The sequence below is a fragment of the Mycobacterium ahvazicum genome, from assembly GCF_900176255.2.
GTDB classification, from domain to species: Bacteria; Actinomycetota; Actinomycetes; order Mycobacteriales; family Mycobacteriaceae; genus Mycobacterium; species Mycobacterium ahvazicum.
Genome location: NZ_FXEG02000002.1, coordinates 1,746,056 through 1,976,741 on the forward strand (window position 1 = coordinate 1,746,056; position 230,686 = coordinate 1,976,741).

Here is a 230,686-nt window from a genome sequence, read left to right on the forward strand (position 1 = left end):
TTCCGACCACCGGGTGCGGATCGAGGCGGTGCGGGCGCTGGTTTCGGTCGACGACGTCGACGGGGTCCAGGCGGCCACCCGCGACGAGAGCCGCGAGGTCCGCATCGCCGCGGCCGCCGGCTTGGCCACGTTGCGCGCCGGCGGCGCGGCGGTCAGCGCATTGATCGCCGATGCCGACCCGTTGGTGCGCGCGGCCGCACTCGCGGCCCTCGGTGAATTAGGTTGCAGCGAAGATGATTTCGAGGCTGTCCAGCGCGCATTGCAGGCGCCGGCGTGGCAGATCCGCGAGGGTGCGGCGCGTGCGCTCAAGGGTGCCGCGACCGAACTCGCAGTTCCCAGACTGGCCGATGCGCTCGCCGATGCGCACCTCGACGTGCGCAAAGCGGCCGTTCTCAGCCTGACCCGCTGGGCCGATCAGGCCGCGGCCCGTGACGCGCTCGGCATCGCCCTCAAAGACAGCGACGCCGACGTGCGGGCCTATGCACGCCGGGCGTTGGAGAACACGTAGTCGGGCACGTCGCACGCTCAGCGCAAGGCCATGCCGTAGAGCAGGGCGTCCCGCGGCTCGGGTCCGATCGTGGGGTAGACGGCGTGGCGTTCCAGCCGGGCCTCGAGCGCGAACCCGGCTCGCTCCAGCAATTGCGCCGACCGCAGATTGTCGACGGCGCAGGTCGCCCAGACGCGCAGCAGCTCGGGGTCGGCGCGCAGCGCGGTCAGCACCATGTCCAGCACCTCGGACATCAGACCCTTGCCCCACCATTTCCGGCCGAGGCAGTAGCCGATCTCGACCGCGTCGGGCGCCGAGCGCCGGCAGCTGGTCAGCCCGATGACCTCACCGCTGTGCCGCAGCTCGACGGCCCAGGTTCGCTCTTCGTCAGTGGCGTTGAGCTTCTCGGCGATCACTCGCCGCGTGGTCGCCACGTCGGGATGTGGGGACCACAGCAGATATTTCGTGACCGCGCGATCGCGGGCGACCCGTTGGTACAGCGCACCGGCGTCCGCGAGCGTGGGCAACCGCAGGACCAGGCGCGGGCCGACGATGCGATCGGGCGGGTGGTCGGCCACGGTGCTAAAGGTCGAGCGCTTGATAGGTGCGGCGGACGAATTTGGGTTGTACGGCTTGCAGTTTCGCAAGCGTGGTGTTGCCGGCCACGGCCGCCGCGACGTCCGCGGACATGTCCGGCATGTTCTGCACCAGGTACAGCAGAACCAGATCCGCGGCCGGGTCGGCCTGCCACCACGTCCCGTACGCGCCGGGCCAGCTGAACGTCCCGAGCCCGCCCGGCCCGAACAGCGCGGCGCTCTTGGCCGGATCGGTCACGACCGACAGGTTGAGCCCGAACCCGCGGCCCACCCAGTACGGCGCGCCCAGGAAGTTGTGCCGCTTGTGCTCGTCGGTGAGCCGGTCGGTCCGCATCAGGCGCACCGATTCTCCGGACAGGACCCGCTCGCCGTCGACCGTCCCGTCGCCCAGCAGCATCCGCACGAATCGGAGGTAGTCGTCGGCCGTCGACAACAATCCGCCGCCGGCGTTGGGGAAGCTGGGCGGCGTGATGTGCGGCGGCCCCATCACGTCATGGTGCAGCCGGCTCTGTCCGTCGAGCCGGTACATCGTCGCCGCCCGGCGGCGGCCTTCCGGGGACACCGAGAACCCGGTGTCGGGCATGCCGACCGGGCCCAGCACCCGTTCGTCGAGGACCTGGTCGAACGGTTTGCCCTCGATGCGCGCCGCGATGACGCCGAGCAGGTCGATGGAGTGGCTGTAGGTCATCCGTTCGCCGGGCTGATGCACCAGCGGGAGCTTGGCCAGCTCGCTGACCCACACGTCCGGACCCTGATTGAACGGCAGCCGCTGGTAGGCCCGCGAGATGGGCCCGGATACCGAGAAACCGTAGGCCAGTCCGCTGGTATGGGTCAGCAGGTCCTCGATCAGGATCGCCCGGTTGACGGGGTGCGTGCGGTCCAGCGGACCGCGCGGGTCGTCGAGCACCCGCAGGTCGGCCAACTCGGGTACCCAGTGCGTGATCGGGTCTTTGAGCGTCAGCTTGCCCTCGTCGACCATGCTCATGATCGCGGCGACCGTGACCGGTTTGGTCATCGACGCGATGCGAAACAGTGTGTCTCGCTGCATCGGCAAGCCGGCGTCGACATCCCGGTAGCCGATCTCGTTGACCTGCAGGACTTCTCCGTGCTGCCATACCACCGTCACCGCACCGGCGAGCAGGCCGGCATCGCACGCCTCGCGGATGGAGGTCTGATTGCCGTCGAGATTCACCCGGTCAGGGTAGCCCGCGCCCGGTTAGCCGTTCTGCGCGCGTAGGTCGCAGGACCCCTGTCGGTGCTCCGGACGTCGGGGCTGAACAAAGGAACGAAGGTGACGGCGCGTCTGGTGATCCGGTGGCCCGGCGTCACCGTCGGTATGTCTGCCCCGGGTGTAGTCGCCCTGCCACTGGACTTGTTCGCCCGCGTTGAGCCGCGTCAGTTGCTCCATTTGCTTTGCCTTGCTGCGGGAACCGAGAAACACCTGATACTTGCGGTGTAATTCGGCATCGGACTCGATGCTCCTGAGTTCGGGGGCGAATTCTTCGAGCTCGCCGCGCCGTTGCGGGACGATCATGCAGATCGGCTCGTCGACCTCGAATCGCACCGGCATCAGTTTGCGGGTGAATTTCCAGCTCATGCTGAAACTCGCGCTTGTCCAGTCGGTTTCGACGATGCCCTCCAGCGCGCAGACGGCGTCCTTCGGATAGTTCGCCGGTCCGCGGACCAGCAGGTTGTAGCCGGGGGGAGTGCGAAACAGCATGGGCAGATGCCAGGTTAGGATCCCGTTGCCGAAGTGGCTGGTGGGCAGCAGCTGACCGGTGTTGCGCTGATGGGGTGCGATGATCACGTCCACACCGTCGTCCTGACCCATCCAGGTGGCGGTGAACGCGCACGGATTGCGCAGCTCCCAACCACTTTGGTTCGCGATCAGCATCGGCAGACACCGATTCGGCCAACCGGTCCGGGTCTTGGACATCTCGGGCATCCACGCCCGGCTGATCGGTGCCGGACCAATCGGGGGTGCGTTGTCACGGGTGATGAACCCGATCAACGGACGAGGCGTTCCGCCGTTGGGTGTGTCACTCACGTGCGCCAGACTAAACGGGGAACCTGGGAGTTCCCCAAAACCGGCGTCACGCCTGGTCATCGCCGGATGACACCGGCTGTCGGCGGTCTACTGCTGCTTCTCGCCGGGTGGGAGCGCAAAGGGACGAAGGCGGCGACGGGTCTGGTGATCCGGCGCCCCGGGCTCTCCGTCTCGGTGTGTGCCCCGGGTGTAGTCACCCTGCCAGTCCACCCGTTCACCGGCGGCGACGCGCGCCAATTGCTCGGCGTGCTTTGCCGCATCACGTTCGCGAAGGAACAACTCGTGTTTGCGCTGTAGCTCCGGATCGGCTGTGATGGGCCTGATTTCGGGCGCGAACTCTTCAAGCTCGCCGCGGCGCTGCGGGACGATCATGCAGATCGGTTCGTCGACTTCGAATCGCACCGGCATGGATTTGCGGGTGATTTTCCAGTTGATACTGAAACTAGCGCTGGCCCAGTCGGTTTCGACGATGCCCTCCAGCGCGCACACGCCGTCTTTGGGATAGTTCGCCGGTCCGCGGACCAACAGGTTGTAGCCCGGGGGAGTGCGAAACAGCATCGGTAGACGCCAGGTGAAGATGCCGTTGCCGAAATGGCCGGCGGGCAGGAACTGGTCGGCGACGTAACGATCGGGTTCGATCATGACGTCCATACCCTCTTGGGCTATCCAGGTGGCGGTGAAGGCGCACGGATTGCGCAGTTCCCAGCCGCTCTGGTTGGCGATCAGCATCGGCAAACACCGGCTGGGCCAACCCTTGTCCGCCTCCGACTGCGCCGTCATCCACGCCCGGCTCGCCGGTGCCGGGGTGATCGGCGGCGCATTGTCGCCGGTGATGAACCCGATCAGCGGGCGGACGGGCCCGTCGGCGTTGTCACTCACGCGAGTCAGATTAGCTGCGAACCGATCGCCGTGCCCATGGCGAGTCGGCGGCGTCGGGCGCTGCGTCCCGGCTCGCTATTTCGGGGCCGAGGTTTCATAACGGTTTCGGTCGGGCAAAGTTGCTGCAGCTACCCCGCGATGCGCGGGCCGATATCGCCGGTTTGCGCTTTAGTGTGGCTGCTATGGCGGGACTGAACAATCACGTGAAGCGCTGTCGCACAGCACTTCACGTAGCCGTGTCGGCGGTGCTGGCGGTCGGCTTCGCCCTCGCCGCCGCCCCCGCGGCTGATGCGGCCGCGGCCATGGCCACGTTGCAGGTGGAACATACCTGGCAGACCGGTTTTATCGCCCACTTCACCGTCACCAACCCGAACATGTCGCCGATGGCCGACTGGCGGATTGACTTCGACATGCCCGCGGGACAATCCGTCTTGCACGCGTGGAACAGCACCGTCACCCAATCCGGCACGCACTATGTGGTCACCCCGGCGAATTGGGATCGCGAGATTGCACCCGGCGGTACCGCCACGGGTGGTTTCCGCGGCGTGCTGAGCGGTACCTACACCCCGCCGTCGAATTGTGTGGTCAACGCGCAATACCCCTGCACCGTCGGGTAGTCGCCGAACGTCATCCGGCGGTGTGTGCATTCGCGGCGTACTCGGCGGCGCGGCGCTGATCGACCGCGAAGGGGCGAGCGGGAGGCGGCGCGGCGTGGGTGCGGACCTGGCGGGGCCACCAGAACCAGCGTCCCAGCAGTGTGGCCGCGGCCGGCATCATGAATGAGCGCACGATCAGGGTGTCGAACAACAACCCGATCATGATCGTGGTGCCGATTTGGCCGACGACGCGCAGATCGCTGGTCCCCATCGCGCCCATCGTGAAGGCGAACACCAGGCCGGCGGTGGTGACGACGCCCCCGGTGCTGCCCATCGAGCGGATCATTCCCGTCTTGAGCCCGGCGCCGATTTCTTCCCGGAACCGCGCGGCCAGCAGCAGGTTGTAGTCCGATCCGACGGCCAGCATCACGATGATGGCCATCGCGAGCACCAGCCAGTGCAGCGGCATGTGCAGCATGTGCTGCCAGATCAGCACCGACAGGCCGAACGATGAGCCCAATGAGATCGTGACCGTGCCCACGATCACGGCGGAGGCGACCACGCTTCCGGTGATCGCCAGCATGATCATGAAGATCAGGCACAGTGACGCGATGGCCGCGATCATGAGGTCGTACATGGACCCGTCGCGCTCGTCTTTGTCGGTGGACGCCGTGCCGGTCAGATAGATGTTGGCGGCCGCCAGGGGAGTGCCCTTCACGGCCTCGTCCGCGGCCTGACGGATGCCGTCGATATGTGAAATGCCCTCGGCCGCTGCGGGGTCACCCTTGTGGGTGATGAAGAACCGCGCCGAGCTGCCATCGGGGGACAGGAACATGCTCAGTCCCCGCTTGAAGTCCGGATTTTCGAACGCTTCGGGTGGAAGGTAGAAGAAGTCGTCGTTCTTGGCGCCGTCGAAGGCCTGTCCCATCACGGTCGTGTTGCGTGTCAGCGCGTCCATTTGGGTGATCAACCCGGAGAAGGTGCTGGTCGCTGTCTGAGCGAGATCCTTGACGGTCTGCATCGCCGCGATCAGCGGGGGCATCTGCGCCAGCATCTGCGGCATGATCTTGTCGAGTTGATCGGTGTTGTGTGCCAGGTTGCCGACGTCTTCGCTGAGCCGGTCGATGCCGTCGACCCCGTCGAACAGCGACCGCAGCGACCAGCACAGCGGGATGTCGAAACAGTGTCGCTCCCAATAGAAATAGCTTCGGACCGGCCGCCACAGGTCCTCGAAATCGGAGAGGTGATCCCGCAATTCACCGGTGGTGTCCCGCATCTGTGTGGTGTCGCCCGCCATGCCGTGCGTGACGTTCGCCAGCTGCCGTGTCAGGTCCTGGATGTGCAACGAGACATCGATCATGTGCTGCAGCTCGTTGGTCATGCGGGACATGTCGGCCACCCGATTCCGCAGATTCTTGAGGTTCTCGATCGTGACGGCACTTTGCGCGCTGATCTGGAACGGGATCGAGGCGTGGTCGATCGGCGAGCCCAGCGGCCGGGTAATGCCTTGCACCCGCGCGACACCGGGCGTGTGGAAGATGCTGCGGGCGATCCGGTCCAGGACGAGCATGTCCGTCGGGTTGCGCAGGTCGTGATCGGCCTCGATCATCAGCAGCTCGGGCTCCATGCGGGCCGCCGGGAAGTGCCGGTCCGACGCCTGGAAGCCGATATTCGACGGGGTATCGGCCGGCAGGTAATAGCGCCCGTTGTAGCCCGTCTGATAGCTCGGCAGGGCGATCAGACCGATCAGCGATACCAGGATCGACGCGACGAGCACCGGCCCGGGCCATCGGACGACGATGGTGCCGATCCGGCGCCAACGCCGGGTGCTCACATTACGTTTGGGATCGAACGTTCCGAATCGGCTGGCGACGACGACGACGGCGGGCGCCAGGGTGAGCGAGGCGACGATCACCACCAGGACCGAGATCGAACACGGCCACCCGAGAGTGTTGAAGACCGGAAGCCGAGTGAAACTCAGGCAATACATCGCCCCCGCGACGGTCAGCCCGGACCCCAGGATCACATGCGCGGTTCCGTGGAACATGGCGTAGTACGCGGCTTCTCGGTCCATGCCGGCCGCTCGAGCCTCCTGGTAGCGTCCGATCAGGAAGATGACGTAGTCCGTTGACGCCGCTATCGCAAGTGCTACAAGCACATTCACGGCGAACGTGGATAGGGCGATGACGTCGTTGTCGGCCAGGGTGGCGATGACGCCCTCGGCAGTGAGCAACTCAACGCCCACCGTCAGCAGCACGAACAGCACGGTGGTCACCGAGCGATACGCGATGAACAGCATCAAAGCGATCACGACCACGGTGATCAGGGTGATCTTTTCCAGGCTGCGGTCGCCATAAGTGTGGGTATCACCATTGAGCGGACCCGGGCCGGTCACGTAGGCCTTGATCCCGGGCGGTGGCGGCACGCTGTCCACGATGCGTTCGACGGCGACGACGGATTCGTTGGCCGCCGAGCTGCTTTGATCGCCGGTCAGGTACAGCTGGACATAGGCGGCTTTACCGTCGGCGCTCTGCGATCCCGCCGCGGTCAGGCTGTCGCCCCAGAAGTTCTCCACATGCTCGACGTGCGCCCGGTCTTCGGAGAGTTTGGCGATCAGCGTGTCGTAGAAGCGATGCGCGCTGTCGCCCAACTTGTCTCGGCCCTCCAGCAGCACCATTGCCGTGGTGTCCGAATTGAACTGCTGAAAGTTCTTGCCGATGCGCTTCATCGCGATCAGCGACGGCGCGTCGTGGGCGCTGTAGGAGACCGCATGTGTTCCGGCGACTTCCGACAGCAGGGGTGTGGCCGTGTTGAGCACGGCGCACAACGCCACCCAGAACAGGATGATCGGCAGCGCAAGCCACCGGATTGTCCGGCCGGCCGCAACCACCCGCCCGCCTTCGCTCACGCGGACTTCACCAGGCAGCTGGTCGCAGCGTTGTGCGATCTCACCGTAAGCTCGTCGCGCACAACGCCATTGACGGTGATGCGGCATCCGAGGCTGGCGCTGTCGCCCTGCGCCACAACGTTGGCCACCACGGCACTGAGCGTGGTATCGATGCGCAGCGTCCATGGCACCGCGGCGTTTTCGACCTCCTGCGGCTGCGCGTCGGCATCCAGATAATGGATGCTTGCCGTCGCGCCGGGCGGGCCGAAAATCTCGTAGACAACGTGCTTGGGATTGAACGCGACGATTGCGTCGGCATTGCTCTTGTCTGATTCGTGTTGATGTGAGCCGAAAACCCCGTGCAGCCGGGAAACGATGATGGTGCCGACCGCCATTACGACCACCATGACGATCGGTACCCAGATGCGTCCAAGAATGCCGGTCATGTGACCTTCACGGGGGTCACCGCACGCAGGGCCCGGGCGAATCCGCTGTCGAGATCCGCCATGTCGGCCCGCACCCAAACCAGCAGCGATTCACCTTGGGCGAAGCGGGGATTGAGGTCGAGATAAAAGCGGACATCGGGGTCGTGTTCGAGTCGCTGCAATCGCGACGGGTCATGGGGCGCGGCCGACCGCACCACCCACGGGTTCTCGCTGACCTGCACGTAGTGCCGGCGCGGACTCAGTGCTCGCACCAGCGTCTCGACGTTGACCGGTGTCTGTCGCCTGCGACTCGGGTAAATCGTCGGCATCGTCACGGCGAGCCGGCGGTAGGCCGCCGGGGTGCTGGCCCGGGTCAGGTAGGCCAGCGGTACGTGCGGTTCGCGCAGCCGGGCGCGGATGCCCTGGCCGAGGAAGAACAGCGAGGCCGACGGCCCGCCGCGATAGTGCGATCGGAAGAATCCGCCGCCTCCCAGCACGGCGTGGGTGCGGCCGGCGTGCTCGATGCGGTCGATCGCGGCAAATGCACAACCCGCGAGTTCGCCGCGCGCCCCGTAGAACAGCGCAAGGCGAACCCGGGCGGCGCCGAAGATCAAATCGTCGATCTCTTCGGGTGTGTGGCCGTGCAGGGTCTCGCTGTAGATGTTGTAGAGCTCGTCGGCCAGTGCACGCCGGCGCGCGCCCTGCAGGCATTCCGATCGCAGGTATTCGCGCCGTGCGATGCGCTCGGCCGCGGGGCGCCGGCCGGAAACGGCCGACGAGACGTCGCCGCCCCCCAGCACCGCGTCAGGAGTAATGATCTGCGCACAATCGATCGGACCGAGCGATGCCGCGGGACACGGCTCATTAGCACGCGAACTCGCGCTGCGCATGGAAACTCCTATTCGGATGTAAGAAATAGCAGGCAAGGGTGGGGGTTTGCCCGCCTGCGCTAGGAATCTTTGCATTAGGGCGGAAGGTTTGCAACTGATAATTCTTGGTGAATTCACGTCGTCGCGTCAATGAAATCGACCCCGGAATCCGGTCGTATCGGCCCTTGTCATGGCCGTGTCGCACATGCTTCAAAACCCGGTAATCCCAGCTAAACCCGGCGAATGACGGCGTGGCAGCCGGCCGCACGACAATCCCTGGGCCGAATGATTAGCCCGCTTAAACTACTTGTCGATTATTGGTAACCGGGTATTCCGCTGGTATTGCCCTGAGTGGCTGCGAATTGTCGCTGTTGTACGTAGATTTAACAGGTTCGCTATTGATGTGCATTGCGCGATATTTCGATTATTCCGTGCGGCGCGGATAGCCATTTTTGTTTCGGCGAGGTAGCGCGGTCATCACAGGCCGCCGCGGAGCACCGGGCGCGTCCCCTGTCGTCGGCCCAGTCGCGAAATGCTACGCTGCCCGACAGTCGACATCCTTTAACGATCCGTCCGGAGAGGCGGAGAAGGAGGTCAGGGTTTCGCATGAGTGCCGCGGGTGAGTCCGCATCCGGCCGCGAATTGATGTCGGCGGCCGACGTCGGTCGAACGATTTCCCGTATCGCCCATCAGATCATCGAAAAGACCGCACTGGATGGTCCCGACGCCCCCCGCGTGGTGCTGCTGGGAATCCCGACCCGCGGGGTCAGTCTGGCCGCGCGGCTGGCCGCCAACATCGGCGAATTCTGCGGCGTCGAAGTCGGGCATGGCGCCCTCGACATCACTTTGTACCGTGACGATTTGATGACCAAGCCGCCCCGGCCGCTGGAGGTCACCTCGATCCCGGCCGGTGGCATCGACGACGCCCTGGTGATTCTCGTCGACGACGTGTTGTATTCCGGTCGCTCGGTGCGCTCCGCGCTGGACGCGCTGCGCGACGTCGGCAGACCACGAGCCGTGCAGCTGGCGGTACTGGTCGATCGCGGCCATCGCGAGCTGCCGGTGCGCGCCGACTACGTGGGTAAGAACGTGCCGACCTCGCGCAACGAGAGCGTGCACGTCCAGCTGCGTGAGCACGACGGTCGCGACGGCGTCGTCATCGGGAGGGACTCCGAATGAAGCGAGAGTCATGACCAGACATCTGCTGGCCGCCGGCGACCTCAGCCGCGACGACGCCACCGCGATCCTGGACGACGCCGACCGGTTCGCACAGGCGCTGGTCGGGCGCGAGGTCAAGAAACTCCCCACCCTGCGCGGGCGCACCGTGGTCACGATGTTCTACGAGAACTCCACCCGCACCCGGGTGTCGTTCGAGGTGGCGGGCAAGTGGATGAGCGCCGACGTGATCAACGTCAGCTCGTCGGGATCCTCGGTGAGCAAAGGGGAGTCGTTGCGCGACACCGCATTGACGCTGCACGCGGCCGGTGCCGACGCGCTGATCATCCGGCACCCGGCCTCCGGTGCCGCGCACCTGCTGGCCGACTGGACCGCGCACTCCAACAGCGAACACGGTGGCCCGTCGGTGATCAACGCCGGCGACGGCACCCATGAACATCCGACCCAGGCGCTGCTGGACGCGCTGACCATCCGCCAGCGGCTCGGCCAGATCGAGGGCCGGCGGGTGGTGATCGTCGGTGACATCCTGCACAGTCGGGTCGCGCGCTCCAACGTGATGCTGCTGGCCACGCTGGGCGCCGAGGTGGTGCTGGTGGCGCCGCCGACCCTGTTGCCGGTCGGTGTCGACGGCTGGCCGGCCACCGTCTCCTACGACCTCGACGCCGAGCTGCCCGCGGCCGACGCCGTGCTGATGCTGCGGGTGCAGGCCGAGCGGATGAACGGCGGGTTCTTCCCGTCGGTGCGCGAATACTCGGTGCGCTATGGCCTTTCGGACCGGCGCCAAACCATGCTGGGAAGCCACGCGGTGGTGCTGCACCCCGGCCCGATGGTGCGCGGCATGGAGATCGCGTCCTCCGTCGCGGACTCGTCGCAATCCGCGGTGCTGCAACAGGTTTCCAACGGCGTGCACGTGCGGATGGCCGTGCTGTTCCATGTGCTGGTGGGTGCGGAGGACATCGCGGCATGAGTGTGCTGATCCGTGGGGTTCGGTTGTACGGGGAAGGTGACCGTGTCGACGTGCTGGTCGATGACGGTCAGATCGCCGACATCGGACCGAAACTCGAGATCCCCGACACGGCCGACGTCATCGACGCGACGGATCATGTGTTGCTGCCGGGATTCGTCGACCTGCACACCCACCTGCGCGAGCCCGGTCGCGAATACGCGGAGGATATCGAAACAGGTTCAGCGGCAGCAGCTTTAGGCGGATACACGGCGGTGTTCGCGATGGCGAACACGACGCCGGTGGCCGACAGCCCGGTGGTCACCGACCACGTCTGGCATCGCGGCCAGCAGGTCGGCCTGGTGGACGTGCACCCCGTCGGCGCGGTCACCGTCGGGCTGGCCGGAACCGAGCTCACCGAGATGGGCATGATGGCCGCCGGTGTCGCACAGGTGCGGATGTTCTCCGACGACGGCAACTGCGTGCACGATCCGCTGATCATGCGCCGCGCGCTGGAATACGCCACCGGCTTGGGCGTGCTGATCGCCCAGCATGCCGAGGAGCCGCGGCTGACCATCGGGGCGGTGGCGCACGAAGGGCCCGCGGCGGCCCGGCTCGGACTCGCGGGATGGCCCAGGGCCGCCGAGGAATCGATCGTCGCGCGTGACGCACTGCTGGCCCGCGACGCCGGGGCTCGGGTGCACGTCTGCCACGCCTCTACCGCCGGCACCGTCGAGCTTCTGAAATGGGCTAAAGGCCAAGGTATTTCGATCACCGCCGAGGTGACACCGCATCACCTGCTGCTCGACGACACCCGGCTGGCCGGCTACGACGGGGTGAACCGGGTGAATCCGCCGCTGCGTGAGGCGTCCGACACGATCGCGTTGCGTCAAGCGCTGGCCGACGGGGTAATCGACTGTGTGGCCACCGATCATGCCCCGCACGCCGAACATGAGAAGTGTTGTGAGTTCTCCGCGGCCCGCCCCGGCATGCTCGGGCTGCAGACGGCGCTGTCGGTGGTGGTGCAGACGATGGTGGCGCCCGGGTTGCTCAGCTGGCGCGAGGTCGCCCGGGTGATGAGTGAAAACCCGGCGCGCATAGTCGGATTGCCCGATCACGGCCGGCCGCTGGAGGTGGGGGAGCCGGCCAACCTGACCGTGGTGGACCCGGATGCGACCTGGACGGTCACCGGCAGTGATCTGGCCAGTCGCTCCGCCAACACTCCTTACGAGTCGATGACCTTGCCCGCGACCGTGACGGCCACGTTGTTGCGCGGAAAGATCACCGCTCGGGATGGGAAGAGCCCGGCATGAACTCTGCAACGCTGGTGGGGTCGCTGATCTTCGCGGCTGTGCTGGTGGTGGTCATCGCGGTGGTCATCCAGCTGATGATGGTGGGCTGGCGCCGGCGGGCGCAGCGCCAGCAGGATCTGATCGGGACCCTGCCCGATATGCCCGACGAGGTGGGCGCGGCGAGTACCACACTGCGTGGCGTCTATGTCGGGTCGACGCTGGCCCCGGAACCCAATGAGCGGGTCACCGCCGGCGATCTCGGATATCGCAGCAAGGCGGTGCTGAGCCGCTATCCCGAGGGGATCCTGCTGGAGCGCATCCGCGCCAATCCGATTTGGATTCCGCAGACCGCGATTTCGGAGGTGCGCACCGAACGCGTGCTGGCCGGCAAGCTTGGCTCCCGGAGCGGGATCTTGGCCATCCGCTGGCGGCTGCCGTCGGGCGTCGAAATCGACACCGGGTTCCGGGCGGGCAATCGCGACGAATACGACGGCTGGCTTGAGGAGGCTGCGTGAAAGCCCAACTGGTACTCGAGGACGGTCGCGTCTTCACGGGTTGGCCGTTCGGCGAGATCGGCCAGACCCTCGGGGAGGCCGTGTTTTCCACGGGCATGTCGGGCTATCAGGAGACGCTGACCGACCCCAGCTATCACCGGCAGATCGTGGTGGCCACCGCGCCGCAGATCGGCAACACCGGGTGGAACGGCGAGGATGCCGAAAGCCGGGGTGACAAGATCTGGGTTGCCGGCTACGCGGTCCGCGACCCGTCGCCGCGCGCTTCCAACTGGCGTGCCACTTCGACGCTCGAGGACGAGCTGATCCGCCAGCACATCGTCGGGATCGCCGGCATCGACACCCGGGCGGTGGTGCGCCACCTGCGCAGCCGCGGTTCGATGAAGGCCGGGGTGTTCTCCGGTGACGCGCTGGCCGAGCCGGACGAGTTGCTGGCGCGGGTGCGCAACCAGCAGTCGATGCTCGGTGCCGACCTCGCCGGCGAGGTCAGCACCCCGGGCGCCTACATCGTAGAACCCGAAGGGTCGCAGCGATTTACGGTTGCCGCCCTGGACCTGGGAATCAAGACCAACACGCCACGGAACTTCGCCCGGCGCGGAATCCGCAGCCACGTGTTGCCGGCGTCGGCCACCTTCGCCCAGATCGCCGAGATCAAGCCGGACGGGGTGTTCTTGTCCAACGGCCCCGGTGACCCGGCTACCGCCGACCACGTCGTCGCCCTCACCCGCGAGGTGCTGAACGCCGGAATCCCGTTGTTCGGCATCTGTTTCGGCAATCAGATCCTGGGCCGGGCACTCGGTCTGTCCACCTACAAAATGGTCTTCGGCCACCGGGGCATCAACATCCCGGTCATCGACCATGCCACCGGGCGGGTAGCGGTGACCGCCCAAAACCACGGCTTCGCACTCGAGGGTGAGGCCGGTCAGCGGTTCGACACGCCGTTCGGCCAGGCGATCGTCAGCCACACCTGCGCCAACGACGGAGTGGTGGAAGGTGTCAAACTGGTTGACGGACGGGCATTTTCGGTGCAATACCATCCGGAGGCCGCCGCCGGCCCGCACGATGCGGAGTATCTCTTCGACCAATTCGCCGATCTGATGGCTTCCCACGACAGCGGAAGGGGCCGCTAGTGCCACGTCGCACCGACCTCAACCACGTGCTGGTGATCGGCTCCGGGCCGATCGTCATCGGTCAAGCCTGCGAATTCGACTACTCGGGCACCCAGGCATGCCGGGTGCTGCGGGCCGAAGGCCTGCAAGTCAGCCTGGTGAACTCCAACCCGGCCACGATCATGACCGACCCGGAGTACGCCGACCACACCTACGTCGAACCCATCACCGCCGCCTTCGTGGAGAAGGTGATCGTCCAGCAGGCCGCGCGCGGCAACAAGATCGACGCCCTGCTGGCGACCCTGGGCGGGCAGACCGCGCTGAACACCGCGGTCGCGCTGTACGAGAACGGGGCGCTGGAGCGCCACGGCGTCGAACTGATCGGTGCCGACTTCGACGCCATCCAGCGTGGCGAGGACCGGCAGATGTTCAAAGACATCGTCGCCAAGGTCGGCGGTGAATCCGCGCGCAGCCGAGTGTGTTTCACGATGGACGAGGTCCGGGAGACGGTCGGGGAGCTCGGTCTGCCGGTCGTCGTGCGACCCAGCTTCACGATGGGCGGCCTGGGCTCGGGCATGGCGCGCTCGGTCGAGGAGGTCGACCGGATGGCCGGCGCCGGCCTGGCCGCCAGCCCCAGTGCCAACGTGTTGATCGAGGAATCGATCTACGGCTGGAAGGAATTCGAGCTCGAGCTGATGCGCGACGGCAACGACAACGTCGTGGTGGTGTGCTCGATCGAGAACGTCGACCCGATGGGTGTGCACACCGGGGATTCGGTGACCGTCGCGCCGGCCATGACGCTGACCGACCGGGAATACCAGCGGATGCGCGACCTGGGTATCGCGATCCTGCGTGAGGTCGGCGTCGACACCGGCGGCTGCAACATCCAGTTCGCGATCAACCCGACCGATGGCCGGCTGATCGTCATCGAGATGAACCCGCGGGTATCCCGTTCCAGCGCACTGGCTTCCAAGGCCACTGGCTTCCCGATTGCCAAGATCGCCGCCAAGCTGGCCATTGGCTACACCCTCGACGAGATCGTCAACGACATCACCAAGGAAACGCCCGCCTGCTTCGAGCCCACCCTGGACTATGTCGTGGTCAAGGCGCCGCGGTTCGCCTTCGAGAAGTTCCCGGGCGCCGACCCCACCTTGACCACCACGATGAAATCCGTCGGCGAGGCGATGTCGTTGGGCCGCAACTTCGTCGAGGCGCTCGGCAAGGTGATGCGCTCGCTGGAGACCGACCGGGCCGGCTTCTGGACCACCCCGGACCCCTCGGGCCCGGACGGCGAAGTCGAGGAGGTGCTGACCCGGCTGCAGACGCCGACCGAGGGCCGGCTGTATGACATCGAGCTGGCGTTGCGCCTGGGTGCTTCGGTGGAGCGGGTTGCCGGGGCCAGCGGCGTCGACCCGTGGTTCGTCGCGCAGATCGGCGAGCTGGTGGCGCTGCGCGCGGAGCTGGCCGCCGCCCCGGTGCTCGACTCCGATCTGCTACGCCGCGCCAAGCACAGCGGGTTGTCAGACCGCCAGATCGCGGCGCTGCGACCGGAATTGGCCGGGGAAGGCGGCGTGCGCTCGCTGCGTGGGCGCCTGGGCATCCACCCGGTGTACAAGACGGTCGACACCTGCGCCGCCGAGTTCGAGGCCAAGACTCCGTATCACTACAGCAGCTACGAACTCGACCCGGCCGCCGAGACCGAGGTCACCCCCCAGACCGAAAAGCCCAAGGTGCTGATCCTCGGCTCGGGGCCGAACCGGATCGGGCAGGGCATCGAGTTCGACTACAGCTGTGTGCACGCGGCAACCACGTTGAGCCAGGCCGGTTTTGAAACCGTGATGGTCAACTGCAACCCCGAGACGGTGTCCACCGACTACGACACCGCCGACCGGCTCTACTTCGAGCCGCTGACCTTCGAGGATGTCCTCGAGGTGTTCCGCGCCGAAGCGGAGTCGGCCAGCGGCGGCCCGGGCGTGGTGGGCGTCATCGTGCAACTCGGCGGTCAGACCCCGCTCGGGCTGGCTCAGCGGCTCGCCGATGCCGGTGTTCCGATCGTGGGCACCCCGCCGGAGGCCATCGACCTGGCCGAGGACCGCGGCGCCTTCGGCGACGTGCTGACCGCGGCCGGACTGCCGGCCCCGAAGTACGGCACCGCAACGACTTTCGCGCAGGCCCGCCGGATCGCCGACGAGATCGGCTACCCGGTGCTGGTGCGGCCGTCCTACGTGCTGGGTGGGCGTGGCATGGAAATCGTTTATGACGAGGAGACGCTGAAGAGTTACATCACCCGCGCCACCCAGTTGTCTCCCGAGCACCCGGTGCTCGTCGACCGCTTCCTCGAGGACGCGGTTGAAATCGACGTCGACGCGCTGTGTGACGGCTCCGAGGTGTACATCGGTGGCATCATGGAGCACATCGAGGAGGCCGGTATTCACTCCGGCGACTCGGCTTGCGCGCTGCCGCCGGTCACGCTGGGCCGCAGCGACATCGAGAAGGTCCGCCGGGCGACCGAGGCCATCGCGCACGGCATCGGCGTGGTCGGATTGCTCAACGTGCAGTACGCGCTCAAGGACGATGTGCTCTACGTCCTGGAGGCCAACCCGCGGGCCAGCCGTACCGTGCCGTTCGTGTCCAAGGCCACCGCGATCCCGCTGGCCAAAGCGTGTGCCCGGATCATGTTGGGCACCACCATCTCCCAGCTTCGGGAAGAGGGATTGTTGGCGCCGGCCGGGGACGGGGCCAACGCCGCCCAATATGCCCCGATCGCGGTCAAGGAGGCGGTGTTGCCCTTCCACCGGTTCCGCCGTGCCGACGGCTCGGCCATCGATTCGCTGCTGGGCCCGGAGATGAAATCCACCGGCGAGGTGATGGGCATCGACCGCGACTTCGGCAGCGCCTTCGCCAAGAGCCAGACCGCCGCCTACGGCTCGTTGCCGGCCCAGGGCACTATTTTCGTGTCGGTCGCGAACCGTGACAAGCGGTCGCTGGTGTTCCCCGTCAAGCGGCTGGCCGATCTGGGCTTCCGGGTGCTCGCCACCGAAGGGACCGCGGAGATGTTGCGCCGCAACGGGATTCCCTGCGACGAGGTGCGCAAGCACTTCGAACCACCGCAGCCGGGACGGCCCGAGATGTCGGCGGTCGACGCGATCAAGGCGGGTGAGGTCGACATGGTGATCAACACGCCGTACGGGAACTCCGGTCCACGCATCGACGGATACGAAATCCGTTCCGTCGCGGTGTCGGTCAACATTCCCTGCGTGACCACCGTGCAGGGTGCGTCGGCCGCCGTGCAGGGCATCGAGGCCGGCATCCGCGGTGACATCGGGGTCCGTTCGCTACAGGAGCTGCACAGCATGATCGGACCCGGCAGCCCGGCCGAAAAGGAGGCTGGATGACCGGGTTTGGCGTCCGGCTGGCCGAGGCCAAGGCGCGCCGCGGGCCGTTGTGTCTGGGCATCGACCCACACCCCGAGTTGCTTCGGGCCTGGGGGCTGCCCGCCACCGCCGACGGTGTGGCCAAGTTCTGCGACATTTGTGTGGAGGCCTTTTCCGGATTCGCCGTCGTCAAGCCCCAGGTGGCCTTCTTCGAGTCGTACGGCTCGGCCGGCTACGCGGTGCTGGAACGCACGATCGCCGCGCTGCGCTCGGTCGGGGTGCTGGTGCTGGCCGATGCCAAGCGCGGGGACATCGGCACCACGATGGCGGCCTACGCCGCGGCCTGGGCCGGCGATTCACCGCTGGCCGCCGACGCCGTGACCGCCTCGCCGTATCTGGGGTTCGGCTCGTTGCGCCCGTTGCTGGAAGCCGCGGCGGCCCACGACCGCGGGGTGTTCGTGGTGGCGGCGAGCTCCAATCCGGAGGGCGCGACCGTGCAGCGTGCCACCTTCGACGGCCGCACGGTGTCCCAACTGGTCATCGACCAGGCGGCGGTGGTCAACCGGTCGTCGAACCCGAACGAGCCCGGATACGTCGGCGTGGTTCTGGGCGCGACGGTTTTCGAGGCACCCGACGTCAGCGCGCTGGGCGGGCCGGTGCTGGTTCCGGGCGTCGGCGTGCAGGGAGGCCGTCCTGAGGCCCTGGCGGGCCTGGGTGGGGCCGTTGCGGGCCAATTGCTGCCCGCGGTGGCACGCGAGGTGCTGCGCGCCGGACCGAGCGTCTCGGACCTGCGCGCGGCGGGCCAACAAATGCTGGACTCCGTCGCTTATCTCGGTGTGCAATAGCGCGTCGCCCGGCGCCCCGGTTAACAACGTCGGAATCTTTCCCCCGCGACTTCCGCCCGACGACCAGGTGTTTGTCCGCGCCGCGACACGCGCGACACGCCATGGCAAATCGTGATGCCCGGCACGAGGCCCTGCGGCTATCCGTCGGCGCCGATCACCACCGTCGGTCACCAAACCGCCGACACCGCATCGCGCGGGCATAAAACCGCAGCTAGAGGCCATGATCCAGATTCTCGCCGCGGCGACCCGGCGGGGGTGCACGTGCCGAATCCGGGCGCTCCCAGCGATGCCGAACCATGCTGCCGAGAGCGTGTGTGGGCGCGGCACAAGCTGGGCATTTAACCTCTTAACCAGGGGGTCGGGTTAGATTTCGTCAGGAAGCGTGAGTACGGTCGTCTCCGCTGGGCCCAAGTACCCGGCAGAGACACGAGATTGATCTAGATACGGAGGAATCGTGGCCCTTCCCCAGTTGACCGACGAGCAGCGCGCGGCCGCGTTGGAGAAGGCGGCTGCCGCACGTCGAGCACGAGCTGAGCTGAAAGACCGTCTCAAGCGCGGTGGCACCAACCTGACCCAGGTGCTCAAGGACGCCGAGAGTGATGAAGTCCTGGGCAAGATGAAGGTGTCTGCGCTGCTTGAGGCATTGCCGAAGGTGGGCAAGGTCAAGGCGCAGGAAATCATGACCGAGCTGGAGATCGCTCCGACCCGCCGTCTGCGTGGTCTCGGCGACCGTCAGCGTAAGGCCCTGCTGGAAAAGTTCGGCTCCGCTTAGTTCGCCGACGATGCAGGCCGAGAGGCCTGAGGAGAAGGCGGACCAACAAGCACGGCCGACCTGCGGCGATGCAGGCCAGTTGGCCTATGGGCGCGCCGACTCAGGGGCGCCGGTGAACGTCGACGAGGGACCGGACGCCGAGCACCACGCACGTGCTGAGCCATCCGGCATGGGGCGTGTGGTGGTGCTGTCCGGTCCCTCAGCGGTCGGCAAGTCAACAGTGGTCCGGTGCCTGCGCGAGCGGGTACCGAACCTGCATTTCAGTGTCTCGGCCACGACACGGGCGCCGCGGCCGGGCGAAGTCGACGGCGTCGACTACCACTTCGTCAGTCCGGCCCGTTTCCAGCAACTCATCGATGAGGGCGCCCTGCTGGAGTGGGCCGAAATCCACGGTGGCCTGCAGCGATCGGGCACCCCGGCGGCACCGGTCCGGGCCGCGACCGGCTCGGGATTTCCGGTGCTCATCGAGGTGGACCTGGCCGGTGCCAGGGCGATCAAAAAGGCGATGCCGGAGGCAGTCACCGTGTTCCTGGCACCGCCCAGCTGGGCGGATCTGGAGGCCAGGCTGCGCGGGCGTGGCACCGAAACGCCGGAGGCCATGGCGCGCCGGCTGGAGACCGCACGCGAGGAACTGGCAGCTCAAGACGACTTCGACCAGGTCGTGGTCAACAGTCAATTGGAGTCTGCGTGCGCGGAATTGGTATCCTTGCTGGTGGGAAACGCGCCTGGGGCGGCGTGAGCCGCCTCGTCAGACGCGATCAAGAATCAAAGTTTCCAGCTGTGTCAACCGCTCTTCAACGTAACCGAGCGCCAGGAGAAAGTCTTACGTGAGTATTTCGCAGTCCGACGCGTCGCTGACCGCCGTGGATCAATTCGATCCTTCGTCGGGCGGCCAGCGCGCCTACGACACCCCGCTGGGCATCACCAACCCGCCCATCGACGAATTGCTCGACCGCGTGTCGAGCAAGTATGCGCTGGTCATCTACGCGGCCAAGCGCGCGCGGCAGATCAACGATTACTACAACCAGCTCGGCGAGGGCATCCTCGAGTACGTCGGCCCGCTGGTCGAGCCGGGGCTGCAGGAAAAGCCGCTCTCGATCGCGATGCGTGAGATCCACGCCGACCTGCTCGAGCACACCGAGGGCGAGTAACAGGACGGGCCGGGCGCTGTGGTCAGGTCTGAGAGCCGCTTCAACGAGGAAGGGCCGGCGTAGGTGGATCGCAAGCGGATCGTCGTCGGTGTCTCCGGTGGGATCGCCGCCTACAAGGCGTGCACCGTCGTCCGGCAGCTCGCCGAGGCGGGCCATGAGGTCCGCGTCATCCCGACCGAATCCGCGCTGCGTTTTGTCGGCGCCGCCACGTTCGAGGCCCTGTCCGGGCAGCCGGTGCATACCGGCGTCTTCACCGACGTCCCCGAGGTGCCGCACGTCCGGCTCGGTCAGCAGGCCGACCTGGTCGTGGTGGCACCGGCCACCGCGGACCTGTTGGCCCGGGCCGTCCACGGCCGCGCCGACGACCTGCTGACCGCGACGCTGCTCACGGCGCGATGTCCGGTGCTGTTCGCCCCGGCGATGCACACCGAGATGTGGTTACACCCGGCCACCGTCGACAATGTGGCGACATTGCGCCGTCGGGGCGCTGTGGTGCTGGAACCGGCGTTTGGTCGGCTCACCGGCGCGGACAGCGGCAAAGGACGGCTTCCCGAGGCCGAAGAGATCACCACGCTGGCCCAGCTGCTGCTCGAGCGCGGCGACGCGCTGCCCTACGACCTGGCCGGTCGCAAGCTCCTGGTGACCGCCGGCGGCACCCGCGAGCCGATCGATCCGGTTCGCTTCATCGGCAACCGCAGCTCCGGGAAGCAGGGCTACGCCGTCGCACGGGTCGCCGCCCAGCGCGGCGCCGAGGTCACGTTGATCGCCGGCCACACCGTCGGGCTCATCGACCCGGCCGGCGTCGAGGTGGTGCACATCAGCTCGGCGCAACAGCTCGCCGACGCGGTGTCCAAGCACGCGCCCGCCGCCGACGTGTTGGTGATGGCGGCCGCGGTCGCTGACTTCCGGCCCGCGCGTGTTGCCGCCGCGAAGATCAAAAAGGGTCCCAACGATGCCGACGACGCCCCGACCATCGACCTGGTGCGCAACGACGACGTACTGGCCGGCACGGTCCGCGCGCGAGCGCACGGGGAGCTGCCCAATATGCGGGCCATCGTCGGGTTCGCCGCCGAGACCGGCGACGCCAATGGCGACGTCCTGTTCCACGCGCGAGCGAAGTTGCGGCGCAAGGGATGTGACCTGTTGGTGGTCAACGCGGTCGGCGACGGCCGCGCATTCGAGGTGGACAGCAACGACGGCTGGCTGCTGGCCTCCGACGGAACCGAGGCCGCGCTGCAGCACGGATCCAAGACGCTGATGGCCAGTCGCATCGTTGACGCCATCGTCACTTTTCTGCAGGGCGAGAGCGGATAGCCCGCTCAATGCGCTCAGCGGATGGTTGCTAGAAAGGTTGCAATCACGACCGGCTTCGCCGGTGGGGCTGCAGACGCTTAAAATAATTTGTCTAACTAACATTTAGGCAGGACGGAAGGATGACAGGGTGAGCGAAAAGGGTCGGCTGTTTACCAGTGAGTCGGTGACCGAGGGGCATCCCGACAAGATCTGCGACGCGATCAGCGACTCGGTCCTCGACGCGCTTCTGGCGGAGGATCCCCGCTCACGTGTCGCGGTCGAGACGCTGGTGACCACCGGGCAGGTGCACGTGGTCGGCGAGGTCACGACGACCGCCAAGACGGCGTTCGCCGACATCACCAACACGGTGCGCGCGCGCATCCTCGAGATCGGCTACGACCACTCCGACAAGGGCTTCGACGGTCTGACCTGCGGTGTGAACATCGGCATCGGCGCGCAGTCGCCCGACATCGCCCAGGGCGTCGACACCGCCCACGAGGCCCGCGTCGAGGGCGCGGCGGACCCGCTGGACTCCCAGGGCGCCGGCGACCAGGGCCTGATGTTCGGGTACGCGATCAATGACACCCCGGAGCGGATGCCGCTGCCCATCGCGCTGGCCCACCGGCTGTCGCGCAGGCTCACCGAGGTCCGCAAGAACGGGACGCTGCCCTACCTGCGTCCGGACGGCAAGACGCAGGTCACCATCGAATACGAGGACAACGTCCCGGTCCGGCTGGACACCGTGGTCGTCTCCACCCAGCACGCCGACGGTATCGACCTGGAGAAGACGCTGGACCCCGACATCCGTCGGCACGTGCTGCAGACCGTGCTCGAGGAGCTGGGTCACGACACCCTGGACTCGTCGGGGACGCGGGTGCTGGTCAACCCGACCGGCAAGTTCGTGCTCGGCGGGCCGATGGGCGACGCGGGCCTGACCGGCCGCAAGATCATCGTCGACACCTACGGTGGCTGGGCGCGCCACGGCGGAGGTGCCTTCTCCGGCAAGGATCCGTCCAAGGTGGACCGGTCGGCGGCGTATGCGATGCGCTGGGTGGCCAAAAACATCGTCGCCGCCGGGCTGGCAGAACGCGTCGAGGTGCAGGTGGCCTACGCGATCGGCAAGGCCGCCCCGGTCGGGCTGTTCATCGAGACGTTCGGCACCGCGACCGTCGACCCGGTCAAGATCGAGAAGATCGTGCCCGAGGTGTTCGACCTGCGGCCCGGCGCGATCGTTCGCGACCTGGACCTGCTGCGCCCGATCTACGCGCAGACCGCCGCGTACGGCCACTTCGGCCGCACCGACGTCGAGCTGCCGTGGGAGCAGCTGAACAAGGTCGACGACCTCAAGCGCGCCATCTAGCCGGGCAGGGGATGATCGGCGTCCAGCGCGGGCAGCCCGTCGATGCTGTGCAGGTTGCGCTTGACGGCGCGCACGTAGGTGTCCTCGGTCGCCTTGGTGTGGTAGGTGTCGAGCACCGGCCGTTCGTCGACGAGCTCGTAGTAGGGCACCGCGTATCCGCAGGCGTCGGCGATTCGTTCGACGTCGATGACGATAGCGGCCCGCACGCCCGCATGCTGCCCGTCGAAATGGGTTAGCAGACTGGGGAATTCGGAGTCGTCGGGGCGCACCACGCGTCCGGTGCCGAACAGCCGCAGAATCCGCGAGTTTCGGGTGAACGAGCAGAACATCAGGGTGATCCGGCCGTTGTCGCGCAGGTGCGCGATCGTTTCCACGCCGCTGCCGAACAGATCGAGGTATGCCACTCGGTGATCGTCGAGCACCGCGAAGGTGTCGCGATATCCCTTGGGGGAGAGGTTGATTCGGCCATCTTCGGAGGGGGCGGTGGCGACGAAGAACATGGCCTGGCTGTCGATGAATTCGCGCAGCGACTCGTCCAGACGCGAAAACTCCTTGGCCACGCCGCAAGCTTAGCGTCGCCCGTTCAGCGGGCGCGGATCAACCGGCCGTGCGCGATCAGTGAACCGACTTGCTTGAGCCGCTTGCTGCGGACACTGACGTCGTAGGCCCGGATGTGGTCGACGGTGGCCAGACGCTGCGCGAGGTAGTCGTACAGATGGGCCGGCCCGCGGCAGATCACGACGACCATCAGGTTGGCGGGTCCGCTGACCGTGGCGACCGTGGCGACCTCGTCGTGCCGCACGATCTGCTCGGCCCCCACCGCCAGGTGGCACGGGGCAACCGATATCCAGACGATCGCGTTCAGCATGAATCCGAGCCGCTCCGGCAGTATGTCGAGATCGTAGGAGAGGGTGCCGCCGGCCTGCAGGGCGCGCAGCCGTCGCTTGACGCGGGCCGGTGACCACCCGGTGAGCGCGGCCAGTGTGCTGTCGGAAATGCGGCCGTCGTCGGCCAGCGCATCCAGCAGGGGCTGATCCTCGGCCGTTGGCCCGGTGGGCTGACCCGGCTGCGTTCGGTCCGCTGGCTGCAGCGCGTGGACCTGCTGGGTGTCCAACAGCTGCCCGTAGCCGGTCCAGTGCGCGTACATCGGTGAGCCGAATACGTTGAGTACCAGATCGACCCGCATATCCAGGACGGTCGAGGTGCGAGGCAGGCGGTGCAGCAGCCCCGCTTCGGAGTTGTCGAGGGGGGCGCGGACAACGCAGACGAGTTCGGTGCCCCCTGACAACGCGTTGACGTGTGTGACCTCGGGTCGGCGGACCAACGCGTCGGCAAGCCGGATCAGGTCGTCGGGTTTCGCGTGTACCCGGACCACCCATTGGCATTCGCCGTACACCCGAGGGTTGATAACGCCGATCACGCGAAGCACACCGTCGCGGCGCAGGGCGCGGTAGCGGCGGGCGACGGTCTGTTCACCGGTGCCCACGACCTCGGCGATGCGCCGGAACGACACCCGCGGTGACAGCTGCAGCGAGTGCAGAATTTGAGCGTCAAGAGCCTGCATTATGAGGAAAACACTACATATTTTCTGAACTATGCGCCTATTTCTGACGTAGAACGGGGCTTTTCTGGCTTAACTCGGCGTCGCCACCGACGATGAAGGGCACATCGTTCGAGAAAGGGGGCGCCCCAATGGAATTGACCGGTAACACGATCCTGGTGACCGGCGGCGGCACCGGAATCGGCCGGGCCATGGCCATCGCGTTGTCGGGGCGCGGCAACCGGGTGGTGATCGCGGGCCGGCGGACCGCCGCGTTACGTGCGGTCGCCGAGTCGTATCCGGGTATCGAGTGGCATCCGCTGGACGTCACCGACACCGAGTCCGTCCGCGAGCTCGTCGCGACGGTCGAGCGCCGGTGGCCCGATCTCAACGTGCTGGTCAACAATGCGGGGGTGATGGCGCTGGAAAGCCCCGACACCCTCGATCCGGCGGTGTCGACGGCGGTCGTCGCCACCAACCTGCTGGGCCCGATCATGTTGACCGCACGGCTGCTGCCGACTTTGCGGCGCCAGCCCGACGCCACGATCGTGAATATCACCTCGGCACTGGCCTTCGTCCCGCTGGCCATCGCGCCGACCTACAGCGCCACCAAGGCAGGCCTGCACTCGTATACCGAATCGTTGCGAATCCTGTTGCGCGAAAGCGGTATTCATGTCATCGAGATCGCTCCACCGCGAGTGCGCACGGAGATGGACAGTATTCGCAGCGACGATGCAATCGACGCCGACGAGTTCATCGCGGAAATCATGGCCGCGCTGTCCGAGCGGTCCCACACCCGTGAGGTCGTCGTCGAAGCCGCCCGTGCGGTGCGCTACGCCGAACGTGAGGGCCACTACTGCCGGATGCTGGCCGCCGTCAACGCCGATATCAACGCGGAGGATGTGCTGTGAAACTGGGAATCGGCCTGCCGAACCACGTCGCCGACGTATCCGGACCCGCCATCGTCCAATGGGCACGCCGCAGCGAAGAGGTTGGCTTCGAATCCGTCACGACGATCGACCGGTTGTTCTATCCGAGCGTCGACTCGCTGATCGCACTGGCCGCCGCGGCCGGAGCTACGAAGCAACTGACTCTGGTGACCAATGTGCTACTGGCCCCGATGTATCCGGTCGTCTTGCTGGCCAAGCAACTCGGCGGCCTGGCCCGGATATCCGGCGGTCGGCTCGTCGCCGGATTGGGTGTGGGCAACCGGGCGGACGAGTACGTCGGCACGGGTGCCGACTTCCACCGGCGTGGCCGAATCCTCGACTGGCAGGTCGAGCGGCTGCGCAGCCTGTGGGCCGGCGAACCGGTTGCCGACGACACCGCGTTATGCCCTGCGCCCGTGCGGATTCCGCTGCTGTTCGGCGGCCGGTCGGCGGCTACGGTGCGGCGGGTGATCGACACCGGTGACGGGTGGGCGGCGGGCGCTGTGCGCCACTACGACGTCCAGGCGCAGTTGGTGGAGCAAATCCGCGCCGGTTGGCAGGCCGCCGGCCGGCCGGCGCGACCCTACCTGCAGGCATCGGTGAACTTCGGACTCGGGCCGGCCGAGACCGTCGCAGCGGGCCGGGACCACTTGGCTCGCTACTACGGATTTGTCCCGGAATACGCACAAGTCAATGTCGCCGATATGGTCTGCTCCGCGGCCGACGCCCGCGAGACCGTCAGTCGATACCGGGACCTCGGCTTCGACCGGCTGCTGTTCCACCCGACGACCGAGGGGCTCGAGCAGGTCGATCTGCTCGCGGACGCGATTCTCTAGAGCCCGTGCGGCGCGGCAGCGCCGGTGAATCGATAGTCGTCCAGGTCGAAGCGACGGCTGCGCCAGTACGCCTCCACCGTGGTGGCCGGACGCAGCGGCACGTCACCGTTCTTGTCGAAGTAGTAGCTGTTGGCCAGTCGGCAGCTGTCCTGCCAGAAGATCTGGCGGTGCCGCTTGCGCATCATCTCGTCGAAGTAGCGGCTGTTGGCCGCTTCGGTCACCTCGACGCGTGTCGCGCCGGTGCGCCGGGCCCGACTGAGGCATCGCACGATGTGGTGGGTCTGCGTCTCGATCAGCGCGAAATACGAAGAGCCGACGTAACCGTAGGGGCCCATGACGCTGAACATATTCGGGAAGCCCGGCACGCTGACGCCCTCATACGCCTGCAGCCGGTGGGAGTCCCAGAACTCGGTCAGCGTGATGCCGCCGCTGCCAGTGATCGAGAAGGTCGGCATGTTGTCGGCGTCCATCACCTTGAAACCGGTCGCCAGCACCAGCACGTCGATCTCGTGATTCTCGCCGTCGGTGGTGGCGACCGCCCCCGGCGTGATCTTGTCGATCGGCTCGGTGACCAGCCGCACGTTGTCACGGTTGAACGTGGCCAGATATTCGTTGTGGAAGCCCGGTCGTTTGCATCCGACCGCGTATCGCGGGGTGAGCTGGTCGCGCACCCGGGGGTCGTCGACCTGTTGACGCAGATATCGGCGACCGGCGTCGCCCATCGGCTTGGCCAGCGGAACCAGCGTGAAGTACTGGGCGGCGATCGTGAAGGTCAGCTCGACGAACGCCTGACTGAGCAGCCGCTGGGCGACCTTACCGCCCGGAATCCGCATCGCGGCGCGCACCGGCGCGGGCAGCGGAACGTCGAACTTGGGGAAGCACCAGATTGGTGTGCGCTGAAATACGGTGAGCTGGTCGACAATTGGCGCGATCTCCGGGATGATCTGCACGGCCGAGGCGCCGGTCCCGATGACCGCGACGCGCTTGCCGGTCAGGTCCGTGCCGTGATCCCAGCGTGCGGTGTGCATGGTGATGCCGTCGAAGGAGTCCACGCCGTCGATGTCGGGCAGGTTCGGTACGGTCAGCACGCCGCTGGCGCTGATCAGGAACCTGGCGGTGACCACGCCGCCCGGATCGGTCTGCACGCGCCACAGCGCCCGCTCGTCGTCGAACTCCGCGGAAATCACCTTGGTGTTCAACCGGATCCGCGATCTGATGCCGTATTTGTCGACGCAGTGGTCGGCGTAGGCCTTCAGCTCCCGGCCCGGCGCATAGGTGCGCGACCAATGCCGGCTCTGTTCGAAGGAGTACTGGTAGGAGAACGACGGAATATCCACGCCGATACCGGGATAGGTGTTCCAGTGCCAGGTGCCGCCGACCCCGTCGCCTGCTTCGATCACGAGGTAATCAGAGAGTCCGGCCTTGTCGAGCTTGATCGCGGCGCCGATGCCGGAGAATCCGGCTCCGACGATCACGGTGTGGTAGTCGGGCTGCATCTGCTAGGGGTACAGCGCCTTCCGTAGCGCCGTCAACCCACGGTCGGTCGCCGCGGCGGCCGCGGGGATCACCGGGGCGAAGTTGACGAAGCCGTGCACCAGGGTCGGCTCGTTGCTCAACTCCGCCGCCACGCCCGCGGCATTGAGCATCTCGGCGTAGCGCGCACCGTCGTCGCGCAGCGGGTCGTGTTCGGCGGTGCCGATGAAGGCCGGCGGCAAACCCGACAGGTCGGCGTTGGCCGGCGCGAGGGTGGCCGGCAGCACCGTCGGGTCGGTGACGTCGATCTCCGGGGGCAGATACCAGGCCAGGAAGGCCTCGATCACCTCGCGGTCCAGGATGGGCGCGAAGGCGTTCTCGGTGTGCGACGGCAGCGAAAGATCGGCGGTTACCACCGGATACCACAGCAACTGGAACACCAGCTGCGGCCCGGCGTTGTCACGGGCCAGCACCGCCAGGACCGCCGCGAGGTTGCCGCCCGCCGAATCCCCGGCCACCGCGATACGACTCGGGTCGCCGCCCAGTTCGCCGGCGTGCGCGCCGACCCACTGGAGCGCGGCCCAGGCGTCGTTGACCCCGGCGGGATACGGATGCTCCGGGGCGAGCCGGTAGTCCACCGACACGACGATGGCCTCGGCGCCGACCGCGTGCGCGCGGGCGACGTGGTCGTGAGTGTCCAGGTCGCCCAGACAAAAGCCGCCGCCATGGAAGAAGACGACGACGGGGGATGTCTCGGCCGGGGTGGGCGGCCAATAGATCCGGACCGCGATGTCGCTGTGCTCGCCGTGGCCGATCGTTCGGTCTTCAATGCGCAGGTCGGGCAGCAATTCCGGCGGCACCTTGAGCATCTTGAGCCGCTCGCGCGCGAGCTCGACACCGTCGTCCGCGTTGAACGTCGTCGGGAACAGATCGAGCAGCGCTTTGAACGTCGGGTCGATCTCAGGCCGGGCGGCGGGCTCAGTCATTCGTCCACCGTACGCCTGTTGTTCACCTGTACAGCGCATTCCTTAATGCCGCGAGCCCCCGATCCGACCCGGCCGTGGCGGCGGGAACCACGCCCGCGTAGCCGAGGTAGCCGTGCACCATCGTCTCGGCGTTGTGCACCTCGGCGGGTACGCCCGCGGCGGCCAACGCCTTGCCGTAGGTGATGCCGTCGTCGCGTAGCGGGTCGTAGCCGGCGACGCCGATATAGGCCGGTGGCAGGCCGGCCAGATTCTTCGCCCGCCCCGGCGCCATGCCCACCGGCGGATTGGACAGGTCGAGATCGCCTGCGTACCAACGAGAGAACTGTGCGATGGCCCTGGTGTCGAGAATCGGAGCGGTCGCGTTTTCGGCAAACGACGGCAGCGACTGGTCCCACATCACCGACGGGTACCACAACAGCTGGAAGGCAATCGACGGTCCGCCTTCGTCGCGGGTCCGCTGGGCAACCGCCGCGGCGATGTTGCCGCCCGCCGAATCCCCGGCAACGGCCAGCCGGGCGGTGTCGGCACCCAGCTCGGCGCCGTGCTCGGCGACCCACCGCGTTGCGGCCCAAGCGTCTTGGACGGCAGCGGGATACGGGTGCTCGGGAGCCAGCCGGTAATCGACGGACACCACGATCGCGTCGGCGCCCACCGCATGCTCGCGGGCGGTGCCGTCGTGGGTGTCCAGGTCGCCGATCACGAACCCGCCGCCGTGGAAGTAGACGACGACCGGCAACAGGGCGTCACCCGAATCGGTTGGCGGCCAATAGATTCTGATGGCGATAGCGCCGGCCGAGCCGTCGATGGTGCGGTCCTCGACGCGCAATTCGGGGTGCACCGGCCGGCGCGGCAGATCGCGGAACCGCTGGCGCGCAGCCTCGATGCCGTCGTCGGTGGATAGCCGGAACGGAACCGCGTCGAGTACCTTCAGCAAGATGGGGTCGATAGGAGGTTTCTCGTCGGCTTTGTCAAAGCTGGGCATGGAGGTACCGTACGCACCCCGCGTGCTGGCCGGCTGCTGGGTGGCGGCCTGCTGGGCGGCCATCGGCTACGGCGTGTTCCTGACCGTGGTCGCGGTGCAGTCGCCGCCGGGAACCGTACTCACCGGGCATTGGGTGCTGCAGCCGCCGTTCAAGGCGTTGATGGCTGTGTTGCTGACCGGGGCCGCATTCGCGCATCCCATCGTCAGCGAGCGGCGCTGGCTGATGCCGGCGATGCTGCTCAGCGCTACCGGCGACTGGTTACTGGCGATCCCGTGGTGGACGATGTCATTTGTGCTGGGGCTGGCGGCATTTCTGTGCGCGCACCTGTGCATCATGGGTGCGCTGGCGCCGTTGGTGGTCAAAGAGTCGCTGACGCGAACTCGCATCGCGGTGATGGCGGTGCTGTGCGTGACGGCGATCGCCCTGCTGGTGTGGTTCTGGCCGCACCTGGGTGCGGAGAACTTGACGATCCCGGTGACGGTGTACGTGGTCGTGCTGACCGCGATGGCGTGCACCGCGATAGCGGCCCGGCTGCCGACGATCTGGGTGGCGGTGGGGGCGGCGTGCTTCATGGCATCGGACGCGATGATCGCGATCGGCCGGTTCATTCTGGGCAATGAGGCGCTGGCAGTGCCGATCTGGTGGCTGTACGCCGCGGCCCTGATCCTGATCACGGCGGGATTCTTCTTCGGTCGCGACGTTGCCGCCTCTGACAATGACCGCGAGCCTGTCGAGGGCTGACTGTCGGTGGTCGCCGCTACGGTGTGGCCACGGACGGTAAAAATGGTGGTTGACAACACTTTTGGTGACTCGAGCACGCGATGAACACCGCGCGCACACCCCTCCAAACCGAACCGATCGCCCGGGTCCTGCCGATGCTGTCGGTACCGCACCTGGATCGCGAGTTCGATTACCTGGTCTCGGCCGAGCAGTCCGACGATGCCCAGCCGGGGGTTCGAGTGCGGGTCCGGTTCCACGGCCGCCTGGTCGACGGGTTCGTGCTGGAGCGCCGCAACGACACCGACCACGTCGGCAAACTGGGCTGGCTCGATCGGGTCGTGTCCCCCGAACCCGTGCTCACCCCGGAGATCCGCCGCCTGGTCGACGCCGTCGCGGCGCGTTACGCCGGGACCCGCCCGGACGTGTTGCGGCTGGCCATCCCGGCCCGGCACGCCAGAGTGGAGCGGGAGCCCACGGCGATCGGGCCGCCGCCGGTCGTGGCCCCCGTCGACCCGTCCTGCTGGGCGGTGTACGGAAGCGGCGATCAGTTCCTGACCGCGCTGGCCGAGGTGCGAGCGGCGCGTGCCGTGTGGCAGGCGCTGCCGGGGGAGCAGTGGGCGGACCGGTTCGCCGAGGCGGCCGCGCAGACGGTCCGCAGCGGCCGCGCGGCGCTGGCGATCGTGCCCGATCAGCGGGATCTGGACGCGCTGTGGCTGGCCGCGACCACCCGGATCGACGAGGACAGGGTGGTCGCGCTGTCCGCGGGCCTGGGACCGGCGGCGCGCTACCGGCGCTGGCTGGCGGCTTTGCGGGGTAAGGCGCGGCTGGTGATCGGCACGCGCAGTGCGGTTTTCGCGCCGCTGAACGACCTGGGGCTGGTCATGGTCTGGTCCGACGCCGACGACAGCCTGGCCGAGCCGCGGGCGCCGTATCCCCATGCCCGCGAGGTCGCGATGCTGCGTGCGCATCAGGCGCGATGCGCCGCGCTGATCGGCGGCTACGCCCGCACCGCCGAGGCTCAGGCCCTGGTGCGCAGTGGCTGGGCCCACGACATCGTCGCGACGCGGGCGGTGGTGCGGGCCCGCACGCCGCGGGTGGTCGCTCTGGACGACACCGGGTACGCCGACGAACGCGACCCGGCGGCGCGCACCGCGCGGATTCCGTCCATCGCGCTGCGCGCCGCACAGTCGTCGCTTCAGGCGGGGGCGCCGGTGCTGATCCAGGTGCCGCGCCGGGGGTATGTGCCGTCGCTGGCCTGCGGAAGGTGCCGCACCATAGCCCGGTGCCGGCATTGCACCGGGCCTCTCTCACTAGCCGGGTCGGTGCAGGAGCGCGGACCCAGGGCGGTGTGCCGGTGGTGCGGACGCGCCGAGCCGGCACTGCGGTGTGCCCGGTGCGGGTCGGAGTCGGTCCGCGCCGTGGTGGTCGGGGCCCGGCGCACCGCCGAGGAGCTGGGCCGCGCCTTTGCCGGCACGCAGGTCATCACCTCGTCGGGCGACGCGATCGTGGCCGAGGTCGCCGCCCATCCGGCGCTGGTGGTCGCGACACCGGGCGCCGAACCCCGGGCGGACGGTGGGTACGGGGCGGCGCTGCTGCTGGACACCTGGGCGCTGCTGGGCCGGCAGGATCTGCGCGCCGCCGAGGATGCGCTGTGGCGCTGGATGAGTGCGGCGGCGCTGGTGCGGCCCCGCGGCGACGGCGGCGTGGTGACGGTGATCGCCGAATCCTCCATTCCCACAGTGCAATCGCTGATTCGCTGGGATCCGGTGGGCCACGCGGACGCCGAGCTGACGGCACGCAGTGAGGTCGGCCTGCCGCCCAGTGTGCATATGGCGGCCATCGACGGCAGCGCCGACGCCGTGGCCGCATTGCTTGATGAGGCCGAATTGCCTTATGGCGCAGAGCAACTCGGACCGGTCGACCTGCCGCCCGGGGTGCGCCGGCCACCGGGCACACCGCCCGGCGTCCCGGTGATCAGGATGCTGGTGCGCGTCCGCCGCGAGCAGGGTCTGGAGTTGGCTGCCAGCCTGCGGCGCGGTGTCGGCGTGCTCAGCGCCCGGCAATCACACGAACCGGCGCGGGTGCAGATCGACCCGCCGCAAATTGGTTAGCCCTACCTTGCCGCGTTGCCAGCAAACATGTCGTGTTCCTGGTTCACGGTCGAAGTTCTCCGGTCGGCTGGGCCAATCGCTTACCGTAGCGATAGTATTCATAAGCAATAGTTCCTTCCTACGGCATTCGTAGGCTGTCAACGGTCTTACCGAAGGCCTGCCAAACGGCCTGGAAAGGGCCCAGAAAAGGGGAGCCACGATGTCCACGGAACACACGATGGAAGCCGGCGAGTCGCTGGACGTGATCACCGACGCGTTGCTCACCGCGTCGCGGTTGCTGGTCAGCATGTCGGCCCGGTCAATCGCGCAGGTCGACGAGAACATCACCATCGCGCAGTTCCGCACCCTGGTGATCCTCTCCAACCGGGGTCCGGTCAACCTGGCCACGCTGGCCAACCTGCTGGGCGTGCAACCGTCGGCCACCGGACGCATGGTCGACCGGCTCGTCGCCGCCGGACTGATCGACCGTCTGCCGCACCCCACGTCTCGACGTGAGCTGATCGCCGCACTGACCAAGCGCGGTCGCGACGTGGTGCGTCAAGTCACCGCCTACCGGCGTGCCGAAATCGCCGCCATTGTCGAGAAGATGCCGGCGGCCGAGCGGCACGGGCTGGTGCGGGCCCTCACGGCCTTCACCGCGGCCGGCGGAGAGCCCGACGCCAACCTGGACATCGACCTATGAAGGGCCTCAAGCCTTTTCGGCGGTGAAGAGTAGGTATTCCCACCGCATCGTGCCGTCGGCCAGATGTTCCTCGGCCAGTTCGATCAGTTGTGCATCCAGCTCGGCGGACAGCACCCGATTGCCGCCGATGTTGGCGTAGGCCTCGATCGTCGGACCGTAGTGGTTCTTGAAGTACTCGTGAACGGCTGTGGCACAGTCGAATCGGTTGACCTCCAACATGCCCCGCACCGCTGCGACACGACGGATTTGTTCGCTGAGCAATCCGGTGACATAGCTTTCGCGTCCCCACAGGGCGGCCGGAGCGACGGCCGGCGAGAGACTCGGGCGGTAGGGCCGGATCGTCGCCAGCATCCGGCCGAAGAAACCTTGCGGGGTCCAGCTGATGACGCCGATCGTTCCGCCGGGGCGGCAGACTCGGGCCAATTCCCCGGCCGCCAGCCGGTGGTTGGGTGCGAATTGCACGCCGATCGCCGACATCACGACGTCGAATTCGCCGTCGCCGAACGGCAGCGCATGCGCGTTGGCCTCCCGGTAGTCCAGCGTCAGCCCTTGCGCCGCGGCCCGAGTTCGGGACCGCGCCAGCAGTTCCGGGGTGAGATCGGTGGACACGACGGTGGCACCGGTTTTGGCGGCGGGAAGCGAGATATTGCCCGAGCCCGCCGCGACGTCGAGCACCCGGGTACCGGGGCCAATACCGGTGGCAGCGACCAGAATCGGGCCCAGCGGAGCCATCACCTCCTCGGCCATCAAGGCATAGTCGCCCAGCGCCCAGATGGCGCGATGGGTGGCCGCAAGGTCTTCCGGGATGTTCACGTCGAGAGTCATCAGTCCTCCTGGGTGTTGGGAACAAAGCTGCGCACCCGACGTCGTTGTCGTCGGCGGCGTTTGCCGCCGTGATCATGTCCGCTAGAAACAGTATGCATACGCAATCATCTGTCCGCCAGTAACGGGGCGGACAGCGGTTCTTAGACTGTCCGGGTGCGTCTCGTCTTCGCCGGCACCCCCGAACCCGCGCTGCCCGCGCTGCGTCGCCTCATCGAGTCGCCCCGTCACGAGGTCGTTGCCGTGCTGACCCGGCCCGACGCCGCGGCTGGGCGGCGCGCCAAGCCGGAGGCGTCACCGGTGGCCCGCGAGGCGATCGACCACGGCATTCCCGTGCTGCGCCCGCAGCGCCCGAACTCGCCGGAGTTCGTCGCCGAACTGTCGGAGTTCGCCCCGGAGTGCTGCCCGGTGGTGGCCTACGGCGCGCTGCTGCGCGACGGCCTGCTCGCGGTGCCCGCGCACGGCTGGGTGAACCTGCACTTTTCGTTGCTGCCGGCCTGGCGCGGTGCGGCGCCCGTCCAGGCCGCGATCGCCGCGGGGGACGCGATCACCGGGGCGACGACGTTTCAAATCGAACCCAGCCTGGACTCCGGACCGGTGTACGGCGTCGTGACCGAGACGATTCGGCCGACGGATACCTCGGGCGATCTGCTTGCGCGACTTGCAATTTCGGGTGCGGCCCTGCTGTCGGCCACGCTGGACGGCATTGCCGACGGGACGCTCACCCCGCAACCGCAACCTTCCGACGGCGTCAGCATCGCGCCGAAGATCACTGTCGAGGAAGCCCGGGTGCGCTGGGATCTGCCGGCCGCGGTGGTCGAGCGCCGGATCCGCGCCGTCACACCCAACCCGGGGGCCTGGACGATGATCGGCGACCTGCGGATCAAACTGGGACCGGTGCAGATCGACACAGACGCTCCAGAGTCGTTGCCCCCCGGCGTCATTCACGTGGACCGCAAGAACGTGTGGGTCGGCACCGGCTCGGAACCGGTGCGGCTGGGCCAGCTTCAGCCGCCCGGCAAGAAACTCATGAACGCCGTCGACTGGGCGCGCGGTGCCCGCCTCGACGCCGCCGCGCGGGCCTCATGAGCCCAGCACCGAAACAGGGCCGGCCGCCCAACAGGCGCAAGCCCCTGGATCCGGCCCGGGCGGCCACCTTTCAGGTGTTGCGAGCCGTCAGCGAGCGTGACGCCTACGCGAACCTGGCCCTGCCCGCATTGCTGCGCGAGCGCGGCATCACCGGACGCGACGCGGCGTTCGCCACCGAGCTGACCTACGGCACCTGCCGCACCCGCGGCCTGCTCGACGCGGTCATCGGCGCCGCCGCCGGCCGTCCGTCGGAGGCGATCGACCCGGTGCTGCTCGACCTGCTGCGGATGGGTACTTACCAATTGTTGCGCACCCGGGTCGACGCGCACGCCGCGGTGTCGACCACCGTCGAACAGGCTGGGATCGAATTTGATTCGGCGCGAGCCGGTTTCGTTAATGGGGTGTTGCGGACAATCTCCCGGCGAGACGAGAAGTCCTGGGTGGACGAGCTGGCCCCCGACCCGGCACGTGATCCGGTCGGCCACGCCGCGTTCGTGCACGCACACCCGCGCTGGATCGCCCAGGCGTTCGCCGACGCACTGGGCGCCGACGCCGGTGAACTCGAGGCGGTTCTTGCCAGCGACGACGCACGGCCCCAGGTACACCTGGCCGCGCGCCCTGGCGTGCTCGGCGCGGCGGAACTGGCCGAATCGGTCGGCGGCACCGTCGGCCGCTACTCGCCGTACGCGGTGTACCTGCCGGGTGGCGACCCCGGGCAGCTGGCGCCGGTGCGCGACGCGCAAGCGCTGGTTCAGGACGAGGGCAGCCAATTGGTGGCCCGCGCGCTGACGCTGGCGCCGGTCGACGACGACGCCGGGCGCTGGCTCGATCTGTGCGCCGGCCCCGGCGGCAAGACCGCGCTGCTGGCCGCCCTGGCCGTCGAGCACGGCGCCCGGGTTACGGCGGTCGAGCCGTCGTCGGGTCGCGCGGACCTCGTCGTCGAGAACACCCGCGGGCTCGACGTCGACGTGCTGCGGGTCGACGGTCGCAACAGTGGCCTCGAGCCCGGCTTCGACCGGGTGCTCGTCGACGTGCCGTGCACCGGGCTGGGCGCGCTGCGCCGCCGGCCCGAGGCCCGTTGGCGCCGGCAGCCGGCCGATGTGCCGGCGCTGGCCAAGCTGCAGCGCGAACTGCTGGCCGCCGCGATCGCGCTGACCCGCCCCGGCGGCGTGGTGCTCTATTCGACCTGCTCGCCGCATCTGGCCGAAACCGTAGGGGTGGTGGCCGACGCACTGCGCCGTCATCCGGTGCAGGCCCTGGATACCCGGCCGTTGTTCGAGCCCGTCGAGGCGGGCCCCCCGTCTGCGCAAGGGCCGCACGTCCAGCTGTGGCCGCACCGGCACGGCACCGACGCGATGTTCGCCGCAGCGCTGCGTCGCGTAGCGGGGTAACGCCGCGCTGCGCCACCTTCGGCACCCTCAGTAGTCTGGCGCACATGGCTGGCAGCACCGCTGGACCCCTGATAGCTCCGTCGATCCTGGCCGCCGATTTCGCCCGGCTCGCCGACGAGGCGGCGGCCGTGGTCGGTGCCGACTGGCTGCACGTCGATGTGATGGACAACCATTTCGTGCCCAACCTGACGATCGGTCTGCCGGTGGTGGAGAGCCTGCTGGCCGCCACGCGCATTCCGATGGACTGCCACTTGATGATCGACGACCCGGACCGGTGGGCGCCGCCGTACGCCGAGGCCGGCGCCTACAACGTGACCTTCCATGCCGAGGCCACCGACAACCCGATCGGCGTGGCGCGCGATATCCGGGCCGCGGGCGCTAAGGCCGGAATCAGCGTCAAGCCGGGCACGCCGCTGGAGCCGTACCTGGAAATCCTGCCGCAGTTCGACACCTTGCTGATCATGTCGGTCGAGCCGGGCTTCGGCGGCCAGAGCTTCATCCCCGAGGTGCTGAGCAAGGTCCGCATCGTGCGCAAGATGGTGGACGCGGGGGAGTTGACGATCCTGGTCGAGATCGACGGCGGCATCAATGCCGACACGATCGAACAGGCCGCCGAGGCCGGGGTCGACTGCTTTGTCGCCGGTTCCGCGGTCTACGGCGCGCAGGATCCCGTGGGTGCGATCGAGGCGCTGCGACGCCAAGCCGGCGCCGCGTCGCCGCATCTACGGCTGTGAGTGGCCAGCCTGTCGAAAGCCTGGACGCCGCAATGCGTTTGGCGATCGAACAGTCGTATCTGGTCAAGGGTGGCAGCTATCCCAATCCTCCGGTCGGAGCGGTGATTCTGGATGCCGGCGGTCACATTGTCGGCGTCGGCGGCACCGAGCCGGCCGGTGGCGACCACGCCGAGGTGCTGGCGCTGCGCCGGGCCGGCGCCCTGGCGGCCGGTGGCACCGCGGTGGTCACGCTGGAGCCCTGCAATCACTACGGCAAGACGCCGCCCTGCGTGAACGCGCTGATCGACGCCGGCGTGCGCACCGTCGTGTACGCCGTCACCGATCCGAACGAGATCGCCGCGGGCGGCGCGGCGCGGCTGCGGGAAGCGGGCGTGCAGGTGACGTCCGGTGTGCTGGCCGACGAGGTCGCCGGCGGGCCGCTGCGCGAGTGGCTGCACAAGCAGCGGACCGGATTGCCGCATGTGACCTGGAAGTACGCCAGCAGCCTGGATGGCCGCAGTGCGGCCGCCGACGGGACCAGCCGGTGGATTTCCAGCGAGGCCGCCCGCTTGGACCTGCACCGCCGCCGCGCCGCCGCCGACGCGATCGTCGTCGGGACCGGCACCGTCCTGGCCGACGATCCAGCGTTGACCGCCCGGCTGCCGGACGGCTCGCTGGCAGCCAAGCAGCCGCTGCGCGTCGTGGTCGGTATGCGCGAAATACATTCCGAGGCAAAGGTTCTCAACGATGATTCGCGTACCATGGTGATTCGAACCCGTGATCCGCTGGAGGTGCTCAAGGCGCTCTCGGACCGCACCGACGTGCTGCTGGAGGGCGGTCCCACCCTGGCGAGCGCCTTCCTGCGGGTAGAGGCGATCGACCGGATCCTGACCTACGTCGCCCCGATGCTGCTGGGTGGACCCATTACCGCCGTCGGCGACGTCGGGGTGCCCACCATCGCGCGGGCGTTACGGTGGCGCTTCGACGGCGCCGACCGGATCGGCCCGGATCTGCTGCTCAGCCTGGTGCCGCAGCGCGGCGAGCCGCGCAGTTAGCGCTCGCCCAGCGCGACTGGCTCGGGCTCGGCGACTTCCGGCTCCTCGGCGTGCTCCTTGCGGCTGCCGAGTAGCAGGCCCAATAATGCGCCCACCACACAGATGACGACGGTGGCCGCGAAGATGTCGCCGTACATCAGCGCGAACGCCTTCAGATACAAGGTGGCTTGGGCCGCGATTCGCTGCAGCAGCGACGCGTCGGGCGGGATCTGCGCCGTCAGTCCGGCGATGATCTGGTTGAACCGGTACAGCCCCCAGGCGCTGAGCGCCGCGACGCCGATCAGCATGCCCGTCATCCGGGCCACCACCACCGCTGCCGACGCGATGCCGTGCTGGGCCGATGGCACCACCCGCAGCGCGGCCGAGGTCAGCGGCCCGATCACCAGGCCGAGTCCCAGACCGGCCACCAGCAGGTCGGTGTGAATCAGCGGCAGGCTGACCCCGAAGATGTCGTGATGCTGGGTCATCACGTCCATGCGCCAGTAGTGAATCAGCCAATAGCCGTAGGCCGCGATCAGGAGCCCGATGAAGGTCATCGCCCGGTCGCCGATCCGGGTTGCGATGAATCCGCCCAGCACCGCCCCGATCGGCAGCGCGATCAGGAACCACAGCAGCAGGCCGGCGGCCTGTGTCTGCGACATTTGCAGCACGCCCTGGCCGAACAGCTCGACGTTGACCAGGGTCACCATCAGCGCCGCACCGGCGGCCACCGACGCGCCCAGCGCGGCCAGGAACGGCCGGAAGTGCACCCCGGCGGGTTCGATCAGCCGGGTGCGGGAGAAGCGCTCCCACAGGATGAACACCACCCCGACCACCACCGCACCGATCACCAGCGGCAAGCCGTAGCTGGGCAGGATCGTCTTGCCGTCGGGCGCCGGGTTGTACAGCCCGATGACCGCCAGGCCCAGCGCGACGGCCAGCAGCATACCGCCGACGACGTCGACCTTTTCCGGCTCCTCGGCGCGCTGGTGTGAGGGCAGGCTGAATTGGATCGCGATCATGGCGAGCAGGGTCAGCGGCACGTTGATCCAGAAGACGTACTGCCACTGGTGAAACACCCAGACGATGAAGATTCCGTACAACGGACCCAGCACGCTGCCGAGCTCCTGGGCGGCACCGATACCGCCCAGCACGCTGGCGCGGTTGCGCTGCGCCCACAGATCGGCGCCCAGGGCCAGCGTGACCGGCAACAGGGCACCGCTGGCGATGCCCTGGACGGTGCGGCCGGCGATCAGCAGGTGAAAATCGCCCCAATGACCGGCCAGCGCGGTGATCACCGAGCCGACGATGAACAGCGCCAGGCTGATCTGCAGCACCAGCTTGCGGCCGAAGCGATCGGACGCGCGCCCCAGTAGCGGCATCGCGGCGATGTAGCCCAGCAGGTACATCGTGATGATCCAGGTGATGCGCTGCAGTTGATTGATCGGGATGTGAACGTCGCTCATGATGTCGCGCATGATCGTGACGACGACGTAGGCGTCCAGCGCGCCCAGCAGTACGGCGAGGCTGCCCGCGCTGATCGCGATTCCGCGTCCTGCTCGCATGCTCATCAGCTCACCGGAGGCTTGGTGACGGTGACCGGCTTGCCCCAGTCCGACAGCGTGATCTGGACCGAATTGCCCTGGCTCTTCTGCAGGTTGGCCTGGACCAGCTGATGGTCACCGCTTTCCTGAATCCAAACGGTGGCCGGTAGCGGCTGGCTCGCGCTCATGCTGGGGATGACTTTGTTCACCGCATCCGGGGCGACATTTCCGCTGATCTTGATCGTGGTCTGGCCGTTGATCGTCTCGCGGTCCTCGGCCTTGGCGTTGGTGAAGTTCGCCAGCACGTTGGCCAGACCGCTGTCGGGGCTCAGCAGCACCGAGACGTCGTAGACGTCGGAGGCCTTGCCGAAGTCGCTCCACTTGTTCGGGGTGAGCGTGGCGTACAGCACCGAGTCGTAGACGACGAAGTTGGCGTCGATGTCGGAGCCCGCCATCGACAGCTGCGCATTACCCGACGCGGCGGTGCTCGGGACGGTGGTCAGGTCGCCGGTGAGCTGCTTGATCGGCAAGCCGGGAATCTTGCCCTGCGTCGACAGCACCAGGTGCACGCTCTTGACGGTCTTGGTGACTTCGGCGGACTGCTTGACCAGAGTCGTGGCGTCGGGCAACGGGGCGCCGCTGGGCTTCGAACCCGACGAGCAGCCCGCGATTACGGCGGTGGCGAGGGTCAGGGAAGCGAGGACGGCCGTGAGACGGCGGCGTGTCTGCATACCGTGCATCGTAGAGGAGCGGGGTGAGCGGACTGCCGAACGCGGGGTGTCCCCGGGCCCGCGACGAGGGCGTTTCGCGTGTCGGTCGTGGGCGCTCACCAGGCAAAGCACCGGCGAATTAACCTGGTGGAATGTTCACCGGAATTGTCGAGGAACTCGGAGAGGTCACCGGCCGTGACGTGCTTGCCGACGCCGCCCGCCTGACCATCCGCGGGCCCGTGGTCACGGCCGACGCCGGCCACGGCGATTCGATCGCCGTCAACGGCGTGTGCCTGACGGTCGTCGAGTTGCTCGCCGACGGCCAATTCACCGCCGACGTGATGGCCGAGACGCTGGACCGGTCCAACCTGGGCGCTCTGCACGTCGGCAAGCGGGTCAACCTGGAGCGGGCCGCCGCGGTCAACAGCCGGCTCGGCGGGCACATCGTGCAGGGGCATGTCGACGGCACCGGCCAGGTGGTGGCCCGCACGCCGTCGGAACACTGGGAAGTGGTGCGGATCGAGATTCCCGCGGCGGTGGCCCGCTATGTCGTGGAGAAGGGGTCGATCACCGTCGACGGGATTTCGTTGACGGTTTCCGGGCTCGGCACGCAACCGCGCGACTGGTTCGAGGTCTCACTGATCCCGACCACCCGGGAACTGACCACCCTGGGCGCGGCCCCGGTCGGCACCGAGGTGAACCTGGAAGTCGACGTGATCGCCAAATATGTTGAGCGATTGATGACGGCGAGAAATCAATGAGGATCGTCGCCGCAATCGGCGCCGGCGTCGTGCTGTGCATGGCGTCGGTGTGGGGCAGTGCCACCGCTGACGCGAACGCGAATCAGGAACAACAGGCGTGTGCGCTGATGGACGATCCCGCCGGCCACGACTTGGGCTATCAGCCCGCCGAATATGCCTTCATGGTGTTGCGCGGTCAGATGACGGCCGGCGACGCGCGAAACGTGATCGCGCTGGCGACCCAGGACTTCTGCCCCAATCACGTCATCGATCTGCCGGCCAGCTGGCGTTAGCAGCCAAAACCGCTCTGCCGCAAGCGAATTAGTGGACTCGGGCGGCCGCTGCAAGGCCATCCAGAGCGGGGCGACTGGCTGGCCGGGTGCCGTTTACCAATGCTGCACCGAGCGGCGATCGCCGGCGCCCGAAGATTGCATTTTGGTAACAATAGTCACGATCCCACTACACCATGGCGACACGCCTGTTCTAAATCCCCACGCAGCCGTTTGCAGGTCCATACTCATCGCATAGGCCGGCCGCCTTTTCAACGCGAAGGAGCTGCAGAAATGTCCGTCGAAAGGTTGGCCGAGGCCGTCTACGAAGACCTCGCATTCGAAGCCGTAGCGACCCTTGCCGGCCGTAAGGCCGAAGCACAATCGCGAGCGGTGTGGAGCAAGGAAGTCAACGACACCACGCTGACGATCGTCGAGCACCGGGTGCGCGACTACACGAGTTACGAGTTGGTCGGTGACGACGGGCGCGATGTGTCGCTCGGACGGTTTTCCAGTTACCCCGCCGCCACCGCCGCGGTGAGCAAGTGGACGCACTTCATCGAGGCCGGCGGTTCGGTCGGTCGCTGGCTTGCCCACTACGCGGTCGATTGTGGTGGCGGCGTGGTGATCCAGATGCCGGTGAGGCGCACCGTTTAGCAGTTCCAACGGGTAAGAATCGTCACAATGCGTGTGGACCTCGAGGCGTGCCGGTACGCGGTCGTCGCAGGTCAGAGCGGGCGCTGACAAGGCGGAAGTCCGGTGCACGCAGGCACGACGGCACATGTTGGCCGCGCCCGCCCGCAACGTCACGCGAATTCGCGACGTGTCACCCACGTGGTGCCCGAAGAAGGGGCAATAACGCAGCGCCCCGCGTGGTTCATACTTGATGCAATGCGCGGACTTCGCGTGTTGCTCGGCACGACAGCAAGGCAGCACAGATGACGAGGTTGGACTCCGTCGAGAGGGCGGTTGCCGACATCGCGGCCGGTAAGGCCGTCGTCGTCATCGATGACGAGGAACGCGAGAACGAGGGCGACCTGATCTTCGCGGCCGAGAAGGCGACGCCGGAGATGGTGGCGTTCATGGTGCGCTACACCTCGGGCTACCTGTGCGTCCCGCTGGACGGCGCGATCTGCGACAAGCTGGGCCTGCTGCCGATGTATGCGCTCAACCAGGACAAGCACGGGACCGCTTACACAGTCACCGTCGATGCAAGAAACGGTGTGGGCACTGGGATTTCGGCGTCCGACCGCGCCACCACGATGCGGTTGCTGGCCGATCCCAACAGCGTCGCCGAAGACTTCACCCGCCCCGGCCATGTGGTTCCGTTGCGGGCCAAGGACGGCGGGGTGCTGCGCCGGCCCGGCCACACCGAGGCCGCCGTCGACCTGGCCCGGATGGCGGGCCTGCAACCCGCCGGTGCGATCTGCGAAATCGTCAGCCAGAAGGACGAGGGCTCGATGGCCCAGACCGACGAGTTGCGCGTGTTCGCCGACGAACACGATCTCGCGCTGATCACCATCGCCGACATCATCGAATGGCGGCGCAAGCACGAAAAGCACATCGAGCGGATCGCCGAGGCACGCATCCCGACCCGGCACGGCGAGTTCCGCGCCATCGGGTACGCCAGCATTTACGAGGAAGTCGAACACGTCGCTCTGGTCCGCGGTGACATCGCCGGGCCGAGCGGGGAGGGCGACGACGTCTTGGTGCGGGTGCACTCCGAGTGCCTGACCGGTGACGTGTTCGGCTCACGGCGATGCGATTGCGGGCCCCAGCTCGACGCGGCGATGGCGATGGTCGCGCGGGAGGGCCGCGGTGTGGTGCTCTACATGCGCGGACACGAGGGCCGCGGCATCGGCCTGATGCACAAACTGCAGGCCTACCAGCTGCAAGACGCCGGCGACGACACCGTGGACGCCAACCTCAAACTCGGATTACCGGCCGACGCAAGGGATTACGGAATCGGCGCGCAGATCCTGTGCGACCTCGGCGTGCGGTCGATGCGGCTGCTGACCAACAATCCGGCCAAGCGGGTCGGGCTGGACGGCTACGGGCTGCACATCATCGAGCGCGTCTCGCTGCCGGTGCGGGCCAACGCCGAGAACATCCGCTACCTGATGACCAAACGGGACAGGATGGGACACGATTTGGCCGGGCTGGACGACTTCCACGAATCCGTCCATCTGCCAGGCGAATTCGGCGGTGCTTTGTGAGTGGAGGCGGCGAGCCCGAAGTCAAAGCACTCGACGCCTCCGATCTTCGTCTCGGCATCGTGGCGAGTTCGTGGCACGGACCCATCTGCGATGCGCTGCTCGCCGGCGCCCGCAAGGTGGCTGCGGACTCGGGCGTCGTCAATCCGACGGTGGTCCGGGTGCACGGGGCGGTGGAACTTCCGGTGGTGGCCCAGGAGCTGGCGCGCAACCACGATGCCGTCATCGCTCTCGGTGTAGTGATCCGCGGCGCCACACCACATTTCGAGTATGTTTGCGATGCGGTAACCCAAGGCTTGACCCGAGTCTCGCTGGATGCCGCCACGCCGGTCGGCAACGGCGTGCTCACCACCAACACCGAGGCGCAGGCCCTGGACCGGGCCGGGCTGCCATCGTCGGCGGAGGACAAGGGCGCTCAGGCGGCCGGGGCCGCGCTGACCGCCGCGCTGACATTGCGTGACCTGCGCGCTCGACCGTGAGCCGGGTGTCGTCCCAGCAGGGATGGGATGTCGAACTACGTCCGCATTGGACGCCGCTATTTGCCTATGGCGCAGCGTTTCTGGTCGCGGCTGCGCACATTGCCGGCGGCCTGCTGCTCAAAATGGGCTCCAGCGGAGTGGTCTTCCAAACCGCCGACCAGGTCGCGATGGCGGTGCTGGGGCTGGTCATCGCCGCCCTCATACTCTTGTTCACCCGGCCCCGGTTACGCGTCGGGCCCGCCGGGCTCTCGGTGCGAAACCTGCTGGGAGACAGGCTAGTAGCTTGGTCAGAGCTGGTCGATGTGTCGTTTCCGGCCGGCAGCCGCTGGGCGCATATCGACCTGCCCGACGACGAGTACATCCCGGTGATGGCGATCCAGTCCGTCGACAAGGACCGGGCCGTGGCCGCGATGGATTCGGTGCGGTCGCTGCTGGCCCGCTATCGGCCTGACCTGCGCGCGCACTGAACAACACGAGCGGGGACATTGCCGTAGGATCGCCCGATGGCACGTCAACTGCGGGGGGCCGTCGCGTCGTCGCTGATCGCGATCACGATGTGCGCGTGCACCACCTCGGTCAGCGGCCGCGCTGTTCGGGCTCCCCAGCAATCCGCACCCGGTGGCCCGACGTCCGCCTCCCCGTCGCCGGCGGGGATTCCGGCACGCGATTTGCTGCTACAGGACGGCGAGACCACGCCGATGGGTGTGGCGAGCGCGGTACCGGTGGGCGACACCTACTTCACCAGCGTCCAGCCGCCCGAATGCGCCGCGGCGCTGCTGTTCAAGGGTTCGCCACTACGCCCGCCCCGCTCCACGGACCACGCCGAATCGGAATACAAGTTCAGCGGTCCGGCGCTCTACGCCGAATCCGCCGACGTCTACGACACGAAGTTGAACTCCCACGAGGTCGTGTGGAAGGGCTTCGGCGCGGTGTCGAAGTGCCACGGCGAGGCCATCGGCCATTCGTCGCTCGGCGACTTCCGTCCGATGCGGCTCGCTTCGTTCGGCACGCCGTCGAGCGGCATCCTGGCGTGGACCATGACCCGGCCGGACTGGACCTGCGATTACGGACTGGTCGTGGTGCCACGCATTGCGCTGCTGCTGTCGGCCTGCGACTCCAAACCCGGATTCCCGATGGCCGAGTGGGCGGCGAAACGACGAGCGCAGCTAGACAGCCGACCTGCCTGACAGGGCGGTCAGTAGTTCTTGCAGCTGATCATCATCTGCCGGAAGATCGGGAACGCCTGGTCGGCTCCCGGGTTGTTCTGGATCGCCTTCAGCAGATTCACCCGCTGGTCCGGCGTCGATGCCATGAACTGCTGCAGGAATTGCTGGTTCGGCGGCGACTGGTCCAGGTACTGAGCGGCCATCGGGTTCTCCGCGTGCACCGCCCGCATCGCCTGGTCATACGTGCAGGTCGTGTTCACCATCGGGCCGATGTCGGGGGTGGCCGATGCGATCCCCGCCCCGGCGCTCAACGACATTGCCAGGCACCCAACCCCTACGGCCAGCCCGGCCAACGGTCGTTTGCTCATTTGTAAGCTCCCTCCAGCTGTTGCCACCCACTGTAGCGTCACAAGCTAACCGGTTGCTTAGCCCGAACCGGTCGCTCCCAAACCGGCGGGCACGTTCGCGGCGGGCGAAAAGCGGTCGATTTCCGCCACGCGATCCCGATCCGCCGCGGCCCGTTTAGCGGCTACTAGCCTGGATACGTGCCAGATCCCGCCACTTATCGTCCCGCTCCCGGATCCATTCCGGTCGAGCCGGGCGTCTACCGATTCCGGGACACGCACGGGCGGGTGATCTACGTCGGCAAGGCCAAAAGCCTGCGCAGCCGGTTGACGTCATACTTCGCCGACATTGCCAACCTGCACCCGCGCACCCGGCAGATGGTGACCACCGCCGCCAAGGTCGAGTGGACGGTGGTCAACACCGAAGTCGAGGCGTTGCAGCTGGAATACAACTGGATCAAGGAATTTGATCCACGTTTCAACGTTCGTTACCGCGACGACAAGTCCTACCCCGTGCTGGCCGTGACCCTCAACGAGGAATTTCCCCGGCTGATGGTCTACCGCGGCCCGCGCCGCAAGGGGGTTCGGTATTTCGGCCCGTACTCGCACGCTTGGGCGATTCGGGAGACGCTGGATCTGCTGACCCGGGTGTTCCCGGCGCGAACCTGTTCCGGTGGAGTATTCAAGCGGCACAAGCAGATCGACCGTCCCTGCCTGCTCGGCTACATCGACAAATGCTCGGCTCCCTGTATCGGCAGGGTGAGCGAGGAGCAACACCGCCGGATCGTCACCGACTTCTGCGACTTCCTGTCCGGCAAGACCGACCGGTTTGCCCGTGAGCTGGAACAGCAAATGCACGCGGCATCCGAGCAACTCGACTTCGAACGCGCGGCACGGCTTCGCGACGACATCGGTGCACTGAAGCGGGCGATGGAGAAGCAGGCCGTGGTGCTTGGTGACGGCACCGACGCCGACGTGGTGGCGTTCGCCGACGACGAACTCGAGGCGGCGGTGCAGGTGTTTCACGTCCGCGGCGGCAGGGTCCGCGGTCAGCGTGGTTGGATTGTTGAAAAGGCCGCTGACCCAGGCGATTCCGGCGAAGAGCAGTTGGTCGAGCAGTTCCTGACGCAGTTCTACGGCGACCAGGCGGAGCTGGACGGTGCGGCCGACGAATCCGTCAATCCCGTTCCGCGTGAGGTGCTGGTGCCGTGCCTGCCGTCCAACGCGGGGGAGTTGGCCAGCTGGTTGTCCGGGCTGCGTGGCTCGCGGGTCGTGCTGCGGGTACCGCGTCGCGGCGACAAGCGGGCTCTGGCCGAGACCGTGCAACGCAACGCGAAAGAAGCGCTGCAGCAACACAAGCTGAAGCGAGCCGGTGACTTCAACGCCAGATCCGCGGCGCTGCAGAACATTCAGGACGCACTGGGGCTGGCCGACGCGCCGCTGCGCATCGAGTGTGTCGACATCAGCCACGTCCAGGGCACCGACGTGGTGGGTTCGCTGGTGGTTTTCGAGGACGGCCTGCCGCGCAAGTCGGACTACCGGCACTTCGGAATCCGGGAAGCCGCCGGGCAGGGGCGCTCCGACGACGTCGCGTCCATCGCCGAGGTGACCCGGCGCCGCTTCCTGCGCCACCTCAGTGACCAAAGCGACCCGAATATGCTTTCCCCGGAAGGCAAATCACGCCGGTTCGCCTATCCGCCCAACCTGTATGTCGTCGATGGCGGGGCGCCGCAAGTCAACGCGGCCAGCGCCGTGCTCGAAGAGCTCGGGATCACCGATGTCGCCGTGATCGGGTTGGCCAAACGGCTGGAAGAGGTATGGGTGCCCTCGGAGCCGGATCCGGTGATCATGCCGCGCAACAGCGAGGGACTTTATTTGCTGCAGCGGGTGCGTGACGAGGCGCACCGGTTCGCGATCACCTACCATCGCAGCAAGAGATCCAAGCGAATGACCGCCTCAGCGCTGGATTCGGTGCCAGGATTGGGAGAACATCGCCGCAAGGCGCTGGTCACTCACTTCGGATCGATAGCCCGCCTCAAGGAGGCCACCGTCGACCAGATCACCGCCGTGCCGGGTATCGGCGTGGCAACGGCCACCGCCGTCCTCGAGGCGCTACGACCGGCCGAGCAAGCCGAACCAGCCGAGCAACCCGGAGCCTCGGCATGACGAGTCACGACAGCGAGCGGCGATCGGTGCGCGCGGAGCGGGGCGACGGCCACTCGGGTGACACCGCAGGGATCGACGTCGTTCTGGTCACCGGGTTGTCGGGCGCCGGGCGGGGTACCGCGGCCAAGGTGCTCGAGGACCTCGGCTGGTATGTCGCCGACAACTTGCCGCCCCAGCTGATCACCCGGATGGTGGATTTCGGGCTGGCGGCCGGCTCGCGGATCACCCAGCTCGCCGTCGTGATGGACGTGCGGTCGCGCGGATTCACCGGCGACCTCGACGAGGTCCGCAACGAATTGGCCACCCGCAACATCAATCCGCGGGTGGTGTTCATGGAAGCCTCCGACGATATGTTGGTGCGCCGCTACGAACAGAACCGCCGCAGCCACCCGCTGCAGGGGCAGCAGACGCTGGCCGAGGGCATAGCGGCCGAGCGCCGGATGCTGGCACAGGTTCGCGCCACCGCGGATCTGATCATCGACACGTCCACCCTGTCGGTCAGGAGTCTGCGGGAAAGCATCGAGCGTGCCTTCGGCGGTGACGCGAGCACGTCGACGAGCGTCACCGTGGAGTCGTTCGGCTTCAAGTACGGCCTGCCGATGGACGCCGACATGGTGATGGATGTGCGGTTTCTGCCGAACCCGCACTGGGTCGACGAATTGCGGCCACACACCGGCCAGCACCCCGCCGTGCGCGACTATGTGTTGGGCCAACCGGGGGCGGCGGAGTTTCTCGACGCTTACCATCGACTGCTATCTCTGGTTGTCGACGGCTACCGCCGGGAGGGCAAGCGCTACATGACGGTCGCGATCGGCTGCACCGGCGGCAAACATCGCAGCGTTGCGATCGCGGAAGCATTGATGCAGTTGTTGAGGGCTGACGAGCAACTGTCGGTGCGGGTGCTGCACCGGGATCTGGGCCGCGAATGAGTCCACCACAGAGCGAGGGCATCGTCGCGCTGGGCGGTGGACACGGCTTGTATGCGACGTTGTCGGCGGCGCGCCGGCTGACGCCCTACGTCACCGCCGTGGTGACGGTCGCCGACGACGGCGGCTCGTCGGGCCGGCTGCGCAGCGAATTGGACGTGGTACCGCCGGGTGACCTGCGAATGGCGTTGGCGGCGTTGGCATCTGACAGTCCGTACGGGCGACTGTGGGCGACCATCCTGCAACACCGATTCGGTGGCAGTGGCGCCCTGGCCGGCCATCCGATCGGCAACCTGCTGCTGGCCGGCCTGACGGAGGTGCTGGCCGATCCGGTCGCGGCCCTCGACGAGCTGGGGCGCATCCTCGGCGTCAAGGGCCGCGTGCTGCCGATGTGCCCGATCGCGCTGCAGATCGAGGCGGACGTGTCCGGCCTGGAGGCCGACCCGCGGATGTTCCGGGTGATCCGCGGTCAGGTCGCGATCGCGACCACCCCGGGCAAGGTGCGCCGGGTGCGGCTGCTGCCGCCGGATCCCCCGGCGACCCGGCAGGCCGTGGACGCGATCATGGCCGCCGACTTGGTGGTGCTGGGACCCGGATCCTGGTTCACCAGCGTAATCCCGCACGTGCTGGTTCCCGGGCTGGTCGCGGCGCTGCGCGCCACCTCGGCCCGCCGCGCCCTGGTGCTGAACTTGGTGGCCGAACCGGGGGAGACGGCCGGCTTCTCAGTGGAGCGCCATCTGCACGTATTGGCCCAGCACGCCCCCGGGTTCACCGTCAACGACATCATCATCGACGCCGATCGGGTGCCCAGTGAGCGCGAACGCGAGCAACTGCGCCGTACCGCGACCCTGTTGAAGGCCGAGGTCCACTTCGCCGACGTGTCCCGACCTGGTACACCTTTACATGATCCGGGCAAGCTTGCGGCGGCCCTGGACGGGGTCCGAACGGGCCGCACGGGTCCGGCAGCGCCTTCGGCGAAGGCCACCGCGGAGATTCGGGTCGACGGTGAAAGTTCGGCGACGGGCGTGAACGGACCAGCTGGCAGCGGACCAAGGGGTGACGACGCGTGGCGATGACGACCGAAGTCAAGGACGAGTTGAGCCGCTTGGTAGTGAAGTCGGTCAGCGCGCGTCGAGCCGAGGTCACGTCCTTGCTGCGCTTTGCCGGTGGGTTGCACATCGTGGGTGGCCGGGTGGTCGTCGAGGCCGAGGTCGACCTGGGCAACATCGCCCGCCGGCTGCGCAAGGACATCTTCGACCTCTACGGCTACAACGCGGTCGTGCATGTGTTGTCGGCCAGCGGGATTCGCAAGAGCACCCGGTACGTCCTGCGGGTGGCCAACGACGGCGAGGCGCTGGCCCGCCAGACCGGGCTGCTCGACATGCGCGGACGTCCGGTGCGGGGACTGCCGGCCCAGGTGGTCGGCGGCAGCATCGGGGACGCCGAAGCCGCGTGGCGCGGCGCCTTTTTGGCGCACGGATCGCTGACCGAGCCCGGACGTTCGTCCGCGCTGGAGGTCAGCTGCCCGGGCCCGGAGGCGGCGCTGGCGTTGGTGGGCGCCGCGCGGCGGCTCGGCGTCAGCGCCAAGGCCCGCGAGGTGCGTGGCGCGGATCGGGTGGTGGTGCGTGACGGCGAAGCGATCGGCGCGCTGCTGACCCGGATGGGCGCCCAGGACACCCGGCTGGTGTGGGAGGAACGCCGGATGCGCCGCGAGGTCCGGGCGACCGCCAACCGGCTGGCCAACTTCGACGATGCCAACCTGCGCCGCTCGGCACGGGCCGCGGTCGCAGCGGCGGCCCGGGTGGAGCGGGCGCTGGAGATCCTCGGCGACACCGTTCCCGACCATCTCGCCTCGGCCGGCAAGCTGCGCGTGGAGCACCGGCAGGCCTCGCTGGAGGAGCTGGGCCGACTCGCCGACCCCCCGATGACCAAAGACGCTGTGGCGGGCCGCATTCGGCGATTGCTGTCAATGGCCGACCGCAAGGCGAAGGTCGAAGGCATCCCCGACACCGAGTCGGCCGTGACGCCTGACCTGTTGGAGGATGCTTAACTAGCCGCGACTGGGGCACCTCCCAGCCGCACAGCGGCGAGGGGGCTGCGGGGGAAACTGGGGGCACAGATGGGATTGTTGTCGATTGCTCGACTTGATTTGCCGGCGAGGACTACGGTCATCGCATGAAGCGGCTTTCGAGCGTTGATGCGGCATTTTGGTCTGCGGAAACTGCGGGCTGGCATATGCATGTCGGTGCCCTGGCGCTGTGCGATCCCAGCGGTGCACCGGAGTACAGCTTTCAGCGCCTCCGGGAATTGCTGATCGAGCGGCTGACCGAACTGCCGCAGTTGCGCTGGCGGGTCACCGGAGCGCCGCTCGGGCTGGACCGGCCGTGGTTCGTCGAAGACGAGGACCTCGACGTCGACTTCCATCTCCGCCGTATCGCGGTTCCGGCTCCCGGCGGTCGCCGCGAGCTGGAGGAACTGGTCGGCCGGCTGATGTCCTACAAGCTGGACCGGGCGCGGCCGCTGTGGGAGCTGTGGGTAATCGAGGGCGTCGAGGGCGGCCGGGTCGCGACGCTGACCAAGATGCACCACGCGATCGTCGACGGCGTCTCCGGCGCCGGGCTGGGTGAAATCCTGTTGGACGTCACGCCGGAACCCCGCCCGCCGCAACACGAGACGGTGGGGTCGCTGGTCGGCGCCAAGATTCCGGGAATCGAGCGGCGGGCGGTGGGCGCGCTGATCAACGTCGGCGTCAAAACGCCGTTCCGGATCGCGCGACTGGTGGAGCAGACGGTGCGCCAGCAGGTTGCCGCGCTGGGTCTGACCAGCAGGCCGCCGCGGTTCTTCGAGGCGCCCAAGACCCGGTTCAACGCACCCGTCTCGCCGCACCGGCGGGTCACCGGCGCCCGTGTCGAGCTGGCCCGTGCCAAGGCGGTCAAGGATGCCTACGGCGTCAAGCTCAACGACGTCGTGCTGGCGCTGGTGGCCGGCGCCGCCCGCGAATATCTACAGAAACGCGGTGAGCTGCCGGGCAAACCGCTGATCGCCCAGATCCCGGTCTCCACCCGCACCGACGCGGATAAGGACGACGTCGGCAACAAGATCAGCTCGATGACGGCATCGCTTGCCACCGACATCGATGATCCCGCCGAGCGGTTGCGGGCCATCCACGAAAGCACGCAGAGCGCCAAGGAAATGGCCGAGGCGCTGTCGGCGCATCAGATCATGGGGCTCACCGAGACGACCCCGCCCGGCCTGTTGCAGCTGGCCGCGCGCGCGTACACGGCCACCGGTCTGTCGCGAAACCTGGCTCCGCTCAACCTGGTCGTGTCGAATGTTCCCGGTCCACCGATGCCGCTGTACATGGCCGGTGCGAAGCTGCAATCGCTGGTGCCGCTCGGCCCGCCGGTGATGGACATCGCGCTCAACATCACCTGCTTCTCCTACACGGACTACCTGGACTTCGGTTTCGTGACGACGCCGGAGGTGGCCAACGACATCGACGACATGGCCGATGCGATCGAACCGGCGCTGACCGAACTCGAGAAAGCGATCGACCGGGGCTAGTCGCGGGGTAGGTAGGTGGTCGCGTACACCCAGGACAGGAACCGCGCCACGGCCTCGGCCGACTTGTGCGCTCGCGGGGAACCGAAGATGTCGAAAGCGTGCTGGGCGTTGGGTAATTCGGCGTAGGCGACGGGTGACTTCGACACCGCCCGTAGCTCCTCGACGAACTCGCGTGATTCGGCCACCGGGATGAGCGAGTCGTCGGTGCCGTGCAGCACGAAAAACGGTGGTGCGTCGGCCCGTACGTACCGGATCGGTGACGCATCGAAATAGATGTGCGAGTGGGTGCTGAGTTTGCGCTTGACCACCAATCTTTCCAGCACCTCGACGAACTCGGCGCGCCCGGGCTCCTCGGTGGAGTACCAGTCGTAACGTCCATAGAACGGCACCGCGGCTGCCACCGACGTGTCGGCATCCTCGAAGCCGGGCTGGAACTTGGGATCGTTCGGAGTCAGGGCCGCCAGCGCCGACAGGTGGCCGCCGGCCGAACCGCCGCTGATGGCAACGAAATTCGGGTCGCCACCATAGGCTGCGATGTTCTCCTTGACCCATGCCAATGCGCGCTTGACGTCGACGATATGGTCGGGCCACGTGTACCGGGGAGCGACGCGGTAGTTCATCGACACGCAGATCCAGCCGCGCGAAACCAGGTGACTCATCAAGGGATACGCCTGCGGGCGGCGCCACCCGATCATCCATGCGCCGCCGGGCACCTGCAGCAGCACCGGCGCCTTGCCGTCGCGCGGCAGGTCGCGGCGGCGCCAGACGTCGGCCAGGTTGGAGCGTCCGTGCGGGCCGTAGCGCACGATGTTCTCTTTCTCCACGAAGCGTCGTCGCGCCCCGGTGGTGCGCAGGGGCGGGTTGCGCCGCCCCCGGCGGGTGGGCTCGGCGGGCAATGCTTTGAGTTCTTCGGTGTAGTCGGGACCGAGCTGGTCGGTCAGGCTGGACTCCAGCACCGGGCCCGGCGTAGTGGCACCCCGGTAGCCGATCACTGCCAGGATCGCCCAGGACGCGGCCGTCAACGCCAGCGCCGCTTTGCCTTTCGGTCCGGCGAAGTCTCCCCGGCGGGCGCGCCGCGCGGCATCCAGCATGGAGGCGCCGGCGTACAGGCCGGGCACCTCCGAGGTCGGCCAGCCGAACCAGAACACCGCGATCGAGGCGTAGGGATTGCGGCTGACCGGATGGAACCCGTTGGCGGCGTTGAGCAGCTCGACGGCCGCGCGCAGCAGCGGCCTTTTCTTGAAGACGCGCATCAGCCCCCCGTCCGTGATTGCAGTTCGGTCCGCAGGATTTTGCCGGTGCTGCCGCGGGGCAGCTCGTCGAGAATCGAAATCTCACGTGGCACTTTGTAGTTGGCGAGGTTGTCGCGAACGTGTTGTTTGAGCGTCTCGGGCGTGGCGGCCGAGCCGGGGCTCAGCACAACGAACGCCGCCAGTCGCTGGCCGTACTGCTCATCGTCCACGCCGATCACCGCGGCCTCGGCCACTTCCGGGTGCGCGGCAAGGGTTTTCTCCACCTCGATCGGGTAAATGTTCTCGCCGCCGGACACGATCATCTCGTCGTCACGGCCGACAACGAACAGCCGCCCGGCCTCGTCGAGATAGCCGACGTCGCCCGACGACATGAAGCCGGCGTGGAAAGCTTTTCCTTTGCCGGTCGAGCCCTCCGTGTAGCCGTCGAACTGGGTGTCGTTGCGCACGTAGATGGTGCCGACCTCGCCGGTGGGCAGCTCATTGAATTCCGGGTCCAGGATCCGGATCTCGGTTCCGCCGGCCGGCTTGCCCGCGGTGTCGGGCGCGGCGCGCAGGTCCGCCGGTGTGGCCGTCGCGATCATGCCCGCCTCGGTCGCGTTGTAGTTGTTGTAGATCACGTCGCCGAACTGATCCATGAACGCGGTGACCACGTCGGGCCGCATGCGCGAACCCGATGCCGCTGCGAATCGTAAGGACTTGCCGCTGTAGCGGTTTCGGACCTCCTCGGGCAGTTCCATGATGCGGTCGAACATCACCGGGACAACGGCCAGGCCGGTCGCCTGATGGCGGTCGACAAGCTCCAGGGTGGCTTCCGGGTCGAACTTGCGCCGGGTGACGATCGTGCAGGCCATCGACGCGGCGAAGATCAGCTGCGAGAAACCCCACGCGTGGAACATCGGCGCCACGATCACGATCGTTTCCTCCGCACGCCACGGCGTGCGGTCCAGGATCGCCTTGAGTGTGCCGATGCCGGCCCCGCCGCCAGATTGCTTAGCGCCCTTAGGACTTCCGGTGGTACCGGAGGTCAGCAGGATCATCCTGCCCTTGCGGCCGGTGCGCTGCGGATGCTTGCCGAGATGTTCGGTGATCAGCTTTTCCACGGTCAGCTCGGGTTCGCCCTCGGTCCAGGCCACGATGCGGGTGGCGTCGGGCCGGTCGGCCAGCGCGCGGTCCACCGTCGCCGTGAACTCCTCGTCGTAGATGGCGGCGTCGACGCCCTCGCGGTTGACCACCTCGGCCATCGCCGGGCCGGCGAACGACGTGTTGAGCAGCACAACGTCGGAGCCGATCCGGTTGGCGGCCACCAACGCCTCGATGAAGCCGCGGTGATTGCGGCACATGATCCCGATCACCTGTGGCTGGCCCGACGGCAAGGCTTGCAGCGCGGCCGCCAGTGCGTTGATCCGCTCGTCGAGCTGCCGCCAGGTCAGCGTGCCGAGTTCGTCGATCACGGCGGGGCGGTCCGGGCAGCGCTGAGCGGCGCCGGCGAAACCGACCGTCATGCCCATGCCCTCGCGACGCATCGCCGCGGCCATCTTCAGGTAGCGGTCGGGCCGCATCGGCGCGATCATCCGGGCGCGTTGCAACGTCGCCAAGACGCCCAAGACGTCGCGAGCTTGGTTCAGGGGAGATGGCATGGCTCAGCCCAGAATCGGGAAACGGCGCTTGGCGGCGAGGTCGTTGAGGGCTTCCTGCATCACCGAGCGCACGTGCTCGTCGACCGCGTCGATGTCGGGGTCCTCGCCGAACTGCGCGGCGACGTCGATGGGTTCCAGCACCTGCGTGACGATCTTGGTGGGTAACGGCACGTTCGGCGGCACCACGGCGGAAAGGCCGAACGGGAAGCCGAACGAGACCGGCAGGATGGCGCTGCGCAGCAACCGCTTGATCCCCAGCCGCTCGGCCAGCCAGGTGCCGCGGGTCAGGTAGAGCTGGGTCTCCTGGCCCCCGATGGACACCGCGGGAACGATCGGCACGCCGGCTTCGATCGCGGTACGGACGTATCCCTTGCGGCCGTTGAAGTCGATGACGTTGTCCGACACGGTCGGCCGGTAGGCGTCGTAGTCACCGCCGGGAAAGACGACCACCACACCGCCGGACCGCAACGCCTGGGCGGCGTTCTCCCGATTGGCCCGGATGTAGCCGGTGCGCCGGAACAGCCCGCCCGTCACGCCCAGGAACAGGATGTCGTGACTCAGCGTGTAGACCGGCCGGTCGTACCCGAACTTCTCGTAGAAGTCGACGCTGAAGATCGGGACATCCATCGGGAACATGCCGCCGGAGTGGTTGCCGACCACCAGCGCCCCACCCGGCGGGAAAGACTCCAGGCCGTGCACCTCGGAGCGGAAATACCTCTTCAAGACCGGGCGCATCACGCTCATCAAGCGCTTGGTCAGGCCGGGGTCGAATTTTCCGATCTCGGGGTCGTCACTGTCGCTCGCGCCCACTTCGCTCACCGATGCCCCCTTTGGCGTCGCTCGAGAGTTCCCGCGTTGAGTCCCTAGATGGTAGCTAGGGCTTTGGATTGGATGGCCAACAGGCAAACACTCTTACCTTCGGACTCCCGGTCGCGCACAGTGGTGGGTGCGGCACAACGGGACGGAAGGTGGCCGGCATGGTCGATGTCATTGCGGACCCGATGTCGGTGATCGCCCGGGAGATGGACCGTATTCGCGAGGACTTCATCGCCGAGGTCTTCGAAGAGATCAAGGCCGAGAATCGGGACCTCGACTACGACGCCGCCATGCTGGATCTGTGGCGGGCCAGCCTCACCGACAGTGTGGTCGCCGGTATCGAGTTCTTGGCCAAGGGTGCGACGGCCGACTGGTTGGAGGCCCCCGCGGCGTCGGTCGCCTACGTGCGGGCCGCCGCACGCCGTGACGTTCCGTTGTCGGTGCTGGTGCGAGCCCACCGCATCGTGCACTCGCGTTTCCTGGAGGCGGCGACACGGTTCGTGGCACTGGTAGAGCCGGCACGGCAGGTGCCGACGATCGTCGACCTGGTGTCTCGCTCGGCGAGCTTCGTCGACGCCGTGGCCGATCAGTTGACGGTCTCCTATGAGCTGGAGCGCGACGAATGCGGCGGCGACGGGGGCGGCCGGCCGTCGGCCGATCAGGCGCGCGACAACATCCCGGTCGCCGCGCAGGTGGCCGACAGCGTGTTGACGTATCCGTTGGACGGTGTGCACATCGCCGCGGCGCTGTGGGTCGACGAGCTCATGCCGCCCGCGGAGGTGGTGGCGTCGTTCGATCGGGTGCGACGCGCTGTCGCCGCCGCGGTGGGCGCGGTGAACGGCACATTGCTGGTGCCGACGCATGACCGCGAGGCCCGGTTGTGGTTTGCGCTCGACGGTTCTGGCAAACCGGAGATCGACCAGTACCGGGTGCGCACGGCTTTCGAGTCCGCGGGAGTGCGGGCCGGTCTGGCATTTGGCCGGGTGGAAGACGGGCAAAGCGGATTCCGGGCATCGCTGAAACAGGCGGAGCGGGTGAAGGCGGTCGCCTTTGCCGGCCGGAGCCGATCGGATGCCGGGGTGGTTTTCTACCGGGAGGTTGCGCCAATTGCGTTGATGGCAGGCGACTTGGACGAGCTGCGCTCCTTTGTCACCGATGTGCTCGGCGAGCTGGGCCAGGACGACGAGCGCACCGGATGGTTGCGCGAAACGTTGCGCGAATTTCTATCCAGAAACCGAAGCCACGTCGCCACTGCTGAGGTAATGCAGTTGCCCCCCAACATTATTCGGGAAGCCGTGACGCGGGCCATGCACCTGTGCGGGCACAGTTTCGACGATCCCGACGCGGTGTTGCGAGTGCAGATCGCGCTGGAGGCCTGCCGGTGGATGGCGCCGGCGCTATTGCACATGGCTCACGAATGTCCTTAGGAGCCACCAGCTCTGAGCCGTCGAGGTAGTCACCGCCTCCCAGCGGCTGACCTGGCGTTTATGCCTTGCTAGCAAAAGCGACCTAGTGTTCGTCGCCGAAGGATATGGCGCTGGCCGGATTCGGGGGGTTATGGTTACCGCGCTAAACAGTGAACAGCCGGTTGAGAGAAGAAGAGATGGACTTCGCTGGTTTGTCTGACGAGCGTGATGCACGCTCGGTCGCAGCGCACAGCTTGAGTGGCGCCCGTGACCGTCGCGGGCACCACTCTCGCGGCGGCGCAGTCCGTCCCGGCCCGGGGCATGTCCGGCAATCGGGGCCGCCGGTGACCGCCGGCCGGACTGTCGGTGCTTTGGATCGCGCAACGGTTGTGGCCGACACCGCGGATCAGCGCCAGGCCGACTACTTTCTGCGTCTGCTGACCCAGAACCGCCGGCTGATCAACCAACGGATCGAGGGCTACCACAAGGCGATTGCCGTCGCCGAAGCCAGAGGCGACGCCGAAAGCGCATGTGCCTTTCGGCGCACCGCGCGCATCGAGGAGCAGGAGCGCCAGGCGCTCGACGGCCTGATCGAGAACCTGCAGCGCCGATTTGTGGTCCAGCCCACAGCCGACCTGCCGCGGGGACCGCGGCTCGTGGTCCGCTAGGCCGCAATCACCGGCCTGAGGCGGCGCGTTTCAACTCGGCTTTTGGTCGGCTTTTGGTCGGCTTTTGGTCGGCTTTTGGGCTTCGCGGGTTCGGGACTGTTACCAGTTCAGCAACCGTTGCCACTACTGATCTAGGCTGACGCCCAGGGGTTCAACACCAGACTTACCGAGGGAGACACCAGTGACGGTCCGAGTAGGTATCAACGGCTTCGGTCGAATCGGACGCAATTTCTACCGGGCGTTGCTTGCGCAGCAGGAGCAGGGCGGCGCCGATATCGAGGTGGTGGCGGTCAACGACCTCACCGATAACGCCACGCTCGCGCATCTGCTGAAATTCGACTCGATCCTGGGCCGGCTGCCCCACGATGTGACCCTGGAAGGCGAGGACACCATCGTGGTCGGCCCGGCCAAGATCAAGGCCCTCGAGGTACGCGAGGGTCCGGCCGCCCTGCCGTGGGGTGATTTGGGCGTCGATGTCGTCGTGGAGTCCACCGGCATTTTCACCAACGCGGCCAAGGCCAAGGGCCACCTGGACGCCGGCGCCAAGAAAGTGATCATCTCGGCCCCGGCGACCGATGAGGACATCACCATCGTGCTGGGCGTCAACGACGACAAGTACGACGGCAGCCAGAACATCATCTCCAACGCCTCGTGCACGACGAACTGCCTGGGTCCGGTCGCCAAGGTCCTGCACGACGAGTTCGGCATCGTCAAGGGCCTGATGACCACGATCCACGCCTACACCCAGGACCAGAACCTGCAGGACGGCCCGCACAAGGACCTGCGCCGCGCGCGTGCGGCTGCGCTGAACATCGTGCCGACCTCCACCGGGGCGGCCAAGGCCATCGGACTGGTCTTGCCTGAGCTCAAGGGCAAGCTCGACGGGTACGCACTGCGGGTGCCGATCCCCACCGGCTCGGTCACCGACCTGACCGCCGAGCTGGCCAAGGCGGCCAGTGCCGAGCAGATCAACGCCGCGATGAAGGCCGCCGCCGAGGGCCCGCTCAAGGGCATCCTGAAGTACTACGACGCGCCGATCGTGTCCAGCGACATCGTCACCGACCCGCACAGCTCGATCTTCGACTCGGGCTTGACCAAGGTGATCGACAATCAGGCCAAGATCGTGTCGTGGTACGACAACGAGTGGGGATACTCCAACCGACTCGTTGACCTGGTCGCACTGGTCGGCAAGTCGCTGTAAACCGTGAGCGTCCCAAACCTCGAAGACCTGCTGTCCGAGGGTGTTTCGGGTCGCGCCGTGCTGGTGCGCTCCGACCTCAATGTCCCGCTCAACGATGCCGGCGACATCACCGACCAGGGCCGGATCACCGCGTCGGTCCCGACGCTGAAGGCACTGCTGGATGGCGGTGCCAAGGTGGTGGTGACCGCGCATCTGGGACGCCCGAAGGACGGGCCCGATCCGAAGCTGTCGCTGGCGCCGGTCGCGGCGGCGCTCAGTGAGCAGCTGGGCCGGCACGTGCAGCTGGCGGGTGACGTCGTCGGAACCGATGCGCTGGCGCGTGCCGAGGGCCTGACCGACGGCGACATCCTGTTGCTGGAGAACATCCGCTTCGACCCGCGCGAGACCAGCAAGGATGACGGCGAGCGGCTGGCGTTGGCGAAGAAACTCGCCGAATTGGTCTGGCCGGGAGGGGCTTTCGTTTCGGACGGCTTCGGTGTGGTGCACCGCAAGCAGGCCTCGGTGTATGACATCGCCACCCTGCTGCCGCACTACGCCGGCAAGCTGGTGGCCGACGAGATCGCGGTGCTCGAACAGCTGACGAGCTCGACGCGGCGGCCCTACGCGGTGGTGCTCGGCGGGTCGAAGGTGTCGGACAAGCTCGGCGTCATCGAGTCGCTCGCGACCAAGGCCGACAGCATCGTGATCGGCGGCGGAATGTGCTTCACTTTCCTTGCCGCACAAGGCTATTCGGTAGGAAAGTCGCTACTCGAAGAGGACATGGTCGAGACCTGCCGCAACCTGCTGGACACCTACGTCGACGTGCTGCGACTGCCCGGCGACATCGTGGTGACCGAGAAGTTCAGTGCCGATTCGCCACCACAGTTCGTCGCCGCCAATGCGATTCCGGACGATCTGATCGGCCTGGACATCGGTCCGGGGTCGGTGAAACGCTTTGGGGCGCTGCTGTCCAACGCTGAGACCGTGTTCTGGAACGGCCCGATGGGCGTCTTCGAATTCCCGGCTTATGCTGCCGGCACCCGGGGGGTGGCCGAGGCGATCGTCGCGGCGACCGGCAAGGGCGCCTTCAGCGTGGTGGGCGGTGGAGATTCCGCCGCGGCCGTGCGTGCCCTCGGCATCCCCGAGGACGCCTTCTCGCACATCTCGACCGGTGGTGGCGCGTCGCTGGAATACCTGGAGGGCAAGGAGTTGCCCGGCATCGAGGTGTTGGGGCGTCCCCAGCCAAGCGGAGGAGACTCGTGAGCCGTAAGCCGCTGATCGCCGGCAACTGGAAGATGAACCTCAATCACTTCGAGGCCATCGCGCTGGTGCAGAAGATCGCATTTGCGTTGCCGGACAAGTACTTCGACAAGGTCGACGTCACGGTGCTGCCGCCGTTCACCAACCTGCGCAGCGTGCAGACCCTGGTCGACGGTGACAAGCTGCGGCTGACCTATGGCGCCCAGGACTTGTCGCAGCACGACTCCGGCGCCTACACCGGCGACATCAGCGGCACCTTCCTGGCCAAGCTGGGTTGCACCTTCGTGGTCGTCGGCCATTCGGAGCGGCGCACCTACCACAACGAGGACGACGCGCTGGTGGCCGCCAAAGCCGCCGCCGCGCTCAGGAACGGCCTGACCCCGATCGTGTGCGTCGGCGAGCATCTCGATATCCGGGAGGCCGGCGAGCACGTGAGCCACTGCGAGAAGCAGGTGCGTGAGTCGCTGGCCGGCCTGTCGGCCGAGCAGATCGGTCAGGTCGTGATCGCCTACGAGCCGGTCTGGGCGATCGGCACCGGCCGGGTGGCCAGCGCCGGAGACGCTCAGGAGGTCTGCGCGGCGATCCGCCGGCAGCTGGGCGAACTGGCGACACCCAAGATCGCCGACACCGTGCGGGTGCTCTACGGCGGCTCGGTCAACGCCAAGAACGTCGGCGAGATCGTCGCGCAGGACGACGTCGACGGCGGGCTGGTCGGGGGAGCGTCGCTGGAGGGCGAGCAATTCGCGACCTTGGCGGCCATCGCCGCCGGTGGCCCGCTGCCCTGACGTCGTTGTGGCCGAGCCGGTCCGGTAGCACTCAGCCGGCGTGGGCCAGCGCGCGATTGCGTGCGTCGATGGCTTCCTGAGTCGCGGGAACCAAGAGGTCCCCGCCCGCACCGACGGTGCCCTGGGCATGGGTGACGTGCGGGCGCTGATCACGCTCATATTGGGCCATCGCTGCATCCAGGTCGTCGGCGTTGTCGGACAATGCCTTTGCCAGTAGCCATGTTCCGGTGATGGCCAGGCTGGTTCCCCGCCCGGACATCGGGGATGCGCAGTGGGCCGCGTCGCCGACAAGCACGACCCGTCCCCGGTGCCACGATGGCATGTCGATCTGGCTCACCGAGTCGAAGTACAGTTCCGGGTCACGGCATGCCGCGTCGAGCAGTTCGGGCACCCGCCACCGGCCGTGTCCGCCGAATTCCTCGGTGAGGACGCGCTTCTGCGCATCTAGGTCGTGGTAGTCGTACTCGATCCAGGATGAGCGGAACTCCAGCACCGCCAACGCCACGTCGCGATAGGCGACAACGCCGGCCATGTGCCCCGGGAAGTTGTAGATCGGGTTGGGGGCGCCGGTCGGACGGTAATGCGGCAAATTCGCCAGCGCGACGTAGAAGCCGAGATGACGCAGATACCGGCGCTCAGGACCGAAAATGAGCCGGCGGGTCGCAGAGTGCAGACCATCGGCGCCCACTACGAGGTCGTAGCGGGCCTGCCCGCCAGAGACGAACAGTACGTCGACACCGCGACCGTCGTCGTGCAGTTCGGTGACGGACTCGCCGAACCTCAACGCGACGGAAGGCCCGAGACCATTGCGCAGGACGTGCGCCAAATCTTCTCGCGGGATTTCGGTGTCGTAAGCCGTGTCGTTGATCTCCGCGAGCGGTAGATCGGCCACCCGGTCGCCGTTGCCGTCGACGAAGCAACTGCGTGCCGTCATGTCGACCTGGCGGGCCCGGATCTCATCGAGGATGCCCATCTGTCGCGCGACCGTCAGTGACTCGCCGCGAATGTCGATCGGTGATCCGTTGACCCGAAGATGTTGTGCGCGTTCGACAATGGTGATGTCATGCCCGGCGTTGCCCAGATTGATGCCCGCGGACAGCCCGGCCATGCCCGCGCCGCAAACCAGAATGCGCATGAGTAAACCCCTCGGATATAGGAGACATAGTGTATCCAAAGAACGATAGCGATCGGAGTTAGGAAACGCAATGACTCTTACCGGCGCGGGCCTAGCCCCTCAATCCCCGGTTGCGCGCGTCGATCTCGGCCTGAGTGGCGGGGGCCAGCAGGGCGCCGCCCGGGGCGGCCGTCGCCCGGCAGCGGGTCACGTGCGGCCGCCGATCGCGGTCGTATCGGTCCCACGCCCGGGCGAGGTCGCCGGGGTGCTCGCGCAAGGCTCGCGCGAGGAACCAGGCGCCGGTCAGGGCCAGGCTGGTGCCGCGCCCAGAAAGGGTTGCGGCGCAGTGTGCGGCATCGCCCACGAGAACGACGCGACCGTTGTGCCAGCCCGGCATTTTGATCTGACTCTCGGAGTCGAAGTAGAGCTGCGGGTCTCTGACGGCGGCGTCGACCAACTCAGGAACTCGCCACTCGTCGTGACCGGCGAAGGCATCGCCCAGGATCCGCTTACCTGCCGCCAGGTCGTGGTAGTCGTAGTCGATCCACGGCGAGCGAAACATGAAGAATGCGAACGCTTTTGCGTTGTAGGACATGATCCCTACGAGGTGTCCCGGGAAGTTGTACATCGGGTTTACCCGATCGCTCGGATGATAACCGGGTAGCGCCGCCATCCCGGTATAGAAGCCGAGGTGGTGCAGGAACTGCCGCTGCGGCCCGAATGTGAGCTCCCGCACGGCCGAATGCATTCCGTCCGCCCCAACGACGAGGTCGTATCGGTCAGCCGCGCCCGAGGAGAACCGGACGTCGACACCGAATCGACCGCCGTCGAGTGCGGCGATGGATTCGCGCAGCCGCAATTCCGTTGACCCCAGCCGGTCGCGCAGGAGGTCGATGAGGTCGTCACGGGCGATCTCGACGTCATCGGGGCCGTCGTTGATCTCGTCCGCCGGCAGTTCCGCTACCACCGTGCCGTCGCGGTCGACGAATTGCACCCGCTCGGTCATGTCGATGCTGCGCTCGTGGATTTGCCCGAGCAGGCCCATCTTGTCGGCTACGTCGATCGAGTCCCCACGAATGTCGATCGGCGGCGCGCTGCCCCCCAAGTGGTCCGCGCGCTCGACGATGGTGACGTCATGGCCGTCGGAACCGAGGTTGATCGCGGTGCTCAGGCCCGCGACACCGGCACCGGAGATGAGAATGCGCATCGGTAGGCCTCGCCCGGCGATAGGATCCATTGCGTATCCAATGAACGGTAGCGATCAGCCTTAGGGAACGCAATGCCTCTTACCTCTAACGCCGCTCCGCAGCGTCGCCGCGGTGTCGCCCTCGAGAACGCGTTGCTGTCCGCGGCCTGGGAAGAACTGAATGAACGCGGCTACGACGACTTCACGATCGATGGCGTCGCCGCTCGGGCCCGCACCAGTCGCGCGGTGCTGTACCGACGCTGGCCGGGAAAGCCGGAACTGGTACACGCCGCGTTGATCGCTGCAGCCAAAAAGGATCCACTCACGGTGCCGGACACCGGCAGTCTGCGCGGCGACGTGATCAACCTGCTGCGGCAGGTCAATAGCCAGCGCGGCCATCTGGCCATCACCGTGATGACCCGGCTCGGCGGTTTCTACCGCGATACCGGCACCAACATCGCCGACCTGCGCAACGTGCTTGAGGGTGAGCGCGGCGCCACGATGAACAAGCTTGTCGCGCGCGCCATCACCCGTGGGGAGATTCGGCCTGGCCAGGTCAACGGCCGAGTGGCACAGCTGCCCACCGACCTGCTTCGCCACGATGTGTTGGTCACGCTGGCACCCCTGACCGACCAAGCCATTGAGGAGATTGTGGACGCGGTGTTCCTGCCCCTCGTCCGGCTCGGCGCCGACGTCTAGATGTTGGAAGACCTGCCCATCCGGTCATCGGGTCGGCCTCGAGTGACGGGTTCCTCGCGCCCGGTAAGCTATCCGTCATGGTTTTGGCCCTACAGATCACCCTGGTGGTCACCAGCATCCTGGTAGTGCTGCTGGTGCTGCTGCACCGTGCCAAGGGTGGTGGCCTGTCCACGCTGTTCGGCGGTGGTGTGCAGTCCAGCCTGTCCGGATCCACGGTGGTGGAGAAGAACCTGGACCGGCTGACGGTGTTCGTGGTCGGTATCTGGCTGGTGTGCATCATCGGCATGGCACTGCAGATCAAGTACCGCTGACCCGACTTCACTCGGCAAGCGGGTAACGCCGCGGGCACCGATACTGGATCGCATGGTTTCTGAGCCCGTCGCCGAGGTCGTTCCCGAGGCCGCGCTGGCGCCGATTGGTGCTGTGCAGCGGACCCGCGTCGGCCGCGAGGCAACCGAGCCGATGCGCGCTGACATCAGGATGCTCGGCACCATCCTCGGCGACACCGTGCGCGAGCAGAACGGCGACGAGGTTTTCGAGTTGGTCGAACGCGCCCGGGTGGAGTCTTTTCGGGTGCGCCGCTCCGAGATCGACCGGGCCGAGATCTCGCACATGTTCGACGGCATCGACATCCACTTGGCGATCCCGATCATCCGGGCGTTCAGCCACTTCGCGTTGCTGGCCAACGTCGCCGAAGACATCCACCGCGAGCGCCGGCGTCATATCCACGTCGACGCCGGCGAACCACCGCAAGACAGCAGCCTGGCCGCCACCTACGCGAAACTGGATTCCGCGGAATTGGATTCGGCCACGGTGGCCGAGGCGCTCAAGGGTGCGCTCGTTTCGCCCGTCATCACCGCCCACCCCACCGAGACTCGCCGGCGGACCGTCTTCGTTGCCCAGCACCGGATCACCGAGCTGATGCGACTGCACGCCGAGGGGCACCGGGAAACCAGCGATGGCCGCAGCATCGAGCGTGAGCTGCGCCGCCAGGTGCTCACGCTCTGGCAGACCGCGCTGATCCGGTTGTCCCGGCTGCAGATCACCGACGAGATCGACGTCGGCCTGCGGTATTACCAGGCCGCACTGTTCGAGGTGATCCCGCAGGTCAATTCCGGGGTTCGCGACGCGCTGCGCGCCCGCTGGCCCGGGGCCGATTTGCTATCGGCGCCCATTCTGCAGCCGGGCTCGTGGATCGGCGGTGACCGCGACGGGAACCCGAACGTCACTGCCGCCGTGGTGCGCCGGGCCACCGCCAGCGCCGCGTTCACAGCGCTGTCGCATTACCTGGCCGAGCTCACCCACCTCGAGCAGGAGCTCTCGATGTCGGCGCGATTGATCAGCGTCACAACGGAATTGACGGCTCTGGAGCAGAGCTGTCCGGAGCAGGCCAGGGCCGACGAGCCGTATCGGCGGGCGGTGCGGGTTATTCGCGGCCGGCTCAGTGCGACGGTCACCCAGATCCTGGATGACCAGCCGCAGCAACTGCTCGACCTGGGCATGCAACCGTACGCCACGCCGGACGAACTGAGGGCCGACCTCGACATCATCGATGATTCGCTGCGCACGCACGGCAGCGCCCTGCTGGCCGAGGATCGGCTGGGCCTATTGCGAGAAGGCGTGCACGTATTCGGGTTTCACCTGTGCGGGCTGGACATGCGGCAAAACTCGGACGTGCACGAGGAAGTGGTTGCCGAGCTGCTGGCCTGGGCCGGGGTACATCCGGACTACCGTTCGCTGCCCGAAGACGAGCGAGTCGAGTTGCTGGCGGATGAACTGACCACGAGGCGCCCCCTGCTGAGTGACCGCGCGGAGTTGTCTGAGCTTGCCCACCAGGAATTGAGCGTGGTCGAGGCCGCCGCGTTCGCCGTCAAGCGGTACGGGCCGGCGGCGGTGCCCAACTACGTCATCTCGATGTGTCAGTCCGTCTCGGACGTGCTGGAGGCCGCGCTGCTGCTGAAGGAAACGGGACTGCTCGATGTTTCCGGGCCCCAACCCTATTGCCCGGTGGGCATTTCGCCGCTGTTCGAGACGATCGACGATCTGCACAACGGTGCGGCGATACTGCACGCGATGCTGGAGCTGCCGATCTACCGGTCGTTGGTGGCCGCCCGCGGGGACAGCCAGGAAGTGATGCTCGGCTACTCCGACTCGAACAAGGACGGCGGCTATTTGACCGCGAACTGGGCGGTGTATCGGGCCGAGCTGGCGCTGGCCGAGGTGGCCCGCAAGACCGGAATTCGGTTGCGGCTCTTTCATGGCCGCGGCGGCACCGTCGGCCGCGGCGGTGGCCCCAGTTATCAGGCCATCCTGGCCCAGCCGCCCGGGGCGGTGAACGGTTCACTGCGGCTGACCGAGCAGGGCGAGGTGATCGCGGCCAAGTACGCCGAACCGCTGTTGGCGCAACGGAATCTGGAAAGCCTGGTGGCCGCCACGCTGGAGTCGACGCTGCTGGATGTGGAGGGTCTCGGCGACGAGGCAGAGCCGGCCTACGCGGTCCTCGAAGAGATCGCGACGCTGGCCCGCGAGGCGTACTCCGAATTAGTCCACGAGACACCGGGTTTCGTCGAGTACTTCAAGGCGTCCACGCCGGTCAGTGAGATCGGATCGTTGAACATCGGCAGCCGTCCGACGTCGCGCAAGCCCACCGAGTCGATCGCGGACCTTCGTGCCATTCCGTGGGTGCTGGCATGGAGCCAGTCGCGGGTGATGCTGCCCGGCTGGTACGGCACCGGATCGGCGTTCGCGCAGTGGATCGCCGCGGGCCCCGAAAGCGAGCGAGTCGAAGTTCTGCACGATCTGTATCAGCGGTGGCCGTTCTTCCGCAGCGTGTTGTCCAACATGGCGCAGGTGCTGGCCAAAAGCGACCTGGGACTGGCGGCGCGATACGCGGAATTGGTGGCCGATGAGTCGTTGCGGCGCAGGGTGTTCGGCAAGATCGCCGACGAGCATCAGCGGACGATCGCGATGCACAAGCTGATCACCGGTCAGGACGACCTGCTGGCCGACAACGCGGCGCTGGCTCGTTCGGTGTTCAACCGCTTCCCGTATCTGGAGCCGCTGAACCACCTGCAAGTCGAGTTGCTTCGGCGCTACCGGTCGGGTGACGACGACGAATTGGTGCAGCGCGGAATCCTGCTGACGATGAACGGGTTGGCCAGCGCGTTACGGAACAGCGGGTAACGGGCATAGGGCAGGGGAGGAGGTCCCATGTCCGCATCGATGCCATCCGATCACACGATGACCCCGGCCCGCTTCGCCCAGAACGAGCTCTTCGAGCGGCTGGCACGTGGCGGGTTCGTGGTGAGCGGACTGCTGCACCTGGTCGTCGGATACCTCGCCATCCGAATCGCGTTCGGCGAGGCCGGTACCGCCGATCAAACGGGTGCGCTGGCCACCCTGGCAAGCAAGCCGGGCGGGCCTGTCGCGCTGTGGTTCGCCGCCGGCGCTCTGCTGGTGCTGGGTCTGTGGCGCCTCGTCGAGACCGCACTCGGCCGATCCAGCGACCAGCAGGACGGCGCGTCGTCGAGCGCACTGGATCGGGCCAAAGCATTCTCGCTCGCGGTCGTCTATGTCGCGCTGGCGTATTCGGCTCTCGGTTTCGCGCGCGGCGCCGGCAAGTCTGCCGGTCAGCAGAATTCGACGATCAGCGCACGGCTGATGCAGAGCACGGCCGGCACGATCGCCCTGGTGGTCTGCGGCGTGATCGTCATCGCGGTGGGGGGTTACCACGTCTACAAGGGTGCCAGCCGCAACTTCGTCGACGATCTGAAAGGCAAGTCCGGCAACGTGGTCCGGCGTCTGGGCATCGTCGGCTACATCGCCAAGGGGGTGGTGATCGCCGGCGCGGGCGTACTGGTCATCGTCGCCGCATTCTTGTCGCAGCCGGAGAAGGCCACTGGCCTGGATGCGGCCCTCAAGACGCTGGGCGCTCAACCGTATGGACGGATTCTGCTGGTCGCCGCCGGTCTGGGCATCATCACCTACGGTTTCTACAGCTTCGCGATGGCCCGGCGGACCAAGATGTAGCGGTCGGCGAGCGCGCCGCGAAGTATCGGTTAACAGCAACTGAATCGCGTGCTCTGCCGCGCCGGGCGCGAATACGCTGACGCTGGGCCGAAGTGGGGCGGGACCACCTGCGGCCCATGCATATCAAGCGATACCTGGCGGGGAGATCTTGGGCGCATCCGGGCCACCACTGTGGCTACTCGTGATTGTTGTCTTCGCCGTCGCAATCGCCATCGCGGTGGGCTGCATATGGCTTGGAAGCCGCATGATGCCGACGCCGGTGCTCGGCCGAGATCACAACCCGGCGATGTCGCCGTTCATCGCGATTGTCAGCCTCGTTTACGGCGCGCTGCTCGGGTTCACCGTGGTGGCCACGTGGGAACAATTCTCCGCCACCCAGGTCATTGTCGCCAACGAGGCATCGGCGCTGACCACGATGTATCGCCAGACGGTCGCGATGCCACAGCCGGAGCAGGCCCAGCTTCAGCAGCTGCTGCGCCAGTACGCGAACGCCGTGGCGGGCACCGATCGCACCAAGCCCGGCGTGGACGGCGGCAGTGACAGCGCGCGGGCGGCAATCACCGACATGTATCGCATCGTCGGTAAACAGACGTCCGGTGCCGCGTCGAATCCGATCGACTTTCAGTTCCTGAGCCAACTGACCGCGCTGGCATCCGATCGCAACGAGCGCATCATCGGCACCAAGCCCCGAATCCCGGTGTTGCTATGGGCAGGGCTGATATTCGGTGCGGTGGTTCTCGTCTCGCTCACCGGGTTCCTGCGTCTCGGGCACACCGTTGGCCATGCAGTGGTTTCCAGCACGATCGCGGTTCTGCTCGGTCTGCTGCTGTGCATCGTCTTCGCCTTCGACCATTCCTTCGCCAGCGATCATCAGATCACCGCCGCGCCGTTTCACCATGCGCTGGACGTTTTCGACGCCGTCGACCGGGGGACCTGATTAGGTGTGCGAATAGTCGACCAGGCACGGCCCGGCCGCCCGCGCAACGCCGCTGATCTGGGCCGCGACCGGCTCCGGATGTGTCGTCCATCGCGGCGTCATCCGGTAGGCGCCCAGCAGGTGAGTCATGGCGGCCGTCATCGCCGACAGCGAGAACGGCTGGGCCGGGCAGGAGTGCTTGCCGTGCCCGAAGGCGGTGACCAGCATCGGCGAAGGGAGAGCGTCTTTTTCGGTCAGCTGATGGCGGGTCCACCGATCGGGATCCCATTGCCGTAGCCCCGGCGCCGCGAAGGTGTTGAGCAACGGGAGCAGGGTGGCGATGGTCCAGCCAGGCGGGACCCGGTAGGTGGTGGCTCCGGTGTTCAGCGAGACCGGCGACAGCACGCTGCGAGACATGATCGAGCGTTGCGCCATACGCGTCGACTCCAGCGCACAGCTCTGGGCAAAGGGATTGTCGCCCAACCGTACTCGCTGCAGCTGGGCCGGGTGTTCGAGCAGGTCGACCAAAGCCCAGCCCAGCGCGGCGGCCAGGTTGGACATGGACGCGATGTGGATCAGCGCGACGTCGAAGGCGATCCCGCGCAGCCGGGAAGGCTGCGGCGCCGTCGACCAGGCGTGCACGATCCGGCCGAAGAGGTCATGATCACTGATGTCCCCGTCGTCGAATCTGCGCACCGCGGCGGCGATGGCGTCGGCAATCTCATCGAGCGCGGCGCGCTCGGCGCATTTGCCGGTCGCCGCCACCGCCGCCATCCGATCGGGGTGGACGAACGCGTCGGAGCCGTCCAGGGTGTCGAAGGCGCGCACCAGACGCTCGAAGGTCTCCCCGTCGGCCGACCCCGGTCCGGCCCACGAGGCCAGCCCCATCCGGTGGCCGAGGCGACGCATCAGATCGAACACGTCGAACGAACCCGCCCATCCCAGCTCGAGTGTTGTCTGCTCGAGCGCGCGGTCCAGGTTGACCAGATAGTTGGCCACATCGCCGCGGCGAAACAGCATGTTCGGCAGGGTGCGTCGCCCGGCAAAGATGTCGTCGGGCAGCTTGCGCCGCAGCATCAGGTAGTCGGCGACCCCCTTGCTCGCGGTCTCCTCGCTCAGTGCGTAGAACGACTCGACGCCGGTGGGCGAGAAGGTGAACAGATAGCGGTCGGGACCGCTTTTCACGGCGAAGGTGTCTCCGTGCCGGGCGCGGGCGGCGGCGATCACCGCGACGGCGTCGGTTACCGGAACGTCCCACGGCAGACCGGTGCCGTCGGCGTAGGGCGGTGCGGGCACCGGCTCGGCGCCGGTCACGGCCTACCGCGCCGGCCGGTTGCGCAGCCGGTCCACCACACCGCGCACCGCGTGCTCGGTCACCGCGAGCGGCGACATCACCGTCTCGCCGATACTCACGATGTAGTCGATGCGTCTGACGATCGCCTCCACCGGCTCCACCAGCGAGATCAGGCGTTTGGCGAGCTCGTCCAGGCTTTCCATGGTTCCTTCGAGGTGGTCCAGGCCGCCGTCCAGGCGCTCGACCGTGCCGTTCAACCGGGTCAGGGAACTGCTCAGCTCATTCATGGTTCTGCCGAGGTTGTCGAGGACGTCCTCGACCTGCTCGACCGTCTTGTCGGCGTTCAGAGCAGCCTGAGTGAGCGTCTTGATCCGGTTTCGCTCAGGCCCGTTGCGCACCGATCTGTCTGCCATGTCGGTAATTATGACCGGGACGGAACCGGGGAAAACCTCTGAACATCGAATTGGTTGTGCGAAAACAACACTGTGACGGTGGCCGTTGGGCCGGCGTGGCCCAAGGCTGCGGGTGTGAGGTGACGCGGCGGCTGGGGGAGTACGCGACCGGCTACGCCGACGCCGAAGCCGGAGCGGGCGGGGTCCTAGGGCCGGGCGGGCAGCTTGGCGGCGGCGTCCTCGTCGAGCAGCCAGAGCGTCGTCTCGAGCCCGATGGCACCCGCGGCCGGGATATCCACCGGCTTGGCGCCGCCGATGGCGGCGGCGGCCGCATCGCCCTTGGCGGCTCCCGAGACCATCAGCCACACCTCGCGGGATCGCCGGATCGCCGGGATTGTTAACGTGATTCGCTGCGGCGGGGGTTTGGGGGAGTCGTCGACGGACACCACCATGCGGCTGGTCTCGCGCACCGCCGCGGTGTCGGGGAACAGCGAGTTGATGTGGCCCTCGGGCCCCATGCCGAGCAGATGGACGTCGAAATTCGGTACCTGCTCGCCTGGCTCGGCGTTGGCGGCCAGTAGTTGTTCATAGGCCAGCGCCGCGGCGGCGAGATCGCTGCCGAATTCCCCGTCGCTGGCGGCCATCGGATGCACGTTGCTCGCCGGGATGTCGATGTGATCGAGCAGGGCTTCTCGGGCCTGTTTCTCGTTGCGCTCGCTGTCATCCTCGGGGACATAGCGTTCGTCGCCCCAGAAGAGGTGCACCGTCGACCAGTCGATCTGGTCGGCCTGAGCGCGCAAGTATTTCAGCAGCCCGATGCCGTTACCGCCGCCGGTCAGCACGATCAGGGCGCGTCCGCGCGCCGCGGCGGCGGCGTGGATGGTCTCGACGAGCCGGCGGCCCGCTGCCTCGACCAGCTGGTCGCCGTCCGGGAAGACTTCAACGGTTGTGCTCACGCGTATTGCACCTTATCGATTCCTTCGAGCGCGCTGTAGTAGACCTCGTCGGGGTCCAAGCGACGCATATCTTCGGCCAGGCATTCACGGGTTTCCCTGCGCGCCAACGGAACTAGCGCATCCGGTCGCCCGGTCCGGCTCAGGGTGGCCGTCGTTCCCTCCTGCGGCCTGCTCAGGGTGATGGTTTCGCTCTTGCGCACCAGCTCGACTTTGAGCTCGCCGACCTCGCGACGTACCGGCCCGTCGATCCGGCTGGCCAGCCAGCCCGCCAGTACGTCGAGCGAGGGCTCAGTGCGCAGACCGGATACCAGCGCGGATTCGATCTTCTCGTGCGGTTTCTGGTCGACCGCGGAGGTGAGCAACGCCCGCCAGTACGTGATCCGCGCCCAGGCCAGATCGGTGTCCCCGGCGGTATATCCGGGAAGCCGGCTCTTGATCGCCGACAACGGGTCGTCGGTGTTGGTCGCATCGGTGATGCGCCGAATCGCCAACTTCCCCAACGGGTCTTGGGCGGGAACCGCGGGGGCGATATCGGGCCACCACACCACGACCGGGATATCGGGAAGCAGGAAGGGGATGACGACGCTGGCCGAGTGACCGGACAACGGGCCGGACAGCCTCAGCACCACGACCTCGCCGGCGCCGGCGTCGCCGCCGACTCGAACCTGAGCATCCAGGCGCGCATCGTGGCCGTCGGTGTCACCGGCCGCCACGACCAGGACCCGGCTGGGGTGTTCGTGGCTGGCGGCGTTGGCGGCCACGATGGCCTCTTCGAGCAGAGTGTCGTTGTCCGACTTGATGATCAGCGTCCCGACCCGGCCCATCATGACCACGCCGGCCTCTTCGCGCAGTGCATCGAGCTTCTTGTTGACCGCGGTGGTGGTGGTGTCCAGCAGATCGACGATCATTGGCGCCACTCCTCAGCATCGCTATGCTCTGCACCGTCGTCGGCGCGGATCACGGCCGCCGCCATTCGCGGCCAGTGCGGCGCAACATCTCATCTGCCGAGGCCGGCCCCCAGGTGCCCGACTCGTATGGGTCGGGTTTACCGTTCGACTCCCAATGGTCGAGGACGGGATCGAGTATCTGCCAGGCCAATTCGACCTCCTCGTTCACCGGGAACAGCGACGGCTCACCCAGCAGCACGTCCAGGATCAGCCGCTCGTAGGCCTCGGGGGAATCTTCGGCGAACGCCGAGCCGTAAGAGAAGTCCATGTTGACGTCGCGGACTTCCATCGCGCCCGGGACCTTGGAACCGAACCGCAGCGTGATGCCCTCGTCGGGCTGCACCCGGATGACCAGCGCGTTGGCGCCGAGCTCGTCGGTCATGGTGGCGTCGAACGGCAGATGCGGGGCGCGTTTGAAGACCAGGGCGATCTCGGTCACCCTGCGGCCCAATCTTTTTCCGGTGCGCAGGTAGAACGGCACCCCGGCCCAGCGGCGGGTGTCCACCTCGAGCGTGATGGCCGCGAAGGTCTCGGTGGTGGAGTCCTTCGAGAAGCCGTCCTCGTCGAGCAGTCCCACCACCTGCTGGCCGCCCTGCCAGCCGGCCGCATATTGGCCGCGGCTGGTGGTCTCGTCGATCGGCTGCGCGAGTTGGGTGGCGGAGAGGACCTTGATCTTCTCGGCCTGCAATGCCTGCGCATTGAAGCTGACCGGCTCTTCCATCGCGGTGAGCGCCAGCAACTGCATCAGGTGGTTCTGGATGACGTCGCGGGCCGCGCCGATACCGTCGTAGTAACCGGCGCGTCCGCCCAGGCCGATGTCCTCGGCCATCGTGATCTGCACGTGGTCGACGTAGTGCGCGTTCCAGATCGGGTCCCAGAGTTGGTTGGCGAAGCGCAGCGCCAGGATGTTCTGGACCGTCTCCTTGCCGAGATAGTGGTCGATGCGGAACACCGACTCCTCGGGAAACACCGAGTTCACCACGTGATTGAGATCGCAGGCGCTCTTCAGGTCGTGGCCGAACGGCTTCTCGATGACGACCCGGCTCCAGCGATCCTCTTGCGGGCGGGCCAGCCCGGAGGAGTGCAGCTGTTCGCACACCACCGGGAAGGACTTCGGCGGGATCGCCAGGTAGAACGCGTGATTGCCGCCGATACCGCGCTCGACGTCGAGCTTGTCGAGTGTCTCCGCGAGTCGCACGAACGCCTTATCGTCGTCGAAGGCGCCCGACACGAACCGCAGTCCCTCGGCCAACCGTTCCCAAATGGCCTGCCGAAAGGGGGTGCGGCAGTACTGCTTGACGTCGTCGTGAATGACCTGGGCGAAGGCGTCATGATCCCAGTCGCGGCGGCCGAAGCCGACCAGCGAGAAGGTCGGTGGCAGCAACCCGCGGTTGGCCAGGTCGTAGACCGCGGGCACCACCTTTTTGTGCGCCAGGTCGCCGGTGACGCCGAACAGCACCATGGCGCATGGCTCGGCGATCCTGGGTAGCCGCTTATCGTCTTTGTCCCGCAATGGGTTACGCCATTGCGCGTTGTCCGCGCTCGGCGTCATTTGGTAGTGGTGCTCAGCTGCTTCTGTGTCTCGTCGAGCAACTCGGACCAGGATTCGACGAACTTCTCCACGCCTTCGTTCTCCAAGACCACGAACACATCGGTCACGTCGATGCCGACCTCGGAGAGCTTGTCGAACACGCCCTGAGCCGCGTCGGCCGTGCCCGTGATGGTGTTGCCGCTGACCACGCCGTGGTCGGCGACGGCGTCAATCGTCTTCTCCGGCATGGTGTTCACCGTGAAGGGCGCGACCAGCTCGGTGACATACAGCGTGTCGGAGTAGTCGGGGTTCTTGACGCCGGTCGACGCCCACAGCGGCCGCTGCACGCGGGCGCCGTCGGCCTTCAACGCCGCGAAGCGCTCGCCGTCGTCGAACACCTCCTGGTAGGCCGCGTAGGCCAGCCGGGCGTTGGCGACACCGGCTTGGCCGCGCAAACCGAGTGCGTCCGGAGTGCCGATCGCTTCCAGCCGCTTGTCGATCTCGGTGTCCACCCGGGAGACGAAGAACGAAGCCACCGAATGGATCTTGGACAGGTCATGTCCGGCCTCGCGGGCCTTCTCCAGGCCGGCCAGGTAGGCGTCCATCACCTCGCGGTGCCGCTCTACGGAGAAGATCAGCGTGACGTTGACCGAAATGCCTTCGGCGAGAACGGCAGTGATGGCGGGGATGCCCGCCTTGGTGGCCGGGATCTTGATCAGCAGGTTCGGCCGGTCCACGATCTTCCACAGCTCGATGGCCTGCGCGGTGGTCTTGTCGGTTTCGGCGGCCAGTCGCGGGTCCACCTCGATGGACACGCGCCCGTCCACGCCGTCGGACGCCTCCCACTGCGGCCGCAGTACGTCGCACGCGGTGCGCACGTCGTCGGTGGTGATGGTGCGGATGGTGGCATCCACGTCCGCACCCCGCTCGGCCAGCTCGGCGATCTGGGGATCGTAGGTGTCGCCGTCGGCAAACGCCTTCTGGAAGATGGACGGGTTGGTGGTCACGCCGACGACGCTCTTGGTGTCGATCAGCTCCTGCAGGTTGCCGGACTGCAGCCGGTCCCGCGACAAGTCGTCAAGCCACACGGATACGCCCGCGGCGGCCAGCGCCGCGAGGTTGGGGTTCTGGGTCATCTGAATCAGCCTTTCTCAGTTGTCGACTACTTCTTCCGCGGCGGCAGCGACGGCCTCCGCGGTGAAGCCGAACTCACGGAACAATGTCTTGGCGTCGGCGGATTCGCCGTAGTGCTCGATCGAAACGATCTTCCCGGTGTCGCCGACGAGCTTGTGCCACGGTTGCGCGATGCCTGCCTCGACGGCCACCCGCGCCGAGACCGAGGGCGGCAGCACGCTGTCGCGGTACTCGGCTGGCTGGGACTCGAACCATTCGACACAGGGCATCGACACCACCCGAGCGAGGATGTCCTTGTCCGCCAACAGCTTTGCGGCGTCGACCGCAAGCTGGACCTCGGAGCCGGTAGCGATCAGAACGACGTCGGGTTCTTCGTCGCCCTCGTTACTCAGCACATAGCCACCGCGGGCGACGCCCTCGATGTTGGTGCCCTCGAGGACCGGCACGCCCTGGCGGGTCAGGATCAGGCCGACAGGTCCGCTTCCGTTGCCGCGTGCCAGGATCGTGCGCCACGCGTAGGCCGTTTCGTTGGCATCGGCCGGACGCACCACCGACAGCTTCGGGATGGCCCGCAGCGCTGCCAGGTGCTCGATGGGTTGGTGCGTCGGACCGTCCTCGCCCAAACCGATCGAGTCGTGCGTCCACACGTAGATGGTGTCGATGTCCATCAGCGACGCCAGCCGCACGGCCGGGCGCATGTAGTCCGAGAACTGCAGGAAGGTGCCGCCGTAGGCGCGGGTCGGGCCGTGCAGCACGATGCCGGACAGGATCGACCCCATCGCGTGTTCGCGAATGCCGAAGTGCAGGGTGCGGCCGTACCAGTCGGCCGTGTAGTCCTTCGTCGTGATCGACGGTGGGCCAAAGGATTTCACACCATCCATGGTGGTGTTGTTGCTGCCCGCCAGGTCGGCCGATCCGCCCCACAGTTCGGGTAGCTTCGGTCCCAGGGCGGAGAGCACCTTGCCGGACGCCGCGCGGGTGGCCAGCGCCTTGGATCCGGGCTCCCAGTACGGGATGTCGGCGTCCCAGCCGTCGGGCAGCTGCTGCGCGGTCAGCCGGTCCAGCAGCGCCTTGCGCTCGGGTTCCCGCTGCGCCCAGGCGTCGAACTCCGCTTGCCATTTCTCGTGCGCCTCTTTGCCGCGGTCCACCAGCTTGCGGGTGTGGGCGATGACGTCGTCGCGCACCTCGAAGGTCTTGTCGGGGTCGAACCCGAGAATCTTCTTGACCTCCGCGATCTCTTCGTCGCCCAGCGCCGCGCCGTGCGCCTTGCCGGTGTTCATCAGGTTCGGCGCCGGGTAGCCGATGATGGTGCGCAGTGAGATGAACGACGGCTTGTCGATGACGGCCTTGGCGTTGGCGATGGCCTCCTCGATACCGACGACGTTCTCTCCGCCCTCGACTTCCTGCACGTGCCAGCCGTAAGCGCGGTAGCGCGCCGCGGTGTCCTCACACAACGCGATGTCGGTGTCGTCCTCGATCGAGATCTGATTGCGGTCGTAGAACACGATCAGATTGCCGAGCTGCTGCACAGCCGCCAGCGAGGACGCCTCAGAGGTGACGCCCTCCTCGATGTCGCCGTCGGACGCGATCACGTAGATGTAGTGGTCGAACGGGCTTTCGCCGGGCGCGGCGTCCGGGTCGAACAGACCGCGCTCGTAGCGCGCCGCCATCGCCATGCCGACCGAGGACGCCAGGCCCTGCCCGAGCGGACCGGTGGTGATCTCAACACCCTTGGTGTGCCGAAACTCCGGGTGGCCCGGGGTCTTCGAGCCCCAGGTGCGCAGCGACTCGATGTCGGACAGTTCGAGGCCGAACCCGCCGAGGTAGAGCTGCAGGTACAACGTCAGGCTGCTGTGCCCGGCCGACAGGATGAATCTGTCCCGCCCCAACCAATGCGGATCGCTGGGATCGTGGGTCATGGCGCGCTGGAACAGCGTGTAGGCCAGCGGGGCCAGGCTCATCGCGGTCCCGGGGTGGCCATTGCCGACCTTCTGGACCGCGTCGGCGGCCAGCACCCGCACGGTGTCGACGGCGGCCGAGTCGATCTCGGCCCAGTCGTCTGGGTGCTGCGGTCGGGTCAGCGTGGAGATCTCTTCAAGAGTGGTCACAGGCGTCAGTCCTTGGGGTGGCCGTAAACAGAGCGCGGATCAATCCTCACCCTAGTGCGGGAGTGGCAGCGTTTGCAGTGCGGGTTTGTGGGTAATCCTCGGTGCCGCGCTGGACATGACGTGCAGGCGTCGGCGAACTTGCGATCAGTGCCGTCCGCGGGAAATTCTGTGTGAATAGACCCTCGAGGCGGGCCGCGGTGACAGTGCGGTCTACCATCGTGCGTAGTAGATCCTGCGCCCCGCTGCGACCCCAAGGAGTTATTGCGTGAGCGTTCGCGGGCGCCTAGGGCCAACCCGAGCGCCGAGCCGAATACGCGGCACGGTGCTGGCTTATGTGGCGCTGACGAAGCCCCGCGTCATCGAGCTGCTCCTGGTCACCGCGATACCCGCGATGCTGCTGGCTCACCGTGGCCACGTGGACCCGGTGCTGATCTTCAACACGCTGATCGGTGGGATGCTGGCGGCCGGCGGAGCCAACACGCTCAACTGCGTGGCCGACGCCGACATCGACAAGTTGATGAAGCGGACCGCGCGGCGGCCGCTGGCCCGCGCCGCGGTGGCGACGCGAAATGCCCTGGCCCTGGGGCTGGTGCTGACGGTGAGCTCGTTCTGCTGGCTCTGGTGGACGACGAACCTGCTCTCGGGGTTGCTGGCGCTCGCCACCATCGCGTTCTACGTGTTCGTCTACACGCTGCTGCTCAAGCGCCGCACGTCGCAAAACGTCGTGTGGGGCGGCGCGGCCGGCTGCATGCCGGTGATGATCGGCTGGTCGGCTGTCACCGGCACCATCGGCTGGCCGGCCCTGGCGATGTTCGCGATCATCTTCTTCTGGACGCCCCCGCACACCTGGGCGCTCGCGATGCGGTACAAGGACGACTACAAAGCGGCCGGCGTTCCGATGCTGCCCGCTGTGGCCACCGAGCGTCAGGTCACCAAGCAGATCCTGATCTACACCTGGCTGACCGTGCTGGCGACGATGGTGCTGGCACTGGCCACCGGCTGGCTGTACACGGCGGTCGCCGTGGTGGCCGGAGTGTGGTTCCTGGCGATGGCCCACCAGCTCTATGCCGGGGTCCGCGCCGGCGAGCCGGTCAAGCCGCTGCGGCTGTTCCTGCAGTCGAACAACTACCTCGCGGTGGTGTTCTGCGCGCTGGCGGTCGACTCGGTGATCGCCTTGCCGACACTGCTCTGAGCCGGTCGGCCTAGATCCCGTTCGTCACGTCGGCACCGCCTTTGTTGGGATCGGTAGCCGATCGTCGCGCATGTACTGGGTGCGCGACCGATTTGCCTAGCCAAAACCGATGCAGCACAAAGGCCGCAGTTCGATACTGACTCTCAGCAGCAAAGCCTGCGGAAAAGGGACATGGGGCCATGGAACACATGCGCATCGTCAAGAAGGTGATCGCTGCGGCGCTGCTGTCGGGCGGTCTGGTGCTCACCGATTTCGGCCTGACCGCGGCTATCGCCGGCGCTCAACCCGGGCCGGTGCCGTTGGATGCCTGGCCCGGGTGTCCGAACGACCACCCGTCCGGGCCATGCCACTGGTGCCCGGGGCAACCGTTGCCACCCACCGGCAATCACGTCACCAACCCGGTTGTTTGGGACAACAACATTTGCCACACCTACTACTACGTCTACTTCGGGCAAGGCAATGTGGCCCAGAACATCTGGGACGGCGAGAATCCGCCGCCGCCACCTCCACCGGCGCCGCCGGGCCTGATCAACAAGGACAACTGCCAGCAGATCCTCGGAATCTTCTGCCCTAAGGCCTGAATTCGCTTACGGCAGCAGCACAATCGAGCCGGCGGTCTTGCGGCCCTGCAGGTCCTGGTGGGCGCGGGTCGCTTCGGCCAACGGATAACGGCCTCCGACTTCGATGTTGATGGATCCGCCGGCCACCGCCTCGAACAATTCCTCGGCGCGCCAGTTGAACTCCTGTCCGGTGCGCATGAAGTGCACCAGCGCCGGGCGGGTCAGGAACACCGACCCCGCGGCGTTGAGCCGCTGCGGATCCACCGGCGGCACCGGCCCGCTGGAAGCGCCGAACAACGCCAGGGTTCCGCGCACGGCCAGGCTGGCCAGGCTGGCGTCGAACGTGGTCGCACCGACGCCGTCGTACACCGCGGCGACGCCGAGACCTCCGGTCAGTTCACGAATCCGCTGGCCGAACGCGGCGGCGTCGTCGGGGTAGGACAGCACCTCGTCGGCGCCGGCCTTCTTGGACTTCTCGGCCTTCTGGGGCGTGGAGACGGTGGTGACGACCCTGGCGCCGAGTAGGTGTGCCCATTGGGTCAGGATCAGCCCGACGCCGCCGGCGCCGGCGTGCACCAGCACCGCGTCACCGGCCTGCACCGGATACACCGACTTCAGCAGGTAGTGGGCGGTCAGTCCCTTCAGCAGCACCGAGGCCGCGATCTCGGAGCTAACGCCGTCCGGCACCTTGGCAGTCAAATGTGCTGGTGCAGTTGAGAATTCAGCGTATGCGCCGGATGCGGCCGCGGACACCACCCGGTCGCCGACCCGGAAGCCTTCGGTTCCCTCGCCGAGGGCCGCGACGGTGCCGCACACCTCGGAGCCCAGGACGAACGGCACCTCGCGCGGGTATTGCCCGGATCGGAAATAGGTGTCAATGAAGTTGACGCCGATGGCCTCGGCCTGGATCAGCAGCTCGCCGGGGCGCGGCGAGGGTTGTGATGTGTCGACGTAACGAAGGACCTCGGGGCCGCCAGTTTCACTGACTTCGATTGCGTGCATGTGGATATCATGCCCGGGCATGAAGCTTGCCCGCCCGGACGTCTTCCACCCCCGCATTGTGCTGGCCGGATGCCGGCGGCGCACGGACGACGCCGGCCTGGTATCCGCGCTACGGACCCGGGGCCTGCACGCTCGCTGGCTGGACTGGGACGATCCCGAGACCGTCGGCGCCGACCTCGTGATCCTGCGCGACATCGCGGACGCCGGCCGGCGCGACGAGTTCCTCGCCTGGACCCGCCGCGTCAAGAACCTGCTGAATCCACCCGCGGTGGTCGCGTGGAATCTCGGTGCCCGGTACCTGGACGACATCGAGAAAGCCGGTGTGCCGACCCTGCCGGGGGCGACGGCACGGTCGGTGTTGATCTTCTTCGGAGGGCAGCAGTCCCACGCTTGGCCGGCCGAGCCGGACTTCGAGTCATGGGACCTCGGCTACGCGGCGATCGCAGCGGCTGCCAAACACGCCGGTATCGGCGTCGGCGAGCTGCTCTACGCGCGTGTCGACGTCTGCGACGCACGGGTGGCCGGACTCGATGTGGTGGCGCCGTCGCTGGGTTGGCGACAGCTGGACGCCGCCGCACGCGAACTGGCCCAGCGCGATTTTGCCCTGGCCGTGGAATCAGCCTGCGAGCGGCTCGGGCTCGGCCCGTTCTCGCATCGAGGCCCATAGCGCCGCGGTCGCGGCGGTGCACGCCGCGGCACCCGCGACGTGGATGGCGACCAGGGCGGCGGGTACACCGGTGAAGTACTGCGTGGTGCCGACGGCCGCCTGCAGGCACACGAGCCCGAGCAACACGCCCAGCCGCAGCAGGATCGGCCGCGCCGCGCCGACCGCCAGCAGCCCGAAGCCCAGGCCGACCAGCAGTGCGAGGTAGGCGACCAGCAGCGACGAATGCATGTGTACCAGCGTGGTGATCTCGACTTTCAGCCGCGGCACCGTCCGGCTGGGGCTGCGGTCTCCCGCGTGCGGGCCGGCCGCGGTCACCAGCGTGCCGGTGACCAAGACCACCGCCAGGTTCACCCCGGTCAGCGCCGTGAGCAGGCGCAGCGGCCGGGCCACCCGCTCGCGCACGACGCCGTCATCCGGCTCGCCGATCTTGACGTAGAGCAGCATCGACAGCCACACCATCGTCATCGACACCAGCAGATGGATGGCCACCGTCCACCACAGCAGCCCGGTGCGCACGGTGATGCCGCCGATCACGGCCTGCACCACCGTGGACACCGGCATCAGCCACGCGTAGGCCAGCACCTCGGTGCGCCGTCGGGCCCGGTACACCGCCAGCACCGCCAGCGCGGCGGTGACCACGACCGCGAGGCTGAACAGCCGGTTGCCGAACTCGACGGACTGATGCACCCACGGCACCTCGGCGACCGCGACCGGGACGAAACTGCCCGGAAAACACTGCGGCCAGGTGGGGCAACCCAGTCCCGACGCGGTGACCCGCACGATCGAACCGGTGACCGCGATACCGTCCTGAGACAGGATCACCGCGGCGGCGATGATCCGCTGGACGCGCAGACTGGGATCGGGGAGCAGGTCCACCGCCCGCATCAGCACTCGTCCGACAGCCACCGCCCGATCGTAGGCCAACGAAAACTACGGACCGTAGTACGGCCCGAGGGTTTCGCCGAGACTGTAGTTTTGCAGGCCCATATCGGCGTGTTGTCTGCGTGATTACAGTGTCGCGAGATCCTCAGGTGAAGCGGAACCAGCGCAGCGCGCCCAGTGCGGCCACCGCGCCCCACACCGCCAGGACGACGACGCCGAACCAGTCGACCGACAGCGTCATCGCCTGCGACAGCGCCTCGGTCAGCGCACCGGACGGGGTGAGCCGGGCCGCCCATTTGACCGCGGCCGGGATCATGTTCGTCTCGAGGGTCAACGCGCCCAGTCCGGCGAAGACGAACCACATCAAGTTGGCGACCGCGAGGACGATCTCGGCGCGCAGCGTGCCGCCGAGCAGCAGCCCGAGTGCCGTGAAGGCGGCAGTGCCCAGGGCGATGACCGCCGCGCCCAGCACCAGAGCCAGCGGTGCGGGTCGCCAGCCCAAGGCAAAACCGATGGCGCCCAAGATGATTGCCTGTAAGAACACGACGGTGATCACGGCCAGGGACTTGCCGGCGATGATGCCCCAGACCGGAAGGGGCGTGGCCCCAAGCCGTTTCAAGGCCCCATATCTGCGGTCGAATGCGATCGCGATGGCCTGCCCGGTGAATGCCGTCGAAATCAAGGCCAGGGCCATGATGGCCGGCACGAACGTCGCGGCACGGTTGTGGCCGAATGAGCCGAACGGCAGCAGCGTCAGCCCGACCAACAGCGTGATCGGGATGAACATGGTCAGCAGTAGCTGTTCACCGTTGCGCAGCAACAGCTTCAGCTCCAGCCCGAACTGGGCGGCCAGCATTTTCGGCACGGCGCTGGGACGCGGATCGGGGGTGAAGGTGCCGGGGGGAAACGCCGGGGTGTTGGTGTCGGTCACGATCGCAACTTCCTGCCGGTGAGCTCCAGGAACACATCTTCGAGGCTGCGTTGCTCGACACGCAAATCGGTTGCCAGCACATCGATTTGGGCGCACCACGCCGTCACGGTCGCCAGCACCTGCGGGTCGACGGGGCCCTCGACCAGGTACTCGCCCGGGGTCACCTCGGTGGCCTTGTAATCCTCCGGCAGTGCGGAAGCCAAGAGCGACAAGTCAAGTCGTGGCGGTGCGGTGAACCGCACCTGGTCTTTCGCGCCGGAACGCATCAGTTCCGCGGGCGTGCCTTCCGCGACGGTCGACCCCCGGTCGATGATGACGATCCGGTCGGCGAGCTCCTCGGCCTCTTTGAGCTGGTGTGTGGTCAGCACCACCGTCACGCCGTCGCGGCGCAACGCGTCGATCAATTCCCACACCAGCAGCCGGGCATGCGCGTCCATCCCGGCGGTGGGCTCGTCGAGGAACACCAGTTCCGGACGCCCCACCAGCGCGCAGGCCAGCGCGAGCCGTTGCTGCTGCCCGCCCGAGAGCCGCCGGTAAGTGGTGCGGGCGGCATCGGTGAGGCCCAGGGTGGCCAGCAGCCACTGCGGGTCCAGCGGGTCGGCGGCGTAAGAGGCCACCAGGTCGAGCATTTCGCCGGCGCGGGCCGCCGGGTAGCCGCCGCCGCCCTGCAGCATCACCCCGATACGCGCGCGCAGCCTGGCGTTGTCGGCGACCGGGTCCAACCCCAGCACCTCGATCGTGCCGGCGTCCGGCCGTACGAAGCCCTCGCACATCTCGACGGTCGTCGTCTTGCCGGCGCCGTTGGGCCCCAGCAGGGCCAGCACCTCCGCGGCGCGCACTTCGAGATCGAGATCAGCGACAGCGGTCGTCGAGCCGTAGTGCTTACTCACCCCACGCAGCCGCACCACTGTCTCGGGGGCTTCGGGGTCTAGGCGGCCCGAACTCACGTCGAGTCAGCGTAGGCGTCGGGCGCCGACTCGGATCGAGGGGTGGCCCGCGGGGTCTGGACGGTCACGGTGGGCTCGGCGCTGGGTGGTCCGTCGCCGTTGTCGGTGGACGGGGACTGTAGCGGCCGCCACGGCAGCCGGGTGTAGGTCAGCGCGACCAGCACGGCCATCACTGCGGCGCTGGCCAGGGTGGCATCCAGGATCTGGAACAGCGCGAAGCGATCGCCGTTGGCGGTCGGTCCGAAGATCCCGACGACGAGCGTGATCACGATGACCGTCTCGCGGAAGCCCGTGCGCGTCGCCCAGCAGGCCAGCGGAATGATCGCCCACAGCAGGTACCAGGGCTGCACGACGGGAAACAGCAGCACGCAGATGCCCAGCGCGACGCCCAGGCCGCCGATCGGGTGCAGCCGGCCGCGGAACACCGCGAACAGCAACCAGCTGACCAGCACCATGATGATCAGCACGCCGATAAAACGCGTCAGGGCCAGCACGGCGGTGGTGTGATCGCCCAGGCCCAGCAGAATCCCGACCTGCCCGGTGGCCAGAGCCAGCAGCGTGGGCGGCGACATCCAGCTGCGCACCACGTTGGCGGTCCCCAGCGTGAACATCCAGCCGAATCCGAGCCCGCTGGCCCAGCCCACCAGGCCCATCACCGCCAGCGACAGCGACCCGATCCCGCCGCCGGCCAGCAGCAGCGCCCGCAGGTTGCCGCCCCAGCGGTGGGCCAGCGCCATCGTGACGAATCCCAGCCCCAACAGCGAGGGCAGCTTCACCTGCGAGGACAGCGTGATCAGGATGGAGCCGGCCAGCAGCATGCCCAGCGGCTCCCAGTCGGGGCCCAACCGGCGCCACGAGAGGGGCCGCAGCCGGGGCGCATCGATACCGCGCAGCGCGTATTCGGCGCCGATTAGCATCAACCCGAGCATCAGCGCCTCGTTGTGGATGCCGGCGACCAGATGCATCAGCAACAGCGGATTGGCCACACCCAGCCACAGCGCGCTGACCTCGGCGACGCCGCAGCGCCGGGCCAGCCGCGGCACGGCCCACACGATCATCGCCACGCCGGCCAGCACCACCAACCGATGACAGAGCACCGCGGCGACGATGTTCTCGCCGGTCAGCGCGGAGATGCCGCGCCCGATCCACAGGAACAACGGTCCGTAGGGCGCCGGCGTCTCACGCCACACGCTGGGCACCGACAGGGTGAACACATGGCCGAGACCCAGCCCGGACGCGGGACCGACCTTGTACGGGTCGAGGCCTTCCAGCGAGATCTGGCTCTGCGCCAGGTAGGAGTAGACGTCCTTGCTGTACATCGGCGGCGCGATCAGCAGCGGCAGCATCCACAGCACCAGGGTGCGATCCAGTTCGCCGCGTGACATCTGCCGCTTGCCCAGCGCGAATCGGCCCAGCATCAGCCAGGCCAGCGCCATCATGACCGCCCCGACCGTGGTCATCGTCAACGACACCGTTTGGATCCGGGACGGCAGGTTCAGCAGCCGCACCCCGAACGTGGGGTCCTGGACGACGGGACGCGCGCCGGCGCCCAGTGCGCCGATCCCCATCAGGACCGTTCCGGTGGCGCCGAACAGCCGGGTGCGCCGAAGTGCGGTGAGTTCGGTCTCATTGAGCGGTGAGCCCACGGGCTTCTCGTCGCCGTGCAACGCGGCGATCGACGAGCTCAGCGAGTGGTGGCGCTCTGCCATCAGTGCAGCGTAGCGGCATGCCGCGAGGCCGCCGCCCGATGCTTGCCGCGCGATCGGCACGACCCGCCACTGAGGGCAGCCTTGCTGGACCGTTTTCCGGAATTGCGTCACACTGGTGTTGTGAAAATCCGGACTGCCGAGGAAGCCCAGGACGCCGGCGTCATGCCCGCAACCGGTGCCGCGGCTCCTACCGTCGTTCCGGATGGTCACACCCGCCGCGCCATCGTGCGGCTGCTGCTGGAATCCGGGTCGATCACCGTCAGCGAGATCTGTGACCGGCTGGGTCTGGCGGCCGCCGGCGTGCGGCGTCACCTGGACGCGCTGATCGACGCGGGCGATGCGGAATCGGCGGCCGCCGCGGCATGGCAGCAGGCCGGACGCGGGCGCCCCGCGAAGCGTTTCCGGTTGACGGCGGCGGGCCGGGCCAAGCTCGACCACTCCTACGACGACCTGGCGGTCGCGGCGATGCGCCAACTGCGCGAGATCGGCGGACAGGGTGCGCTGCAGACCTTCGCCCGGCGCCGTATCGACACGATCCTGGCCGGCGTCGAACCCGCGGACAGTGCCGACGACACTGACGTCGAGGCCGCCGCCCAACGGGTGGCCGGCGCGCTGACCAAGGCCGGCTACGTCGCCACCACGGCCCGGGTGGGCCCGCCGCTGCACGGCGTGCAGATCTGCCAGCATCACTGCCCGGTATCGCATGTCGCCGAGGAATTCCCGGAACTGTGCGAGGCCGAGCGCGAAGCCATGGCCGAAGTTCTCGGCACTCACGTGCAGCGGTTGGCGACGATCGTCAACGGCGATTGCGCCTGTACCACCCATGTGCCGCTCGCACCGGTTGCGAGCAAGGCAGCAAGCAAGACCTAGCATCAAGCGGCGCCCAGCCCGCGCGCCGGCACCAACACCAAAGGAGCGTCCGCATGACACTCACGCCAGAGGCAACCACGCCGGTCACCGGAGCGCCTTCAGGGCCCCTGACCCAGGAGCAGACGATCGCATCGCTGGGTAAGTACGGCTACGGCTGGTCGGACTCCGACGTCGCGGGCGCCAGCGCGCAGCGTGGGTTGTCCGAGGCGGTTGTCCGGGACATCTCGGCGAAGAAGAACGAGCCCGATTGGATGCTGCAGATCCGGCTGAAGGCGTTGCGCACGTTCGACAAGAAGCCGATGCCCAACTGGGGCTCGAACCTCGAGGGCATCCACTTCGACAACATCAAGTACTTCGTGCGCTCCACCGAAAAGCAAGCCGCCACGTGGGACGACCTGCCCGCCGACATCAAGAACACCTACGACAAGCTCGGGATCCCCGAGGCGGAGAAGCAGCGCCTGGTGTCGGGCGTCGCGGCTCAGTACGAGTCCGAGGTGGTCTACCACCAGATTCGTGAGGATCTGGAAGCCCAGGGCGTCATCTTCCTGGACACCGACAGCGGTCTGCGGGAACACCCGGAGATCTTCAAGCAGTACTTCGGCAGCGTGATCCCGGCCGGTGACAACAAGTTCTCCGCGCTGAACACCGCTGTGTGGTCGGGTGGTTCGTTCATCTACGTGCCGCCCGGCGTGCACGTCGACATCCCGTTGCAGGCCTACTTCCGGATCAACACCGAGAACATGGGCCAGTTCGAGCGGACGCTGATTATCGTCGACGAGGGTGCCTACGTGCACTACGTCGAGGGCTGTACCGCGCCGATCTACAAGAGCGACTCGCTGCACTCCGCGGTGGTCGAGATCATCGTGAAGCCCGGTGGCCGTTGCCGCTACACGACGATCCAGAACTGGTCGAACAACGTGTACAACCTGGTCACCAAGCGCGCCCGCGCCGAAGCCGGCGCCACGATGGAGTGGGTCGACGGCAACATCGGGTCGAAGGTGACGATGAAGTACCCGGCGGTCTGGATGACCGGCGAATACGCCAAAGGCGAGGTGCTCTCGGTGGCGTTCGCCGGCGAGGGGCAGCACCAGGACACCGGTGCCAAGATGCTGCACCTGGCACCCAACACGTCGAGCAACATCGTCTCCAAGTCGGTGGCTCGCGGCGGTGGCCGCGCGTCCTACCGCGGCCTGGTGCAGGTGAACAAGGGCGCCCACGGATCCCGCTCCAGCGTGAAATGCGATGCACTGCTTGTTGATACGGTCAGCCGCAGCGACACCTACCCGTACGTCGACATCCGTGAGGACGACGTGACGATGGGTCACGAGGCCACCGTGTCCAAGGTCAGCGAGGACCAGCTCTTCTACCTGATGAGCCGCGGCATGACCGAGGACGAGGCGATGGCGATGGTGGTGCGCGGCTTCGTCGAGCCGATTGCCAAGGAACTGCCGATGGAGTACGCGCTGGAGCTCAACCGGCTGATCGAGCTGCAGATGGAAGGCGCGGTCGGTTAGTGACGAACGTTTCTGAGGCGGTCGAGGGTTCGGCCCTGACTGCCGCCAACAAGGGGGAGCTGTTCGCGTCGTTCGACGTGGACGCCTTCGAGGTGCCCAGCGGCCGCGACGAGATCTGGCGGTTCACCCCGCTGCGTCGGTTGCGCGGCCTGCACGACGGCTCGGCCGTCGCCAGCGGCGCGGCGCAGATCAGTGTTGGCGAACAGCCCGGCGTACAGACCGAGACCGTGCGCCGCGGCGACGAGCGTCTCGGTCAGGGTGGCGTTCCCGCTGATCGTGTTGCGGCCCAAGCGTTCTCGTCGTTCAACTCCGCGACGGTGGTGACCGTCCCGCGTGACACCGAGGTTGCCAAGCCGATCGAAATCGCGATAACCGGGCCCGGCGAGGGCGCGGTCGCCTACGGGCATCTGCAGATCCGCGTCGAGGAACTCGCCCGCGCGATCTTCGTCATCGACCTGCGCGGCAGCGGGACCTACGCCGACAACGTCGAGATCGTCGTCGGCGACGCGGCAGCCGTCGGGGTGATCTGGATCGCCGACTGGGCCGACGACATGGTGCACGTCAGCGCGCATCACGCACGGCTGGGCAAGGATTCGGTGCTCGGCCATGTCAACGTGACGCTCGGGGGTGATCTGGTGCGTACGTCGACGACGGTGCGGTTCACCGCATCCGGCGGCGACGCCCAGCTGCTCGGCACCTACTTCGCCGACGACGGCCAGCACTTCGAATCGCGGTTGCTCGTCGACCACGCGTACCCCAACTGCCGCTCGGATGTGTTGTATAAGGGCGCGCTGCAAGCGGATCCGGAATCCAGCCGTCCCGATGCACACACCGTCTGGGTGGGCGACGTGCTGATCCGCGCGGAGGCCACCGGTACGGACACCTTCGAGACCAACCGCAACCTGCTGCTCACCGACGGCGCCCGCGCCGATTCGGTGCCCAACCTCGAAATCGAGACGGGCGAGATCGTCGGCGCCGGACACGCAAGTGCCACCGGAAGATTCGACGACGAGCAGGTGTTCTATTTACAAGCTCGCGGCATCCCGGAGGATCAGGCCCGCCGGCTGATCGTGCGTGGCTTCTTCGGCGAGATCATCCAGAAGATCGCCGTGCCCGCCGTGCGCGAACGGCTCACCGAGGCCATCGAACACGAACTTGAGTTAACCGAAGGAATCAAGAACTGATGACCACGCTCGAAATCAAGGATCTGCACGTCAGTGTCGCGCGCACCAACGAGTCCGACGCTATTCCGATCCTCAAAGGTGTTGACCTCACCGTGAAATCGGGGGAGACGCACGCGCTGATGGGCCCGAACGGGTCCGGCAAGTCCACCCTGTCCTACGCGATCGCCGGGCACCCGAAGTACGAGGTGACGTCCGGTTCGATCACGCTCGACAGTCAGGACGTGCTGGCGATGAGCGTCGACGAGCGGGCGCGGGCCGGCCTGTTCCTGGCCATGCAATACCCGATCGAGGTGCCGGGGGTGTCGATGTCGAACTTCCTGCGCACCGCCGCCGCCGCCGTGCGCGGCGAAGCTCCGAAGCTGCGGCACTGGGTCAAGGAAGTCAAGGGCGCGATGGACGATCTGGGGATCGATCCGGCGTTCTCCGAACGCAGTGTCAACGAAGGCTTTTCCGGCGGTGAGAAGAAGCGCCACGAGATCCTGCAGCTGTCGCTGCTCAAGCCGAAGATCGCGATCCTGGACGAGACCGACTCCGGCCTGGATGTCGACGCGCTACGGGTGGTCAGCGAGGGTGTCAACCGCTACGCCGAAGCCGAGCACGGCGGTGTCCTGCTGATCACTCACTACACCCGGATCCTGCGCTACATCCAGCCGCAGTTCGTGCACGTGTTCGTCGGCGGCCGCATCGTCGAGTCGGGCGGTCCCGAACTGGCCGACGAGCTCGAAGAGCACGGCTACGAGCGTTTCACCAGCCAAGCGGCATCCGCGGGGGCGTAACCATGGCGGCCTCCGTGAATCCACTGGACGTCGCGGCGATCCGTGCTGATTTTCCGATCCTCAAGCGCATCATGCGCGGGGGAAAGCAGCTGGCGTATCTGGATTCCGGTGCGACTTCGCAACGCCCGCTGCAGGTGCTCGACGCCGAGCGGGAATTTCTGTTGACCTCCAACGGCGCCGTGCACCGCGGCGCGCATCAGCTGATGGAAGAGGCCACCGACGCTTACGAGGAGGGCCGGGCCGACATCGCGGCGTTCGTCGGCGCCGGCACCCAAGAGCTGGTCTTCACCAAGAACGCCACCGAATCGCTGAACCTACTGTCATATGTGCTGGGCGACAAGCGATTCGAGTGGGCCGTCGGTGCAGGCGACGTCATCGTCACCACCGAGCTCGAACATCACGCCAACCTGGTCCCGTGGCAGGAGCTGGCCCGGCGCACCGGGGCGACGCTGCGGTGGTACGGCGTGACCGACGACGGGCGTATCGACCTGGACTCGCTGGAACTCGACGAGCGCGTGAAAGTCGTTGCGTTCAGCCATCACTCGAACGTGACCGGTGCGGTGGCGCCGGTGGACGAGCTGGTCGCCCGGGCCAAGGGGGTGGGTGCGCTGACCGTACTGGACGCTTGCCAGTCGGTGCCGCATCAGCCCGTCGACTTCCGCGCACTCGATGTCGACTTCGGGGCATTCTCCGGTCATAAGATGCTGGGCCCCAACGGGATCGGTGTGCTGTACGGCCGCCGTGAGTTGCTCGAGGCGGCGCCGCCTTTTATCACCGGTGGTTCGATGATCGAGACGGTCACGATGCAAGGCACGACTTATGCCGCGCCGCCGCAGCGGTTCGAGGCGGGCACTCCGATGACTTCCCAGGTGGTGGGGCTGGGCGCGGCGGCGCGTTACCTGAGTCAACTCGGAATGGACGCCGTGCAAGCTCACGAGAACGAGCTGGTCGCCGCGGCCCTCGACGGCCTGTCCGCTATCAGCGCGGTGCGCATCGTCGGACCCACCGCGATGGAAAACCGGGGATCGCCAATCGCATTCGTCGTCGACGGCGTGCACGCTCACGACGTTGGGCAGGTGCTCGACGACGAGGGCGTCGCGGTGCGGGTCGGGCACCACTGCGCGTTGCCGCTGCACCGCCGATTCGGTGTCGCCGCGACGGCGCGGGCGTCGTTCGCGGTGTACAACACCGCCGACGAGGTCGAGCGGCTGGTGGCCGGCGTGCGCCGGGCCATAGAGTTCTTCGGCGGGGTGTGAACCGTGCGCATGGAGCAGATGTATCAGGACGTGATCCTGGATCACTACAAGCATCCGCAGCATCGCGGACTGCGCGAGCCGTTCGGCGCGCAGGTCTATCACGTGAACCCGATCTGCGGCGACGAGGTCACGCTGCGGGTGACGTTGTCCGACGACGGCCAGACCGTCGCCGATGTTTCCTACGACGGACAAGGCTGTTCGATCAGCCAGGCGGCCACCTCGGTGCTCACCCAGCAGGTGATCGGCCAGAGCGTGGGGGAGGCACTGAAGACCATCACCGCGTTCACCGAGATGGTCTCGTCGCGGGGAACCGTCGAGGGCGACGAGGATGTCCTCGGCGACGGCATCGCCTTCGCCGGAGTTGCCAAGTACCCGGCCCGGGTGAAATGTGCTCTGCTGGGGTGGATGGCTTGCAAAGACGCACTGGCCCAGGCCAGCCATTCTTTCGAGGAGGACCAACGATGAGCGAAACCACCGCACCCGACCAGGAATTCATCGCCGACCTCGAGGAGGCGATGCGCGATGTCGTCGACCCCGAGCTCGGCATCAACGTCGTCGATCTGGGGCTGGTCTACGGCCTCAACGTCGAGGACGGCGACGAGGGAAAGGTCGCGACCATCGACATGACGCTGACGTCGGCGGCCTGCCCGCTGACCGATGTGATCGAGGACCAGTCGCGTAGCGCGCTGGTCGGCAGCGGTCTGGTCAACGACCTGCGGATCAACTGGGTGTGGAACCCGCCGTGGGGTCCGGACAAGATCACCGAGGACGGACGCGAGCAGCTGCGTGCCCTCGGCTTCACCGTTTAGCCGCCGCTCAACCGCGGTGGCCTGCGGGCTTTCTGCCCGGGCATTTGCCGTCGTGGGCGGGGCGCAGGTCGATGGTCGTCGCTTGTAGCGTGCCACTGCCGTCTTGATTGCCTTGCGCGGTCATGCATTTGCCTTGCGCGATGGCCTGAGTGTCGGCACCGGCCTGCTTGGTGTACCGCGTTTGGTCCGTGACCGTTACCGGGGTCTGCGAACCGGCACCGGTGACGGTGATCGTGTTACCCGCGACGGACGCCACGGTACCCCGCACCGCCGGGTGCTTGTCCCCAGCGCCCGGCGGGGGAGTTGTCGAGCCGCCGGGGGCGTTGCCCGACGGGCATTTCCCGTCGACGGCGGAGCTCACCCGCACGGACGCCGCGGTGAGCGGTTGATCGGGCTGGGAGTCCCGTTGCGCGGGACGCACGACCACGCAGCTTCCGGCCGTGACGTCACGCAGCGCCGCCGCGGTGACCTCGGTGACCTTGGTCGACGTCGTGAAAGCCACTGCGGCATTGCCCTTTTCCCCGGTGACCTGAGCGGTGTTTCCCGACACCGATGCGATCAGGCCACGCACCCGGGCCTGGCCGGCGGCCGGCGGCGGGGCAGACGTCGTCGCCGGTGAGGAAGCACTACTCGTGGTGCCCGGCGACGAGGACGGGCCGGCCGGGTGCGACGAACCACACGCCACGGCGGATGCCGCGGTGACGCCGGTGACCGCGAGCAACGCGAACCGGGCGAACCGAGACTGATGAGAGCTGGCAGGCATCAACGTTTCTCCAATCGTGGTGTTGGTCCCAACGTTTACCGGATCCAGCTGTGCCGGACCTGTGTGAAAATCCCAGCGGCCGGCTGTGACTTCAATCTCAGTGCCAAATACCTTCTCGTATCGGTTTTTTGGCGGCGTGTTAGGGGAAGGCGTACTGGATCGTTTCCCCAATCTCAGGAGCACACTTTTTGATGTCGAAAGCGATTCCGCTTGCAGCCCTGACCCACGTCGCCCTCAACGTCGCCTGGGTGGTCGGCGCCGTGGCCATCGCCTACGCGGTCGGGATGGCGTTGTCCTGGGTGTTGCAGCGATTCAAGGGCCGCAGCGCGATCATCGACGACATCGACGTGCTGACTCGACGGCCGCTGCGCGCGATCCTGATGGTGATCGCCGCGACCACCGCGGTGCACCACACCTCGGCCTCGTCGGCGCTGTGGCGCGGCTACCTGGACCACGTCCTGATGATCGCGCTGACGGCCACCAATACCTGGCTGATCGCCAGCCTGATCTTCGTCGCCGAGCGCCGCGCGATCGCGCGCTTCGCGGGAGGAGACATGGACATCGCGGAGGCCGACCGGCATCGGCGCAAGATACGCACCCAGATCACGCTGCTGCGCCGGTTGGTCGTTGCGCTGGTCGTGGTGCTCGGCATGGCCGCGGTGCTGATGACCTTCCCGTCGTTCAGCAACGTCGGCAAGACGCTGTTCGCCTCGGCCGGGGTTTTGTCCGTGGTGGCGGGGCTGGCCGCCCAGACCTCGCTGGGGGCGATGTTCGCCGGAATTCAGATCGCGTTCTCCGACGCCATTCGGGTGGGCGACGTGGTGGTGCTGGAGAGCGAGTGGGGCCGTATCGAGGAGATCACGCTCACCTACGTCGTCGTGCACCTGTGGGATGAGCGGCGGCTGGTGTTGCCGACCACTTACTTCACCAAGACGCCGTATCAAAACTGGACGCGCAACGCCACCGCGCTGCTCGGCACGGTCGAACTCGACGTCGATTTCGCCGTTTCGTTGGACGCCATGCGCGCCGAACTGGATCGGCTGTTGCGCTCGAATAAACTGTGGGACAACCGGGTTGGCGTGCTCCAGGTGACCGACGCGGTGAATGGCTATGTGCGGGTGCGGATGCTGGTGAGCGCCCCGAACGCCGGAGCACTGTTCGACCTGCGGTGTGACGTACGCGAGGGCATCGTCCGGTGGCTGCAGGACGCCCAGCCGGGCGCGTTGCCGCGGCGCCGGATCGAGCCCGCTCCCACGCTCGGCGCCGACGACGTCGTGCCGCAGACGGCGGCGGTGCCCCGGGCGGATTCCGCACTGTTCAGCGGTAGTCCCGGCGCCGAACAGCGCAGCCACGTCTTCGAGGGTCCGGACGACGACGACCGCGTCGACGGACGGGATTTCGCCGGCGCGCGATCGCGCGGCGACTGACGTCGCTGGGGGTGGTTGACCGGCGCCGGATTGGGGTATGCCCGGCTCATCTCATGTCGAGTTGGGTTTGTGGGGGGATGAGTGATCGGCGATGCTCGGCTGGCTGGATGATTTGCAGCGACGGAACCGCGGCGTGAGTGTGACCGTCGCGGTCATCTACAAATATCTCGATGACCAAGGCGGCTATCTGGCCGCGCTGATCACCTACTACGGCTTCGTGTCGCTGTTTCCGATGCTGTTGTTGTTGACGACCGGGTTGGGTGTGGTGCTCGCCGGTCGCCCCGACCTGCAGGAGCAGGTGCTGCACAGCACCCTGAGCCAGTTCCCCGTGATCGGCAGCCAGCTGCATCAGCCCGAAGGGCTCAGCGGGGGGACGGTCGCCGTGGTGGTCGGGATCCTGGGTGCGCTCTACGGTGGGCTGGGCGTCGGCCAAGCCGTGCAAAACGCCATGGACTCGGTGTGGGCCGTGCCGAAGAACAAGCGTCCCAACCCGATTCGGGCCCGCGTGCGCAGCTTCGGCTTGTTGTTCGTGCTCGGTTCGGCCGTGATCGCGGCGACCGTGCTGTCCGGGATCGCCCAGACGACTCAGGAATTGGGCGTCTTCGGAAAGATCGGCATCACGCTCACAGCCGTGGCGGTCAACACAATGATCTGCCTGGTGGCCTTCAGGGTGACCACGTCAAGGGAACTCACCTATCGGCAGGTGCTGCCGGGAGCTGTTGCGGCAGCGTTCATTTGGCAGATATTGCAGTGGTTCGGCGCCGGCTATATCCAGCACACGGTCAAGACGGCCAGCGCCACCAACAGTGTCTTCGCATTGGTGCTGGGGTTGCTGGCGTTCCTGTATCTGGTGTCGACGACGCTGGTGCTGTGCGCCGAGATGAACGTCGTGCTGGTCGAGCGGCTGTACCCGCGCGCGTTGCTCAGCGCATTCAGTGACGACGCCGAACTCACGCCGGCCGATCGCCGGATCTACACCAAGCGGGCGAAAGCCGAACGCGTCAAACGGCTCGAGCGGGTGATCGTCAGGTTCAACGACGTCAACCGACCCGTGACGCCGTAGCGGCGGATATCAGAACGCGTCTTCGGAAATACGCATGACGTCGTCGTCGATGGATTCGATGACGCGGCGCAGCGAGGTCAGCTTCGGCAGCATGTTCTTGCCGAAGAACGCCGACGTCGCGATCTTGCCCTGATAAAACGCCACGTCCTTCTCGGCGGGGTTGTCGCCCAGCGCCGCGTGCGCGACGCCGGCCTGCACCAGCAGCCGCCAGCCGATCAGCAGGTCGCCCATCGCGAGCAGATAGCGCACCGAACCGAGGCCCACCTTGTAAATCTCGGTGGGGTGCTGCGTCGCGGACATCAGGTAACCGGTCAACGCGCCCGTCATCGCCGTGACCTCGTCGAGGGCGGTTTGCACTGCCTGCGCTTGCGCTTTCAACGCCTCGTCGCAGGTGTCGATGGTGTTGCTGATCTGCGCGGTGACAAACTGCAGCGCCGCGCCGTGGTCGCGGACGATCTTGCGGAAGAAGAAGTCCAGGGCCTGGATCGCGGTGGTGCCCTCGTAGAGCGAGTCGATCTTGGAGTCGCGGATGTACTGCTCCAGCGGGTAGTCCTGCAGGAAGCCCGAGCCGCCCAGCGTCTGCAACGACTCGGTCAGGACCTCGTACGCCCGCTCCGAGCTCACGCCCTTGACGATGGGCAGCAGCAGATCGTCGACGCGGTGTGCCATTTCGTGGTCGGCGCCCGAAACTTGTTGTGCCAGCGCATCATCTTGATGCGCCGCGGCATACATGTATAGCGCCCGCAGTCCTTCGGCATAAGCCTTCTGGGTCATCAGGCTGCGGCGCACATCGGGGTGGTGCATGATCGTGACCCGCGGCGCGGTCTTATCGGTCATCTGAGTCAGATCGGCGCCCTGCACCCGTTCCTTGGCGTAGGCCAGCGCGTTGAGGTAGCCCGTGGAGAGCGTGCCGGCGGCCTTGACGCCGATGGTCATGCGCGCGTGCTCGATCACGGTGAACATCTGCGCGATCCCGTTGTGCACGCCGCCGACCAGATAACCCACGGCGGGCACATCCGTGGCGCCGAACGTCACCTCGCAGGTCGGCGACGACTTGATGCCCATTTTGTGTTCGAGTCCCGTCACGAAAACCCCGTTGCGCGCTCCGAGTTCGAACGTGTCGGGGTCGAACAGGTAGTTGGGCACGTAGAACAGGCTCAGCCCCTTGGTGCCGGGGCCGGCACCTTCCGGGCGGGCCAGCACGAGATGAAAAACGTTGTCGGCGGTGTCTCCGACGTCACCCCCGGAGATGAACCGCTTGACGCCCTCGATGTGCCAGGTGCCGTCCGGTTGCTCGATCGCCTTGCTGCGTCCCGCACCGACATCGGAGCCCGCATCGGGTTCGGTGAGCACCATCGTGGCGGCCCAGCCGCGCTCGACACCCTCTGCCGCCCAACGCTTCTGCTCCTCGTCGCCCTCGGCCCAAAGTGCTTGTGCCATAAAGGGACCCAGGCAGAAGAAGCTTGCCGACGGGTTGGCGCAGAAGATCATCTCGTTGACCGCCCAGGCCAGCGGCGGCGGCGCGGGCATGCCACCGATGTCTTCGGCCAGGCCCAGCCGCCACCATTCGGCGTCCTTGATCGCCCGCACGGTCTTGGCCAACTCGGGTGCCACGCTGATGGTGTGCGCGTTGGGGTCGAACACCGGCGGGTTACGGTCGGCGAACGCGAAAGTCTCGGCGACCGGCCCCTCGGCCAGGCGAGCGGCTTCGGACAAGATGGTGCGCACCGTGTCGGCGTCCAGTTCGCTGTACTGCCCGGCACCGAGAATCGCGTCTACCTCGAGCACTTCGAAGATGTTGAACTCGAGATCACGGACGTTAGCGATGTAGTGGCCCAAGACATCTCCTCAACTGGTCCATCCGGGGTCGGATCATCAGCCCTAAGTCTGTCCGAGCGGGGAAAACCTCCGCAACCGTAACCTCGCAGCACTCACCGTCGTCGCCCGCAAACGAAAACCCAACTGTTCATTGGGAAGATCGACCCGCGTCACTGTTCCGGCGCTGCGGTAGGTGCCGTCGCGCTGGCCAATCGCCGCTGGCCGGAGCAGGATGGGGGTGCGCCAATGGTCGACATTCGCGCGGGAACATCCGAGCAGTACCCGGCGTTAGGCGAAATGTGACAACACAGGATCTCACTGCGGAGCAGTTCAACGCGACCATCGAAAACAACGACATCGTGCTGGTCGACTTCTGGGCTTCCTGGTGCGGGCCCTGCCGCCAGTTCGGACCCACCTTCCAGGCGTCGTCGGAGAAGCACCCCGACATCGTCCACGCCAAGGTGGACACCGAAGCCGAACAACAGCTCGCCGCCGCCGCTCAGATTCGGTCGATTCCGACGCTGATGGCCTTCAAGAAGGGCAAACTGCTGTTCAACCAGCCGGGTGCCCTGCCGCCGGCGGCGCTGGAAGACTTGGTGCAGCAAATCAGGGACTTCGACGTCGAGGCGGCTCAGGCCGATCAAGCTTGATCCAACCTTGATCCAAGCCGCCGAATAGGTCTCTAGCAACGTCCGCGATACCGTTCACGGGTGAGTTTGGTACTCGTTGAACACCCGCGGCCCGGCGTGGCCTTGATCACTCTCAACCGGCCCGAGCGGATGAATTCGATGGCGTTCGACGTCATGGTCCCGCTGAAGGGCGCGCTGGAAGAGGTCACGTACGACAACTCCGTGCGAGTCGTGGTGCTGACCGGGGCGGGCAGGGGATTCTCCTCGGGTGCCGATCACAAGTCCGCGGGCGCGGTGCCGAACGTGGACGGGCTGACCCGCCCGACGTATGCGCTGCGCTCCATGGAGCTGCTCGACGACGTCATTCTGGCGCTGCGGCGGATGCACCAGCCGGTCATCGCGGCGGTCAACGGCGCGGCCATCGGCGGTGGTTTGTGCCTGTCGCTGGCCGCCGACATCCGGGTGGCCTCCACCAACGCCTATTTCCGGGCCGCGGGCATCAACAACGGTCTGACCGCGAGCGAACTGGGTTTGTCCTACCTGTTGCCCAGGGCCATCGGCGCGTCGCGGGCTTTCGAGATCATGCTCACCGGCCGCGACGTGACCGCCGAGGAGGCCGAGCGTATCGGGCTGGTGTCCTGTCAGGTGCCCGAGGGCCAGTTGCTGGACACGTGCTATGCGATCGCCGCGCGGATCGCCGCATTCTCCCGGCCCGGAGTCGAGTTGACCAAGCGCACACTGTGGAGTGGACTGGACGCCGGTAGCCTGGAAGGGCACATGCAAACCGAAGGCTTGGGACAGCTTTTCGTCCGCCTGCTCACCGCGAACTTCGAAGAAGCGGTTACTGCGCGCGCAGAGCGGCGGCCCCCGGTATTCACCGACGAGAAATAACGTGCCCAGAGGAGAGCGATCGTGATCACCGCTACGGACCTTGAGGTCCGCGCTGGTGCGCGCATCTTGCTCTCACCCGACGGCCCCGACCTTCGGATCCAGCCCGGCGACCGCATCGGGCTGGTCGGGCGCAATGGCGCGGGCAAGACCACGACCCTGCGCATCCTGGCCGGGGAAAGCGAACCGTACGCCGGGTCCGTCGTCCGCACCGGCGAAATCGGTTACCTGCCACAGGATCCCAAAGAGGGCGATCTCGACGTGTTGGCTCGCGACCGGGTGCTGTCGGCGCGCGGGCTGGACGTGCTGCTCACCGATCTGGAGAAGCAACAGGCGTTGATGGCCGAGGTCGCCGACGACGAGGCGCGCGACCGTGCGATTCGCCGGTACGGCCAGCTGGAGGAGCGGTTCGTCGCGCTGGGCGGTTACGGCGCCGAGAGCGAAGCAGGCCGGATCTGCGCGAGTCTTGGTCTGCCGGAACGGGTCATGACGCAGCAGCTGCGCACCCTGTCCGGCGGTCAGCGCCGCCGGGTGGAGCTGGCGCGCATCCTGTTCGCCGCCTCCGATGCGGGATCGGGATCCTCGACCACGTTGCTGCTCGACGAGCCGACCAACCACCTCGACGCGGATTCGATTGGCTGGCTGCGGGATTTCCTGCGGTCCCACACCGGCGGCCTGGTGGTCATCAGCCACAACGTCGAATTGCTCGCCGACGTCGTCAACCGGGTGTGGTTTCTCGATGCCGTGCGCGGTGAGGCCGACGTCTACAACATGACCTGGCAGAAGTACCTCGACGCCCGGGCCACCGACGAGCAACGTCGCCGCCGGGAACGCGCCAACGCCGAACGCAAAGCCACCGCGCTGCGTTCGCAGGCCGCCAAGCTGGGTGCGAAGGCCACCAAAGCCGTTGCGGCACAAAACATGTTGCGTCGTGCCGATCGGATGATGGCCGCCCTCGACGACGAACGCGTCGCCGACAAGGTCGCCCGGATCAAGTTCCCGACGCCGGCTCCCTGCGGGCGCACCCCGCTGGTGGCCAAGGGGTTGAGCAAGTCCTACGGATCGCTCGAGGTCTTCACCGGCGTCGACCTGGCCATCGACCGCGGTTCGCGCGTGGTGGTACTGGGACTCAACGGTGCGGGCAAGACGACGCTGCTACGCCTGCTGGCCGGCACCGAGAAGCCCGACACCGGAGGGCTCGAGCCTGGGCACGGTTTGCGGATGGGCTATTTCGCGCAGGAGCACGACACCATCGACAACGACGCGACGGTGTGGGAGAACATCCGCCACGCCGCGCCCGAGTCCGGCGAACAGGACCTGCGCGGCCTGCTCGGCGCGTTCATGTTCAGCGGCCCGCAGCTCGAGCAGCCGGCCGGCACCCTGTCCGGTGGTGAGAAGACGCGACTTGCGTTGGCCGGTCTGGTGGCATCCACGGCCAACGTCTTGCTGCTCGACGAACCGACCAACAACCTGGATCCCGCGTCGCGGGAACAGGTGCTCGACGCGCTGCGCAGCTATCAAGGCGCGGTGGTGCTGGTGACACACGATCCCGGAGCGGCCGAAGCGCTGGACCCGCAACGCGTTGTCCTGCTGCCCGACGGCACCGAGGACTATTGGTCTGAGGAATACCGGGACCTGATCGAGCTCGCCTGAGCTAGTCATCGCACGCCAATTCGTCGAAATCGACACGCATACGACAACTGGTTCTTACTCTTGGTGCTTGGGTCTGAGTTTCAAGCGTGGAGGGGTCAGTGTCAAAGTCCAAAGAGATGCGCACCGAGTTGTTGGACGAGTTGCGCACCGCCTACGAGGGTGGCGCGAGCATTCGGACGCTCGTCGCCAATACCGGCAGGTCGTACGGGTCGATTCACAGCATGCTGCGCGAGTCGGGTACCACGATGCGCAGCCGCGGCGGGCCCAACCACACGGCTCGGCACCGCTAGAACCAGTAGGGCATCGCCCCGACCAACGGCACTGCGTGCGAGGAGCGCAGTGCCGTGCGCTTAGGCCTGCTGAGGCCCAGAATCGTTGCGGCGCACCGAGTTCTCGACGAGATCGAGAACGGCGGCCAGTCGCTGCGGATCTTCGCCGGAGGCCAGCCGGGCCACCAGCCCGTCCAGGACCAGTTCCAGGTAGCACTGCAACACGTCACCGGGTACGTCATCGCGCACCCGGTGTGCTTCCTTCTGCCGTTGCAATCGATCGTGGGTGGCGGCCGCTAGTTCCGCGGAGCGCTCCGACCAACCGCGGCTGAACGCGGGGTCGTTGCGCAGCTTGCGCGCGATCTCCAAACGGGTGGCCAGCCAATCGAACTGCTCGGGTGCGGCGAGCATGTCGCGCATCACCTGGATCAGCCCTTCGCGAGACGCGACGTCGGCCATCCGCTCGGCGTCCTCGTGCGCGAGCGCGAAGAACAGTGCGTCCTTATCCCGGAAGTGGTGGAAGATCGCGCCACGCGACATCCCGATCGACTGCTCCAGCCGCCGGACCGTGGCTCTGTCGTACCCGTGTTCGGCGAAGCAACGACGAGCACCGTCGAGGATCTGGCGGCGCCGGGCCGCCAGATGGTCCTCGCTGACTTTTGGCATTTGGCCAGGGCTTTGGTCGGCTCGGGGGCTAGCCGGACTTCAGCATATTGCGCAGCACGTACTGCAAGATGCCGCCGTTGCGGTAGTAGTCGGCCTCACCCGGGGTGTCGATGCGCACCACGGCGTCGAACTCGACGTCGTCCCCGCCGGACTCCTTGACGGCCTTGACGTGCACCGTCTTCGGCGTCTTGCCGTCGTTGAGCGCGTCGATCCCGGTGATCTCGAAGATCTCGGTGCCGTCCAACCCGAGCTCCTGAGCCGTCTTGCCCTCGGGGAACTGCAGCGGGATGACGCCCATGCCGATCAGGTTGGAGCGGTGGATGCGCTCGAACGACTCGGCGATCACCGCCCGCACGCCCAGCAGCCGTGTCCCCTTGGCCGCCCAGTCTCGCGACGAGCCCGACCCGTACTCCTTGCCGCCCAGCACCACCAGCGGAATGTTTTGTGCCGCATAGTTTTGCGCCGCGTCGTAGATGAAGGCCTGCGGAGCACCGTCCTGGGTGAAGTCGCGGGTATACCCGCCGGACACGTCGTCGAGCAGCAAGTTGCGCAGCCGGATGTTGGCGAACGTGCCGCGGATCATCACCTCATGGTTGCCGCGCCGCGACCCGAAGGAGTTGTAGTCCTTGCGGTCCACGCCGTGCTCGTCGAGGTACTGCGCCGCCGGCGTGCCCGGCTTGATGCTGCTGGCGGGGGAGATGTGGTCGGTGGTCACCGAATCGCCCAGCAGGGCCAGCACCCGGGCGCCGGTGATGTCGCCGACCGGCTCCGGCTCGGCGGGCATGCCCTCGAAGTACGGGGGCTTGCGCACATAGGTCGAATCCGCGTTCCACTCAAAGGTATTGCCGCTCGGGGTGGGCAGGTTGCGCCACCTTTCGTCGCCCTTGAACACGTCGCCGTAGCTCTTGGTGAACATCTCGGAGTTGATCGCCGAGGCGATGGTGTCGGAGACGTCTTTCTGCGACGGCCAGATGTCCTTGAGGAAGACGTCGTTGCCTTCTTTATCTGCCCCGAGCGGCTGACTCTCGAAGTCGAAGTCCATGGTCCCGGCCAGCGCGTAGGCCACCACCAACGGCGGCGACGCCAGGTAGTTCATCTTGACGTCCGGGTTGATGCGGCCTTCGAAGTTCCGGTTGCCCGACAGCACCGCGGTCACCGAAAGATCGTTGTCGTTAATGGCTTTCGAGATCTCCTCGGGCAGCGGGCCCGAGTTACCGATGCACGTGGTGCACCCGTAGCCGACCAGATAGAAGCCGAGCTTCTCCAGGTACGGCCACAGCCCGGCCTTGTCGTAGTAGTCGTTGACGACCTGAGAACCCGGCGCCATCGTGGTCTTCACCCACGGCTTGGAAGTCAGACCCTTCTCGACCGCGTTGCGGGCTAACAGCGCTGCGCCCAGCATCACCTCCGGGTTGGAGGTGTTCGTGCACGACGTGACCGCGGCGATCACCACCGCGCCGTGGTCGAGCACGAATTCGCCACGCTCGTCGGAGCGCACCGTCACCGGGTTGCTGGGGCGGCCCTGGGAATGCGATGCGGCCGAATGCACCTGGACAACGTCGTCGGCGTGTCCGTTCGACACCGCGCCGGGATCGCTGGCCGGGAAGGTCTCCTCGACCGCCTCGTCCAGTTTCGAGTAGCCCTGCTGTCCGTCCTCGTCACCGTCGACGTAGCTGAGGATCTGCTCGCGGAAGGTCGGCTTGGCGTGCGACAACGGGATTCGGTCCTGCGGGCGCTTGGGGCCGGCGATCGACGGCACCACCGTGGACAGGTCGAGCTCGAGGTACTCGGAGAACGCCGGCTCATGCGTCGGGTCGTGCCACATGCCCTGCTCTTTGGCGTAGGCCTCGACCAGTGCCAGTTGCTCATCGGTGCGGCCGGTGAACTTCAGGTAGGAGATGGTCTCCTCATCGATCGGGAAAATCGCTGCGGTGGAACCGAATTCGGGACTCATGTTGCCGAGCGTGGCGCGGTTGGCCAACGGCACTTCCGAAACACCCTTGCCGTAGAACTCGACGAACTTGCCGACCACTCCGTGCTTACGCAACATCTCGGTGACGGTGAGCACGACATCGGTGGCGGTGACGCCCGGCTGAATCTCGCCGGTCAGCTTGAAACCGACGACGCGCGGGATCAGCATCGACACGGGCTGGCCCAACATCGCTGCCTCGGCCTCGATGCCGCCCACGCCCCAGCCGAGCACGCCGAGGCCGTTGACCATCGTGGTGTGCGAGTCGGTACCCACGCAGGTGTCGGGGTAGGCGGTTATTTCTCCCGCGTCGTCTGCGCGGGTCATCACAACGCTGGCCAGGTATTCGATGTTGACCTGGTGCACGATGCCGGTGCCGGGCGGGACGACCTTGAAGTCGTCGAAGGCGCCCTGCCCCCAGCGCAGGAACTGGTAACGCTCGCCGTTGCGTTCGTACTCGATCTCGACGTTGCGCTCGAAGGCGTCGGCGGTGCCGAACAGGTCTGCGATCACCGAGTGGTCGATCACCAGGTCGGCCGGCGCCAGCGGGTTGACCTTCTCCGCCTTACCGCCCAGGTCGCCGATGGCCTCGCGCATCGTGGCCAGGTCGACGATGCACGGCACGCCGGTGAAGTCCTGCATGACCACGCGTGCTGGGGTGTATTGGATCTCAATGCTGGGCTCCGCGTTGGGATCCCAATTCGCGATCGCCTCGATGTGGTCCTTGGTGATGTTGGCGCCGTCTTCGTTGCGCAACAGGTTCTCGGCAAGAACCTTCAGGCTGTAGGGGAGTTTCTCGGTATTGGGTACGGCGTCGAGACGGTAGATCTGGTAACTCTTGTCGCCGACCTTCAGGGTGTCGCGGGCTCCGAACGAGTTCACAGATTCTTTGCTGGTCACATCAACTCCCTGGGATTAAGTTCTTCCGTCGACGGGGCTGTGTCGGCGGATCGTCCGAACGATCATGCCAACTTTAACAGTACGCTTGTCCTGCAATACAGCGGCACACCAATTTCCAGTCTTGTCGGCCAGGGGCCGGGTTGAAACCCCTTTTCCCTACTGTTCGCGTACGGTGCCTGTAGCACCTGGGCTGTTCGGCGGGAGGAGGCACACAGTGACCGCGCAAGGTTCGTTCGAGCAACTACCGCAGACCACCTTCTTTTTGCAGCCGGTGCTGCCTGCCTACATTCCGCAAGACGTCAACATGACGGCCATCAAAGCGCAGGTCGCCGCGTCCGGGGTCAGCGCGCCACCGGACGTCATGCCGGCCCTGCTCGTCGTTGTCGATCAAGCGCATGCCGCCGGCATCAACCTGAAAATCGTGTTACTCGATCACAACCCGCCGAACGACACGCCGCTGCGCGATATCTCCACCGTCGTCGGCGCCGACTATCACGACGCCACGGTCTTGACGCTGAGCCCGAACTTCGTCGGCACCTACAGCACGCAGTTCCCGCGCGTCACGCTCGAGGCCGGCGAAGACATCGCCAAGACGGGCAATCCGGTGGTCTCGGCGCAGCACTTTTTGCATGAGCTCGAAACCCCGGAATTCCCGTGGACGGGCCTGACTATTTTCTTGCTTGTCGGCGTGCTCGCCGCGGCCGTCGGCGCCCGCTTCCTGCAGTTGCGCGCTAGGCGGTCAGCAACCTCGGTCGACGCCGCGGCCACTTCGAACGAAGAGTCGGCCGAGGGCGTCTAACCACGCACATCCGAACCGGCCCATTCGGCCGGGCGGAACTCACGACGCTGCGCGGCAAATCGCGTAGGTCACCGTTCGGTCACATTAAACGCACGTAGAGGGTTGCGATTTGTGACGACCATATCTTCGCCGACCACTGTGACGTACGGTGCAAAAGATGCTCGTGTTGTCTTTGGCGCTAATAGAGAAAATTGGGGCTGGCGCCGCCGTCCGCGTTGAGCCCAAGGGGAGCTAAGTCGAATGAGACGCACACGCCGGGGCTCTGCTGCGCGACCGTTCGCCAGGCTGGTCCGTCCGGTCATTCCGTCGGTCCTATGTGTGGCCATGCTGGTCACCACACCCGGTCTGGCGCAGGCTGATCCGAACGCCGACAGCCTCGGCGTGCTGATCGCCAACGTCGCCAAGGCCAACCAGCGGCTGGAGGATCTGAGCGCCGAAATCCAGGGCGAGCAAGAGGCCGTTAACAAGGCCCTGGTCGACGTCGAGACCGCCCGGGACAACGTGACCGCGGCCGAGCACGATCTCGAGGTCAGCCAGCAGTCGGTCAAGGATGCCAATGCGGCAATCGCTGCCGCCCAACGCCGTTTCAACACTTTCGCCGCCGCCACTTACATGAATGGTCCGTCGGGCAGCTACCTGACCGCACGCAGCCCCGAGGACATCATCGCGACCGAAAGCGCCTCGAGGACCCTGGCGGCCAGTGCCCAGACGGTGCTGGACAACCTGCAGCGGGCCCGCACCGAGCAGGTGAACAAGGAGTCCGCGGCGCGCTTGGCCAAGCAGAAGGCCGAAAAGGCCGCTGCCGACGCGAAATCCAGCCAGGACGCCGCGGTGGCCGCGCTGACCAACTCGAAGCACAAGTTCGAAGAACAGCGCGAGCAGATCACCCGGCTGGCCGCTGAGCGTGACGAGGCCCAGGCGAAACTTCAGCAGGCCCAACTCGCGTCCGCGCATTGGTCTACCGGGGCCGGCGGCGGCACGCCGACGACGGGGGACCGCTGGGATCCGGGAGCGCCGGCCGGGCAGGCCCCGTCCGGCGGACGGCACTGGGACGGCTGGGATCCCACGCTTCCGATGGTGCCGAGTGCCAACGTGCCCGGTGACCCGGTCGCGGTGATCAACCAGGTGCTGGGCATCTCGGCCACCTCGACGCAGGTCACCGCCCAGATGGGGAAGGGCTTCCTGCAGTCGATCGGCATTCTCAAGCCCGACGACACCGGGATCACCAACGCCAACCCGGGCGGCGTCGGCGGACGCATCCCGCGCGTCTACGGCCGACAGGCCTCCGAATACGTGATCCGTCGCGGCATGTCGCAGATCGGCGTGCCCTACTCCTGGGGCGGTGGCAACGCGGCCGGCCCGAGTAAAGGCATCGACTCCGGCGCCGGGATCACCGGCTTCGACTGCTCGGGCCTGGTCCTGTACTCGTTCGCCGGGGTGGGCATCAAGCTGCCGCACTACTCGGGTTCGCAGTACAACCTGGGCCGCAAGATCCCGTCCTCCCAGATGCGTCGCGGCGACGTCATCTTCTACGGCCCCGGCGGTAGTCAGCACGTGACCATCTACCTCGGTCAGGGCCAGATGCTCGAGGCCCCCGACATCGGTTTGAAGGTGCGCGTCGCACCCGTGCGCACCAGCGGCATGACCCCCTACGTGATTCGCTACATCGACTATTAAACGAGGATGACTACCAAACGAGGATGACTACCGAACGAGGAGCTATGCGGCACAAGCGATTTCGCCTGTTCAACTTGGCCTGGATCACCACTTTGGTGACCGGGCTGATGTTGTCTGTAGCCGCCCCGGCCAACGCCGATCCCGGAACGTGGGATCCGACCCTGCCGGCGACGATCAGCGCCGGTGCCCCGGGCGATCCGCTCGCCGTCGCAAACGCGTCGCTGCAAGCCACCGCGCAGGCCACCCAGACCACGATGGACTTGGGCAGGCAATTCCTCGGCGGTCTGGGAATCAACATCCTGGGTGATCCCGCCCCCGCCGCATCCGCGACGCCCACCAACCCGGGCGCCAAGATTCCGCGGGCGAACGGCCGCCAGGCCATCGAGTACGTCATCAAAAGGATGGGATCGCAGATGGGCGTGCCCTATTCGTGGGGTGGCGGCTCGCTGCAGGGTCCGAGCAAGGGCATCGACGACGGTGCGAACATCACCGGGTTCGACTGCTCCGGTCTGATGCGGTACGGATTCGCCGGCGTCGGGGTGCTGATCCCGCGGTTCTCCGGTGATCAGTACAACGCCGGCCGGCACATCCCGCCCAGCGAGGCCCGCCGCGGCGACCTGATCTTCTACGGCCCGGGCGGCGGCCAGCACGTCACCATGTACTTGGGCAACGGCCAGATGCTGGAGGCATCCGGAAGCGCGGGGAAAGTGACCGTGAGCCCCGTGCGCAAGCCCGGTATGACGCCGTACCTGACTAGGATCATCGAGTACTGACCCAGGTGTGCCGTCAGATCGCGGCTCGTCAGCGAGCCGTGGCGTCGACGGAATCCCAGGCGCCTGGAATAGTTGGACAAAGGCACGGGGCTGACCCGCGGCATTCGTCGTGATGGCAGATGTGTCTGATTGAGCTGTGTCGGTTGAGCTGAAGAGAGAGATGTAGATGACAGCAGCAGGTGGGCCGCCCCCGGGCGCCAGTGGTCACTCGGGTCCGGGCGGGCAGTCTGGCCCCGGAGCCCATGCGGCGCCGTCAGGTGGTGCCGATGGATTGGCTGCCGAAGTACACACCCTGGAACGGGCCATCTTCGAGGTCAAGCGCATCATCGTGGGCCAGGACCAGCTCGTCGAGCGGATGCTGGTCGGTCTGCTGTCCAAGGGTCACGTGCTGCTCGAAGGTGTGCCCGGCGTCGCCAAGACGCTGGCCGTCGAAACGTTCGCGAAGGTCGTCGGCGGCACGTTCGCGCGTATCCAGTTCACCCCCGACCTGGTGCCCACCGACATCATCGGTACCCGCATCTACCGGCAGGGCAAGGAAGAGTTCGACACCGAGCTCGGCCCGGTCGTGGTCAACTTCCTGCTCGCCGACGAGATCAACCGTGCGCCCGCCAAGGTGCAGTCGGCGCTGCTGGAGGTCATGGCCGAGCGTCAGGTGTCCATCGGTGGTAAGCGATTCCCGCTGCCCAACCCGTTCCTGGTGATGGCGACGCAGAACCCGATCGAGCACGAGGGCGTCTACCAGCTGCCCGAGGCGCAGCGCGACCGCTTCCTGTTCAAGATCAACGTCGGCTACCCCTCGCCCGAGGAAGAGCGCGAGATCATCTACCGGATGGGCGTCAAGCCACCGCAGCCCAAGCAGATCCTGGACACCAACGACCTGTTGCGGTTGCAGGACATCGCGGCCAACAACTTCGTCCACCACGCGCTGGTCGACTACGTGGTGCGCGTGGTCACCGCCACCCGCCACCCCGAGCAGCTCGGCATGAACGACGTCAAGACCTGGATCTCGTTCGGCGCATCTCCGCGCGCGTCGCTGGGCATCATCGCGGCCTCGCGTTCGCTGGCGTTGGTCCGCGGTCGCGACTACGTGATCCCGCAAGACGTCGTCGAGGTCATCCCCGACGTGCTGCGCCACCGGCTGGTGCTGACCTATGACGCGCTGGCCGACGAGATCTCGCCCGAGATCGTCATCAACAGGGTCCTGCAGACTGTTTCCCTTCCGCAAGTGAATGCCGTTCCGCAGCAAGGGCATTCGGTTCCGCCGGTGATGCAGGCTGCGGGCGCGGCCAGTAATCGGTGACCGATCCGAACCCCGCCGCCAAGCCCGCGGCTCTGCACCCGCCGTCGTTTCAGCGCGGGCAGATCGACGACCCGAAATTGTCGGCGGCGCTGCGCACGCTCGAGCTGACGGTACGGCGCAAGCTCGACGGTGTCCTGCACGGCGACCATCTCGGCCTGATCCCCGGACCGGGTTCGGAGCCGGGGGAGTCGCGGGAGTATCAGCCCGGCGACGACGTCCGCCGGATGGACTGGGCGGTCACCGCGCGCACCACCCACCCGCACGTCCGGCAGATGATCGCCGACCGCGAGCTGGAAACCTGGATGGTGGTCGACATGTCGGCCAGCCTCGACTTCGGGACCACCGTCTGCGAGAAGCGGGATCTGGCAGTGGCCGCCGCGGCCGCCATCACGTTCCTCAACAGCGGCGGCGGTAACCGGCTCGGTGCGCTCGTCACCAATGGGGCGACGACGGTCCGGGTGCCGGCCCGGTCCGGGCGCCAGCACGAGCAGACGCTGTTGCGCACGATCGCGACGATGCCCAAGGCGCCGACGGGTGTGCGCGGCGACCTGGCGGTTGCCATCGACGCGTTGCGCCGGCCGGAACGCCGCCGCGGGATGGCCGTGATCATCAGTGACTTCCTCGGGCCGATCAACTGGATGCGCCCGCTGCGCGCGATCGCGGCCCGCCACGAGGTGCTGGCCATCGAGGTGCTCGACCCACGCGATATCGAACTGCCCGACGTCGGCGACGTCGTGCTGCAGGACGCCGAGACCGGTGTGACCCGCGAATTCACCGTCGATGCGCAACTGCGCGACGACTTCGCCAAGGCGGCCGCGGCGCATCGTGCCGACGTGGCCCGAACGATACGTGGTTGCGACGCACCGGTTTTGACGCTGCGCACCGACCGCGACTGGATCGCCGACATCGTCCGCTTCGTGGAGTCCCGCCGGCGCGGGGCTATGGCGGGGCGCCAGTGACGTTGCCGTTGCTGGGCGCGATGTCGCTGTCCGGGTTCGCTCACGCATGGTGGTTCCTCTTCCTGCTCGTCGTTGCCGGGTTGGGCGTGCTGTATGTGCTGATGCAGCTGGCCCGCCAGCGGCGCATGCTGCGGTTCGCCAACATGGAGCTGCTGGAAAGCGTCGCCCCCAAGCGGCCCGCCAAGTGGCGGCACCTGCCGGCGATCCTGCTGGTGGCATCGCTGGTGCTGTTGACCGTCGCGATGGCCGGGCCGACGAACGACGTCCGGATTCCGCGCAACCGGGCGGTGGTGATGCTGGTGATCGACGTATCGCAGTCGATGCGTGCCACCGACGTCGAACCCAACCGGATGGCCGCCGCGCAGGAGGCCGGTAAGCAGTTCGCCGACGAGCTCACCCCGGGCATCAACCTCGGGCTGATCGCCTACGCGGGGACCGCGACGGTGCTGGTGTCGCCGACGACCAACCGCGAGGCGACCAAGGTCGCGCTGGACAAGCTGCAGTTCGCCGACCGCACCGCGACCGGGGAGGGGATCTTCACCGCGCTGCAGGCCATCGCCACCGTCGGCGCGGTCATCGGCGGCGGTGACAAGCCGCCCCCGGCCCGCATCGTGCTGTTCTCCGACGGCAAGGAGACGATGCCAACCAACCCGGACAACCCCAAGGGGGCTTTCACCGCCGCGCGGACCGCCAAGGACCAGGGCGTGCCGATCTCGACGATCTCGTTCGGCACCCCGTACGGCTTCGTCGAGATCAACGACCAGCGCCAGCCGGTCCCGGTCGACGACGAGACCCTGAAGAAGGTCGCCCAGCTCTCCGGCGGCAATTCCTTCAATGCGTCGACGCTGCAGGAGCTCAAGCAGGTCTACGCCTCGCTGCAACAGCAGATCGGCTACGAGACGATCAAAGGCGACGCCAGCGTGGGCTGGCTGCGATTGGGTGCGCTGGTGCTGGCGCTGGCGGCGCTGGCCGCGTTGCTGATCAACCGAAGGCTGCCGACCTAGCTGCTCTGTCTCTTCTGTCGGTCGCCTGTCTTCGCGAGCGTAACGCCACGGTGGTATTGGGGTCGACTTTCCTGCGTGTGATTACGCTCGGCGAGCGCGGGCCGCACTGACGCGTCGGATGATGTCGTCGCGATGGTCTTCGGCGACAACCCTAACGACGAGCCAGCCCATCCGGTCGAGCATCTCCAGACGGCGGATGTCTTTGACGTATTGGGCCCGACTGGACCGGTGTTGATCGCCGTCGTACTCGACAGCGACTTTGATTTCCTCCCAGCCCATATCCAAATACGCTTCGGCCCAACCCCATTCATTGCGCACTGCAATCTGTGTCTGCGGCCGTGGAAATCCCGCGCTCACCAGCAGCAAGCGCAGCCAGGTTTCTTTCGGCGACTGCGCGCCGCCGTCGACCAGTTCGAGAGCCGTTCTGGCGGCCCGCAAGCCCCGCCGGCCGCGATAGCGCTCGACGAGCAGGTCGACATCGGCCGGCTTGACATCGGTCGCTTGCGCGAGTGCGTCGACCGCCGCGACGGCAATCCCCAACGGGTACCGCCTGACCAGATCGAGTGCGGTCCGCGCCGGTGTGGTTACGCGCATCCCGTCAATGACGCCGATCTCATCACCGTCGATGCGCTCTTCCCAAACTCGCACTCCGGCGGCGGGACGCCGGTTGGTGTCGATGATCGCGGCGGGCAAAGCCGGATCAATCCACTTCGCTCCATGCGAAGCGGAGGCGGAAAAGCCGGCGAGGACGCCGCGGCGTTGGGAGCGCAGCCAGCAGGCCTTCGCGCGCAGCAGGGGCGTTAGCTCGGTATCCCGCGGCACGTACACGTCTTTGTGTAGCGCGACGTAGCGGCTCGTTAGCTCATGGCGAGACAGCCTGCGCGCAGTCAGGGCTTCGCTGCCGAGGAACGGGTCTGTCATGGCAGAAGTGTGCCTAGGACCGCCGACAGCAATCGACGAGCGTAACGCCACGCTGGCATTTGCTGAGATTTCTCTGCGTGACGTTACGCTCGCGGAGCGACCGGGAGGTGCCGTGACGCCTCGCCGCAAAAAGGGGCAGATTGGAGCTCTGCCACACCGAGACGATAGGTTGGCCGAGTGACTGACATGGCGACTGAGAAAGCCACTGAGTCCGCCACCGCCGGCGGCAAACCCCCATTCGTATCCCGGTCGGTCTTGGTGACCGGCGGAAACCGGGGGATCGGTCTGGCAATCGCCCAGCGGCTGGCCGCCGACGGCCACAAGGTGGCCGTCACACACCGCGGCTCCGGGGCACCCGAGGGGTTGTTCGGCGTCGTGTGCGATGTCACCGACAGCGAAGCTGTCGACCGCGCCTTCAAAGAGGTCGAGGAGCACCAGGGTCCGGTCGAGGTACTGGTGTCCAACGCCGGCATCTCCAAGGATGCATTTCTCATCCGGATGACCGAGGAGCGGTTCGAGGAGGTCATCAACGCCAACCTCACTGGCGCGTTCCGGGTCGCTCAGCGCGCCTCGCGCAGCATGCAGCGCAAGCGATTCGGCCGCATCATCTTCATCGGTTCGGTGTCCGGCAGCTGGGGCATCGGCAACCAGGCCAACTACGCTGCCGCCAAGGCCGGTCTGATCGGCATGGCCCGCTCGATCTCCCGGGAGCTGTCCAAGGCCGGCGTCACCGCGAACGTGGTGGCCCCCGGCTATATCGACACCGAGATGACGCGCGCGCTCGACGAGCGGATCCAAGAGGGCGCCTTGGAATTCATTCCGGCCAAGCGGGTCGGCACCGCCGAGGAGGTCGCCGGGGCGGTCAGCTTCCTGGCGTCTGAGGATGCGAGCTACATCGCCGGTGCGGTGATCCCGGTTGACGGCGGCATGGGCATGGGCCACTAAGCAGAGGATTGACATGACAAAACTACTCGAAGGCAAGCGGATCCTCGTCACGGGGATCATCACCGACTCGTCGATCGCCTTTCACATCGCCAAGGTGGCGCAGGAGGCGGGCGCGCAGCTGGTGCTGACCGGGTTCGACCGATTGCGGCTCATCCAGCGCATTGCCGACCGGCTGCCCGAGAAGGCGCCGCTGATCGAACTCGACGTGCAGAACGAAAAGCATCTGGACACCCTGGCCGAGCGGGTGACCGCCGAGATCGGCGAGGGCAACCAGCTCGACGGTGTGGTGCACTCCATCGGCTTCATGCCGCAGACCGGAATGGGCATCAACCCGTTCTTCGACGCACCATACGAAGACGTGTCCAAAGGCATCCACATCTCGGCGTACTCGTACGCGTCGCTGGCGAAAGCGGTTCTGCCGATTATGAATTCGGGTGGCTCCATCGTCGGTATGGACTTCGACCCAACTCGCGCGATGCCGGCGTACAACTGGATGACGGTCGCCAAGAGTGCACTCGAGTCGGTCAACCGGTTCGTGGCGCGCGAGGCAGGTAAGTCCGGCGTCCGCTCGAATCTGGTTGCTGCCGGGCCGATCCGGACGCTCGCGATGAGCGCGATCGTCGGTGGCGCCCTCGGCGAGGAGGCCGGCGCCCAGATGCAGCTGCTCGAGGAAGGCTGGGACCAGCGCGCTCCAATCGGCTGGAACATGAAGGACCCCACGCCGGTCGCCAAGACGGTGTGCGCGCTGCTTTCGGACTGGCTGCCCGCGACCACCGGCACCATCATTTACGCCGACGGCGGCGCCAGCACCCAATTGCTGTAGACGGCAATGGAATTTGACGCTGTCCTGCTGCTTTCCTTCGGCGGACCAGAGGGCCCGGAGCAGGTCCGGCCGTTCCTGGAGAACGTCACCCGGGGCCGCAACGTGCCGCCGGAACGACTCGACGACGTCGCCGAGCACTATTTGCATTTCGGCGGCGTGTCGCCGATCAACGCCATCAACCGCGCGCTGGTCATGCAGCTGGAATACGAACTGGCCCAGCGCGGTCAGCAGCTGCCGGTGTACTTCGGCAACCGCAACTGGGAGCCGTACGTCGAAGACACAGTTAAGACTATGCGCGACAACGGTGTTCGTCGCGCCGTGGTGTTCACCACGTCGGCGTGGAGCGGGTATTCCAGCTGCTCGCAATACAGCGAAGACATCGCCCGGGCCCGGGCGGCCGCCGGGCCCGATGCGCCCGAGTTGGTCAAGCTGCGGCCCTATTTCGATCACCCGCGGTTCGTGCAGATCTTCGCCGATACCATCGGCGCTGCCTCCGGTGCCCTGACTCCGGAGCAACAGGCCGGCGCGCGTCTGCTGTTCACCGCGCATTCGGTTCCGGTGGCCGCCGACGAGCGCCTCGGCCCGCGACTGTACAGCCGCCAAGTCGCTTACGCCGCAAGTCTTGTCGCGGCGGCTGCCGGATACACCGAGTACGACCTCGCCTGGCAGTCGCGCTCGGGACCACCGCAGGTGCCATGGCTGGAACCCGATGTCGCCGACCACCTCACGGCGCTGGCCGCGGCGGGCACCCAGTCCGTCATCATCTGCCCGATCGGTTTCGTGGCCGACCACATCGAGGTGGTGTGGGATCTCGATTACGAGCTGGCGGCCCAGGCCGAGGCGGCCGGTGTGGCGCTGGTGCGGGCCTCGACGCCGAACGCCCACCCGCGTTTCGCGCAACTCGCCGCCGACCTGATCGACGAACTGCGGTACGGCCGTGGCCCGGAGCGGGTGACCGGCCCCGATCCGGTGGCGGGCTGCCTGGGCAGCGTCAACGGCGCGGCATGCCGCCCGCCGCATTGCGTTGCGCGAGAAGGCGGTTAGTCGGCCCAGGCCGACTGCATGATCGCGTTCACCGCGGCCATCCGGGCCGAACGCACCACCGCGTTGAGCGGTCGCAGCGCGTCGCCCGCGATCCGCGCCTCCGACGACGATTGGGTGCCCACCGGCTCCAGCCCGGACGCCACGCGAGCCGCGAAGCGATCCGGTGCAGCGGCATCCGACGCCTGACTCAGCCCGGAGCTGACCGTGATGATCGCGTCGACGTGTGCGGCGTTCTCCAGCACCCGCAATGCACGCGACGGAGCGTGGTCGGGAATCCGGTGTTGCCGTGTGGATTCCAGTAGCTGCTCGACGAGCCCACGCGGATCGTCGATGTCGCTGGCCGATCCCAAGCCGATCGCTCCGAGCGCGTCGGCGGCCGACCGCACCGCCGACCGCAGCGAGTATTCGGCATCGCCCAGCTCGTGGTGATCGAACACCGGCGCGCCGGGCAGCGAGTACACCGTCCAGGCCAGCGCACACAACTCCGGTGAATCCGGCTCGTCGCCGTCGGCATCGTCGAGATCGGCATAGGAGAACTCGGGGACCAGGCCGACCGCCGCCGTCGGATCGTCGGGGTGCGCGATGATCACCGCCTCACCGGCGGCCAGGGCGTCGCGCTCGAACTGCGTCCCGGGGGCCAGGCCGCGCACGTCGCCGGGAACCGGCAGCACCACGTTGATCCGCCCGTGCAGCGGACCCGGCGCACCGGCGGTCCCCGGCAGCGTCACCCGGCCAACCGCGGCGCGCAGCGTCTGCAACAACGACACGGTCCCGGCGTCGTGGACGTCGGGCCACGGCAGTCCGGTATGACCGGCCGCGACGGCATCATACGCGGTGACGGATTGCTTTGGCGCCCAAAGGGATAACGCGTCCAATACGTCATCGGGCGCAGCCTTGCCGGCGAGCCAGGCGTTAGCCCACACGGACAGTGAAACACTCGGACACCACATGATCTCGCAGTGTAGTTGTTCGGTCCGGCAAAGGCGGATCACGCGTATTCTGACGGCATGGCGATCGCGCTGAGCTGGCTGATCTTCGCGCTGGCTCTTGCCGGTGCCGAGGCGCTGACGGGCGATATGTTCCTGTTGATGCTGGGCGGCGGTGCGCTGGCCGCCGCGGTCACGGCGTGGTTCACGAATTGGCCGATCCTGGCCGACGGCGCGGTGTTCCTGGTCGTCTCAATCCTGCTTGTCGTGCTGGTCCGGCCCGCATTGCGGCAGCGGATGACCCCCAAGTCGCTGCCGACGGGCATCGAGGCGCTCGAGGGCAAAAGCGCGCTGGTGCTCGATCGGGTTGCCCGCGACGAGGGTCAGGTGAAACTTGACGGCCAGGTGTGGACGGCGCGTCCGTTCAACGACGGCGACGTCTACGAGCCCGGCGAATCGGTCACGGTCGTGCACATCGACGGCGCGACGGCGGTGGTGTTCAAGCACTGATCGGTCGGCACAGACGCTGCGAAGACGCTGCGAGAGAAAGGAACTCCGGTGGAAGGTGCGGTTGCGGGTTTGGTGTTGCTGGCCGTTCTGGTGATCTTCGCGATCATCGTGGTGGCCAAGTCCGTGGCGCTGATACCGCAGGCCGAAGCCGCGGTGATCGAGCGTCTGGGTCGGTACAGCCGCACGGTCAGCGGGCAGCTGACGCTGCTGGTGCCGTTCATCGATCGCGTCCGGGCCCGGGTTGATCTGCGCGAGCGGGTGGTGTCGTTCCCGCCGCAGCCCGTGATCACCGAGGACAACCTGACGCTCAACATCGACACCGTGGTCTATTTCCAGGTCACCGTTCCGCAGGCGGCCGTCTACGAGATCAGCAACTACATCGTCGGCGTCGAGCAGCTCACCACGACCACGCTGCGCAACGTCGTCGGCGGTATGACGCTGGAGCAGACTCTGACCTCGCGCGACCAGATCAACGGACAGCTGCGCGGTGTGCTCGACGAGGCGACCGGTCGCTGGGGCCTGCGCGTCGCCCGGGTCGAGCTGCGCAGCATCGACCCGCCGCCGTCGATCCAGGCATCGATGGAGAAGCAGATGAAGGCGGACCGGGAGAAGCGGGCGATGATCTTGACCGCGGAAGGCACCCGGGAGGCGGCGATCAAACAGGCCGAGGGTGCCAAGCAGGCGCAGATCCTGGCCGCCGAGGGCGCCAAGCAGGCCGCGATCCTGGCCGCCGAGGCGGACCGGCAATCCCGGATGCTGCGCGCTCAGGGTGAGCGGGCCGCGGCCTACCTGCAGGCGCAAGGCCAGGCCAAGGCCATCGAGAAGACGTTCGCTGCGATCAAGGCCGGCCGGCCCACTCCGGAGATGCTGGCCTATCAGTACCTGCAGACCCTGCCGAAAATGGCGCAGGGCAGTGCCAACAAGGTGTGGGTGGTGCCCAGCGACTTCAGCGCGGCGCTACAGGGTTTCACCAAACTGCTGGGCACGCCCGGCGAGGACGGGGTGTTCCGGTTCGAGCCGTCGCCGGTCGAGGACGTGCCCCAGCACGCCCCCGCCGCGGACGATGCCGACGTGGCCGATTGGTTCTCCACCGAGACCGACCCCAAGATCGCCCAGGCGGTCGCCAAGGCCGAGGCGATAGCCCGCCAGCCGATCGACGGCCAGCCACCCGAATTGACGCAATAGGATTGTCAGATGAGTGTTGTGACTTCCCCGAAGACGTATACGGCGCTGGGTGCGTTTCACGCCGTCGACGCGGTGTTGTGCGGTGTCCAGATCGCCCCGATCAGGAAAATTCTGGATGACGTCGGACTCCCGGAGAACGTCAGGCCCGTGCTTCCGGTGGTGAAGTCCGCCGCTGCGGTCGGCTTGCTGTCGGTCACCCGTTTCCCCGCGCTGGCGAGGCTGACGACGGCGATGCTGACGCTGTACTTCGCCCTGGCGGTGGCCGCGCACGTGCGAGTGCGCGACAAGGTCGTCAACGGTCTGCCGGCTGCAGTGTTTCTGGCCCTGGTCGCCGCGATGACGGTTCGCGGACCGGATCAGAGTTAGTTAGCTCAGGGGGCCGCTGAAGGTCACGGTTGCGGCAAGGCCGGTTCGAGCGGAGTCGACGACGGCTGCGCGTGCGGCCCCGGCGGCAATGGCGGCATCGGCACCACGCTGGGCGCCGGCGCCACTCCGGTGGGCGCAGGCGGCGCGGGATACCCCGGCGTCTGGGAGGAAAACGGCGGTGGATACGGCGGCGGGGGCAGCTGGACGCGGATCGTAAACACCAGGCCGGTAATGGCGAAAGCGGCGATAGCGCCGACGATCAGCCCTGCCAGCCCGGCGGCGACCAGCGCGGCCGTGGAAAAGCGCCGCGCGGGTGCGCCGGCGTGGCTGTCGTCGGACGTCATGTCGCTCCCCAGTGCTCGTCGTGTCGAGAATGGTCGTCAGCGCGGTCCGGATGGTGGTGCGGTCATGGCGGTCAGATGCCATTGGTCGAGCCACGGCTGCACAAGTTCGGCAACGGAGAATTCCGCCGGGGCCAGGCACCCGGCGGCGGGATTGGCGGGATTGCTGCCCCGAATGGCGATGCCGACCGCGGTGGCGGTGCCGTCGTTTCGAATGAGGTAGACCGGGCCGCCGGAATCACCGCATTGGCCGCCCGCCGCGAACGAGACCTTGCTCTCGGTGACGTCGAGGATCGCGCCGCATTCGGCCTCGCCACTGCTCATGCCGTACTTGCACAGCTGCTGTCCGACCGACAGCTCGGTGGTGACCCCCGTGATCGGCAACGCGGCGGCGATGGCCGGACTCTGCGGGACATGGTCGCCGTCGAGCACGATCAGGCCGATGTCGTGCTGCTCGTCGTGGACGCCCTCGTTGACGGTCTGGACGAACGTGCCCAACTTCGCGTACGGGAGGATCCCGGCGAGGTTCATCACGACCTTGCTCTGTTGCCGGGACCGATTGCAGTGACCCGCGGTGAGAACACCCGCCTGGCCACTGCTGGTGCGCACCAAAAACCCAGCGGTGCAACCCATTCCACCAGAACCGTCGGTGTATTCGACGTAGATGCCCGCCCCCGGGCCCGCGGCAGCGGACGCGGGCAACGCGATGGGTGTCAGCTCGGGCTGCGACGGTTCCATGGTGTGCTCGAAATTCTTGGGCGCCAGCCAGATGGCCGTAATACACACAACGGCGGCGAGCGCTGCACCGATCGTCACCCACGAGGCGTGCGGCCGCGCCCGTGCCACCGGCGGGTAGCGCATCACCGGTGAGGCGAGGACGCTGCCGGCCGGCACGCGATACAGCTTGATCCGGTCGAGCACGAAGGACAACACCGCGACGGCCACCGACGCCAGCGCGCCGAGCAGGAGCACGAGCAGACCGGCCCGCGACGGCTGCAAGCTGAAACTTGCCAGCTGCTGCGCGTAGACCCGCTCCATTGAATAGATCTTTCAGGCAAGCGGCGGCGCGCTCAAGAAAACGGCGCAGTTAGCTGAAAATAGCCGGTTCCGACGCGGGTTCGTCAGGATGCGGCGCGCGGTGGTGGTGCCGGCGGTAATGACGTATCTCGAGGAACAACCCGGTGAGCCCCAGCGCACTGGTGACCAACGACACGGCGAACAGCAGCGGGCTCGGGTGACCGGCCAGCGCGTCGCCGAGAAACACGACCGCGGCGGTGCCGGGTAGCAGGCCGGCCAGCGTGGCCAGCGTGTACGGCAGGATGCCGACGGCGGATGCGGCGGCTGCGTAGTTCACGACGGAAAATGGCAGCACCGGAATCAACCGCAGCGACACGACCGACACCCAGCCCCGCTCGCGCAGGCGCTCGTCGGCCCGGTGGATCGCCCGGTAACGAACCAGCCGCGACAGCCGCCATCCCGCGGCGCGCACCAACACCAGCGCCAGCACCGCGCTCGCCGTGCTGGCGACCACCGCGATCAGCACGCCCAGGGCCGGCCCGAACAGCAGACCCGCGGCCAGGGTGAACGCCGTGCGGGGTACCGGCACCACCGTGACGACGATGTGTGCGAGCAGAAACGCCAGCGGAAACCACGGGCCCAGCGATTGTGCCCAATCGCGCAACTGCACCGCGCCGGGTAGCGGAACCCAGAGCGCCACGGCCACCGCGATTGTGATACCGACCACTGCCGCGATGGCGCGCGGCCGGGACAGCTGGCGCACGCTCATCGCCAGCGCGCGCCTGAGACTGCGCAGCGTACTGGTGGTTTTGGCGGTGGCCGGGCCCGTCACGCCACTCAACGTTACGGGCCGGATATGAATAACTTGTATCCCCGGCTTGGTGTTTCGCCGACGACCTGGACCGACCGATTCCACCGCACGGTTTTTTGACGGCGGGGGCAATCAATTAGCCTGATTAGCGAGTCGCGTGTCCTCCGCAACCTCAAGCAACGTTGCCAATAGCTGCGAAAACAGGAGCAGTCGGTGTCCATTGATGTACCCGAGCTCGCCGACCTGGAACAGGTTCGCGAGCGCTGGCGCACCGCGGTTGCCGGTGTGCTTGCCAAGAGCACCCGCAAGGAACCCGCCGAGTTGGGGCAAGAACCCGAACAGCTGCTGGACACCCCGACCTACGACGGATTCGCCGTTCGTCCGCTCTACACCGCGTTCGACGAGCTGCCCGAGCCGTCGCTGCCCGGCCAGTGGCCCTACCTGCGCGGGGCGGACCCCTTCCGCGACGTCAAGTCCGGCTGGAAGGTCGTCGAGGCATTCCCGTCCGCCGGTGCCAGCGCCGCGGAAACGAACGCGGCCGTGCTGGGTTCGCTCGGTGACGGGGTCAGCGCGCTACTGCTGCGAGTCGGGGCGGGCGGCGTGGCTCCCCAGGAGCTCGAAGGGCTGCTCGCGGGTGTCTACCTGAGCATGGCGCCGATCATCCTCGAGGCCGGCGCGGACTACGCGGCGGCGGCCGACGCGATGCTGGCCCTGGTGGCCGAGGTCGAATCCGGCCAACGCGCCACCCTCTCGATAGATTTGGGCGCCGACCCGCTGACCGCGGCGCACAGCGGACGCCCCGCGCCGACGATCGACGACGTCGTCGCGGTCGCGTCGCGGGTGACCGGCGATCACGGCGTGCGGGCGATCACGGTCGACGGGCCCGCGTTCCACAATCTGGGCGCCAACACGACTTGGGAGCTGGCCGCCAGTGTCGCGGCCGCGGTCGCCTATCTGCGGGTGCTCACCGAGTCGGGGATGCCGGTCCGCCGGGCGCTGGGCCAGATCAGCTTCCGGTTGGCCGCCGACGACGACCAGTTCATGACGATCGCGAAAATGCGTGCGGTGCGTCAACTGTGGGCGCGGGTCGCCGAGGTCGTCGGGGAGCCTGACGCGGGTGGAGCGATCGTGCACGCGGAGACGTCGCTGCCGATGATGACCCAGCGCGATCCCTGGGTGAACATGCTGCGCTGCACGCTGGCCGCGTTCGGCGCCGGTGTCGGCGGCGTCGACACCGTGCTCGTCTTCCCGTTCGACATCGCGATCCCGGGTGGCTTTCCCGGTACGGCACGAAGCTTCGCCCGGCGCATCGCGCGCAACACCCAGCTGCTGCTGCTGGAGGAGTCGCACGTCGGCCGGGTGCTGGACCCCGCCGGTGGCTCGTGGTTCGTCGAAGACCTCACGCAACGCATTGCCGAGGGCGCCTGGGAACACTTCCAGGCCATCGAGGGCCGCGGCGGATTCGTCGACGCTCATGACTACATCGCCGATCAGATCGCCGACATCGCCGCCCGCCGTGCCGACGACATCGCGCATCGACGCACCGCGATCACCGGCGTCAATGAATTCCCAAACCTGTCCGAACCTGCACTGCCGCAAAGTGATTCGATCGGCCAACCCGACGTCGGAAACTTGCAGCGCTACGCCGCGGGATTCGAGACCTTGCGCGACCGCTCGGACGCCTTCCTGGCCCGCACCGATGCCCGGCCCAAGGCGCTGCTGCTTCCGCTGGGCCCGCTGGCCGAGCACAACATCCGCACCACGTTCGCGGCGAACCTGCTGGCGTCGGGCGGCATCGAGGCGGTCAACCCGGGAACCCTCGACGCGGATGGGGTCGCCGCGGCGGTGTCCGATGCGGGATCGCCAGCCGCAGCGGTGATCTGCGGCACCGACAAGCGCTACGCGACCGAGGCGGCCGCTATCGTCGACGCGGCACGCAACGCCGGAGTATCGCGGGTCTACTTGGCCGGACCGGAAAAGGCGGTCGCCAATACCGATCCCGAGCACCGGCCCGACGAATACCTGACAGCCAAAATCAATGCGATCGAAGCGCTTTCGGATCTGCTCACTCGGTTGGGGGCGTAACACGATGACGACGTCGACTCCTGTGATCGGCAGCTTCGCCGACATCCCGCTGCACGGCGACCGCGAGGGGCAGCAGCCCACCGAAGCCGCCGTGGACAAGCATGTCGCCGCGGCCGCCGAGGCGCACTTGTACACCCCCGATCAATTGGTGTGGCATACGCCGGAAGACATTGCGGTCAAACCGGTTTACATCGCGGCCGACCGTGCGGCCGTCGAAGCCGACGGCTACCCGCTGAACAGCTTCCCCGGTGAACCGCCGTTCGTGCGCGGCCCGTACCCGACGATGTATGTCAACCAGCCGTGGACAATTCGCCAATACGCCGGCTTCTCCACCGCCGCGGAGTCCAACGCGTTCTACCGCCGCAACCTGGCCGCCGGCCAGAAGGGCCTGTCGGTGGCCTTCGACCTGGCCACTCACCGCGGATACGACTCCGACCATCCCCGCGTTCAGGGTGACGTCGGAATGGCCGGTGTAGCAATCGATTCCATCCTGGATATGCGACAGCTGTTCGACGGTATCGACCTGTCGTCGGTGTCGGTGTCGATGACCATGAACGGGGCCGTGCTGCCGATCCTGGCGCTGTACGTGGTGGCCGCCGAGGAGCAGGGGGTGCCGCCGGAGAAGCTGGCCGGCACCATCCAGAACGACATCCTCAAAGAGTTCATGGTGCGCAACACCTACATCTATCCGCCCAAGCCGTCGATGCGAATCATCTCCGACATCTTCGGATACACCAGCGCCAAGATGCCGAAGTTCAACTCAATCTCCATCTCCGGCTATCACATCCAAGAGGCCGGTGCCACAGCGGATTTGGAGCTGGCCTACACGTTGGCCGATGGTGTGGACTACATCAAGGCCGGCCTGGACGCCGACCTCGACATCGACAAGTTCGCGCCGCGGCTGTCCTTCTTCTGGGGCATCGGGATGAACTTCTTCATGGAGGTCGCCAAACTCCGTGCGGGCCGGTTGCTGTGGAGCGAGCTGGTCAGCCAGTTCAACCCCAAGAACGCGAAATCGCTTTCGCTGCGCACACACTCGCAGACCTCGGGCTGGTCGCTGACCGCGCAGGACGCTTTCAACAATGTCGCCCGGACCTGTATCGAGGCGATGGCGGCGACTCAGGGCCACACCCAGTCGCTGCACACCAACGCGCTCGACGAGGCGCTGGCGCTGCCCACCGACTTCTCCGCGCGGATCGCCCGTAACACCCAACTCCTGCTGCAGCAGGAGTCTGGCACCACGCGGCCGATCGACCCGTGGGGCGGCTCCTATTACGTCGAGTGGCTGACCCATCAGCTCGCGCAGCGCGCGCGGGCCCACATCGCCGAGGTCGCCGAGCACGGCGGTATGGCCCAGGCCATCGACGACGGCATTCCCAAGCTGCGCATCGAGGAGGCCGCCGCACGCACCCAGGCCCGGATCGACTCGGGCGTCCAGCCCGTGGTGGGGATCAACAAGTATCAGATCGAGGAGGACCAGGAGGTCGAGGTCCTCAAGGTCGAAAATAGCCGGGTGCGCGCCGAACAGCTGGCGAAGTTGAAAGACCTACGGGCGAACCGGGATTCGCAGGCCGTCGAGGCCGCACTGGCCGATCTGTCCCGGGCCGCCGCCGCGCACGGCCGGGCCGGGGAAGACGGCCTGGGCAACAACCTGCTGGCGCTGGCGATCAACGCCGCGCGGGCCAAGGCCACGGTCGGGGAGATCTCGGACGCACTGGAGAAGGTCTACGGCCGCCACCAGGCGGAGATCCGCACGATCGCCGGTGTCTACCGCGACGAAGCCGGAAAGGCTCCCAACATGGCAACCGCCACCGAACTAGTCGAGAAGTTCGCCGAGGCCGACGGCCGCCGGCCGCGGATCCTGGTGGCCAAGATGGGCCAGGACGGCCACGATCGCGGGCAGAAGGTGATCGCGACGGCATTCGCCGACATCGGATTCGACGTGGACGTCGGATCGCTGTTCTCGACACCGGAGGAAGTCGCCCGCCAGGCCGCCGACAACGATGTGCACGTGGTCGGCGTGTCCTCGCTGGCCGCCGGACACCTGACCCTGGTTCCCGCGCTGCGCGACGCGCTCGCCGAAGCGGGCCGGCCCGACATCATGATCGTGGTCGGTGGCGTGATCCCGCCCGGGGACTTCGACGAGCTTTACCAGGCGGGTGCGGCGGCCATCTTCCCGCCCGGCACGGTGATCGCCGACGCCGCAATCGGCTTGCTGCACAAGCTCGCCGAGCGGCTCGGGTACTCGCTGGATCAGTGAAGACCGCTGCGAAAGTGCAACCAGGGACGCCGTTACTCGCGAAATGCGTTCCCGGTTGCACTTTCGCGGGTTTGGGGTGTCCATGACCTCCCAGGACGCGGCTCACAAACTGGCCCAGGCTATTCGCAGCGGCGATCGTGCGGCGCTGCCACGAGCCATCACGATGCTGGAGTCCACCCGGGCCGACCATCGTGAGCGGGCCCAGCAGTTGCTGCTGGAATTGCTGCCCGACTCCGGAAATGCCCATCGAGTGGGTATCACCGGGGTGCCGGGGGTCGGAAAGTCCACCACCATCGAAGCGCTGGGCATGCACCTGATCGACCGCGGCCACCAGGTGGCGGTCCTGGCGGTCGATCCCTCCTCGACGCGGACCGGCGGCTCGATCCTCGGCGACAAGACCCGGATGTCACGCCTGGCGGCGCACCCGGACGCCTACATCCGGCCATCGCCGACATCGGGAACTTTGGGTGGTGTAGCAAAGGCCACCCGGGAGACTGTCGTTCTGCTGGAGGCGGCGGGTTTCGACGTGATCCTGATCGAAACCGTCGGCGTGGGCCAGTCCGAGGTGGCCGTGGCCAACATGGTCGACACCTTCGTGTTGCTGACTCTGGCCCGCACCGGCGACCAGCTACAAGGCATCAAAAAGGGCGTGCTGGAACTGGCCGACATTGTCGTGGTCAACAAGGCCGACGGCGAGCACCTGCCCGAGGCGCGCAAAGCCGCCCGGGAGCTGTCGTCGGCGATCAGACTGATCTATCCACGCGAAACTCTATGGCGGCCACCGGTTCTCACGATGAGCGCGGTTGAGGGGAGTGGACTGGCCGAGATGTGGGACACCGTCGAGCGTCACCGCCGGGTGCTCACCGAGGCTGGAGAGTTCGAAGCCCGTCGGCGTGATCAGCAAGTCGACTGGACCTGGCAGATGGTCCGCGACACGGTCCTGGATCGGGTGCTGTCCAATCCGGCGGTGCGCAACATGCGCGCCGAGCTGGAGCGGCAGGTCAAAGCCGGCGAGCTGACCCCCGCGCTGGCGGCCCAGCAAATACTAGACGCGGCGTCGCGCTAACGGAAAGGTAAATTAATCCGTGTTTGCGCCTCAGCCGGGCTGATCCGAAGTAAATTCAAAATCGTGACGGTAGACAACGGGGTCGATCGCCGCACGAACGCCTCCCGCGATGTCCCTGACGCAGGTCATCGTGTGTTCGGTGCGGTGGACCCAAACTTCTCTTGCGTTGTGCGCGGCTTTTCGAGCCTGTTCCCCGGTCGCCGCTTCGGTGGTGGAGCGCTGGCGGTATACCTCGATGGCCAACCAGTCGTTGACGTGTGGACGGGCTGGTCGGACCGGGCGGGCAAGGTGCCCTGGACCGCCGACCGGGCTCCGATGGTTTTCTCCGCGACCAAGGGGATGGCCGCGACGGTCATCCACCGGCTCGCGGACCGGGGGCTGATCGACTACGAAGCGCCCGTGGCCCAGTACTGGCGTGAGTTCGGGGCCAACGGGAAGTCGACGCTCACCGTCCGCGAGGTGATGAGACACCGCGGCGGTCTGTCGGGCTTGCGCGGCGCCACGCAGGACGACCTGCTGGATCACCTGATCATGGAAGAGCGGCTGGCCGCGGCGTCGCCCGGACGGTTGCTGGGCAAACCGGCCTACCACGCCCTGACCTTTGGCTGGCTGATGTCTGGCCTGGCCCGCGCCGTGACCGGCAAGGGGATGCGCACGCTGATCCGCGAGGAACTGGCCGAGCCGCTGGGCACCGATGGCATGCACCTGGGCCGGCCACCCGCCGGCGCGCCGACCAAGGTTGCCGAGATCATCATGCCGCAGAACGTCATCGGAAACCCCGTCATCGGCTACGCGGCACGCAAGGTTGCCACCGAGCTCTCGGGTGGATTCCGCTCGCTGTACTTCCGCGGCGTCATGGCCGCTGTGCAGGGCGATATCCCATTGCTGGACGCCGAGATGCCGGCGGCCAACGGGGTGGCGACGGCTCGCGGGCTGGCGCGGATGTACGGCGCCATCGCTAACAACGGTGAGATCGACGGCATCCGCTTCCTGTCGCCGGAGATCGTCGCCGGGCTGACGGGGCGACGCAGCCTGAAGCGGGACCGAAACATCATGGTGCCCTTGTCATTCCACCTCGGCTATCACACCGTGCCGTTCGGCAATGTGATGCCGGGCTTCGGACATGTCGGAATGGGCGGATCGTTCGGATGGGCCGACCCCGCGTCGGGGCTGGCGTTCGCGTTCGTGCACAACCGGCTACTGTCGCCATTCCTGATGCTGGATCACTCCGGCGTGGCCACGTTGGGCAACTTGCTCCGGGTGGGTGTCGGGAAGGCCCGCAAGCGCGGTTTCCGGCCGGTCACCGAGTTCGGGGCGCCGTTCAGTGAGCCGGGAGCAGTTGCTGGCTGAATCGCGTTTCCGCGCGAAACTTCGGCTGCGGCGGTAAAATCGGGCAACCCTCGATGGTGAACACCCGGTTACCAGCCAACGAACCACGAGGTAGGGGGCCGAATGAAAGGCTTTCCCGTGCGTACCCACCACGACGCAACCGCCGCTAAAGTGGCGATTCCCCTGCAGTCGCGTAAATTAGTTTCGGTAATGATCGAAAGTCGATGTTGCGGCTCGATATACGGGGTGGGGGCGCCGCGCCGCCACCCCGCGGGCCAGATCGACCACGGTGGGACGGCCTCCGCAGCCGGCTTGGAGTCGTGTTCGTGACGGCGACGGACGGCCGGGCCAAGAGGGCGCGCAAGGCCACGAGCGCGCATCGCGGGGTCGTCCTTTTCGTATTGGGGCCGCAACGGTCCGGAACGTCGGCACTTACCCGTGTTCTTTCCCTCTCCGGTGGTGCGTTGCCCGCCGGGATGTTGGGCGCCGACGCCGGCAACCCGCGCGGCTACTGGGAGCCGCGCAAGGCCATCGCCATCAACGAAACCATTCTGCATCGCCAGCACACCGCCTGGTTCGATCCGTCACTGTGCTCGATGGACGTCGACGCGCTCGACGCCAAGGAGAGGGCCGCCTGTATCGGCCAGATCGAGGCCTACCTGACCAAGCTGCCCGCCGCGCCAGTCCTGGTGATCAAGGAACCCCGGATAACCACGCTGTCCCCGCTGTGGTTCGACGCCGCGCGACGGGCCGGTTTCGAGGTGGGGGTAGTCGTCGCGGTCCGCCACCCGATGGAGGTCATCTCGTCCGTCGCGGCGACCTGGCAAGTCTCGCGGGAGCTCTCGGGTGCCCTGTGGCTGAAATACAGCCTTCTGGCGGAGCGCTACACGCGCGGCCTGCCGCGTGTCTTCGTCGACTACGCCGACTTCCTGGACAACTGGCGCCGGGAGGTCAAGCGGATAGCCACCACGCTCAACATCGACCTGAACACGCAGCAAGAGGACGCAATCGAGGAGTTCCTCACCGATGATCTGCGGCGCCAGCGACACTCCGGATGCGTGAAAGGGCTCGGCGCGGACTGGATTTCCACCGTCCACCACACGCTCTGCGAGGCCGCGCACGACGAGCCGCTGGACACCGCCGTACTGGATCGCATTTTCGAGTCGTATCGCACGAGCGACGAGTTGTGCGCGGCCTTCGAGGATTTCCGGGCTCTTTCCAGGAAGCCCCTCTACCGCTTCCTGCGCCCGTCGATCGCGATTCCGATGATGGAGCTTGTCGCGATGGCACACGGGCGGCGGGGGACGTGGGCCTAGCGGTTTGCCAGGCCACTGAAAAAGCTTGTCCTGCAGGCATTACGAAGCTGTTCACAATCCGGGACGAGCAGTGCGATCCCGGCGAACCGGCACCACGCCCGCTGTCGGTCACGTGGTAGCTGCGGACCTAAATCGCGAATGCCACTAGCCGCAGGGCACTCCTCGATATGATCGACCAGACCCATTGACGAACGGGAGACCTCGGCTCTTGTCACAATCCGTGCTTATCACCGGTGGAGCTGGATTTATCGGGTCTGCGTTGTCGCGCCGTCTCGTCAAGGCCGGTTACGAGGTAGCGGTGATGGACGTGCTGCACCCGCAGGTGCATGCCCCGGGTCAGGCGATCGACTTGCCGGCATCGGTGCGGTTGTTCACCGGCGACGTCACCCATGCGCCCGACTGGGATGCCGTGCTCCGGTTGTTCCGTCCTTCGCAGATCGTCCATTTGGCCGCCGAGACGGGAACAGCGCAATCGCTCTCCGAGGCGACGCGGCATGGCTCGGTCAACGTCGTGGGCACCACCCAGTTGCTCGACGGCTTGAGCCGGGCGGGATTCGTGCCCGATCAGCTTGTGCTGGCGTCATCGAGGGCCGTCTACGGCGAAGGCGCTTGGCAGAGCAGCGGGCACATCTTCTATCCGCGGCCACGCAGCCACGCGCAACTGGTGGCGGGCAACTGGGATCCGCAAGGACCGACGGGTGAGCCCGCGGTGCCGCTGCCCAGCTGCGCTGGACGAACCGAGCCTCGACCCACCAATGTCTACGCGGCGACCAAACTCGCCCAGGAGCACACCTTGGCGGCCTGGGCCGCCGCGCACGACACGAATGTCAGTGTGCTGCGCTTGCAGAACGTTTACGGGCCGGGCCAGTCGTTGACCAATTCGTATACCGGAATAGTCGCGCTCTTCGCGCGATTGGCTCGCGCGCAGCATTCGCTGGAGGTCTACGAAGACGGCCGGATTGTGCGCGATTTCGTGTTCATCGACGACGTTATCGACGCGCTGTTCGCGGCGGTACAGCAACCCGCGCCCGAGCAACGCTGCCTGGACATCGGATCAGGTACCCCGACAACGATTCATGAGCTGGCACAAACGATTAGCGCCGTTTGCGGTGCGCCCGAACCGGTCGTCGTATCGAAATTCCGCGACGGCGATGTGCGTGCCGCGAGCTGTGACGTTCAGCCCGCGAAAGAAGCGCTGGATTGGCGGCCGAAATGGACGCTCGACGACGGTTTGCAGAAACTGCTGGAATGGATTGGCAAGCAACGCGAATCTGGTTCTGCGACAACCGATCACACACTCGATTCGAACCGCTCGGTAGCCGAACATGCCGGGCGGAATTAGCAGCACCCGCACGTCATGCAGCGTGGTTGGTAACGGCTGGTGCGCGCACCGCACTCTGTCGTTGCCGCCTTGGGTCAAAGGTCAGGCCAGCCGGTTGGCTTGGACGCGGCGGCGTCGGGTTAGCTACGCGGCTCGTGGTGACTTACAGGCAATCGTGTGGTTCATTCAATAACTTGGAGTGATTCGCCTTAGTCTAGCCAGAACAGGGAGGTGAACCGGTGGGCGTTGTGGTCGGAAGGGCAGACGTGGAGCGGACGGCTGTTCATCGTCTGTGGAAAGCTTTGCTCCTTGGCACGGCGCTCGTCGTAGCTGCGGCATGCTATTTCGTGCCGGCTCTCCTCATCCCTCTCGGTGTGCTTCTGGTGTTGCTGGTAGGTGCGCGCATCATTCGCCCGGGACGGGATCGCTACATTCCGAATTTATACGCCCGGGACACCAGGATTTATGACGACGCCTACGGTGATTTCGTTCGCCAGACCATGGCAGATTTGCGGCCGCGCCGAATTCGAACTCACACGTTGCTGTATGAGGCGTCCGGCTTGGCCGGGCCGGCCCTGGGCGACTCCGACGAACTGATCCTCGACCTCGGCGTCTGGATCGGCTGGTCGACGAGGCTGATATCCGATGCCAGCGACCGAATGGTTTACGGCTTCGACAGCTTCGAGGGTCTGGTTGAGGACTGGAAACTCGAGGACCATGTCGTCAAGCGCGGAACGTTCTCCTTGTCGGATCCGTTTGCGCAACGGTTCATGCAAGACACCGGCGTCACTTTCCACGACGGCGTGCCCGACGCCCTCGGCCGTAAAGTCCAGTTCATCAAGGGCAGCACCTACGACACGCTCGCGCCGTTTCTGGCCGATCGGCCAAATGCGCCGATCAGGCTCTTTCATATGGATCTGGACACCTATGAGAGTTGCCTGCACGCGCTGGAGACGTGCAAGGAACACTTCGTTCCTGGGTCGATCCTCGTCTTCGACGAGTACCTCGTCACCAACGGCGAAATGCGGGCGTTCTTCGAGTTTCAGTCTCGCTACGAGCTGGAATGGCAATACCGGGCCTGGGGTCTCGAGATGATGGAGATGAATCTCGAGATGGTCACTGCCCGTTGGAAACGCATCTTCTACCGCATGGTCGCAATACCGGTGTATTGGCTGATCGGCGAGGGCAGCTTCGCCGTGAAGTTCTTGCGAAAGCCGTTTTGGCGATTTTGGTTCGGTGCTCCGATCAGCGACGTGATTTTCCTGCTCGGCGCGGCCGGGTCGCGGAAGTCGGTCAGTCTCGAGATCACCGGTCTGGGCAAGCTCGAGCGGACGCGCTAGTTTGACCGGCGATTGACGGTAGACTCCATACGCTGCGGCGCACGTTAGCTGGGGGCGTGGACGCCGAGGTTGCGACCGCCTCCGTGATGGCTGGTTTCGCCTCGGCGGCTTGCGGGAAAACCGCGAAACGCGTTGGCGCCGTCGGTGGGCGTCTAGGCTGAACAACCGGTTGACACATGGGAGTTAGAGGTATGGGAAATTGGGGGCAGATTTGACCGCGACTGAATGCGATTCGCGATCGGCGTATCTCGACCTGCTCCGCCGCGACCTCACCCGGTACGGCCAGGATCAGCTCGTGCCGGTCGGGTGGTACCGCCTGGGCCGGCCGGTATTCAGTAACCGCAATTTCATGCTGGTGCGCAAATATCCGTTCGACAAGCATGCGCGGGACCTCGGCCTGGATTGGCCGACGGACGCCTTGACGATGATCGGCATGCAGCGGCTGACCAGCCTGCAGCATTGCGTCGAGACGGTGCTCGCCGATGGGGTTCCCGGCGACCTGGTCGAGTGCGGCGTGTGGCGCGGTGGCGCTTCGATCTTGATGCGTGCGGTTCTTTCGGCGTACGGCGATCGGAGCCGCAGGGTGTGGCTGTGTGATTCGTTCGCCGGTGTACCGCCCCCGGACACCGTGAACTATAAGGCTGACAAAGGGATCAAGCTGCACCGCCACGCGAAGATCCTGGGCGTTCCGGAGGCGGAGGTCAGAGCGAATTTCGAGCGTTATGGTTTGCTCGATGATCAGGTCCGGTTTATCCCCGGCTGGTTCAAGGACACGTTGGCCGACGCTCCGATCGAGCAGATTTCGGTGTTGCGGCTGGACGGCGATCTGTATGAATCGACGATTCAGGCTCTCGACGCCCTTTATCCGCGCTTGTCGTCCGGCGGCTATTGCATCATCGACGACTACCACGCCCTCAAAGCGTGCGAGCAGGCGGTGGCCGACTACCGCGAGAAGCATGGGATATCCGCCAAGATCGAAGAAATCGACGGCACCGGCGTGCTTTGGCGCAAGCCATAACGCCACACAAACCCAAAGGCCTGATTTCGCAATGAAATTCGTGCTGGCGAATTACGGAACGCGAGGCGATGTCGAGCCCTCCCTCGTTGTCGCTCGCGAACTGCAGCGCCGAGGCCACGATGTGCAAATGGCCGTCGCGCCTGACCTGATGGAATTCGTCGAGACGGCCGGTCTTCCCGCGGTCTCCTACGGGCTGGACACGCGGACTTGGCTGGACGTGTACCGCAATCTGTGGACGTCCTTTTTCAGCAGGTTCTGGCGGGTCCGACAGCTGAGACGACTGTGGCACGAGATGTGGGAGCTCAGCGACGAGTGCTGGACCCAAATGAACACGACGCTGGTGTCGCTGGCCGAGGGCGCCGACCTGTTGTTCGCCGGGTTGAGTTACCAGGAGACCGCCGCCAACGTCGCGGAGTACCACGACCTTCCGTTGGTGACGTTGCATCATGTCCCGATGCGGCCCAACGGCCAGGTCGTATCGTTCCTGCCGCCGCCGCTGGCCCGCTACTCGATGACGGCGTTCGACTGGTTCTGCTGGCGGCTGAACAAGAAGGTCGAGGACGCGCAGCGCCGTGAACTCGGACTGCCCAAGGCAACCGGACCTTCACCGGGTCGCATCGCCCGGCGCCAATCCCTGGAAATCCAGGCCTACGACGAGGCTTGCTTTCCCGGGCTGGCGGACGAATGGGCTAAGTGGAACGGCCAGCGCCCGTTTGTCGGCACGCTGACGATGGAGCTGACGACCGAGGTCGACGACGAGGTGGTGTCCTGGATCGCCGCGGGCACACCGCCTGTCTGCTTTGGTTTCGGCAGCATGGCAGTGGAATCCCCGGCCGACACGATCGAGATGATCAGTTCGGCTTGCGCGGAGTTGGGCGAGCGGGCACTGGTGTGCGCCGGCTGGAGTGACTTCAGCGGCGTTGCCCTTCCCGATCACGTCAAGGTGGTGGGCGCGGTGAACTACGCGAAGGTTTTTCCCGCCTGCCGCGCCGTCGTGCACCACGGCGGCTCCGGCACCACGGCGGCAAGCATGCGGGCGGGCGTTCCCACGTTGATTCTGTCGATGGACCCCAACCAAACAATCTGGGGGTCCCAACTCAAAAAACTGAAAGTGGGGACCACCCGGCGTTTCTCGAGCACCAACCGCGAATCGCTGGTCGCGGATCTGCGCCGCATCCTCGACCCGGAATACGCGACGAGAGCCCGCGAGCTGGCCACCCGGATGACCAAACCCGCCGACAGCGTCAGCGCTGCCGCAGATCTGGTGGAAAACTTTGCCCGCGCGAAGCACCTTGCGTAATCCGGAATGGAACCGCGAATTGCGCGGGATCAATCCCCAATGTCCTGCTCCGTTCGTCAGTTTTTCTTTTCAGCGCTCACATCCGCCGTCGCGTAACGTCGTTGGATATCAAGTTTGCCGACGACGATTAGCCTTCCGATCACACTGTCTGATGGTCGACCAGAACTCACTATCGACGAACGCTGACGCGTTCGCGGTGACGGCGAATTTGCGGCTGATCGGGACAGCCAAAAGCCGACGTGAACCAGGAGTAAACGCGGTCGCCTGGGCTTGCCTAGGTCGACAGGAAGTGATAGGTCTAGCCTCGCGATGAAATTTGCTCTGGCATGTTATGGAACCCGGGGGGATGTCGAGCCCTCGCTGGCCGCTGGGCGCGAACTGTTGCGCAGAGGCCACGAAGTTCGCATGGCGATCCCGCCCAATCTCCTTGGGCTGGCCGAGACGGCCGGACTTGACGCGGTCGCCTACGGACCGGATATGCAGGCGTTCTGGGACGACGAGTTCCTGCGCAATTTCTGGTCGAGGTTCCGTCGCACGTTCTGGACGGTCAAGGGTCCGATCGACTTGGTGCGCGAAGCCTGGGAGCCCGTGCTGCGGTCCTGGACGGATATGAGCGAGACCCTGACGGCGCTGACGGCCGGGGCCGACGTGCTGTTCACCGGCCAGCTGTACCAGGACCTCGCGACTAACGTCGCGGAGTACTACGACATCCCGTTGGCGGTGCTGCATTACATCCCGATGCGGCCTAATGGGCAGCTCATCCCGAACCTGCCGGCGCCGCTGGTACGCACCGGTATGGCCGCGTATGACTGGATGGTCTGGCGGATGAACAAGAAGGCGGAGGACGCCCAGCGCCGCAAGCTCGGCCTGCCGAAAACCACCTGCGCCTCGCCGAAGCGGATCGCCCAACGCGGCTCATTGGAACTGCAGGCCTACGACCAGGTGTGCTTTCCCGGGCTGGCCGCCGAATGGGCGAAATGGGGCGACCGCCGCCCGTTTGTCGGAGCCCTGACGATGGGACTCACCACAGATATCGACGACGATGTCGTGGCGTGGGCGAACGCCGGAACACCGCCGATCTGCTTTGGCTTCGGCAGCATGCCGGTCAGCGAAACCCCGGCCGACACCGTCGAGATGATCGCCGCGGCCTGCGAGCAGTTGGGCGAGCGCGCGCTGATCTGCGCCGGTTGGGCAGACTTCAGCGAGGTGCCGCATTTCGATCACGTCAAGGTGGTCGGCGCGGTGAATTACGCGAAAGTCTTCCCCAGCTGCCGTGCGGTGGTGCATCACGGTGGCTCGGGCACAACGGCCGCGGGCCTGCGCGCCGGGATTCCCACGCTGATCCTGTGGACTGCAGGCGATCAGCCGTTCTGGGGCGGCCACCTCAGACGCCTGAAAGTGGGTGCCGCCCGCAAGTTTTCGCTGACCACGAAGGACACGCTGATCGAGGACTTGCGGCAGATCCTCACGCCGGAATGCGCTGCCAAGGCGCGGGCACTCGCAACCCACATGACGTCGGCCGAGGACAGTGTCACGCGCGCCGCAGATCTGCTGGAAAGCTTCGCCCATTCGGGCCGTTTTGCGTGATCGACAGGAACTTCTGTACGGCTACCGCGATGCCGGGCGCGTTCGGGTAGTCACCCGATTTCGCACTTCAGCATGTCGATTCAGCGGTCAGGCGCAGGGTACTCAGTTAACATGCTGTGGGGGTTAGTACGGTCTCGGACCCATGTCGGGGATCGGACCGGTCGAGCGGGGGAGTTGACGGAAGACTGTGGCACGCGTTGGTGACGTCGAAGGGCGTCTAGGCTCCATGATTGGGAGTAGTGGTATGCGAGGAGAGGGCCGTTTTGACCGTGACTGAAACCGACGCACGGTCGGCGTACCTTGACCTGCTCCGTCGTGACCTCACCCGATATGGTCAGGATGAATTGGTGCCGGTCGGGTGGTACCGGCTGGGACGGCCACTTTTCAACGCCCGCAACTTCATGTTGGTGCGTAAATACCCGTTCAACGCCTATGCGCGGGACCGGGGCCTGGACTGGCCGGCGGACGCGTTGACGATGATCGGTATGCAGCGACTCACCAGCTTGCAGAAGTGTGTCGAGACAGTGCTGGCCGATGGCGTTCCCGGCGATCTGGTCGAGTGCGGCGTATGGCGTGGCGGCGCTTCGATCTTAATGCGCGCGGTTCTGTCGGCTTACGGAGATCGGACGCGCAAGGTTTGGCTATGCGATTCGTTTGCCGGCGTACCTCCGCCGGATACGGCGAATTACCAAGCCGATAAAGGGATTAAGTTGCACCGGCATGCGAGCATCCTCGGAGTCTCGCAGGAGCAGGTCAAGGCGAATTTCGAACGCTATGGGTTGCTCGACGAGCAGGTCGATTTTGTCCCGGGCTGGTTCAAGGACACGTTGGCCGATGCCCCGATCGAGCATATCGCGGTGCTAAGGCTCGACGGCGATCTGTACGAGTCGACGATTCAGGCCCTCGACGCGCTCTACCCACGTCTGTCGTCGGGCGGCTATTGCATCATCGACGACTACCACGCCCTGAAAGCGTGCGAGCAAGCGGTGGCCGACTACCGCGAGAAGCACGGAATAACCGCCGAAATCGAGGAAATCGACGGCACCGGTGTGCTGTGGCGCAAGCCATAACCACCACACGGCCTTAAGTCTGAATCCGGCTTCCCAATCAGCGAACGGCATCACCGTTCGCTGTAAGCCCATGCCTAAGAACGTGTTTGCGTTATCCTGTGCAACGCAATCGGCCAACTAAGTTGCCGGTGAACCCATCCCATTCGCCGGAGACGGGGTCGGCGCCAATGTTATGGTTGCCGCCGTGGCAAACGGTCTAGACGTCAAGACTCGCCTGCTGATGTGGTGGGTGCGCGGTGAGTATTGGCTGGCACGCAAGGTACTGCCCGATGTTTATGCGAGCGACGGCCTACTCAGCTTCCACAACGACGCTTTCCTGGACGACCCCGCGTTCCAGCGCGCCTATAAACGTGGCGCTCGCGCCCTGCCCGACCAGGACTGGTATCAGTGGCAGTGGCGGGTGCACGTCGGGCTCTGGGCGGCCAAGAGCGCGAGTCTGCTGGACGGCGATTTCGTCGAGTGTGGCGTCAGCTATGGGTTCTTGAGCAGTGCCATCATGGAGTACCTCGACTGGGACAGCCTGGGCAAGACGTTCTATCTGCTCGACACCTTCGCCGGAATCGATTCGCGGTTCGTCACAGAGGCGGAACGCGAATCGGGCGAGTATGAGCGAAGTCAGTTGAAGCTGCGCAATGGGATGTACGTCAGCGGAGTCGAGGGTGTCCGCGCCAATTTCGCCCAGTGGAAAAACCAGCGCATCATCGTCGGTGCGGTTCCGGAAACTCTCGACCAAGTCGAAGCGCAGACGATTGCCTACCTACATATCGACATGAACTGTGCGCCACCAGAAGTCGCGGCGCTGCGCCATTTCTGGCCGCGGCTGACGCCGGGTGCCTTCGTGCTCCTCGACGACTACGCGAATCGGGGGCGCGACGAGCAGCGTGCCGCGATGGATGCCTTGGCGGCAGAATTCGGGGTGGTGATCTGTGCGCTGCCCACCGGTCAGGGCCTGCTGATCAAGCCGGCACGGTGACGCGCTCAGGCGGACGCATTTCTGCGCGCGGCATCTTCTAGAAGATCGGCAGCGCGGCCGACGCTTTCGGCGGGTCTGGACATTCGGGTCGCGAGTTCGCGGGCGCGGGTGGCGTATTGCGGCGCCAGAATCTCGCGCAGATCCGCGATCAGCGTCTCCTGCGTGGCCGACGAAAAGCGCCGTGCAGCACCGACCTTCAGCCGTTTCACCTGGGCTCCCCAGTACGGCTGATCGGCCGAGCTCCACAGGATCAGCGTGGGAATCCCTGCGCGCATGCTCGCGGCAGTGGTGCCCGAGCCGCCGTGGTGAACCACTGCGCGGCAGGCCGGGAAGATCGTGGCGTAGTTGACCGGGCCCACCAGCTTGACGTGGTCGGGGCGCGGCACGTCGGTGAAGTCGGTGCCACCGAAACACACCAATGCTCGCTCACCCAACTCCGCGCACGTCGTGCCGATCATCTCCACCAGTTCGGTCGGAGATTCGACCGGGATGCTGCCCGAGCTGAAGCAGATCGGGGGCGTTCCCCCCGCGATCCACGACGTGACCCCTTCGTCGGCATCGGTGGCCAATTCCATTGTCAGCGCACCGACAAAGGGTCTTCGGCCGTCCCATTTCGCCCACTCGGCGGCGAGCCCTGGATAGCACACCTCGTCGTAGCCCTGGATCTCCAGGGATCCCCGGTCGGCGATGCGTCGCTGTGAGCGAGCCGTCGCGTTCGGCAGCCCCAGTGCGCGGCGCTGCTCGTCCTCGACCTTCTTCGTCGCACGCCAAAACAGCCATTCGATCGCCGTCATCGAGGAGCGCACCAGCGGCGCCGGCATGGTCGGTACCAGTTGGCCGTTGGCCCGCATCGGAAAGTGATGCAGGGTGGCCAACGGAATGTCGTAGTGCTCGGCAACGTTGGCGGCAGCCTGCTCGAAATTGATGCCGGTGGACAGCAAGTCGGCCCCGTCGGCCAGCGACATCAGCGTCGAACTCACCTCGGCCCAATGCACAATGATGGGCTCCCAGACCTTGCGCACCACATTGCTCGGTCCGGTGATCGTCCACGCGCTGCGGAAGAAGTCCGTCCACATGTTGCGCAGGAAATCCTCGTCCAGGAATTCCTCTATCGGCGGTCCGTACGCCACGGCCGCCAGCCCCGCGTGCTCGGTGAATTCCAGTAGTCCCGGCGGGACCGCCAGGGCCACCTCGTGTCCTCGGCGCTGCAGTTCGCGGCCCACGGCAGCGGACGGCTCGACGTCGCCGCGCGTTCCATAGCTCGCCAGGACAAACTTCATCAGGAGCCAAGCCTTTCAGATGTCGTGGGTCGGCGCCGTCCGGGTGTCGGTGGCGGGGCGCCGGATGACATCATTCGATGTCGACTGAATCCACCGAGGCCTTTCGGTCAAGCGCCGAAGGCTCTTTTCGTAATGAGATACCCACCGGTTGAATTCGAGTAAGGTGTTGATGTTCTGCAGTTCGTCGTTGTATGGCGGCCTGAATCTGGTAAGCGAGTACAGGTTGAACGGGGGAGGAAGAAGGGATTGACTCCTTGACGGAGCCGTCGGCGACGAATTCTTCCCAGCAGAGTCAGAGATTCTCTCAATACCACAGCATCGCGTCAGCAGCACCGGATGGTGATGCTGGTTCGCCGCTGGGGCACACCAAGTTTCGCCCGGATATCGAGGGTTTGCGTGCCGTCGCGGTGTTGGGAGTCGTCCTTTTTCATGCCAGTGTGCCCGGAGTCGGTGGTGGCTTCATCGGCGTCGACGTCTTCTTTGTTATCTCGGGTTTCCTTATCACCGGGCTGCTTTGGCGCGAGGTGAGCACTGCCGGGACTATCCGGCTGCGCCGCTTTTATGGGGCACGCGCCCGTCGATTGCTGCCGGCGTCGGCGACGGTGGGTGTCGTCACCGCGATCGCGTCGTTCCTATTGCTGCCCTCTTTGCTTGTCCAGCCCGTTCTCCTGGACGGCATCACCAGCGCGCTCTACGTGGGCAACTGCTGGTTCTTTCTCGAGGCCACCGACTACTTTTCCGATAGCGCCAATGCGTCGCCCTTCCTGCACTACTGGTCGCTGGGTGTGGAAGAGCAGGTCTATTTCGTGTGGCCGGCCATCATGCTCGGCGTCGCGTGGGTGATCCGCCGGGCGCGCCGGCGCACAGGGGACAGCGCCGTTTCGCCGAAGACCTATCTGGTCGTTCTTGCGCTGATCGGGGTGGTCTCGTTCGCGGCGGCGGTCTTGGTCACTCGCGCATGGCCGCCCGCGGGGTTCTTCTTGATGCCCACCCGGGCATGGGAATTGGCCGCCGGAGGGCTGGTGGCCCTGACGGCCACCCAGTGGCGCCGCCTGCCGCCACTGGCTGCCGCGGCCGCGGGATGGATCGGGTTGGCCGCAGTGCTGCTGACCTGCGTTTTCTTGAGCTCGACCACACAGTATCCGGGTATCGCCACCCTTGTCCCCGTGCTCGGCACGGCGCTGGTCATCGGTGCGGGATGTGCCACGTCCACCCAGGGAGCCGGGCGGTTGCTGTCGCTGGCGCCGATGCGAGCGATCGGCCGGGTGTCTTACTCGTGGTATCTGTGGCACTGGCCGGTGCTGCTGCTCGCTGCGCCGCTACTCGGTCATCCGCTTGGGCTGACGGGCAGGCTGGTGACAGTCGTCGTCTCCGCCGGCCTGGCCGCGCTCACCCTGCGCTTCATCGAGAACCCCCTCCGATTCTCGCCCGCGGTGAACCGCTCTGCCGGACGTAGTCTCGCGGTCGGTGGCGCAGCCACCGCGGTAGCGGTAGGCGTGAGCTTCGTGCTGCTGGTATCGGTGCCGCTGCCGATCGGTCGCGGTCCGGCGGCGCCCACACTCGCGGTAACGGTGACCCCGCCCACCGGGAGCCGAAGCGTCGAACTGTACGACGAGGCCGTGCACCAGGCGTTCGCGCAAGTCCAGGCCGCGGTCGCGGCCTCGGCAAACGTGCGGGCCGTACCGTCGAATCTGCAACCGCCGCTAGGCGATGCGACTGCCGAACAATCGGCGATGTTCGGCAGAGCCTGCATGCGGGACTTCTTCTCCGCCGACCAACCGGAGTGCGCGTCCGGTGACACCGCGTCGCGGACGACGCTGGCCCTCGTCGGCGACTCGAACGCCGCGATGTGGACTCCCGCGTTCGAGGAAGTCGCCCGCGAGCGGCGCTGGCGGCTGGAGAGCCTGGACAAGGTCGGATGCCCACTGTTTGATCTGCGCCTCACCACCCCGCACTTGCGACGGGAGTACACCGAGTGCGAACAGTGGCGCGGTCGGATCCTCAGCCGGCTGCAGGCCGAACGCCCGCGATTGATCGCGCTGAGCATCTCGCGTACTTATCGAGACCAAGGATTCACGGCATACGACTCGGCGTGGATCGGCGGTCTGACCCGCCTCGTCCAAGAATTGCGCGGTACGGGTGCGGAGGTGTTGGTACTCGGGCCGATCCCCGATCCGCAGTCGAAGGTGCCGGTCTGCCTATCGGGTCATCTGGACGATGCGACAGCATGCGGTCGGTCACGGTCGGTGGCCGTCGACGACGTCGGTATCGCGGCCGAGGCCACCGCGACCAGAGCCGCCGGCGGGCAATACGTCGACCTCACACCGTTGTTCTGCACCACCGAGCGCTGCCCGGTCATTGTGGGCGACACATTGGTGTACCTCGATGAGGTGCACTTGAGTTACGAATACGCCCGGCAGCTCGCGCCCGTTATGGGTTTGCTGGCCGACCGCACCCTGGTACATAACTGACCGCAGCGGGCCGGGCTGCCTAGGCTTCCTGCCATGAGTCCTTCGACCGACTTGGTGAGTGCCGATGCGCGTGACCTGGCGGCTCGGGCGCTCGGAGAAGACCGGGTACTCGTCACCGGCGCGTCGGGCTGGCTGGGGCGCACCGCACTCGACCTGCTGGCCCCGCTGGGCCTGCCCACCCTCGCCCTGGCGAGCCGGCCGAGGGTCATCCGGGTCGGTGGACGCGATATCGAGTGCCGAGGGTGGGACCCCGATGAGGTTGCCTCCTTCGCGCCGACCGTCGTGCTGGATTGCGCCTTTCTGACCCGCGACAGGGTGGCGGGCATGCCGCTCGGCGAATACGTAGGCGTCAACCGCGGCCTGACCGAGCGAATGGTCTACGCGACGCAGCTGCCCGGCGTGCGTCTGGCACTCACCGTCTCAAGCGGAGCGGCGGTCTATCCCCACGACGCTCTCAACGGGCAGGTCGAGGACAATCCGTACGGCTACCTCAAACGCGAGGCCGAGCAGCGCCTGGCCCAGGCCGCGGCCGACAGTGGGGTCGCATCCGTGATCGCTCGTGCCTGGAGCATCTCGGGCGCCCACGTACAGAGTCCGCAGAACTACGCGTTGGGTTCGATGATCCAGGCGGCTCACACGGGTGCGATCCGAATTACCGCACGTCGTCCGGTTTTTCGCCGCTACGTCCTTGCCGAGGAGCTGTTGGCGTTAGGTATCGCCGAGGGCGGCGTTGGGTCATGCACGATCGACACTGGCGGAGAACTGGTCGAGATGGCAGAGTTGGCCAGCCGGGTCGCTCACGTGGTGCGTCCGGAGGCCGCAATAAGCCGTGACGCGGTCGATGTCGGCGATCCGGATCGATACCACTCAGACGGACACGACTGGGAAAGCCATTGCAGGAATTGGCAATTCACCAGCGTGTCGCTTGACGGTCAAATCGAGCTCACGGCCCGCGGGGTGCTAGCCCAGGTGTGATCACATCACACGGGAACCGCAAGGGCTCCCAGCCGGCCCATTCGCAAACCACCGACGCTCGCTGTCGGGTCGGAGGCGGTCCCTACTACCCGAAAACCACCACGGGCCAGCAACGTTCGTAGAGATCGCGTCGAGAAGTAGTTGATGTGTTCGCTCTGCTTGACGGTCCCTAGCCGTGGCACGCTCCGGCCGAGGTTGCGCGCGACGCCGGTCGCGAAATCAGCAGCGATCCAGCTGAAACGGGTGACGGAAACCCAATTCAGGAACCGACGGTAACGTGGCCCGGCATGCCATGGGTGCACTTTCGGCCGGTCGAGTGGCACCTCGACGTAGAAGAGCCCGTCGTCGGCGACCGCCGACCGAACCTCGGCGACCAGTGCCAGCGGGTCAACGAGGTGTTCGAGAAGGTGAGCTGCGACCACCAGGTGAGGGCTGTCGGGAAGCTCGTCGAGCGTTGACGCGGCCTGTACACCCTCGACCAGGTTTTTCCCCGAGACTTCGATGACATACTTGCTGCCCGCATAGCCGGCGGGAAAGAACTGACCCTCGTCACCCCCAACGTCGACGATATTGCGTAGGTCGTCGATATCGGTATGAGCCGCAACAACTTCGGTCATGAACTCGGTGCGTTCGGCGGCGGCGTCGGAGCCGGCCTTCGTTGCGAAGTTCACCCTGCGGGAGTACCAGGGCTCCCAGCCGCGCCGGATCGACAGATAGCGCTCGTCACGGTAGCCGGAATACATGGCATCGAGAGTGTCGGCGTCAAAGCGATGGGAGAAGTAGACCAAATCGCAGTTGCCGCAGCGGCGAAGAGCCGTATCGCGAGGTGGGTCATGCCGATCGCCGCGGAGCTGGGAAATGAACGGCGCAATTCGGCCGTACGCCTCCATGGCTCCCGGTCCTAGGCAGATCGGACAGGCCTGGTGCATGTATTTTGAAACCCCCTAACGGCAAGTGGATTCGTACCCTTCTGCTGCTAGGTGAAACCCCGATGCCGCGGTTGAATTTCACGCCGTCGCAAATATTTGTAATCGCCTATCCTGTAGGCTATTTCGCGAAGGATCGCGTTACAGTTGCCCTTAACCAGACAAGCCGCCGCTCATCGCGGCGCCAGCCCGTCCCGAATGTTTGCCGGACGGACTGTCCGGCTAATTTCGATTGCGTGGCCCCTAAAGGCGATTCGCCACCACGGCGAGTCCGCGCAGAGCCATGTCACCATCGGGTGCGACCGTAGCGGGACGATCCAGTGCCGACTGGATCGCCGTTGGCAGCGGCGTGAAACGCTGGGCGACGCCGCCGCAGAAGAGGAGTTGGTCGGTCGGTGAGAATCCGACGTTCGGAGCCGAGTCGACATACGGCGCGGCGATCGCCGACACGAGCGCGCGCAGCAGGTCTTCGGCGGTGTGGGCATCGGTGATGCCTGACCACCCGCCACCGTTCTGGTCGTGGAATGTCGGGTGCGCCTGGGGGAGCGAATGGTTCACGGGCTCGGCGGCGGCTTGCATGGCCCACGCCCAGGCGTCGTCGCCCTGGAGACGTGACAGCAACTCGACACCGTGCGTCAGCGCCCGTCCTGCCGGAAGGTGCGTCACGGTGTGCAGTAGCAGCCCGTCGAAATACGGTCGAGTCTGGCAGCGGTCTTCGGCATGAGTTTCGGCGAGACGTGCGACCTGACCGCCGGTTGAGATGTTGAATGCGGTAACGCCGTGGCGCAGTCCTGCCCCGAGCAATGCGGCTTGTTGGTCGCCGATCGGAGTAAAAACTGTTGCGCCCGAAGTGCGGTGTTTGCCAACCACTTCCGGCGTCGACGACACGCGGGGGAGCTCGAGTCGTGCGTTGCCGCCGACTAATGTGGTGGCCTGCTCACACCACGAGCCCGCGTGGAGATCGAACATTCCTGAGGCGGCGGCGTCCGTTGTGTGCTGCACGAATGCCGGTTTGCCGGTCAATGACGCGGCCACCCAGGACAACAGGCTGTGCACGCGCAGGGGACCGTCGAAGGCCGAGAGATCGGTCGCGTAGATGCCCGCGACCGGTAGCCCCGAGCGCAGCTCGTTCCCGGTTGCCAGCCAGGTTTGCGAGGGTAACGCGTTACGCAGCTCATCCAGGCGTGATGTGCCGTTGTCGGGTCGCAGGGCGCGGTTGTCGCCGAAGGTGGCCAGCGGTAGCTGGGGCTCGTTGTGTCTGTCGGTCAGCGTCCAGCCGTGCATCTGGCCGCTCAGCAGGATCCGGTCCGGATTGTCGGCCTCCGGCAGGACGGACGCGATGGCCCCTTCGACCACGTCCAGCACTACGGCGGGGTCGACTGTCCGATATGGCCCGGCGAGCGACAAAAACGGCGGAAACTGGAATTTGGTTTCCGCGTCGATGTTCTCGTCTGAACGCAGGACCGCGACCTTGACGTAGGTCGAACCGATGTCAACGAGCAGCGAAGAGCGGCTCGTCATCCAGGTATTCCGCGACCTCAGCGACAAGTGCCTCGTCAAGCGGTTTCGCCACGATCCTCAGATCGCCCTCGTCATGCAGTATCGAAAAGTACATGACGCCGTTACGAACCTTCTTGTCGCGCTTGAGCGTATCCACCAGCTCCTGGGCCGACGGAATGGCAGAGATCGTGTAGTCGGTGTTGGCGGCCAGGGCGGTGCGTACCCGTGCGGCCGTTTGCGGGTTGGTCAGGCCCCACCTCATCCCGAGAAAGTTGATCAGGTCCATGCCCCACATCACCGCGATTCCGTGTGGAACTTCGTTATGGGTCAGCGCTTCCAGCGCGTGTCCGAAGCTATGACCGTAGTTCAGCACGCGCCGCAGATCCGACTCGTGTTCGTCCTGCTCGATCACGAGCCGCTTGCTCTCCAGCGACTTGCGGATCATCTCCAGCAGACGCGGATTGCGGTGGCCACCGTCTTGTAAAGCCTCGACAAGGTCGCCGAAGAATGCGCCGTCATTGGTGAGCGCAAGCTTGTAGATCTCGCCATAGCCGGAGTCCAGCTCAACCTGCGGCAGGCTGGCCAGGAATTCCGAGCAGATCACCACGTGGCTGGGCGAATGGAATACGCCGAGCTGATTCTTCAACGGCAACACGTTGATACTGGATTTCGCGCCGATGCAACTGTCCGCCTGACTGAGCAGCGTCGTCGGAACGTTTGTCCAGCTCACGCCGCGGTAATAGACGTGGGCCGCGAAAGTCGCGACGTCCTGTATGACGCCACCACCGATCGCCACGATGCGGGCCGAGCGGGTCGCTTTGTTCTCCAGCAGCCAGTCGATGAAATGGCCCACTCCGGTAAGTGTTTTGGTTTCTTCGTCCGCCGTCGCTCGATACGTGGGGTACTGCAACAGCCCGTTTAGAGCTTCGCCATAGATTTCGATCAGAACCTCGTCGATGATGACAAACGTCTCCGGGCCGGCATCGACGAGCGCGGCCACTTGCGTGACATCACCGACGAAATCAACCGGGTAGTCACCCTGCTCAGACTTGATGATCATCCGATCCTGGGTCACAGGCACAGAAAACCTCCATCGATCGCTATGGATTGTCCAGTGATATAGGAATTTTCGGCCGACACCAGCCAGCAAATGAAGCGCGCAATCTCCGCAGGCTCGGCCAGTCGGCCGACTGGGATGCGGGCGGCCAGGGCCTCGAGCTGCTGTGCGTCGTTGTTCTGGTACGTCAGATCGGTGAGGACGAACCCGGGGGCGACACAGTTCGCGATCACACCGAAGAGCCCGTACTCGACCGCAACCGACCGCACTACTTCCTCGATCGCTGCCTTCGACGAACTGTAGGCAACCCGTCCGGCACGAGCCCGGTGGGCGTAGACGCTCGAGACCGCGACGACTCTGCCGTAACCGGCAGCCGCCATTTGGGGTAGCAATCCTTGCAGGAGTGTAAGGTTGCAACCAACATTGACTTGTTGAGTTCTTGACCAGTTCTCCATCGAAATGTCCTGCAGCGGTTCAGGAAAATTGATTCCTGCGTTGAGCACCAAGATGTCGATTGGCTCGTCGAGGTCGCGCAGATAGGCAGACACGGATTCAGGGTCTGCGAGGTCGAGTTCCTTACGGCCGGGCCGCAGCACTCGAACTCCTTTCCCCTCCAAGGCGTCAGCGACTGCGAGGCCGATTCCCCGCGCGGCGCCGGTCACGAGAGCTGTGGGCGTCACGTGTCTTCAGAACCCGCGATCGAGGACGATGCTGCGGCACTGGCCTGACCGGTCACGCTCGTCCCCTTCTTGTTGCACGTGCCCACCACGCTATCCGTAGCAAATGCGGCAGCGGCGATCTAAGGCGGTGCCGACTGGGCTCAGTGGTGGTTGAGAACCTTCCAGCGCGCATCAAGCATCTCGATGCGCTTGGCGTCCTCGTCGGTGATGTGGCCGTAGTAGTCGCGCTTGTTGAGCAGCCAGAGCAACTCGAAGTGCACGGCGTTAAGTAGCCCATCGCCAATGGAATCGAGGGTTCCGGCCGAACCGTCGAACACGACCTTGCGAGTTTCAAAACGCGTCAGGTGTACCGCCGCGACCTCGCGGATGGTGTCCAGCGTGTCGCTCGAAATCGCGCCGCCGAGAACCAGGTCGAGCCCGGCGCCCTTTGCCTTCTCGGCGACAGTGGTCACATACTGGGTGATCTCGGGGCTGTTGATGGTATCGCGGGTTTGGCCAAGCGATCCGGTGAAGTCCACGCGGCCGAAGACGATGCCGTGCACACCGCGGTTCTTCTTGGCCAGATCCAGCATGGCATCCAGGTTGTTGTAACCCGTGATTGTCTCCAGGTTGAACAGGAAATCGGTGTCGAGTTCCTCGTCCTCGTCGTAGACGGTGTTCTTGGCCGCGACGTACTTCGACAGCGCGTAGGCGGTTTCCACCATTGGTGCGACGATATAGCGCACGCCGATCTGCTTGGCCTCCAACAGGTCACGCATGGCCTCGCACCCGCCGATTTTCACGGTTAGTGGCAGACCCGCAGAACGTGCGATGTCGACAAGGCGCAGCAGCTCGTCGATTCGGGTGCCTTCGGCCTCGAACTCTGCCTTGACACTCACGACGCCGTGTTTTTCCTTGCCGGCGCGCAGGATGTCGACCATTTGCCGTTCGGTCTTGTTCATGTTGCCTTCCCCTGTATGGGCCCCATTAATCTGCAGAGAATGATTCCGCGTCGTCCTGCTAAACGGGCGATTTTGGGCAAAACAGCCGGGGCGCTCAATTTGCGCCTGCGACTTGCGACATAGCGGCTCCGAGGTGGACGGTCACCCGCTTCTCCACCTCAGGAGGAAGGTCGGGACTCATCCGGTGCAGCGGGTTGGACTTCATCGAACCGTCGGCCTGTACCGCCGATGTGATTTTCGGGTAGTAGGTCTGATCCGGGTCGATGGGCACTTCGATGAGCGCCGGGCCGTCCGCGTCCAACAGGGATGCGACTGAAGGAGCGTCCAATCCAGCCTCGGCGTCGAGCCGGGTGAACGGGATGCGATATGCCCGGGCCAGCTCCTCCCAGCTCGGCAGACCCAGGCCGGTTTGCGCGTCGCAACCGATCCACGCTCCTGCAAAGTAGTTGCGTTGTGTCATTCGGATCGACGCATATCCATTGTTGTTGAGAACGAAGACCTTGACATTTGCACCGGTCGCGGCCAGCGTGCCGAGCTCCTGGAGATTTTGGGCGAATCCGCCGTCCCCCTCGGTGAGGAACACCTGGTGGTGCGGGTTGGCCAGCGCCGCGCCGATCGCCCCGGATAGCCCGTAGCCCATGCTGGCCAGCGCCTTGTTCGAAATGATTTTCTGGTCGGCTCGCAGTTGGACGGCCTGCATCGCGACAGTGAAGGCGCCGCCGCTGCTGCAGGGCACCACGATGGCGTCGGGCCGGGCAACCTCGGCCAACCGCATCGCGAACTTGTAAGGCTCTACATATCCCGGGGCCGTGACGTTCTGCGGGTCGTTCAGCGGCAGCTCGTCGCGCACCGAAGCGACGAATTGCCGCCACGCCTGCCAGCGATCGGGATCGCCGAGGTCGGAGGTGTAGAACGCCGACAGAAACCGGTCGGCGTCGCCGCGCACCGCGAGATCGACGCGCGGATGACCCTTCTCGAGTTCAGCGGCGTCGACGTCGACCTGGACCAACCGACCCGCGGGTACGAACTCTTCCCAGGCGAAACCGGTCTGCTGCAGCCCCAGCCGACTGCCGACCGCGATCACCAGATCTGCCTGCTGAAGGAGGATGTTGGCCGACCGCTGTCCCCAGGTGTTCGGGCGGCCCGCGTACATCGGGTGTTCGGTCGGAACCCGGTCGGCTCCGTGCCAGGTGGTCATCAACGGGATGCCCGCGGCTTCCGTCCGCTGGCTCAGAGCTCGCACCGCCGCACGGCTTACCCCGCCGCCGATCAACACGACAGGACGCTCCGACTTGCGCGTCCAGCTCAGCACTTGTTCCAGATCCGTCGCCGACACCTCGGGGAGGGCGGCCGCTGCCGGAACGGCGCCGCCGTCCTGGTCCGCCAGCGCGGGTGCCCCCTGTGCGTCGAGGCAGACTTCCAGGAAGACCGGTCCTTGCCGGGGGGTGCGCCCGTCCAGCACAGCGTCGAGTATTACCTCGCGGGCGACTGGCCGTTCGATGCGGATCGCGCGTTTGGTGACACTGCGCACCAGCTCCACGCCGTCGATCTCCTGGATGCCGCGCTGGCGCACCGCCCCGCGGCTGAGGTCGCTGCTTTTGACCTGCCCGCCGATGATGAGCAGTTCGCGGCTCTCTTGCCACGCGCCCGCGATTCCGGTGATCGCATTGGTGATTCCGGGGCCGGCCGTCACCAATGCCATTGCGCGGCCGGTGTTCTCGTCGCGAGCGGCGTTGAAGTATTCGACCGCGATCGCGGCGGCGACCTCGTGCACGAACGGCACGCACTCCACCCTCGTGCGCACCGAGTTCAGCAGGTGCATGTTGTTGCCGCCCGCCACGAAGAAGCAGTGCGTATACCCGGCGGCGACCAGCCAGTCGATCAGCTGATCCGAGTATTTCGAGGGCGGAGAGCTCATATACCAACCTTCTGGCTGACGACGAAGTTGGGGCGTTGCTTGACCTCTTCGTATATGAGCGCGAGGTATTCACCGACGACCCCGAGTAGCAGTGTGGTTACCCCGAAACCGATCAGCATGACGCAGATGAGCGACCCGAACCCGGGGAAGGGGACGCCGTAGAAGATAAAGCGCGCGGCCAGCACGAAAACCGCGATAGCCGCTGCGGCACTGAGGAAAAAGCCGGTCATGGTGATCAGACGCAGCGGCACGTAGGAGTGGGCGAGGATGCCCTTGCCGGCCAGGTCCATCACCTTGAGGGTGTAGGCCTTGGATTCCCCCGCAAAACGGGGCGCCCGTTTCATCGGCAGCCCGATCGACTTGAACCCGACCCATGAGAAGAGTCCCCGGACGAAGCGGTTACGCTCTTCCATCGAGCGAACGACTTCGTAGACCTTACGGTCGACCAAGCGAAAGTCGCTGGCATTACTGGTAATTCGGTCGTCGGTGAGCTTGCCCGCCAGCCAATAGAACAGTTGAGAGTTCATCTTGCGAATGGGTCCGGTGCCGCCGCGCTCGGTGACCACCCCGTAGACGTTCTCGTAGCCCTGCTCCCATGCCCGGATCATCTCCGGGATGAACTCGGGCGGATCCTGCAGATCGGCGGTCATCAGCACGACGGCGTCGGCGTCGACGATATTGAGGCCGGCCGTCAGGCCGCCGTCCATCCGGAAATTGCGCGCCAGTTGCACGATCTTGAACCGCGGGTCCGCCTGATGGATCCTGAGCAGCTTGTCCATCGTGTCGTCGCTCGAGCCGTTTTCGACGATGATCGCCTCGAAGTCATACTCCGGCTCGGAGTCGAAGACCGCGGCCAGCTGGCGAGCCAGCTCCTCGACGCAATCACTTTCGTTGTAGGCAGGCGCGATTACGGCGATCTTCTTCTTCACTCCCACACCTACTCCCATACTTTCCACGGCGGGTTCCCACTGTTCCAGAGATTGTTCAGCAGCTGGGATTCTCGGAAGGTATCCATTGGCTGCCAAAACCCCCGGTGCGGGAACGCGGCGATCTGGCGGTCTTCGGCCAGACGAAGCAGCGGCTTGTCCTCCAATACGGTTTCGTCGCCGTCGAGGTAGTTGAACACCCCCGGCTCGAAGATGAAGTAGCCGATGTTGATCCAGTCCTCAGTCTTGGGCTTCTCCCTGAACTTGGCGACCGCACCGTCCTGCTCGAGGTCAATGACCCCGAACCGGCTCATCGGCTGGGTCGCGGTCACGGTCGCGAGTTTGCCGTGCGACTTGTGAAACTCCAGCAGGGCTGGAATATCGACATCCGCGATACCGTCGCCATACGTACAGAGGAACGCTTCGTCGCCCACGTACTTCTGAATGCGCTTGATCCGGCCGCCCGTCATGGTGTTCAGGCCGGTGTCGGCGACGGTGACCCGCCAGTTGAATTCGTCGTGCGAACCGTGATATTCGATGCTCGACTGGTCACCGAGGGTGATCGTGAAGTCCAGGTTCGACACCCCATAGTTCGAAAAGTAGTTCTTGATGTACTCGCTCTTATAGCCCGTGCACACGACGAACTCCGAAATGCCGTGATGTCCAAGGATCTTCATGATGTGCCAGAGCACCGGCCGTCCGCCGACCTCGACCATCGGCTTGGGCCGGAACTCGGTCTCCTCCCGCATACGGGTACCCAGACCACCAGCGAGAAGCACGGCTTTCATGAGGAGTTGTCCAATCTCAAGGCAATCGTTCCCCGACCGGTTTTGCTGACGCGGCGTCGCGCAGGTGACACACTAGCAATGTCGAGAAGCGGCGGCGGGGTTTCCCGGGCCCGCTGGGCGCCGTACAGACCACACACGCATGAGGAGATCTCATTTCAAGACTCGATACCGATGGGCTTTCGGGGGGCGGGCTTGAGGAGTATCGCGAGGATATCCTTGCCGCGGTCCGTGAATACGCGAAGCGCAAGCTAACAACTTCGGAGTTCGTCCCCGGCGTCACGCCGGTCCCCGTGTCGGGCAAGGTCCTCGACGCGGAGGATTTCGCGGCGCTGGTCGATGCCTCGCTCGACGGCTGGCTGACCGCGGGGCGGTTTCATCCGCTATTCGAGCGCGCCCTGGCCCGTTACGTGGGCGCCCGGGGAGCCATCTTCGTCAACAGCGGGTCGAGCGCCAACTTGGTTGCGCTCAGCGCCCTGACCAGCCCGAAGCTTGGGCAATACAAGAAGAGATTCGGCAAGCGTCCGCTGCAACCCGGCGACGAGGTGCTGACTGTTGCCTCGGGATTTCCCACGACGGTCAACCCGATCATCCAGAACGGAATGCGTCCGGTCGTCGTCGATATCGAACTGGGAACCTACGACGCCATTCCAGACAGGCTCCGCGAGGCCGTCAGTCCCAAGACGCGGGCCATCATGATGGCCCATACATTGGGCAATCCCTTCGACCTCGACACCGTCGAGGAGCTGTGCGACAAGCACGGCCTGTGGTTGGTCGAAGATTCGTGTGACGCTCTCGGGTCGACGTACGACGGGAAGCGCACCGGCAGTTTCGGCGACACCGCGACGGTGAGTTTCTACCCCGCGCACCACATTACGACCGGCGAGGGCGGGGCGGTGTTCGTCAAGTCGGCGCTGGTCCGTAAGCAGGCGGAGTCGTTCCGCGACTGGGGCCGGGACTGCTACTGCGCGCCGGGCAACGACAACACCTGCGAGAAACGGTTCGAGTGGCAGCTCGGCGACCTGCCCAGGGGCTACGACCACAAATACATCTACAGCCATATCGGTTACAACCTGAAGGCCACCGACATGCAGGCCGCGGTTGGCCTGTCCCAGATGGCCAAGCTCGACGGTTTCGTCAAGGCGCGCAAGGACAATTTCGAATACCTGACCGCACGGCTGACCGGTGTCGAGGGGCTCATCCTGCCGGTCGCGACACCCAAGTCGGACCCATCCTGGTTCGGCTATCCGATCACGCTGCACCCTGAGCACCCCGTCGACCGCACCAAATTCATGCAGTTCCTCGACGAGCGCAAGATCGGGTTTCGTCAACTCTTCGCCGGCAACCTGGTCAAACAGCCGGCCTACCGCGACGTCGACTTCCGGATCGTGGGCGACTTGACCAACACCGACATCGTGATGAACCGGACGTTCTGGGTCGGTACCTATCCCGCACTGACGACCCCGATGCTCGACTTTGTGGCGGATTCGATCCGCGAGTACATGGCCGAGGCCGCCCGATAGCCGTGCATTATCTGGTCACCGGGCATACCGGGTTCAAAGGAGCCTGGCTCGCGCTGCTGCTGCTTGGCCGTGGCCATCGAGTCTCGGGTCTGGCCCTCGACCCGGCGGAGGGAAGCCTGTTCGAGCGGGTGGGCCTGGCGGACCAGCTCGTCCGCGACCTGCGGCTGGACATCCGCGACGCCGAGGCCACCGCCGCCGCGGTGGCGGCCGTCGCGCCCGACGCCGTGGTGCACATGGCCGCGCAGGCGCTGGTCCGGGAGTCCTACCGGGACCCGAGGTACACCTACGAGACCAATGCGATCGGCACGCTCAACGTGATCGAGGCTGTCGCGGCCGCCGAATCCGTGCGTGCGCACGTCGTCGTGACCACCGACAAGGTCTACCGCAACGTCGGCCAGCAGGCCGGGTACGTCGAAACCGACCCCCTCGGCGGCGACGATCCGTACAGCGCGTCGAAGGCTATGGCGGATCTGCTGGCACAGTCTTGGATTCGTAGTTTCCCCGGCACGCCGACCGCGATTGCGCGAGCGGGCAATGTCATCGGTGGCGGGGACATCAGTCGTGATCGGTTGTTACCGGACTTGATCGCCGCGTACGCGGGCGGCCAGGCGCCGCAGCTGCGCTTCCCGCACGCGGTGCGCCCGTGGCAGCACGTGCTCGACTGCCTGAACGGCTATCTGACCCTCGTCGACGCGCTGCTGGCCGGCTCGGGGCTGGGCGAGTGGAACTTCGGGCCGGGCCGCGACAGCTTTGTCGAGGTCGGGGAGGTGGCCACGCTGGCCGCCCAGCTGTGGGGCGGCGGCGCGCATTGGGACTTCGACCGCGGTGAGCACCCCCACGAGGCGAACTTGCTGGCGCTCGACGCGGGCAAGGCGCAACGCGAACTCGACTGGCGCAACCGCCTGGCTTTCCGTGATGCACTGGCGTGGACAGTCGATTGGGAGCGGCGCGTGCATGCGGGTGCGGACCCGCTCGCCGTGACCCGGGAGCAGATCGCCGCGTTCGAAAGCGTCGAGTGACCGAATTCGACCTGCCGCCCGAATCGGCCCCTCCGGGACCGCTGATCCGGCTCGTTCGCGATCAGCGCGTGGCATTCGTGCTGGTCGGGGGCATCAACACGGTGGTCGGGTTCGGAATTTTCGTTGCCTGCTCGGAAACCGTAGGGCATGCGGTCGACGTCCGGTTCGGCAAGGTTGCCGGGTCGCTGGTCACCCTCGGGATTGCGCACGTACTGAGCGTGCTGTTCGCGTTCGTGATGCATCGACGGTTCGTGTTCCGGGTCCGCGGCCACGTGCTGCGAGACCTGGCGCGCTTCTGGAGCGTCTATCTCACCGCCGGCGCCATCAATGTCGTTGCCCTGCCTGCCCTGGTGGAACTCGGTCTGAGTCGCATCCCAGCGCAAGCGATCATTCTGGCGTCCACGACGCTGCTGAGCTACTTCGGCCACCGCTACTTCTCGTTCCGGCGAAGTGGGGGTGGCACCCACCCCTCCGATGCCGAGGACGAGCGTCGCGCACCACCTGGCGTTGGCGCGGCTTAGGACGTCGTCGAGGCGGCCGGTTCGTGTGCCTCCGGCGTTGCTGCTGCCTCCACTGGCGCGTCCGGATTTCGCGCGTAAATGACGATGATGATCACCAGTGTCACAAGCCACAGCATCGGCACCAGCGTCGCCGTGGTCAGCACCGTCAGCTCCTGAATCGGCGGGCCGTCCTTCCGGTACAGCAGCACCGTCATCGGGGGGCTCGGCAGCGCGATCGTCGCGAGGGTCAGTGCCGTGGACACGCTCAACCAAACGCCTACGGTGCGGTGGTGGCCGGCGACCGCCGCAAGCCGATCGAGGATCCCGGTGCCAGGCGGACCGTCTGGATCACGCACCAGCAGCGCAGCGATCGGCAGGGCGAACACGAAGTAGTAGCTGATGCTCACCATCGGGAACAGGGCGGCGGTCACCAGCAGCACGATGCCCGCGATGACCGGCGGAATTCGTCGTCCCAGCGCCAGCACGGCGGCGACGACCAGGACGAGGATCACATACCCGATCATCGAGCGCGGACCGGCCAGATAGCCGTCGGGCATTTTGCCGCCGGTCTGCAAGAACATCAGAATGTCCGGCGCCAGCAGCAGCGATCTGCTAAACGACACGTTCGAGGTCGCGACGGCACTGACACTGCCGGCGCCGTAGCCAAGAACGCCGGCCGCCGATTGCACGATGTTGTGCGGAAAGTGTTGCGGCCAAAACAAATACGCGGCGACATTGAGAACGATTGCGCCGCCCAGCGCGATGCCGCCCCACCGCCACTGCCGGACGGCGAACAACACGACTACCAGCACGATGAATTGCGGTTTCAGCAGCGCGGCCAGGATGACCATCACCGCGACAAGTCCCCACCGCTGCCGAACCAGTGCGATCAGAAACACCAGGCCGATCGGGGCCAGGAAGCCGACTGAGTTCGCCCGGTCGATCACCGACCACACCGGGATGGCCGCGGCGCCGCAGGCCACGAAAACCACGATCCGCTCCAGGCCCACAGCGCCGCGGGCCGCCCAGACCGCGGGCGACAGCACCGCGACCGTTAGGGCGAGCAGGTAGCCCAACAGCCCGATCACCGGTGCGCCCAATAGTTTGCCCAGTAGCCCAAAAGCCACCTGCGGAAGCATGCCGGCGGCCGGGTAGTTGTTGACCGCCAGCTGGTGGTAGTCCGGCTGTACGAATATGTCGAATGGCTCCCACGGATTGGCTCGCATCCCGTACATCACTTCGAATGCGTAGTCACTGAAGCAGTGCCGGCCGATGTTCGTGCCCCAGTCGAGGTAGCAATCGGCGTACGGGAAAGCGAGCAACGAAGAGATCACATCGATCGCGAAGTATTGCGTCAGAACAAAACCCGTGAATACCGAAACCGCGGTCGCCAGCAGGATGGTGCCGAGCACGATGGTGCGGGGGGACTGCCCGGTCACGGTCGCAAATCCGTTCCGCAACGCCGTGACCGGACTGCGTCGTGACTTGGTGGGTTGGTTCATCTGCATTCTCCTCGGTTCTGCGCGAAACGAAGCAAAGCAGGGACTTCAACTGCCGCCGGGCAGCCCAGACCCATTGGGTGGCACACTACCGGGTGCGGCGCGTTGCAGGGCAAGGACGAAGGAGATGTTTGCCGCATGTCGAAGCCGTGGTTGGAGAGCATTTCGCGCCGCAGATCCGGCCGGGTCGGCAATGATTGGCACATCGACTGTCGGGAGGGACCATGGGTCTGCCAGTTTCGCACTACGACGTAGGCGTTATCGGCCTTGGCTATGTCGGGCTGACGCTCGCGACGGTGCTGGCCGAGGCTGGCAACAAAGTGATCGGCGTTGAGAAGCGGACCGAGGTGGTCGACCAGACCAACGCCGGGATACCGCACTTCTCCGAGACCGGATTGCAGGACGCACTGTCGCGGGTCGTCGGCTCGGGAAGCCTGGTGGCCGTCGGCCAACTCAGTCCAGATGCGGTGTGCGACACGTACATCATCACGGTCGGCACGCCGCTTTCCAGTGACGGCCTGGTGCGCACCGACATGATCGAGGCAGCCAGCCGCGAGGTCACCGCGAACATGAGCGACGGCGCGCTGGTGATCCTGCGTTCCACTGTCAAAGTGGGGACCACCCGCGAGGTGGTCTCGCCCATCCTCGCCGAGTCCGGCAAACGCTTCGATATCGCCATGTGCCCCGAGCGCACACTCGAAGGCCAAGCGCTGCAAGAACTGCGCGAATTGCCGCAAATCGTAGGCGCGGACGATCCCGCTGTCAGCGACCGCGCCGCCGCCATCTTCCGCCGGCTGACCAACTCCATCGTCCAGGTGTCCAGCCCGGAGACCGCCGAAATCATCAAGCTCGTCGACAACACCTATCGCGACGTGCATTTCGCGTTCGCCAATGAAGTAGCGCGATTGTGTGACGCGTTCGCGGTCAACGCGCACGAGGTGATCTCTTCCGGGAAGCTGGGGTACAAGCGGACGAACGTACCGCTGCCCGGCCTGGTGGGTGGTCCGTGCCTGGAAAAGGATCCGCACATCCTGCTGCAGAGCGCCCGCACCCGCGGCATCGAATTGGAGATCACCAAGGCAGGCCGGCTCGTCAACGAGCGCCAGCCGGCGGAGACCGTCGGATTCGTCAGTGACGAGGTCGCCAGGCGCAACCTGCCTTCGCCGTTGCGAATAGCATTGCTAGGCATGGCCTTTAAGGGCATCCCAGCCACCGACGATCTCCGCGGATCAATGTCCATCAAGGTGCTGGACCAACTGAAGAAGGCTCATCCGGACGCCGAAATTCGACTGTTCGACCCGGTGATCGCGACCGAGCAGCTTACGGCGAGTTTCCCGGACGAGCGCATCTTCGACCGCCTCGGTGATGCGGTCAGTGGCGCGTCCGTCGTGATCATCGGCAACAACCATCCGGAGCTGGGCAGGATTTCGCCACGCACGATCAGCGAGTTCATCGTGCCCGACGGCTTCGTGTTCGACTACTGGAATCACTTCAGCCACTTGCCCTCGTCCGAGCTGGGCAACTCGTACTTTGCGGTCGGCAACAGCAGGGCGGAGCTTTCATGAGCACTCGCGTGGTAGTGACCGGCGGCGGCGGGTTCATCGGCGCGTATCTGGTCAGACGTCTGGTCCGGGACGGCTGGGATGTCGCCGTCATCGACACCATGGTGCGTGGCGAGGCCGGGCGCCTGGCCGAAGTAGCCGACGATATCGAGCTTGTCAGCTGCGACGTCCGCGACCAGGACGCACTCGAACGAGCGTTCGCCGGCGCCGAGGTCGTCATGCATCTCGCGGCGATCAATGGCACCGAAAACTTCTACAAACGCCCAGAGTTGGTGTTGGACGTGGGATTACGCGGTGCGTTGGCGGTGGTCAATGCAGGGCGCAACGCAGGCGTGCCGGATCTGGTGGTCGCCTCCAGCGCGGAGGTGTATCAGACGCCCTCGATAGTGCCCACGCCGGAGACGATTCCGCTGATGCTGCCGGACAGCCTGAATCCCAGGTATTCCTACGGCGGGTCGAAGATCGTCAGCGAGTTGATCGCATTCGACTACGCCCAGGACCATTACCGCAAGGTTCAGGTGTTTCGCCCGCACAACGTGTACGGCCCCGACATGGGCTACAAGCACGTCATACCGCAATTCATCGCCAGGGCCCGGGCAGCGCGCGACGCGACGCCGAGCGGGCCGGCGCCGTTCGAGATCCAGGGCGACGGCACCCAGACGCGCGCGTTCTGCTATGTCGACGACATCGTCGACGGCGTGCTCACCATGTACCAGAACGGTGGTCACCGCGAGATTTTCCACATCGGCAACGACGAAGAGGTGTCGATTCGGGACCTTGCCGGCCGGGTGGCGAAGGCCGTCGGGATCGAGGTGGAGATTCGTCCCACCGAGGAGGCCGAGGGGGGCACCCCGCGCCGGTGTCCCGACATTCAAAAGATGCGCGGGCTCGGCTATCGGCCCGGCGTGGGCCTGGACGAAGGCCTGAAGCGCACGGCCGCTTGGTACCTTCGACACGGCAGCGACGCCGTGACCAACGAGTTGTTGTGAGGTGCCCATGGATCTAGGTTCACGGATTTACGTTGCCGGTCACCGCGGCATGGTGGGCTCCGCAATCACCCGGCGGCTGTTGGGCGAGGGTTTCACCGACATCGTGACCCGCACACACGACGAATTGCCGCTCGACGATCCTGGCGCGGTGGAGGAATTCTTCGCCGCGCAGCGTCCGGAGTACGTCGTCCTCGCGGCCGCGAAGGTCGGCGGGATCGTCGCGAACGCGACCTACGGCGCCGACTTCATCCGGGAAAACCTGAAAATCCAGACGAATGTCATCGACGCCGCATATCGGTACGGCGCACAGAAGCTGCTCTTCCTGGGATCGAGTTGCATCTATCCACGAGACGCCGAGCAACCGATTCGTGAGGATGCACTGCTGACGGGCCCGTTGGAGGAAACCAACCTGCCCTACGCGGTGGCCAAAATCGCCGGCAAGACGATGTGCGATGCCTATCGAAAGCAGTACGGCTTCAACGCATTTACGGTGATGCCGTCAAATGTCTACGGCGTCGGTGACAATTTTCACCCCGAGCATTCCCACGTCGTCGCGGGCATGTTGCGCCGGTTCCACGAGGCCAAAATGGCCGGTGCCGACGAGGTTGTCGTATGGGGGAGTGGCTCGCCGCTGCGTGAGCTCGTCGACGCCGACGATCTCGCCGATGCGTGTGTCCTGCTGCTGCGTTCCTACGACGGTGGCGGAATGATCAATGTTGGTTCAGGTGAGGAGATTTCGATCAGAGACCTGGCTCTGTTGATCAAATCCATCGTCGAGTTCGACGGGCGCGTCGAGTTCGACCGCTCCCGCCCCGACGGCACGCCCCGCAAGATCATGGACAATACGAACCTCACGGCGCTCGGATGGCGGCCTTCGGTGAGCATCGAAGCCGGGCTGAAGAAGATGTACGACTGGTTCCTCGAGTCAGATGCGTTGCGCCTGAGCTGATTAGCGAGGCGTCAACCGGGGCGTGGATCGACAACAACGCATGTGAGCGAAGCGGCCTGCTCAGACGTATCGGCGTGTTAATGTGACGCAGTGCCTTTGTTGGACAATGCCCGTTTGATCGCGCGTGGCGTCTCCCTCGAGGTGCCACGCTATCTTTCTGAGCGGGCCTGGAAGCGCCAGTTCGTCGGCCAGCTCAAATCACGTCAGGTTGACGCCGTGTTGGATGTGGGCGCCAACTCCGGCCAATACGCCATGGGTCTGCGTAAGCGCGGGTACCGGGGGCGCCTTGTCTCGTTCGAACCTCTGGCCGGACCATTTGCCGAGTTGCAGGCCCACGCGTCGAAAGATCCGCTCTGGGACTGCCGGCGGCACGCGCTGGGCGATGTTGACGGAACGATTTCGATCAACGTCGCGGGCAACTCCGGTGAAAGCAGTTCCGTCTTGCCAATGCTGAAGAGCCATCAAGATGTCTTCCCGGCAGCGAATTATGTTGGTGCCGAAGAGGTTTCGATTCACCGGCTGGATACGGTGGCGCCCGAGATGCTGCGGCCGTCGGACCGGATTTTCCTCAAGATCGACGTCCAGGGGTTCGAGAAACAGGTACTCGCCGGGAGCACGGCAACGGTGAACGATCGCTGCGTCGGCATGCAACTCGAACTTTCCTTCCTGCCGTTATATGAAGGCGGAATGCTGATCCGCGAAGCGCTGGACTTGGCGTACTCATTGGGGTTCACCCTGACCGGAATGCTGCCCTGTTTCACCGATATTCGTAACGGCCGGATGTTGCAGGCCGACGGCATCTTTTTCCGTGACGATTCGTGATCAAATGCATAGCGACCCTGCAGCATCAGATCGCGGCCCAGCGCCGGGGGAGGCCCGAGCCCGTATGTCGAGAATCGTGACTCGCGCATGAGCGGACCGATGTTTTCGATCATCGTCCCGACCTGGAAGGCGGCGGCGCACGTCGGTGGCTGCGCCGAGAGTCTGCTGCGCCAGACCTACACCGATTTCGAGCTGGTGGTGGTGGACGGCGCCTCGACGGACGGGACCCTCGATGTCGTGAACAGCTTTGCCTCCGATTTCGGCGATCGGTTGATCGTCCACAGCGAGCCCGACAAGGGCATCTACGACGCGATGAACCGCGGCGTCAGCATGGCGACAGGGCAGTGGTTGCTGTTTCTCGGTTCCGACGACCGACTGCACGACGCGGACACCCTGGCCCGCGTCGCGGCGTTCATCGGCGACAACGAGCCCTGCGACCTGGTGTACGGCGATGTGATCATGGGCTCGACAGGTGCCCGCCACGCCGGCGAATTCGACCTCGACCGGCTACAGTTCGAGACCAACATCTGCCATCAGTCGATCTTCTATCGCCGCGAGCTCTTCGCCGGAATCGGCCCGTACAACCTGCGTTACCCCATCTGGGCGGACTGGGATTTCAACATCCGCTGCTTCTCCAACCCCGCGCTCAACATCCGGTACATGGACATCGTCGTCGCCGATTACAACGACATGACCGGCCTGAGCATGCGCACGGGAACCGACAAGGAGTTCAGAAAGCGGCTGCCGATGTACTTCTGGGTCGGGGCCATGGAAACCGGCAACCGAATGCTCTCGTTCTTCAAGCAAAAGGAAAATCGCCAGCTGGCGGTGCGTGCCTGGCGTACCCGATTGAAGGCCGTCTCGAAGGCCCGGGCGGACAACCCCGGAACGTAATTCGACGGTTACAGGTTGCTGGTCTCGGCGCAGATTCGGTAACCGCGCAAGCCCATTGGGACGAACAGCGCCAGCATGGCGGCGGTCCACAGTACAGTCATCGCCAGCGGCCAGACTATGGGACCGTCGTAGGCCAGTGCCCGCATCGTCTCGATGGGCGGCGATATCGGTTGGAAGCGGACAAACGGCCGAAGCCAATCCGGGAACATTGCGATCGGTGTGGTTCCCGGATTCACGAATGCCAACGTAACCGTGCCGCCCATGATCCAGGTCAACACGGCAGGGCTGGTGGTGCGCAGGACCAGCGCGATCACCAGTGCGGTGAAACCGAGCACCATGATCGACGGAACCAGGATGTAGAGCAGCGCCCCGGCTAACCCGTGTTTGAAGCGCAGTCCCATCACCATTCCCAGCGCGGTGATCAGGACCGTCCCGACGAGCGCGCGCGCGGCCTCCGCGGTGAGTCGGCCGGTGAGCGCGCTGGCCCGGTGCACGGGGAGCACCCACATGCGGCTGAGCAACCCCGACTGGCGATCCATCGTGATGCCGACCGCGTTGCCCAGGGCGCCGAACAATGCGGACAGCACCGCGCAGAACGGGACCAGCCCGTAAAGGCTGTCCACTCCGGTGACTTTGCGCACCTGCTCGCCCAGCACCACTTGGTACAGCAGCAACAGGAAGATAGGCAAGAGCAGGGATCCCATCAGCACCGCTCGGTCGCGCCGCCACCGGATCAGCAGCCGAACGGCTTGCAGCCAGCTCTGACTCAGCAATGAGCCCTGATCTGCGGCATGGGAGGTCACGCGCTGCGCCTCTGCATCCGCACCGTGATCGCCCCGAAGACCAGCACCATCCCGAAACACCAGGCCAGACTGATGATCAGATTGTTGACCAGCAGATGCCCGCTGCCCAGACCACGCAGCGTCTCGGCGACCTGCGAGACCGGCTGGTTGCGTACCCACGGGCGCAACCAGCCGGGGAAGGTCTTCTCAGGGGCGATCCCGGTGGACAGCAGGAACAGCAGCAACTGGGGCACGAACAGCATGTAACTGGCTCCCTGCAACGAGTTCGAACTCGATCCGAGCGCATCGGCACCCAACCCAACCGCCAGGCACAGCAGCAACGCGATGAAAACGAAAGCTATGGCATAGCCCAGCCCGCCCGTCATTCGGAATCCGAAGGCATACCCCGCGACCAGCGCCACCAAAAGTGCTAGGACAGCGCGGATTTGGGTGGCGGCCATGCGTGCGGTCACCGGGGTCGCCGCGGAGATCGGCTGTGTCTTCAAACGCACGCCCAGCCCGCTGAGGTGGTCGCGGATCGCGCGGTCCGCGGTGAGCAGGCCGACGAAGATCATCGATTGGACAACCACGGCGGGCACCAGATATTGCGAATAGGTCACCGGACCGGTGTCGATCAGGCCATGTAGAGCCACGCTGAAACCGGCCAGGTACGCGATCGGCGACAGTACCTCGAAAATCATCTCGCCGTCGCGCGTCGCTGCCACCAGCGACCGTTCGGTGAGAGCGGCCAAAGCGCTCATGATCGGGCGGCGGTCCGTTCGGTGATGTGCAGGAATGCCTCGTCCAAGGACGGCTTCCGCAACGAAATATCGGCGAGTTCGACGCCGAGTGCGTCGACACGGCGAAAGACTTCCGCAAGCGTCGCAACTCCGTCGGGGGCAAGCACCGACACCGAGTTGGTGTCACCGTCGACGTCGATCCCGCTGAGTCCGGTCAGCGCCATCGCGACCTGCGGCAGGTCGTCCGGATTGGCGGGGCTCACCTGGCAGTAGCTGGTGCCCACCCGGCGCTTGAGGTCCTCGGCGGTGCCGCTGGCGATCACCTTTCCCTGGTCGATAACGACGATCGAGTCGCTGAGCACATCTGCCTCGTCCAGGTACTGCGTGGTCAGCAGCACGGTGATGCCTTGCTGGGCCAACGAACTCACCAACGACCAGACGTCGCGGCGGCTGCGTGGATCGAGTCCGGCGGTCGGTTCGTCGAGAAAGAGCACCTTCGGCAGCACCATCAGGGCGCCGGCGAGGTCGACGCGGCGCTGCATGCCACCGGAATACGTGGACACATGGCGGTCGGCGGCCGCGACGAGGTCGAACCGCTCGATCAGCTCGTCGGCGCGGGCCTTTGCCTCACGGCGCCGCAGCCCCCGCATCCTGCCGAACAGCACCAGGTTCTCCCGCGCGGTGAGCAACGAATCCAGCGCGACGAACTGTCCGGTCATCGAGATGCTGGCGCGCACCTTGGCGGGCTGGCGGACGACGTCGTACCCAGCGACCGTAGCGCTGCCGGATGTCGGGCGCAGCAGTGTCGACAGGATGTTGATCGTGGTTGTCTTGCCGGCGCCGTTGTGTCCCAGCAAACCGCAGACGGTCCCGGCCGGAACCGAGAAATTTACGCCGGACAGCGCGGACGTGTTTCCCCCGAAAGTCTTTGTGAGATCTGCAACCTCGATTGCCAGTGGAGACACAGTAGGGAGTATCTCATGTTGGTCCCGGGCACTTGGGCGTATTGGCGGTACCGGACGATTGTCCTCGCGATTGCTATTCAACCGCCACTCCACAATGGGCTGGAGCGCATCGAGGCAAATTGCCTGCAGCGTTCAGCGTTTGCTGCACGCGTAATCCGAGAGGCGAATTAGACCGATTGCCTGGGGATCTCGGCGGTAGCTGCGTCGTCGGGGAATTCGCGGCCCAGCAAAGCGCGTACCAACGGACGCGAACCTTCGGGTCGCAACATCTGACTGGACGGGCGCGGTCGGACTATCTGCGGCCACCAGAACCAACGTCCGAGTAATGCGGCAATGGTGGGAGTCATGAACGAGCGCACGATCAGGGTGTCGAACATCAAGCCCAGGCCGATCGTCGTTCCCACCTGGCCGATGATCCGCAAATCGCTGGACGCCATCGATGCCATCGTGAATGCGAACACCAGACCCGCGTTGGTCACGACTTTGCCGGTACCGCCCATTGCCCGAATGATGCCGGTGTTGATACCGGCGCCAATTTCTTCTTTCATGCGGGACACCAGCAGCAAGTTGTAGTCAGATCCCACCGCCAGCAGCACAATCACCGACATCGGCAGGACCATCCAGTAGAGCTTGATGCCCAAAATGTACTGCCAGATCAGTACCGAAAGCCCAAACGACGAGCCCAGCGAAAGAGCCACCGTACCCACGATGACCAATGCGGCCACAAAACTTCGGGTGATGATCAGCATGATCGTGAAAATCAGGCAGAGCGCGCCAATTCCCGCGATCAAAAGGTCGAATTTCGAACCGTCTTTGAAGTCCTTGAAGGTCGACGCGGTGCCGGCCAGATAGATCTTTGCGTCTTCCAGCGGCGTCGTCTTGAGTGCCTCTTCGGCTGCTGTCTTGATTTTGTCAACGCGCTCAACGCTTTCGGGCGTCGCCGGATCACCTTTGTGGGAGATGATGAACCGGGCTGCCTTCCCATCGGGGGACAGGAATTGATTCATGGCCTTCTGGAAGTCCGCGTTCTTGAAAATCTCCGGTGGCAGATAGAAGGAATCGTCGTTCCGGGAATTGTCGAAAGCCTGTCCCATGGTGGTGGCGTCTTTGTTGTCGACGTCCACCTGGCCGAGGATGCCCGACATAGTGCTGTGCATCGTCAGCGTCGTTTGCTTGAAGAACTCCATCGACGCGATTATTTGTGGGTACTGCTCGAGTAGTTGCGGTAGCAGTACATCCATCCTGTGGAGATCCACCAGCAGGTCTTTGAGTTTATCGCTCAATTCATCGACACCGTCGAGGGTGTCAAAGATCGACCGCAACGACCAGCAGATCGGGATGTCGAAGCAGTGCTTCTCCCAGTAGAAGTAGCTCTTGATCGGTCTGAGGAAATCTTCAAAATCCGCGAAACGATTCCTCAACTCGTACAAGAGTTCGGTCATTTCGTCGGTCTTGGTGATCGACTCGTGGGTCAGCGCCGTAAGTTGCTTCTGCAACTCGTAAAGTCGCCTCATCGACGCCATCTGGATGTCCATCATGTGGACCTGCTCGAGCAAGTCGTCCATGCGGGCCTTCATGTACTTGATGTTTTGTGATTGTGCCGAGTTCTGCATCGCGAGCATGAAGGGTATCGAGGTGTGCTCGATCGGCGTACCCTCGGGCCGGGTGATGCCCTGAACCCGGGCAATTCCGGGAACTTTGAAGATCGCCCTGGCCAGCCGATGCAGGACAATGAAATCGGCCGGGTTGCGCATATCGTGATCGGATTCGATCATCAGAATTTCGGGCAACATCCGCGCCTGGGAGAAGTGCCGGTCGGCGGCCGCGTAGCCGATATTCGCGGGGATGTCGTCGGGCATGTAGAGCCGGTTGTTATAGCTGGTCTGATAGCCCGGCAGCGTCACCAAGCCGACCAGCGCGACGGCGATGGTGGCGATCAGGATGGGTACCGGCCAGCGGACAATGGCCGTGCCGATTCGGCGCCAGCGACCGAAGCGGATCGCGCGGGTGGGATCGAGTAACCCGAAGCGGCCGCCGAGGGTCAGGACCGCCGGAACCAGCGTCAGCGCGATCACGACGGAAATGACCAAGCCGATCGCGCACGGCACACCCATGGTCTGGAAAATGGGCATCCGGGTAAAGCTCAGACACAACATCGCGCCGGCGATCGTCAGCCCGGAACCCAGGACGACGGGGACAACCCCGCGGAAGGTGTTGTAGTAGGCGGTTTCTCGATCTTCGCCGGCCTGACGCGCCTCCTGATAGCGGCCGAAGAAGAAGATCCCGTAGTCGGTTCCGGCCGCCATCGCAAGGGCCACCAACAGGTTGACGGCAAATGTCGACAGCTGCACGAGGCTGTGGTCACCAAGAAACGCGACGATTCCGCGGGCAGCAAGCACCTCGACCCCGACCGTGATCAACAACAGAATCACCGTGATGATCGACCGATAGACAAACAGCAGCACCACGAAAATGATCGCGGCGCCGACCGCGGTCATCTTCAGAATCGATCTGTCACCGGCCTCTTGCATGTCCGAGAACAGCGCCGACGGACCGGTGACATAGGCCTTGATGCCGGGAGGTGGCGGATTCTTGGCGATGATGTCCCGGACGGCGGCAATGGAGTCTTGACCCTGCGTCGTGCCCTGGTTGCCGGCCAGATTCATTTGGACGTAAACGGCCTTGCTATCGGCGCTTTGCGCGCCCGCCGCGGTGAGTCGGTCGCCCCACAGATCCTGTACGTGCTCAACATGTTTCGTGTCGGCCTTCAACAGCCGCATCAACTTGTCGTAGTACTTGTGCGCGCTGTCCCCGAGCTCGTTCTGCCCTTCAATCACGAGCATCACGAAGCTATCCGAGTCGGACTCCTTGAAGACCTTGCCCATCCGCATCATGGCCTGCACCGCCGGCGCGTCTTGCGGCGCCAACGGCACGGAGTGCTCCCGGCCCACCCGCTCCAGCGAGGGAACCGCGAAGGTGACCAGCAGCGTCAGCGCCACCCACCCCAGGATGAAGAGCACCGAAAGGCTGCGGATGGTTCGTGCCACGAACGGCTTCTCGACGGTGGGCGCGGGTTGCTGGGTGGTTACCGGTTCCGTAGTCATGCTCGCCTCACCGCGTTTCCTTCAGCAGCAACGAACGCACCAGCGGGCGTGGCCCCAACGGCCGTAGCATTTGGCTTGCGGGGCGGGTGCGCACTTGTTGCGGCCACCAGAACCAGCGCCCCAGCAGTGCCGCAACGGCCGGTGTCATGAAAGCGCGCACCACCAGGGTGTCGAACATCAGGCCCATCCCGATCGTGGTGCCCAGCTGGGCGATGCTGCGCAGGTCGCTGACCGCCATGGACGCCATCGTGAATGCGAATACCAAACCCGCGTTGGTGACGACTTTTCCGGTTCCCGCCATGGCGCGGATGATGCCGGTGTGGATGCCGGCGGCCAATTCCTCTTTCATCCGGGAAACCAGCAGCAAGTTGTAGTCAGACCCCACCGCCAACAGCACGATCACCGACATCGAAAGAACGGTCCAGTGAATTTGCAGCCCAAGTAAATACTGCCAAACCAGAATGGACATCCCGAAGGAAGCGCCCAATGAAAGCAATACCGTACCGACGATGACCAGCGCAGCGAGAAAGCTGCGCGTCATGATCAGCATGATGATGAAAATGAGGCAGAGCGCGGCGACACCCGCGATCAAAAGATCGAATTTAGCGCCCTCGACCAAGTCCTTGACCACCGCCGCGGTTCCGGTGAGATAAACCTTCGAGTCTTCCAAGGGGGTGCCCTTCAGCGCCTCCTCGGCCGCCGTCCTGATCGGTTCGACGCGGGAAAGCCCCTCGGGTGTTGCCGGATCACCCTTTTGCGAAATCAGCATGCGAGCGTTCTTGCCGTCCGGTGACAAAAAGATCTTCATGACCCGCTTGAAGGTATCCGAGCCGTCGATAATGCTCGGTGGGATGTAGAAACTGTCGTCATTCTTGGAGGTGTCGAAGGCCTGGCCCATGGCATTTGGGTTCTGGCCGCCGTTAACCTCCATCTGACCGATGGTTCCTTCCATGGTGCTGTGCATGGTCAGCATCATGGTCCGCATGCTCTGCATGGTTTCGATCAACTGCGGTATTTGGATCATCAGCTGCGGCAGGAGCGCATCCAGTTTGTCGAGGTCCGCCACGACTTCTCGGAATTTGTCATTGACCTCGTCGACGCCGTCGATCGCGTCGAACACGGATCTGAGTGCAAAGCAGACGGGAATATCATAGCAATGTTTTTCCCAGTAGAAATAACTGCGTAACGGCCTGAAGAAATCCTCGAAATCCGAGACGCGGTTTCGCAAATCCTCGGTGGCCTTCTGGATTTCATGCGTCCGGCCGACCATATCGTGAGTCGTGGCGGTGAGCTCTTTCATCAATTCCAGCATGTGCTGCATCAGCTTGATCATCTTGGCCATTTCTTCGGCCTGTTTCATCATGTCGTTCATGCGGTCTTTTTGGAACGCCATATTTGTCAGCTGTGATGACTGCGACATGCTCATGATGTACGGAATGCTGGTGTGTGCAAGGGGGGTTCCCTCGGGCCGGGTCACGCTCTGAACCGTGGAAACACCCGGGACCGCCAGGATCCCCTTGGCCAATTGGTTCAACACCAGCATGTCCGTGGGGTTACGCAGGTCGTGGTCGGCTTCGACCAGGAGGATTTCCGGCATCATCATTCGCGATTCGGGGAAATGTCGCGCCGCAGCCGCATTTCCTACGCTGGCGGGAATGTCCTCGGGGATGAACTTCTGGTCGTCATAACTTGGGTTGTATCCCGGCAAAGTCAACAGCCCAATCAGGGCGACCGCCAAAGTAGAAATGAAGATCGGCGCGGGCCACCGCACGATCGCCGTTCCTATTCGTCGCCACCCGCGGACCTGGAGCTTTCGTTTCGGTTCGAACAGGCCGAAACGGGCTCCGAGCGCGATCAGTGCCGGCATCAGGGTCAGGGCAACCAGCACGGCGATGGCGATGCCCACCGCGTTAGGCAGGCCCAGTGGCTGGAAATAGGGGAGCCGGGTAAAGCTCAGACAGAGAACGGCCCCGGCGATTGTCAGGCCGGAAGCCAACACAACCTTGGCGACACTGCTGAAAGTCGTATAAAAGGCCGTTTCCTTGTCTTCGCCGGCCTGGCGTGCCTCCTGATATCGCCCGACGAAGAAAATTCCGTAATCGGTACCAGTCGCGATAACCGCGGCGACCAGTAGGTTTACGGCGAAGGTGGTGAGTCCAATAAATCCGTGATAGGCGAGAAATGCCACCATCCCCCGGGACACCGTCAACTGCAACCCGACCATCAGCAACAAAAGGATGACGGTGAAGATCGACCGATAGACCAGCATCAACATAATGAAGATGACGGAAAGGCTGGCCAGGGTGACGGTTGTGACCGTCTCCTGACCCGCCTTGTTCATATCAGCGACGGTCGCGGCGGGGCCGGTGACGTAGACCTTGAGGCCCGGCGGCGCCTTCAAGTCCGCGACAATATTGCGCACTGCCGCGACGGATTCGTCTCCCGCGGATGCTCCCTGAAGGCCGCCGAGGTTGAGCTGCACATACGCGGCCTTACCGTCGATACTTTGCGCGGCGGCCGCCGTGACCGGATCTCCCCAGAAGTTCTGGACATGCTGGACATGCTTCTTGTCGGCCTCAAGCCGGCGGACCAATTCGTCGTAGTACTGGTGGGCATCGTGGCCCAGAGGTTGGTCTCCCTCGAGAACGATCATCGCCAGGGCCCCGGAATTGGATTCCTTGAAATCCTGTCCAAGGCGCGCCATCGCCTTGAACGACGGTGCGTCGACGGGGTTCAGCGATACCGAGTGTCCTTGCTCGACAACCTCTAGCGGGGGGACGCCGATAGTGAAGAAGACGGCCAGACCCAGCCAACCGAGGATGATGAGTATAGAAAACCGGTGGATTGACCGTGCGATGAAGCTTCGCGCGGGCTGCTCCGTGCCAATGCTTTCGTCGCTCATGCCGCCGTCAGCACGCAGTACGTGAAGGCGTTCACCTCATGGGAGACCTTCTCGGACTTGACGGTGCCATCAACGATGATGCGGCAGCCGATGGTGTCGGTATCGCCTTGTGCCACCACGTTTCCCACGATGGACGGCAGTGTGGTCGACAGATCCATCGACCACGGCAGGGTGACGCCGTTGATGTGTTGCGGGTCGGCGTTGACGTCGAAATAGCTGATGTCGGCGACGGTCCCCGGCGCACCGAACACCTCGTACTTCAGATGCTTGGGGTTGAACGGCTTGCTGTCTTTGACGCGGGAGTCGGCGTAGGACTGGCGCTTCTCGGAACCGAATATCCCGTGCAACCGCGACACCGTGAACCCGCCGGCGGTGAGTACCGCGACGATCAACAGTGGAATCCACAGCCGCCCAAGAAGCTTGAGCGCCCCCGCGCCCGCGCCCCGCTTTTCTTTCCGAGCACCATTGGGCGCTTGAGATCCGGACTGACGACCGAACCGCCCGAAGCGGCCGGGGGGCTGGCTCACGCCCTGGCTACCTTCGGTGGCGACGTCGGACCGGGCTCGAACGTCATGTTCGACCACCGCACCCCCTTCAACCCGTTCACGGACTCGCTTACCTCAACCGCTCGGACACTACCCAAACCTCGATCGCACCACACCAGACCTGCGGCGGTCAGCTCAAACGAGCGGCGTTCGGCGAGTGCAACCAGATCTTGATGAGTAAACCATGCGATTGGTCCCGACATCAGATCTTTCGTAACCCGGTACGGGATCGTTACTCGTATGGCGTCAGTGGACGCTATCAATGCGCGGAATCCGTCTGCGCGGCAGGTGTTGTATGCGTCATTGTCCCGGGCAATGGTGATGCATATTACATTCCCGTGCCATCTCGGGCAGAAGTGGTGATCCGCCAAACGTGCGTGCGTGGCCGGCTAACGAAGTCGAAGCGGCTCGCATAGGGGTCTGAGCGCGCGATTTGTCGTCATCGGATCAGCAGCGGGGGATCTGGCTGAGCGGCAAAGCGGAGCGGGGTAGTCGCGCCATGTCATCGGTCGTGGGCGCTGGCAGCTACCGCGCCGCGCCGGTATTTGCTGTGTCCGACCCGCCGTCGATTCCGCTCTGATCTGCGGGTCCACCGCCGAGGGCACGCGACGGTATTCCGGCGCGGCAACTAACGAGCAACGAGAGCGTAACTTGGTCGTTTTCTAAGCGTTGGTAACGTACTCTTGGCGGTCGGCAGACAGCCCCCACCGTCGCTGCAGGTCACTGCACTTCAAGGCGCCAACGTCGGAGCGTTGCGCCTGGCACCGGGTTGCCAACAGGTGTCACGAGTGCTTAACAGATCACACCAGGAACTTTGTCGAAACCTCCGACCGAGCCTGTGGGCCTCCAGTATGGTTTGGAACGATCCCACCTATATCGAGAGAACGCCTGGAGAACTGTGAGCACTAATCCGTTCGACGACGATAATGGCAGTTTTTTCGTGTTGGTCAATGACGAGGAGCAACACAGCCTGTGGCCGACCTTCGCCGATGTTCCCGCTGGATGGCGGGTGGTCTATGGCGAGGCCGACCGTGCGGCGTGTCTCGAGTACATCGAGCAGAACTGGCCGGATATCCGGCCGAAGAGTCTGCGCGAGCGGCTGGCAGCGGGTCGGAGTTTTGATAAGTAAACCGCCTGGGTATGGGGACTCGGGTGGAGCCTTGGGGGACTCACATGGAACGTGGTGAGCGGGCGCACCCGTTGACGCGTGGGCAGCTCGATATTTGGCTCTCGCAGGAAACCGGTTTCGCGGGTACCGAGTGGCAGCTTGGCCTTTTGGTGTTGATCGAGGGCGCCGTCCATCACGATTTGCTGCAGCAGGCCATCCGGCAAGTGGTTGCCGAGTCCGAGTCGGGCCGCGTGGCGTTCTTCGAAGCCGACGGCCACGTTGTTTTGCAGAAGGCTGTCGATTATCCCGATACCGAGCTGGGCTTCTATGATTTCCGGGGCTCGGATGATCCCGTACGAAAAGTCCGGGAAATGGCATCTTCAATTCAGCGCACGCCCATGCCATTCTCGGGTCCGCTTTTCATCTTTACGTTATTCCAGACGCAAGATGACGAATTCTATTTATTCGCCTGCTGCCACCACATCGCCGTAGACGGCATGGGCATGGCGCTGGTGAGCCGCCGCGTCGCCACCGTCTACACGGCACTTGTCGCCGGCGATCCGGTGCCGGACGCGTACTTCGGTTCCCTGCAGGACCTGATCGATTGCGAATCCGGTTACGAGGCCTCCGCCGACTACCAGGATGACGAGGCCTATTGGCAGGAACACCTGCCGACCGAAAGCGGATTCCATTACCGGCTACCTCAGGTCACCGAGGAGCGCGACCCGTATCTGACCTCTGCATCGGTCCAGTTGGACCCGGCGGTGGTGGGTCGAATGCAGCAGTTGACCAAACAGTTGCGGGTCCGCCGGTATTCGGCCATTACCGCCGCCTGCGCGCTGTTGGTGCGCGGATGGTCCGGTAACGCAAACGAGGTGACGCTGGACTTCCCGGTCAGCCGCCGGGTGACCGAAGAGTCGAAGAAGTTGCCCGCCATGCTTGCCGGCGTCGTCCCATTGGTATTGACGACATCACCGGAAACGACCGTTGGCGACTTTGTCGCCCACGTCGACACACGTATCCGGGAGCTGTTGGCGCATCAGCGCTACCCGGTCCACGCCCTCGAGGGCGAAGGCGGCGCCCGGCAGGGCGCAAACCGGGTGGGCGTGAACTTCATCCCGTCGCGCCTGACCCTCAATCTTGCTGGCGCACCGGCGCATGCGGGGTACACGAACCACGGCCCCGTCGGCCACTTCGGGTTCTTCTTCCTCGGCGCGGGCGATCAGCTTTTCCTGAGCACGGCCGGTCCCGGGCAACCGTTTGCGAATTTCGACGTCGCCGATCTCGCGGCGAAGTTGCAGCAGGTGCTGCTGCTGATGGTCGAGGACCCCACCGCGACGCTGTCGTCGATCGAGGCGCTCGATGCCGACGACACGGCCCGCCTCGACGAATTCGGCAATCGGGCCGTCCTGACCGAGCTTGCGCCGACCAAGGTGTCGATTCCGGCGACGTTCGCCAAGCACGTGGAGAGCACCCCCGAGGCGGTCGCGGTCACCTTCGAAGGACGGTCCACCACCTATCGGGAACTCGACCAGGCCGCCAACCGGTTGGCGCACCTGCTGGTCAGCGAGGGCGTGGGCCCGGGCCAGGTTGTGGCACTTCAGTTCTCGCGTTCCGCCGACGCGATCATCGCGATTCTGGCCGTTTTGAAGACCGGCGCGGCATACCTGCCGATCGACCCGGCACTCCCGGCAGCACGCACGGAGTTCATGCTTTCCGACGCCGCGCCGACGGCCGCGGTGACCACCGCGGACCTGCGATCGCGGCTGGACGGACAGGATCTGGTGGTCATCGACGTCGCCGATCCCCGCATCGCGGCCCAGCCCAGCACGGCGCTGCCGATGCCGGACCCGGACAACCTCGCCCACGTGATCTACACGTCCGGTACCACGGGGACTCCCAAAGGCGTTGCCGTTACTCATCACAACGTCACGCAACTGTTCGCCTGCTTCGATGCGGGTCTGCCGCGGACCGGTGTTTGGTCGCAATGCCACTCGCTGGCCTTTGACTTCTCCGTCTGGGAGATTTGGGCTGCCCTGCTGGGGGGCCGGCGACTGGTGGTCGTGCCGGAGTCGGTGACTCGCTCGCCAGACGACTTCCACGCCTTACTCGTCGGCGAACACGTCAGCGTGCTCACCCAGACTCCGTCCGCAGTCGGGATGCTCTCGCCCGAGGGTTTGGAGACCGCCGCGTTGGTGGTCGCAGGCGAGGCCTGCCCGCCCGAGGTCATGGATCAGTGGGCGCCCGGCCGGGTGATGATCAACGGCTATGGCCCCACCGAGACCACGGTGTGTGTGGCGATCAGCGCGCCGCTGGTGCCCGGATCCGGTGTGGTGCCGATCGGTTCGCCGGTCCCGGGTGCGGCGTTGTTCGTGCTGGACCGGTGGCTGAAGCCGGTGCCGCCCGGCGTGGTCGGTGAGTTGTATGTGGCCGGCGCCGGCGTGGCGTGCGGCTATATCCGCCGGGCCGGTCTGACCTCGTCGCGATTCGTCGCATGCCCGTTCGGGCAGCCGGGGGAGCGGATGTACCGCACCGGAGACCTGGTCTCGTGGGGTGACGACGGACAACTCCTTTATCTAGGCCGCGCCGACGAGCAGGTCAAGATCCGCGGGTATCGCATCGAACTGGGTGAGGTCCAGGCCGCCCTGGCCGCGCTGGACGAGGTCAAGCAGGCCGCGGTCATCGCCCGCGAGGACCGCCCCGGGGACAAGCGCCTGGTCGGCTATGTCACCGGCACCGTTGACCCTGCCGCGGCCCGGGCCAGGCTGGCCGAGCGGTTGCCGGCCTACATGGTGCCCGCCGCGGTGGTGGTGCTGGAGACGCTGCCGCTGACGCCCAACGGCAAGCTGGACACCCGCGCCCTGCCGGCGCCCGAATACCACAACGTCGGCGGCGCTTACCGCGCCCCGACCACCGCCGTCGAAGAGGTTTTGGCCGGGATCTACGCCGAAATCCTGGGACTGGAGCGGGTCGGCATCGACGACTCGTTCTTCGACCTGGGCGGCGACAGCATCCTGTCGATGCAGGTCGTTTCGCGGGCCCGGGCTGCCGGTGTGCTGCTGCGTCCGCGCGACGTTTTCGTCGAGCAGTCCGTGGCCCGGCTGGCCCAGGTGGCCAGCGTGGCCACTGGCGAGATCGGGGTGGCCGACGAGGGTCTCGGCGAGGTGGTGTCCACACCGATCATCCGCTGGCTGCAAGATGTCGACGGCCCGGTCGAGCAGTTCAACCAGGCGATGGTGGTGCAAGCCCCGGCCGGAGTGACCGAGGCCGACGTGGCGGTGGTACTGCAGGCCCTGGTTGATCGCCATGCCACCCTGCGGATGCGGGCCGACGACGACGGCACCGGCGGCTGGTCGCTGTGGGTGCCCGAAGTGGAATCGCTGGAAGGCGCCGGTCTGCTGCGTTCGGTCGACGTGTTGACCGACGAGGCGCTCGCGGAGGCCCGGTCGCGGCTGAACCCGGCTACCGGGGCGATGCTCAGCGCGCTGTGGGTGACCTCGACGTCGCAATTGGCGTTGATCATTCACCACCTGGCCGTCGACGGCGTCTCGTGGCGAATCCTGTTGGAAGACTTGAACATCGCGTGGGCTCAGCACCACAGCGGGCAAGAGGTGGAGCTGCCTGCGCCGGGGACTTCGTTTGCCCGGTGGTCATCGCTACTCGAAGAGCACGCCCGCGACGCGGCCGTCGTGGCGCAGGTGGACGCCTGGCGCCAGGTGGCGGCGACCCCGGCCGCACTGCCGGCCGTACAGCCGGCGGTGGACACGCACGCCAACGCCGGACGGTTGTCGGTGGACCTGGACGTCGACACGACCCGCCAGATCCTGGGTGAGGTCCCGGCCGCGTTTCACGCTGGGGTGCAAGACATTCTGTTGATCGCGTTCGGCTTGGCCTGGGCGGAATTCCTGGGTTCTGCGGGCAAGCCGCTCGCCATCGACGTCGAGGGTCACGGTCGCCACGAAGAACTGAATCCCTACGTGGACCTGTCGCGCACGGTCGGGTGGTTCACCACCAAGTACCCCGTGGCGCTGACCGTGGATGGCCTGGACTGGGCGCGGGTGGTCGACGGCGACCCCGCCCTCGGCGCGGTCATCAAAGCGGTCAAGGAGCAGCTGCGCGCCCTGCCCGACGGGCTGACCTACGGCCTGCTGCGGTACCTGAATCCCGACGTCGACCTGGCCGGAGCCGACCCGGCGATCGGCTTCAACTACCTCGGCCGCCTGGGCGCCTCGGCGGCCGAGCTCTCCGAGGACCTGTGGCGGGTCAGCCAGGAGAGCCTCGCCCTGGCCGGCGCGGCCGCGTCGATCCCGATGCCGTTGGCGCACACCGTCGAACTAAACGCCGGAACCGTCGACAGCGACGCCGGTCCGCACTTGCACGCCAACTGGACCTGGGCGCCGTCGGCGCTCGACGACACCCAGATCAACCGGCTCAGCCAGCTGTGGTTCGAGGCCCTGGCCGGCATTTGCGCGCTCGTCCGCCGCGGCGGGGGCGGGCTGACGCCGTCCGACGTGGCCCCCGCGCGGCTGACCCAGCAACAAATCGACGACCTGTCCCGCCAGCTCCGCATTGCCGACGTGCTGCCGCTGACCCCGGTGCAGCAGGGGCTGTTGTTCCACTCCGCGCTCGCGGAGGGCTCCGGCGACGACTTGTACGCGGTGCAGCTGGGCATCACCGTGACCGGCCCGCTCGATCACAAGCGGCTGCACGAGGCGGTGCAGACGGTGGTCAACCGTCACCCCAACCTGGCGGCGCGGTTCAACCAACAGTTCGACGAGCCGATCCAGATCATTCCGGCCGAACCCGTCATGGCGTGGCAGTACGTCGAAATGGCCGGCGGCGAGGCCGAAGTCGATCAGCGGGTCCAGCAGCTGTGCGCCGACGAGCGCGCCGCGGTGTGCGACATCGCCGACCAGCCGGCCTTCCGGGTGGCCTTGATCCGCACCGCGGACAACCGGCACCGGTTCGTGCTGACCATCCACCACATCGTGATCGACGGCTGGTCGCTGCCGATCCTGCTGCAGGAGATCTTCACTCTCTACTACGGGCAGCGGCTGGCCGCGCCGCCGTCGTACCGCAGCTTTGTCACCTGGCTGGCCGCGCAGGATCGCGACGCGGCGCAAGCGGCGTGGGGCGAAGTCCTGGCCGGCTTTGACACGCCGACGCTGGTGAGCCCGCCGGGGCAGGCCGCCGAGCGTGGCGTGGAGTCGTACCGGGTGCCTGCCGACGTCACTCAGGCCCTGACCGAGCTGGCGCGCTCGAACCACACCACCGTCAGCAACGCGCTACAGGCCGCCTGGGCGCAGGTACTGATGTGGCTGACCGGGCATCACGATGTCGCATTCGGCACCGCGGTCTCCGGCCGGCCCACCGAGTTGCCCGGTGCCGACGCGCTGGTGGGTCTGTTGATCAACACCGTGCCGGTGCGGGCCAGCGCCACGGCGACGACCACGATCGCCGACCTGATGGCCCAACTGCAGCGGTTCCACAACGACACCCTGGAGTACGACCACCTGGCGCTGCGTGACATTCACCGCGTGACCGGCCATGACCAGCTCTTCGACACGCTTTTCCTCTACGAGAACTACCCGATCGACGCGGGCGCGCTGTTCGGCGTCCAAGAGTTGGCCATCACCGATTTCAGCAGCCGCGAATTCAACCACTACCCGCTGTCGGTGGTAGTGACGCCGGGCCACGAACTGAGCCTGCGCGTCGAATTCGACAGCCACGTCTTCGATGTCGCCACCATTGATTCGCTGATCGAGCGGTTGCGGCGGGTGCTGGTCACGATGACCACCGACCCCACCCGACGGCTGTCGTCGATCGACCTGCTCGACGCCGACGAGCACTCGCGGCTCGAGGAATGGGGCAACCGCGAGGTGCTGACGCTGCCCGCGAGCGCGCCGGTGTCGATTCCGGAACTGTTCGCCGCGCAGGTCGCGCGCGCTCCGGAGGCCGTGGCCGTCAACAGCGGGGACGGGTCGTGGACCTACCGCGAGCTCGACGAGGCCTCAAACCGGTTGGCGCACTGGCTATCCGACCGCGGAGCCGGCCCGGGCGAGCGAGTTGCGGTGCTACTCAACCGATCCGCCGAGGCGATCGTGTCGCTGCTGGCGGTGCTGAAGACGGGCGCGGCGTATCTGCCGATGGATCCCGCGCACCCGACGGCGCGGATGGAGTTCATGCTGTCGGACTCGGCGCCGATCGCCGCTCTGACCACCGCGGACCTGCGCCCCCGGCTGGAAAGCGCCGACCTGCTGGTCATCGATGTCGAGGACCCGGCCATCGGCGCGGCGCCCAGCACCGCATTGCCGACACCCGCGGCCGACCACGTCGCCTACATCATCTACACCTCGGGCACCACCGGTAAGCCCAAAGGCGTGGCCGTCACCCACCGCAACGTGACCCAGCTGCTGGAGTCCCTGGACGCCGAGATGGAGCTGGGACAGGTTTGGACGCAATGCCATTCGCTGGCTTTCGACTATTCGGTCTGGGAGATCTGGGGCGCGCTGCTGCACGGCGGCCGGGTGGTCGTGGTGCCCGACGCCGTGGTCCGCTCACCGGAAGACCTGCACGCCCTGCTGGTCAGCGAACAAGTCAGTGTGTTGAGCCAAACGCCGTCGGCGTTCTACGCACTGCAGGCCGCCGACGCGCTGCAACCCGAGCTGGGGCAGCAGCTGAAGCTTCAGACCGTGGTCTTCGGTGGCGAAGCGCTTGAGCCGCAACGTCTTCAGACGTGGTTGCACAACCACCCGGGGCTACCGCGCATGATCAACATGTACGGCATCACGGAGACGACCGTGCACGCCTCGTTCCGGGAGATCGTCGACGCCGACGTCGACAGCAACAACAGCCCCATCGGGGTGCCGTTGGCGCATCTCGCCTTCTTCGTGCTGGACGGCTGGCTGCGGCCCGTCGCCCCCGGCGTGGTCGGCGAGCTGTACGTGGCCGGCGCCGGCGTGGCGAGCGGGTACGTCGGACGCCCGGACCTGACCACGACGCGGTTTGTCGCCTGCCCGTTCGGCGGACCCGGATCGCGGATGTATCGCACCGGCGACCTGGTGTCCTGGGGCACCGACGGACAGCTGCGCTACATGGGCCGGGCCGACAAGCAGGTCAAGATCCGCGGCTACCGCATCGAACTCGGCGAGATCCAGGCGGCGCTGGCCGGTCTGGACGGGGTCTACCAGGCCGCGGTGATCGCCCGCGAGGACCGGCCCGGTGACAAGCGCCTGGTCGGCTACGTCACCGGAACGGCTGACCCGACCGAGATCCGCAGCCAGCTGGCCGAGCGGCTCCCGTCGTACATGGTGCCGGTCGCGGTGGTGGTGCTGGACGCGCTGCCGCTGACGGTCAACGGAAAATTGGACACCCGCGCGCTGCCCGCGCCGGAGTACTCCGACGTCGACAGCTATCGCGCACCGACCGACGCGATCGAGGAGATCCTGGCCGGGGTCTACGCGCAGGTGCTGGGTGTGGAGCGGGTTGGTGTCGACGACTCCTTCTTCGACCTGGGCGGCGACAGCATTCTGTCGATGCAGGTGGTGGCCCGGGCCCGGGCGGCCGGTGTGATGTGCCGTCCCCGTGACGTTTTCGTCGAGCAGACCGTGGCGCGGCTGGCCCGGGTGGCCAGGATGGGTGCCGAAGGCGACGGCGCGGCCGACGAGGGCCTGGGCGAGGTCATTGCCACCCCGATCATTCGCTGGCTGCAGGAAACCGACGGCCCGGTCGAGCAGTTCAACCAGACGATGGTGGTCCAGGCGCCCGACGGCGTGACCGAATCCGACGCGCTGGTGGTGCTGCAGGCGCTGGTGGATCGCCACGCGATGCTGCGACTGCGCGTGGACGACGACGGCGCCGGTGGTTGGTCATTGTGGGTGCCTGAGGTCGGGTCGGTGGATGCCGGCGCGCTGCTCCGGTCGGTCGACGTGTTGTCCGACGAGGCGCTCGTCGACGCGCGGTCGCGGCTGAGCCCGGCCGCCGGTGTGATGCTGAGTGCGCTGTGGGTCAACTCCACGTCGCAATTGGTGCTGATCGTCCACCACCTCGCGGTCGATGGTGTGTCATGGCGAATCCTGTTGGAAGACTTGAACATCGGCTGGGCGCAGCATCACAGTGGGCAAGAGGTGGCGTTGCCGGTACCGGGCACGTCGTTCGCCCGCTGGTCGTCGCTGCTGGACCAGCACGCCCGTGCACCCGAGGTCCTCGCCCAGGCCGAGGCGTGGCGGCAGGTCGCCGCCGTGCCCGCCGCACTGCCCGCGGTGCAGCCCACGGACACGTTTGCCACGGCCGGGCAACTGTCGGTCGGGTTGGACGTCGAGACGACCCGCATGCTGCTGGGTGAGGTGCCGGCGGCGTTTCACGCTGGGGTGCAAGACATTCTGTTGATCGCGTTCGGACTGGCCTGGGCCGAGTTCCTGGGGACCGGCTCGCCGATCGGTGTCGACGTCGAGGGCCACGGGCGGCACGAGGAACTGGCCGCCGACGTTGACCTGTCGCGCACGGTCGGCTGGTTCACCACCAAGTACCCGGTGTCGTTGGCCGTCGGTGAGCTGGGCTGGACGAAAGTGGTCGCCGGTGACACCGCGCTGGGCCCGGTGATCAAGGACACCAAGGAGCAGCTGCGTGGTCTGCCCGACCCGCTCACCTACGGTCTGCTGCGCTACCTGAACCCCGATGTCGAGCTGGATAAATCCGACCCGGCGATCGGCTTCAACTACCTCGGCCGTCTCGGCGCGGGCGCGACGGACCTTTCCGGTGACCTGTGGCAGCTCTCTCAGGACGACCTGCCGGCCGCGGCGGCAGCGACGGCCGTCGCCATGCCGCTGGCCCACACCGTCGAGCTCAACGCCGGCACCATGGACACCGAAGGTGGCCCGCAGCTGCAGGCCAACTGGACGTGGGCGACCTCGGCGCTCGACGAGGCTCAGATCAATCGGTTGAGCCAGTTGTGGTTTGACGCGCTGTCGGGCATCTGCGAGCACGTCCGGGGCGGCGGCGGTGGCTTGACGCCGTCCGACCTCGCGCCGGCGCGGATGAGCCAGCAGCAGATCGACGAACTGCAACAGAGCGAGCAGATCGCCGACGTGTTGCCGCTGACTCCCCTGCAGCAGGGCCTGTTCTTCCACGCCAGCACCGCCGAGGACCTCGGTGTCAGCGGCGACGACCTGTACGCGGTGCAGCTCGACATCAGCATCACCGGTGCGGTCGACCCGGACCGGCTGCGCGATGCGGTGCACACGGTCGTCACCCGGCACCCGCACCTGGTCGCCCGCTTCAGCGGTGACTTCGACGAGCCACTGCAAATTTTGCCGGCCCAGCCCGAATTGACTTGGCAGTACCTCGAATTAGACGACGCCGATGTCGACGGGCAGGTTGAGCAGGTATCCGCGGCCGAACGCGCCGCCGTCTGCGACCTCGTCGGTAAGCCTGCCTTCCGGGCGGCACTGCTGCGCACCGCGCAAAACCAGTACCGGTTCGTGTTGACCAACCACCACATCGTGCTGGACGGTTGGTCGAAACCGCTTCTGCTGCAAGAGATTTTCGCTGGCTACTACGGTGCCCGGCTTCCTGCGGCGGTGTCGTACCGCAAGTTCGTCACCTGGCTGGCCAGTCAGGATCGCAGCACGGCCCGGGCGGCGTGGCGCGAGGTGTTCGACGGCTTCGACACCCCGACCCTGGTCGGCCCGCCGCAGCGGATGGGGCTTGGCCAGCGAGGTGTCGAAGAGTTCCAGGTGTCCGCCGAGACCACCGCTGCGCTGAGCGAGCTGGCCCGTTCCTGCCGCACCACCGTCAGCACCGTGCTGCAGGCCGCCTGGGCCCAGCTGCTGATGCGGATGACCGGTCAGCCGGATGTCGCGTTCGGTACCGCGGTCTCGGGACGGCCGACCGACCTGCCCGGCGCGGAATCCATCGTCGGCCTGATGATCAACACGGTTCCGGTCCGCGCCAACATCAACTCGGCCACCACCATCGGCGATCTGCTGGACCAATTGCAAAGCTCGTACACCGAAACGCTCGAGCACCAGTATCTGGGGTTGAACGAAATTCACCGAATCACCGGGCACGACCAGCTGTTCGACACTATGTTCGTTTACGAGAACTACCCGATCGACACCGCAGCGCTGTCGGGGGTTCAGGATCTGACGATCACCAAGTTCACGAACCGCGAGTACAACCACTACCCGCTGTCAGTGCAAGCCGTGCCGGGCCACGAACTGGGCCTTCGAGTCGAATATGACACCGATGTCTTCGACAAGGCCAGTATCGAAACGTTGGTCGAGCGGTTACGGCGAGTGCTGGTAGCCATGACTGACGATTCAGGGGATGAGTAATGGCCGACGGTAAACGGCGGCTCTTATCGATTGATCTCCTCGACGGGGGTGAAGTCGCGCGGCTGGACGAGTGGGGCAACCGCGCCGTATTGACCCGCCCGGCTAAGAGCGTGACGATTCCCGAGCTGTTTGCGGCGCAGGTCGCGAACGCCCCGGAGGCCGTCGCGCTGGTGTGCGGGGACCGGTCGTGGACCTACCGTGAGCTCGATGAGACCGCGGAGCTGTTGGCGCGGGTGCTGACCGCGCACGGTGCGGGCCCGGGACAGACTGTGGCACTGCTGTTTTCGCGCTCGACCGAGGCGATCGTGTCGATGATGGCGGTACTCAAAGCCGGGGCGGCGTACCTGCCGATCGATCCCGCGCTGCCGGACGCGCGGGTGGAATTCATGCTCGGCGACGCCACGCCGGTCGCGGCGCTCACGACCGCGGCCCACCGGTCGCGGCTAGACGGGACCGACCTGTTCGTCGTGGACTTCGACGAGCCGGGCGAGGATCCCGGCACCGAATTGTCCGCGCCGGCGCCGCAGGATCTCGCGTACATGATCTACACCTCGGGGACGACCGGGGCGCCCAAGGGCGTGGCGATCACTCACCAAAATGCGACGTCCCTGCTGGAGAAGCTGCACTCGGCGGTGCCGCCCGGTCCGGGGCAGGTGTGGTCGCAGTGGCACTCCTACAGCTTCGACGTTTCGGTGTGGGAAATCTTCGGCGCCCTGCTGCACGGCGGACGGCTGGTGATCGTTCCCGAAGCGGTGGCCAGTTCGCCTGACGATCTGCATGCACTGCTGATCGCCGAAAAGGTCAATGTCCTGTGCCAAACCCCTTCTGCGGCAGCAATGTTGTCGTCGGACGGCTTGGAGTCCACCGCGGTGTTCGTGGCCGGCGAGGCGCTCCCGTCCGAGGTGCTCGACCGGTGGGCGCCCGGTCGCGTGCTGATCAACGCCTACGGTCCGACCGAGGGCACGATCTACGCGGCGATGAGCCAGCCGTTGACCCCGGACACGGGTGCGCCGATCGGTTCGCCGGTGCCCGGTGCTGCGCTGTTCGTGCTGGACAAGTGGCTGCGGCCGGCGCTGGAGGGGGTGACCGGTGAGTTGTACATCGCCGGTCGCGGTGTGGCCGTGGGCTATCTGCGCCGGGCCGGCCTGACCGCGTCGCGGTTCGTCGCGTGCCCGTTCGGCGAGCCAGGTGACCGGATGTATCGCACCGGGGACCTGGTGCGCTGGGGCGCCGACGGACAGTTGCAGTACCTGGGCCGTGCCGACGAGCAGGTCAAGATCCGCGGTTACCGCATCGAGTTGGGTGAGGTGCAGGCGGCTTTGGCCGGCCTGGACGGGGTGCAGGCCGCGGCGGTGATCGCTCGCGAGGATCGCCCGGGCGACAAGCGGCTGGTCGGTTACGCCACGGTCACCGCGGACGTGGACACCGCCACGATGCGCAGCACGCTGGCCGAGCGGCTGCCGGCCTACATGGTTCCGACGGCGATCGTCGTGCTCGACACGCTGCCGCTGACCGTCAACGGCAAGCTCGACAAACGTGCCCTGCCCGCGCCCGAATACGCCGGCGGCGGCGAATATCGCGCGCCGTCGGACGCGGTCGAGGAGATCCTGGCCGGAATCTACGCCCAAGTGCTCGGTGTCGAACGGGTCGGTGTCGACGACTCCTTCTTCGACCTGGGCGGTGACAGCATCCTGTCGATGCAGGTGTCGGCGCGCGCCCGGGCGGCCGGCGTAATGTGCCGTCCGCGAGACATTTTCGTCGAACAGACGGTGGCCCGGCTGGCCCGGGTAGCCACGATGACCGACGGCGCCGACGGCGTCGTCGACGAGGGTATCGGCGACGTGGTCGCCACCCCGATCATCCGGTGGCTGCAGGGCGTGGTGGGCCCCGTCGAGCAGTTCAACCAGACCATGGTGGTGCAGGCTCCGTCCGGGGTAACCGAAGCCGAAGTGGCACCCGTGCTGCAGGCGTTGATCGATCGGCATGCCACCCTGCGGCTGCGGGTCGAGGACGACGACGCGGGGGAGTGGTCGCTTCAGGTACCCGAAGTGGGGACCGTGGATGCCGCCGGTCTGCTGCAGTCGGTAGAGGTGCTGTCCGACGAGGCGCTCGTCGAGGCGCGGTCACGGCTGAACCCCGCCGCCGGCGTGATGCTCAGCGCGTTGTGGGTGAGCTCCGCGTCGCAGTTGGTGCTGATCATTCATCACCTGGCTGTCGACGGGGTGTCGTGGCGAATCCTGTTGGAAGACTTGAACATTGCCTGGGCTCAGCACCACAGCGGGCAACCGATCGAGTTGCCCCCGGGCGGGACGTCCTTCGCCCGCTGGTCGTCGCTGCTCGAGGAGTACGCGCAGCGCCCCGCGGTGGTGGAGCAGGCCGAGGCGTGGCGGCGAGTGGCATCGGTGCCGGCCGCATTACCGGCCGTGCGACCCGAGGTGGACACCTACGTCAGTGCCGAGCACATGTCGGCCGAGCTCGACGTCGAGACGACGCGATTGCTGTTGGGTGAGGTGCCGTCGGCGTTTCACGCTGGGGTGCAAGACATTCTGTTGATCGCGTTCGGGTTGGCCTGGGCGGAGTTCCTGGGGAACGGCTCGCCGATCGGCATCGGCGTCGAAGGACACGGCCGCCACGAAGAGTTGGCTCGGGGCGTCGACTTGTCGCGCACCGTCGGCTGGTTCACCACCAAGTACCCGGTGTCGCTGGCCGTCGCCGGACTGGACTGGTCGCGGGTGGTCGCGGGTGACGCGGCCCTGGGGCCGGTGATCAAGGACGCCAAGGAGCAGCTGCGCGGCCTGCCCGATCCGCTGACCTACGGACTGCTGCGCTACACGAACAACGAGGTCGACCTGCAGGGCAGCGAGCCGGCAATCGGGTTCAACTACCTCGGCCGGCTGGGCGCCGGCACGGCCACGGAGCTTGCCGGTGATCTGTGGCGGATCTCCGAAGAAGGCTTGTCGGTCGCCGGCGCGGCCACCGCGGTGCCGCTGCCGCTGATGCACACCGTCGACCTCAACGCCGGCACGATGGACACTGAAGCGGGCCCGCACCTGCACGCCAACTGGACCTGGGCGCCCTCGGCGCTGGACGGTGAGCAGATCGGCCGGCTGAGCACGCTGTGGTTCGAGGCCCTGACCGGCATTTGTGCCCACGTGCGCAACGGCGGCGGCGGCCTGACGCCGTCCGACCTGGCCCCGGCACGGCTGACCCAGCGGCAGCTCGACCAACTCGAGCAGCAGTACCACCTCGCCGACGTCTTGCCGCTGACCCCGGTGCAGCAGGGTCTGCTGTTCCACGCCAGCGTTGCCCAGGGCGGCGACAACGGCGACGACGTCTACGCGGTGCAGCTGGGTATCACGATCGCCGGTGCCATTGACCCGCAGCGGCTGCGCGAAGCGGTGCAGACGGTGGTCAACCGGCACCCTAACCTGGCGGCGCGGTTCTCCGCCCAATTCGACGAGCCGGTGCAAATCATCCCCGCCGAGCCCGTCATGGCCTGGCGCTACATCCAGCTCGACAGCGACGAAGCCGGCCACGACGAGCAAATCGAGCAGCTGTGCGCCGACGAGCGCGATGCGGTCAGCGACCTGCTCGGCCGGCCGGCCTTCCGTGCGGCGCTGATCCGGACCACCGAGAACAAGCATCGGTTCGTGATCACCAACCACCACATCGTGATGGACGGGTGGTCGCTGCCGATCCTGCTGCGCGAAATCTTCGCCAGCTACTACGGCGAGCGGCTGCCCGCGCCCGCGTCCTACCGCAGCATTCTCACCTGGCTCGCCGAACAGGACCGCCCGGCGGCACAGGCGGCCTGGCGCCAGATGTTCGAAGGCTTCGACAACCCGACCCTGGTCGGTCCCGCCACGCGGATAGGGCTCGGGCGGCGACGCGTCGACTCGTACCGGGTGTCCGCCGAGACCACCCGCGCGCTCAGCACGCTGGCCCGGTCCTGCCACACCACCGTCAACACGGTGCTGCAGGCCGGCTGGGCGCAGTTGCTGATGTGGCTGACCGGCCAGCGCGACGTCGCGTTCGGCACCGCGGTCTCGGGCCGGCCCCCCGAGGTGCTGGGTTCGGAATCGATTGTCGGCCTGCTGATCAACACCGTTGCGGTGCGGGCGAACACGACCGTGGCCACCACGGTCGCCGAGCTGCTCGACCAGCTGCAGACGGCGCACAACAACCGGCTCGAGCACGAGCACCTGGGGCTGTCCGACATTCATCGCGCCACCGGCCACGACCAGTTGTTCGACACGCTGTTCCTGTACGAGAACTACCCGATCGACACGAACGTGCCGGTGGGTGTGCACGAGCTGGCGATCACCGACGTCACGAACCGCGAATACAACCACTACCCGCTTTCCGTGATGGCCTTGCCGGGCCACGAACTGGGCATCCGCGTCGAGTACGACACGGACGTGTTCGACCCGGCGAGCATCGAGACGCTGGTGGAGCGATTCCAGCGGGTGCTGGTGGCGATGACCGCCGACCCGAGCCAGCGGCTGTCGTCGATGGACGTGCTGGATGCCGGTGAGCATGCCCGCCTGGACGAGTGGGGCAACCGCGCCGTGCTGACCCAGCCGGCGCAGGGCACGACGATCCCGGCGATGTTCGCCGCGCAGGTGGCCCGGACCCCGGACGGGGTCGCGCTGGTGGACGGCGAGCGGTCGTGGACCTACCGCGAGCTCGACGAGGCGGCCGAGCGGTTCGCGCGGGTGCTGGTCAGCAACGGCGCGCGCCCGGGCGAATGTGTGGCGTTGCTGTTCAACCGGTCGGCCGAGGCGATCATCGCGATGGTGGCGGTGCTCAAGTCCGGGGCGGCCTACCTGCCGATCGACCCGGCGATGCCCGACGCGCGTCTGGAATTCATGCTCGGCGATGCCACGCCGGTCGCCGCGATGACCGACGAGACCATGCGGTCGCGGTTCGACGGGGCCGACCTGCCGGTCATCGACGTCCACGACCCCGACCTGTCGATCCCTTCGGACATCACCTTCCCGGTGGCGACGCCGGAGGACCTGGCGTACACGATCTACACGTCGGGGACGACCGGGGTGCCCAAGGGCGTGGCGATTACCCACCACAACGCGACGTCGTTGCTGGAAGCGCCCGACCCCGGCGCACCGACCGGCCCTGGCCAGGTGTGGTCGCAGTGGCACTCCTACAGTTTCGACGTCTCGGTGTGGGAGATCTTCAATGCCTTGCTCCACGGTTCGCGGTTGGTCGTGGTGCCCGATTCGGCGGCGGCATCCGCTCACGAGCTGCGGGACTTGCTGGTCGCCGAGCAGGTGACCGTGGTGGGCCAAACCCCGTCGGCGCTGGCGATGATGCCGGGCGAGGGGCTGGAGTCCGCGACGCTGGTGATGGCGGGGGAGGCATCCCCGAATGAAATAGTCGACAAGTGGGCGCCGGGACGGGTGATGATCAACGCCTACGGCCCGACCGAAGCCACCATCTACGCGGCGATCAGTGCGCCGATGAAGGCCGGCGAGGGCGCCCCGATCGGCGTGCCGGTGCCGGGTGCGGCGTTGTTCGTACTGGACAAGTGGCTGCGGCCGGCGCCCGAAGGTGTGGTCGGCGAGTTGTACATCGCCGGCCGGGGTGTGGCCGTCGGCTATCTGCGCCGGGCCGGCCTGACCGCGTCGCGGTTCGTGGCGTGCCCGTTCGCTGGCGCGGAAGCATCCGGACAACGCATGTATCGCACCGGCGACTTGGTGCGCTGGGGCGCCGATGGGCAGTTGCAGTACCTGGGCCGTGCCGACGAGCAGGTCAAGATCCGCGGTTACCGCATCGAGCTCGGTGAGGTGCAGGCGGCGCTGGCCGCCCTGGACGGGGTGCAGGCCGCGGCGGTGATCGCTCGCGAGGACCGTCCGGGTGACAAGCGGCTGGTCGGCTACGTCACCGTCACCGGCGAGGTGGACACCGCGCAGATGCGCGCCCTGCTGGGCGAGCGGCTGCCGGCCTACATGGTTCCGACGGCGATCGTCGTGCTCGACACCTTGCCGCGCACCGTCAACGGCAAGCTCGACAAACGCTCCCTGCCCGCACCCGAATACCAGAGTGCGGTCCGCTACATTCCGCCCGCGACGCCCACCGAGGAGATCGTGGCCGGGATCTACGGCCAGGTGCTCGGCATCGAGCGGGTCGGCGTCGAGAACTCCTTCTTCGACCTGGGTGGGGATTCGCTATCGGCGATGCGGGTGGTCGCCGCGATCAACACGGCGTTCGATTCCAACCTGTCGGTGCGCACGCTGTTCGAGGCGCCGTCGGTTCGCGCCATGAGCGTGCGTCTGGACAGCGACCCCGACGCCGACGAGACCGACTCCAACGGCCCGAGTTTCGTTGCGGTGCACGGCCGCGACCCCGAGGGGCTGCGTGCCAGCGACCTCACCTTGGACAAGTTCATCGACGAGACGACGCTGCTCGGCGCTCCGACGCTGCCGGGCCCGAGCGCCGAAGCGCGCACGGTGCTGTTGACCGGGGCGACCGGCTTCCTGGGGCGGTACCTGGCGCTGGAGTGGCTCAAGCAACTGAAACGTGTTGACGGCAAGCTGATCTGCCTGGTGCGCGCCGGCTCCGACCAGGAGGCATGGCGTCGTCTGGAGAAGGCATTCGACAGCGGCGACCCGCGGTTGGTGGACCACTTCCATCAGCTGGCCGCCGACCATCTCGAGGTCGTCGCCGGCGACAAGGGCGAAGCCAACCTGGGCCTCGACGAGCAGACCTATCAGCGACTGGCCGACACCGTCGATCTGATCGTCGACTCGGCCGCCGTGGTCAACCAAGTGCTGCCCTACCGAGAGCTGTTCGGGCCCAACGTCGTTGGCACCGGCGAACTGATCAAGTTCGCGCTGACCTCGCGGATGAAGCCGTACACCTACGTGTCGACCTCCGACCTCGGCCGCCAGGTCGAGCCGGCGTTGTTCACCGAAGACGCCGACATCCGGGTGATCAGTCCTACCCGCGTCCTCGACGGCAGCTTCGCCAACGGCTACGGCAACAGCAAGTGGGCCGGCGAGGTGCTGCTCCGGGAGGCCAATGAGCAGTTCGGGCTTCCGGTTTCGGTGTTCCGCAGCGGCATGATCCTGTCCGACGTCAGCTACGCGGGCCAGTTCAACATGACCGACGTCGTCACCCGGATGATCCTGAGCCTGGTGGCCACCGGCGTCGCGCCCGGTTCGTTCTACCGCCTTGACGAGAGCGGCAACCGGCAGCGGGCGCACTACGACGCGCTGCCCGTCGAATTCGTCGCCGAGTCGATCGCCACCCTCGGGGCTCAGGTGGTCGACGGGTTCGAGACCTATCACGTGATGAACCCGCACGACGACGGCATCGGAGTCGATACTTGTGTCGACTGGCTCATTGAGGCCGGCTATCCGATCCAGCGCATCGACGACTTCGCGGAGTGGGTGCGGCAATTCGAGATCGGCCTGCGGGCTCTGCCGGACCGGCAGCGCCAGCATTCCGTGCTGCAGATGCTGCAGTTGATGCTGCACAACCCCGAGCAGATTCAGCCGCTCGAGCCGACCCGCGGGTCGTTCGCACCGACAGACCGATTCCGCGCCGCGGTGCAGGAAGCGAAAATCGGTGCGGACAACGACATCCCGCACATCACACCAGGGGTCATCATCAAGTACGTGACGGACCTGCAGCTGGTGGGACTGCTCTAGGCGGCCGGGGCCGGTCCGCGCCGAATGCTTACCCGCATGCGCACCGTGGCAGACAAGCCCACTTTTACGATGCGGTCCCGCAGCCTTGCCAACGTGAACTGTTGTCGGTCGGCGTCATAGAAGAACCGCATCGTGCGGAACGGGTAATACAGCGCCAGCAGAGTGGCGATCGTCGTATGTGCCGTGGGGCTCTTGATGCCGTGCAGTTTGGTCGTGCGCGTGTACCGCGTCGCATATCGGTAGAAATCACGCGGTGACTCTTGCACCCGCCGGCCCGAAATGGCGGCAACCATGGACGGCTCATAGGAAATCTTGAAATTGTTCTTGAACAGCGTCAGCGCCAAGTCGATATCTTCGTGCAGGAGCATTTCGGGGTCCAGCTGCGTCTGAAGACGCACGCCCTTCCATGCGGTGGCGCGAATTGCCATGTTGCAGCCGAGCAGAAACCGTTCGTTCTTGACGTGCTTGTGCAGGTGGTAGCGAAGCGTGGAATCCACCCAGAACAGAAAGGCCCGCAACGGCAGGTCGTAAATGGCGATCGGACCGCTCGCGGCGTCGATGTCGGGATCCTGGAAGTAACCGCGAACCTTCTCGACCCAATCCGGCGGAATGACGGTATCGGCGTCAATGCGGCCCAACACGTCACACCGGGCATGGTCGAATCCACAGTCGCGGGTCGGGGCGGCGCCTTGGTAGACGGTTTGGTCGAGAAGCTTTATGTCCAGGTGCGCAGCGGCCGCCTGGTATTCGCGCACAATCGACGCGGTCTCGTCGGTCGACTTGTTGTCGACGACGATTATCTCGTCCGGTGCCGAGGTCTGGTTAATGCACGATTCCAGGCAATTGCCGATGAACCGTTCTTCGTTGTAGGCGGGGATGACGATCGTGACCGAGGGCTGTTGCGGCATGGCTTACACCCAATCTGGGGACATGTGGGGTCAGCCAGCGCCATAGACAGCCGGCCCCGAATTCAGCTGCGAGGGCGAGTAATTCAATGCGCCCTTTTCGGTAAACCGTAGTGGTGATCGAGCCTGCATAACGGGGTGAATAGCCGCATCTTGGTAGAACGTTCACCGGTGACCGCCTGTTGTTCAACACGTGTCTATCTGTGCCCGGCCCCGGTTGCCCGTGACTACGATTAAGACGTTCCGCCAGTTGATCGGAGTGCCCAATGACGACAGCCCGTGTGCCCGGACTGCCGCTCGGCGAGGCCAAGGCCGCCGCCGACGAGGCGGCGGTACCCGATTACATGGCCGAGCTCAGCATCTTCCAGGTGTTGCTGAACCATCCGCAGCTGGCGCGCGCGGTCAATGATCTGCTCGCGACGATGCTGTGGCACGGTTCGCTCGACGCGCGGCTGCGGGAGCTGGTGATCATGCGGATCGGTTGGCTCACCGCGTGCGAATACGAATGGACGCAGCACTGGCGCGTCGCGACCCGGTTGGGTGTCACGACCGAGGACCTGCTGGGTGTGCGCGATTGGCAACAGCACGAGGGCTTCGGGTCCTGCGAGCGCGCGGTGCTGGCGGCCACCGACGACGTGGTGCGCGACGGCGCGGTCGGCGCCGACAGCTGGGCGGCTTGCGAGCGCGAATTGCACGGCGACAGAACGACTCTCGTCGAGCTCGTCACCGCGATCAGCGCGTGGCGGATGATCTCGTCGATTCTGCAGAGCCTCGAGGTGCCCTTGGAGGATGGCGTGGTGGGCTGGCCGCCGGACGGGCGTGCTCCGGCGAGTTGATTGCCATGCCAGGCGATAACTCATAGCGTCGAGGAATGCGGACCAGAGTCGCCGAGATGCTCGGTGTGGAGTTCCCGATTTGTGCTTTCAGCCACTGCCGCGACGTCGTCGCCGCGGTCACCAACGCGGGCGGATTCGGAGTCCTGGGCGCCGTCGCACACAGCCCGAAACGGCTGCAGAGCGAACTGGCCTGGATCGAGGAGCAGACCGGCGGCAAGCCCTACGGGGTCGACCTGTTGTTGCCGCCCAAATACGTCGGTGCCGAAAAGGGCGGCATCGACGCGAAGCAGGTCAGGGAGTTGCTCCCCGAGGAGCATCGTGCTTTTGTCGAAGACTTGCTCGCCCGGTACGGCATCACGGCTCCGCCCGAACCGCCGCGGGCATCGGTCGGGGGTCTCAACGTCTCGCCCAAGGGTTACGAGCCATTGCTGGAAGTGGCCTTCGCGCACGACATTCGGTTGATCGCCAGTGCGCTCGGGCCGCCCCCGGACGACCTCGTCGAACGCGCGCACAGCCGCAACGTGCTGGTGGCCGCGCTGGCCGGCACCACCGCACACGCGCGACGGCATGCCGCGGCCGGCGTCGACCTGATCGTCGCGCAAGGCACCGAAGCCGGTGGCCACACCGGCGAGGTGGCAACCATGGTCCTGGTTCCCGAAGTCGTCGACGCGGTCGCGCCGGTCCCGGTCCTGGCGGCGGGCGGGATCGCCCGCGGGCGCCAGATCGCGGCGGCCCTGGCCCTGGGCGCCGAGGGCGTGTGGTGCGGCTCGGTCTGGCTGACCACCGAGGAAGCCGAGACCGACCCGGTGGTCAAGGAGAAGTTCCTGGCCGCCAGTTCCTCGGACACCGTGCGGTCGCGGTCGATGACGGGCAAGCCGGCGCGGATGCTGCGAACGGCTTGGACCGACGAGTGGGAGCGGCCCGACAACCCTGCTCCGCTCGGCATGCCGCTGCAGACCAACCTCGTCACCGAACCGCAGCTGCGCATCAACCAAGCGGCGGCCCATCCCGGTGCGAAGGCACGGGAGCTGGCAACCTATTTCGTCGGCCAGGTGGTCGGTTCGCTCGACCGGGTCCGGCCGACCCGTGCGGTCGTGCTCGACATGATCGAGGAGTTCGTCGACACCATCGGGCGGCTGGAAGACTTAGCTGAGAACTGACTGTCGGGGCCCGTTCAGCTGGGTGTGAACCATGCCACAGCGAGGTGTTTAGCCAGCTCAGGGGTGTCAAAACTGATCGAAAGCTGTGAAGCGGCGTAATAAACCCATAAAGTTGCGCGACACGGCTCAGATCACATTGACCGGGCCGGATACCTCGTGGAGTATTTACGGCAGCACCTCGTTAGGTGAGGCGGCTACACGAACACAGGCCACTGACCCCGAACGTCGAAAGACGCCCCGGGTCAGGACAGCTCCTCCCGGCTTAAGGGTTGAGTCCAAGTGGCTTCCGGAGTTCCGGACACGTCGTGTGGTGCCAAAGCTCTGACGAGAGGGGTGCGGATTTCCGGCGGTCGCCGGATTCTGAACTCCTTCTGGTGCGCGCAAATAGGCGCGGGTAACCGCACGCGTCGTGGCTGTAGAGGAGGTGAGGGACGTATGAGTTCCAGTGGCAGTCCGGATGGATATCCAGGACAAGCTCCGTCCCAATCCGACCTCCGGCCCGACGCCTCGAGCTAGCGAATCGACTTAGCGCTCAAGCGTTCTCGGATCGGAACCCTGACGGGTCGGGACACATCAGTCCAGTCAGAACCCGTTTGCAATTCCGTTAGGAGACGATCATGACCGCAGTACTCTTCGACGAAGTAGTTGCCGTAGCGCCCGTCCGCAACCTGCGCGTCGTGCGCGACACCACGCCCACGCAGGCCCCCGTGCCCACGAAGGCCGCCCGTCCGGCCGACACCGGATACTTCGGCGCCGGCGACCCGCTGGTGGCCGGTGCCGCCCGCCTGCTGAGCGTCCCCGTCCGCCACCTCTACGCGGCGCTGTGGCGCGTCGGGTTCATTGAGATCACTGCCTGAGATCCCTACCGCGAGACTGCAGCTGCGTAGAGCTTTACTCGGCGTTTGAGTAGGCAGTTGCAGTCTCGCGGTAGAGTGGGTGCGCATCGATCCGGCTATCACCGGGGAGCTTTCGGAAGAACAGCCCGCACGGCCCAGTAGACCCGAACGGGTAGGCCCGTCACAGCCTGAATCGAGCGGCCGTGCGCCAGCACGGCAAGCGGGGTGGTACCGCGGTGCTCGCGCAGGTTGCGCGACCTCGTCCCCGGCCTGACCGTAGGCACGCAGGAGACGACGCGCACCGTGACCGAAAACGCTGACGCCAGGGCTTATCCCAAGCTGGCCGGGGGAGCCCCGGACTTCCCGGCGCTGGAACTCGAGGTTCTGGACTACTGGACCCGCGACGACACTTTCCGGGCCAGCCTCGCAAACCGCGAGGGCGCGCAAGAGTACGTGTTCTACGACGGGCCGCCGTTCGCCAATGGCCTGCCCCACTATGGGCACCTGCTGACCGGATACGTGAAAGACATCGTCCCGCGCTACCGCACCATGCGTGGCTACAAGGTGGACCGCCGTTTCGGCTGGGACACCCACGGGCTGCCCGCCGAACTCGAAGTCGAACGCCAGCTGGGCATCACCGACAAGTCCCAAATCGACGACATGGGCATCGCCGCCTTCAACGAGGCCTGCCGGGAATCGGTGTTGCGCTACACCGGCGAATGGCAGGCCTACGTCACCCGCCAGGCCCGCTGGGTCGACTTCGACAACGACTACAAGACGCTCGACCTGCCCTACATGGAGTCGGTGATCTGGGCGTTCAAACAGCTGTGGGACAAGGGCCTGGCCTATGAGGGCTACCGGGTGCTGCCGTACTGCTGGCGCGACGAAACCCCGTTGTCCAACCACGAGTTGCGGATGGACGACGACGTCTATCAGAGTCGCCAGGACCCGGCCGTGACGGTGGGGTTCCGGGTAGTCGACAGCAAGGTGAATCTGGAAGGCGCCTACCTGCTGGTGTGGACGACCACGCCGTGGACGTTGCCGTCCAACCTGGCCGTTGCCGTCAATCCGGAGGTGACCTACGTCCAGGCCAAGGTCGGGGACCGGCGGTTCGTCCTGGCCGAGGCGCGCGTTGCGGCCTACGCCCGCGAGTTGGGTGAAGAGCCCGAGATACTCGGCAGCTATTTGGGCGCCGATCTGCTGGGGATCCGCTACCTGCCACCGTTCCCGTATTTCATGGACAGGGTGAAGGCATTTCAGGTGCTGCCGGGCGACTTCGTCACCACCGACGACGGCACCGGGATCGTGCACATGGCACCGGCCTACGGTGAGGACGACATGGCGACCACCGACAAGGTGGGCATCGTGCCGGTCACCCCGGTCGACTCCAAGGGTCGATTCGACGCCACGGTCCCGGAGTACCAGGGGCAGCACGTCTTTGACGCCAACCCGCACATCATCCGCGACCTGAAGAACCAGAGCGGTCCGGCGGCGGTGAACCAGCCGGTACTGATCCGTCACGAGACCTATGAGCATCCCTACCCGCACTGCTGGCGATGCCGCAATCCGCTGATCTACCGTGCGGTTTCGTCGTGGTTCATCGCGGTCACCGAATTCCGGGATCGCATGGTGGAACTCAACCAGCAGATCACCTGGTACCCCGAACACGTCAAGGACGGCCAATTCGGCAAGTGGCTGCAGGGCGCGCGCGACTGGTCGATCTCGCGAAACCGCTACTGGGGCAGCCCGATTCCGGTATGGAAATCCGACGATCCGGCCTACCCGCGCATCGACGTGTACGGCAGCCTCGACGAACTGGAGCGTGACTTCGGGGTGCGGCCCACCAATTTGCATCGGCCCTACATCGACGAGCTCACCCGGCCCAACCCCGACGACCCCACCGGTAACAGCACGATGCGGCGCATCCCCGACGTGCTCGACGTGTGGTTCGATTCGGGATCGATGCCGTACGCCCAGGTGCACTTCCCGTTCGAGAACGCGGATTGGTTCGACACCCATTACCCCGGTGACTTCATCGTGGAGTACATCGGGCAGACCCGCGGCTGGTTCTACACGCTGCATGTGCTGGCCACCGCACTGTTCGACCGGCCTGCCTTCAAAACCTGTGTGGCTCACGGGATTGTGCTCGGCTCCGACGGGCAGAAGATGAGCAAGTCGCTGCGCAACTACCCGGACGTCAGCGAGGTGTTCGACCGCGACGGCTCCGACGCGATGCGCTGGTTCCTGATGGCCTCACCGATCCTGCGCGGCGGCAATCTGATCGTCACCGAGCAGGGCATCCGCGAGGGCGTGCGCCAGGTTTTGCTGCCGCTGTGGAACGCCTACAGCTTCTTGGCCCTGTACGCGCCGAAAGTCGGTACCTGGCGTACCGATTCGGCGCACGTGCTGGACCGTTACATCCTGGCCAAGCTCGCCGTGCTGCGTGACGAGCTCACCGATTCGCTGGAAATCTGCGACATCTCCGGGGCCTGCGAGCAACTGCGCCAGTTCACTGAGGCGCTGACGAATTGGTATGTGCGACGGTCACGTTCGCGGTTCTGGGAGGAAGACGGGGACGCGATCGACACGCTGCACACCGTGCTGGAAGTGGTCACCCGGCTGGCCGCGCCGCTGCTGCCGCTGACTACCGAGATCATCTGGCGGGGGCTGACCGGCGCGCGTTCGGTGCACCTCACCGACTGGCCCGAGCCTGGCGTGGTGCCTTCTGGCACGGATCTGGTGGCCGCGATGGATCAGGTGCGCGACGTGTGCTCGGTGGGGTCGTCGTTGCGCAAGGCCAAGAAGTTGCGGGTGCGGCTACCGCTGCCGAAACTGACTGTGGCAGTGGAGGATCCGCAACAGCTGATGCCGTTCACCGACCTGATCGCCGACGAGCTCAACGTCAAGAAGGTGGAACTGACCGACGCGATCGACACCTACGGCCGCTTCGAGCTCACCGTCAACGCCCGGGTGGCCGGGCCGCGGCTGGGCAAGGATGTGCAGGCCGCGATCAAAGCGGTCAAGGCCGGCGAGGGCGTCGTCAACCCCGACGGCACCCTGACCGCCGGCCCCGCGGTGCTGCAGCCCGAGGAGTACAGCTCGCGGCTGGTGGCCGCCGACCCGGAGTTCACCGCGGCGCTGCCCGGGGGAGCGGGTCTGGTGGTGCTGGACGGCGCGGTGACCCCGGAGCTGGAGGCCGAAGGCTGGGCCAAGGACCGGATCCGCGAGCTGCAGGAGTTGCGCAAGTCGACCGGCCTGGACGTCTCCGACCGCATCCGTGTGGTGATGGCGGTGCCCGCCGAGCGGGCCGACTGGGCGCGCGCTCACCGCGACCTGATCGCGGGTGAAATCCTGGCCACCAGCTTCGAATTCGGTGATCCCGTGGAGGCGGCGGAGATCGGCGACGGCGTACGGGTCGAGATCGCCAAGGCGTGAACCGCGAAAGTGCGACTGGGTACGCGTTTCTCGGGAAGGGCCGTCCTCAGTTGCACTCTCGCGGCCTTGTCGGATGGCGGTGGCAGGCTGCGGTCGTGAGTGCGACACCGTTTGTCGGGAGCGAGGCGGTCCGCGCGGGCACCTGGACGAGGCGTGATTTGCGGCGTTCCTGCACCCGGGTCTACCGCGACGTCTACCAGCGACGCGGCGGCCAGCTGACGGCGCGAGACCGGGCGGTCGCCGCGTGGCTCTGGTCGGGAAAGAAGGCCGTAGTTGCGGGACTTTCAGCGTCAGCGCTGCACGGCGCGGAATGGGTCGACCCGCACTCGCCGGCCGAACTGATCACCGATCGCAAGCGGCCACCGCCGCTGATTGTCGTGCACAACGAGACACTGCTTGCTGGCGAGAGCGTGTGCATCGGTGGCGTGCCGGTGACATCGGCTGCCCGCACCGCGTTTGACCTCGGCCGGCGGCCCGGGTTTGATGCCGCGGTCATCCGGATCGATTCACTGGCACGAGCCACGGGCGTCACGGCCGCCGAGGTGTACCCCTTGATCGATACCCACCGCGGTGCGCGGGGGATGAAGCAGTTGCGGCGTGTGCTGCCGCTTATCGACGCGGGCGCGGAATCGCCGCAAGAGACGAGAACCAGACTTGCGTTGATTCGCGGGGGCCTGCCCCGGCCGCAGACCCAGATCGTGGTGCGAAACATGTGGGGTGCAATGTTGGCCCGCATCGATATGGGTTGGGAGGAATGGCTCGTCGGCGTGGAATACGACGGAGCCCAGCATTGGACGGACTCGCGCATCCGCGCCAACGACATCGACCGCACCGCGGAACTGGAGCGAAGGGGATGGCGGCTGGTGCGGGTCAGCGCCGACCTGCTGCGGCACCGCCCGGATGTCGTCGTCGACCGAGCCCGGCGTGCGTTGCTGGCCGTGGGGTGCCCCTTGTGACCGCGAGAGTGCAACTGGGAACACATCTCTCGAGAGCGAGCGACCCTAGTTGCACTCTCGCGGAGAAAGTAAGGCTGCGGCTGCCGAGCCTACTGTCAGCAAGCGATTCGGGTAGCGTCCGGTTACGGAAACCATCACATGGAGGCGTCGTTGCGGATTCTGGGTGTGTTCCGGGTGCACAACGGCGCCGACGTCTTGCCTCGGGTCCTGGACGCGCTGGCCGGCTGGTGCGACGACATCTACGCGATCGACGACCGCAGCACCGACGACAGCGCCGAGATCCTGCGGCGGCACCCCGCGGTGACCAACCTGGTGCGGGCCCGCTCCGACCTGCCACGAACGCCGTGGCTGATCCCCGAACCGCCCGGCCTGGAACTGCTGTACCGGATGGCCGATTTCTGCCGGCCGGATTGGATCGTGATGATCGACTCCGACCAAATCGTCGAGGCCGACGTCGACATCCGCGAGGTGCTGGCGGGCACGCCGGACGACGTCGCGGCGCTGATGTGCCCGATGATCCCGGCCTGGAACGACCCGGATTATCCGGACATGATCCCGGTGATGGGAACGGCGGAATCGGTGCGCGGGCCGTTCTGGCGCTGGCGCCCCGGGCTGCGGGCCGGAACCCGGCTGATTCACAATCCGCACTGGCCCGCCAACATCACCGAGCACGGCCGTATCGGCCTGGTAAACGAGATCCGGCTGCACCACACCGGGTGGGCAACCCTGGCCGAACGGATCGGCAAGGTCGAGCACTACCGCAAGATCGATCCGGACTCGGAGATGAACTACGGCGTGCCCTACGACCGCGCCCTGCTGTTCGGCTACGCCTACGAGGAGATCGACCTGCTCAAGGCCGACTACCAGCGCCGGGTGCGCGGCGACTTCGACCCGGCCGAGCCGGGCACCCGCCTACCCATCGACCGCGACAGCCTGGCGCTCGGTTCCGGCTACGGTCGCCGGGCCGCGACGTTTCATCCCGGCGTCGACTTCGCCGCGGATCCCGGCACCCCGATCCACGCGGTCACATCGGGAACCGTCTCGGCCGTGCACGATCTCGCGGCCAGCGGGCTTCGGTCGGTGACCGTCTCGTGTCGCGACCTCGACACCGTCTACGTGTTCCGCCCGGGCGACGAGAGCCGGCTCGCGGTCGACGACCAGGTGGCCGCGGGCGCACGGATCGGCGCGCTGGGCCCAGAAACCCAATCCCTGGACGGCTTCTTGCATTTCGAGGTTCGCGTCGGCGGCGAGCACACCAGTCCGGTGCGCTATCTGGCCAACCTGGGGCTGCAGCCGTGGCCTCCGGCGGGGCGCCCGCGACCGGTGTCGGGGACCTTCCCGGCGTCCTCGCCGTGCACCATTACCGGCTGAGCTCGTCGACCAATCCGCGGGCGGACCGGATCGCCGAGCGGACCTCCTGCAGCACCTTGGCAGGATGCTGCTCGTCCAACTCGCCGAGCCGGTTGTAGCGCTCGACGCCGAAACTTGCTGATTCCACCCGTATTCCGAACGGCACCGCCAACGATCGCAGTGCTTCGAAGTGCAGATAGTGGCCTACCGGTTGGCCGGTCACCATCAGACATGACGAGCCGCTCATGCCCAGCGTCCGAGCGGCGAAGGTGTAGGTGTCCGACGAGTTCGCCCGGCGACGGTCCGGGTCCGGCGACGGGGTCTCGAGCAGCGTGATCGGCACGCGGAGTTTGTTGCTCTGCGGTGCGAAGCGCCACACCGTCTCGTCGCCTTGCGGCTTACCGACCCGCCCGCGCAGATGCTCCATCAGCTCGCGGGTGTCGAGCCCGAACGCGTCGGCCGCGCCGTAGGTCATCAGCTCGAATTCGGTGCGGGCACCCGGCGCGCACGCGTCGATCGCGTCCTGTTCGGAGTCGAGCACCGGCCGGGACGCGGCGGCCAGCACCACGTGGCCGACGCGCCGGCCGGTGGCGATCTCGCGCGCATACCGGGCGCGCAGCAGGTTGGTGTAGCGCGCCCCGCCGATCACTAGGATGTGATCGAAATCCGTTCCCCCAGGCGCGGTTTCGCCCGTCATGCCCAACGCGGCCGTCGCCGCCTCGATCCTCTCCAGCTGCGCGGCGGGCAGGGTTAATCGGGGGATCAGCCACCGGGCCGCGCCTGCGGCATCCTGGCTACTGAGCCGTTCCGCGGCGGCTGCGCGGGCCCGGCCCCGATAGTCCCACGCCTCGCTGAACTCGTCGAGGAACGCCAGCCGGTCGCTCAGGCTCAGTCCGTCGGGGATGACACCGCCGAACACCCCGACGAGCTCCGCCAGCGCGGGGTGGGCACACCACGACGCGACCTGCTGCTCGAGCTCGCCGGTGTCGATCGCGGCAGACCCGGCATGTGACGAACACATGTGGCTCCCTTCGAAAGCTGGGCGCTCGTTGGGCGATTCACAACGTACCGCCAATCCGCAGCACCCACCGCGCACTTCACGGAATTTGCATTAGCGACAAATCCGGCCCGCGCAGTGGCTAGGATGCGCCACAACACGCATATGACGGGAGAGCGGAAAGTAGTGCGAATTCTGGTAACTGGCGGGGCGGGCTTCCAGGGCAGTCATCTGTCCGAGGCGCTGCTCGCCATGGGACACCACGTGACCGTGCTCAACACGTTTTCCATTGCCGCCAAGGGAAATCTTCGTACCTTCCAGATGAACGAATCGGCGGACGTCGTATTCGGCTCCGTGACCGATTGGGAGTTGGTCCGCAAAACGGCGCGCGACCACGACGTGATTTTCCACCTGGCGGCAAATGTCAACGTGGACAAGTCACTTGATGATCCGAGAAGCTTTCTCGAGACCAATGTGATGGGCACGCATCACATTCTCGAGGCCGCACGCGAATACGGGTCACGAGTCATCTTCGCCTCGACGTGTGAGGTGTACGGAGACGGTCACAGCCTCGCCCCGGATGCCCTACTCGACGAAACGGCCGAGCCGAGACCGAACAGCCCGTACGCCGCGTCGAAAGCCGCCGCCGACCGGCTGTGTTACTCGTACTTCCGCTCCTACGGCATGGACATCGCTATTGTTCGACCGTTCAACATCTTTGGTGAGCGACAGAAAAGCGGAGCCTTCGGCGCGCTGATTCCGATCCTGGTGCGCCGCGCCATCGCCGGCCAGGAGCTCACCGTCTTCGGCGACGGCTGCGCGACCCGGGACTACCTCCACGTCAGCGATGTCGTGGACGCCTACCTACTGGTGCTCGACACCCCAGATCTGCAGGGCCGGGCGATCAACTTCGCCAGTGGCACGAATACCCGGGTGCGCGACATCGCCGAATACATCGCCGCGAAGTTCGACGCCCGGGTGGTCAACGGACCCGCGCGACCGGGCGAGGTGAGCCGGTTCCCCGCCAGCATCGCCCTGGCGCAGCGCATCGGGTTCGCACCGAAGGTCGACATCTGGGCAGGCATAGACCGCTACATCGCGTGGGCGAAAGAGCAGCCCCCGCAACTAACCGGCTAGTTTGACGGCGCGCCAGCGCAGCCTGCCACCGCGGACCTCGACCTCGACGTCGCCGAATCCCGCCGCGCGCAAGCGATCCGGCAACGTGTCGGGCGAGACGGTGTTGCAGATGTCGCGGAAGTGCAGGATCCGGAACCGCAGCGAATTCACGCTGTCGCTGCCGGCGAAGACACCGCCGGGGCGCAGCACCCGGAAAGCCTCGGCGAACAACTTGTCCTGCAGTTCGACGGTAGGGACGTGGTGCAGCATCGTGAACGACACCACGGAGCTGAACTCGTCGGCGGGCAACCCGGTGTTGGTGGCGTCGCCGTTGATGATGCGCGCCCGGTCGCCGTAGAGGCGCTGCAGTCGCTGCGCCATCGGGGTGTCGATCTCCACCGAGGTGAGCTTGCGCGTCCTGTCGACCAGCACCTTCAGGATGGCGCCGTAGCCGGGCCCGATCTCGAGGGTGTTGTCGCCCAGGTCTACGTCGGCCAGCGCCCAGGGCAGCAGGTCGTCTTCGACCGCTTTAGCCCAGCGGTCCGAGCTGCAGATCCGTCGGTGCGCGAGGTTCATGGCCATGTGGAAAACGTTAGCCGAGTAGCGCAATAGCATTTATCGGATGGAGTCGCGTTGGGTCCTGCACCTGGACATGGACGCGTTCTTCGCCTCCGTCGAGCAGCTCACCCGCCCGACGCTGCGCGGTCGGCCGGTGCTGGTCGGCGGTCTGGGCGGCCGCGGCGTGGTGGCCGGGGCGAGTTACGAGGCGCGGGTGTTCGGGGCGCGCTCGGCGATGCCGATGCACCAGGCCCGCCGCATGGTCGGCGTGACCGCGGTGGTGCTGCCGCCGCGCGGGGTGGTGTACGGGGTCGCCAGCCGGCGGGTGTTCGACGTCGTGCGGGCCGTGGTGCCCGTCGTCGAGCAGCTGTCCTTCGACGAGGCGTTCGGGGAGCCGCCGCAGCTCGCCGGGGCGTCCGCGCAGGACGTCGAGGAGTTCTGCGAGGGGTTGCGACGACGCGTACGCGACGAGACCGGGCTGATCGCGTCGGTGGGCGCCGGCTCGGGCAAGCAGATCGCCAAGATCGCCTCCGGGCTGGCCAAACCCGACGGCATCCGGGTGGTCGGGCGCGCCGAGGAACGGTTGCTGCTCGACAGTCTGCCGGTGCGGCGGCTCTGGGGAATCGGCCCGGTCGCCGAGGAGAAGCTGAATCGGCTGGGCATCGAGACGATCGGGCAGCTGGCCGCACTGACCGACGCCGAGGTGGCCAACATCCTGGGCGCGACGGTCGGCCTGGCGCTACACCGGCTGGCCCGCGGCGTCGACGATCGACCCGTTGCCGAGCGTGCCGAAGCCAAGCAGATCAGCGCCGAATCCACCTTCGCCGTCGACCTGACCAGTCTCGAGCAGTTGCACGACGCGATCGCTCCGATCGCCGAGCATGCGCATCAGCGGCTGCTGCGCGACGGTCGCGGCGCCCGGACCGTCACGGTGAAGCTGAAGAAGTCGGACATGAGCACGCTGACCCGGTCGGCGACCTTGCCGTACGCGACGACGGAGGCCGGCGCGCTGGTCGCGCTGGCCCGGCGATTGCTGCTCGATCCGCGCGAGATCGGGCCGATTCGTCTACTCGGCGTTGGTTTTTCGGGGTTGAGCGACGTGCGCCAGGAGTCGCTGTTCCCGGACCTCGAGCTCGCGGCGCCGGAACCGGAGGCGCAGCATTCTGTCGAAACCGCGACCGACGTGATGTTCGCACCCGCCGCCCCCGGGGCCTCGCCGTGGCGGGTGGGCCTCGACGTCGAGCACCGCGAATTCGGGCACGGCTGGGTGCAGGGCGCCGGCCATGGCGTCGTCACCGTGCGGTTCGAAACGCGGGGCAGCGGCCCGGGCCAGGCCCGGACGTTTCCCGCCGATACCGCCGATCTCGTCGGCGCCAACCCGATCGATTCGCTGGACTGGCGTGACTATCTCGGCGAGCTGCGCACCGAGGACACCGCGCAGGCCTCAGCCCCAGCGGGCGATGACGTCGCCGGCCGGTGACTGCGCGGCCAGCGCGGCCATCAGCAGCACCCGGGCCTGCGGCGGCCGCAACCGCGGCACCATCACGGCGCCGGCTTCGACCAGGTCGTGGCCGGGGCCGTAGCCCGCGCTGACCCCGCCGCCGGGGACCCGGGTGGACACCCCGACGACGATCCCGTTCGCGCAGTGCCGCCGCACGCCGTCGACCACCGCGGCCCCGGCATTGCCCGAGCCCAGCGCCTCCAGCACGACGGCCCGCGCTCCGGCCGCCACGAAGGCGTCCAGCGCCACCGAGTCGCTGCCCAGGTAGGCCGCGACAATGTCGACCCGCGGCGCGTCGGTGGCCCCCAGCTCCCCGAGGTGGGGACGGATTTTCGCGCCGTTGAGTGCCACGCCGCCCGGCGTCGTGCCGACCAGCTCGCCGGCGAAGCCGCTCAGGTCCTGGGTGGCCACCTTGTGCATGCCCAGCGGCTGTAGCACCCGCCCGGCGAAGGACACCAGCACTCCGAGGCCGCGCGCGGCCGGGCTGGCCGCCACCGCCACGGCGTCGCGCAGGTTGGCGGGCCCGTCGGAGTCCGGGGCGTCGGCGCTGCGCATCGCGCCGGTCAGGACGACCGGCGGACTGCCCGCATAGGTGAGGTCGAGCCACAACGCGCTCTCCTCCATGGTGTCGGTGCCGTGCGCGACGACCACGCCCTGCGCGCCGCCGTCGACTGCGGCCCGCACCGCATCGCCGATCCGGTCCCAGTCGGCCGTCGTCAGCTCCGAACTGTCCACCGCCATCAAGTCGACGACGTCGACGTCGAGGCCGGCGGTGAGGTCGGAACCGCTGCGGCTGGGACGGCGCACGCCGTCGGCGCCGGTGCTGGTCGAAATCGTGCCGCCGGTGGTGATGACGGTGATGGGCCCCATAGCCGAATCATTCCGCACGCGCCGGGGCGGCGAGGCCGCACCCAACCAGGCCGGGTGCTAGGGGATGATGGGGAGGTGCCCGAAGAACCAACAGGATCGGCCGAGCCGGTGACGTCAGCCGGGGAGGCTGCGACGTCCGGCGAAGTGGCCGAACCCGACGCCCCCGCGCCGCGGTCCGCTCCGAGGCGGCTGCGGCTGCTGCTGTCGGTCGCTGCCGTGGTGCTGGCTCTCGACATCGTGACCAAGGTGCTCGCCGTGCGGCTGCTGCCGCCGGGGCAACCGGTGTCGATCATCGGCGACACGGTGACCTGGACGTTGGTGCGTAACTCGGGGGCGGCGTTCTCGATGGCGACCGGCTACACCTGGGTGTTGACCCTGATCGCCACCGGCGTGGTGATCGGCATTTTCTGGATGGGCCGGCGGCTGGTATCGCCCTGGTGGGCGGTGGGCCTCGGCATGATTCTCGGCGGCGCCACCGGCAACCTGGTCGATCGCTTCTTCCGCGCTCCCGGGCCGCTTCGGGGCCACGTCGTCGACTTTTTGTCGATCGGCTGGTGGCCGGTGTTCAACGTCGCGGACCCGGCCGTGGTCGGCGGCGCGTTCCTGTTGGTCGTGCTCTCGGTGTTCGGATTCGATTTCGACTCGGTAGGTCGTCGCAAGCCCGACCCAGCCAAATGACCAACCGCTCGATGCCGGTTCCGGAGGGATTGGGGGGCATGCGGGTCGATGCCGGGCTATCGCGGCTGTTGGGGTTGTCCCGCAGCGCGGTGGCGGCCATCGCCGAGGACGGCGGGGTCGAACTCGACGGCGTGCAGGCGGGCAAGTCCGATCGCCTGACGCCCGGTGCCTGGCTGGAGGTGCGGCTGCCCGAGGCGCCGGCGCCGCCGGAGAACACGCCCGTCGAGATCGAGGGCATGGCCATCCTGTACTCCGACGACGACATCGTCGTCGTCGACAAGCCGGCGGCGGTGGCCGCGCACGCCTCGGTCGGCTGGAGCGGGCCGACGGTGCTCGGAGGCTTGGCCGCCGCCGGTTACCGGATCACCACGTCGGGTGTGCACGAGCGGCAGGGCATCGTGCACCGCCTCGACGTGGGCACCTCCGGGGTGATGGTGGTCGCGATCTCCGAACGGGCCTACACCCTGCTCAAGCGGGCGTTCAAACAGCGCACCGTCGACAAGCGCTATCACGCTCTGGTGCAAGGACATCCGGACCCGTCCAGCGGGACCATCGACGCGCCCATCGGACGGCATCGCGGCGGGGAGTGGAAGTTCGCGGTCACCCAGAACGGCCGGCACAGCGTCACCCACTACGACACCGTCGAAGCCTTCGTCGCCGCCAGTCTGCTCGACGTGCACCTGGAAACCGGTCGCACCCACCAGATTCGGGTGCATTTCGCCGCGTTGCATCATCCGTGCTGCGGCGACCTGGTCTACGGCGCCGACCCGAAGCTCGCGAAAAGGCTTGGCCTGGAACGTCAATGGCTACACGCCCGGTCGCTGGGGTTCGCCCATCCGGCCGACGGGCGGTGGGTGGAATTCGTCAGCCCGTATCCGGCCGACCTGCAGCACGCGTTAAACGTGCTGCGCGGCGAGGGCTGATCAGCCGGGCTTGCGGGCCTCGACCAGTACCCGCGTCGGGTGCGTGACGAACCGGCCGTCCGCCTCGATGATGTCGTGCAGGGCACGCAGTCGCCCGTAGTAGGGCTCGACGGTGAAGTCCGGCACGGTCCAAATCAGCTTGCGCAAGAAGTACACCACCGCGCCGATGTCGAAGAACTCCGCGCGCAGCTTCTCCATGCGCAGGTCCACGATCTGCAGCCCGGCGGCCTGTGCGTCGGCGCGCTGCACGGCCGGCTGCAGGTGAGCACCCAGCTCGGGGTGCGGCCCCATCACGGACTCGACCAGCTCGCACACCGTCGCCGGGCCGGGGTGCTGCGCGAAGTAGGTGCCACCGGGGCGCAGCATGCGGGCAATCTCGCTCCACCACACGGTAATTGGATGCCGGCTGGTCACCAGGTCGAAGGCCTCGGCGGCGAACGGCAGCGGGGGCTCGTCGCGGGTCCGGATGACCACCACGCCACGCGGACCCAATCTCCGGGTGGCCAGTGCGGCGTTGGGCGGCCACGACTCGGTGGCCGCCATCGTCGGCGGGAACGACGGGACTCCGTCGAGCACCTCGCCGCCCCCGGTGTAGATGTCCAGGGCTGCCGACACCGTGGCGAGCCGGGCGCCCAGCTGCCGCTGGTATCCCCAGGACGGGCGCTGCTCGGTGGCCCTGCCGTCCAGCCAGGAGAAGTCCCAGCCGACGACGGGCGCCGCGAGGGCCTCGGCCATCAGCTCGTCGAACGACCGTCGCATGCCGGGCTCAGCTGCCAGCCGGCTTGCGCGCCTCGACGAGAACCCGCGTCGCGTGCGCGACGAACGGGCCGTCGGATTCGATGCGCTCGTGCAGCTCGCGCAGCCGATCGCGGTAACGCTCGACGGTGAAGTCCGGTACCCACCAGATCACCTTGCGCAGGATGTAGACCACCGCGCCGATGTCGAAGTACTCCTGTCGGAGTCGCTCCGGGCGCATCCTGACGATCTCCAGCCCGGCTGCCCGCGCCGCCGCGCTTTCGTTGTCCGGGTGTCGCGGATCCGTCCCTTCGGCCGGTGGCCCGATGAAGTGCTCGATCAGCTCGGACACCGTCGCGGGTCCGATGTGTTGAGCCAGGTAGGTGCCGCCGGGCCGCAACACGCGGGCGATCTCGGGCCAGAACAGCGTGTGCGGGTGCCGGCTGGTGACCAGGTCGAAGGCCTCGTCGGCGAACGGCAGGACCGACTCGTCGGGCGTGCCCACCACGACCACGCCGCGTGGGTGCAGGAGCTTGGTCGCCAGCGGGATGTTCGGTGGCCAGGACTCGACGGCCGCCATGGTGGGCGGGAATGGCCCGGCGCCGGCCAGGACTTCGCCGCCACCGGTCTGCAGATCCACGGCGGACGACACGTCCGCGAAGTGGCGGCTGATCAGCTGTTGATAGCCCCAGGATGGGCGTTCCTCGGTGGCACGGCCGTCCAGCCACGAGAAATCCCAGCCGTCGACGGATACCGAATCGGCTTCTGCGACGAGATCTTCGAATGTGCGGCCCACGCTAGGCATTGTGGTGCATCAAGGCGTGGTGCAGACGAACTTGGTGCCGTTGAAGTCAATCGTCACCTCGCCCTGATGCTCCCAGTATTCGGAGCCCTGCCGGCCGTACCTCGCCCCGCTGCCGGACGGCAGCAGGAACAGGATCTGTTGGGTGCCTTTCCAGTTGAGCACCGCGGTGTGCGGGTCGAACTGGTTGTAGAACTGGGCGGTCAGCGGGCCGGCGTCGGCGGGGCAGTGGTAGGTGATGACCGGCGGAGCCGCCGTGGCGGGGTCGGCGATCGCCAACTGGACGAGCCGGGTCTGGTAGGCCTCCAGCACGCAGGTGTGGACATCGGCGTTGCGGGCACAGTCGTCGCGGGCCGTCGTCCAGCCGGTTTGGGCCTCCGCCAGCGCGGCGGGATCGGCGCCCGTGCGGGCAAGCGCTTGCTGGTAGGCGGTCTGCAGGCGGTGGTCGAGATCGGTCAGGTGTGGGTCACTACAGACCAGCTGCTGCACGGCGTTCACGGGTTTGCCGCAGTCGACCGCCACCGACGCCGGCGCCTTGCTGGTGACGGTCGGCATCCCCGAACCCGACGGCGGGGCACTCGGGGAGCTGCACGCGCACACCGTCAATGCCGCTGCGATGACTGCGATCGTCCTCATATGTGCTGACTACCGGCTGCGCCGCGATCCCCGGGCGCGACACGCCCGCGCGCCGCCAAATTCATAGGCGCTGCACGGGCTTAGAGCTTGGCGGTACCGGCTTCACTCGATGCGATCTCGGGTGCAAGGGGTGCGATGACGCTCAGGATCTCCGTCACCGTCGTCGGCGAGACTCCGGCCGCGGCCAGCGCGTCGGCCAAATGCCCGGCCACCAGGCTGAAGTGGTGCATCGTGATGCCGCGCCCTTGATGCACTTGCTTCATCGGGGCGCCGGTGTAGACCTCGTGCGCGCCGAGTGCGGCCGCGAAGAACTCCACCTGCTTGCCTTTGAGGCGGTTCATATTCGTTCCGGTGAAGAAGCCGGACAGTTGATTATCGGCGAGCACCCGAACGTAGAAGTCCTCTACGACGACTTCGAGCGCCTCGTGCCCGCCGATCCGGTCGTAGATGGTTGTCGGCTCCGGTTTGTGGAACGTTGCCAAGAGTTTCATGTAACCAGCGGACCACCTCGGCGTTGCCCCTCAGTTAGTCCGCGATCACGCTCGGATTGCCCGACGTAACAAGCCGATTGCCGGCGGGTGGCCGCATCGTCGGCCGCCGGGTGAGACGGTTCGCCTCGTTCAGATGACGGTCATCTGTTCGTCGCCGCCGCGCCATGCCCTAGGTTGGCAGTATGACCCACGTCACACCATCCGCCCTGAGGAGCGACAACCGATGAACCTTGGTGACTTGACGAACTTGGTGGAAAAGCCATTCGCGGTGGTCTCCAACATCATCAACACCCCGAACTCGGCCGGGCGATATCGACCGTTCTATCTGCGGAATCTGCTCGACGCGGTGCAGGGCCACAGCCTCGGCGACGCCGTCGACGGCAAGACCGTCCTGATCACCGGCGGCTCCTCGGGCATCGGGGAGGCCGCCGCGAAGAAAATCGCCGAGGCTGGCGGGGCGGTGGTGCTGGTGGCCCGCACGCCGGAGAAGCTGGAGAAGGTCGCCGCTGAAATTCGAAGCGGCGGCGGCGTCGCCCACGTCTACCCCTGTGATCTCTCGGACATGGACGCCATCGCCACGATGGCCGACAAAGTGCTCAATGAGCTTGGGGGAGTGGACATCCTGATCAACAACGCAGGCCGGTCGATTCGGCGCTCGCTGGCACTGTCCTACGACCGGATTCACGACTATCAGCGGACGATGCAGCTGAACTACCTGGGCGCGGTCCAGCTCATCCTGAAGTTCATCCCCGGGATGCGCGAGCGTGGTTTCGGGCACATCATCAACGTCTCGTCCGTCGGTGTGCAGACCCGCGCACCGCGGTTCGGCGCCTACATCGCCAGTAAGGCCGCGCTGGACAGTCTCTGCGACGCACTGCAGGCCGAAGTCGTCAACGACGGCGTGCACTTCACCACGGTGCACATGGCGCTGGTGCGAACCCCGATGATCAGCCCGACCAAGATGTACGACAAATTCCCCGCGCTGACGCCGGACCAGGCGGCCGGGGTGATCACCGACGCGATCGTGCACCGGCCGCGGCGGGCCAGCTCACCGTTCGGGCAATTCGCCGCCGTCGCGGACGCCGTCAACCCGGCGGTGATGGATCGCGTGCGCAACCGGGCGTTCGGCATGTTCGACGACTCCACCGCGGCTAAGGGAGACGAAACCTCAACCAGTGCAGCGCAATTAAACAGACGCAGCGAAACGTTCTTGCAAGCCACGCGCGGAATCCACTGGTGACGCGATGAGCCTTCCCAAAGCCGGCAACCAGACGACCGTTGTGATCACCGGCGCCTCCTCCGGGATCGGCGCCGAACTGGCTCGTGGCCTGGGCCGCCGCGGCTTCCCACTGTTGCTCGTCGCGCGGCGGCGCGAGCGTCTCGACGAACTCGCCAACGAAGTGGGAGAAGACAATTCGGTCGCGGTCGAGGTGATGCCGTTGGACCTCAGTGAGAGTAAAGGGCGCGCGAAATTGGCCGGCCGGCTGCACAGCGAACCGATCGCGGGGCTGTGCAACAGCGCCGGGTTCGGCACCAGCGGGGTGTTTCACGAGTTGCCGGTCGAACGTGAGAGTGAAGAGGTCACCCTCAATGCGCTGACGTTGATGGAACTCACCCACGCGGCGCTGCCCGGCATGGTCGAGCGTGGCGCCGGAGCGGTGATGAATATCGCGTCGATCGCCGCGTTTCAGCCGCTGCCCTACATGGCGGTGTACTCGGCGACGAAGGCCTTCGTGCAGACCTTCTCGGAAGCCGTCCACGAAGAGCTGCACGGGACGGGGGTGTCGGTCACCGCGCTGTGCCCGGGCCCGGTACCCACCGAGTGGGCCGAGATCGCCAACGCCAAGCGGTTCAGCGTGCCCCTGGCGCAGGTCTCGCCGGCCGAGGTCGCGGAGGCGGCGATCGACGGGATGCTGGCCGGCAAGCGCACCGTCGTGCCCGGCGTCGTGCCCAAGGTCGTCAGCAATGGCGGCCGGTACACGCCGCGCAGCTTGCTGCTGCCGGCGATCCGGATCGGCAACCGATTCCGCGGCGGCCCCAGCCACTGAGCGTGCGTCGAGCTGGGGCACCTCCCGCTTGTGAGCGTCACGCCTGCGTGGCGTTGAGCGCCGAGCGTCACGCCAGCGTGGCGTCCGCGGGCGTTAGGCTCCGGTCAGTGTCAGGGTGAGGTTGCCGCTTGTTGCGGTGGTTGGATCCTGATCGCCTGGTGTTTGGCTCGTAGGCTCGTTGCCGCCTTCGGGTTGGCGTTCATGCGTTTTGTCGGCATCAGGTGTGAAGGACCGGCCGGCGTGACTTGATAGGAGCGTGGCATCGCCCCCACTGAGATGTGTCCGCCGACCGGCCCAACCGTCACCTCACAGTGAAGGAGGCAACCTCCATGGTTGTTGTTGGAGCCGATGTCCACAAGCGCACGCATACGTTTGTCGCCGTGGATCAGGTGGGCCGCAAAATCGGCGAGAAGGTCGTCGAGGCCACTACGGTAGGTCATCACCAGGCGATCCGATGGGCTCGCACTCAGTTCGGTGTCGAGCTGGTGTGGGCGATTGAGGATTGCCGACACTTGTCAGCGCGTTTAGAGCGCGATTTGTTGTCCGCCGATCAGAAGGTGGTACGAGTCCCGTCGAAGTTGATGGCCCAGACCCGGGCCTCGGCTCGTACGCGGGGCAAGTCTGAGCCGATTGACGCGTTGGCCGTCGCGCGGGCCTACCTGCGTGAGCCCGATCTTCCGGTGGCTTCCCACGATGAACTGTCGCGGGAGTTGAAGCTGCTGGTGGATCGGCGTGAAGACCTTGTGGGGCAACGCACTTCGACGATCAACCGGTTGTTGTGGAGAGTGCACGAATTAGATCCTGGCCAGGCGCCGAAACCGGCGTCGCTGGATCTGGCCAAGCACCGCAGGATGCTCGGTGATTGGTTGGCCGCCCAGCCCGGTCTGGTGGCCGAGTTGGCCCGCGAGGAGTTGGCCGACATCACCCGACTCACCGAGGCCATCAATGCTTTGGCGAAACGGATCGGCGAGCGTGTCCGCGCGATCGCTCCGGCGTTGCTCGCCATGCCCGGCTGCGGCGAGCTCACCGCCGCCAAGATCATCGGCGAAACCGCCGGGGTCGCCCGCTTCAAAAGCGAAGCGGCGTTCGCCCGGCACACCGGCGTGGCGCCTATCCCGGTGTGGTCAGGCAACACCGTCGGCCGGGTCCGGATGACCCGCACCGGCAACCGCCAACTCAACGCCGCTCTGCACCGCATCGCGGTCACCCAGATCCGTCTCGACGGCCTGGGACAGGCCTACTACCGCAGCCGTCTGGCCGCTGGCGACTCCAGCACCGAGGCCCTGCGCTGCCTCAAACGCCGCCTCGCCAGAGTGGTCTTCCATCACCTCCACACCGACCACAACATCCGAACAAAGCCTTGCCAACCGGCAGCGGCTTGACATAGGAGAAACTCATGGCCGCTGTGGAGCTGACCGCCGACGTCCCGATGACCCCGCAGGACATGTGGGATCACGTCTCGGACCTGTCGGACCTGGGGGACTGGCTGACGATGCACGAGGGGTGGCGCAGCGAGCTGCCCGACGAGATCGCCGAAGGCACCCAGATCATCGGCGTGGCCCGCGCCAAGGGCATGCGCAACCGTGTGACCTGGACGGTGACCAGGTGGGACCCGCCGCATGAGGTCGCGATGTCGGGTTCGGGTAAGGGCGGCACCAAATACGGCGTCACCCTGACCGTGCGGTCCACCGGCGACGGATCGGCCCTCGGTGTGCGCCTGGAGCTGGGCGGTCGGGCTTTGTTCGGCCCAGTCGGATCGGCGGCGGCGCGAGCCGTCAAGGGCGATGTCGAGAAGTCATTGAAGAACTTCGTCGAGCTGTACGGATAAACCGGACAAGACACACGCCGCGACACGCCGAACCGGTGTCGGTGGTCGGTCATAGACTGACGTGCCTATGGCCGGTCCGATTCCTCCTCACGCGAGCGTTCGTCGCGAGTCGTCGTTCGTGCACCTGCATAATCACACCGAGTATTCGATGCTCGACGGTGCCGCGAAGATCACGCCGATGCTCGCCGAGGTCCAGCGGCTGGAAATGCCCGCAGTCGGCATGACCGACCACGGAAACATGTTCGGCGCCAGCGAGTTCTACAACGCGGCGACCAAGGTAGGGATCAAGCCGATCATCGGCGTCGAGGCCTATATCGCGCCGGCCTCGCGCTTCGACACCAAGCGGATCCTGTGGGGTGATCCCAGCCAGAAGTCGGACGACGTTTCGGGTAGTGGCTCCTACACCCACATGACCATGGTGGCCGAAAACGCCACCGGGTTGCGCAACCTGTTCAAACTGTCGTCGTTGGCCTCCTTCGAGGGACAGCTCGGCAAGTGGTCGCGCATGGACGCCGAGCTGATCGCCGAGCACGCCGAGGGCATCATCGCCACGACCGGGTGCCCGTCGGGCGAGGTGCAGACGCGTCTTCGGCTGGGGCATGAACGCGAGGCCCTGGAGTCGGCCGCCAAGTGGCGCGAGATCTTCGGCGCCGACAACTTCTTCCTGGAGCTGATGGATCACGGGCTGTCGATCGAGACGCGGGTCCGCGACGGCCTGCTCGAGATCGGCCGCAAGCTCAACATCGCGCCGCTGGCCACCAACGACTGCCACTACGTCACCCGAGACGCCTCACACAACCACGAGGCGCTGTTGTGCGTGCAGACCGGCAAGACGCTGTCGGACCCCAACCGCTTCAAGTTCGACGGCGACGGCTACTACCTGAAGTCGGCCGCCGAGATGCGCCAGATCTGGGACGGCGTCGTGCCCGGTGCCTGCGACTCCACCCTGCTGATCGCCGAGCGCGTGCAGTCCTACGCCGACGTGTGGGCGCCGCGCGACCGGATGCCGGTCTTCCCGGTGCCCGAGGGACATGACCAGGCGACCTGGCTGCACCACGAGGTGATGGCGGGCCTGCAGCGGCGCTTTGGATCCGGTGTCGGCCAGGACTACATCGACCGGGCCGAGTACGAGATCAAGGTCATCTGCGACAAGGGTTTTCCGGCCTACTTCCTGATCGTCGCCGACCTGATCAACCACGCGAAGTCGATCGACATACGGGTCGGGCCGGGGCGTGGTTCGGCGGCGGGCTCGCTGGTCGCCTACGCGCTGGGCATCACCAACATTGACCCGATTCCGCACGGTCTGCTGTTCGAGCGCTTCCTCAACCCGGAGCGTCCGTCGGCCCCCGATATCGATATCGACTTCGACGACCGTCGGCGCGGTGAGATGGTGCGCTACGCCGCCGACAAGTGGGGCTCCGACCGCGTCGCCCAGGTCATTACCTTCGGCACGATTAAAACCAAAGCGGCACTGAAGGATTCGGCGCGCATCCATTACGGGCAGCCCGGGTTCGCGATCGCCGACCGGATCACCAAGGCGTTGCCTCCGCCGATCATGGCCAAGGACATCCCGTTGTCCGGCATCACCGATCCGAATCACGAGCGGTTCAAGGAAGCATCCGAGGTTCGCAGCCTGATCGAAACCGATCCGGACGTGCGCACGATTTACCAGACGGCGCGCGGCCTGGAGGGCCTGATCCGCAACGCCGGCGTGCACGCCTGCGCGGTGATCATGAGCAGCGAGCCGCTGACCGAGGCGATCCCGCTGTGGAAGCGTCCGCAGGACGGCGCCGTCATCACCGGCTGGGACTACCCGTCGTGTGAGGCCATCGGCCTGCTGAAGATGGACTTCCTGGGCCTGCGCAACCTGACGATCATCGGCGACGCGCTGGATAACATCAAGGCCAACAGGGGAATTGACCTCGACCTGGAGTCGGTTCCGCTCGACGACAAGGCTACCTACGAACTGCTGGGCCGCGGCGACACCCTGGGTGTGTTCCAGCTCGACGGTGGACCGATGCGCGACCTGCTGCGCCGCATGCAGCCCACCGAGTTCAACGACATCGTTGCCGTACTGGCGCTGTACCGGCCCGGACCGATGGGCATGAACGCCCACAACGACTACGCCGACCGCAAGAACGCGCGTCAGGCGATCAAGCCGATTCACCCGGAGCTCGAGGAGCCGCTGCGCGAAATTCTCTCCGAGACTTACGGTTTGATCGTCTATCAAGAGCAGATCATGTTCATCGCCCAGAAGGTTGCTTCCTACACGATGGGTAAGGCCGACGCGTTACGCAAGGCGATGGGCAAGAAGAAGCTCGAGGTGCTCGAGGCCGAGTACAAAGGCTTCTACGAGGGTATGACCGCCAACGGCTTCTCCGAAAAAGCGGTGAAAGCGTTGTGGGACACCATTCTTCCGTTCGCCGGATATGCGTTCAACAAGTCGCATGCCGCCGGCTACGGCCTGGTCTCGTACTGGACCGCGTATCTGAAGGCCAACTATCCGGCCGAGTACATGGCCGGGCTGTTGACGTCGGTGGGCGACGACAAGGACAAGGCCGCGGTCTACCTGGCCGACTGCCGCAAGCTCGGCATCACCGTGCTGCCGCCGGACGTCAACGAGTCGCTGGTCAACTTCGCGTCGGTCGGCAAGGACATCCGCTTCGGCTTGGGCGCGGTGCGCAATGTCGGTGCCAACGTGGTGGGCTCGCTGATCAAAACCCGCAGCGAGAAAAGCAAATTCACCGATTTCTCGGACTATCTGAACAAAATCGACATCTCCGCGTGCAACAAGAAGGTCACTGAATCGCTGATCAAGGCCGGCGCGTTCGATTCCCTCGGGCATGCCCGCAAGGGGCTGTTCCTGGTGCACACCGACGCCGTCGACTCGGTGCTGGGCACCAAGAAGGCCGAGGCGATGGGCCAGTACGACCTGTTCGGCGGCGGCGATGCCGGCGGAGACGCGGTGTTCACCATCCGGGTGCCCGAGGACGAATGGGAAGACAAGCACAAGCTCGCCCTCGAGCGAGAAATGCTGGGGCTCTACGTGTCCGGGCATCCGCTCAACGGGGTCGCGCACCTGCTGTCCGCGCAGGTGGACACGCAGATTCCCGCGATCCTGGACGGCGACGTCGGCAACGAGACCCAGGTGCGGGTGGGCGGCATCCTGGCCTCGGTGAACCGTCGGGTCAACAAGAATGGAATGCCTTGGGCATCAGCTCAATTGGAGGACCTCACCGGTGGCATCGAGGTGATGTTCTTCCCGCACGCGTACTCGGCCTACGGCGCCGACATTGTCGACGACGCGGTGGTGCTGATCAACGCCAAGGTCGCGATCCGCGACGACCGGATCTCACTGATCGCCAATGAGCTTGTGGTGCCCGATTTTTCCAACGCCCAGCCGAACCGGCCGATCGCGGTCAGCCTGCCCACCCGGCAGTGCACGATCGACAAGGTGAGCGCACTCAAGCAGGTGCTGGCGCGGCATCCGGGCACCTCGCAGGTGCATCTGCGGCTGATCAGCGGAGACCGGATCACCACGCTGGAGCTCGATCAGTCGCTGCGGGTGACGCCGTCGCCGGCGCTGATGGGCGACCTGAAGGAACTGCTCGGCCCGGGCTGCCTGGGCAGCTAGTCGCCGCCGGTCGGGATCGCTCGACGCGCCCCTACAGCTCCACCCGCACGATGACGCTGTCGGACCAGACCCCACGATCGCGGGCCCGGCGCAGCTTCTCCCGAAGACCCAGATCCCGGTGCACGTTGGTCACGCCCGGCACCTTGATCAGCGGGACGATGTTCCATTGCCAGCCGTAGCGCCGGTGCAGGAGCCGATTGGCCCGCTCGGCGTCGGCGCCCGACAGCAGCGTGGCGCGCCCGGCCAGCGTCGGTGCCCCGTCGCGCACCCGGCCGCGGTGGTCGCACGCCCGCAGTTCGATGTCGGGGTGGGCCGTCAGCCGTTTGGTCTTGGGCCCGACCTTGGTCCGGAACACCAGTGCGTCGCCGTCCATCGCGAACCAGATCGCAGTGTCGCGGGGTGTGCCGTCGCGCCGGAAGGATCGGAGCAGGACGTAGCGGGCATCGCCGAGTGCGCTGTGCTGCATGGTCCCAGTCAACGACTTAGAGTTGACTCGAAGTCAAGTGCTGGGATTCCGGGAGGCTCGATGGCTGCCGCTGCCGTGCGGACGACGCTGACGATCGGCGATGTCGCGCGTGAGACCGGGGTGGCCGCGACGACGCTGCGCTACTACGAGCAGATCGGGCTGCTGCCGTCACCCGCGCGGTTGTCAGGCCGGCGCCGCTACGACGACTCGATCCTGGCCCGGCTGGAGGTCATCCGACTGTGCAAATCCGCCGGCTTTGCGCTGGAAGAAATCCAGCTGCTGTTCGCCGACGATGCGCCGGGTCGCCCCGCCAGCCGCGCGTTGGCGCAGGCCAAACTCGCCGAGATCGACGACCAGATGGCGTCGCTGGCACGGGCGCGGGCCGTTATCGAGTGGGGGATGAGCTGCACCTGTCCGTCGATCGACGCCTGCACCTGCGGCATCCATCCGGCCTAGAACTCATAGCGCAAGATCCGCGCTTTGCGCGCGGAGACCTCGAACATCCCGGAAACCTTGGTGGCGAACCGAATCCAGCCCGGAAACAGCTCGACCTCGGGAGCGTGTGCCAGGCTGACCTCTTCGACGAGCTGGAGCGACGGATTCCAGGTCTGCGGCACGTGCGGGTCCTCGAACCCGGGAAAGCCCCATTGGGCGCCGACGGTGCTGAACATCCGCTGCGGGGCCAGTTTCACCGCGAGCCGGGTGAGCCAGCCGATGCGGCCGTAGTCGTTGAAGGCCAGTTCGCCGGACGGGAAATACGTGGTGATGCGCCGAAAGAGGGCGATCAGCACCGGTTCGGATAAGAACGCGAACAGCCCGTCGGCGATCACCATCACCGGCCGGTCGCTGGGAATGGTGTTGGGCCAGCTCTGATCGGCCACCGAGGCGGTTACCACGTGGGCCCGCCTGCTGGGTGGCAACAGCTGGCGGCGCAGCGCGCTGACACCCGGAAGGTCGACGCTGTACCAGTCGACGGTGGCGGGTGGTCGCACCCGAAACGGCCCCGAGTCCAGCCCGGCGCCCAGGTCGACGACGACGGCATCGGGATGCTTGGCGGTGAAGGCCCGCACCCGTTCGTCGAGCATCTTGGCGCGCAGCGCCGTCTGGCACACCACGCTCGCCGGGACGCCGAGCCCCGCGAAGTCGTAGTCGATCGTGTCGACGATGTCGGCGGCCAGCGGATCCGCGAGAATGGGTCGCGGCCATCGGCTGTCCAGGGCCCGGGCGTATTGGGTCAGCAACGCGGTCTCCTCGAGCGGCGTGAGGTTGCTCGCGCCGAGACCGGGTTGGGGCCGCATGCTCCGAAGGTACTCGGCGCCCGTCGATCGGGCAGGTCGGTCCGCCCGCCAAATCGTGAATTGTGTTCCGTGCCACCCAACGGCGGACGTACGCTCACCGAAGGGATGTGGGCAAAGGAGAACGCCAATGACGAGAACGGTGCGAGGCGCGTGACCGGCGGGCGGCTCGCCACAGCGCGTGAATTCGGCCGCGTCGGGGTGCGAAAGATGTTGCAGCGCCCCGGAATTATTGAGGAGTCGGTGACGCCGGTGCCCGGCGACCCGGTTGCGGTGGCCCAATTGCTGGGCGCCTCGTGGTACGACGAGCGGCTGGCCGCGCTGGCCGACGAGCTGGGTCGCGACGCCGGCGACGTGCGCGCCGAGGCGGCCGGCTACCTGCGCGAGATGGCCGCCTCGCTGGACGAACGGGCGGTGCAAGGCTGGCGCGGGTTCAGCCGCTGGCTGATGCGGGCCTACGACGTACTGGTCGACGAGGACCAGATCGCGCAACTGCGCAAACTGGATCGCAAAGCGACGCTGGCCTTTGCCTTTTCGCACCGGTCCTACTTGGACGGCATGCTGCTGCCCGAGGAGATCCAGGACAACCGTCTGTCCGCGGCCTTCACATTCGGCGGCGCCAATCTCAATTTCTTCCCGATGGGCGCCTTCGCCAAGCGCACCGGGACGATCTTCATCCGGCGCCAGACCAAGGACATCCCCGTCTACCGGTTCGTGTTGCGCGCCTACATCGCTCAGCTGGTGCAAAACCACACGAACGTCACCTGGTCGATCGAAGGCGGGCGCACCCGCACCGGCAAGCTGCGGCCACCGGTGTTCGGGATCCTGCGCTACCTCACCGACGCCGTCGACGAAATCGACGGCCCCGAAGTGTATTTGGTGCCGACCTCGATCGTCTACGACCAGCTGCACGAGGTGGAGGCGATGACCACCGAAGCCTACGGGGCGGTGAAACGGCCCGAAGATCTACGCTTCCTGGTCGGCTTGGCGCGCCAGCAGGGCAAGCGGCTCGGTCGCGCGTACCTGGACTTCGGCGAGCCGCTGCCGCTGCGCAAACGCCTCGAGGAAATGCGCGGCGATGAGGCCGGGACCGGGACCGAGATCGAACGCATCGCACTCGACGTCGAACACCGGATCAACCGCGCGACGCCGGTCACTCCCACCGCGGTGGTGAGTCTGTCGTTGCTGGGTGCGGACCGGTCGCTGTCGATCAGCGAGGTGCTGGCCACCGTGCGACCTCTGGCCAGCTACATCACGGCGCGAAACTGGTCGGTGGCCGGGGCGGCGGACTTGACGAATCGCTCCACCATCCGGTGGACGTTGCACCAGCTCGTCGCCTCCGGTGTGGTCAGCGTGTACGACGCCGGCACCGAGGCGGTGTGGGGGATCGGCGAGGACCAGCACTTGGTCGCGGCGTTCTACCGCAATACCGCGATCCACATCTTGGTCGATCGCGCGATCGCCGAGACGGCGTTGCTGGCCGCCGCCGAAAACGCCGAGAATTCCGCCGATGGCATGGTGTCTCCGGTGACGGTGCGCGACGAGGCGCTGAGTCTGCGTGAGTTGCTGAAGTTCGAGTTCCTGTTTTCCGGCCGCGCCCAGTTCGAAAAGGAGCTCGCCGACGAGGTACGCCTGATCGGGGCGGTGGACACCAGTCACGCCGCGGCCGCCGCCGACGTGCGTGGGCTGCTGGCGGCGGCCGATGTGTTGTTGGCGCACTTGGTGTTGCGGCCGTTCCTCGACGCGTATCACATCGTCGCCGACCGGCTGGCCGCCCTGGGGGACGAGTCCCTCGACGAAAACGCCTTCCTCGCCGAATGTCTGGAGTTGGGCAAGCAGTGGGAGCTGCAGCGCAGAATCGCCAGCGCCGAGTCGAGGTCGATGGAGTTGTTCAAGACCGCGCTGCGGCTGGCGCGCCACCGCGAGCTGGTCGACGGGTCGGATTCCGAGCAACTCGCCAAGCGCCGCCAGGAGTTCGCGGACGAGATCGCGACGGCGACCCGGCGCGTCAACGCAATCGCCGAACTCGCCCGCGCGCAGGTCTGACGCCAAACCGCTTGCGCGCCAATTCGCGCCCGCCCGGCGGCACCGAAACGGGCATACAGTGGTGGCCATGCCACTCGAAGGTGAATACGCACCCAGCCCCTGGGATTGGTCCCGCGAACAAGCCGACAAGTACGCCGAATCCGGCGGCGCCGAGGCAGCGGACATGAAGGGCAAGCCCATCATTCTGCTGATGACCATCGGCGCCAAGACCGGCAAGCTGCGCAAGACTCCGCTGATGCGCGTCGAGCACAACGGGGAGTACGCCGTCGTCGCCTCGCTCGGCGGTGCCCCGAAGCACCCGGTCTGGTACTACAACATCGTCAAGAACCCGCGGGTCGAGCTGCAGGACGGGTCGGTCACTCGTGACTACGACGCTCGCGAGGTGTTCGGGGACGAGAAGGCCGTGTGGTGGGAGCGTGCCGTGGCGGCCTGGCCGGACTACGCCGAATATCAGACGAAGACCGATCGCCAGATTCCGGTGTTCGTGCTGACGCCGGTGAGCTGAGCCGATTAGGCAGGTGGCGGGGGGTGCGTGGCACCATTAACCGGTGTCCGCCGAACTGACCCAGAGCCCGAACATGTCGCCGCTGCGCGCGGCCGACATTGACAGCGCTGCTCAGCGGATCGCCGCGGTCGTCACCCCGACCCCGCTGCAGTACAGCGATCGGCTTTCGGCGATCACCGGTGCGCAGGTCTACCTCAAGCGCGAAGACCTGCAGATCGTGCGTTCCTACAAGCTGCGCGGCGCCTACAACCTGCTGGTGCAGCTGTCCGCGGAGGAGATCGGCGCCGGCGTGGTGTGCTCCTCGGCCGGCAACCACGCGCAAGGCTTCGCCTACGCCTGTCGGACCCTCGGCGTGCAGGGCCGCGTCTACGTGCCGGCCAAAACGCCCAAGCAGAAGCGCGACCGCATCCGCTACCACGGGGACGGCTTCATCGAGCTGATCGTGGGCGGATCGACCTACGATCTGGCCGCCGAGGCGGCCCTCGAAGACGTCAAACGCACCGGGGCGACGCTGGTGCCGCCGTATGACGACCCGCGCACGATGGCCGGCCAGGGCACGATCGCCGTGGAGATGCTCGACCAACTCGACAAGCTTGGTTTCGCGGAGCCCGATCTGGTGGTGGTCCCGGTGGGCGGCGGGGGCTGCATCGCGGGCATCACGACCTATCTGTCCGAACGCACGACGAACACCGCGGTGCTCGGTGTCGAACCCGCCGGTGCCGCGGCGATGATGGCGGCGCTGGCCGCCGGCGAGCCGGTGACGCTGGACCATGTCGACCAGTTCGTCGACGGCGCCGCGGTGAAGCGGGCGGGAACGTTGACGCATGCCGCTCTGGCCGCCGCGGGCGACATGGTGTCGATCACGGCGGTCGACGAGGGCGCCGTGTGCACCGCGATGCTGGACCTCTACCAGAACGAGGGCATCATCGCCGAGCCGGCGGGCGCCCTGTCGGTGGCCGGCCTGCTGGAAACCGACGTCGAGCCCGGGTCCACCGTCGTGTGCCTCATCTCGGGCGGCAACAACGATGTGTCGCGCTACGGCGAGGTGCTCGAGCGCTCCCTGGTCCACCTCGGCCTTAAGCACTACTTCCTGGTCGACTTCCCGCAGGAGCCCGGTGCGTTGCGCCGGTTCCTCGACGACGTGCTCGGGCCCAACGACGACATCACCTTGTTCGAGTACGTCAAGCGCAACAACCGCGAGACCGGCGAGGCGCTGGTCGGCATCCAGCTGGGTTCGTCGGCCGACCTGGACGACCTGCTGGACCGGATGCGCGACACCGAGATCCACTTCGAGACGCTGCAGCCGGGTTCGCCGGCCTACCGCTATCTGCTGCTCTAGGCGCGCGAGTAGGGCGTCAAATAGTCCGGCGCCGGGGTAGTGGGGTCGAGGTCGTCGGCCGGTATCGGTGCACCGGCCGTCATACTCAGCGGAACCACGCCGGCCCAGTGCGGTAGCGCGTAATCCTGCGGCTCGTCGACGGGCCCGCCGTCGCGCACCTTGGCCGAGACTTCGACGAGGTCCAGGGCGAGCACCGCGGTCGCCTCAAGCTCCTTGGCGTTCGGCGCCCGGCAGTCGGCGGCCCGTCCGGGCGCGATGTGGTCGAGCAGCCCAGCCAGCGCGCGCGACTTCTCCGCCGGGTCGTCAACCAGGCGGGCGTCGCCGAGCACCATCACCGAGCGGTAGACCAGCGAATGATGCAGCGCCGAGCGGGCCAGCACCAGCCCGTCGACCAGGGTGACGGTGACGCACACGGGCAGGCCCGCCCCGGCGCCGCGCATGGGCCGGCTGCCGGTGGAACCGTGCAGGTAGAGGGTTTCGTCCAGGCGGGCGTGTGTGGTCGGCAAGACCACCGGCCGGCCGGCGTTGAGGTAGCCCAGGTGACAGATCAGGGCTTCATCCAGGATGCGATGGACGGTGTCGCGGTCGTAGCGGGCGCGTTCCCGATAGCGGGTGGGCGTGGTGCGGGACGTGGCGCGATAGTCCATCGGATTGCCTTCACTATTGTAATAGTACATAATCGGAAATGTGCCAGTGCAATACAGCATAGCGGGGACGGGCGCGGAGTCCATAGCCGCCAACATCGAAGAGGGAATCTCCAGCGGCGCCCTGGCGCCCGGTGACTCGCTGCCCCCGGTGCGGGAACTGGCCGCGCGACTCGGTGTGAACCCCAACACGGCCGCGGCCGCCTACCGCCTACTGCGCGATCGCGGGGCCGTCGAAACCTCGGGCCGGCGCGGCACCCGGGTGCGGCACCGCCCTGCCACGACGCCCCGGTCGGTGCTCGGCCTGGACATCCCGGCCGGCGTGCGCGACTTGTCCACCGGCAATCCGGCTCCCGCATTGCTGCCCATTGCTGCTGTGCCGCTTAATGATTCGCTCGGGCGCCCGGTGCTGTACGGCGAACCGGCCATGTCACCCGAGCTGGTCGACTCCGCCCGTGCCGCGCTGAGCGCCGACGGCGTTCCGGCCGACCATCTCGCGGTGACCAGCGGGGCGCTGGACGGCATCGAGCGGGCACTCACCGCGCAGCTGCGCCCCGGCGACCGGATAGCCGTCGAGGATCCGGGCTGGGCCAACCTACTGGATTTGATTGGGGCGCTGGGACTTTCGGTCGAGCCGGTACGGGTGGACGACGACGGCCCCCTGGTTGCCGACGTCGGCCGCGCACTAAACCACGGGGTGCGCGCGCTGGTCGTCACCACGCGCGCGCAGAACCCGACCGGCGCGGCGCTTTCCGCACAGCGTGCCGGCGAGCTGCGCGCGCTACTGAGTGGCCACGACGTTCTGGTGGTCGAGGATGACCATTGCGCCGGTATTTCCGGTGTGCCGCTGCATTCGCTGGCCGGATCGAGCGATCACTGGGCATTCGTGCGGTCGGCGTCGAAGGCGTATGGCCCCGATCTGCGGGTGGCCGTTCTGACCGGAGATCAGCGCACCGTCGAGCGCGTGCACGGACGACTGCGGCTGGGACCGGGATGGGTGAGTCATCTACTGCAGGATCTCGCGGTGCGGTTGTGGTCCGACGACGCTGCCGAGCGTCTCATTTGCCGAGCCGAGCAGCGCTACACCGGCAACCGCACCCGGCTGTGTGCGGCGCTGGCCGACCGTGGGATCGCCGCGCACGGCCGCTCCGGGCTTAACGTGTGGATCCCGGTGCCCGACGAGACCGTCGCGATCACCCGGCTGATCAATTCGGGTTGGGCCGCCGCACCCGGTTCGCGGTTCCGGATCGGCACCCCGGCCGGAATCCGGGTCACCATCGCCGATTTGGCCGACGCCGAGATCAGTCCGCTCGCCGAGTCCATCGCCGGGGCGCTGCGCACCGCCGGGCGATCCAGCGTTTAGACCTGGCGCCTGGTACCGAGGGTTTCGTAGAACAGCGCGTTGCGCAGCGCGAGTTCCCGCGGATCACTCATCAAGTGGAATCCCAGCTTGTTCATCACGTAGCCGTATCCGATGCCGGTGTCGGGATCGGCGAAGCCGAACGAGCCGCCCGCCCCCGGCGTGCCGAACGCGTTTTCGGACGAGCCGAAGATGCACATCGGGATGGGTTTGTTGAACCCCAGCGAGAACGTGGTGTCGATGTGTAACACCTTGTCGCGCAGTCCTTTTGTCGGTGGCAGCGCGGGCTTGTGTAGGGCCTGCAGGGTAGCGGGTGTCAAACCGAGCTGGGGCGAACCGGTGGCGGCGCTGCCGTAGAGCTTGGCGATCGAGCGCGCGGTGCCGGTGCCGTTGACCGCGGGCATCTCGACCACGCGCAGCTCATCGCGATTGAACTGACCGAGGCCTTGGACGCCCTTGGCGACTGTCAGCGACGCCGCCGCGAGGTCGAACGGATTGAACAACGCCAGCACGAAACGCCGCGGCATCGTATTCAGATGCAACAGAAGCCGGGGGAACGACCAGGCATCCAGGAGTGCCACGCGGCCGCGGTCCACCGAATCCGGCAGCCCGATGTAGAGATCCAGCCCCAATGGACCGGCGATCTCGTCGGCGAAGAACCGGCCGAGCGTGCGTCCGGCGGGGTCGGTGCGACGGATCAGCTCGCCCTCGTACCAGCCGAGTGTGATGCCGTGGTAGCCGTGTCGCGTGCCGGGTGTCCATGCCGGTACCTGCGCCGCGAGCTTGGCCGACATCGTCGGTGGGTCGGCCAATTCCTGCAACGTCAGCGGCGGCTTGACGACAGGCAATCCGGCCTGATGTGCCAGCAGCTGGCGAACCGTGACCGCCTCTTTGCCGGCCTGTGCGAACTCCGGCCAGTAGTCGGTCACCTTGGCGTCGTAGCAGAGGTAGCCCCGCGAAGCCGCCACCGCGACGGCGAGGGACGCAATGCCCTTGGTGGTCGAGAAGACGTTGACGAGGGTGTCCTGTTGCCACGGTGCCCGGGTGTTGCCGTCGCGGTAGCCACTCCATAGGTCGACGACCTTGCGGCCGTTCCGATAGACCGCCATGGCGGCGCCGATCTCTTGGCCGCTGCTCAGGTTGCGGCGGAAGGCATCCGCGACCTTGCCGTACCCTTCGTCGACGTCGCCGCCGATCAGGTCGGCCGACATCTGCACCTTTTGCGCCATGTCCGCTCCGTCGCAGTTATTGGTGCGGTGATGGTAGCGCTAGCTGAGCAGGACGCGAAAGGTCGAGTCTTACCCGTGCCGCAGGATCGCGACCGACTGCGGTTCCAGCACGGTGCCGCCCTCGCCGGCGGTCGGCTCACCCCACGCCAGGACGACATCGCCCGCGGCCGGTACCGTGACCGGTTTGTCGCCGAGGTTGCACGCGATGCGTAATTGCCCGCGCGACAACGTGATCCAGCGCAGTTCCTCGTCATAATCGACGGTGAGGTGCTCCAGCCAGGGGTCGGCCAGGTCGGGGTCGCTGTGTCGCAAGGCGATCAGCTCCCGATAGAACGCGAGCAGCCGTGCATGCTCGCCGGCGTCGACCTCACCCCAGTTCAGCTTGGAGCGACCGAAGGTCTGCGGGTCCTGCGGGTCGGGGATGTCGTCGGCGTCCCAGCCGTGCTCGGCGAACTCCGACTTGCGGCCCTCGACGGTCGCCTTGGCCAGTTCCGGTTCGGGATGCGAGCTGAAGAACTGGAACGGCGTCGATGCCCCCCACTCCTCACCCATGAAAAGCATTGCGGTGTAGGGCGATCCGAGGACCAGGGCGGCCTTGATCGCCAACTGGCCACCGGTGAGGTGCGCCGAAGGCCGGTCGCCGAGTGCGCGATTGCCGACCTGGTCGTGGGTGCAGGTATAGGCGAGCAATCGGCTCGCCGGGATGGCTTTGGTGTCCAGCGGCCGGCCGTGCCGGCGCCGGCGGAACGACGAATAGGTGCCGGCGTGAAAGAAGCCGCGGCGCAGCGTGTCGGCCAGCGTGGCCAGCGAACCGAAGTCCGCGTAGTAGCCCTGGCGTTCGCCCGAGACCGCGGTGTGAATGGCGTGGTGGATGTCGTCGTCCCACTGCGCGGTGACCCCGTAGCCGTAGTGATCACGCGGGGTGATCAGCCGCGGATCGTTCATGTCGCTTTCGGCGACCAGCGACAGCGGACGGCCCACTTGCTGTGACAGCCAGTCGGTTTCGCTTGCCATTTCTTCGAGGATGTGGACGGCCGTGGTGTCCACCAACGCGTGCACCGCGTCCAGTCGCAGCCCGTCGGCGTGAAAGTCGCGCATCCACCGGAGTGCGCAGCCGATGATGTAGCGGCGTACCTCGTCGGAGTCGGCATCGGCGATGTTGACGCCCTCGCCCCACGGGTTGCTCCCCGACGACAGGTACGGGCCGAACCGCGGCAGGTAATTTCCCGACGGGCCGAAGTGGTTGAACACCGCGTCGATCAACACGCCCAAACCTCGCGCGTGGCAGGCATCGACGAATCGGACCAAACCGTCCGGGCCGCCGTAGGGTTCGTGCACGCTGTACCACAGCACGCCGTCGTATCCCCAGCCGTGGGTTCCGGCGAAGGAGTTGACCGGCATCACCTCGACGAAGTCGATCCCGAGATCGACCAGGTAGTCCAGCTTTTCGATCGCGGCGTCGAAGGTACCCGCCGCGGTGAAGGTACCGATGTGCAGCTCGTAGATCACCGCACCTTCGACTGACCGGCCCGCCCAGTCGCCGTCCGTCCACGTGTGGCCGGGTTCCCACAATTGTGAGCGCTCGTGCACGCCGTCGGGTTGGCGCGGTGATCGCGGGTCGGGCAGCACCTTGGTGTCGTCGTCGAGCAGGAAGCCGTAGCGAGCATCCGGCGGTGCGTCGACACTCGCGTGCCACCAGCCGTCTTCCGTGCGCGTCATCACGTGCACCGCGCCGTCGACGTCGAGACGTACCTGTGCGGGCTTGGGGGCCCAGACCCGGAAATCAGCCATGGTGGCGCTCCAATAAGACGACGGGCAAATCTGCGAACAGCTGAGTCGCCGACGTCGGACCCTCGGCGACGGCGCCGGTGAGTGTGTCTTTCCAGGTGCCGTCGGGCAACGCCAGAACTGTATTGCCCCAGCCTGTTTCGGTCAGGCGCACCGTCCAGCGAGTCACCGCGACCACGATGTCGTCACCCCGGCTGAAGGCCAGCACGTGCTCGCCGGCATCGCCGTCGGCGAGCACGGGAAGGTAGCCACCCTGCCGAAAGGTCTCCGGATGGGAACGGCGCACCCGCAGCGCCGTGGTGACGACGCGCAGCTTCGGGTGCCGCAACTCCGCGAGAGCGGCCCTGCGCGCGGCATAGTCGACAGGCCTGCGGTTGTCGGGATCGACCAGACTGTCGTCCCAGAGCTCGGTGCCCTGGTAGATGTCGGGGACGCCGGGCACCGTCAGCGCGAGTAGCTTCTGGCCCAGCGCATCGCTGGTGGCGTGCGGATTGAGTTGGGCGACAAGCTCGGTCAGTTGGCCGGCTACCGGCCCGTCCAGCACGGCGTCCAACCACGCGTGCACAGCATCCTCGAAGTCGGAGTCCGGTTCGTTCCATGAGGTGTGCAGCGCCGCTTCCCGGATAGCCTTCTCGGCGTATCCGTGCAACCGGTCGCGCAGCTGCGCGGTGACTTCGCCGCTGAGTGGCCACACGCCGAAGATGTTCTGCCACAGAAACTGTCCGGTCGCGGCATCGGGGGACGGTGTCTCGGTTTCCCAACGGGCGACGAACTGCGCCCACAGCGAGGGAACCTGGGACAGCACCCCGATGCGGGCTCGCACGTCCTCGCCGCGTTTGGTGTCGTGGGTGGTCAGCGTGGTCATCGCCTGCGGCCACAGCCGGGCGCGGGTGGCCGCGCTCTGGTGGAACTCCGCGGCGCCGACGCCGAACCGGTGTGGTTCGCCGCCCACCTCGTTGAGCGAGACCAGCCGGGCGTCGCGGTAGAACAAGCAGTCTTCGACGGCCTTGGCGGTGACCGCACCGCATAGTTGCTGCAGGCGCGCGGCGGGTTCGCCACCGTACGCCAGTGCCGCGGCGAGCACCTGCAGTGCGGGCCCCAGTTCCGGTTGCGCGGCTTGAGTTTCGGCGAGCGCGGTCGGCAGGACGGCGCTCAGGCCCCGGTAGTCGCTGCGGTAGAGCTCGATGTGGGTGAGCAGCGCGGCCACCGCCTCGGGCAGCTGCGGGTGATCCTTCCCGGCGGTCGCCACGATGGCCCGCCGCAGCCTGCCCAGCTCACTACCGAGCGTCTCGGTGGCCACCGCAACCTTGAGGTCGGCCAGCAGCCGCGGGATACCGTCATAGTCCACGCCGGCGGACTCGACGAGCTCGGTCAGCGCGGGGGCTCCGGCCGGGTCGACGAAAACCCCACCGACTTCCCGTAATACGTCGTAGCCGGTGGTGCCCTGGATCGGCAACGTCGGCTCTAGCGCCTCGTCGACGGCCAGGATCTTCTCGATCACGATCCACGCCGTGGGCCCGAGCAACTCGCGCAGCCACGCCAAATACCCGGTGGGATCGGTCAATCCGTCGGGATGGTCGATGCGCACCCCGTCGACGAGTTCCTCGCGGACCCAGCGGGCGACCTCCGCGTGGTTGGCGTCGAACACCGCACGATCTTCCTGGCGCAGCCCGGCCAGCGAGGTGATCGAGAAGAAACGCCGATAGCCGACGATGCCGTTACGCCAGCCCACCAACCGGTAGTGCTGACGCTGGTGTACCTCGGGGCCGGTGCCCTCGCCGGTGCCCGGGGCGATCGGCAGCGCCAGATCGCCCAACCGCAGCAGGTCGCCGTCGACGGTCAGATCCGCGGCGTCGTCGTCGGAACCCAGCACCGGCAGCACGATGCGGCCGTCCGGGTCGAGATCCCAGTCGACATCGAAAAACGTTGCGTAGTCGGATGATCGGCCGTGCCGCAATACATCCCACCACCACGGATTCTGCTGGGGCTGGTCGACGCCCACATGGTTGGGCACGATGTCGACGATCAGCCCCATGCCGCGCGCCCGCGCCGCGGCCGACAGTCGTGCCAATCCCTCGGCACCGCCCAGCTCCGGCGACACCGTGGTCGGATCCGTGACGTCGTAACCGTGACCCGAGCCGCTCACCGCGGTCAGGATCGGGGACAGATACAGATGCGACACCCCGAGTTCGTCGAGGTAGTCCAGCAGGTTTTCGGCATCGGCGAAAGTGAAGGCGCTGCCACTGGAGGCTCCGCGCAACTGTAACCGGTAGGTAGCGCGCACCGGAAAGGCCATGTGTTAGGCGGTCTTTCGCAGGATCAGTACCGAGCGCCCAGGCACTGTGATCTTTTCTTCGGCCGCAACAACCAGATCGGCCTTGCCGGCGGGATGATTGGTATCCAGCTCCACGGTCCATTCCTGTGCGTAGTCGTCGTGCGGCGTGACGAATTCCACGTCGCGGCTGTGGGCGTTGAAACACAACAGGAATGAGTCGTCCACAACTCGTTCCCCCCGGGCGTTGGGCGCGGTAATCGCCTCACCGTTGAGGAATACCCCGACACACTTGTCCAAACCCTGGTTCCAGTCGTCGTGCGTCATCTCCCGGCCACTGGCCGTCAGCCAGGCGATATCGCGGACTTCGTCCCCGCTGCGAATCGGCTCGCCGTCGAAGAAGCGGCGCCGACGGAACACCGGATGCTTCCTGCGCAGCTTGGTCACCTTACGGGTGAAGGCCAGCAGGTCGGCATTCTTGTCCACCAAAGACCAGTCCATCCAAGCTAATTCGGAGTCCTGGCAGTACACGTTGTTGTTGCCGAGCTGGGTTCGTCCCAGCTCGTCGCCGTGCGCGATCATCGGCGTGCCCTGGCTGACCATCAGGGTGGCCCAGAAGTTGCGCATCTGCCGGCAGCGCAGCTCGGTGATCTCGGGGTCGTCGGTGGGACCCTCGACCCCGCAGTTCCAGGACCGGTTGTGACTTTCCCCGTCGCGGTTGTCCTCGCCGTTGGCCTCGTTGTGTTTCTCGTTGTAGGAGACCAGGTCGTTGAGGGTGAACCCGTCGTGCGCGGTGACGAAGTTGATGCTGGCGCTGGGGCGCCGGCTGCTCGACTCATACAGGTCCGACGACCCGGTCAGCCGGGAAGCGAACTCGCCGAGGGTTGCGGGCTCGCCCCGCCAGTAGTCACGCACAGTATCGCGATACTTCCCGTTCCACTCGGTCCACAAACCCGGGAAGTTGCCGACCTGATAACCCCCCTCGCCGACATCCCAGGGTTCCGCGATCAGTTTGACCTGGCTGACGATCGGATCCTGTTGCACCAGATCGAAGAACGCGCTCAATCGGTCCACGTCGTGCAGTTCGCGGGCCAGCGTGGCGGCCAGGTCGAAGCGGAACCCGTCGACGTGCATCTCGATCACCCAGTAGCGCAGCGAGTCCATGATCAGCTGCAGGACGTGCGGGTGGCGCGGGTTGAGGCTGTTGCCGGTGCCCGTGTAGTCCTTGTACAGCCGCAGGTCCTCATCGACCAGCCGGTAGTAGGCGCGGTTGTCGATGCCGCGGAAGTTGATCGTCGGCCCCAGGTGGTTGCCCTCGGCGGTGTGGTTGTAAACGACGTCGAGGATGACCTCGATGCCGGCTTCGTGCAGGCTGCGCACCATCATCTTGAATTCGGCGACCGCGCCGCCCGCCTGCCGGTTCGACGCGTACTGGTAGTGCGGAGCGAAGAACCCGAATGTGTTGTAGCCCCAGTAGTTTCGCAACCCGAGGTCGAGTAGCCGCTCGTCGTGCATGAACTGGTGTACCGGCATGAGTTCCAGCGCGGTGACGTTGAGCGACTTCAGGTGATCGATGATCACGGGATGGGCCAGCGCGGCATAGGTGCCGCGCAGTCCCTCGGGTATGCCGGGATGGGTTTTGGTCAGGCCCTTGACGTGGGCCTCGTAGATGACCGTCTCGTGGTACGGGGTCAGCGGCGCGCGATCGAAGGCCCAGTCGAAGAACGGGTTGATCACCACGCTGGTCATCGTGTGTCCCAGGGAGTCGATCATCGGGGGAGTGCCCGTGGCGGCGGTGTCGCCGTTCGGGTCGACGGCCTTCAGGTCGTAGGAGAACAGCGCCTGCCCCCAGGTGAAATCCCCGTCGAACGACTTCCCATACGGGTCAAGCAGCAGCTTGCTCGGATCGCACCGTTGGCCGGCCGCCGGATCGAACGGTCCGTGCACCCGGAATCCGTAGCGCTGACCGGGGGTGATGTTCGGCAGATAGGCGTGCCAGACGTATCCGTCTACCTCGTCGAGCGGGATCCGCGATTCGTTGCCGCGGTCGTCGATCAGGCACAAGTCGACCCGTTCGGCGATCTCGGAAAACAGCGAAAAGTTAGTACCCGCCCCGTCATAGGTGGCCCCCAGGGGATAGGCGCCCCCGGGCCAAACGGTGGGCAGTGTGGGTGTGGCCTCGTCCGGTGTGGCAGCACCCGATGCTGCGGCCGGTCGGGAAGCCGGGTTGGTTGACGGCACCACTTGACCTTATCCGCGGCGGACGGTCCTGTCCGGGCTACCACCAGCCTGTAGCGGCCGCGATCTGTAGGCCGAGCGCGTGGGCCAGGGTGCGCATGTAGGTGGGGGTCAGGTGATGAGCGCCGTGGTAGATCAGCACGTTTCCTTCGACGGGGCGGCAAACGTCGGTGCGGCAGATGGCATCTGACATGTCAAGCACCTTGAGCAGCGGGAATTGCTCGACGAAGTCCAGGGTTTGGTTGCGGTCGGACAGCACGTCGGAGCGCTTGATCGCGCACGACGTCGCGTTGCCGCCCTTCTTGGCCAAGCAGTCGGCGGGATCGAACGGCTGGCCGTTCTTGACCAGCCACGGGGTGTCGCGCATGCCGAGAATCGGAATGTTGTTGTCGGACAACGTCTGCCAGATCCCGATGTACGTCGCGGGCATAACGTCACCGCTCTTGATGTTCCACGGCCGGGTCGTGGTGGTGAAGACGTAGTCGGGGCGATCGGAGACCAGCTTGTCCATCGTCGCCTGCACCCACTCCCGGCACTGCGGGTAGGGGGCGTTGTTACCCATGATCAGCGGGACCTGCTCGGTGGACAGCGGGCAGCCCATTTTGAGATATGTCACAACTTTGAAGTGATGGGCGTGTCCGAGCACATCCAGTGCCGGCAGCCAGTGCTCGGCGTGCGACCCGCCGGCCAGTGCGACGGTCCGGGTCGCGGCGAGGTCGCCGTAGACGCAGTTGACTACCGCCGGGTTGACGAAGTCGCTGATGCAGCCGTTCCGGGTGGAGGCCGGCAGGTCTTCCTTGACCTCCAGCACGCTGGGCCGCATCGGCAGCGTCGGGACTCGCACGTGTTCGGTCAGGGCGCGCGCGCCGGGATAGTCCTGCGGGTTGAGTACGGACAGTTCCTTGCCCGCGGCCCGCAAGACCGTGACGTGCTGGCGCCAGGTGAACGACGTCGCGGTCAGGGTGACGCCGAGCAACACCACCGCCGCGCCCAGCGCCATCGTCGGCCTGCGCAACCTCGACCACCACGGCAGTACCGGCGGCGCGACCGAACCCTGGGGCGCGCGGTAGCGCAGCGGGTCCTCGACGAGCTGGGTGGTCAGGTACGCGAGCACGCCGGAGACCAGCAACACGGCCGCGCCTTCGACGAAGTTGGCGTGTTTGTGTCCGGTGTAGGACAGCCAGAAGATGAGCAGCGGCCAGTGCCATAGATACAGCGAGTACGCGATGGCGCCCAGCTCCACCAGGGGCCGGGTGGCCAGCAGCCGATTCGGCAGCGGCATCCGGCCGCTGGTGTCCGCATCGCCCGCCAGGTTGGCCCCGGCCAGGATCACCAGCATCGTGGCCCCGACGGGCACCAGGGCCCACGGGCCCGGAAACTCGTCGACGCCGTCGATCAGGGCCCCGCAGGATACGACGGCGGCCAGGGCGACGGAGGCGGCTGCGGTCCGCAGCCACATCGGCCACCGGACGCGGGCCACGACGGCGCCGACGAGCGCGCCCAGCAGCAACTCCCAGCCGCGGGCAAAGCTGTCGTAATAGGCGACCGACTGGTTGTCGAGGTGGGCGAAGACCGCGTAACTGAACGAGGCGATAGTCAGGGCGCTGAGCAGCACCACGAACAGCGTGCGCAGGTGGGCCTTGAGCAGGCGGCGGAACAGGACCGCGCAGCCGGCGACCAGCAGCAGGAAGGCGACGTAAAACTGCCCCTGCACCGACATGGACCAGATGTGCTGCAACGGGCTGACGGCTTCGCCCGCTCGCAGGTAATCCGACGCGGTGTTCGCCAGCTCCCAGTTCTGGTAATAGCCGAGGCTGGCCAGGCTCTGGTCGGCGAAGGTCTCCCAGCGGGTTTGCGGCTGCACCAGGATGGTGAGCACCGCACACGCGGCCAGCACCACGACCAGGGCGGGCACCAGACGCCGGATCAGCCGGGTGATTTCGGCGACGAGCGACAACGTGGCGGTCGGGTTGAGCGCGGCGCGCAGGATCTTGCCGCCGAAGAAGAACCCGGACAGCGCCAGGAACACGTCCACGCCCCCGGAGACCCGGCCAAACCAGATGTGGAACACGGCGACCA

The 230,686-nt window shown here is 66.3% G+C and carries 191 protein-coding genes, 1 pseudogene and 1 riboswitch (2 of these 193 cut by a window edge); of the genes and pseudogenes, 118 read left to right on the forward strand and 74 right to left on the reverse strand.

Annotated features, from left to right (window positions below; translation table 11 throughout):
• A protein-coding gene (locus MAAFP003_RS10555) for a fumarate reductase/succinate dehydrogenase flavoprotein subunit (RefSeq protein WP_096286705.1) crosses the window boundary here: on the forward strand, nt 1-508 show its 3' portion. 2,174 nt of this gene lie to the left of the window's left edge; 508 of the gene's 2,682 nt are visible here — the last part of the coding sequence; its start codon lies off the left edge, out of view; its stop codon occupies nt 506-508.
• Nucleotides 509-525: 17 nt separating this feature from the next.
• Here MAAFP003_RS10555 and MAAFP003_RS10560 read toward each other — a convergent pair whose 3' ends face one another.
• From MAAFP003_RS10560 to MAAFP003_RS10575, 4 genes are all read right to left on the reverse strand, one after another.
• Entirely contained in the window at nt 526-1,065 is a 540-nt protein-coding gene (locus MAAFP003_RS10560; RefSeq protein WP_096286707.1) for a GNAT family N-acetyltransferase, read from the reverse strand.
• Nucleotides 1,066-1,069: 4 nt separating this feature from the next.
• Nucleotides 1,070-2,275, reverse strand: coding sequence for a serine hydrolase domain-containing protein (locus MAAFP003_RS10565; RefSeq protein ID WP_096286709.1), 1,206 nt, complete (start codon nt 2,273-2,275; stop codon nt 1,070-1,072).
• 24 nt (nt 2,276-2,299) lie between these two features.
• The gene (locus MAAFP003_RS10570) at nt 2,300-3,130 is read right to left on the reverse strand and encodes a DUF6065 family protein (protein WP_096286711.1); all 831 of its coding nucleotides are present in this window, start codon (nt 3,128-3,130) and stop codon (nt 2,300-2,302) included.
• A gap of 87 nt (nt 3,131-3,217) precedes the next feature.
• Nucleotides 3,218-4,009 carry a DUF6065 family protein gene (locus MAAFP003_RS10575; protein WP_096286713.1) on the reverse strand — a complete coding sequence of 264 codons (792 nt, stop codon included), beginning with the start codon at nt 4,007-4,009 and terminating at the stop codon, nt 3,218-3,220.
• Nucleotides 4,010-4,191: 182 nt separating this feature from the next.
• On the opposite strand from MAAFP003_RS10575, the gene MAAFP003_RS10580 reads away from it, so the two are divergent.
• Nucleotides 4,192-4,626, forward strand: coding sequence for a cellulose-binding domain-containing protein (locus tag MAAFP003_RS10580; RefSeq protein ID WP_096286715.1), 435 nt, complete (start codon nt 4,192-4,194; stop codon nt 4,624-4,626).
• 10 nt (nt 4,627-4,636) lie between these two features.
• On the opposite strand, the gene MAAFP003_RS10585 is transcribed toward MAAFP003_RS10580, so the two are convergent.
• Genes MAAFP003_RS10585 through MAAFP003_RS10595 form a run of 3 tightly spaced genes read right to left on the reverse strand, consistent with a single transcriptional unit; the run spans nt 4,637 to nt 8,807 of the window.
• Nucleotides 4,637-7,513: an MMPL/RND family transporter gene (locus tag MAAFP003_RS10585; RefSeq protein ID WP_243393858.1), complete on the reverse strand. Its 2,877-nt coding sequence runs from the start codon at nt 7,511-7,513 to the stop codon at nt 4,637-4,639.
• Nucleotides 7,510-7,938, reverse strand: a complete 429-nt coding sequence (locus MAAFP003_RS10590) for an MmpS family transport accessory protein (protein ID WP_096286719.1) — start codon at nt 7,936-7,938, stop codon at nt 7,510-7,512. The genes MAAFP003_RS10585 and MAAFP003_RS10590 overlap by 4 nt, the downstream gene beginning before the upstream one ends.
• The gene (locus tag MAAFP003_RS10595) at nt 7,935-8,807 is read right to left on the reverse strand and encodes a hypothetical protein (RefSeq protein WP_133160839.1); all 873 of its coding nucleotides are present in this window, start codon (nt 8,805-8,807) and stop codon (nt 7,935-7,937) included. The genes MAAFP003_RS10590 and MAAFP003_RS10595 overlap by 4 nt, the downstream gene beginning before the upstream one ends.
• A gap of 585 nt (nt 8,808-9,392) precedes the next feature.
• Between MAAFP003_RS10595 and pyrR the strand changes: the two genes are divergently transcribed.
• The 12 genes from pyrR to metK all read left to right on the forward strand — a co-directional run bounded on the left by pyrR (nt 9,393) and on the right by metK (nt 22,613).
• Nucleotides 9,393-9,965 (forward strand): bifunctional pyr operon transcriptional regulator/uracil phosphoribosyltransferase PyrR, encoded by a 573-nt coding sequence (gene pyrR, locus MAAFP003_RS10600; protein WP_096286723.1) that lies wholly within the window; start codon nt 9,393-9,395, stop codon nt 9,963-9,965.
• A 10-nt stretch (nt 9,966-9,975) separates the two neighbouring features.
• Entirely contained in the window at nt 9,976-10,929 is a 954-nt protein-coding gene (locus tag MAAFP003_RS10605) for an aspartate carbamoyltransferase catalytic subunit (protein WP_096286725.1), read from the forward strand.
• The gene (locus MAAFP003_RS10610; RefSeq protein WP_096286727.1) at nt 10,926-12,218 is read left to right on the forward strand and encodes a dihydroorotase; all 1,293 of its coding nucleotides are present in this window, start codon (nt 10,926-10,928) and stop codon (nt 12,216-12,218) included. Before MAAFP003_RS10605 ends, MAAFP003_RS10610 begins: the two co-directional genes overlap by 4 nt.
• Nucleotides 12,215-12,712, forward strand: a complete 498-nt coding sequence (locus tag MAAFP003_RS10615; RefSeq protein ID WP_096286729.1) for a PH-like domain-containing protein — start codon at nt 12,215-12,217, stop codon at nt 12,710-12,712. Before MAAFP003_RS10610 ends, MAAFP003_RS10615 begins: the two co-directional genes overlap by 4 nt.
• A complete protein-coding gene (gene carA / locus MAAFP003_RS10620) occupies nt 12,709-13,839 on the forward strand; it encodes a glutamine-hydrolyzing carbamoyl-phosphate synthase small subunit (RefSeq protein ID WP_096286731.1) in 1,131 nt (376 codons plus the stop codon). Before MAAFP003_RS10615 ends, carA begins: the two co-directional genes overlap by 4 nt.
• Nucleotides 13,839-17,213: a carbamoyl-phosphate synthase large subunit gene (gene carB, locus MAAFP003_RS10625; RefSeq protein WP_096286733.1), complete on the forward strand. Its 3,375-nt coding sequence runs from the start codon at nt 13,839-13,841 to the stop codon at nt 17,211-17,213. Before carA ends, carB begins: the two co-directional genes overlap by 1 nt.
• Nucleotides 17,210-18,037 carry an orotidine-5'-phosphate decarboxylase gene (gene pyrF, locus MAAFP003_RS10630; protein ID WP_096286735.1) on the forward strand — a complete coding sequence of 276 codons (828 nt, stop codon included), beginning with the start codon at nt 17,210-17,212 and terminating at the stop codon, nt 18,035-18,037. The genes carB and pyrF overlap by 4 nt, the downstream gene beginning before the upstream one ends.
• 454 nt (nt 18,038-18,491) lie before the next feature.
• Entirely contained in the window at nt 18,492-18,809 is a 318-nt protein-coding gene (gene mihF / locus MAAFP003_RS10635; protein ID WP_003407240.1) for an integration host factor, actinobacterial type, read from the forward strand.
• 112 nt (nt 18,810-18,921) lie between these two features.
• A complete protein-coding gene (gene gmk / locus MAAFP003_RS10640) occupies nt 18,922-19,548 on the forward strand; it encodes a guanylate kinase (protein ID WP_096286737.1) in 627 nt (208 codons plus the stop codon).
• Nucleotides 19,549-19,636: 88 nt separating this feature from the next.
• Nucleotides 19,637-19,960: a DNA-directed RNA polymerase subunit omega gene (rpoZ, locus tag MAAFP003_RS10645; protein ID WP_096286739.1), complete on the forward strand. Its 324-nt coding sequence runs from the start codon at nt 19,637-19,639 to the stop codon at nt 19,958-19,960.
• Nucleotides 19,961-20,023: 63 nt separating this feature from the next.
• Complete coding sequence (coaBC, locus tag MAAFP003_RS10650; RefSeq protein ID WP_096286741.1) at nt 20,024-21,274, forward strand: bifunctional phosphopantothenoylcysteine decarboxylase/phosphopantothenate--cysteine ligase CoaBC; 1,251 nt, start codon at nt 20,024-20,026, stop codon at nt 21,272-21,274.
• A 127-nt stretch (nt 21,275-21,401) separates the two neighbouring features.
• Entirely contained in the window at nt 21,402-22,613 is a 1,212-nt protein-coding gene (gene metK / locus MAAFP003_RS10655; RefSeq protein WP_096286743.1) for a methionine adenosyltransferase, read from the forward strand.
• Here the strand turns inward: metK and MAAFP003_RS10660 are convergent.
• Both MAAFP003_RS10660 and MAAFP003_RS10665 read right to left on the reverse strand, forming a co-directional pair.
• Nucleotides 22,610-23,173, reverse strand: coding sequence for a pyridoxamine 5'-phosphate oxidase family protein (locus tag MAAFP003_RS10660; protein WP_096286745.1), 564 nt, complete (start codon nt 23,171-23,173; stop codon nt 22,610-22,612). The two genes, metK and MAAFP003_RS10660, sit on opposite strands and share 4 nt — an antisense overlap.
• Before the next feature lie 23 nt (nt 23,174-23,196).
• Nucleotides 23,197-24,177 carry an Lrp/AsnC family transcriptional regulator gene (locus MAAFP003_RS10665; protein ID WP_096286747.1) on the reverse strand — a complete coding sequence of 327 codons (981 nt, stop codon included), beginning with the start codon at nt 24,175-24,177 and terminating at the stop codon, nt 23,197-23,199.
• A 128-nt stretch (nt 24,178-24,305) separates the two neighbouring features.
• On the opposite strand from MAAFP003_RS10665, the gene MAAFP003_RS10670 reads away from it, so the two are divergent.
• Together MAAFP003_RS10670 and MAAFP003_RS10675 are read left to right on the forward strand one after the other, a co-directional pair.
• On the forward strand, nt 24,306-25,064 hold the full coding sequence (locus MAAFP003_RS10670) for an SDR family oxidoreductase (RefSeq protein WP_096286749.1): 759 nt from the start codon (nt 24,306-24,308) through the stop codon (nt 25,062-25,064).
• On the forward strand, nt 25,061-25,918 hold the full coding sequence (locus MAAFP003_RS10675) for an LLM class flavin-dependent oxidoreductase (RefSeq protein WP_096286751.1): 858 nt from the start codon (nt 25,061-25,063) through the stop codon (nt 25,916-25,918). The genes MAAFP003_RS10670 and MAAFP003_RS10675 overlap by 4 nt, the downstream gene beginning before the upstream one ends.
• Here the strand turns inward: MAAFP003_RS10675 and MAAFP003_RS10680 are convergent.
• Genes MAAFP003_RS10680 through MAAFP003_RS10690 form a run of 3 tightly spaced genes read right to left on the reverse strand, consistent with a single transcriptional unit; the run spans nt 25,915 to nt 29,359 of the window.
• A complete protein-coding gene (locus MAAFP003_RS10680; RefSeq protein WP_096286753.1) occupies nt 25,915-27,414 on the reverse strand; it encodes a flavin-containing monooxygenase in 1,500 nt (499 codons plus the stop codon). The genes MAAFP003_RS10675 and MAAFP003_RS10680 overlap by 4 nt on opposite strands.
• A 3-nt stretch (nt 27,415-27,417) precedes the next feature.
• On the reverse strand, nt 27,418-28,377 hold the full coding sequence (locus tag MAAFP003_RS10685) for an alpha/beta hydrolase (RefSeq protein WP_096286755.1): 960 nt from the start codon (nt 28,375-28,377) through the stop codon (nt 27,418-27,420).
• 22 nt (nt 28,378-28,399) lie between these two features.
• Nucleotides 28,400-29,359 carry an alpha/beta hydrolase gene (locus MAAFP003_RS10690; protein ID WP_096291044.1) on the reverse strand — a complete coding sequence of 320 codons (960 nt, stop codon included), beginning with the start codon at nt 29,357-29,359 and terminating at the stop codon, nt 28,400-28,402.
• On the opposite strand from MAAFP003_RS10690, the gene MAAFP003_RS10695 reads away from it, so the two are divergent.
• From MAAFP003_RS10695 to MAAFP003_RS10705, 3 genes are all read left to right on the forward strand, one after another.
• Nucleotides 29,358-30,101, forward strand: a complete 744-nt coding sequence (locus tag MAAFP003_RS10695; protein WP_096286757.1) for a lysoplasmalogenase — start codon at nt 29,358-29,360, stop codon at nt 30,099-30,101. The genes MAAFP003_RS10690 and MAAFP003_RS10695 overlap by 2 nt on opposite strands.
• A gap of 80 nt (nt 30,102-30,181) precedes the next feature.
• Nucleotides 30,182-32,191, forward strand: a complete 2,010-nt coding sequence (locus MAAFP003_RS10700; RefSeq protein ID WP_207768504.1) for a primosomal protein N' — start codon at nt 30,182-30,184, stop codon at nt 32,189-32,191.
• A gap of 199 nt (nt 32,192-32,390) precedes the next feature.
• A complete protein-coding gene (locus MAAFP003_RS10705) occupies nt 32,391-32,873 on the forward strand; it encodes a MarR family transcriptional regulator (RefSeq protein WP_096286759.1) in 483 nt (160 codons plus the stop codon).
• Nucleotides 32,874-32,879: 6 nt separating this feature from the next.
• Here the strand turns inward: MAAFP003_RS10705 and MAAFP003_RS10710 are convergent, their stop codons facing one another.
• Entirely contained in the window at nt 32,880-33,698 is an 819-nt protein-coding gene (locus MAAFP003_RS10710) for a class I SAM-dependent methyltransferase (protein WP_096286761.1), read from the reverse strand.
• Between the two features lie 153 nt (nt 33,699-33,851).
• Between MAAFP003_RS10710 and fmt the strand changes: the two genes are divergently transcribed.
• The 4 genes from fmt to ribD are packed head-to-tail and all read left to right on the forward strand — an operon-like array spanning nt 33,852 to nt 37,943.
• Nucleotides 33,852-34,784: a methionyl-tRNA formyltransferase gene (gene fmt, locus MAAFP003_RS10715; protein ID WP_096286763.1), complete on the forward strand. Its 933-nt coding sequence runs from the start codon at nt 33,852-33,854 to the stop codon at nt 34,782-34,784.
• Nucleotides 34,781-36,175, forward strand: coding sequence for an RsmB/NOP family class I SAM-dependent RNA methyltransferase (locus tag MAAFP003_RS10720; protein ID WP_096286764.1), 1,395 nt, complete (start codon nt 34,781-34,783; stop codon nt 36,173-36,175). The genes fmt and MAAFP003_RS10720 overlap by 4 nt, the downstream gene beginning before the upstream one ends.
• Nucleotides 36,176-36,210: 35 nt before the next feature.
• On the forward strand, nt 36,211-36,909 hold the full coding sequence (rpe, locus tag MAAFP003_RS10725; RefSeq protein ID WP_096291046.1) for a ribulose-phosphate 3-epimerase: 699 nt from the start codon (nt 36,211-36,213) through the stop codon (nt 36,907-36,909).
• Nucleotides 36,910-36,941: 32 nt separating this feature from the next.
• Nucleotides 36,942-37,943: a bifunctional diaminohydroxyphosphoribosylaminopyrimidine deaminase/5-amino-6-(5-phosphoribosylamino)uracil reductase RibD gene (ribD, locus tag MAAFP003_RS10730; protein WP_423790891.1), complete on the forward strand. Its 1,002-nt coding sequence runs from the start codon at nt 36,942-36,944 to the stop codon at nt 37,941-37,943.
• Here the strand turns inward: ribD and MAAFP003_RS10735 are convergent.
• Nucleotides 37,940-39,487 carry an MFS transporter gene (locus MAAFP003_RS10735; protein WP_096291047.1) on the reverse strand — a complete coding sequence of 516 codons (1,548 nt, stop codon included), beginning with the start codon at nt 39,485-39,487 and terminating at the stop codon, nt 37,940-37,942. The two genes, ribD and MAAFP003_RS10735, sit on opposite strands and share 4 nt — an antisense overlap.
• Before the next feature lie 5 nt (nt 39,488-39,492).
• Entirely contained in the window at nt 39,493-40,197 is a 705-nt protein-coding gene (locus MAAFP003_RS10740) for an LppX_LprAFG lipoprotein (protein ID WP_096291048.1), read from the reverse strand.
• A 131-nt stretch (nt 40,198-40,328) separates the two neighbouring features.
• On the opposite strand from MAAFP003_RS10740, the gene MAAFP003_RS10745 reads away from it, so the two are divergent.
• The 7 genes from MAAFP003_RS10745 (at nt 40,329) to MAAFP003_RS10775 (ending at nt 45,064) form a co-directional block, all read left to right on the forward strand.
• On the forward strand, nt 40,329-40,937 hold the full coding sequence (locus tag MAAFP003_RS10745; protein ID WP_096286768.1) for a riboflavin synthase: 609 nt from the start codon (nt 40,329-40,331) through the stop codon (nt 40,935-40,937).
• Entirely contained in the window at nt 40,934-41,209 is a 276-nt protein-coding gene (locus tag MAAFP003_RS10750) for a hypothetical protein (RefSeq protein ID WP_096286770.1), read from the forward strand. Before MAAFP003_RS10745 ends, MAAFP003_RS10750 begins: the two co-directional genes overlap by 4 nt.
• Nucleotides 41,210-41,479: 270 nt before the next feature.
• The gene (locus MAAFP003_RS10755; RefSeq protein WP_096286772.1) at nt 41,480-41,842 is read left to right on the forward strand and encodes a hypothetical protein; all 363 of its coding nucleotides are present in this window, start codon (nt 41,480-41,482) and stop codon (nt 41,840-41,842) included.
• A 281-nt stretch (nt 41,843-42,123) separates the two neighbouring features.
• Nucleotides 42,124-43,401: a bifunctional 3,4-dihydroxy-2-butanone-4-phosphate synthase/GTP cyclohydrolase II gene (locus MAAFP003_RS10760; RefSeq protein WP_096286774.1), complete on the forward strand. Its 1,278-nt coding sequence runs from the start codon at nt 42,124-42,126 to the stop codon at nt 43,399-43,401.
• Entirely contained in the window at nt 43,398-43,877 is a 480-nt protein-coding gene (ribH, locus tag MAAFP003_RS10765; protein ID WP_096286776.1) for a 6,7-dimethyl-8-ribityllumazine synthase, read from the forward strand. Before MAAFP003_RS10760 ends, ribH begins: the two co-directional genes overlap by 4 nt.
• 5 nt (nt 43,878-43,882) lie before the next feature.
• On the forward strand, nt 43,883-44,344 hold the full coding sequence (locus MAAFP003_RS10770; protein ID WP_096291049.1) for a PH domain-containing protein: 462 nt from the start codon (nt 43,883-43,885) through the stop codon (nt 44,342-44,344).
• Between the two features lie 36 nt (nt 44,345-44,380).
• Nucleotides 44,381-45,064 (forward strand): hypothetical protein, encoded by a 684-nt coding sequence (locus tag MAAFP003_RS10775; protein ID WP_096286778.1) that lies wholly within the window; start codon nt 44,381-44,383, stop codon nt 45,062-45,064.
• 8 nt (nt 45,065-45,072) lie between these two features.
• Here the strand turns inward: MAAFP003_RS10775 and MAAFP003_RS10780 are convergent, their stop codons facing one another.
• Complete coding sequence (locus MAAFP003_RS10780; RefSeq protein WP_096286780.1) at nt 45,073-45,411, reverse strand: hemophore-related protein; 339 nt, start codon at nt 45,409-45,411, stop codon at nt 45,073-45,075.
• Between the two features lie 177 nt (nt 45,412-45,588).
• Here MAAFP003_RS10780 and uvrC point away from each other — a divergent pair, with 177 nt between their 5' ends.
• From uvrC to MAAFP003_RS10805, 5 genes are all read left to right on the forward strand, one after another.
• Entirely contained in the window at nt 45,589-47,553 is a 1,965-nt protein-coding gene (gene uvrC / locus MAAFP003_RS10785) for an excinuclease ABC subunit UvrC (RefSeq protein WP_096286782.1), read from the forward strand.
• Nucleotides 47,550-48,482 carry an RNase adapter RapZ gene (gene rapZ, locus MAAFP003_RS10790; protein ID WP_243393860.1) on the forward strand — a complete coding sequence of 311 codons (933 nt, stop codon included), beginning with the start codon at nt 47,550-47,552 and terminating at the stop codon, nt 48,480-48,482. The genes uvrC and rapZ overlap by 4 nt, the downstream gene beginning before the upstream one ends.
• Complete coding sequence (locus tag MAAFP003_RS10795; protein ID WP_096286784.1) at nt 48,479-49,555, forward strand: YvcK family protein; 1,077 nt, start codon at nt 48,479-48,481, stop codon at nt 49,553-49,555. The genes rapZ and MAAFP003_RS10795 overlap by 4 nt, the downstream gene beginning before the upstream one ends.
• A complete protein-coding gene (gene whiA / locus MAAFP003_RS10800) occupies nt 49,552-50,529 on the forward strand; it encodes a DNA-binding protein WhiA (protein WP_036472355.1) in 978 nt (325 codons plus the stop codon). The genes MAAFP003_RS10795 and whiA overlap by 4 nt, the downstream gene beginning before the upstream one ends.
• A 125-nt stretch (nt 50,530-50,654) precedes the next feature.
• Nucleotides 50,655-52,043 (forward strand): WS/DGAT/MGAT family O-acyltransferase, encoded by a 1,389-nt coding sequence (locus MAAFP003_RS10805; RefSeq protein WP_096286786.1) that lies wholly within the window; start codon nt 50,655-50,657, stop codon nt 52,041-52,043.
• On the opposite strand, the gene MAAFP003_RS10810 is transcribed toward MAAFP003_RS10805, so the two are convergent.
• The 3 genes from MAAFP003_RS10810 to MAAFP003_RS10820 are packed head-to-tail and all read right to left on the reverse strand — an operon-like array spanning nt 52,040 to nt 55,677.
• A complete protein-coding gene (locus MAAFP003_RS10810; protein ID WP_096286788.1) occupies nt 52,040-53,296 on the reverse strand; it encodes an alpha/beta hydrolase in 1,257 nt (418 codons plus the stop codon). The genes MAAFP003_RS10805 and MAAFP003_RS10810 overlap by 4 nt on opposite strands.
• Nucleotides 53,296-54,933: an acyl-CoA ligase FadD12 gene (gene fadD12 / locus MAAFP003_RS10815; protein ID WP_096286790.1), complete on the reverse strand. Its 1,638-nt coding sequence runs from the start codon at nt 54,931-54,933 to the stop codon at nt 53,296-53,298. The genes MAAFP003_RS10810 and fadD12 overlap by 1 nt, the downstream gene beginning before the upstream one ends.
• Nucleotides 54,934-54,936: 3 nt before the next feature.
• Entirely contained in the window at nt 54,937-55,677 is a 741-nt protein-coding gene (locus tag MAAFP003_RS10820; RefSeq protein ID WP_096291051.1) for a lysophospholipid acyltransferase family protein, read from the reverse strand.
• A gap of 233 nt (nt 55,678-55,910) precedes the next feature.
• Here MAAFP003_RS10820 and MAAFP003_RS10825 point away from each other — a divergent pair, with 233 nt between their 5' ends.
• The 5 genes from MAAFP003_RS10825 (at nt 55,911) to tpiA (ending at nt 61,048) form a co-directional block, all read left to right on the forward strand.
• Nucleotides 55,911-57,176: an RsbRD N-terminal domain-containing protein gene (locus tag MAAFP003_RS10825; protein ID WP_096291052.1), complete on the forward strand. Its 1,266-nt coding sequence runs from the start codon at nt 55,911-55,913 to the stop codon at nt 57,174-57,176.
• 368 nt (nt 57,177-57,544) lie between these two features.
• Nucleotides 57,545-57,823 carry a hypothetical protein gene (locus MAAFP003_RS29545; protein WP_243393862.1) on the forward strand — a complete coding sequence of 93 codons (279 nt, stop codon included), beginning with the start codon at nt 57,545-57,547 and terminating at the stop codon, nt 57,821-57,823.
• A 181-nt stretch (nt 57,824-58,004) separates the two neighbouring features.
• Nucleotides 58,005-59,024: a type I glyceraldehyde-3-phosphate dehydrogenase gene (gap, locus tag MAAFP003_RS10835; protein ID WP_096286793.1), complete on the forward strand. Its 1,020-nt coding sequence runs from the start codon at nt 58,005-58,007 to the stop codon at nt 59,022-59,024.
• A 3-nt stretch (nt 59,025-59,027) separates the two neighbouring features.
• The gene (locus tag MAAFP003_RS10840; RefSeq protein WP_096286795.1) at nt 59,028-60,266 is read left to right on the forward strand and encodes a phosphoglycerate kinase; all 1,239 of its coding nucleotides are present in this window, start codon (nt 59,028-59,030) and stop codon (nt 60,264-60,266) included.
• On the forward strand, nt 60,263-61,048 hold the full coding sequence (gene tpiA, locus MAAFP003_RS10845; protein ID WP_096286797.1) for a triose-phosphate isomerase: 786 nt from the start codon (nt 60,263-60,265) through the stop codon (nt 61,046-61,048). Before MAAFP003_RS10840 ends, tpiA begins: the two co-directional genes overlap by 4 nt.
• A 31-nt stretch (nt 61,049-61,079) precedes the next feature.
• Here the strand turns inward: tpiA and MAAFP003_RS10850 are convergent, their stop codons facing one another.
• Both MAAFP003_RS10850 and MAAFP003_RS10855 read right to left on the reverse strand, forming a co-directional pair.
• A complete protein-coding gene (locus MAAFP003_RS10850; RefSeq protein WP_096286799.1) occupies nt 61,080-62,183 on the reverse strand; it encodes an FAD-dependent monooxygenase in 1,104 nt (367 codons plus the stop codon).
• Nucleotides 62,184-62,274: 91 nt separating this feature from the next.
• On the reverse strand, nt 62,275-63,369 hold the full coding sequence (locus MAAFP003_RS10855) for an FAD-dependent monooxygenase (protein ID WP_096286801.1): 1,095 nt from the start codon (nt 63,367-63,369) through the stop codon (nt 62,275-62,277).
• Nucleotides 63,370-63,441: 72 nt separating this feature from the next.
• Here MAAFP003_RS10855 and MAAFP003_RS10860 point away from each other — a divergent pair, with 72 nt between their 5' ends.
• The 5 genes from MAAFP003_RS10860 (at nt 63,442) to MAAFP003_RS10880 (ending at nt 69,013) form a co-directional block, all read left to right on the forward strand.
• Complete coding sequence (locus MAAFP003_RS10860; protein WP_096286803.1) at nt 63,442-64,047, forward strand: TetR/AcrR family transcriptional regulator; 606 nt, start codon at nt 63,442-63,444, stop codon at nt 64,045-64,047.
• Nucleotides 64,048-64,124: 77 nt separating this feature from the next.
• Nucleotides 64,125-64,358 (forward strand): preprotein translocase subunit SecG, encoded by a 234-nt coding sequence (gene secG, locus MAAFP003_RS10865; protein ID WP_036468630.1) that lies wholly within the window; start codon nt 64,125-64,127, stop codon nt 64,356-64,358.
• A 52-nt stretch (nt 64,359-64,410) separates the two neighbouring features.
• On the forward strand, nt 64,411-67,230 hold the full coding sequence (ppc, locus tag MAAFP003_RS10870; protein ID WP_096286805.1) for a phosphoenolpyruvate carboxylase: 2,820 nt from the start codon (nt 64,411-64,413) through the stop codon (nt 67,228-67,230).
• Between the two features lie 27 nt (nt 67,231-67,257).
• Nucleotides 67,258-68,076 carry a DUF1206 domain-containing protein gene (locus tag MAAFP003_RS10875; protein WP_243393864.1) on the forward strand — a complete coding sequence of 273 codons (819 nt, stop codon included), beginning with the start codon at nt 67,258-67,260 and terminating at the stop codon, nt 68,074-68,076.
• A gap of 148 nt (nt 68,077-68,224) precedes the next feature.
• Nucleotides 68,225-69,013 (forward strand): bestrophin-like domain, encoded by a 789-nt coding sequence (locus MAAFP003_RS10880; protein WP_096286808.1) that lies wholly within the window; start codon nt 68,225-68,227, stop codon nt 69,011-69,013.
• Here MAAFP003_RS10880 and MAAFP003_RS10885 read toward each other — a convergent pair whose 3' ends face one another.
• The 7 genes from MAAFP003_RS10885 to tkt all read right to left on the reverse strand — a co-directional run bounded on the left by MAAFP003_RS10885 (nt 69,014) and on the right by tkt (nt 77,354).
• On the reverse strand, nt 69,014-70,306 hold the full coding sequence (locus tag MAAFP003_RS10885) for a cytochrome P450 (protein ID WP_096286810.1): 1,293 nt from the start codon (nt 70,304-70,306) through the stop codon (nt 69,014-69,016). It lies immediately after the preceding gene.
• A gap of 3 nt (nt 70,307-70,309) precedes the next feature.
• On the reverse strand, nt 70,310-70,708 hold the full coding sequence (locus tag MAAFP003_RS10890; RefSeq protein ID WP_096291053.1) for an ATPase: 399 nt from the start codon (nt 70,706-70,708) through the stop codon (nt 70,310-70,312).
• Between the two features lie 176 nt (nt 70,709-70,884).
• Nucleotides 70,885-71,634 carry a 6-phosphogluconolactonase gene (gene pgl, locus MAAFP003_RS10895; RefSeq protein ID WP_096286812.1) on the reverse strand — a complete coding sequence of 250 codons (750 nt, stop codon included), beginning with the start codon at nt 71,632-71,634 and terminating at the stop codon, nt 70,885-70,887.
• Nucleotides 71,631-72,542 (reverse strand): glucose-6-phosphate dehydrogenase assembly protein OpcA, encoded by a 912-nt coding sequence (opcA, locus tag MAAFP003_RS10900; protein ID WP_096286813.1) that lies wholly within the window; start codon nt 72,540-72,542, stop codon nt 71,631-71,633. The genes pgl and opcA overlap by 4 nt, the downstream gene beginning before the upstream one ends.
• A gap of 49 nt (nt 72,543-72,591) precedes the next feature.
• Nucleotides 72,592-74,133 (reverse strand): glucose-6-phosphate dehydrogenase, encoded by a 1,542-nt coding sequence (zwf, locus tag MAAFP003_RS10905; RefSeq protein ID WP_096286815.1) that lies wholly within the window; start codon nt 74,131-74,133, stop codon nt 72,592-72,594.
• Nucleotides 74,130-75,248, reverse strand: a complete 1,119-nt coding sequence (tal, locus tag MAAFP003_RS10910; RefSeq protein WP_096286817.1) for a transaldolase — start codon at nt 75,246-75,248, stop codon at nt 74,130-74,132. The genes zwf and tal overlap by 4 nt, the downstream gene beginning before the upstream one ends.
• 15 nt (nt 75,249-75,263) lie before the next feature.
• Nucleotides 75,264-77,354 carry a transketolase gene (tkt, locus tag MAAFP003_RS10915; protein ID WP_096286819.1) on the reverse strand — a complete coding sequence of 697 codons (2,091 nt, stop codon included), beginning with the start codon at nt 77,352-77,354 and terminating at the stop codon, nt 75,264-75,266.
• A 265-nt stretch (nt 77,355-77,619) separates the two neighbouring features.
• On the opposite strand from tkt, the gene MAAFP003_RS10920 reads away from it, so the two are divergent.
• Nucleotides 77,620-78,546, forward strand: a complete 927-nt coding sequence (locus MAAFP003_RS10920; protein ID WP_096286821.1) for a heme o synthase — start codon at nt 77,620-77,622, stop codon at nt 78,544-78,546.
• Between the two features lie 179 nt (nt 78,547-78,725).
• Nucleotides 78,726-79,127, forward strand: a complete 402-nt coding sequence (locus MAAFP003_RS10925; protein WP_243393866.1) for a hypothetical protein — start codon at nt 78,726-78,728, stop codon at nt 79,125-79,127.
• Between the two features lie 6 nt (nt 79,128-79,133).
• Here the strand turns inward: MAAFP003_RS10925 and MAAFP003_RS10930 are convergent, their stop codons facing one another.
• Nucleotides 79,134-80,108: a quinone oxidoreductase family protein gene (locus MAAFP003_RS10930; protein WP_096286823.1), complete on the reverse strand. Its 975-nt coding sequence runs from the start codon at nt 80,106-80,108 to the stop codon at nt 79,134-79,136.
• Nucleotides 80,109-80,127: 19 nt separating this feature from the next.
• Here MAAFP003_RS10930 and MAAFP003_RS10935 point away from each other — a divergent pair, with 19 nt between their 5' ends.
• A complete protein-coding gene (locus MAAFP003_RS10935) occupies nt 80,128-80,775 on the forward strand; it encodes a hypothetical protein (protein ID WP_096286825.1) in 648 nt (215 codons plus the stop codon).
• Here MAAFP003_RS10935 and MAAFP003_RS10940 read toward each other — a convergent pair.
• From MAAFP003_RS10940 to mptB, 4 genes are all read right to left on the reverse strand, one after another.
• Complete coding sequence (locus MAAFP003_RS10940) at nt 80,725-81,699, reverse strand: COX15/CtaA family protein (RefSeq protein WP_423790872.1); 975 nt, start codon at nt 81,697-81,699, stop codon at nt 80,725-80,727. The two genes, MAAFP003_RS10935 and MAAFP003_RS10940, sit on opposite strands and share 51 nt — an antisense overlap.
• Before the next feature lie 103 nt (nt 81,700-81,802).
• Nucleotides 81,803-82,588, reverse strand: coding sequence for an ABC transporter permease (locus MAAFP003_RS10945; protein ID WP_096286827.1), 786 nt, complete (start codon nt 82,586-82,588; stop codon nt 81,803-81,805).
• Nucleotides 82,585-83,535 carry an ABC transporter ATP-binding protein gene (locus MAAFP003_RS10950; protein ID WP_096286829.1) on the reverse strand — a complete coding sequence of 317 codons (951 nt, stop codon included), beginning with the start codon at nt 83,533-83,535 and terminating at the stop codon, nt 82,585-82,587. The genes MAAFP003_RS10945 and MAAFP003_RS10950 overlap by 4 nt, the downstream gene beginning before the upstream one ends.
• Complete coding sequence (mptB, locus tag MAAFP003_RS10955) at nt 83,532-85,244, reverse strand: polyprenol phosphomannose-dependent alpha 1,6 mannosyltransferase MptB (RefSeq protein WP_096286831.1); 1,713 nt, start codon at nt 85,242-85,244, stop codon at nt 83,532-83,534. The genes MAAFP003_RS10950 and mptB overlap by 4 nt, the downstream gene beginning before the upstream one ends.
• 120 nt (nt 85,245-85,364) lie before the next feature.
• Between mptB and MAAFP003_RS10960 the strand changes: the two genes are divergently transcribed.
• The 7 genes and pseudogenes from MAAFP003_RS10960 to MAAFP003_RS10990 all read left to right on the forward strand — a co-directional run bounded on the left by MAAFP003_RS10960 (nt 85,365) and on the right by MAAFP003_RS10990 (nt 91,653).
• Nucleotides 85,365-86,114, forward strand: a complete 750-nt coding sequence (locus MAAFP003_RS10960) for a helix-turn-helix transcriptional regulator (protein WP_423790873.1) — start codon at nt 85,365-85,367, stop codon at nt 86,112-86,114.
• A gap of 53 nt (nt 86,115-86,167) precedes the next feature.
• Complete coding sequence (gene sufB, locus MAAFP003_RS10965) at nt 86,168-87,628, forward strand: Fe-S cluster assembly protein SufB (RefSeq protein WP_096286835.1); 1,461 nt, start codon at nt 86,168-86,170, stop codon at nt 87,626-87,628.
• Entirely contained in the window at nt 87,628-88,812 is a 1,185-nt protein-coding gene (gene sufD, locus MAAFP003_RS10970) for a Fe-S cluster assembly protein SufD (protein WP_096286837.1), read from the forward strand. The genes sufB and sufD overlap by 1 nt, the downstream gene beginning before the upstream one ends.
• Nucleotides 88,812-89,588, forward strand: a complete 777-nt coding sequence (gene sufC, locus MAAFP003_RS10975; RefSeq protein WP_096286839.1) for a Fe-S cluster assembly ATPase SufC — start codon at nt 88,812-88,814, stop codon at nt 89,586-89,588. Before sufD ends, sufC begins: the two co-directional genes overlap by 1 nt.
• Before the next feature lie 2 nt (nt 89,589-89,590).
• Complete coding sequence (locus MAAFP003_RS10980; RefSeq protein WP_096286841.1) at nt 89,591-90,844, forward strand: cysteine desulfurase; 1,254 nt, start codon at nt 89,591-89,593, stop codon at nt 90,842-90,844.
• Between the two features lie 9 nt (nt 90,845-90,853).
• Nucleotides 90,854-91,325, forward strand: a pseudogene (gene sufU / locus MAAFP003_RS10985) (Fe-S cluster assembly sulfur transfer protein SufU); the annotation flags it as partial.
• On the forward strand, nt 91,306-91,653 hold the full coding sequence (locus tag MAAFP003_RS10990; protein ID WP_096286845.1) for a metal-sulfur cluster assembly factor: 348 nt from the start codon (nt 91,306-91,308) through the stop codon (nt 91,651-91,653). The pseudogene sufU and the gene MAAFP003_RS10990, both read left to right, overlap by 20 nt.
• Nucleotides 91,654-91,660: 7 nt before the next feature.
• On the opposite strand, the gene MAAFP003_RS10995 is transcribed toward MAAFP003_RS10990, so the two are convergent.
• On the reverse strand, nt 91,661-92,416 hold the full coding sequence (locus tag MAAFP003_RS10995; RefSeq protein WP_207768505.1) for a DUF5666 domain-containing protein: 756 nt from the start codon (nt 92,414-92,416) through the stop codon (nt 91,661-91,663).
• 191 nt (nt 92,417-92,607) lie between these two features.
• Here MAAFP003_RS10995 and MAAFP003_RS11000 point away from each other — a divergent pair, with 191 nt between their 5' ends.
• Both MAAFP003_RS11000 and MAAFP003_RS11005 read left to right on the forward strand, forming a co-directional pair.
• Nucleotides 92,608-93,843 carry a mechanosensitive ion channel family protein gene (locus tag MAAFP003_RS11000; RefSeq protein WP_096286847.1) on the forward strand — a complete coding sequence of 412 codons (1,236 nt, stop codon included), beginning with the start codon at nt 92,608-92,610 and terminating at the stop codon, nt 93,841-93,843.
• A gap of 91 nt (nt 93,844-93,934) precedes the next feature.
• The gene (locus MAAFP003_RS11005) at nt 93,935-94,906 is read left to right on the forward strand and encodes a YihY/virulence factor BrkB family protein (protein ID WP_096286849.1); all 972 of its coding nucleotides are present in this window, start codon (nt 93,935-93,937) and stop codon (nt 94,904-94,906) included.
• Nucleotides 94,907-94,915: 9 nt separating this feature from the next.
• Here MAAFP003_RS11005 and MAAFP003_RS11010 read toward each other — a convergent pair whose 3' ends face one another.
• Nucleotides 94,916-96,745 carry an acyl-CoA dehydrogenase gene (locus tag MAAFP003_RS11010; protein WP_096286851.1) on the reverse strand — a complete coding sequence of 610 codons (1,830 nt, stop codon included), beginning with the start codon at nt 96,743-96,745 and terminating at the stop codon, nt 94,916-94,918.
• Nucleotides 96,746-97,023: 278 nt separating this feature from the next.
• Here MAAFP003_RS11010 and trxA point away from each other — a divergent pair, with 278 nt between their 5' ends.
• The 4 genes from trxA (at nt 97,024) to MAAFP003_RS11030 (ending at nt 100,184) form a co-directional block, all read left to right on the forward strand.
• Entirely contained in the window at nt 97,024-97,374 is a 351-nt protein-coding gene (trxA, locus tag MAAFP003_RS11015; RefSeq protein WP_085221813.1) for a thioredoxin, read from the forward strand.
• 60 nt (nt 97,375-97,434) lie between these two features.
• Complete coding sequence (locus MAAFP003_RS11020; RefSeq protein ID WP_096286853.1) at nt 97,435-98,244, forward strand: enoyl-CoA hydratase; 810 nt, start codon at nt 97,435-97,437, stop codon at nt 98,242-98,244.
• A 21-nt stretch (nt 98,245-98,265) separates the two neighbouring features.
• Nucleotides 98,266-99,894: an ABC-F family ATP-binding cassette domain-containing protein gene (locus tag MAAFP003_RS11025; RefSeq protein ID WP_096286855.1), complete on the forward strand. Its 1,629-nt coding sequence runs from the start codon at nt 98,266-98,268 to the stop codon at nt 99,892-99,894.
• A gap of 98 nt (nt 99,895-99,992) precedes the next feature.
• Complete coding sequence (locus MAAFP003_RS11030) at nt 99,993-100,184, forward strand: helix-turn-helix domain-containing protein (protein ID WP_096286857.1); 192 nt, start codon at nt 99,993-99,995, stop codon at nt 100,182-100,184.
• Between the two features lie 60 nt (nt 100,185-100,244).
• Here MAAFP003_RS11030 and MAAFP003_RS11035 read toward each other — a convergent pair whose 3' ends face one another.
• Nucleotides 100,245-100,829 carry a TetR/AcrR family transcriptional regulator gene (locus tag MAAFP003_RS11035; RefSeq protein ID WP_096286859.1) on the reverse strand — a complete coding sequence of 195 codons (585 nt, stop codon included), beginning with the start codon at nt 100,827-100,829 and terminating at the stop codon, nt 100,245-100,247.
• A 28-nt stretch (nt 100,830-100,857) separates the two neighbouring features.
• Entirely contained in the window at nt 100,858-103,698 is a 2,841-nt protein-coding gene (acnA, locus tag MAAFP003_RS11040; protein WP_133160840.1) for an aconitate hydratase AcnA, read from the reverse strand.
• Nucleotides 103,699-103,960: 262 nt separating this feature from the next.
• On the opposite strand from acnA, the gene MAAFP003_RS11045 reads away from it, so the two are divergent.
• The 6 genes from MAAFP003_RS11045 (at nt 103,961) to MAAFP003_RS11070 (ending at nt 110,210) form a co-directional block, all read left to right on the forward strand.
• Nucleotides 103,961-104,497 (forward strand): Rv1476 family membrane protein, encoded by a 537-nt coding sequence (locus MAAFP003_RS11045; RefSeq protein ID WP_341477086.1) that lies wholly within the window; start codon nt 103,961-103,963, stop codon nt 104,495-104,497.
• Between the two features lie 240 nt (nt 104,498-104,737).
• On the forward strand, nt 104,738-106,174 hold the full coding sequence (gene ripA, locus MAAFP003_RS11050) for an NlpC/P60 family peptidoglycan endopeptidase RipA (RefSeq protein ID WP_096286861.1): 1,437 nt from the start codon (nt 104,738-104,740) through the stop codon (nt 106,172-106,174).
• A 44-nt stretch (nt 106,175-106,218) separates the two neighbouring features.
• Nucleotides 106,219-106,947, forward strand: coding sequence for an NlpC/P60 family peptidoglycan endopeptidase RipB (ripB, locus tag MAAFP003_RS11055; RefSeq protein WP_096286863.1), 729 nt, complete (start codon nt 106,219-106,221; stop codon nt 106,945-106,947).
• A 166-nt stretch (nt 106,948-107,113) separates the two neighbouring features.
• A complete protein-coding gene (gene moxR1, locus MAAFP003_RS11060; RefSeq protein WP_096286865.1) occupies nt 107,114-108,247 on the forward strand; it encodes a chaperone MoxR1 in 1,134 nt (377 codons plus the stop codon).
• Complete coding sequence (locus MAAFP003_RS11065) at nt 108,244-109,206, forward strand: DUF58 domain-containing protein (RefSeq protein ID WP_096286867.1); 963 nt, start codon at nt 108,244-108,246, stop codon at nt 109,204-109,206. The genes moxR1 and MAAFP003_RS11065 overlap by 4 nt, the downstream gene beginning before the upstream one ends.
• Nucleotides 109,203-110,210 carry a VWA domain-containing protein gene (locus MAAFP003_RS11070; protein ID WP_096286869.1) on the forward strand — a complete coding sequence of 336 codons (1,008 nt, stop codon included), beginning with the start codon at nt 109,203-109,205 and terminating at the stop codon, nt 110,208-110,210. Before MAAFP003_RS11065 ends, MAAFP003_RS11070 begins: the two co-directional genes overlap by 4 nt.
• A gap of 81 nt (nt 110,211-110,291) precedes the next feature.
• Here the strand turns inward: MAAFP003_RS11070 and MAAFP003_RS11075 are convergent, their stop codons facing one another.
• The gene (locus MAAFP003_RS11075) at nt 110,292-111,131 is read right to left on the reverse strand and encodes a DUF559 domain-containing protein (protein WP_096286871.1); all 840 of its coding nucleotides are present in this window, start codon (nt 111,129-111,131) and stop codon (nt 110,292-110,294) included.
• Between the two features lie 186 nt (nt 111,132-111,317).
• Here MAAFP003_RS11075 and fabG1 point away from each other — a divergent pair, with 186 nt between their 5' ends.
• The 3 genes from fabG1 to MAAFP003_RS11090 are packed head-to-tail and all read left to right on the forward strand — an operon-like array spanning nt 111,318 to nt 113,943.
• Nucleotides 111,318-112,076: a 3-oxoacyl-ACP reductase FabG1 gene (gene fabG1 / locus MAAFP003_RS11080; RefSeq protein WP_165796352.1), complete on the forward strand. Its 759-nt coding sequence runs from the start codon at nt 111,318-111,320 to the stop codon at nt 112,074-112,076.
• Nucleotides 112,077-112,089: 13 nt separating this feature from the next.
• The gene (gene inhA, locus MAAFP003_RS11085; RefSeq protein WP_096286875.1) at nt 112,090-112,899 is read left to right on the forward strand and encodes an NADH-dependent enoyl-ACP reductase InhA; all 810 of its coding nucleotides are present in this window, start codon (nt 112,090-112,092) and stop codon (nt 112,897-112,899) included.
• 6 nt (nt 112,900-112,905) lie between these two features.
• Nucleotides 112,906-113,943 carry a ferrochelatase gene (locus MAAFP003_RS11090; protein WP_096286877.1) on the forward strand — a complete coding sequence of 346 codons (1,038 nt, stop codon included), beginning with the start codon at nt 112,906-112,908 and terminating at the stop codon, nt 113,941-113,943.
• On the opposite strand, the gene MAAFP003_RS11095 is transcribed toward MAAFP003_RS11090, so the two are convergent.
• On the reverse strand, nt 113,940-114,893 hold the full coding sequence (locus MAAFP003_RS11095) for a hypothetical protein (RefSeq protein ID WP_096286879.1): 954 nt from the start codon (nt 114,891-114,893) through the stop codon (nt 113,940-113,942). The two genes, MAAFP003_RS11090 and MAAFP003_RS11095, sit on opposite strands and share 4 nt — an antisense overlap.
• Nucleotides 114,894-114,950: 57 nt before the next feature.
• Here MAAFP003_RS11095 and MAAFP003_RS11100 point away from each other — a divergent pair, with 57 nt between their 5' ends.
• From MAAFP003_RS11100 to MAAFP003_RS11110, 3 genes are read left to right on the forward strand one after another with little or no spacing between them, the layout of a single operon-like run.
• Nucleotides 114,951-115,379 carry an NfeD family protein gene (locus MAAFP003_RS11100; RefSeq protein ID WP_096286881.1) on the forward strand — a complete coding sequence of 143 codons (429 nt, stop codon included), beginning with the start codon at nt 114,951-114,953 and terminating at the stop codon, nt 115,377-115,379.
• A 48-nt stretch (nt 115,380-115,427) separates the two neighbouring features.
• The gene (locus tag MAAFP003_RS11105) at nt 115,428-116,564 is read left to right on the forward strand and encodes an SPFH domain-containing protein (RefSeq protein WP_096286883.1); all 1,137 of its coding nucleotides are present in this window, start codon (nt 115,428-115,430) and stop codon (nt 116,562-116,564) included.
• A 9-nt stretch (nt 116,565-116,573) separates the two neighbouring features.
• A complete protein-coding gene (locus MAAFP003_RS11110) occupies nt 116,574-116,930 on the forward strand; it encodes a DoxX family protein (protein ID WP_096286885.1) in 357 nt (118 codons plus the stop codon).
• Nucleotides 116,931-116,953: 23 nt separating this feature from the next.
• Here the strand turns inward: MAAFP003_RS11110 and MAAFP003_RS11115 are convergent, their stop codons facing one another.
• The 3 genes from MAAFP003_RS11115 to MAAFP003_RS11125 are packed head-to-tail and all read right to left on the reverse strand — an operon-like array spanning nt 116,954 to nt 119,120.
• Nucleotides 116,954-117,274, reverse strand: a complete 321-nt coding sequence (locus MAAFP003_RS11115; protein WP_096286887.1) for a hypothetical protein — start codon at nt 117,272-117,274, stop codon at nt 116,954-116,956.
• Between the two features lie 36 nt (nt 117,275-117,310).
• Entirely contained in the window at nt 117,311-118,309 is a 999-nt protein-coding gene (locus MAAFP003_RS11120; RefSeq protein ID WP_096286889.1) for a S1 family peptidase, read from the reverse strand.
• A 49-nt stretch (nt 118,310-118,358) separates the two neighbouring features.
• A complete protein-coding gene (locus tag MAAFP003_RS11125) occupies nt 118,359-119,120 on the reverse strand; it encodes a TVP38/TMEM64 family protein (RefSeq protein ID WP_423790874.1) in 762 nt (253 codons plus the stop codon).
• Between the two features lie 192 nt (nt 119,121-119,312).
• On the opposite strand from MAAFP003_RS11125, the gene mutA reads away from it, so the two are divergent.
• From mutA to MAAFP003_RS11185, 12 genes are all read left to right on the forward strand, one after another.
• On the forward strand, nt 119,313-121,184 hold the full coding sequence (mutA, locus tag MAAFP003_RS11130; protein WP_096286891.1) for a methylmalonyl-CoA mutase small subunit: 1,872 nt from the start codon (nt 119,313-119,315) through the stop codon (nt 121,182-121,184).
• 4 nt (nt 121,185-121,188) lie between these two features.
• A complete protein-coding gene (scpA, locus tag MAAFP003_RS11135; protein ID WP_096286893.1) occupies nt 121,189-123,444 on the forward strand; it encodes a methylmalonyl-CoA mutase in 2,256 nt (751 codons plus the stop codon).
• A gap of 82 nt (nt 123,445-123,526) precedes the next feature.
• Nucleotides 123,527-124,510, forward strand: coding sequence for a methylmalonyl Co-A mutase-associated GTPase MeaB (gene meaB / locus MAAFP003_RS11140; RefSeq protein WP_096286895.1), 984 nt, complete (start codon nt 123,527-123,529; stop codon nt 124,508-124,510).
• 63 nt (nt 124,511-124,573) lie between these two features.
• Entirely contained in the window at nt 124,574-125,860 is a 1,287-nt protein-coding gene (gene lipL / locus MAAFP003_RS11145; RefSeq protein WP_096286897.1) for an esterase/beta-lactamase LipL, read from the forward strand.
• A gap of 305 nt (nt 125,861-126,165) precedes the next feature.
• On the forward strand, nt 126,166-127,155 hold the full coding sequence (locus MAAFP003_RS11150; protein ID WP_096291059.1) for a sulfotransferase family protein: 990 nt from the start codon (nt 126,166-126,168) through the stop codon (nt 127,153-127,155).
• 220 nt (nt 127,156-127,375) lie between these two features.
• Nucleotides 127,376-128,497 carry an NAD-dependent epimerase/dehydratase family protein gene (locus tag MAAFP003_RS11155; RefSeq protein WP_096286899.1) on the forward strand — a complete coding sequence of 374 codons (1,122 nt, stop codon included), beginning with the start codon at nt 127,376-127,378 and terminating at the stop codon, nt 128,495-128,497.
• 218 nt (nt 128,498-128,715) lie between these two features.
• A complete protein-coding gene (locus MAAFP003_RS11160; protein ID WP_243393870.1) occupies nt 128,716-129,816 on the forward strand; it encodes a class I SAM-dependent methyltransferase in 1,101 nt (366 codons plus the stop codon).
• Nucleotides 129,817-130,027: 211 nt separating this feature from the next.
• Complete coding sequence (locus MAAFP003_RS11165) at nt 130,028-130,834, forward strand: TylF/MycF/NovP-related O-methyltransferase (RefSeq protein WP_096291060.1); 807 nt, start codon at nt 130,028-130,030, stop codon at nt 130,832-130,834.
• Between the two features lie 31 nt (nt 130,835-130,865).
• Nucleotides 130,866-132,134, forward strand: a complete 1,269-nt coding sequence (locus MAAFP003_RS11170; protein ID WP_096286903.1) for a glycosyltransferase — start codon at nt 130,866-130,868, stop codon at nt 132,132-132,134.
• 309 nt (nt 132,135-132,443) lie between these two features.
• Complete coding sequence (locus MAAFP003_RS11175; RefSeq protein ID WP_096286905.1) at nt 132,444-133,721, forward strand: glycosyltransferase; 1,278 nt, start codon at nt 132,444-132,446, stop codon at nt 133,719-133,721.
• Between the two features lie 263 nt (nt 133,722-133,984).
• Nucleotides 133,985-134,791, forward strand: a complete 807-nt coding sequence (locus MAAFP003_RS11180) for a TylF/MycF/NovP-related O-methyltransferase (protein WP_096286907.1) — start codon at nt 133,985-133,987, stop codon at nt 134,789-134,791.
• A gap of 172 nt (nt 134,792-134,963) precedes the next feature.
• Nucleotides 134,964-135,764 carry a class I SAM-dependent methyltransferase gene (locus MAAFP003_RS11185; protein WP_207768506.1) on the forward strand — a complete coding sequence of 267 codons (801 nt, stop codon included), beginning with the start codon at nt 134,964-134,966 and terminating at the stop codon, nt 135,762-135,764.
• Nucleotides 135,765-135,769: 5 nt separating this feature from the next.
• On the opposite strand, the gene MAAFP003_RS11190 is transcribed toward MAAFP003_RS11185, so the two are convergent.
• Nucleotides 135,770-137,044 (reverse strand): glycosyltransferase, encoded by a 1,275-nt coding sequence (locus tag MAAFP003_RS11190; RefSeq protein WP_096286909.1) that lies wholly within the window; start codon nt 137,042-137,044, stop codon nt 135,770-135,772.
• A gap of 317 nt (nt 137,045-137,361) precedes the next feature.
• On the opposite strand from MAAFP003_RS11190, the gene MAAFP003_RS11195 reads away from it, so the two are divergent.
• The gene (locus MAAFP003_RS11195) at nt 137,362-139,515 is read left to right on the forward strand and encodes an acyltransferase family protein (protein WP_096291062.1); all 2,154 of its coding nucleotides are present in this window, start codon (nt 137,362-137,364) and stop codon (nt 139,513-139,515) included.
• A 33-nt stretch (nt 139,516-139,548) separates the two neighbouring features.
• Entirely contained in the window at nt 139,549-140,490 is a 942-nt protein-coding gene (locus MAAFP003_RS11200; RefSeq protein WP_096286911.1) for an NAD-dependent epimerase/dehydratase family protein, read from the forward strand.
• Nucleotides 140,491-140,495: 5 nt separating this feature from the next.
• On the opposite strand, the gene MAAFP003_RS11205 is transcribed toward MAAFP003_RS11200, so the two are convergent.
• The 8 genes from MAAFP003_RS11205 to rfbF form a co-directional block, all read right to left on the reverse strand.
• On the reverse strand, nt 140,496-141,233 hold the full coding sequence (locus MAAFP003_RS11205) for a methyltransferase domain-containing protein (RefSeq protein ID WP_165796353.1): 738 nt from the start codon (nt 141,231-141,233) through the stop codon (nt 140,496-140,498).
• Nucleotides 141,234-141,659: 426 nt separating this feature from the next.
• The gene (locus MAAFP003_RS11210) at nt 141,660-142,937 is read right to left on the reverse strand and encodes an FGGY family carbohydrate kinase (RefSeq protein ID WP_096286915.1); all 1,278 of its coding nucleotides are present in this window, start codon (nt 142,935-142,937) and stop codon (nt 141,660-141,662) included.
• Nucleotides 142,909-143,997, reverse strand: a complete 1,089-nt coding sequence (locus MAAFP003_RS11215) for a 3-dehydroquinate synthase (RefSeq protein WP_243393871.1) — start codon at nt 143,995-143,997, stop codon at nt 142,909-142,911. The genes MAAFP003_RS11210 and MAAFP003_RS11215 overlap by 29 nt, the downstream gene beginning before the upstream one ends.
• The gene (locus MAAFP003_RS11220; RefSeq protein WP_096286919.1) at nt 143,988-144,653 is read right to left on the reverse strand and encodes an SDR family NAD(P)-dependent oxidoreductase; all 666 of its coding nucleotides are present in this window, start codon (nt 144,651-144,653) and stop codon (nt 143,988-143,990) included. Before MAAFP003_RS11220 ends, MAAFP003_RS11215 begins: the two co-directional genes overlap by 10 nt.
• Before the next feature lie 140 nt (nt 144,654-144,793).
• A complete protein-coding gene (locus tag MAAFP003_RS11225; protein WP_096286921.1) occupies nt 144,794-145,594 on the reverse strand; it encodes an aldolase/citrate lyase family protein in 801 nt (266 codons plus the stop codon).
• Nucleotides 145,595-145,688: 94 nt separating this feature from the next.
• Nucleotides 145,689-147,512 (reverse strand): thiamine pyrophosphate-binding protein, encoded by a 1,824-nt coding sequence (locus tag MAAFP003_RS11230; RefSeq protein WP_096286923.1) that lies wholly within the window; start codon nt 147,510-147,512, stop codon nt 145,689-145,691.
• On the reverse strand, nt 147,509-148,459 hold the full coding sequence (locus tag MAAFP003_RS11235) for a glycosyltransferase (RefSeq protein WP_096286924.1): 951 nt from the start codon (nt 148,457-148,459) through the stop codon (nt 147,509-147,511). Before MAAFP003_RS11235 ends, MAAFP003_RS11230 begins: the two co-directional genes overlap by 4 nt.
• Nucleotides 148,450-149,226, reverse strand: a complete 777-nt coding sequence (gene rfbF, locus MAAFP003_RS11240) for a glucose-1-phosphate cytidylyltransferase (protein ID WP_096286926.1) — start codon at nt 149,224-149,226, stop codon at nt 148,450-148,452. Before rfbF ends, MAAFP003_RS11235 begins: the two co-directional genes overlap by 10 nt.
• A 152-nt stretch (nt 149,227-149,378) precedes the next feature.
• Here rfbF and rfbH point away from each other — a divergent pair, with 152 nt between their 5' ends.
• Genes rfbH through MAAFP003_RS11255 form a run of 3 tightly spaced genes read left to right on the forward strand, consistent with a single transcriptional unit; the run spans nt 149,379 to nt 152,286 of the window.
• On the forward strand, nt 149,379-150,746 hold the full coding sequence (gene rfbH, locus MAAFP003_RS11245; protein ID WP_096286928.1) for a lipopolysaccharide biosynthesis protein RfbH: 1,368 nt from the start codon (nt 149,379-149,381) through the stop codon (nt 150,744-150,746).
• Between the two features lie 2 nt (nt 150,747-150,748).
• Nucleotides 150,749-151,765, forward strand: a complete 1,017-nt coding sequence (rfbG, locus tag MAAFP003_RS11250) for a CDP-glucose 4,6-dehydratase (RefSeq protein ID WP_096286930.1) — start codon at nt 150,749-150,751, stop codon at nt 151,763-151,765.
• On the forward strand, nt 151,762-152,286 hold the full coding sequence (locus MAAFP003_RS11255; RefSeq protein WP_096286932.1) for a GtrA family protein: 525 nt from the start codon (nt 151,762-151,764) through the stop codon (nt 152,284-152,286). The genes rfbG and MAAFP003_RS11255 overlap by 4 nt, the downstream gene beginning before the upstream one ends.
• On the opposite strand, the gene MAAFP003_RS11260 is transcribed toward MAAFP003_RS11255, so the two are convergent.
• Nucleotides 152,283-153,767: a DUF2029 domain-containing protein gene (locus MAAFP003_RS11260; protein ID WP_133160841.1), complete on the reverse strand. Its 1,485-nt coding sequence runs from the start codon at nt 153,765-153,767 to the stop codon at nt 152,283-152,285. The genes MAAFP003_RS11255 and MAAFP003_RS11260 overlap by 4 nt on opposite strands.
• A gap of 221 nt (nt 153,768-153,988) precedes the next feature.
• On the opposite strand from MAAFP003_RS11260, the gene MAAFP003_RS11265 reads away from it, so the two are divergent.
• From MAAFP003_RS11265 to MAAFP003_RS11285, 5 genes are all read left to right on the forward strand, one after another.
• A complete protein-coding gene (locus tag MAAFP003_RS11265; RefSeq protein ID WP_096286936.1) occupies nt 153,989-155,329 on the forward strand; it encodes a nucleotide sugar dehydrogenase in 1,341 nt (446 codons plus the stop codon).
• Nucleotides 155,326-156,315, forward strand: coding sequence for an NAD-dependent epimerase/dehydratase family protein (locus MAAFP003_RS11270; protein ID WP_096286938.1), 990 nt, complete (start codon nt 155,326-155,328; stop codon nt 156,313-156,315). The genes MAAFP003_RS11265 and MAAFP003_RS11270 overlap by 4 nt, the downstream gene beginning before the upstream one ends.
• A 7-nt stretch (nt 156,316-156,322) precedes the next feature.
• Nucleotides 156,323-157,264, forward strand: a complete 942-nt coding sequence (locus MAAFP003_RS11275) for a GDP-L-fucose synthase family protein (RefSeq protein ID WP_096286939.1) — start codon at nt 156,323-156,325, stop codon at nt 157,262-157,264.
• Between the two features lie 90 nt (nt 157,265-157,354).
• Nucleotides 157,355-158,086 (forward strand): FkbM family methyltransferase, encoded by a 732-nt coding sequence (locus MAAFP003_RS11280; protein ID WP_096286941.1) that lies wholly within the window; start codon nt 157,355-157,357, stop codon nt 158,084-158,086.
• 87 nt (nt 158,087-158,173) lie between these two features.
• Nucleotides 158,174-158,980, forward strand: a complete 807-nt coding sequence (locus MAAFP003_RS11285; RefSeq protein ID WP_096286943.1) for a glycosyltransferase family 2 protein — start codon at nt 158,174-158,176, stop codon at nt 158,978-158,980.
• A gap of 8 nt (nt 158,981-158,988) precedes the next feature.
• Here the strand turns inward: MAAFP003_RS11285 and MAAFP003_RS11290 are convergent, their stop codons facing one another.
• From MAAFP003_RS11290 to MAAFP003_RS11315, 6 genes are all read right to left on the reverse strand, one after another.
• Nucleotides 158,989-159,783 (reverse strand): ABC transporter permease, encoded by a 795-nt coding sequence (locus tag MAAFP003_RS11290; RefSeq protein ID WP_243393874.1) that lies wholly within the window; start codon nt 159,781-159,783, stop codon nt 158,989-158,991.
• A complete protein-coding gene (locus MAAFP003_RS11295) occupies nt 159,780-160,523 on the reverse strand; it encodes an ABC transporter permease (RefSeq protein ID WP_096286945.1) in 744 nt (247 codons plus the stop codon). Before MAAFP003_RS11295 ends, MAAFP003_RS11290 begins: the two co-directional genes overlap by 4 nt.
• Nucleotides 160,520-161,467 (reverse strand): ATP-binding cassette domain-containing protein, encoded by a 948-nt coding sequence (locus tag MAAFP003_RS11300; RefSeq protein WP_096286947.1) that lies wholly within the window; start codon nt 161,465-161,467, stop codon nt 160,520-160,522. Before MAAFP003_RS11300 ends, MAAFP003_RS11295 begins: the two co-directional genes overlap by 4 nt.
• A 167-nt stretch (nt 161,468-161,634) precedes the next feature.
• Nucleotides 161,635-164,571: an MMPL/RND family transporter gene (locus tag MAAFP003_RS11305; protein ID WP_096286949.1), complete on the reverse strand. Its 2,937-nt coding sequence runs from the start codon at nt 164,569-164,571 to the stop codon at nt 161,635-161,637.
• 7 nt (nt 164,572-164,578) lie between these two features.
• Nucleotides 164,579-167,473 (reverse strand): MMPL/RND family transporter, encoded by a 2,895-nt coding sequence (locus MAAFP003_RS11310; RefSeq protein WP_096286951.1) that lies wholly within the window; start codon nt 167,471-167,473, stop codon nt 164,579-164,581.
• The gene (locus MAAFP003_RS11315; protein WP_096291064.1) at nt 167,470-167,880 is read right to left on the reverse strand and encodes an MmpS family transport accessory protein; all 411 of its coding nucleotides are present in this window, start codon (nt 167,878-167,880) and stop codon (nt 167,470-167,472) included. The genes MAAFP003_RS11310 and MAAFP003_RS11315 overlap by 4 nt, the downstream gene beginning before the upstream one ends.
• 1,036 nt (nt 167,881-168,916) lie before the next feature.
• Between MAAFP003_RS11315 and MAAFP003_RS11320 the strand changes: the two genes are divergently transcribed.
• From MAAFP003_RS11320 to MAAFP003_RS11330, 3 genes are read left to right on the forward strand one after another with little or no spacing between them, the layout of a single operon-like run.
• The gene (locus MAAFP003_RS11320; RefSeq protein ID WP_025735785.1) at nt 168,917-169,147 is read left to right on the forward strand and encodes an MbtH family protein; all 231 of its coding nucleotides are present in this window, start codon (nt 168,917-168,919) and stop codon (nt 169,145-169,147) included.
• Between the two features lie 44 nt (nt 169,148-169,191).
• Nucleotides 169,192-179,460, forward strand: coding sequence for a non-ribosomal peptide synthetase (locus MAAFP003_RS11325; protein WP_096286953.1), 10,269 nt, complete (start codon nt 169,192-169,194; stop codon nt 179,458-179,460).
• Nucleotides 179,460-187,130, forward strand: coding sequence for a non-ribosomal peptide synthetase (locus MAAFP003_RS11330; protein ID WP_096286955.1), 7,671 nt, complete (start codon nt 179,460-179,462; stop codon nt 187,128-187,130). Before MAAFP003_RS11325 ends, MAAFP003_RS11330 begins: the two co-directional genes overlap by 1 nt.
• On the opposite strand, the gene MAAFP003_RS11335 is transcribed toward MAAFP003_RS11330, so the two are convergent.
• Nucleotides 187,127-188,038, reverse strand: coding sequence for a glycosyltransferase family 2 protein (locus MAAFP003_RS11335; protein WP_096286957.1), 912 nt, complete (start codon nt 188,036-188,038; stop codon nt 187,127-187,129). The two genes, MAAFP003_RS11330 and MAAFP003_RS11335, sit on opposite strands and share 4 nt — an antisense overlap.
• Before the next feature lie 263 nt (nt 188,039-188,301).
• On the opposite strand from MAAFP003_RS11335, the gene MAAFP003_RS11340 reads away from it, so the two are divergent.
• The 6 genes from MAAFP003_RS11340 (at nt 188,302) to MAAFP003_RS11365 (ending at nt 196,629) form a co-directional block, all read left to right on the forward strand.
• Nucleotides 188,302-188,871 (forward strand): carboxymuconolactone decarboxylase family protein, encoded by a 570-nt coding sequence (locus MAAFP003_RS11340; RefSeq protein WP_096286959.1) that lies wholly within the window; start codon nt 188,302-188,304, stop codon nt 188,869-188,871.
• Between the two features lie 35 nt (nt 188,872-188,906).
• Complete coding sequence (locus MAAFP003_RS11345) at nt 188,907-190,031, forward strand: NAD(P)H-dependent flavin oxidoreductase (protein ID WP_096286961.1); 1,125 nt, start codon at nt 188,907-188,909, stop codon at nt 190,029-190,031.
• Between the two features lie 170 nt (nt 190,032-190,201).
• A riboswitch (M-box (ykoK) riboswitch) is annotated at nt 190,202-190,371 on the forward strand.
• A 277-nt stretch (nt 190,372-190,648) separates the two neighbouring features.
• On the forward strand, nt 190,649-190,888 hold the full coding sequence (locus MAAFP003_RS11350) for an Rv1535 family protein (protein ID WP_096286963.1): 240 nt from the start codon (nt 190,649-190,651) through the stop codon (nt 190,886-190,888).
• 282 nt (nt 190,889-191,170) lie between these two features.
• Nucleotides 191,171-194,302 (forward strand): isoleucine--tRNA ligase, encoded by a 3,132-nt coding sequence (gene ileS / locus MAAFP003_RS11355; RefSeq protein WP_096291065.1) that lies wholly within the window; start codon nt 191,171-191,173, stop codon nt 194,300-194,302.
• Nucleotides 194,303-194,397: 95 nt separating this feature from the next.
• Complete coding sequence (locus MAAFP003_RS11360) at nt 194,398-195,258, forward strand: DUF559 domain-containing protein (RefSeq protein ID WP_096286965.1); 861 nt, start codon at nt 194,398-194,400, stop codon at nt 195,256-195,258.
• A 150-nt stretch (nt 195,259-195,408) separates the two neighbouring features.
• The gene (locus MAAFP003_RS11365; RefSeq protein ID WP_096291066.1) at nt 195,409-196,629 is read left to right on the forward strand and encodes a peptidoglycan DD-metalloendopeptidase family protein; all 1,221 of its coding nucleotides are present in this window, start codon (nt 195,409-195,411) and stop codon (nt 196,627-196,629) included.
• Here the strand turns inward: MAAFP003_RS11365 and MAAFP003_RS11370 are convergent.
• Complete coding sequence (locus MAAFP003_RS11370) at nt 196,619-197,629, reverse strand: hypothetical protein (protein ID WP_096286967.1); 1,011 nt, start codon at nt 197,627-197,629, stop codon at nt 196,619-196,621. The two genes, MAAFP003_RS11365 and MAAFP003_RS11370, sit on opposite strands and share 11 nt — an antisense overlap.
• 162 nt (nt 197,630-197,791) lie before the next feature.
• Between MAAFP003_RS11370 and MAAFP003_RS11375 the strand changes: the two genes are divergently transcribed.
• Complete coding sequence (locus MAAFP003_RS11375; protein ID WP_096286969.1) at nt 197,792-198,742, forward strand: NAD-dependent epimerase/dehydratase family protein; 951 nt, start codon at nt 197,792-197,794, stop codon at nt 198,740-198,742.
• On the opposite strand, the gene MAAFP003_RS11380 is transcribed toward MAAFP003_RS11375, so the two are convergent.
• Nucleotides 198,731-199,303 (reverse strand): class I SAM-dependent methyltransferase, encoded by a 573-nt coding sequence (locus MAAFP003_RS11380; protein WP_096286971.1) that lies wholly within the window; start codon nt 199,301-199,303, stop codon nt 198,731-198,733. The genes MAAFP003_RS11375 and MAAFP003_RS11380 overlap by 12 nt on opposite strands.
• A gap of 40 nt (nt 199,304-199,343) precedes the next feature.
• Between MAAFP003_RS11380 and MAAFP003_RS11385 the strand changes: the two genes are divergently transcribed.
• The gene (locus MAAFP003_RS11385; protein WP_096286973.1) at nt 199,344-200,759 is read left to right on the forward strand and encodes a DNA polymerase IV; all 1,416 of its coding nucleotides are present in this window, start codon (nt 199,344-199,346) and stop codon (nt 200,757-200,759) included.
• Here the strand turns inward: MAAFP003_RS11385 and MAAFP003_RS11390 are convergent.
• The gene (locus MAAFP003_RS11390; RefSeq protein WP_096286975.1) at nt 200,724-201,650 is read right to left on the reverse strand and encodes an asparaginase; all 927 of its coding nucleotides are present in this window, start codon (nt 201,648-201,650) and stop codon (nt 200,724-200,726) included. The two genes, MAAFP003_RS11385 and MAAFP003_RS11390, sit on opposite strands and share 36 nt — an antisense overlap.
• 75 nt (nt 201,651-201,725) lie before the next feature.
• Between MAAFP003_RS11390 and lspA the strand changes: the two genes are divergently transcribed.
• Nucleotides 201,726-202,328 carry a signal peptidase II gene (gene lspA / locus MAAFP003_RS11395; protein ID WP_096286977.1) on the forward strand — a complete coding sequence of 201 codons (603 nt, stop codon included), beginning with the start codon at nt 201,726-201,728 and terminating at the stop codon, nt 202,326-202,328.
• On the forward strand, nt 202,325-203,251 hold the full coding sequence (locus tag MAAFP003_RS11400; RefSeq protein WP_096286979.1) for an RluA family pseudouridine synthase: 927 nt from the start codon (nt 202,325-202,327) through the stop codon (nt 203,249-203,251). Before lspA ends, MAAFP003_RS11400 begins: the two co-directional genes overlap by 4 nt.
• Here MAAFP003_RS11400 and MAAFP003_RS11405 read toward each other — a convergent pair whose 3' ends face one another.
• The 4 genes from MAAFP003_RS11405 to MAAFP003_RS11420 all read right to left on the reverse strand — a co-directional run bounded on the left by MAAFP003_RS11405 (nt 203,252) and on the right by MAAFP003_RS11420 (nt 205,915).
• On the reverse strand, nt 203,252-204,010 hold the full coding sequence (locus tag MAAFP003_RS11405; RefSeq protein WP_096286981.1) for a methyltransferase domain-containing protein: 759 nt from the start codon (nt 204,008-204,010) through the stop codon (nt 203,252-203,254).
• A 7-nt stretch (nt 204,011-204,017) separates the two neighbouring features.
• The gene (locus MAAFP003_RS11410; RefSeq protein WP_096286983.1) at nt 204,018-204,782 is read right to left on the reverse strand and encodes a class I SAM-dependent methyltransferase; all 765 of its coding nucleotides are present in this window, start codon (nt 204,780-204,782) and stop codon (nt 204,018-204,020) included.
• Between the two features lie 18 nt (nt 204,783-204,800).
• Nucleotides 204,801-205,424, reverse strand: coding sequence for a lysozyme inhibitor LprI family protein (locus tag MAAFP003_RS11415; protein ID WP_096286985.1), 624 nt, complete (start codon nt 205,422-205,424; stop codon nt 204,801-204,803).
• A gap of 80 nt (nt 205,425-205,504) precedes the next feature.
• Complete coding sequence (locus MAAFP003_RS11420; RefSeq protein WP_096286987.1) at nt 205,505-205,915, reverse strand: group I truncated hemoglobin; 411 nt, start codon at nt 205,913-205,915, stop codon at nt 205,505-205,507.
• Nucleotides 205,916-206,138: 223 nt separating this feature from the next.
• Here MAAFP003_RS11420 and MAAFP003_RS11425 point away from each other — a divergent pair, with 223 nt between their 5' ends.
• From MAAFP003_RS11425 to dnaE, 5 genes are all read left to right on the forward strand, one after another.
• The gene (locus MAAFP003_RS11425) at nt 206,139-207,155 is read left to right on the forward strand and encodes an SDR family NAD(P)-dependent oxidoreductase (protein ID WP_096286989.1); all 1,017 of its coding nucleotides are present in this window, start codon (nt 206,139-206,141) and stop codon (nt 207,153-207,155) included.
• Between the two features lie 4 nt (nt 207,156-207,159).
• Entirely contained in the window at nt 207,160-207,963 is an 804-nt protein-coding gene (locus MAAFP003_RS11430) for an SDR family NAD(P)-dependent oxidoreductase (RefSeq protein ID WP_096286991.1), read from the forward strand.
• Nucleotides 207,964-208,274: 311 nt separating this feature from the next.
• A complete protein-coding gene (locus MAAFP003_RS11435) occupies nt 208,275-209,345 on the forward strand; it encodes an IS110 family RNA-guided transposase (RefSeq protein WP_207768508.1) in 1,071 nt (356 codons plus the stop codon).
• 14 nt (nt 209,346-209,359) lie between these two features.
• A complete protein-coding gene (locus tag MAAFP003_RS11440) occupies nt 209,360-209,791 on the forward strand; it encodes a type II toxin-antitoxin system Rv0910 family toxin (RefSeq protein ID WP_096286992.1) in 432 nt (143 codons plus the stop codon).
• 67 nt (nt 209,792-209,858) lie between these two features.
• On the forward strand, nt 209,859-213,425 hold the full coding sequence (gene dnaE, locus MAAFP003_RS11445) for a DNA polymerase III subunit alpha (RefSeq protein WP_096286994.1): 3,567 nt from the start codon (nt 209,859-209,861) through the stop codon (nt 213,423-213,425).
• Nucleotides 213,426-213,456: 31 nt separating this feature from the next.
• Here dnaE and MAAFP003_RS11450 read toward each other — a convergent pair whose 3' ends face one another.
• The gene (locus tag MAAFP003_RS11450) at nt 213,457-213,891 is read right to left on the reverse strand and encodes a PPOX class F420-dependent oxidoreductase (protein WP_096286997.1); all 435 of its coding nucleotides are present in this window, start codon (nt 213,889-213,891) and stop codon (nt 213,457-213,459) included.
• A 60-nt stretch (nt 213,892-213,951) separates the two neighbouring features.
• On the opposite strand from MAAFP003_RS11450, the gene MAAFP003_RS11455 reads away from it, so the two are divergent.
• Entirely contained in the window at nt 213,952-214,347 is a 396-nt protein-coding gene (locus tag MAAFP003_RS11455; protein ID WP_096286998.1) for a MerR family transcriptional regulator, read from the forward strand.
• On the opposite strand, the gene MAAFP003_RS11460 is transcribed toward MAAFP003_RS11455, so the two are convergent.
• The gene (locus MAAFP003_RS11460) at nt 214,344-215,189 is read right to left on the reverse strand and encodes a class I SAM-dependent methyltransferase (protein ID WP_096287000.1); all 846 of its coding nucleotides are present in this window, start codon (nt 215,187-215,189) and stop codon (nt 214,344-214,346) included. The two genes, MAAFP003_RS11455 and MAAFP003_RS11460, sit on opposite strands and share 4 nt — an antisense overlap.
• Before the next feature lie 150 nt (nt 215,190-215,339).
• Between MAAFP003_RS11460 and MAAFP003_RS11465 the strand changes: the two genes are divergently transcribed.
• The 3 genes from MAAFP003_RS11465 to ilvA all read left to right on the forward strand — a co-directional run bounded on the left by MAAFP003_RS11465 (nt 215,340) and on the right by ilvA (nt 219,076).
• Nucleotides 215,340-217,232, forward strand: coding sequence for a lysophospholipid acyltransferase (locus tag MAAFP003_RS11465; RefSeq protein ID WP_279304460.1), 1,893 nt, complete (start codon nt 215,340-215,342; stop codon nt 217,230-217,232).
• 67 nt (nt 217,233-217,299) lie between these two features.
• Nucleotides 217,300-217,737, forward strand: a complete 438-nt coding sequence (locus tag MAAFP003_RS11470; protein WP_096291068.1) for a nitroreductase family deazaflavin-dependent oxidoreductase — start codon at nt 217,300-217,302, stop codon at nt 217,735-217,737.
• Nucleotides 217,738-217,780: 43 nt separating this feature from the next.
• The gene (gene ilvA / locus MAAFP003_RS11475; protein ID WP_096287004.1) at nt 217,781-219,076 is read left to right on the forward strand and encodes a threonine ammonia-lyase; all 1,296 of its coding nucleotides are present in this window, start codon (nt 217,781-217,783) and stop codon (nt 219,074-219,076) included.
• Here ilvA and MAAFP003_RS11480 read toward each other — a convergent pair.
• On the reverse strand, nt 219,073-219,723 hold the full coding sequence (locus MAAFP003_RS11480; RefSeq protein ID WP_096291069.1) for a pyridoxamine 5'-phosphate oxidase family protein: 651 nt from the start codon (nt 219,721-219,723) through the stop codon (nt 219,073-219,075). The two genes, ilvA and MAAFP003_RS11480, sit on opposite strands and share 4 nt — an antisense overlap.
• Nucleotides 219,724-219,763: 40 nt before the next feature.
• On the opposite strand from MAAFP003_RS11480, the gene MAAFP003_RS11485 reads away from it, so the two are divergent.
• Nucleotides 219,764-221,083 carry an aminotransferase class I/II-fold pyridoxal phosphate-dependent enzyme gene (locus tag MAAFP003_RS11485; protein ID WP_096287006.1) on the forward strand — a complete coding sequence of 440 codons (1,320 nt, stop codon included), beginning with the start codon at nt 219,764-219,766 and terminating at the stop codon, nt 221,081-221,083.
• Here the strand turns inward: MAAFP003_RS11485 and MAAFP003_RS11490 are convergent.
• The 5 genes from MAAFP003_RS11490 to MAAFP003_RS11510 form a co-directional block, all read right to left on the reverse strand.
• On the reverse strand, nt 221,080-222,309 hold the full coding sequence (locus tag MAAFP003_RS11490) for a serine hydrolase domain-containing protein (RefSeq protein ID WP_096287008.1): 1,230 nt from the start codon (nt 222,307-222,309) through the stop codon (nt 221,080-221,082). The genes MAAFP003_RS11485 and MAAFP003_RS11490 overlap by 4 nt on opposite strands.
• A gap of 69 nt (nt 222,310-222,378) precedes the next feature.
• Complete coding sequence (treZ, locus tag MAAFP003_RS11495) at nt 222,379-224,100, reverse strand: malto-oligosyltrehalose trehalohydrolase (protein ID WP_096287010.1); 1,722 nt, start codon at nt 224,098-224,100, stop codon at nt 222,379-222,381.
• Nucleotides 224,093-226,393, reverse strand: a complete 2,301-nt coding sequence (gene treY, locus MAAFP003_RS11500; protein ID WP_096287012.1) for a malto-oligosyltrehalose synthase — start codon at nt 226,391-226,393, stop codon at nt 224,093-224,095. Before treY ends, treZ begins: the two co-directional genes overlap by 8 nt.
• Before the next feature lie 3 nt (nt 226,394-226,396).
• Nucleotides 226,397-228,535 carry a glycogen debranching protein GlgX gene (gene glgX, locus MAAFP003_RS11505; protein WP_096291070.1) on the reverse strand — a complete coding sequence of 713 codons (2,139 nt, stop codon included), beginning with the start codon at nt 228,533-228,535 and terminating at the stop codon, nt 226,397-226,399.
• Between the two features lie 112 nt (nt 228,536-228,647).
• Nucleotides 228,648-230,686, reverse strand: the 3' portion of a protein-coding gene (locus tag MAAFP003_RS11510; RefSeq protein WP_096291071.1) for an acyltransferase family protein. The gene runs 127 nt beyond the window's last position; 2,039 of the gene's 2,166 nt are visible here — the last part of the coding sequence; its start codon lies off the right edge, out of view — the gene reads right to left on this strand; the stop codon is at nt 228,648-228,650.

Coding starts and splice junctions, on each gene's coding strand:
- whiA (WP_036472355.1), top strand. CDS start 49,552: ATGACGACCGAAGTCAAGGACGAGTTGAGCCGCTTGGTAGTGAAGTCG.
- fadD12 (WP_096286790.1), bottom strand. CDS start 54,933: ATGCCATCTCCCCTGAACCAAGCTCGCGACGTCTTGGGCGTCTTGGCG.
- MAAFP003_RS11340 (WP_096286959.1), top strand. CDS start 188,302: ATGACGACAGCCCGTGTGCCCGGACTGCCGCTCGGCGAGGCCAAGGCC.
- MAAFP003_RS10805 (WP_096286786.1), top strand. CDS start 50,655: ATGAAGCGGCTTTCGAGCGTTGATGCGGCATTTTGGTCTGCGGAAACT.
- MAAFP003_RS10680 (WP_096286753.1), bottom strand. CDS start 27,414: ATGCAGCCCGACTACCACACCGTGATCGTCGGAGCCGGATTCTCCGGC.
- MAAFP003_RS10810 (WP_096286788.1), bottom strand. CDS start 53,296: ATGCGCGTCTTCAAGAAAAGGCCGCTGCTGCGCGCGGCCGTCGAGCTG.
- MAAFP003_RS11075 (WP_096286871.1), bottom strand. CDS start 111,131: ATGACAGACCCGTTCCTCGGCAGCGAAGCCCTGACTGCGCGCAGGCTG.
- MAAFP003_RS11190 (WP_096286909.1), bottom strand. CDS start 137,044: ATGAAGTTTGTCCTGGCGAGCTATGGAACGCGCGGCGACGTCGAGCCG.
- meaB (WP_096286895.1), top strand. CDS start 123,527: ATGACCTCCCAGGACGCGGCTCACAAACTGGCCCAGGCTATTCGCAGC.
- MAAFP003_RS11420 (WP_096286987.1), bottom strand. CDS start 205,915: ATGAAACTCTTGGCAACGTTCCACAAACCGGAGCCGACAACCATCTAC.
- MAAFP003_RS11110 (WP_096286885.1), top strand. CDS start 116,574: ATGAGTGTTGTGACTTCCCCGAAGACGTATACGGCGCTGGGTGCGTTT.
- MAAFP003_RS11480 (WP_096291069.1), bottom strand. CDS start 219,723: ATGGACTATCGCGCCACGTCCCGCACCACGCCCACCCGCTATCGGGAA.
- MAAFP003_RS10610 (WP_096286727.1), top strand. CDS start 10,926: ATGAGTGTGCTGATCCGTGGGGTTCGGTTGTACGGGGAAGGTGACCGT.
- MAAFP003_RS10855 (WP_096286801.1), bottom strand. CDS start 63,369: ATGCGCATTCTCATCTCCGGTGCCGGTGTCGCGGGCCTGAGCACCGCG.
- MAAFP003_RS10590 (WP_096286719.1), bottom strand. CDS start 7,938: ATGACCGGCATTCTTGGACGCATCTGGGTACCGATCGTCATGGTGGTC.
- MAAFP003_RS11390 (WP_096286975.1), bottom strand. CDS start 201,650: ATGGGGCCCATCACCGTCATCACCACCGGCGGCACGATTTCGACCAGC.
- MAAFP003_RS10710 (WP_096286761.1), bottom strand. CDS start 33,698: ATGACTCTCGACGTGAACATCCCGGAAGACCTTGCGGCCACCCATCGC.
- scpA (WP_096286893.1), top strand. CDS start 121,189: ATGACGACGTCGACTCCTGTGATCGGCAGCTTCGCCGACATCCCGCTG.
- ripA (WP_096286861.1), top strand. CDS start 104,738: ATGAGACGCACACGCCGGGGCTCTGCTGCGCGACCGTTCGCCAGGCTG.
- MAAFP003_RS11295 (WP_096286945.1), bottom strand. CDS start 160,523: ATGAGCGCTTTGGCCGCTCTCACCGAACGGTCGCTGGTGGCAGCGACG.
- MAAFP003_RS11450 (WP_096286997.1), bottom strand. CDS start 213,891: ATGCAGCACAGCGCACTCGGCGATGCCCGCTACGTCCTGCTCCGATCC.
- MAAFP003_RS11205 (WP_165796353.1), bottom strand. CDS start 141,233: ATGTATTCCGGCTACCGTGACGAGCGCTATCTGTCGATCCGGCGCGGC.
- MAAFP003_RS11415 (WP_096286985.1), bottom strand. CDS start 205,424: ATGAGGACGATCGCAGTCATCGCAGCGGCATTGACGGTGTGCGCGTGC.
- sufC (WP_096286839.1), top strand. CDS start 88,812: ATGACCACGCTCGAAATCAAGGATCTGCACGTCAGTGTCGCGCGCACC.
- MAAFP003_RS10780 (WP_096286780.1), bottom strand. CDS start 45,411: ATGAGCAAACGACCGTTGGCCGGGCTGGCCGTAGGGGTTGGGTGCCTG.
- MAAFP003_RS11175 (WP_096286905.1), top strand. CDS start 132,444: ATGAAATTTGCTCTGGCATGTTATGGAACCCGGGGGGATGTCGAGCCC.
- zwf (WP_096286815.1), bottom strand. CDS start 74,133: ATGACGCCGAGCGCGGACAACGCGCAATGGCGTAACCCATTGCGGGAC.
- MAAFP003_RS11260 (WP_133160841.1), bottom strand. CDS start 153,767: ATGAACCAACCCACCAAGTCACGACGCAGTCCGGTCACGGCGTTGCGG.
- treY (WP_096287012.1), bottom strand. CDS start 226,393: ATGGCCTTTCCGGTGCGCGCTACCTACCGGTTACAGTTGCGCGGAGCC.
- MAAFP003_RS11270 (WP_096286938.1), top strand. CDS start 155,326: ATGAGCACTCGCGTGGTAGTGACCGGCGGCGGCGGGTTCATCGGCGCG.
- rapZ (WP_243393860.1), top strand. CDS start 47,550: ATGACGAGTCACGACAGCGAGCGGCGATCGGTGCGCGCGGAGCGGGGC.
- MAAFP003_RS11400 (WP_096286979.1), top strand. CDS start 202,325: ATGACCAACCGCTCGATGCCGGTTCCGGAGGGATTGGGGGGCATGCGG.
- ripB (WP_096286863.1), top strand. CDS start 106,219: ATGCGGCACAAGCGATTTCGCCTGTTCAACTTGGCCTGGATCACCACT.
- MAAFP003_RS11405 (WP_096286981.1), bottom strand. CDS start 204,010: ATGCGACGGTCGTTCGACGAGCTGATGGCCGAGGCCCTCGCGGCGCCC.
- MAAFP003_RS11265 (WP_096286936.1), top strand. CDS start 153,989: ATGGGTCTGCCAGTTTCGCACTACGACGTAGGCGTTATCGGCCTTGGC.
- MAAFP003_RS10995 (WP_207768505.1), bottom strand. CDS start 92,416: ATGCCTGCCAGCTCTCATCAGTCTCGGTTCGCCCGGTTCGCGTTGCTC.
- MAAFP003_RS11385 (WP_096286973.1), top strand. CDS start 199,344: ATGGAGTCGCGTTGGGTCCTGCACCTGGACATGGACGCGTTCTTCGCC.
- fabG1 (WP_165796352.1), top strand. CDS start 111,318: ATGGCGACTGAGAAAGCCACTGAGTCCGCCACCGCCGGCGGCAAACCC.
- secG (WP_036468630.1), top strand. CDS start 64,125: ATGGTTTTGGCCCTACAGATCACCCTGGTGGTCACCAGCATCCTGGTA.
- MAAFP003_RS10755 (WP_096286772.1), top strand. CDS start 41,480: ATGTCCGTCGAAAGGTTGGCCGAGGCCGTCTACGAAGACCTCGCATTC.
- MAAFP003_RS11005 (WP_096286849.1), top strand. CDS start 93,935: ATGCTCGGCTGGCTGGATGATTTGCAGCGACGGAACCGCGGCGTGAGT.
- MAAFP003_RS11335 (WP_096286957.1), bottom strand. CDS start 188,038: ATGCCGCAACAGCCCTCGGTCACGATCGTCATCCCCGCCTACAACGAA.
- MAAFP003_RS10850 (WP_096286799.1), bottom strand. CDS start 62,183: ATGCGCATTCTGGTTTGCGGCGCGGGCATGGCCGGGCTGTCCGCGGGC.
- MAAFP003_RS11305 (WP_096286949.1), bottom strand. CDS start 164,571: ATGACTACGGAACCGGTAACCACCCAGCAACCCGCGCCCACCGTCGAG.
- sufB (WP_096286835.1), top strand. CDS start 86,168: ATGACACTCACGCCAGAGGCAACCACGCCGGTCACCGGAGCGCCTTCA.
- MAAFP003_RS11115 (WP_096286887.1), bottom strand. CDS start 117,274: ATGACGTCCGACGACAGCCACGCCGGCGCACCCGCGCGGCGCTTTTCC.
- MAAFP003_RS10875 (WP_243393864.1), top strand. CDS start 67,258: ATGTCCGCATCGATGCCATCCGATCACACGATGACCCCGGCCCGCTTC.
- MAAFP003_RS10925 (WP_243393866.1), top strand. CDS start 78,726: ATGGAACACATGCGCATCGTCAAGAAGGTGATCGCTGCGGCGCTGCTG.
- pyrR (WP_096286723.1), top strand. CDS start 9,393: ATGAGTGCCGCGGGTGAGTCCGCATCCGGCCGCGAATTGATGTCGGCG.
- MAAFP003_RS11285 (WP_096286943.1), top strand. CDS start 158,174: ATGAGCGGACCGATGTTTTCGATCATCGTCCCGACCTGGAAGGCGGCG.
- MAAFP003_RS11460 (WP_096287000.1), bottom strand. CDS start 215,189: ATGCGGCCCCAACCCGGTCTCGGCGCGAGCAACCTCACGCCGCTCGAG.
- pyrF (WP_096286735.1), top strand. CDS start 17,210: ATGACCGGGTTTGGCGTCCGGCTGGCCGAGGCCAAGGCGCGCCGCGGG.
- MAAFP003_RS10695 (WP_096286757.1), top strand. CDS start 29,358: ATGGAGGTACCGTACGCACCCCGCGTGCTGGCCGGCTGCTGGGTGGCG.
- MAAFP003_RS11210 (WP_096286915.1), bottom strand. CDS start 142,937: ATGACGAGCCGCTCTTCGCTGCTCGTTGACATCGGTTCGACCTACGTC.
- mptB (WP_096286831.1), bottom strand. CDS start 85,244: ATGGCAGAGCGCCACCACTCGCTGAGCTCGTCGATCGCCGCGTTGCAC.
- MAAFP003_RS11350 (WP_096286963.1), top strand. CDS start 190,649: ATGACCGCAGTACTCTTCGACGAAGTAGTTGCCGTAGCGCCCGTCCGC.
- MAAFP003_RS10980 (WP_096286841.1), top strand. CDS start 89,591: ATGGCGGCCTCCGTGAATCCACTGGACGTCGCGGCGATCCGTGCTGAT.
- MAAFP003_RS11330 (WP_096286955.1), top strand. CDS start 179,460: ATGGCCGACGGTAAACGGCGGCTCTTATCGATTGATCTCCTCGACGGG.
- rfbF (WP_096286926.1), bottom strand. CDS start 149,226: ATGAAAGCCGTGCTTCTCGCTGGTGGTCTGGGTACCCGTATGCGGGAG.
- MAAFP003_RS11090 (WP_096286877.1), top strand. CDS start 112,906: ATGGAATTTGACGCTGTCCTGCTGCTTTCCTTCGGCGGACCAGAGGGC.
- MAAFP003_RS11100 (WP_096286881.1), top strand. CDS start 114,951: ATGGCGATCGCGCTGAGCTGGCTGATCTTCGCGCTGGCTCTTGCCGGT.
- MAAFP003_RS10745 (WP_096286768.1), top strand. CDS start 40,329: ATGTTCACCGGAATTGTCGAGGAACTCGGAGAGGTCACCGGCCGTGAC.
- MAAFP003_RS11230 (WP_096286923.1), bottom strand. CDS start 147,512: ATGAGCTCTCCGCCCTCGAAATACTCGGATCAGCTGATCGACTGGCTG.
- MAAFP003_RS10740 (WP_096291048.1), bottom strand. CDS start 40,197: ATGCAGACACGCCGCCGTCTCACGGCCGTCCTCGCTTCCCTGACCCTC.
- MAAFP003_RS11225 (WP_096286921.1), bottom strand. CDS start 145,594: ATGAACAAGACCGAACGGCAAATGGTCGACATCCTGCGCGCCGGCAAG.
- ribD (WP_423790891.1), top strand. CDS start 36,942: ATGCGTTTGGCGATCGAACAGTCGTATCTGGTCAAGGGTGGCAGCTAT.
- MAAFP003_RS10990 (WP_096286845.1), top strand. CDS start 91,306: ATGAGCGAAACCACCGCACCCGACCAGGAATTCATCGCCGACCTCGAG.
- MAAFP003_RS10705 (WP_096286759.1), top strand. CDS start 32,391: ATGTCCACGGAACACACGATGGAAGCCGGCGAGTCGCTGGACGTGATC.
- MAAFP003_RS11095 (WP_096286879.1), bottom strand. CDS start 114,893: ATGTGGTGTCCGAGTGTTTCACTGTCCGTGTGGGCTAACGCCTGGCTC.
- MAAFP003_RS10670 (WP_096286749.1), top strand. CDS start 24,306: ATGGAATTGACCGGTAACACGATCCTGGTGACCGGCGGCGGCACCGGA.
- MAAFP003_RS11035 (WP_096286859.1), bottom strand. CDS start 100,829: ATGCCAAAAGTCAGCGAGGACCATCTGGCGGCCCGGCGCCGCCAGATC.
- MAAFP003_RS11170 (WP_096286903.1), top strand. CDS start 130,866: ATGAAATTCGTGCTGGCGAATTACGGAACGCGAGGCGATGTCGAGCCC.
- treZ (WP_096287010.1), bottom strand. CDS start 224,100: ATGGCTGATTTCCGGGTCTGGGCCCCCAAGCCCGCACAGGTACGTCTC.
- MAAFP003_RS11275 (WP_096286939.1), top strand. CDS start 156,323: ATGGATCTAGGTTCACGGATTTACGTTGCCGGTCACCGCGGCATGGTG.
- dnaE (WP_096286994.1), top strand. CDS start 209,859: ATGGCCGGTCCGATTCCTCCTCACGCGAGCGTTCGTCGCGAGTCGTCG.
- MAAFP003_RS10685 (WP_096286755.1), bottom strand. CDS start 28,377: ATGACTGAGCCCGCCGCCCGGCCTGAGATCGACCCGACGTTCAAAGCG.
- MAAFP003_RS10720 (WP_096286764.1), top strand. CDS start 34,781: ATGAGCCCAGCACCGAAACAGGGCCGGCCGCCCAACAGGCGCAAGCCC.
- MAAFP003_RS11440 (WP_096286992.1), top strand. CDS start 209,360: ATGGCCGCTGTGGAGCTGACCGCCGACGTCCCGATGACCCCGCAGGAC.
- MAAFP003_RS10930 (WP_096286823.1), bottom strand. CDS start 80,108: ATGCACGCAATCGAAGTCAGTGAAACTGGCGGCCCCGAGGTCCTTCGT.
- MAAFP003_RS11380 (WP_096286971.1), bottom strand. CDS start 199,303: ATGGCCATGAACCTCGCGCACCGACGGATCTGCAGCTCGGACCGCTGG.
- moxR1 (WP_096286865.1), top strand. CDS start 107,114: ATGACAGCAGCAGGTGGGCCGCCCCCGGGCGCCAGTGGTCACTCGGGT.
- MAAFP003_RS11490 (WP_096287008.1), bottom strand. CDS start 222,309: ATGGCGCAAAAGGTGCAGATGTCGGCCGACCTGATCGGCGGCGACGTC.
- MAAFP003_RS11425 (WP_096286989.1), top strand. CDS start 206,139: ATGAACCTTGGTGACTTGACGAACTTGGTGGAAAAGCCATTCGCGGTG.
- MAAFP003_RS10820 (WP_096291051.1), bottom strand. CDS start 55,677: ATGAGCGTGATGCGCCCGGTCTTGAAGAGGTATTTCCGCTCCGAGGTG.
- MAAFP003_RS11185 (WP_207768506.1), top strand. CDS start 134,964: ATGGTTGCCGCCGTGGCAAACGGTCTAGACGTCAAGACTCGCCTGCTG.
- MAAFP003_RS10935 (WP_096286825.1), top strand. CDS start 80,128: ATGAAGCTTGCCCGCCCGGACGTCTTCCACCCCCGCATTGTGCTGGCC.
- MAAFP003_RS10595 (WP_133160839.1), bottom strand. CDS start 8,807: ATGCGCAGCGCGAGTTCGCGTGCTAATGAGCCGTGTCCCGCGGCATCG.
- MAAFP003_RS10700 (WP_207768504.1), top strand. CDS start 30,182: ATGAACACCGCGCGCACACCCCTCCAAACCGAACCGATCGCCCGGGTC.
- tal (WP_096286817.1), bottom strand. CDS start 75,248: ATGACCCAGAACCCCAACCTCGCGGCGCTGGCCGCCGCGGGCGTATCC.
- MAAFP003_RS11310 (WP_096286951.1), bottom strand. CDS start 167,473: ATGAGCGACGAAAGCATTGGCACGGAGCAGCCCGCGCGAAGCTTCATC.
- MAAFP003_RS10735 (WP_096291047.1), bottom strand. CDS start 39,487: ATGCGAGCAGGACGCGGAATCGCGATCAGCGCGGGCAGCCTCGCCGTA.
- inhA (WP_096286875.1), top strand. CDS start 112,090: ATGACAAAACTACTCGAAGGCAAGCGGATCCTCGTCACGGGGATCATC.
- MAAFP003_RS10860 (WP_096286803.1), top strand. CDS start 63,442: ATGCCTCTTACCTCTAACGCCGCTCCGCAGCGTCGCCGCGGTGTCGCC.
- MAAFP003_RS10825 (WP_096291052.1), top strand. CDS start 55,911: ATGGTCGATGTCATTGCGGACCCGATGTCGGTGATCGCCCGGGAGATG.
- MAAFP003_RS10775 (WP_096286778.1), top strand. CDS start 44,381: ATGGCACGTCAACTGCGGGGGGCCGTCGCGTCGTCGCTGATCGCGATC.
- opcA (WP_096286813.1), bottom strand. CDS start 72,542: ATGATCGTCGATCTGCTGGACACCACCACCACCGCGGTCAACAAGAAG.
- MAAFP003_RS11235 (WP_096286924.1), bottom strand. CDS start 148,459: ATGGGAGTAGGTGTGGGAGTGAAGAAGAAGATCGCCGTAATCGCGCCT.
- MAAFP003_RS11325 (WP_096286953.1), top strand. CDS start 169,192: ATGGAACGTGGTGAGCGGGCGCACCCGTTGACGCGTGGGCAGCTCGAT.
- MAAFP003_RS10750 (WP_096286770.1), top strand. CDS start 40,934: ATGAGGATCGTCGCCGCAATCGGCGCCGGCGTCGTGCTGTGCATGGCG.
- MAAFP003_RS11200 (WP_096286911.1), top strand. CDS start 139,549: ATGAGTCCTTCGACCGACTTGGTGAGTGCCGATGCGCGTGACCTGGCG.
- MAAFP003_RS11370 (WP_096286967.1), bottom strand. CDS start 197,629: ATGTGTTCGTCACATGCCGGGTCTGCCGCGATCGACACCGGCGAGCTC.
- MAAFP003_RS11470 (WP_096291068.1), top strand. CDS start 217,300: ATGCCACTCGAAGGTGAATACGCACCCAGCCCCTGGGATTGGTCCCGC.
- MAAFP003_RS10690 (WP_096291044.1), bottom strand. CDS start 29,359: ATGCCCAGCTTTGACAAAGCCGACGAGAAACCTCCTATCGACCCCATC.
- MAAFP003_RS11000 (WP_096286847.1), top strand. CDS start 92,608: ATGTCGAAAGCGATTCCGCTTGCAGCCCTGACCCACGTCGCCCTCAAC.
- MAAFP003_RS11430 (WP_096286991.1), top strand. CDS start 207,160: ATGAGCCTTCCCAAAGCCGGCAACCAGACGACCGTTGTGATCACCGGC.
- MAAFP003_RS11120 (WP_096286889.1), bottom strand. CDS start 118,309: ATGGAGCGGGTCTACGCGCAGCAGCTGGCAAGTTTCAGCTTGCAGCCG.
- ppc (WP_096286805.1), top strand. CDS start 64,411: ATGGTTTCTGAGCCCGTCGCCGAGGTCGTTCCCGAGGCCGCGCTGGCG.
- MAAFP003_RS11345 (WP_096286961.1), top strand. CDS start 188,907: ATGCGGACCAGAGTCGCCGAGATGCTCGGTGTGGAGTTCCCGATTTGT.
- MAAFP003_RS11455 (WP_096286998.1), top strand. CDS start 213,952: ATGGCTGCCGCTGCCGTGCGGACGACGCTGACGATCGGCGATGTCGCG.
- MAAFP003_RS10580 (WP_096286715.1), top strand. CDS start 4,192: ATGGCGGGACTGAACAATCACGTGAAGCGCTGTCGCACAGCACTTCAC.
- MAAFP003_RS10795 (WP_096286784.1), top strand. CDS start 48,479: ATGAGTCCACCACAGAGCGAGGGCATCGTCGCGCTGGGCGGTGGACAC.
- MAAFP003_RS10605 (WP_096286725.1), top strand. CDS start 9,976: ATGACCAGACATCTGCTGGCCGCCGGCGACCTCAGCCGCGACGACGCC.
- MAAFP003_RS10615 (WP_096286729.1), top strand. CDS start 12,215: ATGAACTCTGCAACGCTGGTGGGGTCGCTGATCTTCGCGGCTGTGCTG.
- MAAFP003_RS10760 (WP_096286774.1), top strand. CDS start 42,124: ATGACGAGGTTGGACTCCGTCGAGAGGGCGGTTGCCGACATCGCGGCC.
- MAAFP003_RS10665 (WP_096286747.1), bottom strand. CDS start 24,177: ATGCAGGCTCTTGACGCTCAAATTCTGCACTCGCTGCAGCTGTCACCG.